We start from the raw sequence: 227,246 nt of genomic DNA on the forward strand, positions 1-227,246 counted from the left end.
GCGAGGAACACCGGCAGCGCGAGCGCCGCCCGGCCGGAGGTGGCCGGGACGGCGAAGGCGGTGACGACGAGCGCCGCGGTGGTCAGATGCACCAACTGCCGTACGGAGCGCGCCCCGGTGACCAGGAACGCCGCCGCCCGGCCCGCCAGGCCCGTACCCGCCACCGCGGCGGCGAGCACGAACGCGCAGATCAGCAGCCACACGGTCTCGTCGCCCAGGGTGCCGAACAGCGTCTCGCTGTCCAGCACCCCGGTGACGACGAGCGCGAGCCCGGCGCCCAGCGCGATGAACGTGTCGTCGATCGGCGTGCCGATCCAGGCGCAGGTCGCCAGGGCGAACACCGCGAGGGTCAGGCGCCCGTCGGCCGTCAGCCCCGGGGCGTTGCCCGGGACGGCCAGCAGGGCGCAGATGCTGAGGGCCACGCACAACGTCGCGGTCTGGCGAAGGGAGAGGCTCACGGGAAAGAGCCTCTGCGGCGGCCGTGAGCCCCTGATGAGCCGAAGATTAAGGAGATTTCACCTTTTACCCGGGTGTCACCCGAAAGGGTGTCAGCGTGACGGCTCGGGTTCATCCGGCCGGCGGGCGGGCAGCCGGTAGCCCATGCCGCGTACGGTCTCCACCCGCTCGGCGCCCATCTTCTTGCGCAGCGCGCGTACGTACACGTCCACGATGTTGGAGCCCGGGTCGAAGTCGTAGCCCCACACGTGGGAGAGGATCTGCTCGCGCGAGAGCACCTGCCCGGCGTGGCGCAGGAAGAGTTCCAGGAGCACGAACTCACGGGCCGTCAGGTCCACCATGCGCCCGCCGGCCTGCGCCCGGCGCGTGCGCAGGTCGAGCGAGAGGTCGCCGCTGCGCAGCACCGTCACCTCCGGCGCCCGCGCCGCCGTCCGCAGCCGCAGCCGCACCCGGGCGAGCAGCTCCTCGAAGCGGAACGGCTTGGTCATGTAGTCGTCGGCGCCGCCTTCGAGCCCGGCGACGGTGTCGGTGACCGACGCCCGCGCGGTGAGCACGATCACCGGCACCGTCGAGCGCGCCTCGCGCAACTGGCGCAGCACGGTGAAGCCGTCCAGCACCGGCAGCCCGATGTCGAGGACGACCAGGTCGAAGCCGCCGGTCAGGGCGAACTCGTACGCGGTGTCGCCGTCCGCGGCGACGGTGGTGGTGAAGCCGTTGGCGCGCAGCCCCTTCTCCACGAAGGAGGCGATGCGTTCCTCGTCCTCGGCGATGAGAATCCGGTTCATCACAGACCCTCCTGAAGGATCAGGGTAAAGGTGGCCCCACCGCCGTCGGTGGGGCTCAGTTCGACGTGGCCGCGGTGGCCCTCGGCGATGGCCTTGACGATGGCCAGGCCCAGGCCCGCGCCGCCGCCGCGGGAGCCGCGGCGCGCGGTGCCGCGGCGGAAGCGTTCGAAGATGAGGTCGGCGTCCTGCGGCGGGATGCCGGGGCCGCTGTCGGCGACGTAGAGCTCGACGTGCCCGTCGGCGGCCCGCGAGCCGATCCGGATGTGCCCGCCGGGCGCGGTGTGCTGCACCGCGTTCTGGGCGAGCTGCACCATGGCCTGCGTGACGCGCTGCGGGTCGAGGCGCCTCTCGCCCTCGGCGACCTCGCTCAGCTCCCAGTCCCGCTCGCCCAGCGTTCTGGCCTTGACGAAGACGTCCGCGGTCAGCTCCGCCAACTGCACCGGCTCCGGGTCGACGAAGTCCGGCCGCTCGGCCTTGGCGAGCAGCAGCAGGTCCTCCACGATCCGGGTCATCCGGTCCAGCTCGTCGGTGACCAGCCGCAGCGTCTCCTCGCGCTCCGCCGGGTCCTCGCCCATCAGCTCCAGATGCCCGCGCACGATGGTGATGGGCGTCCGCAGCTCGTGCCCGGCGTCGTCGACGAACTCCCGCTGCGCGGCGAACGCCCGCTCCAGCCGGTCCAGCATGGCGTTGAACGTCGCCGCCAGCGCCGCCGTCTCGTCCCGGTCGGCCCGCCCGCGCACCGGGATCCGCCGGGTCAGATCCTGCTCCGTCAACTGCGCGGCGGTCTGGCCCACCAGCCGCACGGGCGCGAGGATGCGGCCCGCCACCGCCCAGCCGATGGCGCTGACGACCACCAGCGCCATGGCCGAGATCATCAGCATGATGACGAACACATCGCCCACCTGCTCGCGTTCGCGCTCGGTGTGGATGGCGACGACGAACGCCGCCGCGTCCGGCTCCTCCTTGGCGCCGATGCCGACCTTGGCCCAGCGCACCTCGCCCGAGGGCCGGTCGAGGGAGCCCGTACGGTCGTCGGACTCGAAGATCGTCCGGCGGCCCGCGTCGTCCTCCTCCAGCGGCCGGGACATCGTCAGATCCCGCGGCTGGACGAGCTGCTTCGGCCCCGGGCCGGGCTGGCGCACCAGGCCCAGCAGCTCCTCGTCCGGGTCGGCGTACTGCCGCTCCAGGAAGACCGTCAGCAGCCGCGTCGGATCGGTGAAGGGACGGCTCGTCTCGGGGTCGACGCCCCGCTCGTAGAGGCTCGCGAACTCCCGCGTCTCCTGCGCCAGCAGCCGGTCGACGCGGTGGTCCAGGTCGCGCAGCAGGATGGAGCGTGTGGTGCCGGCGACGGCGGCGAGGGCTGCCGTCATCACCACCAGCAGGAGAAGAAGAATGCGGGCACGCGCGGAGATCATCGATCAGTCGTCGGACTCGTCGTCGTTGCCGCCGCCGGTGTCGTCCCCGGTGTCGTCCCCGGTGTCGTCCCCGTCGTCGTCGCTCGCGGTGCCCGACGGATCGGTGGTGGGCCCGTCGCGTACCGGCGGGGGCGAGACCGTCTCCTTGCCCGTCTCCTCGCCCGGCGACGTCCCGGACGACGGCGAGGTGGACTCCGCCGGGGAGGACGAGCCGCCCTCCATCTCCACCCGGGCGGGCGGCGTGGGGTCCTCCGGGTCGTCGGTCAGGGCGTAGCTGGTCGCGGCGACGCCCAGCGGGATCGCCACCACGGCGGTCAGTGCGGCCATGCGCTTCGAGAAAGCCATGCGTCCGAGGCTGCGGCCGGCGGATGCTGCGCAGCGTGAAGGGCGGATGAGAGATTCTTCATCTACGGCCCCGCGCGCGCACCGCGCTACTCCTCCAGGCCGATCGCGAAGGCGGCTTCGAGGTCGTGCTGCGAGTACGTACGGAAGGAGATGTGCGTCTCCGTGGCCGCCACGCCCGGGACCTTGCTGATCCGGCCCGGGATCACGTCGGCCAGATCGTCGTGGCGCGCCACCCGGACGATGGCGATCAGATCGTGCGCTCCCGTGACCGAGTACACCTCGCTGACCCCGTCGATCGCGGCGATCGACTCCGCGATCTCGGGAATGCGGTCCACGTCGGTGTTGATCAGAACGATCGCAGTGATCATGTGTGCGCTCTCCCTCTCGGACCCGCGTGCGGCGCTCACTCTATCTGTCTGCCTAAGACCTCGCTCCAGGTCGTAGGGTGGGGGCACGGCCTGCGACGACGGTCGGTGCGCCGGGCCGGCGCCGGCGCCGGACGGCCCGGCCGAAGCCGCGGGGATCGCTGAGGCGGAAGGGTGACCGGTGGTGGAGCCGAGAGAAGGCTCGGGCGTCTCCTCCGAGGAGGACGCGGCCGAGGTGCTCGACGGCCCGCTGCCCGAAGGAGTACGCCGCCGGATCGTCACCCTGGCCGACGAGTGCTTCGGCGGCCTGACCGTCGCCGAGCTGCCCCCGCAGCTGCGGCAGTACGCCCGGTTCACCCCGTCCCGCCGCGTCAAGCTCGCCGGCAACGCGATCGCCGCCGCCCTGGAGGCCGACGACGCCTTCCGCGACCGGATCGCCGGGCGGGCCGCCGACCTCCAGCCCGAGCTGGCCGCCGCGCTGCGCGGCGGCAGTCCGCCGGCCGCCGCGGAGCCCGTCGACGTCGCGGCCCTGGCGTATCTGCTGCGGCCCCCGGGCTGGGTCAAGCTCATCGCCGCCGTCGGCGAGGAGGAGCAGCGCGCCGGCGCCGAGCGGGCCGGCGAGGAGGCCGCCCGCGAACTGGCCCGGCTGCGTACGGAGCTGTCCGAGGCCCGCGCCGCCGCCCGCGGCGAGTCGGAGCGCACCCGGCACGAACTGGAGGCGCTGCGGCGCGAGAACGAGGGCCTGCACCGCCGGCTGCGCAGCGCGCTCAGCGACGTCAGGCGCGGCGAGGCCGCCGTCCGCAAGCTCCAGCAGGAGACCGCCGCGGGCCGTGAGGAGGCCGCCGCCCACCTGGCCGCCGCCGAGAGCGAGGCCCGCCGGCTCCGCGCCCGGCTCGGCGAGGCCGAGTCGGGCCTGGAGGCCAGCCGCCGGGCCGCCCGCGAGGGGCGCAGCGTGGAGGACATGCGCGTACGGCTCCTCCTCGACACCGTCCTCGACGCCGCCCAGGGGCTCCGCCGCGAACTCGCCCTGCCGCCCGCCCGGATGACCCCCGCGGACACCGTACGCGCGGTCGAGCCCGGCACGATGTCGCCGAAGGACGTGGCCGCCCGCGCCCTGTCCGCCACCGACCCGGCGCTGCTCGACCAACTGCTCGCCCTGCCGCATGCGCACATGGTCGTCGACGGCTACAACGTCACCAAGACCGGCTATCCCACGCTCCCGTTGGAGAAGCAGCGCCTGCGCCTCCTCGGCGGCCTCGCCGGCCTCGCCGCGCAGACGGGCGCGGAGGTGACGTGCGTCTTCGACGGCGCGGAGCTGGCCGCGCCGGTGCTGCTGGCCCCACCGCGCGGGGTGCGGGTGCTGTTCAGCAAGCCGGGCGAGACCGCGGACGAGCTGATCCGCCGGCTCGTCCGGGCCGAACCCACCGGCAGACCCGTCGTGGTGGTCTCCGCCGACCGCGAGGTCGCCGACGGCGTCGCCGCCGCGGGCGCCCGGCCCGTCTCGTCCGCGCTGCTCCTCAAGCGGCTCGCGCGGAGCTGACAACGGGGGAAACGCGGGCGAGTTCGGACAACCCCGCCGTCCCTCGCGGGTGCGGACAGTTCGCCGCTCCGAGTCCAACTCGTTGTCGAACAGTGACTACTGGCCGTGTGATGTGAGTAAAGAAACGCGCTTCGGGGGGACTTTTTTGCCGGAGGGATTTGAACGGATCGCCGATGCCTCGTTAGTGTCTGGCCCGAACCTTCGTGCTGTCGATCGCTCATCCGGGGCGAACGCGAGGGTCCCGCCGGTACCGGGGCATCCCCAAAGCCACGGTCGGGCGGCTGGAGGAAGAGGAGATCGCCTTCGTGGCGTCCCACCGTCGACCGAAGCAGCCGAACCGGGCCAGGGTCACCGTCTTCACCGCGACCGCCGCCGCGGCCGTCGCCCTCTCCACCCAGAGCGCGCAAGCCGCCCCCGACAAGGACGACGTCAAGCGGCAGGTCGACAACCTCTACGAGGACGCCGAGCGCGCCACGGAGAAGTACAACGGCGCCAAGGAGCGGCAGGACAAGCTCGAAGAGGACGTCAAGGAGCTCCAGGACAAGGCCGCCCGCGGCCAGCAGGAGCTCAACGACCTCCGCGACGGCCTCGGTTCGCTGGCCACCGCCCAGTACCGCAGCGGCAGCATCGACCCCTCCGTGCAGCTCTTCCTCTCCTCCGACCCGGACACCTATCTGGACAAGGCGTCCACGATGGACCGGGTCAGCGGCAAGCAGGCCGAGTCGCTGGAACGCATCGCCGACAAGCAGCGCAGCCTCGCGCAGCAGCGCCAGGAGGCGGGCGAGAAGCTCAAGGACCTGGAGGAGACCCGCAAGGAGCTGGGCTCCCAGAAGAAGAAGGTCCAGGACAAGCTGGGCGACGCCCGGGCGCTGCTCAACCAGCTCACCGAGGAGGAGCAGGCCGCGCTCGCCGAAGAGGAGCAGCGCGCCAGCCGCGAGGCGGAGGACCGCGTCGACCTCGGCGACGTCGCCCCGGGCTCCTCGCACGGTGCCGCCGCTCTGTCCGCGGCGCAGAGCAAGCTGGGCGCGCCGTACGTCTACGGCGCCACCGGCCCCAGCTCCTTCGACTGCTCCGGACTCACCGGCTGGGCCTTCTCGCAGGCAGGCGTCTCGCTGCCGCGTATCTCGCAGGACCAGGCCAACGTCGGCACCCGGATATCCTCGGTCAGCCAGCTCCAGCCCGGGGACCTCGTGTTCTTCTACAGCGACCTGCACCACGTGGGCATCTACGCGGGCAACGGCCAGATCATCCACGCCCCGAAGCCCGGCGCGGTCGTGCGCTACGAGGCCGTCGGGAACATGCCGTTCATGTGGGGCGCGCGGGTCTGATGCCCGCCGGGGCGCCCGCCGCGGCCACCGTGCCGCCCGTTCGGGCGAATTGCCGACACCGCGCGTTTCGAACGCTCCGCGGGTGACCTGCGTCGGCATCCGGGCGCCGACATCGCACCGGGGGAAGGTTCTTGGTCTGCGCGTAGTCGCGTGGTTACTGTCTGCCGCGTGTCAGCACATCGACGATCCACCCGGCCCGGCGGTGCCGGCCGGCTGCGTACCGGCGTCCTCACCGCCGCCGCGGCGGCGGCGCTGTCCGGCTCGCCCGCCGTCTTCTCCGGCCTCTCCGACGCGGCCCTGGCCGCCCCCGACGACCACGCGGAGGCCAAGGAGCGCGTACACGACCTCTACGCCCGGGCGGAGCGGGCCACCGAGAAGTACAACGCGGCCAAGGAGCGCACCGAGGAACTGCGCCGCAAGGCGGAGCTCCTCCAGGACCGCGCCGCCCGCGACCTCGCCCGGATCAACCGGATGCGCAGCGAACTCGGCTCGCTCGCCGGTGCGCAGTACCGTTCCGGCGGGATCGACCCGAACCTGACCCTGATCCTCTCGGAGAGCCCCGAGGGCTATCTGGAGAAGGCCGCCACCCTGGAGCGCATCGGCAACCGGCAGAGCGGCCGGCTGCGCCAACTCGTGGGCCTGCAGCGCGGGCTGGAGCAGCAGCGGGTACGGGCCCGGGACACGCTCGCGGAACTGGAGCGCGAGCGCGACGCGCTGGCCGGGCACAAGCGCGAGGTCACCGACCGGCTCGCGCAGGCACGGCGGCTCCTCAACTCGCTGCCGGAACAGGAGCGTCCCGACCCCGGCGGCGCGCGTGCCTCCCGCTCCGCACCGACTCCCGACTTCGGCTCGGCGCCGGCCTCCGGCCGCGGCGCGCTCGCGGCGGCCGCGGCACGGGGTGCGCTCGGCACCCCGTACATGTGGGGCGGCGCCGCCCCCGGCGGGTTCGACTGCTCGGGCCTCACGCAGTGGGCGTACGGCCGGGCCGGGGTGTCGATCCCGCGTACGTCGCAGGCGCAGCGCTACGCGGGCCGTCAGGTGCCGCTGGGCGAGGCGAAGCCGGGAGACCTGGTGACGTACCGGGCGGACGCGAGCCACGTGGCGATGTACGTGGGCGGCGGCCAGGTCGTCCACGCGCCGTACCCGGGCGCGGCGGTGCGCTACGACCCGGTGGGGATGATGCCGGTCGCGTCGGTGACCCGGCCGTAGGAGGAGGGGCGGGGGATGCGGGGGCCCACCTCACCCGCACTCCCGCCCCAGGGTAGGCCGCCCCTCTGACAACACGGCCCCCGTCACCCGCGCCGCACCGCGGGGGCCCGGCGACGTACGCTCGGGGCGTGGCAGGCGTACGGACCGTGGTGCTGGTGCTCTGTGCCGGGCTGGTCGCCGTGCTGCTCGGCGGCTGCGGCGAGGACGACGGGCCAGGCGACGCCACCCGCGCCGTCGCCGACCTGCTCCGGCAGCGCTCCGCCGCCGTCCGCGACGGCGACGAGGCCGCGTACCTGCGCACCGTCGACCCGCGGTCCGGCCCGTACCGGCAGCAGCAGCGCACCGCCTTCCGCAACCTCGACGCCCTCCCGCTCGCCGCCTGGACCCTCCGCCTCGACGACACCCTCCCGGTCGCCGCCGAACGCACCACCGCCGACGTCCGCCTGACCTACCGCCTCAGCGGCTACGACACCGGCGACGCGACCGCCGGCCAGCGGCTGGAGTTCGTACGCCGCGACAGCCGCTGGTACGTCGCGGGACCCGCGCCCGGCAGCCGCCCGCAGCCGTGGGACCAGGGCCCGTTGGCCGTCGTACGCGGCACGCACAGCCTCGTGCTCGGCGCCGGCCACCCCGGGGCCCCCGGCCGCCCCGGGGCCCGGCCGCGCGCCGTCGCCGCCGCCGCCGACCGTGCGGTGACCGACGTCTCCGCCGCGTGGGGCGGCGCGTGGGCGCGCCGCGTCGTGGTGCTGGTGCCCGCGTCGCAGGCGGCGATGGGGGAACTGCTCGGCGCGGGGCCCACGGCCTACGCGGGCGTCGCCGCCGTCACCACCGGCCGGCACCGGGACCGCGCCCCCGCCGACCGCGTCGTGGTCAACCCCGAGGCGTACGACACCCTCGGCACCCTCGGCCGCCGCATCGTCCTCACCCACGAGACCGTCCATGTCGCCACCCGGGCCGGCACCTCCCCCGCCACCCCCCTCTGGCTCTCCGAGGGCTTCGCGGACTGGGTCGCCTTCCGCAGCACCGCCGGCGACCCGCGCCACGGCGCGCCCGAACTCGCCCGCGCCGTGGCCGCCGGCCGCCTGCCGCGGGCCCTGCCCGCCGACGCCGACTTCACCCGTCAGGAGGGCGGCGACGGCGACCCGGTGGCGGAGGCGTACGGCGGAGCGTGGCTGGCGGCCCGGATGGTCGCGGACGAGTGGAGCCCGGACCGCCTCGTGGCGCTCTACCGCGCCATGGGCGCCGCGGAGTCGCGCGCGGAGGCGGTCGGCCCGGTGCTGCGGGCGGAGCTGGGCGTGGGGCCCGGGGAGTTCACGCAGCGGTGGCGGACGTATCTGGAGCGGGAGCTGGGATAAGCCTGTTTTTGCCTGAGAGGCAAGGAGTTTGACTCCGGGGCACTCCCGGTGGCTCAATGGCCGGTATGAGCACCGACCACCCCCAGGCGCCCCACCTGCGCGAGCTGCGCAGGCGGGCCGGGCTGACGCTGGAGGCCGCCGCCGGGAGGGCCGAGCTTTCGCCGGCGCATCTCTCCCGGCTGGAGACCGGGCAGCGGCAGCCCTCGCTGCCGGTGCTGCTCACGTTGGCCCGGGTCTACGGTACGACGGTTTCCGAACTGCTCGGCGAGGTGCCCTCGGCGCAGACGTCGGTCGTCCGGGGAGCCGACGTGCCCGTGCGCGAGGCCGGGGGATGGTCGTACCGGCAGGCCGGCGGGACGGATCGGGGGATGCAGGCGCTGCGGGTGTTCGTGCCGTACGACGCCGCCCACCGCGATCTCGTACGGGTCCATCCCGGCGAGGAGTGGCTGTACGTGCTCGACGGGCGGATGCGCCTCGCGCTCGGTGACCGGGAGCACCTGCTCGATCCGGGGGACAGCGCCCAGTTCGACTCGCTCACCCCGCACCGCATCGCCGCCGCCGAGCCCGGCGGGCTCGGGCTGCTCTTCGTCCACACGCTGCTGCAGAGTGCCGTCACCGGGCTGTGCCTGGGTGACGGCACCCGGCACTGACCCCAAGGAGACCGCCGTGTCCAAGCGTGTCGAGGAGAGATTCCCCCGCGGCCTGGTGATCCGCCTCATCGTCTACATCTTCGTCGGCCACCTCTTCGCCGCCTTCCTGCTGCTCCTCTTCAAGGCGGGCGGCGGCGCGTAGCCCGCGGACGAGCTACGCGGCCCTCACCACGTCAGCATGTCGTTCTCCCGCGCGGTGCGCTGCCGCGGCACGGCCGCCCGGCCGTCCCCCGGGCGGACCGGCGCCGTCACCGTGGACCGCCACAGCCGCCGGCACGCGATCACCGTCGCCGCGACCAGCAGCCCGTTCCGCACTGCCAGCAGCGCGATCCCGAACCCGGTGCTCCCCACGACCTCGCCGAACCACACCGGGAACTCCGCCAGCGTCACCCCCGTCGCCGCCAGCACAAGACCCGCCGGCAGCGCCATCCGTGCCGCCCGCAGCGTCAGGCACACCGCCGCCAGCCCGACGAGCCAGAGCAGGTACTGCGGGCTGATCACCCGGCTCGTCGTGGTGAACAGCAGCGCCCCCGCGAACGCCGCCTCGCACCCCGTCCTCGCCGTGAACTCCCGCGCGCGCAGCCGCCACAGCACCAGCCACCCCATCGCCAGCACCGAGAGCCCCAGCGCCAGGTCGCTGACCAGGCCGACGCCGGGACCGAGGAACTCCATGGAGCCGTAGTGCAGTTGTACGGTGCCCCCCCAGCCGTGGTGCCGGCCGACGTGGAAGACCAGCGCGCCCAGCGACTCCACCTCCGTGCCGCGGTCGCGCTGCGCCGTGACGAAGTCGAACGCCCCGGGCATCGCCACGGCCGCCAGCAGCCCCGTCCCCGCCGCCGTCCCCGCCGCCGCGCCCCACGACAGCCGCGTCGCCCGTCCGCGCGCCGCGCCCAGCAGCACCAGCGCCGGCCACACCTTCAGCATCGCGCCGAACCCCGCCAGCGCCCCCGCCACCGCCGGCCGCCGGGCCGCGGCCAGCAGCGCCGCCACGGCGACGGCGGTGACCATCACGTCGTAGCGCGCGTACGCGGTCGGCCCCAGCAGCGGCACTCCCGCCACCCAGAACCACGCCCCCGCCCGCGACCGCCCGGCGCCGCCCCCGGCCCGCAGCAGCAGCGCCAGCACCGCCGCGTCCGCCGCACAGGCCAGCGCGAAGAAGGCGTGCGCGTAGCCGAGGAACGGCAGCAGCCCGGGGGAGAGCACCGGAAGCGCCGCGCCCGGCGGGTACTGCCAGCTCACGTCGTCGACGGGGAACGTGCCGGTGCGCAGCACCTCGTACCAGCCGCGGTAGATCACCTCGACGTCACTGGTGACGTCGGGCCCCGGCAGCGTGACCGCACCCAGCACGAGCAGGAGCAGGCCCGCGCGGGTCAGCGCCCACGCCGCGACCGGCGCCGCGACCCGTGCCATGGCTCGACCTCCGCCCCGCCCCCGTGTGCGTCCGACGACACTACGACACGGCTCCGCCCGGCCGCAGGTACCCGGCACCGCCGGCCCCGGTACTGTCGGCCGCGATGCACACGGAACCGACCCGCAAGCCGCCGGCCCGCACGCCGGCGCGCAAGACGCTCATCGTCACCAACGACTTCCCGCCCCGCCCCGGCGGCATCCAGAACTTCCTGCACAGCATGTGCCTGCGGCTGGATCCCGAGCAGGTCGTCGTCTACGCCTCCACCTGGAAGCGCGACGCCGAAGGCCGCGCCGCCACCCGGGACTTCGACGCCCGCCAGCCCTACCAGGTGATCCGCGACCGCACCACGATGCTGCTGCCCACCCTGCGCGTCACCCGCCGCGCGGCCGGGCTGCTGCGGGAACACGGCTGCGGCTCGGTCTGGTTCGGCGCCGCCGCGCCGCTGGGGCTGATGGCGCCGGCGCTGCGCCGCGCGGGCGCCGAGCGGATCGTGGCCACCACGCACGGGCACGAGGCGGGCTGGGCGCAGTTGCCGGTGGCGCGGCAACTGCTGCGGCGCATCGGTGAGTCGACGGACACGCTCACCTACCTCGGCGCGTACACCCGCTCCCGGATCGCCCGTGCGCTCACCTCCGAGGCAGCCGGACGCATGGTGCGGTTGCCGCCGGGTGTCGACGAGACCGCGTTCCACCCGGACTCCGGCGGCGACGCCGTACGCGCCCGCCTCGGGCTCACGGACCGGCCGGTCGTCGTCTGCGTCTCCCGGCTCGTCCCGCGCAAGGGCCAGGACACCCTGATCCGCGCGATGCCCCGGATTAGGGAGTCCTGGCCGGAGGCGGTGCTGCTGATCGTCGGCGGCGGCCCGTACCGCGGTGATCTGGAGAAGCTGGCCGCGGCCACCGGCGTCGCCGGCTCGGTGCGCTTCACGGGCGCGGTGCCGTGGGAGGAACTGCCCGCGCACTTCGGGGCGGGCGACGTGTTCGCCATGCCGTGCCGCACGCGGCGCGGCGGGCTCGACGTGGAGGGTCTGGGGATCGTGTACCTGGAGGCGTCCGCGACCGGCCTGCCCGTCGTCGCGGGTGACTCCGGCGGGGCCCCGGACGCAGTCCTCGACGGCGAGACCGGGTGGGTGGTCCGCGGCGGCGCGGAGCGGCAGGCGGCGCAGGTGGCGGAGCACGTCGTGACGCTGCTGGGCGACCCGGAGCTGCGCGCGCGGATGGGCGCGCGCGGCCGGGCATGGGTGGCGGAGCGGTGGCGCTGGGACCTGCTGGCGGAGCGGCTGACGTCGCTGCTGTGAGGGCGCGGAGCGGCGCGTACGGTACGGGCCGGGGCCGCGGTCGTACGCACCGGTCCCACTCGGGCACGTACACGGCCGGCATTCGGCACCGGCCCGTGAGCGCACTCCGTACGAAACCCCTGGAGAACCCCCTGCGGCCGCCGCGCCCTACCGCTCGTACAGCGCCTCGATCTCCTCCGCGAAGTCCTTCGCCACCGCGCCCCGCTTCAGCTTCAGCGACGGCGTCAGATGCCCCGACTCCTCCGTGAACTGCCCCGGCAGGATCCGGAACTTGCGCACCGACTCCGCCCGGGACACCTGCGCGTTGCCGTCGTCCACCGCGAGCTGCACCGCCGCCCGCAGCTCCGCGTCGTCCGCCAGCTCCGCCGCCGTCCCGCCCTGCTTGCCGTTCTCCGCGGCCCAGCGGACGAGGAACTCCTCGTCCAGTGTGATCAGCGCCCCGACGAACGGCCGGGCGTCGCCGACGACCATGCACTCCGCCACCAGCGCGTGCGCCCGGATGCGGTCCTCCATCACCGCGGGCGCGACGTTCTTGCCCGCCGCCGTGACCAGGATCTCCTTCTTCCGCCCGGTGATGGACAGATACCCGTCCTCGTCCAGGCTCCCGAGGTCGCCGGTGCGCAGCCACTCGCCGTCCAGCGCCGCGGCCGTCGCGTCCTCGTTGGCCCAGTACTCCTCGAAGACATTGCCGCCGCGCACCAGCACCTCGCCGTCGTCGGCGATGCGGATGGTGCATCCCGGCAGTGGCTGGCCGACGGTGCCGATCTTCGGGCGCTGCACCGGGTTGACGGTGATCGCGGCGGCGGTCTCGGTCAGGCCGTAGCCCTCCAGGACGGTGAAGCCGATGCCGCGGTAGAAGTGCCCGAGCCGCTCGCCGAGCGGGGCGCCGCCGGAGATCGCGTGGGTGGCGCGGCCGCCGAGGACGGCGCGCAGCTTGGCGTAGACGAGCTTGTCGAAGAGCGCGTGCCGCAGCCGCAGCCCGAAGGCGGGGCCGCCGGTGTCCAGGGCGCGGCTGTACGCGATGGCGGTGTGGGCCGCCTTGTCGAAGATCTTCCCCTTGCCGTCGGACCGGGCCTTGGCGCGGGCGGAGTTGTAGACCTTCTCGAAGACGCGGGGGACGCCGAGCAGCAGCGTCGGCTTGAAGCCGGCGAGGTCGTCGGTGAGGTTCTTCACGTCCGACACGTGCCCGAGCTTCATCGGGGCGACCATCGCGGCGATCTCCACCAGCCGGCCGAAGACGTGGGCGAGCGGCAGGAAGAGGAGGATCGAGCTGTCGCCGGGCCGGAAGAGCGGGCGCAGTTGCTCCACGGCGTTGCCGCACTCGGCGAGGAAGGCGCCGTGGGTGATGACGCAGCCCTTGGGGCGGCCGGTGGTGCCGGAGGTGTAGACGAGGGTCGCGGGGGAGTCGGCGCCGGCCGCGGAGCGGTGCTTCTCCAGCGTGGCGTCGGAGACCTCGGCCCCGGCGGCGGTCAGTACGGCGACGGCGCCGGGTTCGTCCCCCTCGGCGCCGGGACCGCCGTCGATCCGCCACACCTCGCGCAGCAGCGGCACCCGGCCGCGTACCGACTCGACCGCCGCGGCGTGCTCCGCGGTCTCCACCACGCACGCCACCGCGCCCGAGTCGCTGAGGATCCACTGGATCTGCTCGGGCGAACTGGTCTCGTACACCGGGACCGTCACGCCGCCAGCGGTCCAGATCGCGAAGTCCAGCAGCGTCCACTCGTACCGCGTGCGGGACATCAGCCCGACCCGGTCCCCGGGCCGCAGCCCGGCCGCGACCAGGCCCCTGGCCGCCGCCTCGACCTCCGCGAGGAAGTCCGCGGCGGACACGTCCTGCCAGTCGCCGGCGGCGCTCTTGCGGGCGACGACGGCCAGGTCGGGGGTGCGGGCGGCGTTGGTACGGATGAGGTCCGTCAGGTTGGCGTCCGCCGGGACCTCGTACAGGGCGGGAAGGGCGAACTCTCGCAAGACGCTGCTCCTCGACGTTCCGGTGGGCCACCTGCGACCCTATCCCCACGGGGGCGTCTTGCGGCAGTGGCGCCGCTCACCGCCGTGCGGGGGCCGCACGGGTGCCGTGCGCGCCGGAAGTAGGGTGATCGCATGAGGGTCCACGTGGTCAGCGACGTGCACGGCAACAGCGCGGATCTGGCCCGGGCGGGCGACGGCGCGGACGCGCTGGTCTGCCTCGGCGACCTCATCCTCTTCATCGACTACGCCGACCACTCGCGCGGCATCTTCCCCGACCTCTTCGGCGTCGCGAACACCACGCGCAGCGTGGAACTGCGCACCGCCCGCAGGTTCGACGAGCACCGGGAGTTCGTGCGCTCGCTGTGGGCCGGGGTGGACAGGCGCGGGGAGATCGAGACGGCGGTGCGCAAGCAGTACGCGGAACTGTTCGCGGCCTTCCCCACGCCGACGTACGCCACCTACGGCAACGTCGACATCCCGCGTCTGTGGCCCGAGTTCGCCCGCGAGGGCACCACCGTCCTCGACGGCCAGCGGGTCGAGATCGGCGGGCTGGTCTTCGGGTTCGTCGGCGGCGGACTGCAGACGCCGATGCGCACGCCGTACGAGATCGACGACGAGACGTACGCCGCGAAGGTCGCCGCCCTCGGCGACGTCGACGTGCTCTGCTCGCACATCCCGCCGCTCGTCCCCGACCTCTGCTACGACACGGTGGCGCGCCGCTTCGAGCGCGGCAGCGAGGCGCTGCTGGAGGCGGTGCACCGGGTGCGGCCGCGTTACGCGCTCTTCGGCCACGTCCACCAGCCGCTGGCGCGGCGGATGCGGATCGGGGCGACGGAGTGCGTGAACGTCGGGCACTTCGCGTCCCGCGGGAAGCCGTGGGTTCTGGAGTGGTGAACCGGGCGCGGTAACCTTCAGCGCGGACGGTTGACGGAGGAGCCCAGGTATGGCAGAGCACACCAGGTCGAGCATCACCATCGACGCCGCGCCGGACGCGGTGATGACGGTGATCGCGGACTTCGACCGCTACCCGGAGTGGACCGGCGAGGTGCGGCGGACCGAGGTGCTCGAAGCGGACGACCAGGGGCGCGCGGTGCGGGTCCTGCTGGTGCTGGACGCGAAGACGATCCGGGACGAGCAGGCACTGGCGTACACCTGGGCGGGGCCGCACGAGGTCCGCTGGACGCTGGAGAAGTCGCAGATGCTGCGCGCGCTGGACGGGGCGTATCTCCTCCGGCCGCTGGCGGGCGGGGAGCGCACCGAGGTCACCTACGAGCTGACCGTCGACGTCAAGATCCCGATGCTCGGGATGATGAAGCGCAAGATGGAGAAGATCATCATCGAGCGGGCGCTGGACGGGCTGAAGCAGCGCGTCGAGAGCCTGCCGGGCGCGTCCGCCGGCTCCGGTTCCGGCACGGACTGACGCGTCGCGTGCGAACTCTCCTCGTCACCGGCGCGGCCGGCGCGGGCCGTACGACGGTCGCGGCGGCCACGGCGCTGCGGGCGGCGCGCGACGGGGCCCGGGTGCTGCTGCTGACGGCGGACCGGCAGGCGGGCGGGCTGCTGACGGGAGCGCCGGAGGCGCGGATCCCGGGGCAGCGGTCGGGCGCGGAGCCGGCGGCCGAGTGGTCCGGGGAGGCGCCGCCGTGGGCGGAGCCGGTCCGGGTCCAGACGGGACTGTGGGCGGCGCGGCTGCGCGGGGCGGAGTCGGCGACGGAGTCGCTGGCGGTCTGGCAGGAGCGGTACGAGGACACCCTGGAGCTGCTCGGCGCGACGCCGCTGGCGGCGGAGGAGCTGACGCCGCTGCCGGGCTCGCGCGAGTTCGCGGTGCTGCGGGCGCTCGTGACGTTGTACGAGACGGAGACGGCGGGCGGGGACGGCGGCGTACCCGGGGCGGCCGGGGACCCCGCTGGGTCCGGGGCGTGGGATCTGGCCATTGTGGACATGCCGGCCGCGTGGGAGACGCTGCGGGCGCTGGCGCTGCCGGAGCAGTTGGTGCGGTACCTGCGGCGGCTGCTGCCCCCGGAGCGGCAGGCGGCACGAGGGCTGCGGCCGCTGCTGGGACGGCTGCTCGGGGCGCCGGTGCCGGCGGGGCGGGTGTACGAGGCGGCGGCCCGCTGGGAGCACCGGCTGGAGGCCGTACGCGAGGCGGCCGAGGCGGCGGGGACGCGGGTACGGTTCGTGGTGGAACCGACTCCGCGCGGGGCGCGCGAGCTGCGCCGTACGCGCGCGGCGTTCGCGCTGCAGGGCTGCGCGGTCGAGGCCGTGGTGGCGAACCGGGTCCTGCCCGCGGGCTCGGAGGACGCCTGGTACGCGACGCTGGCCGACGAGCAGCACCGCGTGGTCAAGGAGCTGGGCGCGGAGCTGCGCGGAGCGGGCGGTGCGTTCTGCGCGCTGCCGCATCTGGGCCCGGAGCCGAAGGGCCCGGTGGCCCTGGCGGCGCTGGCGGAGGCGGTGGCACCGCCCGGCAGACGGCGTGCGGCGGCCGACCCCGCGGACCCGGCAGAGGTGGACGACCTGCTGGCCGACGAGGGCGTGCTGCTGTACCGGCTGCCGCTGCCCGGCGTCGAACGGGGGGATGTCACCCTCGTACGCCGCGGCGACGAACTGCTGATCACCGCGGCCGGCCACCGCCGCGCCCTGCCGCTGCCGGCGGCGCTCCGCCGCTGCACCATCACCCGCGCCGGCCTCCACGAGACCGAACTCCACATCCGCTTCACCCCGGACCCCACCCTCTGGCCCCACCCCGGCTGACCCCTGCCGCCCCGCCCCGCCGGTCCGCTCCCGCCCGTCCCGTCACCCACCTCCACCCGCCGCGCACCCTCCGTCGCCGCCGCCTCCCTCTCCCCGGCGTACACAACCCGGTGCGCGGCAGTGAACGTGAAGTCGGCGGTCGGGTACCGTCGATGTATGAGTGATGCCATCGAGCGCCCTGAACCCGGTGCGGCCTCCACCGTCCCGGACCCGGACGCGTGGGCCCAGGCGTGTGCCGAGGACTTCGCTGCCGAGCAGGCCCGGCGGCGCGCGGTCTACGGGCCCGAGCCCGTCAGCGCCGCCGAGGAGCTGCGCCGCTTCTTCGACTCCCTCTCCGACAAGGTCTCCGAGCTTCGCGCCCCCGGCGCGACCGGCGGTACCGCCGCCGTCGCGCAGACCGCCGCGCAGCAGTTCGCGAAGCAGTTCCTCGCCTCCGTGAAGACCGTCGTCGAGCCCGTCGTGGAGCGCAATCCGCAGATCTTCGACCACCTCGCCACCGCCGGCACGGAGATCGCCGCCGCCTACCGCGCCGCAGTTCAGCGGCAGGAAGCCGACTGGTCACGGGACGACGAACCACCCAGCAGCCCCAAGCAGATCGACCTCGACTGACGGCCGGGCCCCGCGCTGCCTCCGGTAATGTGAGGAGGCGCAGCGGGGCTCGAACCGAATAACCGAGGGAGACATGGGACTCACCATCGGCGTCGACATCGGCGGCACCAAGATTGCGGCCGGTGTGGTCGACGAAGAGGGCTCGATCATCCGAACGAGCACGGTACCGACCCCCGAAACACCCGAAGGCGTCGTGGACGCCATCTGCGCGGCGGTCCGCGAGGTCACGTCCACCACCCCGGCCGAGGCCGTCGGCATCGGCGCCGCCGGGTACGTGGACGACAAGCGTGCCACCGTACTTTTCGCCCCGAACGTCAACTGGCGCCACGAGGCGCTCAAGGACAAGGTCGAACAGCGCATCGGCCTGCCCGTCGTCGTCGAGAACGACGCCAACGCCGCCGCCTGGGGCGAGTATCGCTTCGGCGCCGGACAGGGCCACGACGACGTCGTCTGCATCACCCTGGGCACCGGCCTCGGCGGCGGCGTGATCATCGGCGGCCGGCTGCACCGCGGCCGCTTCGGCGTGGCCGCGGAGTTCGGTCACATCCGCGTCGTGCCCGACGGGTTGCTGTGCGGCTGCGGCAGCCAGGGCTGCTGGGAGCAGTACGCCTCCGGCCGCGCCCTCGTGCGGTACGCGCGCCAGCGTGCCGCCGCCACCCCCGAGTCCGCTGAGATCCTGCTCGCCCTCGGCGACGGTACGGCCGAGGGCGTCCAGGGGCGGCACGTCAGCGAGGCCGCCCGGCGGGGCGACCCGGTGGCGGTCGACTCGTTCCGGGAGCTGGCCCGTTGGGCGGGCGCGGGGCTCGCCGACCTGGCGTCGCTCTTCGATCCGTCGGCGTTCATCGTCGGCGGCGGCGTATCGGACGAGGGCGACCTCGTCCTCGACCCGATCCGCAAGTCGTTCCGGCGCTGGCTGGTCGGCAGCCAGTGGCGCCCGCACGCGCAGGTGCTCGCCGCCCGACTCGGCGGCCGTGCCGGTCTCGTCGGCGCCGCCGACCTGGCCCGCCAGGGCTGACGGACGGCCGGCGCGTATGACGTGACGGCCCGCGTGCCGGACGGTGCGAACACCCGAAGGCACGAGGGCCCACGGCTTCCCGTACGGGCGGGCCCCGGCTTCCGCGACCGTACGGCCCGCGGCACCCGCCCCCGGCCGCCTCGCCCCGGTAGTCTCACCCCGTGCTGCTGCCCGATCTCCCCGCCTCGCGCACCGAGCCGGACGGCTCGGCCGTCGTCCGGCTGCTCAGCTACAACATCCGCTCCCTGCGCGACGACACCGCCGCCCTTGCCCGCGTGATCCGCGCCTGCGCCCCCGACGTCGTCTGCATCCAGGAAGCGCCCCGTTTCTTCCGCTGGCGCAAGAAGGCCGCCCGGCTCGCCCGCGCCACCGGCCTGCTGTACGTCACCGGCGGCGCCACCAGCGCCGGGCCCATGCTCCTCGCGGGCCTGCGCGCACACGTGGAGCGCACGGACGAGACGCTGCTGCCCCGCACCCGCGGCCTGCACCAGCGGGGCCTGGCGACGGCGGTGCTGCGGTTCGGCGGGGCCCGGCTGGCCGTCGTCAGCACCCATCTGAGCCTGGCCAGGTCCGAGCGCTACGAGCAGGCCGGGCTGCTGCTCGCGCACGTGGACGCGCTCGGCGAGCCGCACGCCGTGGTCGCCGGGGACCTCAACGAGCGACCCAGGGGCCCCGCGTTCCGCCGGCTGGCCGCCGAACTGCAGGACGGCTGGGTCGTCAGCCCCTGGGGCGGCCGGCACACCTCCACCGCGCTCGATCCGCGCAAGCGCATCGACGCCGTGCTCGCGACCGAAGGGGTCGAGGTGCTGGCCTGCGGCGTCCCGGAGGGCCTGCCGGGTCTCTCCCCGGCCGACCTCCGCGACGCCACCGACCACCTCCCGGTGCTGGCCGCGCTCCGCGTCCCGGCGTCCGGTCCGGCTACGGCCGCTTCTTGACCTCGTCCACGACACCGTAGGTGTCGAGGTGCGACGTCCGCGTGAACTCCCTGATCTTCAGGTCGCGGCCGTGCGGGCGCTGCATCCCCAGGTACTCGTGCGTGTCCGTGGCAAACAGGAGATGTCTGGACCAACCGGTATGGTCGGGGAACACGATCCCCAGCGCCTCCCTGCCCTTGGCGTCCGTCGCACCGGGCAGCGACTCCGGACGGGGGCACGAGGCCAGCGCCTCCAGCAGCGCCGGGAGCAGCCCGTCGGGCAGCACGGGGATTCGTTCGAGGAGGCGGCCGAAGTACGTGTACACCTGCCGCCAGTCCGCCCGGTCGAACTCGTCGGGCTGCTTCCCCGCGCCGAAGGAGCTGATGTGCGTCAGCAGCGCCGTCGGCTCCGTCGGGATCCGGGTGAGGCCGCGCCAGTCCGCCGGCGGCCACAGCCCCGGCTCCGACCGGAGCCAACCTTCCCCCCCGTGGCGCCTGTTCGACCAGCTCCGGTGCGAGGAGTCCGCCGCCAGCCAGGTCTCCGGCGCATACGTCGCGGCCTTGCCGCCGTCGTCCGGGGCGTCCCGGATGAACTCCCGGGCGTACACGTACTGGCCGCGGCGCGGCTCGATGGGCGGACGCAAGCGCTCCTGTTCCCGCTCCAGCCGCGCCGCCCGGCGCAGCATTCCGGCGGGTGTGGCGTCTCCCGGAGCGGCCGGGCCCGCGGTGCCGCCGCGCTCCAGCAGCGCGACGGGTGCCGCGACGGCCGCCGCGGTGGCACCTGCGGCGACGAGCGTCCGCACGACGGTACGGCGGGAGGGCCCGCCCGCGCCGGGGCTGCGCACCACCACCAGCGGCGGCTGTGCACCGGGCCGGAGGGGCGTGTGGGCGGGCGCGCGCACCGGCGCCGCTCCCGGCTCCGCGGCGCGGGCCGCCTCCAGCAGCCGGTCCCGGGCCGCGAGCCGGGCCGTCTCCCGCAGCGGCTGCGTCCCCGCGTCCCAGTCCCGCAGCACCTTCAGCTCATCCACACCCGTGCTCCTTCCGTCCGGTGCCCGCAGGGGCGGTGTCCATGCCGACGGCGACCATGCCGCAGACGGCGCCCAGTTCCTTGCGTAACCGGCCGCGGGCCCGGTGCAGCCGGGAGCGCACGGTGCCCACCGGCACGTCGAGCGCCTGCGCCACCTCCTCGTAGGCCAGGTCCGCCCAGGCCACCAGCAGCAGGACGTCCCGCAGCGCGGGCGACAGCCGGGCCAGCGCGGTGGCCAGCTCGCGGCGCATGCCGTCGGCCGTCGCGCGGGCCGCGACGCGGTCCGCCAGCGGCTCGTCGGTCTCGGCCGGGGCCGGCAGCCGGGAGAGGGCGCGGAAGCGGCGGGCCTCCGCGCGGCGGTGCCGGCTCACCAGGTGGGTCGCGATGCCGAAGAGCCACGGGCGCACGTCGCCGCGCTCCGGGTCGAACCGCTCGCGCAACCGGAAGGCGGTCGTGAACGTCTCGGCCATGACGTCGTCGGCCGCTTCGTCGCCGAGCCGCCGTGCCGCGTAGCGGTGGACGTCGGTGGCGTACCGGTCGAAGACGATGGCGAACGCCTCCGGCTCCGTACGGGACCTGGCGACGATGGCCGCGTCCGAGGCCCCGCTCTCCGCCCTCGTGTGCACGCCCGTCATGCCCCCCATCGAGCCTCCAGAACGTGGTGGACTTCGCCCGTCGAACGGGCCTTGCACCACTACTTCGCCCGGACGCCCGAACGGGTTCCGTTACGGGGACGAGGGGCCCTCGGGGCCGGAGAGCCAGACCCGAGCTAGACCACCGCGCCGCCGCCCGGCGGCTCGTCGTCATCGTCGCCGCCCGGGCGCATCCGCGCGACGAGCGTGGCGAAGCCGCCGAGGAAGCCGCCGATGCCGAGCACCGAGGCCCACCAGGTCATGGGCTGCTGGAAGATGAGCATCCCCAGCAGGAGCAGCGGGCCGCCGAGAACCGCGAGCCAGGCGAACTTGGTGGTCGTGTCGGCCTTCGGCAGCGGGGGCGGCTCGGGCGGGACGAAGTGGCCCTCGTCGGTCTCGTCGAGGTCGTCGTCCGAGGCTTCCGCGGCCTCCCAGTCGCGCGGTCCCGTGCCCGCGGAGAAGACGATGAAGCTCGCCTTGTCACCGCGCGCCGCGCCGCCGCTCCCGGGCTCGCCCTCCTCGTCCGGGTCCGCCGGGCCCTCCGTGGTGGCGACGCCACCGCCGCCCGGGTCCGCCGGGCCGCCCTCCGCGCCGTCCGCCGGGCCTTCGCCCTCGGCCGCCGTGCGCGCCGCCCGCTCGTGCGGCGGCTCCACGGAGTCCTCGTCGAACGCCGCGACGATCTCCGCCCACGCGGCCTCCTCGTCCAGCGGCGCGCCGCCCGACCCCGTCGGCTCCGCGCCCGCCGGCTCCGTCTCCGCGGGCCCGTCGCCCTGCTGCGGGTCCTCCCGGTCCGGGTTACGCTCCGCCACGGGCCCGGGCTCCCTTCCGCTGCTCGCTCTTCCGCTGCTCGCTGCCGTCGGCCGGCGGGGTGAGCCGGTCGATGAAGTCGTCGGTGGCCGTGAAGATCCGTTCCGCGTCGTGGTCGAGCGTGGCGACGTGGTAGCTGTTCTCCAGCACGGTTTCCGTGACGTCCCGGGACGAGACCCGGCCGAGGATGCGGACCGAGTCCACCGGCGAGACGACATGGTCGACCCGGCTGTGCAGCACCAGCAGCGGCTGCGTCACCTGGGGCAGCTCGCCGTCGACGCGGGCGAGGAGCTGCCGTAGCGAGTGCGCGGCGTGCAGGGGCACGCGGTCGTAGCCGATCTCCGTCGCGCCCTCCTTGGCGATGTCGTCGACCACGCCGGGCGAGGTGCGTACCAGGAAGCGGGCCGCGGGCAGGGCCTTCGGCAGCAGCCCGTGCAGCTTGTTCAGCGGGTTGACCGCGACCACCCCGGCGACCGCGTCGCCGTGCAGGGCGGCCAGCCGCAGCACCAGCGTGCCGCCCATGGACAGCCCGCACAGGAAGACCCGCTCGCACTGCCCGGACAGCTCGCGCAGCTCCCGGTCCACCGTCGCGTACCAGTCCTGCCAGCGCGTCACCTGGAGGTCCTGCCAGCGCGAGCCGTGCCCGGGCAGCAGCGGCATGGAGACCGTCAGCCCGCGGGCGGCGAGATGCTCGGCCCAGGGCCGTACGGACTGGGGGGAGCCGGTGAAACCGTGGCAGACGAGCACCCCGGTCCCGCCACCCGGCTGGCGGAACGGCTCGGCTCCGGGAAGGACCGGCATGGCGGGACTCCGATCGTGTCAGGCGGGCGGCGGATACGTGCCTGGCGCTGCCCTTGAGCGTACTGCCCCGTACGGACGGACGGGGCCCCGCGGACGTCCCGCGGGGGGCCCGCGCCCCCCGGGGCCGCCCGCGCGCCCCCGGATACCGCTCTCCGACCAGGAGCGCTATGGTCACACGAGCAGATCGCAGGAGGCCCGGGTGTTCTACAGCGCGATGAAGATGTCTCTCGGCAACAGCCTGAGGCTCGTCTTCCGTCCCTGGGTGGAGGGCATGGAGAACGTGCCGGACACCGGTGCCGCGATCCTCGCGAGCAACCATCTGTCGTTCTCCGACTCGTTCTTCCTGCCCTCGATGCTGCACCGCAAGGTCACCTTCATCGCCAAGGCGGAGTACTTCACCACCCCGGGCGTGAAGGGCCGGCTGACGGCGGCGTTCTTCAAGGGCGTCGGGCAGTTGCCCGTCGACCGCTCCGGCAGCCGGGGCGCCGGCGAGGCGGCGATCAAGAGCGGTCTGGAGGTGCTGGAGCGCGGCGAGCTGTTCGGCATCTACCCCGAGGGCACGCGCTCCCCCGACGGCCGCCTCTACCGCGGCAAGCCCGGCGGGCTCGGCCGGCTCGCACTGCTCAGCGGGGCACCGGTGCTGCCGGTGGCCATGATCGACACGGAGAAGATCCAGCCGCCGGGGCAGGTGGTGCCGAAGGTCATGCGGCCGGGCATCCGGATCGGCAGGCCGCTGGACTTCACGCGCTACCAGGGCATGGAGCACGACAGGTTCATCCTGCGTTCGGTGACCGACGAGGTCATGTACGAGATCATGAAGCTCTCCGGCCAGGAGTACGTGGACGAGTACGCGACGGCGGCCAAGCGGCGGATGGCGGACGAGGCCAAGCGGCGCAAGGCGGAGGAGAAAGCCGAGAAGGCGGACGGCGGCTCCGGTGCCGGCGGGCGGCAGGACGCCGCCTAGCCCGGCGGTCCGCGTGCGGGAGGAGAGTCGGGGCGATGGCCGGGCAGAACAAGCGGCGGATGTCGGTGGAGCAGCCGCTGTGGCAGGCGCTGACGTACTTCCGGGTGCTGACGCTGGCGTACGCGGTGGCGCAGTTCGTACCCCGCCACGACGACGTCGCGCGGCCGGCCCTGGGCTGGGCCTACTTCGCGGTCCTCACGCTGTGGACGCTGGTCACCTTCCGCCGGGTGGCGTCGGCGGAGCGCTGCACCTACCGCTTCCTCGCGGCGGACATCACGCTCACGCTGACCGGCATCCTGCTGACGATCCCGGTGGAGACGCCGGCGCGCATCGACGACGGCGCGAGCACGCTGCCGTCGATCTGGGCGGCGGGCTCGGTGCTGGGCTTCGCGGTCAAGGGCGGCTGGCGCTGGGGCGCGGCGTCGTCGGCGGCGGTGGGGCTGTCGAACATCGTGCAGCGCGGCGAGGTGGTGCAGGACAACTTCCACAACATCGTGCTGCTGATGGTCGCGTCGACGGCGATCGGCTACATCGTGGAGGTGGCGCGGATCAGCGAACGGACGCTGGCCCGGGCGCTGCAGATCGAGGCGGCGACGCGGGAGCGGGAGCGGCTGGCGCGCGACATCCACGACAGCGTGCTGCAGGTGCTGGCGCTGGTCCAGCGCCGCGGGGCGGCGATCGGCGGCGAGGCGAAGGAACTGGGCCGGCTGGCGGGCGAGCAGGAGGCGGCGCTGCGGACGCTGGTGATGGGCGCGAGACTGCCGGCGCAGCGGACGGCGCCGGCGGCGGAACGTTCCGGCGAGCCGGCGGGCGCGGATCCACAGGGCGCGGCGGAGACGTCCCTGCGGCTGCTCCTGCTGTCGCTGAGCGGCCCGCACGTCTCGGTGGCCGAGCCGGGGTCGCCGGTGGCGCTGCCGGCGCACGCGGCACGGGAGTTCGCGGCGGCGGTGGCCGCGGCCCTGGACAACGTACGCGCGCACGTGGGCCCGGAGGCGCGGGCGTGGGTGCTGCTGGAGGAGGAGCCGGACGGCACGGTGGTCGTGACCGTACGGGACGAGGGACCCGGCATTCCGCAGGGCCGCCTGGCGGCGGCGGAGGCGGAAGGCCGCCTGGGCGTGGCCCAGTCCATCCGCGGCCGCCTGCGGGACCTGGGCGGCACGGCCGAGTGGGTCTCCACGCCGGGCCAGGGAACGGAAGTGGAGCTTCGCCTCCCTCCGCACACCCCGGCCCTTCGCGGATGACTCCGCCGGGTCCCGCCGGCCGCCGCCGGCGGGACCCGGCCGCCGGTGTGTGCACGCCCGCGGGACGGGCGTGCGGCAATCCGGGCCGGGCGGCCTCTGCCGTCCACGCGCCCCCCGCACCTCCGGCCCCCCGCGCGCCCGCGGCGCACACCACCCGCACCGCCCGCACCACCCGCGCGTCTGCACCCGCCGGGCTCGCTCCGAAGGCACCGCCCGCGCCGGTGGGCCCCCGGGTGCTCCTCAGCGCCGTCGTCCGCGCGCTCTCGTGGGGTCGGTCCGTGCCGAGGCGAGGTGGGTGCGGCACTGTGGTTCTCCGGGGCTGTCCGTCCGGTTGCGGTGCGACGCCTGCGTGTCTTTTTCTGCCCCCGGCTCCTGCCAGGGGCACCGTCCGCGCCGTTCCGGCCCCGGGTGCTCCTCAGCGCCGTTGTCCGCGCGTCCCCGCGGGAGGCGGTACGTGCCGGAACGAGATACATGCGCCACCATGGTTCCCGGACGGCGTCCGTCCGGTCGCGGTAGGGAGGGAGCCGAGGTGGGCGGAGAAGGCAGCGGTGCGGTCAGGGTGATGGTCGTCGACGACCACCCCATGTGGCGTGATGCCGTGGCCAGGGACCTGGCGGCCGCCGGGTTCGACGTGGTGGCCACCGCCGGGGACGGGCCGCAGGCCGTGCGGCGGGCGCGGGCCGTCGCGCCGGACGTGCTCGTGCTGGACCTCAACCTGCCCGGGCTGCCCGGCGTGCAGGTGTGCAAGGAGGTCGTCGGCGCCCAGCCCGGCGTGCGGGTGCTCGTGCTCTCCGCCAGCGGCGAGCACGCCGACGTCCTCGAAGCCGTCAAGTCCGGCGCCACCGGCTACCTCGTGAAGTCCGCCAGCACCGAGGAGTTGACCGACGCCGTCCACCGGACCGCCCAGGGCGACCCGGTGTTCACCCCCGGCCTCGCCGGTCTCGTGCTCGGCGAGTACCGCCGGCTCGCCGGCGAGCCCGTCGCCGAGAACGCCGACGAGCCCGAGGTGCCCAAGCTCACCGACCGCGAGACCGAGGTGCTGCGCCTGGTCGCCAAGGGGCTCTCGTACAAGCAGATCGCCGAACGCCTCGTCATCTCCCACCGCACGGTCCAGAACCACGTGCAGAACACCCTCGGCAAGCTCCAGCTCCACAACCGCGTCGAGCTCGTCCGCTACGCCATCGAGCGCGGCCTCGACGACGACTGAGCCGCCTCCCTCTTACCCTCCCGGTCCCCCCTCCGGGTGAAGTCCGCCGCGTAATTGACAGGTTGGTGCGTGAATCCCGCTCGCTCCGTGTCGTGTGAGGTGGATCACCGTTAGCGTTGCTGCAGCGGGGTCACGACCGTCAGAAGGGAAACCTGTGATGCGGGTAGGAGTACTGACCGGTGGCGGTGACTGCCCCGGGCTCAACGCGGTCATCAGGGCCGTCGTCCGCAAGGGCGTCCAGGAGTACGGGTACGAGTTCACCGGCTTCCGGGACGGCTGGCGCGGGCCGCTGGAGGCCGACACCGTCACCCTGGACATCCCCGCCGTCCGCGGCATCCTGCCGCGCGGCGGAACGATCCTCGGGTCGTCGCGTACCAACCCCCTGAAGACCGAGGGGGGCATCAAGCGCATCAAGGAGAACATGGCGAAGCTGGAGGTGGACTCGCTCATCGCCATCGGCGGCGAGGACACCCTCGGCGTCGCCCAGCGGCTCGCAGACGAGTACGGCATCAAGGTCGTCGGCGTCCCGAAGACCATCGACAACGACCTCTCCGCCACCGACTACACCTTCGGCTTCGACACCGCGGTCAACATCGCGACCGAGGCCATCGACCGGCTGCACACCACGGCCGAGTCGCACATGCGCGTCCTCGTCGTCGAGGTGATGGGACGGCACGCCGGCTGGATCGCCCTGCACTCCGGGCTCGCCGGCGGCGCGAACGTGATCCTCATCCCCGAGCAGCGCTTCGACGTCGAGAAGGTCTGCGGCTGGGTGACCTCCCGCTTCAAGGCCAGCTACGCGCCGATCGTGTGCGTGGCGGAGGGCGCGATGCCCAAGGACGGCGACATGGTGCTCAAGGACGAGTCCCTGGACGCCTTCGGCCACGTCCGGCTGTCGGGCGTCGGCGAGTGGCTGGCGAAGGAGATCGAGCGGCGCACGGGCAAGGAGGCCCGTACGACGGTCCTGGGGCACGTGCAGCGCGGCGGTACGCCCAGCGCGTACGACCGCTGGCTCGCCAGCCGCTTCGGGCTGCACGCGATCGAGGCGGTGCACGAGGAGGACTGGGGCAAGATGGTCGCCCTGCAGGGCACGGACGTGGTGCGGGTGCCGCTCGCCGCCGCCACGGCCCGGATCAAGACCGTGGACCCGAAGCTGTACGAGGAGGTCGGCGTCTTCTTCGGCTGAAGCGACGGCTGACCGACGGCTGAGCGGTGCCACGGGCCGGCGGCCCGCTCCGCGCACGCCGCCGGCCCCCGTCCTCAGCCGCGTACCAGCACCGCCGCCAGCAACTGCCGCACCAGCCGGTCGCCGTCCAGCGTCAGCACCGACTCCGGATGGAACTGCACCCCGGCGAAGCCGGGCCCGCGCAGCGCGTGCACGTCGCCGCTGCGCGGGTCGCGGCTCAGCTCGACACCCCGCGCCGCCGCCAGCGCCGCCGTGGCCGCCGGATCGCAGCGGGCGGTGTACGTGCTGTAGAAGCCGACCGTCTCGGGCCGGCCGAAGAAGTCGATCTCCACCTGCGCCCCCTGGTCGGGCACGTCCTTGCGGACCAGGGGCAACCCCAGTTCGGCGGCGAGGAGTTCGTGGCCCAGGCAGACGCCGAGCAGACCGTGCCGGTGGCCGGTCAGCAGCTCGCCGGCCAGCCCGCGCAGGAAGCGCATCTTCGGATCGGCCGGGTCCGCCGGGTCGCCGGGGCCGGGACCGAGCACGACCGGGCCCTCGTGCGCCAGCGCCGCGTCCCGCAGGCCGGGCGCGTCGAAGCGGCGCACGTCCACCTCCGCGCCGGAGGCGCGCAGCACGTGGGCGAGCATCGCGGTGAACGTGTCCTCTCCGTCGACCACGAGCACCCGCCCGGGCGGCGGTCCCGCCGCCGCGGCCGTGTCCTGCACCCGCTGCATGCGCAGCCAGAACGGCGACAGGTGCGTCCTGCGGGCCGCCAGCGCCGCCTGCACCTCCGGGTCCGCCGCGTAGCGCGGCCGGGCTCCGCCCGCAGGCCGCGGGGGCGCGGGCCGTACGCCGAGCGCGGCGAGCACTCCGGCGGCCTTGGCGTGGGTCTCGGCGACCTCGTCGGCCGGCCGGGAGCCGCGGACCAGCGTGGCGCCCACGGGGACCCGCAGCAGGCCGTCCGCGCCGATGTCGGCGGTGCGGATGAGGATGGGGGAGTCCAGGGTCTGCGCGCCGCCGGCGTCGCGGCCGAGGAGGGCGAGCGCGCCCGCGTAGTAGCCGCGGCCCCTCCCGTCCCGGCCGGGGGGCTCGTAGCGCTCGATGACGCGGCAGGCGTTCTGCACGGGCGAGCCGGTCACGGTCGCGGCGAACATCGTCTCGCGCAGCACGTCGCGCGCGTCGAGCGCGGTGCGCCCGCGCAGCTCGTACTCGGTGTGCGCCAGGTGCGCCATCTCCTTCAGCCGCGGCCCGACGACCACCCCGCCCTCCCGCGCGACCGTGCACATCATCTTCAGCTCCTCGTCGACGACCATGGAGAGCTCCTCGATCTCCTTGGTGTCGTGCAGGAACGCCAGCAGCCCGCTTCTGTCGGGGCCGCCGGGCGGGTAGCGGTAGGTGCCGCTGATGGGGTTCATCACGACGGTGCCGCCGGTCATCCGCACGTGCACCTCGGGGCTGGCGCCGACGAGGGTGCGTACGCCCGGGCGGTGCACGACGAAGGTCCAGTACGCGCCCTGCTCGCCGGCCAGCAGCCGGCGGAAGAGGGCGAGCGCGTCGGCGGCGCCGAAGCCGTCGATGCGGCCCTCGTAGGTGCGCCGGATGACGAAGTTGGCGCCCTCGCCGGTGCCGATCTCGTCGGCGAGGACGCGGCCGACGATGCCGGCGTACTCCTCGTCCGGCACGTCGAAACCGCCGTCGTCGACGCGCACGCCGTGCGCCGGCAGGGCGTCGAGGAGGGCCGCGGCGGGCAGCTCGTGGACCTCGTCGGGGACCAGCACGGCCAGCGGCGTGCCGTCGTCGCGGACGTCGAAGCCGCGCTCGCGGATCTGCCGGTACGGCACGAGCGCCAGCGCGCCGACGGCGCCGGGCGCCGGGCTGTCGGGGATGTCCGCGAGCCGGTCCACCTCGTGGACGGCGCCGAGGAGGACCTCGACGGGCCCGTCGGGGCGGCCCGGGGTGCGGCGCTGGAGGACGGCGAACGGCGGGGCGCCGTCGGCCAGCAGCCGGCGGACCAGGGCGGCGGCGTCCGGGGCGGGGTCGGGAGCGGGGTCGAAAGCGGCGGTGCCGGGCTGTCCGTCCCCGTCCTCCGGCCGGTCCTGCGGTCGTGACCTGGGGGGATGCTGCACGGGTCGTTCCTTCCTGCGACGGAGGGACCGACCCGCGGAAACACCGAAGGCCGCCCCTCGGGCGGCCTTCGCGGAGTCTTCGTGGGTACGCGCGATTCAGGTGGCCGCCGGTCGGACGGGCCACCACCAGGTGCGGGCATCGAGCGCGTACATGGCGCACACCCTAGCCGACCGGTGCGCGTCCGACCGCTCACTGTCTGCTCCGTCTCATCTGTCGGTCACCGGCCGGGACAGTGCGGGCGAACCCGTAATCTTGGATCCGTGACTGTCAACGCCGAACCCGCCACGAGCGCCGCCGGTATCTCCCAGACCTGGCGCGACCTGCCCGCGGCGCAGCAGCCCGACTGGCCGGACCCCGCGGCTCTGCGCGACGTGACCGCCGAGCTGCAGTCGTATCCGCCGCTGGTCTTCGCCGGCGAGTGCGACCAACTGCGTGACCAACTGGGCGCCGTCGCCCGGGGCGAGGCTTTTCTGCTCCAGGGCGGTGACTGCGCGGAGGCGTTCGACGCGGTCTCGGCCGAGCACATCAGGAACAAGCTGAAGACCCTGCTGCAGATGAGCGCCGTGCTCACGTACGCCGCGTCCGTCCCCGTCGTCAAGGTGGGCCGGATCGCCGGGCAGTACTCCAAGCCCCGCTCCAAGCCGACCGAGACGCGCGACGGCCTCACCCTGCCCGTCTACCGGGGCGACTCCGTCAACGGTTTCGAGTTCACCCCCGAGTCCCGCACGCCGGACCCGCAGCGGCTGAAGCGGATGTACCACGCCTCGGCGGCCACGCTGAACCTGGTGCGCGCCTTCACCACCGGCGGCTACGCCGACCTGCGCCAGGTGCACGCCTGGAACCAGGACTTCGTCCGCTCCTCGCCCTCCGGCCAGCGGTACGAGGCGCTGGCCCGCGAGATCGACCGGGCGATGAGCTTCATGCACGCCTGCGGCGTGGACCCGGAGGAGTTCAAGACCGTCGAGTTCTTCTCCTCGCACGAGGCGCTGATCCTCGACTACGAGTCGGCGCTGACCCGTACCGACTCGCGCACCGGCGAGCTGTACGACGTCTCGGGGCACATGGTCTGGATCGGCGAGCGCACCCGGCAGCTCGACCACGCGCACATCGAGTTCGCCTCCCGGATCAGCAACCCCCTCGGGGTCAAGCTGGGCCCGACGACCACCCCGGAGGAGGCGCTCGCGCTGATCGACCGCCTCGACCCGGAGCGGATCCCGGGCCGGCTGACGTTCGTCAGCCGGATGGGCGCCGACAAGGTACGCGACCGGCTGCCCGCGCTGGTGGAGAAGGTCACGGCCTCCGGCGCCCGGGTGGCGTGGGTCTCCGACCCGATGCACGGCAACACCTTCGAGGCCGCCTCCGGCCACAAGACGCGCCGCTTCGACGACGTGCTGGACGAGGTCAAGGGCTTCTTCGAGGTCCACAAGGCGCTCGGCACCCACCCCGGCGGCATCCACGTGGAGCTGACCGGCGACGACGTGACCGAATGCGTGGGCGGCGGCGACGAGATCTTCGTGGACGATCTGCACCAGCGCTACGAGACGGCGTGCGACCCGCGGCTCAACCGCAGCCAGTCGCTCGACCTGGCATTCCTGGTCGCCGAGATGTACCGGGACCAGTGAGCGCGCCGGCCGTGGCGTAACGCAGGTCACGGCAGGACGGCTCTTTCACGGCACCCCCGGGCCGGGTAAGGTTAGGGTTACCTAATCGTCCCGACCCGGGGGTTCCGCGTGTTCGTGTGCTCGTGCTTCGGCATCACCGAGGAGCAGGTGCGCGCGCACGCCTCGGCCGGGCGCTGCACGCCCCGCCAGATCGCCTCCGAGTCCAAGGCGGGCACGGACTGCGGCTCATGCGTGCGCCGGATCCAGGCGCTGCTCGGCCGCGGCGCGGGCTGTGCCCGCAGGGAGCTGCTGGAGGACCGGCAGCCGGCCGGTGGGAGCGCGACGCCGGTGGCGGCCGGGAGCCGGGCGACCGCCGAGAACGCGGTCACGGTCGACGCCCCGCTCACGGTCGACGCCGCGGTCGCCCTCGACGCCGCCCTGGAGGCCGCGGCCGACGCGGGGGCCGCGCTGCTGCGCGAGGCCGCCTGACCCCGGTCCGTACCCGGAGGGCTCAGTCCGGCTGCTCGATCTGCTGCGCGATGTACAGCGCCTCGCCGAGCTTCTCGATCAGGTCGAGCTGGGTGTCGAGGTAGTCGATGTGGTGCTCCTCGTCCTCCAGGATCGCCTCGAAGATGTTCGCGGACGTGATGTCGCTCTTGGCGCGCATCAGCTCGATCCCGCGGCGCAGGCGGTCGATCGCCTCCACCTCGATCTGCCGGTCGGCCTGGAACATCTCGGTGACCGTCTGCCCGACCCGGACGTGGAAGAGCCGCTGGTAGTTCGGCAACCCCTCCAACAGCAGAATGCGGTCGGTCAGGATCTCCGCGTGCTTCATCTCGTCGAACGACTCGGACCGGGTGTACTTCGCCAGCTTCGTCCAGCCGAAGTTCTCCTGCATCTTCGCGTGCAGGAAGTACTGGTTGATCGCCGTCAGCTCGGCAGTGAGCTGCTCGTTCAGGAATTCCAGCACCTCGGGGTCGCCCTGCATAGCCGGGACTCCTCTCCGCGTGGGTCGGGCAGGTCAGGGCGCATCCTCGCACCCGGAGCCAGGACGATCCAGTAAGTGCAGGCTTATCCGGGTTGCCCTCGTCCAGGCCCGGCCGCCCCCGGTCATGACCATGCGCAAGCGTCTGCCACCATGGGGTCATGGGTCAGTCGGAGCGCCACGAGGGGGACCTGCCTCCCGGCCAGCGGCTGCAGCGCGGCTGGCCCGTGACGCACTACGGCCCGGTGCCGCGGTTCAAGCCCGACCGCTGGGAACTGCAGATCTTCGGGGCCACGGCGGACGGCACCAAGCGGTCCCTCACGCACGACGAGTTCACGGCCCTGCCGTACGCGACCGTGGTCGGCGATCTGCACTGCGTGACGAAGTTCAGCATGATCGGCGCCGAGTGGGGCGGGGTACGGGCCCGTACGCTCCTCGCGCTCGCGCCGCCCGCGCCCGAGGTCACGCACGTGATGGTGTGGGCGGAGTACGGCTTCAGCTCCAACCTGCGGCTGGCCGACTTCGCCGACGAACGGACGATCTTCGCGACGCACAAGGACGGCGAGCCGCTGACCGCCGAGCACGGCTTCCCGGTCCGGCTCGTCGTGCCGCACCTGTACGCCTGGAAGGGCCCGAAGTGGGTGCGGGGCGTGGAGTACATGACGGCCGACCGCCGCGGCTTCTGGGAGGAGCGCGGCTACCACAACGTCGGCGATCCCTGGCGCGAGCAGCGCTACTCCTACCAGGAGGAGCCGGGCGACGGGCCGGACCTCTAGGCCCTCCCGCCGGGCCCCGCTACGGTCCCGCGGGCGCCCGCAGCTCCTTCAGCAGCGCGATGTCCGCCGCCGCCTTCGGCCCCTCCGGGCCGCCGCCTGGGGTCTCGATGATCAGCGGTACGCCGTCCATCGCCGGATGCCGGATCAGCTCGCGGAACGCCTCGGCGCCGATCTGCCCGGCCCCGATGTTCTCGTGCCGGTCCAGGCACGATCCCGCCGCGGCCTTGGAGTCGTTCGCGTGCAGCAGCCGCAGCCGTCCCGGGCCCGCCACCTCCACCAGCTCGTCCAGCACCTGCTTCGCGCCGCCGCTCGCCGCGAGGTCGTGGCCCGCGGCGAAGACGTGGCAGGTGTCGAGGCAGACGCCGAGCCGCGGGTGCCGGTCCAGCAGGTCCAGATAGGCGCCCAGCTCCGGCAGCCGGGAGCAGAGCGAGAAGCCCTGCCCCGCGGTCGGCTCCAGCAGCAGCTCGGGTGCGTCGGGGTCGTCGCCCAGCTCGTCGAGGAGCGGCAGGGTCAGCTCCCGTACCTGCGCGAGGGCGGTCGCGCGGGGCCGCCCGCCGGTCGCCGAGCCGGTGTGCACCACGACGCCGCGGGCGCCGATCGCCCGGCCGCGGCGCAGCGAGTGCCGCAGCGAGGCGACGGAGTTCACCGCGGTCGCCGGGGTGTGCGAGCCGAGGTTGATCAGGTACGGGGCGTGCACGTACACCGGGACGCCGTCCTCGGCGCAACGCCGGCGGAACTCCTCGTCCTGCGCCGGGTCGCCGGCCGGCGTCGCCCAGCCGCGGGCGTTGGCGACGAAGACCTGGACCGCCTCCGCGCCGATCTTGCGCGCGTGCGCCAGCCCCTTCGCGGCCAGTCCGCCGGCGACCGGCACATGGCTGCCGACGGGGTTGCGGGCGCGGGGATCGGGATCGAGCCGGTCGGAGCGTCGTTCGGGGGGCGTACGGGAGGACACGTCACCTCACCCAGAGGGTGATCTCGCTGCCGCGCGGCGCCTCGTCCCCGTCGTCCGGGGACTGCCGCCAGACGGTGTCGCCGAAGAAGATCTGGTTCACGTCCACGCTGAAGCCGGCGTCCTCGAGCGTCTCCTCGGCGTCGTCCACGTTCATGTCGACCACGTCCGGGACCTCCAGCAGCTCGGGCCCCTTGGAGATCGTCAGCGTGACCTTGTCGCCCTCGGCCAGCTCCGTGCCCGGCTCCGGCGAGGTCTCCGCGACCGTGCCGGCGTCCTCCTCCGAGTACACCGTCTCCGTGGCGACCTCGACCGTCAGGCCCTCCTCGCGCAGCTCCTCCGCGGCGTCGTTCTGGTCGTCGCCGACCACGTCCGGCACCTCGACGGGCGCGCCGCGGCTGACGACCATCTCCACCGCCCGGCCGGCCCTGATCTTCTCCCCGTCCCCGGGGTCGGTGCTGATCACGCGCCCGGCGGGCAGCTCCTCGCTGAACGCCTCCCGTGTCACGCCCGGCTTCAGCCCGGCGTCGCTCAGCTCGTCCCCGGCCTCGTCGAGCGGGACCGCGTACAGCTCGGGTACCTCGACCATCTCCGGGCCCTTGGAGAGCACGAGCGTGACGGAGTCGCCCTGGCGGATGCGGCTGCCGCCCTCGGGGTCGGTGCGCAGGACGAGGCCGGCCTTCACGGTGTCGCTGAAGTCCTCCTTGACGTCCGCGTCCAGGTCCTCGCCGGAGAGCATGCTCCGCGCCTCGGTCTCGGTCTTGCCGAGCACGAAGGGGACCTTGGTGAACTGCCCGGAGTTGATGTACCAGACGCCCGTGCCGACGCCGAGCACCAGCACCGCCGCCAGCAGCGCCAGCAGTCCGATCCGCGGCTTGGGGCGGCCCGGCCGCGCCGGGGCGCCGGGCGCCGGCGGGCCGGGCGGCCGGGCGGCGGTGCCGCCCGCGGGCCCCGCGGCGGGCGTCTCCAGCACGCTGGTGACGTTCAGCCGCTCCTGCGCGGCCGTCGGGCCCGGCACCACGGCCGTACGGTCCTCGGAGCCGATCCGCTCCGCGGCGACGGCCTGCGGCGGCATCGCGTCCAGCTCCTCGTCGGTGAGCCGGGCGCGGGCGCTGCGTACGGCCGACAGCAGCTCCACGGCGTCCGCCGGGCGTGTCTCGCTGCTGCGCGCGGCGGCGGCGGCGACCAGGTCGTCCAACTGCGCGGGCAGCCCCGGGACGACGGCGGACGGCGGCTCGACGTCCTCGTGGAGGTGCTGGTAGAGCACGTGCGCGGCGTGCTCGCCCGCGTGCGGCTTGGCGCCGGTGAGCATCTCGTAGAGCATCACGCCGCAGGCGTACACGTCGACCCGGGGGTCGGCGGCGCCGCGCTCGATCTGCTCGGGCGCCAGATACGACACGCTGCCGAGCACGGTGCCGGTGGAGGCGGTGGTGTGGGTGTTCACGGCGCGGACGAGCCCGAAGTCGGCGACCTTGACGCGGCCGTCGTCGCCGATGAGGACGTTCTCCGGCTTCATGTCGCGGTGGACGAATCCGGCCCGGTGCGCGGCGCCGAGCGCGGCGAGCACGGGCTCCAGGATGTCCAGCGCGGCCCGCGGCTGGAGCGCGCCGCGGTCGTTCAGCACGTCGCGCAGGGTGCAGCCCGGGACGTACTCCATGGCCAGGAAGACGTGCGGGCCGTCGGTGCCCTGGTCGTAGACGCCCACGACGTTCGGGTGGGCGAGGCCGGCGACCGACTTGGCCTCCAGGATGAACCGCTGGACGAAGGAGGCGTCGGCGGCGAGCGACGGGTGCATGACCTTGACGGCGAGCACCCGGTCGAGCCGGGTGTCCAGCGCGCGGTAGACCGTGGCCATGCCGCCGGCGGCGATGCGTGCGTCGACGCGGTAGCGCCCGTCGAGCGTCTGCCCGACCATGGGGTCGCCCCACCCTCCCGGCGGATGGGGGGACGGGTCCAGAGTCGTGTCCACGAAGCGCAGTCTACGAGGTGAGGGACGCGTTCCCGTCACCGTTGTGCTGCAGTACGTTCCCGATGGCGTGCCGGTACGGCGGGCCGCGCGGGGGCCGGTACGGGGCCGGGGAGTTCACGCGAACGCGGGCCGCTCCGGGTCCGGCCCCGGCCCTCCGTCCGGGCCGGAGCCCGGGCCCAGCTCCGCCACGCCGGCCGCCGGGGACGACGCCCGCGCGAAGTGCCGGCGCGGGATGCGCCCCGCGCGCGCGGCGAGCCGGCCCGCGGCGATCGCGTACCGCATCGCCTCCGCCATCAGCACCGGTTCCTGCGCCCGGGTCACCGCGGACGCCAGCATCACCGCGTCGCAGCCCAGCTCCATCGCCTGTGCGGCGTCGGAGGCGGTGCCGGCGCCGGCGTCGAGGATGACGGGCACCCCGGCGGCCTCGGTGATGAGCTGGAAGTTGTGCGGGTTGCGGATGCCGAGCCCGGAGCCGATGGGGGAGCCCAGCGGCATCACGGCGGCGCAGCCGGCGTCCTCCAGCTTGCGGGCGAGCACGGGGTCGTCGTTGGTGTACGGGAGCACGGTGAAGCCGTCGTCGACGAGCGTCTCGGCGGCGGCCAGCAGCTCGACGGGGTCGGGCAGCAGGGTGCGTTCGTCGGCGATGACCTCCAGCTTCACCCAGTCCGTGCCGAGCGCCTCGCGGGCCAGCCGGGCGGTGAGGACGGCCTCGCCCGCGGTGAAGCAGCCGGCGGTGTTCGGCAGCACGCGGATGCCGTGGCGGCGCAGCACGTCGAGTACGGAGCCGTGCACGCCGGGGTCGATGCGGCGCATCGCGACGGTGGTCAGCTCGGTGCCGGAGGCGAGGAGGGCGCGCTCCATGCTCTCCAGGCTGCTCGCGCCGCCGGTGCCCATGATGAGGCGGGAGGAGAAGCGGACGCCGGCGATGGTGAGGGGGTCGGCGGCAGTGGGATCTGTGGTGTCTGTCACCCCTGCGGGGGCGGTGGCGGTGCTGTTCACGGTGGGTCAGCCTCCCTGGACCGGGGTCAGGATCTCGACGCGGTCGCCGTCGCCGAGGGTGGTGGTGGGCCAGCTCCCGCGCGGTACGACGTCCTCGTTGACGGCGGCGGCGACGCCGCGGGGCGCGCTGGTGAGGGTGGCGACGAGGGCGTCGAGGGTGAGGCCCGCGGCGATCCGGCGCGGTGCGCCGTTGACGGTGATGGTCGGGGAGTCGGTACGGGCGTCCGTACGGGTCTGCGTGGCGTCCTCGGTCATGCGTGCCGCCCTTCGTGCCGCTGGTGCGTGGTGCCGAACCGGGTGGCCGCGAACGGGCGGGCCACCTCGGGGAGTTCGCCGCCGGTGAGGACGGCGGCGAGCGCGTCGCCGGTGACCGGGGTGAGGAGCACCCCGTTGCGGTAGTGGCCGGTGGCCAGGTGCAGCCCCGCCAGGGCGGTGGGGCCCAGCAGCGGCGCGTTGTCGGGGGAGCCGGGGCGCAGCCCGGCGCCGGTCTCCACGAGCGGCAGCTCCGTCAGCCCGGGCAGCAGCTCGTGGGCGTCGCGCAGCAGCTCGTACACGCCGCCCGCGGTGACCGTGGTGTCCCAGCCCAGCTCCTCGCTGGTGGCGCCGACGACCAGCTCACCGCTCTCCCGCGGCACCAGGTACACGCTGCTGCCGCGCACCACGGCCCGTACCGTACGGGACAGGAAGGGCGTCCCGGCGCCGGGCATCCGCAGCCGCAGCACCTGCCCCTTCACCGGCCGCACCGGCGGCCGTACCGCCTCCGGCACCCCCACCAGGCCGCCGCTGCGGCTGCCCGCGGCGAGCACCGTCTGCCCGGCGGCGATCCGGGTGCCGTCCGCCAGCTCCGCGCCCGCCGCCCGCTCGTCCGCGCCCGCGCCCGCGCCGGCGATCCGCAGCCGGACCGCGAGGCTGCGGTGGAAGGCGACCCCGGCCCGCTCGCAGGCGGTGACCAGCGCCGCGGTCAGCAGCCGCGGGTCCGTCTGGTGGTCGCCGTCGACGCGCAGCCCGCCGCGTACTCCGGGCGCGAGCATGGGCTCCAGCCGGCGGCACTCGCTGCCGCTGAGCCACTGCGCGGAGAGCCCCAGCCGCTGCTGGAAGCCGTGCAGTTCGCGCAGTTGGGCGCGGTCGTCCGCGTCGAGGGCGACGGACAGCGCGCCGCAGCGGCGGTAGCCGATGTCCTGGCCGGACGCCTCCGCCAGCTCGGCCGCGAACGCCGGATAGCGCTCCGCGGCGGCCAGGTTGAGCGCCAGCAGCGCTTCCTCGCCGTAGTGCAGTTCGGTGACGGCGGCCAGCATCCCGGCCGCGACCTGCGCGGCGCCGCCGCCGGGGGCCGGGTCGGCGACGGCGGTGGCCAGCCCGCGGCGGGCCGCCTGCCAGGCGGTGACCAGGCCGATGACGCCGCCGCCGACGACGAGGACGTCGTAGGCGGCATCGGCCGTGCGCGGCGCGCCGGTTGGGCCCGCCGCCGGTGTCGTGGTGGGTTCTGTCGGGGGTGTGTCGCGTGGCTGCATGGGCGCGTTCGCCCCTCCCTTCGCCGGCATGACCCGGATCAGGTTCGTACGGTCGGGGGCCGCCAGCCCCCCTCTCAGCCCGGTGCGCCGGGCTCCCGCGAGTCTTCCCGGTCACCCTAACTCCGTACGCCCGGCCGCTGTAAGGGAGCCTCGCGAGCGGGCCCGGCACGAGCGGCGGGCGACGGGCGCGGCATAAAGTGATCGGTGTGACCGACGCCGAACCGGAGCGCGGCCCCGCCGGCCGGGCCGCCAGCCGCCCCAGCAGTGCCGCGGACCCCACCGCGGGCACCGTCGTCGTCGGCGCCGGCATGGCCGGCGTGCAGACCGCCGTGGCGCTGCGCGAGCAGGGCTACGCGGGCACCGTCACCCTCGTCGGCGCGGAGCCGCACGACCCGTACGACCGGCCGCCGCTGTCGAAGGCGGTGCTGCTGGGCAAGGCGGAGGGCTCGGCGTTCGAGGTGGACTTCGCGGAGTACGGCATCGGGCTCCGGCTGGGGCTGCACGCCGACCGGCTGGACACCGCGCGGCGGGTGCTGGAGACGGACGCCGGGCCCGTTCCGTACGGGAACCTGGTCCTCGCCACCGGCGCGGCGCCCGTCCCGCTGCCCGGTGCCCGGGCCGGCGCCACGCCCGGCGTGCACCTGCTGCGCACCCTCGACGACGCGGCGCGGCTGCGCGCGGTGCTCGTGCGGCGCAGCCGGATCCTGGTGGTCGGCGCGGGCTGGATCGGCGCGGAGCTGACCACCGCGGCGCGCGAGCAGGGCTGCGAGGTGACGGTCGTGGAGGCCGCGGGGCATCCGCTGGCGGCCGCGCTGCCCGCGGCGGTCGCGGCGCCGATGGCCACGTGGTACGAGGAGAGCGGTGCCCGGCTGCTGACGGGGCGCCGGGTGGAGCGCGTCGAGAGCCCGGGCGAGGAGGGGCCGGTCGCGGTGGTCCTCGACGACGGCACGGAGCTGACCGCCGACGCCGTCGTCGTCGGCATCGGCGCCCACCCGGCCACGGCCTGGCTCGCCGGCTCCGGCGTCGAGCTGGGTGACGACGGGGCGGTGCGGGCCGACGAGCGGCTGCGTACGAACGTGCCCGGGGTCTGGGCCGTCGGCGACTGCGCGTCCTTCCCGTCCGCGCGCTACGGTGAGCGGCTGCTGATCCACCACTGGGACAACGCCCTCCAGGGCCCGACGACGGTCGCGGCGGACATCGCGGGGGCGCCGGGCGGGGTGTACGACCCGGTGCCGTATTTCTGGTCCGAGCAGTTCGGCCGCTTCGTGCAGTACGTCGGCCACCACACGGACGGCGACGAGCTGCTGTGGCGCGGCGACCCGCAGGGTTCCTCGTGGTCGGTGTGCTGGCTGCGCGCCGGCCGGCTCATCGCGCTGTTGGCCGTCGGCCGGCCGCGGGACCTCACCCAGGGGCGCAAGCTGATCCATGCCGGCGCCGCGCTGGACCGCGAGCGGGCCGCCGACGCGGCCGTACCGCTGAAATCAGCCGTGCTGTGATGTCCGCGGCGCGCCGAGCACCGCGCCGCTTTCCCCGAATCCGGGGATACTTCGCGGTGATATGCCTCCCTTTGGCGCTGCCCTGTACCGACAGGCCGCCCGAGATGGCAGGCTGGGGGGGTGACCGAGATTGATGCGAAGATCGATGCTCTCGTCCCCTCCTGGCTCACCCTTCCCGACATCGCGGAGAAGCTCGACGTCGAGGTGACCCGCGTGCGGCAGTTGGTCAGGGAAGGCCAGCTGATCGCGGTGCGGCGGGGTGAGAACAAGACGCTGCAGGTGCCCGCCGAGTTCATCGGCGAGGGGAAGGTCGTCAAGGGCCTCACCGGCACCCTGACGCTGCTCAAGGACGACGGCTTCAGCGACGCGGAGGCGCTGGAGTGGCTGTTCACCCCCGACCCCTCGCTCCCGGGGACTCCCGCGCAGGCGCTGCGCGAGAACCGCGGGACGGAGGTCAAGCGCAGGGCGCAGGCACTGGCTGTGTAACCTCGCGGGGCCGGGCGCGCACCCGCGGGTCCGGCCCCGCGACCGTACGAGACCGTACGAGGGGGGAGCGCCGTATGACGGCCGGAACCGCCGCCGGTGCCACCGTGGACGCCCGCGCACGGCTCGGCGCCGCGCAGCTCTATCTGTGCACGGACGCCCGTACCCGCCAGGGCGACCTGCCCGAGTTCCTGGACGCCGTGCTGGCCGCCGGCGTGGACATCGTCCAACTGCGCGACAAGGGCATGGAGGCGCGCGAGGAGCTGGCGCACCTGGAGGTGTTCGCCGACGCCTGCCGCCGGCACGGCCGGCTGCTCGCGGTCAACGACCGCGCCGACGTGGCGCACGCCGCCGGCGCCGACGTGCTGCACCTGGGCCAGGGCGACCTGCCCGTGCCCGCCGCCCGCGCCCTCCTGGGTGCCGGGCCGAACGACGTGCTGATCGGCCGCTCCACCCACGCCGAGGCGGAGACCCGGGCCGCGGCCGAGGAGCCAGGCGTCGACTACTTCTGCACCGGCCCGTGCTGGCCCACCCCCACCAAGGCCGGACGCCCCGCGGCCGGCCTCGGTCTCGTCCGGTATGCGGCGGGGCTCGGCACCGACCGCCCGTGGTTCGCCATCGGCGGAATCGACCTCGGAAACCTCGACGAGGTCCTGGCGGCCGGCGCCCGGCGCGTCGTCGTCGTCCGCGCCCTCACCGCCGCGGAGGACCCCGGAGCTGCGGCGGGTGCGTTCGTACGACGGCTGCGCGCGGCCCGGAACGGTGACGTCCGGTAGGCGCGGGGGCGCCCGCGGCACCGGGTCCTGCCCAGGCAATTGAGCTGGCCGTCTTGGGTCCGGAGGTGACCGGCGGTTAACCTGCCGCGTATGGCCACCGGCATCGCTTCGACCAGGAATGATCGCGCAGTCACTGTTCGTGAACTGCTCGCGTCCGGCAAGCAGTCGTTTTCGTTCGAGTTCGCCGCCCCGAAAACCGACAAGGGCGAGCGGACCCTCTGGAACGCCGTACGGCGCATCGAGGCCGTACAGCCGACCTTCGTCTCCGTGACGTACGGCGCCGGCGGCTCGTCCCGCGAGGGCACCGTCCGCGCCACCGAGCGCATCGCCACCGACACCACGCTCACGCCCGTGGCGCACCTCACCGCGGTCGACCACTCCGTCGCCGAACTCCGCAACGTCATCGGCCAGTACGCGGACGCCGGCATCCGCAACATGCTCGCGGTCCGCGGCGACCCCCCGGGCGACCCGATGGGGGAGTGGGTCGCGCACCCGCGGGGGGTGGCGTACGCCGCGGATCTGGTCCGGCTGATCAAGGAGTCGGGCGACTTCTGCGTCGGCGTGGCCGCCTTCCCCGAGCGGCACCCCCGGTCCACGGACTGGGACACCGACATCCGGCACTTCGTCGACAAGTGCCGCGCGGGCGCGGACTACGCGATCACCCAGATGTTCTTCCACGTCGACGACTACCTGCGGCTGCGTGACCGGGTGGCCGCCGCGGGCTGCACGACGCCGATCATCCCGGAGATCATGCCGGTCACCAACGCCCGGCAGATCCAGCGGTTCGCCGAGCTGAGCGGGGCCACGTTCCCGCCGGAGCTGGCGGATCGGGTTCTCGCGGTCGAGGAGGACCGGGCCGCGGTACGCTCCATTGGCATCGAGTACGCCACGGACATGTGCGAGCGGTTGCTGTCCGAGGGAATCCCCGGACTGCACTTCATTACGCTGAACCACTCCACGGCAACGCTGGAGATCTACCAGAACCTCGGACTGCACCGGCGATCCTGAGGGCAGGCACCACCAAGCGGGGGCGGAAGAGAGGCACGTGATGGGCGACTTGGCTTGGTTGGCCCTCTATGCCGCGTTCGGCGTGATCTCGCTGTGGCTGCTGTGGGAAGTGCTGATGCAGTACAAGGCCCCGCTGCGCTGGCGCGCGCTGGCCTTCGTCGGCTTCCTCTGCGTGGTGCTCGGCGTGCTCATGCCCTCGGCCGTCGTGATCGGGCTGGGCGTGGTGGCGTTCGGGGTCGGACAGACCAAGGTCACGTTCTCCTACCGCAGCGGCTACTCCGACGGCTGGGCGGTGAACAAGCGAGGGGAGCACGAGGACTACGACGGCGGGTACGACGCGCAGGGGTACGACGCGGCCGCGTACGACGGCCGCCAGGCGCCGCCGCCCCCGGAGCGCGGAGCCGCCTACCCCGCGTACGAGCCGGAGCACGCGCCGCCCCCGCCCGCGGCGCAGGAACAGACCTCGCAGTTCTCGCCCTTCGGCGACGAGCAGGCCCCCGCGGGCGCCGCCCCCGGGCAGCAGACGTACGCGGGCGGCTACGACGCGTACGGCAACGGGAACGGCGCCGGCTACGACTCCGGCAGCTACGCGACCACCTCCGCCTACGACTCCGGCAGCTACGCCACCACGTCCGCGTACGACACCGGCAGCCACGCCACGACCTCGGCCTACGACACCGGCAGCCACGCGACCACCTCCGGCTACGAGGCCGGGGGCTACGCCACGAACGGCGCCGGGACGAACGGTTACGGGCAGGACCAGCAGATATACCCGGACGCCGGCGGCTACGGCACCGAGCACCAGTACGCCGGGTACGACGCGTCCGCCCCCGCCCCCGGCGGCTACGCGGACCCCTACAGCGGCACGGAGTACGCCGCCCCGGCCCCGCCGCCGTACTACGACTCCACGCAGGGCGGCGGGCAGCAGTACGACACGGGCGGCGCCGGCTACCCCGGCTACGACCAGCAGCAGTACCCCCAGCAGTACCCCGAGGGCTACGACACCGGCCAGCAGCCGGCCTACGGCCAGGAGAACTACGGGACGGCGGCCGAGAGCGTCTGGATGCCCCAGCAGCGCGACGCGGACCCGCTCGGCGCCGAGGACCCGTACGCGCAGCAGCAGGGCTACCCCGGCTACGAGCAGCAGCAGTACCGCTACTGACCCCCGTCGGCCCACCCCCTGCGGGCCACCGGCCCCGGCCACCCGCCCCGGCGACCCGTCAGCGGGAGCCGCGGAAGTCCGCGCCCTCCATGATCAGCCCGGCGACCAGGGCCCCCGACATCCCCGCGTGTGCCAGGCCGCCGCCCGGGTGCGACCACCCGCCGACCGCGTAGAGACCCGGCACGGCCGTGGCGTTCGGCAGCGGCAGATACGCGCCCCCGGCCCCCGCCAGCGCGGGCCCCGGCACCGCGCCCCCCGGGGCGCCCGTCTCGGCGGCGGTGTCCGCGGGCGTCCGCACCGCGCGCCACAGCACCCGCTCCGCCAGCCCCGGCACCGCGCGCCCGGCCGCGGCCACCATCCGGTCCGCGAACGCCTCCGCGGCCTTCTCCCCGCCCTCGGCCGCCCACGCCCCGGCCGGGACGACGGCGGTCAGCGTCACGGCCTCGTGCTCCGCGTCCGGGCGCAGCGCGGGGTCGTCGGGGCGCAGCACGGTGACGGTGGGCACCACGTCGGTCCCGGGCTGCTCGCCGTCGAAGATCCAGGCCAGTTCGCGCGCGGGATCCGGGGAGTGCACGACGGTACGGTGCACGGCGTCGCCGTCCCGCGCGCCGCGCAGCGCCAGGCACACGGTCATCCGCGCCGGTACGGCCCGCGTCGTCGCCGGGGCCCCGCCGTCCTCGTACGCGCCGGGCGCCAGCTCCGCCAGCCGGGCCCGCGGCACCCCGGCGATCACCGCGCCGGCGTCCGTCCGCCCGCCGCCGGCCAGTTCGACGCCCGCGGCCCGGCCGTCCCCGCCCACCCGGACCGCGACCACCTCCGCGCCGAAGGCGAACTCGATCCTGCGCTCCAGGCACCGCTCGTACAGCGCGTCCGCCAGCGCCCGCATGCCCCCCAGCACGTACCAGCCGCCGAAGGTCTCCTGCACGTACGGCAGCATCGCCGCACCCGCCGGTGCGTGCCGCGGGTCGAACCCGTAGGCCAGCGCGTGCTGCGCGAGCATCGTCCCCAGCGCGGGGTACGGGCCCAGCTCGCCCGCGCCGACGTCGGCCACGGTGGCGGGCCGGGCGGGCGGGCGGGGGCCGCGCAGGCGGCGCAGCAGCCCGCGCCCGGCGGGCGGCGGGGGCACGGGGTAGAGGTCGGCGGCCAGCGCGCGCGGGTCGGCGGGCAGGGGCTCCTCGACGAGCGGCCGGCGGGCGGCCTCCCAGACCCGGCGGCCCCGGTCGAGCAGGGCGGTCCACGCCTCGCCCGCGCCCGGTCCCGCGGCGGCGTCGAGGGCCGCTACCACGCCCGCGCGGGAGGCGTTGGGCAAGGTGGCGGCGGTGCCGTCGGGGAAGACGTGCCGCTCGGCCGGGTCCACCGGCACCAGGTCCACGCACTTCTCCAGCTTCCGCCGGCCGGTCTTGAGGAACAGGTCGCGGTAGACGGCGGGGAGGTGGAGCAGCCCGGGGCCGGTGTCGAAGCCGAAGCCGTCGCGCTCCAGCCGCCGTACGCCGCCGCCGTGGGTGCCGGAGCGCTCGTGGACCGTCACCCGGTGGCCCGCGAGGGCCAGCCGCGCGGAGGCGGCCATGGCGCCCATGCCCGCCCCGACTACCGCGATCTCTGCCATGGCCCGGACTTTATCCCGCGCCCCGCACGGGCCCGCAGGCGGGAGCGGTGGGGCTGGGGGTGCGTACTCAGCCGTGAGTACACGTACTCAGACACCTGCTTGAGTATCCGAGCGGATGGGCCCCGACCTGCACAAACGGCAAAGTGAGGGACGTGGGACGGACGCAGTACGGGGCCACGGACCGCCGACACGGGGTGGCGGAACGGGACCCCGCTGCCGGCCCACGAGGGGGGACGGGGGAAATGGGGGGAAGCTGTCCCGGTGGTGGAGCGACGGGGGATCGCTTCGCGCCGGGGCAGCGCCCGTTTCGCCGGGCGCCCGCGCCGGCCGGGGCGGCGTTCCACCCCGGGGCGGCACCGGTCGGCGCAATTGCCGCGGAGCGTGCGGTCGCGGGCATCGTCGCTGGTAGCGGGGCAGTTCAGGTCGATTGTCAGTGGGGTGCGCCACGATGGGCACATACGAACGAACGACTGAAGGACTGACGCTGACAGGAGGCAAGCCATGGCAGCCGAGCCGGCTTACGCCCCACCGAGTGATGTCCACCCCGTCCTGCGCCCGGGCAGTGCGCCCAAGGCGGCGCTGGAGCTCCTCGCGCAAGCCCACGCCGGTCTGGCGGAGGCGGCGGAGATGGAGACGGCGAACGAGCGCTACTCCCTGGCCCACCTCGCCGCGCTGCGCACTGCCGCGGCGGTCCTCGCGGTGCGCGGGCGGCCCGAGCCGACGCCGCGGCGCCGGCAGCGCATCCGCAGCGCGTGGGAGGTGCTGCCGGAAGTCGCGCCCGAACTCGCCGAGTGGAGCGCGATGTTCGCGGCCGGCGCCCGGCTGCGGGCCCGTGCGGAGGCGGGCATCAGGGATGCCGTCGACGCGCAGGAGGCGGCCGATCTCCTGCGCGCGGCAGGCATGTTCACACGCATAGTCGAGCGGATGCTCGTCGTCCAGCCGCTCATCCGTCCCCAACCGGGCCCGGAGGCACGCTGAGCCGGCCCGTGGCGGTCCCGGTGCCCCGGCCGCCCCCGGCGGTGCCGGGCCGCCGGGGGCCGACGCGGGCTCGCCCGGCGGGGCGCGGGGCGCGGATGCGCAGCCTCTAAGCTGGGCCACGCCCGATCTTCGAGGAGCGCTCCATGCCCCGTACGACACCGCACGACCACCTGCCGCGCGCGTCGCTGCGCGCCGCCGTCGTCTGGGAGGCGCTGGAGGAAGCCCTGGCCGGGCACGGGGCCGCCGGCCGGGACGGCGGGGACGCCGCGGCCGGCGATCGCGCGCTCGACGTGCTGGACACCGGGGGCGGCACCGGCGGCTTCGCCGTGCCCGCCGCCCTGCTCGGGCACCGGGTGACCGTCGTCGACCCCAGCCCGAACGCGCTCTTCGGGCTGCAGCGCCGTGCCGCGGAGGCCGGCGTCGCCGACCGGGTGCGCGGCGTGCAGGGCGACATCCACGCCCTGTTCGACGTCGCCGAGCCGGGCGCGTACGACGCCGTGCTCTGCCACGGCGTCCTGGAGTACGTGGACGACCCCGCCGCGGGCCTCGCCAACGCCGTCGCCGCGCTGCGGCCCGGCGGGCTCCTCAGCGTGCTGGCGGCGGGCCTCGGCGGCGCCGTGCTGGCCCGCGCGCTCGCCGGGCACTTCGCCTCCGCCCGCCGCGCGCTCACGGGCCCAGACGGCCGCTGGGGCGAGGCGGACCCGGTGCCGCGCCGGTTCACCCCGGAGGAACTGACCCGGCTGGTCGCCGCCGCCGGGGTGGAGGTAAGGGCCGTACAGGGCGTACGGACCTTCTCCGACCTGGTGCCGGACGGTCTCGCCGAGTCGGAGCCGGGCGCGCTCGACGCGCTGCTGGAGCTGGAGCGGGCCGCGGCGGAGTCGCCGGCGTTCCAGCCGGTGGCGGCGCAGCTTCATGTTCTGGGCGGCCGGAAGTGATAACCGGTCCGCCCGCGGGCAAAGGTGCAGTAGGCCACAGGCCACCCGTTCGGCCGCGGCGCCCCGTATGATCTGAGTCAAGGCCTGCTTCGGCGGGCAGGCCCAGATCCGCGCCGCGGATCGGCGGATTTGGCGCAGAGGGGCGGGTTTCACGGGGGCGCATACCTGCCTATCCTGGAGGTGCCGCGTCCCGGTCGCCCCCAAGCGACCGACGAGTAGGAGGACTCCGTGCCGCTCTCGGAGCACGAGCAGCGCATGCTCGAGCAGATGGAGCGAGCGCTGTACGCAGAGGATCCCAAGTTTGCGACAGCGCTTGAGGGAAGCAGGCTGCGCACGTACACCCGCCGTCGGGTGTACCAGGCCGTAGCCGGTTTCCTGGTGGGTATCGCGCTCCTGATGGCCGGTATGGTCGCGCAGCAGATCTGGGTCAGCGTGGTGGGCTTCCTCGTCATGCTGGGATGTGCGGTGCTCGCCGTCACCGGTTGGCGCAGGACTGCTCACCCGGGCGAACAGCAACAACAGCAGCAGCCGGGCGATGCCGCGGCCCCTCAGGGCGGTCAGCAGCGTCGCAGGACCCGGCAGCGCCGTTCCATGATGAACAGGATCGAAGAGCGGTGGCAGCGCCGCCGCGACGAGGGACGCTAGGCCACCAGGTCCCTCACCGTGCAGAGCTCCCCGGGCCCGGCCCGCGGGAGCTCTCAGCACGCGGTACCCCCTTCGGCCGTGCCGGTTGCCCGTGGTCCGGGCACAAGCGGCGTGCCGGCGACCCCACACCGCGGAGCGTGTCGTTCCCGTTACGCCGGATCCGTGACGGAGTCCCCGCACGACCGTCCGTACGACGTCCGCCGGAGACGATGTCCGTACCCAGCCCCGCATCACCCGAACGGCCCCGCCGCGCAACCGCGCGACGGGGCCGTTCCGGTTCGCCTCTCTACGCCCGCTGCCGCGACGGCCGCAGCGCCGCGCCCGCGCGCCGCAGCGCCCCGCGCCAGCGCCCCGACACCGCCGCCCAGCGCGCCGACACCGCCCACAGCAGCCGCGCCGACGAGCGCGGCGCCACCGCCGCCCGCAGCCGCGCACCCGCGCCCGCGCTACGGCCCGTGGCCGCCCGCACTCTCCGGACGTCTTCCGCCAGCCCGTCGATCTGCCGTGGCCGCGGCGCGTAGAGCGTCTGCTCCACCGCCCCCGCCACCCGCAGCGCCGACTGTGCCGCCGCGCCGTCCAGGCCGCCGAACCGGATGAGCGCCGCCGCCGTCGTCCGCGGCGTCTGCGACTCGTCGGGTGGCAGCCCGAAGTCCCAGGCGGAGTCGATCAGTTCGCGCCAGGCTGCCAGCGGCCCCGCGCCCGGGCGCAGCCGTCTGCCCCGTTCCCGTACGCGCCAGATGCCCGGCAGCGACGGCAGGAGCAGGAGCACCAGGATCCCGGCCGCCCCCGCCGCGATGCCCGCCGCGGGCGGCCCGCCGTCCGTCGGGCCCGCGGCCCCGCCGCCCGCCGCCTCGTCGTCCGGGCAGCCGTCCACGCGCCGCAGCGACGCCGGGCATTCGTCCTCCGACGCCGAGGGGGTCGGGGTCGGCTCCGCCGAGTTGCCGGGGTCGGGCAGTTCGTCCGCCGGGTCGCCGCCGCCGTTCGGGGCGTCCTCCATCGTGTAGTCGGGCAGCGTGCCGCGGGTCGGGGTCGGCTCGAAGCGCGTCCAGCCGGCACCCTCGAAGTACAGCTCGGGCCAGGCGTGTGCGTCCTGCAGCCCCACCGACATCGACCCGTCGCTCTGCGCGGTGCCCGGCACGAAGCCGACCGCGACCCGCGCGGGGATGCCCAGGGTGCGCGCCATCGCGGCCATCGTGAAGGAGAAGTGGACGCAGAAGCCCTGCTTGTCCTCCAGGAACCGCAGGATCGCCTCGGGGTCGGAGGCGTCGAGGTCGGTCTCCGTGTCGTAGACGAAGTTGGTGGTGAAGTAGTCCTGGAGCGCGAGCGCCCGCTCGTAGTTGTTCGATGCGCCGCTGGTGATCTGCTGCGCCTGCCGGCGGACTTCGTCCGGCAGCGAGTCGGGCACCTGCGTGTACTCCTCGCTGAGCGCGGGGTCCGGCGGGGGCGCGGTGGCCAACTGGCGCGCGGTGGGCGCCATGATCAGGCTGGTGACCTGGTACTCGGCGCCGCCGGTGGTGGTGCCGCCGTCGCCGACGACGGACCGGCCCTCGGGCTCGTAGCGCCAGTCGCCCCCTATGCGCACCTGGTAAGCGGGGTACGGCATCGGCAGCCACTGCTGCCGGAAGTCGTCGTCGGCCCGTACGTTCAGCGTGAGGGGCGAGGACCCGATCTGGCTGTTGGAGTAGCCCTGCGGGGTGGGCAGCGGATCCGGGATGTCCTCGATGCTGCGGCGCGAGGGCTGCCAGGAGGTGCCGTCGAACCGGTCGAGGGCGACGAAGCGCATGTACAGCGCCTGGTTCTGCGCGCCGTCCTCGGCGCGGTAGCGGAACACCTCGCGGTTCTCCGGCTGGTTCAGGCTCTGCTGCAGCCGCACCACGGGGTTGATCGCGGTGACCGTACCGCCGCCGGGTCCCTGTCCGGGACCGGTGGTCTTGCCGTCCAGCAGCCCGCCGTCCAGCGACGGCAGCGCCGCGGGTACGACGAGCGCGAAACCCAGCGCCACCGCGCCGATCCGCCGGCCCGTACGCACCGGCGCCACCGGCCGGCCGCCGCCCGGCTCCGCGCCGCCGGGCGCGCCCATGGACTGCCCGCCGCCGAACATCCGGCCCCACTGCGCCAGCCGGTCCCGCCCCTCGGCGAGCAGCAGCAGCAGATACCCGGCGCCGGCGAGCAGGAACGTCAGCCAGCTCCCGCCCTGGTTGAGCCCGGCGGCGACGGAGTACAGCGCGAGCAGCGGCAGCCCCGCGGGCGCGGCGCTGCGGAACGTCACCGCCACCGCGTCCACCAGCAGCGCCACTCCGGCGATACCGGAGAGCAGCATCAGCTCGATGCCGTCGGTGACCGGGGCCGGGATGGAGTAGCGCGAGACGTCGTCGCTGCCCTCCTGGAAGAGCTGGCGGAACTCCTCGATCGCCGCGGGGTTGGGGATCACCCCGCCCGTCGCCTGGTCCGGGGCGAAGAGCATCGTCAGCAGCAGCACCGTGACCGCGGTCTGCGCGAGCACGGTCAGCGGACGCGGCAGCGGAATGCGCCGGGCGATCATGCCGACGCCGCCGATCACGACGACGACGAAGATCGCCTTGAAGAACCAGGTCATCCTGTCGGTCAGCGGCAGCAGCGCGGTGGCGGCCAGCAGGGATGCCGCCGCCGCGCAGATCGTGAGCCGGGCCCGTCCGCTCATCTCAGCTCTCGCCTCCGCGTGCCGCCGCGGCGAGCTGGCCGGCCTGGTTGCCGGCCTCCCGCCACAGGTCGCCCATCGTCGTTCCGGGCCGTACGGACAGCACGGTCCAGCCCGCCTCGCGGAGCTGCCGCACCCGCCCGGCGCCTTCCGGTCCGGCGCCGTACGGGCGGCCGGGTGCGTCCGCGCGTGACTCCCAGGCCGCGCCGTCCGTCACGAACGCCACGCCCGCGGCCGTACGCTGCCGCATCCGTGCGGCGAGCGCGGCCTGTTCCTCGTCCAGCTCGCCGAAGAACGCCACGAGCAGCCCCTCGTGCCCGCCGCGCAGCACGTCGTACGCGGCCGAGACCGTGTCCCGCTCGGAGTGGTCGATGACGGCGAGGGTGTCCAGGAGTATCCCCGCCGCGTCGGCCGACTCGCCGCCGCGGGAGTTCAGCGCCCCGTCGACTCCGGCCCCCAGCTCGCCGCCGTCGGTCAGCAGCCGCACCGTGTAGCCGCGCTCCAGCATGTGCAGCGCGACCGAGGCGGCGCCGGAGACGGCCCACTCGAAGGGCGAGTCGGGCCCCGAGCCGGTGTAGGCGTCGCGCCGGGTGTCCAGCAGCACCGTGCAGCCGGCGCGCTGCGGCTGCTCCTCGCGGCGGACCATCAGCTCGCCGTACTTCGCGGTGGAGCGCCAGTGCACCCGCCGCAGGTCATCGCCGTGCCGGTAGCCGCGGGGGATGACGTCGTCCTCGCCGGCCAGCGCGAGGGTGCGGTGCCGGCCGTCGCCGTAGCCGGCGGCCTCGCCGGCCAGCCGGACGGGGGCCAGCGCCTCGGTGCGCGGCACGACGGTCAGGGTGTCGTACGCACTGAAGGAGCGGGTCATCTCGCACATGCCGAACGGGTCGGAGAGCCGCAGTTGCAGCGGGCCCAGCGGATAGCGCCCGCGCAGGTCGGAGCGGACCCGGTAGGTCACCTCGCGCTTGCCGCCGGGCTCCACCCGGTCCAGCACGAAGCGGGGCCGGGGGCCCAGCACGTACGGCAGCCGGTCCTGGAGCATCAGCAGCCCGGTGGGCAGCCGGGAGACGTTCTCCAGCCGCAGGTGCACCCGGGCCTCGGAGCCCGCGGGCACCCGGGCGGGCGACAGCTTGCGGCTGCCGCCGACGCGGTAGCGGGTGCGGTGCAGCACGGCCGCGCACACCAGCGGCAGAGCGGCCAGCAGCAGCCCCACCCGCAGCAGGTCGGGCTGGCCCAGTATGTAGCTGCACGCGCCGGCCGCGAGGCCGGCGGCGAGGAACGAGCGGCCGCGGGTGGTGGTGCCGGCCAGGGCCGTACGCAGCCCGCCCGCCTGGGCGTCCGGGCCCGCGGGCGGCGCGGAAGGGGCGGGCGGGGGCTGGCCGGCCATCAGAACCGCCGGCCGTCCGGGCTGTGCGCGCCGCCGCCGTACGGGGGTGGCATCGGCGGCGGCCGCTGCATGTCGGCGGCCGGCACCGGCACCTGCTGCAGGATCTCGGCGACGATCTGCTCGGCCGTCCGCCGGTTGAGCTGGGCCTGCGCCGTGGGCAGCAGCCGGTGCGCCAGCACGTGCACGGCCAGCGCCTGCACGTCGTCGGGCAGCGTGAACTCCCGGCCCGCCAGCGCCGCGGCGGCCTTCGCCGCCCGCAGCAGGTGCAGCGTGGCCCGCGGCGAGGCGCCGAGCCGCAGCTCCGGGTGCTGGCGGGTGGAGGTCACCAGGTCCACCGCGTAGCGCCGGACGGAGTCCGCGACGTGCACCGTACGCACCGCGTCGATCAGCTTGACGATGTCGTGCGCGTGCGCGACCGGCTGCAGATCGCCCAGCGGCGAGACCCCGCCGTGCACGTCCAGCATCTCCAGCTCCGCCTCCGGACTGGGGTAGCCGATGGACAGCCGGGCCATGAAGCGGTCGCGCTGGGCCTCGGGCAGCGGGTACGTGCCCTCCATCTCGATGGGGTTCTGGGTGGCGACCACCATGAACGGGCTGGGCAGCTCGTACGTCTGCGTGTCGATGGTGACCTGCCGCTCCTCCATCGACTCCAGCAGCGCCGACTGGGTCTTGGGGGAGGCCCGGTTGATCTCGTCGCCGATGACGATCTGGGCGAAGATCGCGCCGGGCTTGAACTCGAAGTCCCGGCTCTGCTGGTCGTAGACGCTCACGCCGGTGATGTCGGAGGGCAGCAGGTCGGGTGTGAACTGGATGCGGCGCACGGAGCAGTCGATGGACTTCGCCAGCGCCTTGGCGAGCATGGTCTTCCCGACGCCCGGCACATCCTCGATCAACAGGTGGCCTTCGGCGAGCAGCACGGTCAGTGACAGTCTGACCGCCTCGGGCTTGCCCTCGATCACGCTCTCCACCGACCGCCGGACATCGTCCGCGGTACTGGTCAGATCGCTGAGGCTCGCTCGCTCGTCATACGTCGTCACCGGCCCTCCTCGGCCCGTCGCACGGGCCGTGCGCCGCGGTCGCGGTCCGGCCCTCCCCGATACCGTGGTGCCCCGTGCGCCACCGGCCCGGCCGGGGGCGTAACGGAGCCACCACACCCGCATTCTTGCTGCCGAATGCCGGTTTCGTCAGTCGCCCGCCGTGATTTGCTCCGCGGACACCTCGCGGAGCAGTCCCGTGCGCACGTCGAATACGAAGCCTCGCACGTCGTCGGTGTGCAGCAGGAACGGGGAGGTCTCCACCCGGCGGATGGACTGGCGCACGTCCTGGTCCAGGTCGCGGAAGGACTCCACCGACCAGGCCGGCCGCTGGCCGACCTCGGCCTCCAGCTCGAAGCGGAACTCCTCGGTGATGCTGAGCAGGCCGCAGTCGGTGTGGTGGATCAGCACCACGCTGCGGGTGCCCAGGGCGCGCTGGCTGATGGTCAGCGAGCGGATGGTGTCGTCGGTGACCACGCCGCCCGCATTGCGGATCGTGTGGCAGTCGCCCAGCTCCAGGCCGAGCGCGGCGTGCAGGTCCAGCCGGGCGTCCATGCAGGCCACGACCGCCACCCGCAGCACGGGCCGGGCGTCCATGCCGGGGTCGTCGAAGCCGCTCGCGTACCCGCGGTTGGCGGTCACGAGGCGATCGGTGACGGTGGGGGAGACGACGGTGTTCTGGCCGGACGACGGGCTCTCAGCAGGCGTCATGCCTACGACGGTATCCGGGCCGGGGCGCCGTTGCCCGGCCCGGGTGAGGTAGCCCACAGGGAGCAATGTGCGCGGCCCGCGCGCGCCGCCGGTACGGGGCGCGCCTTCGGTGCTTGACTGACCGGAGGGTGCAGTGGGCTAAAGTGACGCGAAGTGGGAGCCGTGGCGCCCCCTTTCCTGCGGTTCGCCCGTCGCCCGCGCGGCCGGCGGCCCGCTCCGGGCCAGGCCGGCGCCGCCGCGCAGGGCGGTAGTGGCCGCTCCCCTTCGGCGATCGGGCGGGACAGGAGGCGGCACCGTGAACGACGCACGCGCCGCTGTCCACGTCCCCGTCATGCTCCGCCGCACCACCGAACTGCTGGCCCCGGCGCTGTCCGCGCCGGGCGCGGTGGCCGTCGACTGCACGCTGGGCCTCGGCGGCCACAGCGAGGCCCTGCTCGCCGCCCACCCCGGGCTGCGGCTCGTCGCGCTGGACCGCGACCCCGCCGCCCTGGAGCTTGCGGGCCGGCGGCTGGCCCCGTACACCGGGCGGGTGACGCTGGTGCACGCGGTCTACGACGAACTGCCCGCCGTGCTCGAAAAGCTGGCCGTGGGCCCCGTGCAGGGGATCCTCTTCGACCTGGGCGTGTCGTCCATGCAACTGGACGAGGCCGGGCGCGGCTTCGCGTACGCGCGGGACGCGCCGCTCGACATGCGGATGGACCAGACCCGGGGCATGAGCGCCGCCGAGGTGCTGAACACGTACCCGCCGGGGGAGCTGGTGCGCATCCTGCGCGCGTACGGCGAGGAGAAGCAGGCGCGGCGCATCGTCGAGGCCGTCGTGCGGGAGCGGGCGAAGGAGCCTTTCGCACGCAGCGCGCGGCTGGTCGAGGTGATCCGCGACGCGCTGCCGCAGGCCGCGAAGCGCACCGGCGGCAACCCCGCGAAGCGTACGTTCCAGGCGTTGCGCATCGAGGTCAACGGCGAGCTGGCGGTGCTCGAACGGGCCGTGCCCGCGGCCGTCGCGGCGCTGGCCGTCGACGGCCGGATCGCCGTGCTCGCGTACCAGTCGCTGGAGGACCGGCTCGTCAAACGGGTGCTGGCGGCCGGCGCCGCGAGCACCGCGCCGCCCGGGCTGCCGGTCGTCCCGGAGCACCACCAGCCGCGGCTGCGGCTCCTCACCCGCGGCGCGGAGCTGCCGGCGGAGGAGGAGATCGCGGAGAACCGCAGGGCCGCCCCCGCGCGGCTGCGGGCGGCGGAGCGGATCCGGGAGGACGTGTGAGCCGGAGCGGAGCGGGTGCGCCGTGAGACGGCCGAGGATCGCGTTCCCGCGCGAGGGCGGCGCCCGGCTGCTGGGCGGCAGCTCGGCGGCGCGCACGCCGTTCGTGCTGCTCGTGGTGCTGCTGCTGGGCGCCGGTCTGCTCGCGCTGCTGCTGCTCAACGCGGCGGTCAACCAGGGCTCGTTCCGCGTCGGCAATCTGAAGAAGGAGACGACGCGGCTGACGGACGAGGAGCAGCGGCTGCGCCAGGACGTCGAGGAGCAGTCGGCGCCGGACGCGCTGGAGGAGCGGGCCGGGGAGCTGGGCATGGTGCCGGGCGGGCCGCCGGTCTTCCTCTCGCCGGAGGGCGGCGTCAGGGGTGAGCCGTGGACGGCGACGGGCCCGCCGCCGCCGGCGCCGAGCCCGGCGGACGCGGCGAAGCCCTCGCCGGACGACGGGGACGCGAAGGCACGGGCGGCCGAGCAGGCGGAGGCGGCCGAGAAGGCCGATCGGGCGGGCGCCGACGAAGCCGGGCAGGCGAAGGGGGCCGCGGCCGGGCCGCCGACGTCCCCCGCACCCGGGACCTCCGCCTCCCCCTCGGCCGCCGCCCCGCCCGCCGCTCAGGAGGCACCGTGACGACCCGCGGCACCGGCAGTGACTCCCGCGACGGCCGCGACGGCGCCCCGGGCCGCCGCGTGCCGCGCCCCGCGAGCGGTGGCGGTGGCGGTGCCGCCCGGCCCCGTACCCGAGCGTCCAGCCCCGACCCCCGGCCCTCCCGCTCCGCCGGAGGCGGCCCGCGCATCCGCCTCGCCTCGCCGCGCCCCCGGCTGCGCCTCGTCAGCGTCGGCCTGACCCTCCTGCTGCTGGTCTTCACCGCCCGGCTGCTGCAGGTGCAGGCCGTGGACGCCGGCGAGTACGCGGAGAAGGCCCAGGTCAACCGGTACGTGCCGATGACGCTCAGCGCCGAGCGCGGCGTCATCACCGACCGCAACGGCGTCGAGCTGGCCAGCACGGTCGACGCGTACGACATCACCGCCGACCCGTACCTCTTCACGCCCCGGCAGGCCGACGTCAAGGACGCGCCCCGGCGGGCCGCCGAGGCGCTGGCGCCCGTGCTGAGGGCGGACGCGAAGGATCTGGAGGCCAAGCTCGCCACGCCCGGCTCGCGCTACGTCAAGCTCGCCTCGATGCAGACGCCGCAGGTCTGGGACGAGATCAAGAAGCTGAAGTCCGAGTCCGCCGAGCGCGAGGCGGCGGGCGGCCGGCAGGACGTGCTCGGCGGGGTGTTCGCGGAGGAGCAGAAGAAGCGGGTCTATCCGAACGGCGATCTGGCCGCCGGGATACTGGGCTTCGTCAACGCCGAGGGCGAGGGCGGCGGAGGCGTCGAGCGGCAGCACGACAAGCTGCTCGCCGGCAAGGACGGCAGGCTCGTCTACGCCCAGTCCGCCGGCCGCCGCATCCCCACCGCGGACGCCGAGGAGAACCCCGCGGAGCCGGGCTCCGACGTCGAGCTGACCATCGACCGCGACATCCAGTGGGCCGCCCAGACCGCCATCGAGAAGCAGGTCGACGCCTCCGAGGCCGACCGCGGCTACGTCATCGTGCAGGACACCCGCACCGGCGAGATCCTGGCCATGGCCAACGCCCCGGGCTTCGACCCCAACGACCTGTCCGGCGCCACCCCCGGCGCCCTCGGCAACCCGGCCCTGGAGGACGCGTACGAGCCCGGCAGCGTCAACAAGGTCATCTCCATGGCCGCCGTGCTGGAGGAGGAGGCCGCCACCCCCGACACCCGCGTCACGGTGCCGAACGTGCTGCCCCGCGGCGGCCACGCCTTCCACGACGACGTCGAGCACCCGACCTGGTACCTCACCCTCAACGGCGTGCTCGCCAAGTCCAGCAACATCGGCACGATCCTCGCCGTCGAGCAGTTGGGCGAGACCCAGGCGCAGGCCAACAAGGTCCTCCACTCCTACCTCAGCGACTTCGGCCTCGGCCGGCGCAGCGGCCTCGGGGTCGCGGGCGAGACCCCGGGACTGCTGAAGCCCGCCGCCGAGTGGGACGCGGCGCAGCAGTACACGATCCCGTTCGGCCAGGGCCTGTCCGTGAACGCCGTGCAGGCCGCCTCCGTGTACTCGACCGTCGCCAACGGCGGCGTACGGATCGAGCCCACCCTCGTCCGCGGCAGCCGCGGCCCCGACGGCCGCTTCGACCCGGCGCCCGAGCCGGAGAAGGACCGCGTCGTCAGCGAGAAGACGGCCAGGACCCTCTCCCGGATGCTGGAGTCCGTCGTCGACGACGAGCAGGGCACCGGCGTGAAGGCCCGTATCCCGGGCTACCGCGCGGCCGGCAAGACCGGCACCTCCAACAGGGTGGATCCGCAGACCGGGCGCTACAGCGGCTACACCGCCTCGTTCGCGGGCTTCGCGCCGGCGGACGCGCCGCGCGTGACCGTGTACTGCGCCATCCAGAACCCCACCGAGGGCAGTTACTTCGGCGGCCAGATCTGCGGCCCCGTATACAAGGAGGTCATGGAGTTCGCGCTCAAGACGCTCCAGGTGCCGCCCACGGGAATCAAGGCGCCGCCGATGCCGGTCACCTTCGGCGCCGGCACCGACGGCACGGGCGGGGACGGCGGCGAGGGTACGGACGCCGGCGGCGTGGCCGACGGCGGATAAGAACGGAAAGATCGGACCTGCGCAGTGAGCACAATCACGGACGATCCGGGGAACCGCGAACCGCGCCCCCCCTGGCTTGGCAGTGCGGCAGGCGGGCCCGGTACGCTGCCCGCCGTGCCCCACCCCGATCAGTCCCATAAGGAAGCGTCGGGCGCCCCGGCGAAGCATCCGGGGGCGCCCCGCCCCGCCGAGGTCGACCCCGTACCGCTCGTGGATCTGGCCGACCGGCTGGGCACCGGTGTCACCGGTGAGGCCGGGGGCGCCACCGTCACCGGCATCACCCACGACTCCCGCGCCGTACGCCCCGGCGACATCTACGCCGCGCTCCCCGGCGCCCGGCTGCACGGCGCCGACTTCGCCGCGCAGGCCGCCGACCTCGGCGCCGCCGCGGTGCTCACCGACCCGGCCGGCATGGAGCGGGCCGCCGGCACCGGGCTGCCGGTGCTGGTCGTCGGCGACCCGCGGGGCCGGATGGGCGAGCTGGCCGCGGCGGTCTACGGCGAGCCGGGGCGGGACCTGCTGCAGCTCGGGGTCACCGGCACGTCGGGCAAGACCACGACCGCGTACCTGGTCGAGGGCGGGCTTCGGGCCGCCGCCGAGAAGGACGGCGCGGGGCTCACCGGCCTCATCGGCACCGTCGAGATGCGTATCGGCGACGAGCGGCTGAAGTCGGAGCGGACCACGCCGGAGGCGACGGACCTGCAGGCGCTGTTCGCCGTCATGCGGCAGCGCGGTGTCGCGTCGGTGGCGATGGAGGTCTCCAGCCACGCGCTGGTGCTGGGCCGGGTCGACGGCGTCCTCTTCGACGTCGCCGTCTTCACCAACCTCAGCCCCGAGCACCTGGACTTCCACACCGACATGGAGGACTACTACCGGGCGAAGGCACAGCTCTTCACCCCGGCCAGGTCGCGGGCGGGCGTCGTCAACCTCGACGACGAGTACGGGGTGCGGCTCGCCGAGGAGGCCGCGGCCCCCGACGGCGGCGGCGGATACCCCGTGACCACGTACTCCGCCGAGGGCCACCCGGACGCCGACTGGCGCGCCGAGGACGTGGAGATCGGCGTGCTCGGCTCCACGTTCACCGCGGTGGGCCCGGGCGGCATCGCGGTCCCCGCCGAGGCCCCGCTGCCCGGCACGTTCAACGTCTCCAACACCCTCGCCGCCATCGCCGCGCTCGTCACCGCCGGCGTCGACCCGGCCACCGCCGCGGGCGGCGTGGCCGCCGTGCCGGGCGTGCCGGGCCGGCTGGAGCGGGTCGACGCGGGCCAGGGCTACCTCGCCGTCGTCGACTACGCGCACAAGCCCGACGCGCTGGAGTCCGTACTGCGCGCGCTGCGCAAGGTCACCGAGAACCGGCTGCACGTCGTCGTCGGCTGCGGCGGCGACCGCGACCCGCACAAGCGCGGCCCGATGGGCGCCGCCGCCGCCCGGCTCGCCGACACCGCGGTGCTCACCTCCGACAACCCCCGCTCCGAGGACCCCCTCGCGATCCTCGCCGCGATGCTCGCCGGCGCCGCCGAGGTGCCGGTCTACGAGCGCGGCGACGTGCTGGTCGAGGCCGACCGGGCGGGCGCCATCGCCGTCGCGGTGGCCCGCGCGGGCGCCGGCGACACGGTGCTGATCGCCGGCAAGGGCCACGAGCAGGGCCAGGACACGGCCGGTGTCGTCCGGCCCTTCGACGACCGTGACGAACTGCGCAAGGCGATCCGCGCGCGGCCGGGCGCCGGTCCCGCGGACGCCGAGCAGCCAGATCCCGCCGAACCCGCCGGAGGCGTACGGTGATTCCGCTCAGCCTCGCCGAGGTCGCCGAGCTGACCGGAGGCGAGCTGCACGGCGTGTCCGACCCGCAGGCGCTGGTCACCCGCCCCGTGGTCATCGACTCGCGGCAGGCGGAACCGGGCAGCCTCTTCGCCGCGTTCACCGGCGAGCACGTCGACGGGCACGACTACGCCGCCGGCGCCGTCGCCGCCGGCGCCACCGGCGTCCTGGGCACCCGCCCCGTGGAGGGCGTGCCGACCGTCGTGGTCCGCTCCGTGCCCCCGGCGCTCAGCGCGCTGGCCAAGCACGTCGTCGCCCGCCTCGACGGCACGCTCACCGCGCTCATCGCGCTCACCGGCTCCTCGGGCAAGACGTCCACCAAGGACCTGCTCGCCCAACTGCTGCAGCGCCTCGGCCCGACGGTCTACACCCACGGGTCGTTCAACAACGAGATCGGCCATCCCGTCACGGCCCTCCAGACCGCCCCCGACACCCGGTACCTGCTGCTGGAGATGGGCGCGCGCGGCCTCGGCCACATCCGCGAGCTGGCGGAGGTGACGCCGCCGCGCATCGGGCTCGTCCTCAACGTGGGCACCGCGCACATCGGCGAGTTCGGCGGCCGCGAGCAGATCGCCGCGGCCAAGGGCGAGCTGGTCGAGGCGCTGCCGCCGGGGGCGGACGGCGGGGTCGCGGTGCTCAACGCCGACGACCCCCTCGTCCGCGCGATGGCGTCCCGTACCCGGGCGCGCCTCATCTACTACGGCGAGGCGCCCGAGGCGGACGTACGGGCCTCGGACGTCCGTCTCACCGAGGACGGGCGGCCGGAATTCACCCTGCACACGCCTGGCGGCAGCGCCGGTGTGATCATGCGGCTGTACGGTGAGCATCACGTGTCGAACGCGCTTGCCGCCGCCGCCGTCGCGTACGAGCTGGGCATGCCCCCGGCGCGGATCGCCGAGGCGCTCTCCGCCGCCGAGGCCCTGTCCGGCCGGCGCATGGAGGTCAGGCGGCGGCCGGACGGCGTGACGGTCGTCAACGACGCGTACAACGCCAACCCCGAGTCCACGCGGGCCGCGCTGCGCGCGCTCGCCGCCATGGGCCGGGGCAGCACGGTGCCGGGGGGCCGGACGTTCGCCGTGCTGGGCGCGATGGCGGAGCTCGGCGACCACGCCATGGTCGAGCACGACGGCGTGGGCCGGCTGGCCGTCCGCCTGGGCATCAGCAAGCTCGTGGCAGTGGGCCGGCAGGAGGCCGCCTGGCTGGACATGGGCGCGAAGAACGAGGGTTCGTGGGGTGAGGAGTCGGTGCACGTGTCCGACGTCGACGCGGCTGTCGACCTGATGCGCGGCGAGCTGCGGCCGGGAGATGTCGTGCTCGTCAAGGCGTCCAGATCCGAGGCGCTGTGGCGCGTGGCGGAAGCGCTGCTCGAGGAGGGCGCCGCCCGATGAGGCAGATCCTCTTCTCCGGGGCCCTCGGGCTCTTCCTCTCCCTCCTCGGCACTCCGCTGCTGATCAAACTGCTGGCCCGGCGGGGCTACGGGCAGTACATCCGGGACGACGGGCCGCAGGCGCACCACAGCAAGCGCGGCACGCCCAGCATGGGCGGCATCGCGTTCATCCTGGCCACGATCATCGCGTACGCGATCACCAAGGTCGTCACCAGCAGTTCGCCCACGTACTCCGGGCTGCTGGTGCTCTTCCTGATGGCCGGCCTGGGCCTGGTCGGCTTCCTCGACGACTACATCAAGATCATCAAGCAGCGCAGCCTGGGCCTGCGGGCCAAGGCGAAGATGCTCGGCCAGTTCATCGTCGGCATCGCCTTCGCGGTGCTGTCGCTGAACTTCGAGGACGCCCGGGAGCTGACCCCGGCGTCCACGAAGCTCTCCTTCACCCAGGACTTCGGCTGGTCGATCGGCCCGGTGCTGTTCGTCATCTGGGCGCTGTTCATGATCCTGGCGATGTCCAACGGCGTGAACCTCACCGACGGCCTGGACGGCCTGGCCACCGGAGCCTCGGTGATGGTCTTCGGGGCGTACGTCTTCATCGGCGTGTGGCAGTACCAGGAGTCCTGCATCAACGCCGACACCCTGACCAACCCGGCCGCCTGTTACGACGTACGCGACCCGCTCGACCTCGCCGTCGTCGCCTCCGCGCTGATGGGCGCCTGCTTCGGCTTCCTGTGGTGGAACACCTCGCCCGCGAAGATCTTCATGGGCGACACCGGCTCGCTGGCCCTCGGCGGCGCGCTCGCGGGTCTGGCCATCGCCTCCCGCACCGAACTGCTCCTCGCCATCCTCGGCGGCCTGTTCGTCCTCATCACCCTCTCCGTGGTGATCCAGGTCGGGTCGTTCCGGATGACCGGGAAACGCGTGTTCCGAATGGCACCACTACAGCACCACTTCGAGCTGAAGGGCTGGAGCGAAGTGCTCGTGGTGGTCAGATTCTGGATCATCCAGGGCATGTGCGTGATCGTCGGCCTGGGCATCTTCTACGCCGGCTGGGCGGCCAGAAGGTGAGCGGCCGGGGCCCGGACGGGGAGCCGGTATGAGCGAGTTCGGCGGCAGGCACGTGACCGTCGCGGGGCTCGGGGTCAGCGGCGGCCCCGCCGCCCGCGCGCTGCACCGGCTCGGCGCGGAGGTCACCGTCGTCGACGGCGCGGACCACGACCGGGCCCGGGCGCAGGCCGCGGAGCTGGCGCCGCTGGGCGTGACCGTACGCCTCGGCGACGGCGACACCCTGCCCGAGGGCACGGACCTGGTCGTCACCACGCCCGGATGGAAGCCCTCCGCCCCGCTGTTCGCCGCCGCAGCAGCGGCCGGGGTGCCGGTCTGGGGCGACGTGGAGCTGGCCTGGCGGCTGCGCGGTACGTCGCCGACGGGCCGGCCGCCCGCCGAGTGGCTGGCGATCACCGGCACCAACGGCAAGACCACCGCCGTGAAGATGCTCGCCGCCATGCTCGACGCCGCCGGGCTGCGCACCGCTGCCGTCGGCAACATCGGCGTCCCGCTCGTCGACGTCGTCACCGGCCACGGCCCGTACGCGGACCTCGACGTGCTCGCCGTCGAGCTGTCCAGCTACCAGCTCCACTGGGCGCCGTCCGTACGCGCCCACTCCGCCGCCGTCCTCAACCTCGCGCCCGACCACCTCGACTGGCACGGCTCCATGGAGGCGTACGCCGCCGACAAGGGCCGTATCTACGAGGGCAACAGGGTGGCGTGCGTCTACAACGCCGCCGACCCGGCCACCGAGGACCTGGTGCGCAAGGCCGACGTCGAGGAGGGCTGCCGGGCGGTCGGGTTCACCCTCGGCGCGCCCGCCCCCGGGCAGCTCGGCGTGGTGGACGGGCTGCTGGTGGACCGGGCGTTCGTGCCGGACCCGCAGCGCACCGCGCAGGAGCTGGCCGCCGTCGCCGACGTCCAGCCGCCCGCCCCGCACAACGTCGCCAACGCCCTTGCCGCCGCGGCCCTCGCGCGCGCGTACGGCGTGGCGCCCGCGGCCGTCCGCGAGGGGCTGCGCGCCTTCCGGCCCGAGCCGCACCGCATCGAACGCGTCGCCGAGGTCGGCGGCGTGACGTACGTGGACGACTCCAAGGCCACCAACACCCACGCCACCGAAGCCTCGCTGGCCGCGTACGACGGCATCGTCTGGATCGCCGGCGGGCTGGCCAAGGGCGCCGCCTTCGACGACCTCGTCGCGGGCGCGGCGAAGCGGCTGCGCGGCGCCGTGCTGCTGGGCCGGGACCGGGCGCTGATCGCCGGGGCGCTGGCGCGGCACGCGCCGGACGTGCCGGTGGTGGACGTCGACCGGACGGACTCCGGCGCGATGGCGGCGGCCGTCGCCGAGGCGGCGCGGCTGGCCCGCGAGGGCGACACCGTGCTGCTGGCGCCGGCCTGCGCGTCCATGGACATGTTCACGAACTACAACGTGCGCGGCGAGGTCTTCGCCGCCGCGGTGCACGAACTCGCCGGCGGCGGGGCCTAGGGAACCCCGAGGCCGCAGCGGGCGTGCACACCGGGCCCCACCACCGCGCGCTGCGCACGCGGGCCGTATCCCGGCCGCGGGCGGGAGATCGGCGACGGGCCCGGGACCCCCGGCGGCCCGAAGTGAACCGCGCACCGTCGCGTCGTGCCCACGGGCGGGGCGCCGGCGTGGCAACCTCGTTGCCCATGGGCGGATTGCGGTGCCAGCGAGGAGACGGCGGATGAGCAGAGCGGACGAGGAGCGGCGCGCACGGCGGCCGGCCGCCGCGCGCGGCGCGGCGCCGAAGTCCCCGCCGCGGCCCGCGCGCGCCGCGGCGCGTTCCGTCCCCGCGGCCCGTCCCGCCCGCCGTGGGGGCGCGGGGCCCGCTGGGCTGCGCCGGTTCACGCGCCGCGTGCGCCGGGCCTGGGACCGGCCGCTCACCGCGTACTACCTGCTGCTCGGGGGCAGTCTGCTGATCACCGTGCTGGGCCTGGTGATGGTCTTCTCCGCCTCCCAGATCGAAGCGCTCAACAGCGGCCTGGCGTCCACGTACTACTTCCGCAAGCAACTCGTCGCCGCCGCTCTCGGGACCCTCCTGCTGCTCCTCGCGGCCCGGATGCCGATCCGGCTGCACCGCGCGCTGGCGTACCCGATACTGGCGATCTCGCTGTTCCTCATGGCCCTGGTGCAGGTGCCGGGGATAGGGCAGTCGGTCAACGGCAACACCAACTGGCTGAACTTCGGCGGCCCTTTCCAGCTCCAGCCCAGCGAGTTCGGGAAGCTGGCGCTGGTGATGTGGGGCGCCGACCTGCTGGCGCGTAAACAGGACAAGAAGCTGCTCACCCAGTGGAAGCACATGCTGGTGCCGCTGGTGCCCGTCGCGCTGCTGCTGCTCGGCCTCATCATGCTCGGGGGCGACATGGGCACCGCGATGATCCTGGGCGCGATCCTGCTCGGCCTGCTGTGGGTGGCGGGCGCCCCGACCCGGCTGTTCGCCACCGTCATCGCGGTCGGCGCGACGCTGACGGTCGTGCTGTTCACCTCCAGCCCGCACCGCATGGACCGGCTGCGCTGCATCGGCGCCACCGAGCCGGGCCCCGCAGACGTCTGCTGGCAGGGCCTGCACGGCATCTACGCGCTGGCCTCCGGCGGCTGGTTCGGCTCGGGGCTCGGCGCGAGTATGGAAAAATGGGGCGAACTCCCGGAACCGCACACCGACTTCATCTTCGCCGTGACCGGGGAGGAACTCGGCCTGGCGGGGACGCTGTCGGTGCTGGCACTCTTCGCGGCTCTAGGCTATGCGGGTATCCGCGTGGCCGGACGTACGGAGGACGCCTTCGTAAGGTATGCCGCGGGGGGCGTGACCGCCTGGATCATGGCGCAGGTCGTGATCAACATCGGTGCGGTCCTGGGACTGCTGCCCATCGCCGGCGTCCCGCTCCCGCTGTTCTCCTACGGAGGCTCCGCCCTGCTGCCGGCGATGTTCGCCGTGGGGTTGCTGATCGCGTTCGCGCGCGAGGAACCCGCGGCGCGGGCGGCGCTGGCCATGCGGCCCGCGGGGGTGCTGCAGTCTGCTAGAAGAGTGCTCGCCGGAAAAAGGCCGGAGAGCACGGCTGGAACGGCCAGAAGAGCCAGGAAACCAAGGTGACGGACCGCCGGCGGGCGGCCGTCGCGGAGAGCGGTGAAATTCGGTGCATGTCGTACTCGCCGGTGGGGGGACCGCCGGCCACATCGAGCCCGCGCTCGCCCTCGCCGACGCCCTGCGCAGGCGGGACCCGACGGTGGGCATCACGGCGCTCGGTACCGAGCGCGGGCTCGAGACCAGGCTGGTCCCGGAGCGCGGCTACGAACTGGCGCTGATCCCCGCGGTCCCCCTGCCGCGCAAGCCCACGCCGGAGCTGATCACCGTCCCCGGACGGCTGCGCGGAACCATCAGGGCCGCCGAGGAGGTGCTGGAGCGCACGAAGGCCGACTGCGTCGTCGGCTTCGGCGGCTACGTCGCCCTGCCCGGCTATCTGGCGGCCAAGCGCCGCGGAGTGCCGATCGTGGTCCACGAGGCCAACGCCCGCCCCGGGCTTGCCAACAAGATCGGCTCGCGCTACACGAAGTTCGTCGCCGTCTCCACGCCCGACAGCAAGCTGCGGCACGCGAACTACATCGGCATCCCGCTGCGCCGCTCCATCGCCACCCTGGACCGCGGCGCGGTGCGCGCCGAGGCGTGCGCCGCGTTCGGGCTCAACCCCAACCTGCCGACGCTGCTGGTCTCCGGCGGCTCGCAGGGCGCCCGGCGGCTGAACGAGGTCGTCGAGTCGGTGGCGCCGTACCTGCAGCGCTCCGGTGTGCAGATCCTGCACGTCGTCGGACCCAAGAACGAACTGCCGCAGGTCGACAATATGCCCGGCATGCCGCCGTACGTCCCCGTGCCCTACGTGGACCGGATGGATCTCGCCTACGCCGCCGCCGACATGATGCTCTGCCGCGCCGGCGCGATGACGGTCGCCGAACTGTCCGCGGTCGGGCTCCCGGCCGCGTACGTCCCGCTGCCCATCGGCAACGGCGAGCAGCGGCTCAACGCGCAGCCGGTGGTCAAGGCCGGCGGCGGACTCCTCGTCGACGACGCGGAGCTGACGGCGGATTGGGTGCGCCAGGAGGTCCTGCCGGTGCTCACCAACCGCCAGCGGCTGCACGAGATGTCCTGGGCCGCCGCGGAGTTCGGCCGGAGGGATGCCGACGAACTCCTCGTCGGCATGGTGTACCAGGCTGTGGACGGCCGGCGGGGATCATAGGGCGCGGCGATCTCACCACACCAGTCAAGGGGGTACGGGGATGGCCGGAGCGGTCCGTGAGAAGGCGGCGGCCGGCCGCGGGGAGCGCGGCGGCGGTGCCGGGCCCGGCAGCCCGCCCGCCGCCCGGCGGCCGGCCGGCCGCCGGGGCCGGTGGCTGCGGCTGCCGAGCCGCCGCGTGCTGATCGCCGTGCTCCTCGCGGTGGTCGTGCTCGGCGGGTTCTCCGCCTGGGCCCTGTACGGCTCGAACTGGCTGCGGGTGGAGCGGGTGACGGTCTCCGGCACGGACGTGCTGAGCGCCGACGAGGTGCTGGACGCCGCCCGGATCTCCGAGGACGTGCCGATGGTCACCGTCGACACGGGCGCGGTCGAGGCGCGGCTGGCGGCGGAGTTGCCGCGTATCGGCGCCGTGGACGTCGACCGCGTCTGGCCGCACCGGATCACGGTGAAGGTCACCGAGCGGCAGCCCGCGGTGCTGCTGCGCAAGGGGGAGTCCTTCGTGGAAGTCGACGACGAGGGTGTGCGGTTCGCCACGGTGCGTACGCCGCCCGAGAAGGTGCCGATAGTGGAGATGCAGGTGGCGGACTCACCGAGCCTGGACCGCTTCGGCCGGCAGCGGCTGCGCGAGAGCGCGGTAGGGGTCGCGGGCGCGCTCTCCCAGAGCGTGCGCCGTGACACCCGTACTATCCTTGTGCGTTCATATGACTCCGTCACGCTCGAGCTGTCCGGAGGACGGACCGTGCTCTGGGGCAGCGCGGAGCGCGGCGAGGCGAAGTCGAAGGCGCTTGCGGCGGTCATGAAAGCGGAGCGCGATGCGCGGTACTTCGACGTCAGCGTTCCCAGCGCCCCGGCGGCATCGTCGAGTTGACGCACGAATGCGCAGTTCAGACCCCCGTGAGGGGCCGCAACGCCTGATCACATAGGGTGAAAAGAAAAACGGGAGGTTCGGCGTGTTCATTGAACGCGGAAGCCTTGTCGACTTAGTGTCTCGTTCCAAGAGTCCAGGTACGGGATGCTGCGGTAACCCTAAACTTCACGCTTAGGGTTCGACCGGCGTTCGGGGACCCCCACAAACGGCAGACGTAACTCGAGGCGAGAGGCCTTCGACGTGGCAGCACCACAGAACTACCTCGCGGTCATCAAGGTCGTCGGTATCGGCGGCGGTGGCGTCAACGCCATCAACAGGATGATCGAGGTCGGTCTCAAGGGCGTCGAGTTCATCGCGATCAACACCGACGCGCAGGCACTGCTGATGAGCGACGCGGACGTCAAGCTCGACGTCGGTCGCGAGCTGACCCGCGGGCTCGGCGCTGGCGCCAACCCGGACGTCGGCCGCAAGGCCGCCGAGGACCACCGGGAGGAGATCGAGGAGGTGCTCAAGGGCGCCGACATGGTCTTCGTCACCGCCGGCGAGGGCGGCGGAACCGGCACCGGGGGTGCGCCCGTCGTGGCGAACATCGCCCGCTCGCTGGGCGCGCTCACCATCGGCGTCGTGACCCGCCCGTTCACCTTCGAGGGCCGGCGCCGCGCGAACCAGGCCGAGGACGGCATCGCCGCGCTGCGCGACGAGGTCGACACCCTCATCGTGATCCCCAACGACCGGCTGCTGTCGATCTCCGACCGCCAGGTCAGCGTCCTCGACGCCTTCCGCTCCGCGGACCAGGTGCTGCTCTCCGGTGTCCAGGGCATCACCGACCTCATCACCACCCCGGGCCTGATCAACCTGGACTTCGCGGACGTCAAGTCCGTGATGTCGGAGGCCGGTTCCGCGCTCATGGGCATCGGCTCGGCACGCGGCGACGACCGCGCGGTGGCGGCGGCCGAGATGGCGATCTCCTCGCCGCTGCTGGAGGCGTCCATCGACGGCGCCCGCGGCGTGCTGCTGTCCATCTCCGGCGGTTCGGACCTCGGCCTCTTCGAGATCAACGAGGCGGCCCAGCTCGTCAGCGAGGCGGCCCACCCGGAGGCGAACATCATCTTCGGCGCCGTGATCGACGACGCCCTCGGCGACGAGGTGCGCGTCACGGTCATCGCCGCCGGCTTCGACGGCGGCCAACTGCCGTCGAAGAACCGGGACAAGGTCCTCGGCTCCTACGGCGGACGCGACGAGTCCCCGGCCGAGTCGGCCGCGGACACCGGGCCCGGGCGGTCCACGGAGCCGGAGCGCCCCGCGTTCAGCGGCCTGGGCTCCCTGTCCGGCGACGGCACCGAGGACAGCGCCCCGGCGCCGCTGCCGCCCCCCGCCACGCCGCAGGTGCCGGCGGCCCGGCCGTACCAGGACAGCGAGGCCGAGGAACTGGACGTGCCGGACTTCCTGAAGTGACCGGCGGGTTGATCACGTAACGTACGACCCGTGATAGGGCAGACATACACGACAGGCGGCGCTCACTTCGCCTTCACCGACCGGTGGGGCGGCGTGAGCGCCGCTCCGTACGCGGAGCTGAACCTCGGCGGCGCCGTCGGCGCCGATGACCCCGCGGCGGTCGCGGCCAACCGCGAGCGCGCCGCCCGCGCGCTCGGGGTGGAGCCCGCGCGGGTCGTGTGGATGCACCAGGTGCACGGGCGCGACGTCGCCGTCGTCGACGGGCCCTGGGGCGACGCGCCCCCGCCCGCCGTGGACGCCGTCGTCACCCGCGCCCGGGGCGTGCCGCTCGCCGCCCGCGGCGCCGACTGCGTACCCCTGCTCCTCGCCGACCCCGGCGCGGGGGTGGCGGGTGCCGCGCACGCCGGGCGGCCCGGCATGGTCGCCGGGGTGGCGCAGGCCGCGGTCGAGGCGATGGCAGGGCTGGGCGCCGAGCCCTCGCGGATCGTCGCGCACCTCGGGCCGGCCGTCTGCGGCCGCTGCTACGAGGTCCCCGAGGCGCTGCGCGAGGAGGCCGCGGGGCAGGTGCCGGCGGCGCGGGCGACGACGAGTTGGGGGACGCCGGCACTGGACATCCGTGCGGGTGTGGTCGCGCAATTGGAGGCGCTGGGTGTGGGAATGATCACAGTGTCGGACGTGTGCACGCTGGAGTCCGGGGACCACTTCTCGTACCGGCGCGAGGGTGCCACGGGCAGGCACGCGGGATACGTCTGGCTGGACGGGGAATGATGGCCGACTTCACGGGGGACGGCGCGGTGCAGGAGACGGAGGACCGGGAGCGCCGGGACGAGTTGGCGGCGAACCTGGCGGCCGTGGAGGAACGTATCGCCGGCGCGTGCGCCGCGGCGGGCCGCAAGCGCGAGGAGGTCACGCTCGTCGTCGTGACCAAGACCTATCCGGCGAGCGACGTGCTGCTGCTGGCGGACCTGGGCGTGCGGCACGTGGCCGAGAACCGCGACCAGGAGGCCGCGGGCAAGGCCGCGTGGTGTGCGAAGCGGGGCGCGGACGCGCCGCTCACATGGCACTTCGTCGGCCAGCTGCAGACCAACAAGGCCCGCTCCGTGGCCCGCTACGCGGACTACGTGCACTCCCTCGACCGCCCCCGGCTGGTCACGGCGCTCGCCGCCGCGGCGCAGCGCGAGGGCCGCGAGCTGGGCTGTCTGCTCCAGGTGGCGCTCGACAAGGACGAGGCGTCCGGCGAGGATTCCGGCAGCGGTGCGACGGGGGACCGCGGCGGCGTCGCCCCCGGTGACGTACCGGCGCTCGCGGAGGCGGTGGCGGGGGCCCAAGGGCTGCGGCTGTGCGGCCTGATGACGGTCGCGCCCCTGGCCGGGGCATACGCGGGGCGGCAAGGGGCGGCGTTCGGGAGGCTGATGGAAATCTCATCCCGCCTGCGCGTCTCGCATCCGGCTGCAACGATGGTCTCGGCAGGGATGAGCGGTGACCTCGAGGAGGCAATTGCCGCAGGAGCGACACACGTACGCGTCGGCACCGCGGTACTCGGAGTCCGGCCTCAGCTCCGGTAACGTCGCCAAGCGAGTCGGACGACAGTAGAAAATAAGCTTCATTCCCGGTCAATTCAGGCAGGGCAGCGTGGATCACGTCACTGGCGAAGGTCGATCCACCGCAGAGCGGAGGGCGTAGAGCATGGCCGGCGCAATGCGCAAGATGGCGGTCTACCTCGGCCTCGTGGAGGACGATGGGTACGACGGTCCGGGGTACGACCCCGACGACGAGTTCGAGCCGGAGCCCGAGCCCGAGCGGCGCCACCGCCACCAGGCCCCGCAGCAGCCGCAGCAGGAGGAGCCGCCCCGGGCGATCGCTTCGCCGCCGGCGCAGCGGGAGCGGCCGCCCATGGACCGGGAGCCCGCGGGGCGTTCACCCGGACTGCTGCCCGAATCGGGGCGTTCGGGGCGAATCGCTCCCGTGTCTTCCATCACACCTGACCGTCCCAGCCTGGAGAAGAGTGCGCCGGTGATCATGCCCAAGGTCGTGTCCGAACGGGAGCCTTACCGGATCACGACGCTCCACCCGCGTACGTACAACGAGGCACGTACCATCGGGGAACACTTCCGCGAGGGCACGCCTGTGATCATGAACTTGACCGAGATGGACGATACGGACGCGAAGCGACTTGTCGACTTTGCGGCTGGACTCGTCTTCGGCCTGCACGGCAGCATCGAGCGCGTGACCCAGAAGGTGTTCCTGTTGTCGCCTGCTAACGTCGACGTAACAGCGGAGGACAAGGCCCGCATCGCAGAGGGCGGGTTCTTCAACCAAAGCTGAGCCAAGCAACACTGTGCGAGCGGCCATGGGGCCGGAACGCGAAGGGGAGAGGACCACAGCGAGATGGACGTCGCGCTTCAAGTGATCTACATCGCGCTGTTCGTTTTCCTGATCGTGCTGATCTTCCGGTTGATCATGGACTACGTGTTCATGTTCGCCCGCTCCTGGGAGCCGGGCAAAGCCATGGTGGTGTTGCTTGAGGGCGCCTACACGGTCACGGATCCACCACTCAAGCTCCTGCGGCGGTTCATTCCGCCACTGCGTCTAGGGGGCGTGGCGCTGGACCTGTCCTTCTTCGTCCTGATGATCATCGTCTACATCCTGCTCACCGTGGTGGGCGGAGCGAGGTGATGGTGAAGCGGGACGAAGAGTGTCGATATGCCGATGTCGCCGATGACTACGTTGAGGTGAAGAAATGCCGCTGACCCCCGAGGACGTGCGGAACAAGCAGTTCACGACCGTCCGACTCCGAGAGGGCTACGACGAGGACGAAGTCGACGCGTTCCTCGACGAGGTCGAGGCCGAACTGACCCGGCTGCTCCGCGAGAACGAGGACCTGCGGGCCAAGCTGGCCGCAGCGACCCGGGCCGCGGCGCAGAACCAGGGGATGCGCAAGGGGCCCGAGCCCCAGGACCGTCCCGGTCCCCCCGGACACGGCGGGCCGGTGCCCGCCGCCATATCGGGCCCGCAGCCGGTGCCGCCGCAGCAGATGGGCCCGCCGCAGGGCGGCCCGCCTCAGCTTCCTTCCGGCGCACCCCAGCTGCCCGCAGGTCCCGGTGGCATGGGCCCGGGTGGGCCCGGTGGTCCCGGCGGTCCTCCCGGTCACGGTCCGCACGGCCCCGGCCCGATGGGTCCCGGCGGCCCGGGCGGGCCCGGTGGCCACGGTGGTCCCGGTGGCCATGGCGGTCCCGGTGGTCCCGTGCACGCCCCGCACGGCGGCCCGCCCCAGCAGCATGTGCAGCAGCACGCCGGCCCGCCCCAGCAGCACGTGCAGCAGCACGCCGGCCCGCAGCAGGGCGGCCCCGTCGGCGGTGACAGCGCCGCCCGGGTGCTCTCGCTGGCCCAGCAGACCGCCGACCAGGCGATCGCCGAGGCCCGTGCCGAGGCCAACAAGATCGTCGGCGAGGCCCGCAGCCGCGCCGAGGGTCTGGAGCGTGACGCGCGTGCCAAGGCCGACGCCCTGGAGCGGGACGCGCAGGAGAAGCACCGCGTGGCGATGGGCTCCCTGGAGTCCGCGCGCGCCACGCTGGAGCGCAAGGTCGAGGACCTGCGCGGCTTCGAGCGCGAGTACCGCACCCGGCTGAAGTCGTACCTGGAGTCCCAGCTGCGCCAGTTGGAGAACCAGGCGGACGACTCCCTCGCCCCGCCCCGTACGCCCGCGGCGGCCTCGCTGCCCGCGGCGGCGGCGCCCGCGCCGACGCCCTCCATGGCTCCGGCCGGTGCCGGTGCCATGAGCGGCCCCCCGAGCATGGGTGGCGGCACGATGGGCGGTTCGATGGGCGGCCAGCAGGGCATGCCGACCCGGCAGGCGCCGGCCGGCGGCCCGTCGTACGGCAGCCAGCAGCAGATGTCCCCGGCCATGACGCAGCCCATGGCGCCGGTGCGCCCCCAGGGCGGTCCGATGCAGCAGCCGCCGTCGCCGATGCGCGGCTTCCTCATCGACGAGGACGACAACTGAGCACGGCCTGACGGCCGTCGGCATATCGCAAGGGCCGGGTCCCGCGGAACGCTCGCCGCGGGGCCCGGCCCTTTGCACGCCCGCTTACGGGACCGGGTGCCCGGCGGCGGCGGACCGGGGTGACGGGAGCCGGCCGGGACCGCCGACGAGACGGCGCCCCCCCCCCCGGGCCCCCCGGGGCGGGGGGCCGGCGGGGCGGGCCCCGGGCGGGGCGACCCGCCGTACGCGCGGCGTTTTGACGAACCATACGGCCCCCCGCCCCCGGGCCCCCGGGGGGGGGGGCCCCGGCGGTGCGGTCCCGGGTCAGGCCCGTACGAGCCGGAAGGTCAGGGACAGCGGCTCGTCCGTGAACGGCTCGCCGTAGCCCGCGGCGTCGGCCGCCTCGCCCGCGGCGAAGTCCGTCGCGAGGACCTCCTCCGCGATCAGCCCGGCGTGGTCGGTGAGCGCCTGGCGCACCTCGGGGTCGGTCGTCGACCAGCGCAGCCGGATCCGGTCCGCGACGTCCAGGCCGGAGTTCTTCCGCGCCTCCTGGACCAGCCGGATCACGTCGCGGGCCAGGCCCGCGCGGCGCAGCTCGGGAGTGATCTCCAGATCCAGCGCCACCGTCGCGCCCGCGTCGGAGGCCACCGACCAGCCCTCCCTCGGGGTCTCCGTGATGATGACCTCCTCCGGGGAGAGCGTCACCGTCTCGCCGTCGACCACCACCGTCGCGCTGCCGCCGTCGCGCAGCGCGGCCGACAGCACCGCCGCGTCCGCCGCCGCGACGGCCTTGGCCACGTCCTGCACCCGCTTGCCGAACCGCTTGCCCAGCGCACGGAAGTTGGCCTTCGCCGTGGTGTCCACCAGCGAGCCGCCGGCCGCGCCGCCGGTGGCCTCGGACAGGGTGGCGAGGGCGGTGACGTTCAGCTCCTCGGTGATCTGCGCGTGCAGTTCCTCCGGCAGCGTCGCGAAGCCCGCGGCGGCCACCAGCGCCCGCGACAGCGGCTGGCGGGTCTTCACCCCGGACTCCGCCCGCGAGGCCCGCCCCAGCTCCACCAGGCGCCGGACGAGCTGCATCTGCCGCGACAGCTCCGGGTCGAACGCCGTGGGCCCCGAGCCGGCCGGCTCCGGCCACGTCGCCAGGTGCACCGAGGCGGGGGCGTCCGGCACGACGGGCACCACCAGGTCCTGCCAGACCCGCTCGGTGATGAACGGCACCACCGGGGCCAGCAGTCGCGTCACCGTCTCCAGTACGTCGTGGAGCGTGCGCAGCGCCGCCGGGTCGCCCTGCCAGAAGCGCCGCCGGGAGCGGCGCACGTACCAGTTGGACAGGTCGTCGACGAAGGCGGACAGCAGCTTGCCGGCGCGCTGGGTGTCGTAGCCGTCGAGGGCCTCGGTCACCCGGGTCGTCAGCGCGTCCAGCTCGCCGAGCAGCCAGCGGTCCAGCAGCGGCCGGTCCGCGGGCGCCGGGTCGGCGGCCGAGGGCGCCCAGCCGGCGGTGCGGGCGTACAGCGCCTGGAAGGACACCGTGTTCCAGTACGTCAGCAGGGTCTTGCGCACGACCTCCTGGATCGTGCCGTGGCCCACCCGGCGGGCCGCCCAGGGCGAGCCGCCGGCGGCCATGAACCACCGCACGGCGTCGGCGCCGTGCCGGTCCATCAGCGGGATGGGCTCCAGGATGTTGCCCAGGTGCTTGGACATCTTGCGGCCGTCCTCGGCGAGGATGTGGCCGAGGCAGACCACGTTCTCGTACGAGGACTTGTCGAAGACGAGCGTGCCGATGGCCATCAGCGTGTAGAACCAGCCGCGGGTCTGGTCGATGGCCTCGCAGATGAACTGCGCGGGGTAGCGGGTCTCGAAGACGTCCTTGTTCTTGTACGGGTAGCCCCACTGCGCGAAGGGCATCGAGCCGGAGTCGTACCAGGCGTCGATGACCTCGGGCACCCGCTCCGCGCGCAGCGTGCAGCCGTCGGCGGGGCAGGCGAAGGTGATCTCGTCGATGTACGGGCGGTGGGGGTCCAGGGACGACTGGTCGGTGCCGGTCAGTTCGGTCAGTTCGGCCAGCGAGCCGACGCAGGTGAGGTGGTCCTCGGCGCAGCGCCAGACGGGCAGCGGGGTGCCCCAGTAACGGTTGCGGGACAGGGCCCAGTCGACGTTGTTGTCGAGCCAGTCGCCGTAGCGGCCGTGCTTGACGGAGTCCGGGTGCCAGTTCGTCCGCTCGTTCTCGCGCAGCAGGGCGTCCTTGACGCGGGTGGTGCGGATGTACCAGGAGGGCTGCGGGTAGTAGAGCAGCGGTGTGTGGCAGCGCCAGCAGTGCGGGTAGCTGTGCTCGTACGGCTCGTGGCGGAAGAGCAGGCCGCGTGCGTCCAGGTCGGCGACGAGCGTTTCGTCGGCCTTCTTGAAGAACTGGCCGCCGACGAGCGGCAGATCCGCGCCGAAGGTGCCGTCGGCGCGTACGGGCACGACGACCTCGATGCCGTACTGCCGGGAGACCTTGAAGTCGTCCTCGCCGAACGGGGCCTGGTGGACCAGGCCGGTGCCGTCCTCGGTGGTGACGTAGTCGGCGTTGACGACATAGTGGGCGTCCTGGAGATCCACCAGGTCGAAGGGCGGCCGGTACGTCCAGCGCTCCATCTCGGCGCCGGTGAACGACTGCCCGGTGGTTTCCCAGCCCTCGCCCAGCGCCTTGCCGACGAGCTGTTCGGCGACGACGACCTTCTCGTTGCCGTCGGTGGCGACGACGTACCTGACCTCGGGGTGGGCGGCGACCGCGAAGTTGGCGGTGAGCGAGAACGGGGTGGTGGTCCAGATGACCAGCGCCGCCTCGCCGGCCAGCGGTCCCGAGGTGAGGGGGAAGCGGACGTAGACCGAGGGGTCGACGACGGTCTCGTACCCCTGCGCCAGCTCGTGGTCGGACAGGCCGGTGCCGCAGCGCGGGCACCAGGGGGAGACCCGGTAGTCCTGGACGAGCAGGCCCTTGTCGAAGATCTGCTTCAGGGACCACCAGACGGACTCCACGTACTCGGAGTTCATCGTCCAGTACGCATCGTCCAAGTCGACCCAATAGCCCATCCGCTCGGTCAGCCCGGCGAAGGCGTCCGTGTGCCGCTGGACCGAGGCGCGGCACTTGTCGTTGAACGCGGCGATGCCGTACGCCTCGATGTCCTGCTTGCCGTTGAAGCCGAGCTCCTTCTCCACGGCCAGCTCCACCGGCAGCCCGTGGCAGTCCCAGCCGGCCTTGCGCGCCACGTGGTAGCCGCGCATGGTGCGAAAGCGGGGGAAGACGTCCTTGAAGACGCGGGCTTCGATGTGGTGCGCGCCGGGCATGCCGTTGGCGGTGGGCGGGCCCTCGTAGAAGACCCACTCGGGCCGGCCCTCGGACTTCTCCAGGGAGCGGGCGAAGACCTTCTGCTCGCGCCAGAAGTCGAGCACGGCGTGTTCGAGGGCGGGCAGGTCTACCTGGGCGGGTACCGGGCGGTACAGGGGCATGGTCATCGGGGAACTCTTCCTCCGGCTGGCGTGCTGACGGCCGAACCGGAGGGACGAGAGCCGGGGCTCCCGCGGTACCACCCTCCTTGGCGGCGGAGCGCGCGTCGCGCGCCCACCGCCCCCTCATTGGGGCAGCGCTGCCGGTTCTACTCGCCCGGGGGCTTTCCTCCGGCGGCTCCGGGGTGATCTTCGCTCCGCGCACGCCGCCCGGGCTCGCACCGTCCCCGGGTCGCTCCTCGGCTGCGTACGGAGCTACTCGTCCCCATCCACGCCTTCGCTGCCGACAGTGTACGGCCCCGGGGTACGCGCCGCCGACCGGGTTTCCGCGGCGGGGGCGCTGGGCCGTTCGGCCCAGTGCGGCAAAACCGCACGTGCGAGCGGAAGCCCGGGATTACCCCGCGCGGGGCTGGGCACAACGTTTTGAGACCGGTCAGCCATGGCGTGCCCTGTTGCCGCGGACCCAGTGTCGATTTATCGTTCCGGCACCGTTCGCGAACAAGATCACAATATGTGAAGGGGTCCCGGCCATGGTTGCGAAGAAGACCGCGCCGGCGGCGAAGAAGTCCACAGCGAAGAAGACCACGGCGAAGAAGGCGGCAAAGAAGGCGCCGGCGCAGAAGGCCGCCGCGGGCCGGGCCACGGCCGCGGGAGAGCGGGCGGCGAAGAAGCAGGCCGCGAAGACGGTCACGAAGAAGGTCACGAAGAAGGCCACGACGAAGACGGCGGGGAAGAAGACGGCGGCGACCGCGGGGGCGGCCGGCGCGGCCGCCCCCGCGAAGAAGCCGCCGCCCGCGAAGAAGGCCGCGGCCGGAAAGGCGCCGGCCACAAGGACCGAGCCAGCGAGGAAAACCGCGGCACGGGCCGCCGCCCCGGCACGGAAGCCGGCGAAGAAGGCGGCGGCCAAGAAGACGTCCGCCAGGACGTCTCCTGGGAAGAAGACGGGAGCCAAGACGGTGGTCGCAAAGAAGACGCAGGTGGTGGAGGCCCCGGTCGCCGAGGCGGCGGGCGGGACGGCAGTCCCGGCCGAGCCGGGGGAACTGGCCGTGCGTCCGGGGGAGGACCCCTGGACTCCCGAGGAGATCGAGGAGGCCCGCCAGGGGCTGCTGGACGAGGTCGCGAGCCTGCGCTCGGAGATCCGCGCCTCCGAGGAGGCCGTCAGCGGGCTGATGCGCGACTCCGGGGGCGGCGCCGGGGACGACCAGGCCGACACGGGCACGAAGAACATCTCGCGCGAGCACGAGATGGCGCTCGCCGCGGGCGCCCGGGAGCGGCTGGTGCAGACCGAGCGGGCCCTCGTCCGGCTGGAGGACGGCACGTACGGACGCTGCGAGTCCTGCGGCAAGCCGATCGGCAAGGCGCGGATGCAGGCGTTCCCGCGGGCCACCCTGTGCGTGGAGTGCAAGCAGCGGCAGGAGCGCCGCTGAGGGACCTCCGGAGGCGCTGACGGGGCCGGTCGGCGGCGTTACGGGCTGTGGTGCGACGGGTCGTACGGGTGTGCCGTACGCTCGACCCCAGTCAGCGCACCGGAGGGCACACGTGACAGAGGCGGAGCGGATCAGCGGGGACGCCACGGAGCCCCGCGGGGAGGACGAGGGAGCCTCCGCGGCGGACGAGAAGGCCTTGGCCGACGCCGACACCGCCGACCCGGCCGGGAAGTCAGCCGCCGCGGACAAGGCCGGGGAGGCCGAGGACGGCGCATCGGAGGCGGCGGCCCGCGGGCCCCGCCGCATCGGCGTGCTCCTCGGCGTCGCCGCCCTCGTCTACGCCCTCGACCTGGTCACGAAGCTGATCGTCGTGGCCGAACTGGAGCCGGACAACCGCTCCGTCGAGGTCGTCGGCGATCTGCTGCGCTTCCAGGTCGTCCGCAACGCCGGCGCGGCGTTCGGCATCGGCGAGTCGATGACCGTCATCTTCACGCTGATCGCGGTCATCGTCATCGGCGTCATCGCCCGGCTGGCGCGTAAGCTCTACAGCCTGCCCTGGGCCATCGCGCTCGGCCTGCTGCTCGGCGGCCCGCTCGGCAACCTCACCGACCGCCTCTTCCGCTCCCCGGGCTTCTTCGAGGGCCACGTCGTGGACTTCATCGCCCCCGAGCACTTCGCGGTCTTCAACCTCGCCGACTCCGCGATCGTCTGCGGCGGCATCCTCATCGTGATCCTGTCCTTCCGCGGCCTCGACCCCGACGGCACGATCCACCGCGGCTGACCGGGACGGCCGTACGCGCCTGCGATACTTCCCGGGTGAGTACCGTTCCCGAGATCCGCACCCTGCCCGTACCCGACGGCCTCGAAGGCGAGCGGCTCGACGCCGCGCTCGCCCGGATGTTCGGGTTCTCCAGGACCAAGGCCGCCGAGCTGGCCGGCGCCGGCAAGGTCCTCGTCGACGGGCGGGAGGCCGGGAAGTCGGACCGGGTGACGGCGGGCGCCTGGCTGGAGGTCGAGATGCCGGCGCCGGCGGCGCCGGTGCGGATCGTCGCCGAGCCGGTGCCCGGGATGGCCGTCGTCTACGACGACGAGCACGTGGTGGTCGTGGACAAGCCCGTCGGCGTCGCCGCCCACCCCAGCCCCGGCTGGAGCGGCCCCACGGTCGTCGGCGGCCTGGCCGCCGCGGGGTACGCCATCTCCACCTCCGGCGCCGCCGAGCGGCAGGGCGTGGTGCACCGGCTGGACGTCGGCACCTCGGGGCTGATGGCGGTGGCCAAGTCGGAGCGCGCGTACACGCTGCTCAAGCAGCAGTTCCGGGAACGTACGGTCGACAAGCGTTACCACGCGCTGGTCCAGGGCCACCCCGATCCGCTCAGCGGCACCATCGACGCCCCCGTGGGCCGCCACCCCGTGCACGACTACAAGTGGGCCGTCGTCGCCGACGGCAAGCCCAGCGTCACGCACTACGACCTGGAGGAGGCGTTCCGCGCCGCCAGCCTCCTCGACATCAAGCTGGAGACCGGCCGCACCCATCAGATCCGCGTGCACATGTCCGCCCACCGCCACCCGTGCGTCGGCGACCTCACCTACGGCGCCGACCCCGTGTTCGCCAAGCGGCTCGGCCTGGAGCGGCAGTGGCTGCACGCCGTACGGCTGGGCTTCGAGCATCCCGAGGACGGCCGGTGGGTGGAGTTCGAGTCGGACTATCCGGAGGATCTGCGGCGGGCCCTGGACACCGTGCGCGCGGACAGCGCCTGACGGCCGCACCGGTGCGCCGCCCATGGACCGGCTCACGCTGCTGCTGACCCTGGTGCTCGGCGCCCTGGTCACCATCCCCGTCGCGCGTCGGCTCGGGCTGCCGGCGCCGGTGCTGATGACGCTGCTCGGCGGGGTGTACAGCGCACCTCCTGGCGGCAGTTCGCGGCGAACCTACGGCCCATCCTGCTGCTCGCCGTCGCGCTGGTCTTCGTCACCGCCGTCGTCGCGGCCACCGTGCACGCCGTCGTCCCCGGTCTGCCGCTGGCCGCCGCCGTGTCCTGGCCACCCTGGTCTGCCAGGGCCTGACGCTTCCCTGGCCGGTCAAGCGGCTCGCCGTGGGCGCCGACACCGAGGCCGAGCGCCGGCTGGCGCTGCGCACCGGCCGGAAGATCACCGCGGAGCTGCTGTCCGCGGCCCGGCACGAGCTGCTCGCCGCCCGCAGCGAGGGCTACGACCCCGAGATCGTCGACCGCGTCCTACGGCACCTCGACGTCCGGACGCTGCGCGGTGCCGTCTGGCGGCGCCTGCGCCGTCATCACCTTCGGCAGCGCGTACGGGTGCTTCTCCCGCAGCCAGGCGATCAGCTCCTCGCGCACCAGGCAGCGCAGGTCCCACAGCGCGTCCGCGTCCCGCGCGGTGGCCAGCGCCCGTACCTCCATCGTGGTCGGCGTGGTGTCCGTGACCACCAGGCTCCAGCCGCGGCCGTCCCAGTGCGCGCAGCCGAGCAGCACCTCGTGCAGCCGCTCGCGCAGCGCGCGCACGGGCGTGGAGTGGTCCAGGTGGAAGTAGACCGTGCCGGTCAGCTCGGGGCCGCCACGCGACCAGTTCTCGAACGGCTGGCTGGTGAAGTACGACACGGGGATGGTGATGCGGCGCTCGTCCCAGGTCTTCACCGTCAGGAACGTCAGCGTGATCTCCTCGACCGTCCCCCACTCGCCCTCCACGACGACCGTGTCGCCGATACGCACCAGGTCGCCGAAGGCGATCTGCAGCCCCGCGAACAGGTTGCCCAGCGTCGACTGGGCGGCGATGCCCGCGATGATGCCGATGACGCCGGCGGACGCGAGCATCGAGGTGCCCACCGCCCGCATCTGCGGGAACGTCAGCAGCATCGAGGCCACCGCGACCGTGCAGATGACGAACACCACCACGCGCTGGATCAGCGTGAGCTGCGTGCGGACCCTTCTGCGGCGGGCGGAGTCGCGGGCCTTGGCCTTGTAGCGGTGGTACGTCAGCTCCACGGCGGCCGCGAGCACCTTCGACAGCAGCCACGCCACGGACGCGATCAGCAGCAGCGTCAGCACGCGCGTGACGATCGCCCGGCTGTCGTCGCTGTGCGCCAGGTCCGCGCGCTTGTACGTGCCCAGCAGGATCGACGTCAGCAGGGCGACCTGCAGCGGCACCCGGCAGCTTCGCAGCAGGCCCCATATCGGGGTCTCGGGGTGCCGGGCGTCGGCACGGCGCAGCAGCAGGTCGACCACGACCCCGGCGATCGCGGTGAGCGCGACGGCGCCGCCGATGACCAGGACGGGCCGGAGCACATCCTCGGTGGACACGTAAGCCTCCTTCGAGCGCGGACCTTCCCGACCGTATCTGCCACGATGGGCGCATGACGATTCTGCTTTTCCACTCCATGTACGGAGTGCGTCCGGCCGTGCACGCGACGGCGGAGCGCTGGCGCGCCGCCGGGCACGAGGTGGTCGTTCCCGACCTCTACGACGGGCGCACGCCGGCGACGGAGGAGGAGGGCAGGCAGGTCAGGGACGAGATCGGCACGGACGAGCTGCTGGCGCGGGCCGTGAAGGCCGCGGCGCCACACTCGGCGGGCGGGGTGCTGTACGCGGGATTCTCGCTCGGCGGCGCGCTGGCGCAGAACCTGGCGCTCGCGGACCGGCACGCGCGCGGACTGCTGCTGATGCACGGCACGTCCGACGTCGCCGACGGGGCCACGGCGGCCTCCGGCGAGCTGCCGGTGCAACTGCACGTGGCGGACCCCGACCCGTACGAGACGCACGACTGGCTGACCGCCTGGTATCTGCGGATGGGCCGGGCCGGCGCCGACGTGGAGGTCTTCCGCTACCCGGGCGCGGGGCACCTGTTCACCGACCCCGGCCTGGCGGACTACGACGCGCAGGCGGCGCAGTCCGCCTGGCCGGTGGCGGATGCGTTCGCGGCGGAGCTTGACGGACGCTCCGCCGCGTGACGCGGGGTCCTACGCGCCGAGCTTGTCCAGCTCGGCCGGGAGCGTGTTGCTCTCGACCTTCTTGCCGTCGATCTTGATCGTCGGCGTGCCCTCGATGCCGGCTTCCTCGAAGCTGTCGATCATCTCCAGGGCCCACTTGTCGAACGTGCCCTTGTTGACGTTCTTCTGGAACTCCTTGTTGCCCTTCAGCTCGTCGACGTTCTTGGCGACATCCAGCAGGTAGTCGTTGTCGGCGAACTTGTCCTCGCTCTCGGCGGGGTGGTGGTCGGCCGAGTAGAGCAGCCCGTGGTACTCCTTGAACGCCTCGGTGCTGACGTCCAGCGCCGCGCCCAGGGCGCTGGCGGCGTTCTTGGAGCCGTTGCCGCCGAAGTTGCCGTCGATGATCGCGCCGAGGTGGACGCGGAGTTGGTACTTGTCGTCCTCGGCGCCCTTCTTGATCCGCTCGCCGAGCTGCTGCTCGAACTGCGCGCAGGCGGGGCAGCGCAGGTCCTCGTAGACGTCGACGGTCTTCTCGGCGTCCTTGCCGCCGAGCACGACGGTGGTGCCCTTCTCGCCCTCGGCGTTCGCCGGCTGGACGAGCTTGGCGTTCTTCGCCGCGCCCCAGTCCTTGTCGCTGCCGTCGTCGCCGCCGAGCGTGGTGACCGCGAAGGCGACGCCGCCGACGACGGCCAGCAGGCCGACGACGGCACCGCCGACGAAGAGCTGCCGGCGCACCTTCTCCTTCTTGGCCTGCTTCTCACGCTCGACGCGCAGCCGCTCGCGCGCGGCCCGCTTGGCTTCCTGGCTGTTTCGCTTGCTCATGGTGGGAGGTCCTCTGTGGTCGGTGTGGCTGTGTCCGTGCTTGTTCGGCCGGGCTGCCGGATCAGGCAGCGGCCGGGCACGGCGGGCCACGCCGCAGGACCGAGTGGAGCAGGTGCGGCCGCGGGCGGACGGCGCGGCTGCGGTCCGACCGGCGGCCGGGGCGGCCGGTGCTCCGTACCGGGGCGACGGTGACGATCGCGACGGCCAGCAGCAGCGGCCGGAAGGCGACGGCCGCGGCGGCCCGCAGCAGCCCGGCCAGGGCCGCCTCGCCGCGGCGCAGCCAGGCGGCGGCGGCCAGGCCGACGCCGACGTGGGCGGCGAGCAGCAGCCACGGGCTGGCGGCGGTGCCGGCCAGGGCCTCGCCGCGGGTGGTCATCCGGGCCAGCGGGGTGCCGAACTCGCCGGAGCAGAGGAGATCGAGCCCCAGGGTGCGCATGGAGCCGGCGACGGGGCCGCCGGACTGGCCGTAGCAGGTGTGCTGGCCGGTGGTGAAGACGGTGTCGGCCGCCAGCTCCAGCGGCACGAGCAGGGCCGCGATGCTCCAGTAGCCGCGCTCGCGGCGGCCGGCGAGCAGATAGGCGATGACGAAGATGCCGGCGGAGAGCGCGGCCAGCATGCCGAGGGGCAGGGGGTTGGCGGACAGCAGCACGTGGGCGCCCGCGGACAGGCTGATGCACAGCGCGGTGAAGACCGCCGCGCGCATCACCCTGATCGTTACGGCCGCATGTTCCATCGGGCGTGATTCTGCCACGGCGGACCGTAAACCGGTGCTAAAGGGGAGGCCCCGGTTCAGTCTGGCCGGGGCCCGCGGTGTCAGTGGCGCGTCCTAGACTTCCCAGCGTCCTGCCCGAGCCCTCGCGCCCGCCGTCTGCTGGAGGTCCTCCGTCGTGGCCAAGCCGCCTTTTACGCATCTGCATGTGCACACGCAGTATTCGCTGCTGGACGGGGCGGCGCGGTTGAAGGACATGTTCGCGGCGTGCCGTGAGATGGGGATGTCGCATATTGCGATGACGGATCACGGGAATCTGCACGGTGCGTATGACTTTTTTGCGCAGGCGTCGGCGGCGGGGGTGACGCCGATCATCGGTATCGAGGCGTATGTGGCGCCGGAGTCGCGGCGGAACAAGCGGAAGGTGCAGTGGGGGCAGCCGCATCAGAAGCGTGATGACGTGTCGGGTTCCGGTGGGTATACGCACAAGACGATCTGGGCGTCTTCGCGTACGGGTCTGCACAATCTGTTCCGGTTGTCGTCGGATGCGTACAAGGAGGGGTGGCTGCAGAAGTGGCCGCGGATGGACAAGGAGGTGATCGCCGAGCATGCCGAGGGGTTGATCGCTTCTACGGGGTGTCCGTCGGGTGAGGTGCAGACGCGGTTGCGGCTGGGGCAGTTCGACGAGGCGCTGGCGGCGGCGGCGTGGTATCAGGAGGTGTTCGGGAAGCAGCGGTATTTCCTGGAGCTGATGGATCACGGGATCGAGATCGAGCGGCGGGTGCGGGACGGGCTGCTGGAGATCGGGCGGAAGCTGGGGATTCCGCCGCTGGTGACGAACGATTCGCATTACACGTATGCGCAGGAGGCGGGGGCGCATGATGCGTTGCTGTGCATTCAGACGGGGAAGAATCTTTCGGATCCGGACCGGTTCAGGTTCGACGGGACGGGTTATTACCTGAAGTCGACCGAGGAGATGTATGCGGTCGATTCCTCGGACGCGTGGCAGGAGGGGTGTGCGAACACGCTTCTGGTCGCGGAGCAGATCGACACCGAGGGGTGGTTCGAGAAGCGCGACCTGATGCCCCGGTTCGAGGTCCCCGACGGCTACAGCGAGATCACCTGGTTCCAGGAGGAGGTCCGCCGCGGCATGGCCCGCCGCTACCCCGGCGGTGTTCCGGAGGACCGCCAGAGGCAGGCGGAGTACGAGATGGACGTCATCATCCAGATGGGGTTCCCGGGGTACTTCCTGGTGGTGGCGGACTTCATCATGTGGGCGAAGAACAACGGGATCGCGGTGGGCCCGGGGCGGGGGTCCGCGGCGGGTTCGATCGTGTCGTACGCGATGGGGATCACGGACCTGGACCCGATCGAGCACGGGCTGATCTTCGAGCGGTTCCTGAACCCCGAGCGGGTCTCGATGCCGGATGTGGACATCGACTTCGACGAGCGCAGGCGGGCGGAGGTGATCCGCTACGTCACGGAGAAGTACGGGGCCGACAAGGTCGCGATGATCGGCACGTACGGGACGATCAAGGCGAAGAACGCGATCAAGGACTCCGCGCGGGTGCTCGGGTATCCGTACGCGATGGGCGACCGCATCACCAAGGCCATGCCCGCCGACGTGCTCGGCAAGGGCATCCCGCTCTCGGGCATCACCGACCCCGACCACCCCCGGTACTCCGAGGCGGGCGAGGTCCGCGGGCTGTACGAGAACGAGCCTGACGTCAAGAAGGTGATCGACACCGCGCGGGGCGTCGAGGGCCTGGTGCGGCAGATGGGCGTGCACGCCGCGGGTGTGATCATGTCCAGCGAGCCGATCGTGGACCACGTCCCGGTCTGGGTGCGCCACAGCGACCAGGTGACGATCACGCAGTGGGACTACCCGACGTGTGAATCGCTCGGCCTGCTGAAGATGGACTTCCTCGGCCTGCGCAACCTCACCATCATGGACGACGCCGTCAAGATGGTGAAACAGAACAAGGGCCGGGACATCGAGCTGCTCTCGCTGCCGCTCGACGACCCCACGACCTTCGAACTGCTGGGCCGCGGTGACACCCTCGGCGTCTTCCAGTTCGACGGCGGCCCCATGCGCTCCCTGCTGCGCATGATGAAGCCCGACAACTTCGAGGACATCTCCGCGGTCTCGGCGCTGTACCGGCCGGGCCCCATGGGCATGAACTCGCATATCAACTACGCGCTGCGCAAGAACGGCCAGCAGGAGATCACCCCGATCCATCCGGAGCTGGAAGAGCCGCTGAAGGAAGTCCTCGACATCACCTACGGCCTGATCGTGTATCAGGAGCAGGTGCAGAAGGCCGCGCAGGTGCTCGCCGGCTATTCGCTGGGGCAGGCGGACCTGCTGCGCCGGGCGATGGGCAAGAAGAAGAAGGAAGTACTCGACGCCGAGTTCGTCAACTTCCAGAAGGGCGCCCGCGACAAGGGCTACAGCGACCAGGCCATCCAGGCCGTCTGGGACGTCCTCGTCCCCTTCGCGGGCTACGCGTTCAACAAGGCGCACTCCTCCGCGTACGGCCTCGTCTCCTACTGGACGGCGTATCTCAAGGCGAACTATCCCGCCGAGTACATGGCCGCGCTGCTCACCTCCGTGCGCGACGACAAGGACAAGTCCGCGGTCTATCTCAACGAGTGCCGGAAGATGGGCATCAAGGTGCTGCCCCCGGACGTCAACGAGTCGGATGCGAACTTCACCCCCCGCGGTGATGACACGATCGTGTTCGGCCTGACGGCCGTGCGCAACGTCGGGCAGAACGTGGTGGAGTCGATCGTTCGCAACCGCAAGGCCAAGGGGCGCTACGCGTCGTTCCCCGACTTCCTCGACAAGGTCGACGCCGTCGTGTGCAACAAGCGCACCGTCGAGTCGCTGATCAAGGCGGGTGCGTTCGACGCCCTCGGGCACACCCGCAAGGGCCTCACCGCGCAGTACGAGCCGATGATCGACAACGTGGTGTCGGTCAAACGGAAGGAGGCGGAGGGGCAGTTCGACCTCTTCGGCGGCATGGGCGACGAGGCCGCGACGGACGAGCCGGGCTTCGGGCTCGACGTGCAGTTCGCGGACGAGGAGTGGGAGAAGTCCTATCTGCTCGCCCAGGAACGGGAGATGCTCGGCCTCTACGTCTCCGACCACCCCCTCTTCGGCATCGAGCACGTGCTGGGCGACAGGGCCGACGCCTCCATCGCCGCGCTCAACGGCGGCGACCACGCCGACGGGGCCATCGTCACCATCGGTGGCATCATCTCCGGACTGCAGCGGAAGATGACCAAGCAGGGCAACGCCTGGGCCATCGCCACCGTCGAGGACCTCGGCGGCTCCCTCGACTGCATGTTCTTTCCGGCCACGTACCAGCTGGTCTCCACCCAACTCGTCGAGGACGCCATCGTCTTCGTCAAGGGCCGGCTCGACAAGCGGGAGGACGTGCCGCGGCTGGTCGCCATGGAACTCGCCGTCCCCGACCTGTCCGAGGTGTCCGCGAACGCGCCGGTGACGATCACGATCCCCACGGTCAAGGTCACCCCGCCGCTGGTGGAGAAGCTGGGCGAGGTGCTGTCGCAGCACCGCGGCGGCACGGAGGTGCGGGTGAAGCTCCAGGGCTCCCGCACCACGACCGTGCTCCGCCTCGACCGCCACCGGGTGACGTCCGACCCGGCACTCTTCGGCGACCTGAAGGCTCTCCTCGGGCCGTCCTGTCTGGCAGGCTGACGGGCGCTGGCCGCCGGGCCGGGGACGGCCCGGTCCGGCGGCCACGCACGGGCGGGTGCGGGCGCGCCCGCGAGGGGCGCGCCCATCGGGCCGCGCTCAGTTGTGACCGAAGCGCCTTTCCTTGTGCTTCTGGGTCTTGTGGCTCCCGGAGCCCGGGTTCACGGCCTCGCTGACCTGGTCGGGCGGCGGTCCGCCCGCCGAGGGGGAGCCGGTCTCCACGCCGCGCTCTTCCGGCGGGGAGGCGGCGCGGTCGTTCTGGCGGTTCCTGTTCTTACGGCTCACGGGGCTCACCGCTCCCCGGCCCGGGGACGCCCGCCGGCGTCGCCCGCGGGCGCCTGGGCCCGGGTGTCGTCCGGCGGCGGCTCGTCGAAGGACTGCCTCCGGCCGCGGTCGGGTATGCCCGCCGGCGACCCGGCGTATTTGTCCCGGTGGGAATGCTGTTGCTGCCTCTTCTCGCGGTTCTTGCGCTTACCCATCACTGATCCTTTACAGGCGCGGACCCCCGCCAAGATCACCTTCGCACGGCCTGAGATGCCTCGCATGTCGGATAATTACCGTGCGTAGTACGTGCTGTTCATGGCCGGGCATCGGTGTCCGCCACGCCGATGATCGATGCCCTGCTGTTAACCACCCCTCAGTGGGGCAGACTCGAAGGCAACCCGACGTGAACTCCGCGGCACGGGCCCGGAACCGGCTGAGAAGAGGGTGCATCGTGGACCGCTGCGTCGTCCTGGTGGACGCCGGCTACCTGCTGGGCGCCGCCGCGAGCCTGCTCGCCGGAGAGCCCGCCCGCTCCCGGATCACCGTCGACCACCCCGCGCTGATCCAGGGTCTGCGGGACCAGGCCGAGGCCGACACCGGACAGCGGCTGCTGCGCATCTACTGGTTCGACGGCGCCCCCGACCGCGTACCGCAGCCCGAACACCGGCGGCTGCGCGTGATGTCCCGCGTCACCGTCCGTCTCGGCGCACTCACCCGCAGCGACGGCCGCTGGGCGCAGAAGGGCGTCGACGCCGCGATGCACGCGGAGCTGACCGAGCTGGCCCGTAACCGCGCCTGCGCCGACGTGGTGCTCGTCACCGGCGACGGCGACCTGCTGCCGGGGATGATGTCCGCGAAGGAGCACGGCGTCGCCGTGCACCTGTGGGCGGTCCAGGCCGCCGACGGCGACTACAACCAGTCCGAGGACCTCGTCGCCGAGGCGGACGAGCGACGCGTGCTCGACCGGGCCTGGATCACCCGTGCCATGCAGGCCAAGGACCTCACCGGCATCTGCGCCCCGAGCCCCGTGCCGCGGCCCGAGATCGCCGCGATCCTCTCCGCCCCGCCCTCGGAGACCTCCGTCGCCGGCAAGCAGACGGCCGTCGCCAACGGCACCGCGCAGGCCACCGCCCCGGTCACCGAGCGCCGCCACGACGACGCGGGTACGGCCCCCGACGCCGTACCGGACGACGAGGACGACCCGGGAGGCAAGGGCGGCGTGCCCACCCCGAAGGACCTCGCGGGCCTGGGCCGCCCCACCGTGCCCGAGGGCCGCCACGGGCACCCCGCGGGCAACGCCACGCTGCGCTGGTCGTCCGATCGCGGCTGGGTGGAGCGGCCGGGTGCGGAGCCGCCGGACATCGCCGGGCTGCCCACGCTCGCCCAGCTCACCACCGCGGAGCAGCGCTGGGCGGACCGCGAGGAGGACATCACCGTCATCGGCGGCGACCCGTTCGAGGTGGGGCAGGTCTTCGCCAGGCGCTGGATGGAGCGGCTGGCGGACCAGGCGAAGCTGCGGCTGCTGGCCGGCCAGTATCCGCGTATCCCGCACCGCATCGACGGCGAGCTGCTGCGCTACGCGGCCCGCTTCGGGCTGCTGGCGCACAAGGACGACCAGATCGACGAGCGGGACCGGTACGCGATCCGGGCCGGGTTCTGGCGCGAGGTGGACGTCAGCTCCGCCGCCGAGCACGCCCAGGCGGCGGAGCCGGAGGCGTAGCGGCCGCGGACCCGGCCGAGCGGCGTCGTACGCCCGCCGTGAGTCCGTCGTACGAACCGGACGCCCACCCCGCCTCAGGAGGTCGGGGAGCCCCAGCCCTGCCAGCCGCCCGTCGGCGGCGGGGGCGCCTCGGGCTCGGGGTCGCGCGGTCCGAACAGCCCGGTCAGCACCAGGTGCACGGCCATCGCCGCCCCCGGCCACGCCAGCAGCGCGCCCTTGGCCTTCAGCTCCAGCGGTGCGTCGAAGCCGCCGCCGTCGCCGATCTCCCTCGCCCGCTCCTCCACGTTCCCGGGCGGGCCCAGCCAGATGCCGAACCGCCAGGCCACCACGGCCCCGATCAGCGAGCCCAGTGCCAGCCCCAGCACGAGCGGCATCCCCCCGCGGCGCCGCCACAGGAACACCGCCACCGCCGTCACCGCGCCGAAGGCGAGCCCCAGCAGCGCGAACGTGCCGTCGATGGAGACGGCGTCCTCGCTCTCGCTCTGCCTCAGCCAGGCCTCGCCCCCGCGCACCACCAGCGGCACCCGCGGCGCGAACTGCTCCCACAGGAAGCCCAGCAGCAGGCCCAGCGCCGCCACGCCCACCATGACCAGGAACGCCTGCCACAGCTCCCCGGCGAGGTCGGTGTCGTCGCCCCCGGACTTCCGGCCGCGCTTGCCGCCCGGTGTACTGCCGGGGGCGCCGGAGGCGGGCGGGTACTGCCACGGGTTGTGGCCCGGCTGCTCGTGCGGGGGTTGCTCGTGCGGTGTCAGGGGAGCGGTCACCCCGTCATCGTGCCAGGGCCGGGGCCGGCGGCCGTAGCCAGGACGGTCGTTCGGAATGTCGCCGTGACCGCCCGGGCTCACGAGCGCAGCGCCGCCCGGCGGTACGCCCACGTCGCCGCCGCCAGCGCGGGCACCCCGACACCGGCGCAAACCCCCAGGTCGGCGAGGACCGCGGCCCAGTCGGGGCCTGGCGCGAACGTCTCCATCAGCGCCTCCACGCCGTACGTGGACGGCAGCAGGTCGCGCGCGAAGGAGACCGGCCCGGGCATCCGCTCCGCGGGCAGCACCCCGAGCAGCAGCGCCGCCGACATGCCGAGCTGGCCGCAGAGCGTCGCCAGCTCCGGCCGCGGCGCCAGCAGCCCGAGCACCGCCCCGAGCCCGGCCAGCGCCGCGCCGGACAGCGGTACGACGGCCACCAGGATCCACAGGTGCGTCAGCGGCAGCTCGAAGAGGAGGCTGCCGGTCACGGCCGTGACGACCGTGCCGGGCACGGTGAACGAGGCGTACGCGCCGGCCGCGCCGAGCACCACCGCGGCGGGCGGCACCGGGAGCGTCGCGTAGTGGTCGAGGCCGCCGGTCGCGCGCAACTGGCCGAAGTACTGGGCGAGCAGGTTCAGCGCCACGAAGGCCACGATCAGCACCGTCGACCCGGCGACCACGGCGTGCGCCTCGGAGCTGCGCGCCTCGGCGTCGACCACGCCACGCATCAGGACCATGATCCCGATGGACTGGAAGGTGGCGACGAACAACAGCGGCAGCCGGGCCACCTTGGCGCGGGAGAGCTGGGCCCGGTAGACGGCGGCGAGGGCGGGGAAGAGCGGCACGCGGGGCGCCAGCGGGACGGAGGCGGCGGGGCGGGCGGAGTCCTTGCCGGTGCCCTCGGCGGCTCCGTTCGGCATCACAGTCCCCCCTGCGGTCCCGTTCGCCGGGGCGGAGACGGGCGCCGCCGATCCCGTGTCCGCGGGCCCCGAGCCGCCGGGCGGGGCCTGCGCGAGGCCGAGATGTCCGTCCGTCATGCCTTCACCAGTCCCTCGTCCCGCCCGCCGAGGGCCAGGTACACGTCCTCCAGGCTCGGCGTCGTCAGCGTGAAGTCGTCCAGCGCGGCGAACGCGGGACCGCCCGTGACCGCCGCGACCGCGGCGCGTGCCGCCTCCTCGGGCAGCCGAAGCGTCCAGCGCCGGCCCGTGCGGCGGGCGGTGCGGGCCAGCTCCGCGAGCTGCGGCAGGTCCAGCGGCGGCTCGTCGCGCCAGACCAGGTCCACCCGCACCTCCCCGCCCACCAGGGCCTTCAGTCCGGCGGGGGAGTCGCAGGCGATGACCCGGCCGCGGTCGAGCACCGCGACCCGGTCGAGCACGGTCTCGGCCTCGATGACGTTGTGCGTGACGAGCAGCACGGTCGCGCCGTGCTCGGCCCGGCGCCGGTCGATCGCCGCCCACACGGCGCGGCGGGCCACCGGGTCCATGGCCGTGGTCGGCTCGTCCAGCACCAGCAGCGGGCGCTTTCCGACCAGCGCCGCGGCCACGCACGCCAGCCGCCGCTCGCCGCCGGAGAGCCGGCGCAGCGGGCGGTCGGCGAGGGGGTCGAGGCCGAGTTCGCCGAGGACCGCGTCGCGCTCGGCGCGGGCCGCGGCCGCGGGCAGGCCGCGCAGCCGGGCGGTGGTCTCGGCGGCCAGCGCCACCGTCAGGTCGTCGAGCGCCGTGGACTCCTGGCCGAGGTACGCCAGCAGCCGGGCGGCCAGTTCGGGGCGGCGTACGAGGTCGTGGCCGAACAGCTCGATGCTGCCGGAGTCGGGCCGCAGCAGACCGGTGAGCTGGCGTACGAGGGTGGACTTGCCGGCGCCGTTGGGGCCGAGGAGGCCGAAGATCTCGCCGGCGTGGATGTCGAGACCGACGCCGTCACAGGCCCGTACGGGCCCCGCGGCCCGCTCGCCGTCCCGGCGGGCCGCCCTGCGCCGCCGCCGGCTCTCGCGGGATGCCGGATAGGTCTTGACGAGATCGCGCACGGCACACACCACCGCGCCCGGCGGGGCGGTGGTCCCGGCCGCGGCAGGACCCGCCGCTTCGCTGCGCGTACTCACGAACTACGAGGGTACGCGGTGCCGAACGGCCCGCCCGCCGGGGGGAGGGCTGCGGGGAACCTGGACGGATTCCGTGCCCTCCGGTATGACCTGGACATGTCGAAGAAGACGCGCAAGCGCAAGTGGCGTACCCGCAAGGGCAAGGCCAACCACGGCCGCCGGCCTGCCTAGCGGGGATCCCCTCAGCCCGGCGCCGCGTCAGCGGCCGTCGCGCGCGATGGGCGCCACGACGGCGCCCGTCAGCTCCGCCAGCACCGTCGGCGACAGCTCCACCTCAAGACCGCGCCGGCCCGCGGAGACGCAGACCGTCGGCCGCTCCGCGGCCGAGGAGTCCAGCACCGTCGGCAGCCGCTTGCGCTGGCCCAGCGGGGAGATGCCGCCGCGGACGTAGCCCGTGGTGCGCTCGGCCTGCGCCGGGTCCGCCATGACGGCCTTCTTGCCGCCGGCCGCCGCGGCCAGCGCCTTGAGGTCCAGGGCGCCCGAGACCGGCACGATCGCGACGGTCAGCGCGCCGTCGACCTCGGCGACCAGGGTCTTGAAGACCTGGCCCGGATCGACGCCGAGCGCTTCGGCCGCCTCCTCGCCGTACGAGGCGGCGGCGGGGTCGTGGGCGTACGCGTGGACGGTGAACTCGGCGCCGGCCTTGGTCAGCGCCACCGTGGCCGGCGTGGATCCGGCCTGCTTCTTCTTGGCCATGGGGAAAGGAACCGGGGTCAGTTGGGGCTCGTCGGGGTCCGCGTCAGGTCGACCGCGGGCAGCGACGGGAGCTTACCCAGCACCGCGCTCTCGCGCCGCAGGATTTTCAGCTCCGCCGACAGCCGCGCGGCGGTGTCCCGGGCCTGGAGGAGCTGCTGCTTCGACGGGGTGTCCAGCACGGCGGCCGCGGCGACGAGATACGACAGCACCGACGGCTCGTCCGGCAGCTCCGTGGCCGCGCCGAGCGAGCGTTCGCGGGCGCCGGCCAGCCTCTTCTGGTACGTCCTGAAGGCCCGTACGACCGCCGCGGACAGCACGCCCGCGCCTTCGCCCGACTGCTCCGGCAGCGCCTCGACCTCACCGGTCAGATACTCGCCGGAGGTGTCCACCGACAGCAGCCGGAACCGGCGGGTGCCGGTGACCAGCACCTCGTACCCGCCGTTGTCCTTCTCCCGGATCGTCGCCGCGTCCGCGACGCAGCCGACGCCGTAGAACGCCTGCATCGGGTCGGCCCCGAAGCCGGCCGCGGGGCCGCGCGCGGGCAGCGCGGTCTGGTCGGGCAGGCCGGGACCCGTGGGCGCGACCTCGCGGCCGTCCCGGATCGCCACCACGCCGAACCGCCGCTCCGCCTCGGGCAGCTTGCGCAGGTCGCGCATCATCGCCCGGTACCGCTCCTCGAACACGTTCAAGGGCATGACGAGGCCCGGGAACAGCACCGCGTTCAGCGGGAAGAGGGGCAGGCGTGCGGTGGTCACAGGCGGATCCTAACGGTCCCGGCCGGTACCTCACTGGCGGCGCAGCGCACGGGAGACGCCGGCCGCCACCGTGGTGGCGAGCACCCAGCCGGCGAGCACGAGCACCGTGGCCGTCCACTGGTAATGCCCCGACTGATGCCAGGCGTTGTCCTGGCCCAGGTCGATGACGGGCAGCAGCAGATCGAGCACGTAGAGCGGCGGGTTCCACTCGGGCCCCTCGCCGGGGCGCAGCGCGCGTGGATCCTGCCGCGAGAAGTACAGCGAGCCGACCGCCCAGAGCACCGCCATCCACACCACGGCGCGGGTGGGGCGGTAGCCGTACGCGACGGTCCAGTCCTGCAGCAGGCCCCACGCCTTGCCGGTCAGCGACAGCGTCTCGCGCTGGCGGCGGTGCTTGGCGAGCATGACCTCGCGGGCGTCGTGGTCCTCGCCGGTGTTGCGCAGGACGGCGGCCAGCAGCTCGTACGGCTCGGGGGAGAACTCCGGGGTGGCGGCCTCCACCCACTCCAGCCGGTGCACCAGCGGGAAGGCGCCGACGGGTATGAGGTGCTCGTAGAAGAAGCCGGCCATCGCCAGCCGGCCGGGTCCCGGCCAGCTCGTGTACTTGTCGCGGAGGTTGACGACCCGGGCGCCGGACAGCACCACCTTGCCGCCCTCCGGCTCGCGGCACATGAAGCGCAGCTCCGGCGTCTGGATCCGGCGCATGGACATCTCCTGCTCCGGATCCATCACGAAGCGCGCGCCGTCGAAGTCCACGGAGTCGCCGAAGCGGCCGTCGTCCAGCCGCAGCCCGCCGTGGCATTCGAAGCGCTGCATCCGCGTGCCGCGCGGCGGGGTGTGGCCGCTGATTCCGTACGGGGGCGTGGCCCCGCCCGTCGCGGCCTCGGGGACCGCCGCCGGGCCCATGTGCAGCGAGCGCTCGACGGTGAGCTGCGGCGCGTTGAGCGCGCGCTTGCCGTACGGGTTGCGCAGGACGCTGCCGCTCAGGTTCAGCGAGACGCCGACGGTCGCGCCGCGCATCCGCAGCTCGCCGTGCGCCTGGAGCAGGTCGGCCTGGAGGTCCTGGCCGACGGTGATGCCGTCGGCGGCGACGGCCACGCCGCGCCGGTCACGGCCGACGGTGAGCTGACTGAGCAGCAGGTCCGTGCCTATGTGGGCGTCGGTGAGCCGGATGCCGCCGTCCACGGTGCACCGGGGCATGTGCATGTCGCCGCTGGTGGTCAGCCGGGCGGCCTCCAGCCGCGGGACCGAGCACTCCACCAGGCGCAGCGTGGCGAAGGAGCACTCGGGCAGCAGCATCTCGTTCTCGAAGCGGCAGTTGCGCAGCTCCACGTACGGCTCGACGCGGCCCCCGGAGAGGTCGAGCGTGCCGGTGACGAGCGCTCCGGCCAGCTTCAGGGACGACACCCGGCCGGGGCGGGCCGGCGGGCCGTGCAGCAGGAGCCGGGCGAGTAAGGAGGCGCGCACGCTGCGCTCCGCTCCCCAGACGTGCAGCCCCGCCGGGTCGTTCTGCCCGGGATCGCGCGAACGCAGATCGTATGTCGCTCCCTCCTGGAAGGCTTCCCACAGCCCCCGCTCCGTCGCCGAAAGGTCCTCGGGCGGCTCCGCCCGGTCGTGCTGTGCAGCGGTCAACGACACGCTCCCCTGGTCTGCCCGCGTCCGTCCCGTACGGCTCTGATTCCCCTTGGGACGGCACACTGAACGCTAGTACCAGGTACTGACAGTGACGATTTTGCGGTCCATCCTGTGGACAACCGGGCCGGGGCCCGGGGCCGTCTGAGAGACTTGGACACGTGATCTCCCGAATCGATCTGCGCGGCTCCGCCACCGCTTCCGATGCAGGCGGCGGCATCGACCGCGACCTGCTGCCCCGTGCCGAGCTCGACGTCGAGGCCGCCCTGGAGAAGGTGCGCCCGCTGTGCGAGGACGTCCGCCATCGTGGCACCGCGGCGGTGATCGAGATCACAGAGCGTTTCGACGGAGTGGCGCTGGAGCGGCTGCGGGTGCCCGCGGAGGCGCTGCGGCGCGCGCTGGCCGAGCTGGACCCGAAGGTGCGCGCCGCGCTGGAGGAGTCGGTCCGCCGCGCCCGCATCGTCCACCGGGAGCAGCGCCGCGGCGACACCGCCGTGCGGGTCGTCCCCGGCGGGACGGTCACGGAGCGCTGGCTGCCGGTCGCCCGTGTCGGGCTGTACGTGCCGGGTGGCCAGGCCGTGTATCCGTCGTCCGTCGTGATGAACGTGGTGCCGGCTCAGGAAGCGGGCGTGCCGTCGCTGGCCGTCTCCTCGCCCCCGCAGAAGGACGTGCCGAACTCGTGGGGTGCAGGACTGCCGCACCCGACGATCCTCGCCGCCTGCGCACTGCTCGGCGTGGACGAGGTGTACGCGGCCGGCGGCGCCCAGGCCGTCGCCATGTTCGCGTACGGCACGGACGAGTGCGCCCCCGTCGACCTCGTCACCGGCCCGGGGAACGTGTATGTGGCCGCCGCCAAGCGCCTGTTGAAGGGCCGTATCGGCATCGACGCCGAGGCCGGCCCCACCGAGATCGCGGTCCTGGCGGACGACACCGCGGACGCCGCGCACGTCGCCGCGGACCTCATCAGCCAGGCCGAGCACGACGAGCTGGCCGCCGCCGTGCTCGTCACGCCCTCGGAGCGGCTGGCCGAGGCCGTCGAGGCCGAGCTGAAGACGCAGGTGGCCGCGACCCGGCACGTCGAGCGGATCACCGCCGCGCTGGGCGGCCGGCAGTCCGGCATCGTGCTCGTGGACGACCTGGAGGCCGGCCTGCGCGTCGTCGACGCCTACGCCGCCGAGCACGTGGAGATCCAGACCGCCGACGCCGCCGCGCTCGCCGCCCGGGTGCGCAACGCCGGCGCGATCTTCGTCGGCCCGTACGCCCCCGTCTCGCTGGGGGACTACTGCGCCGGCTCCAACCACGTGCTGCCGACCGGCGGCTGCGCCTGCCACTCCTCGGGCCTGTCCGTGCAGTCCTTCCTCAAGGGCATCCACGTCGTGGACTACACGCGCGACGCCCTCGCCGAGGTCACCGCGCACGTGGTCAACCTCGCGGAGGCCGAGGACCTGCCCGCCCACGGGGCCGCGCTGAAGGCCAGGTTCGAGTGGAAGGTGCCGCAGCCGTGACCGCGATCGACGACCTGCCCGTCCGCGCCGAGCTGCGCGGCAAGTCCCCGTACGGCGCGCCCCAGCTCGACGTGCCCGTCCGGCTGAACACCAACGAGAACCCCTACCCGCTGCCCGAGCCCCTGGTCCGGCGCATCGCCGAGCGCGTCACCGAGGCCGCCCGCCACCTCAACCGCTACCCCGACCGGGACGCGGTCGAGCTGCGCACCGAGCTGGCGCGCTACCTGTCGCGTACCGCCGGGCACGAGGTGGGCACCGCGAACGTATGGGCGGCCAACGGCTCCAACGAGGTCATCCAGCAACTGCTGCAGACGTTCGGCGGCCCCGGCCGCACGGCCCTCGGCTTCGAGCCGTCGTACTCGATGCACGCCCTCATCTCCCGCGGCACCGGCACCCGCTGGCTCTCCGGCCCCCGGCGGGAGGACTTCACCATCGACGTCGAGGCCGCCGAGCGCGCCCTCGCCGAGCACCGCCCCGACGTGGTGTTCGTCTGCTCGCCGAACAACCCCACCGGCACCGCGGTCGAACGCGAGACCGTCCTGCGGCTGTACGACGCCGCGCAGGCCGCGGGCCCCTCGATGCTCGTGGTGGACGAGGCCTACGGCGAGTTCAGCCACCGCCCGTCGCTGCTGCCGCTGATCGAGGGCCGCCCGCGGCTCGTCCTCACCCGCACGATGTCCAAGGCGTTCGGCGCCGCCGGCCTGCGGCTGGGCTATCTCGCCGCCGACCCCGCCGTGGTCGACGCGGTCCAGCTCGTCCGGCTGCCGTACCACCTGTCCGCCGTCACCCAGGCCACCGCGCTCGCCGCCCTGGAGCACACCGATACCCTGCTCCAGTACGTCGAACAGCTCAAGCAGGAGCGGGACCGGCTGGTGTCGGAGCTGACCGCGCTCGGCTGCGAGGTCACCGAGTCCGACGCCAACTTCGTCCAGTTCGGCCGTTTCCCGGACGCGCACGCCGCGTGGGCGCGGCTGCTGGACGCGGGCGTGCTGGTCCGTGACAACGGCGTGCCCGGCTTCCTGCGCGTCAGCGCAGGCACCCCGGCGGAGAACGACGCGTTCCTCGATGCGGTGCGCGCGCTGAAGAAGGAGAGCAACTCATGACCCGCGTGGGCCGCGTCGAGCGCACCACGAAGGAGACCTCGGTCGTCGTCGAGCTGAACCTCGACGGCCGCGGCGAGGTCTCAGTGTCGACGGGCGTCGGCTTCTTCGACCACATGCTCGACCAGTTGGGCCGCCACGGCCTCTTCGACCTCACCGTCAAGACCGACGGCGACCTGCACATCGACAGCCACCACACCATGGAGGACACCGCGCTGGCCCTGGGCGCCGCCTTCCGGCAGGCCCTCGGGGACAAGCGCGGCATCGTGCGGTTCGCCGACGCCTCCGTGCCGCTGGACGAGTCGCTGGCCCAGGTCACCGTCGACCTGTCCGGCCGCCCGTACCTGGTGCACACCGAGCCCGAGGGCATGGCCCCGATGATCGGCGCGGACTACGACACGACGATGACCCGCCACATCCTGGAGTCGTTCGTCGCCCAGGCGCAGATCGCGCTGCACGTCCACGTGCCCTACGGGCGCAACGCACACCACATCGTGGAGTGCCAGTTCAAGGCCCTGGCCCGCGCCCTGCGCTACGCCGCGGAGATCGATCCGCGGCAGACCGGCATCCCGTCGACCAAGGGCGCGCTGTCATGAACGGCCTGTCGATCCTGCTGATCTTCGTGGGGCTCTTCCTGCTCGGCGGCGTCATCTCCTTCGTCAAGCAGGGCCAGTCGAAGAACGTGATCGCCGTGCTCGCCTTCGGCGCCGCGATGGCGCTGGCCGCGGGCATCCTGCGGCTGGGGGTGTGGGGTTGAGCGACCGCGGCGCCTCCACCGCTCCCACCGGGCCCGGGGCCGCGGCGGCGCCGGCCGCCGTGCCCGCCGCCCGCCGCGGCGAGGGCCGGGGCGGCGGGCGCAAGAGCGTCGTCGTCTTCGACTACGGCTTCGGCAACGTCCGCTCCGCCGAGCGCGCCGTCGCCCGCGCGGGCGCCGAGGTGGAGATCACCGGCGACTACGACCGGGCGATGGCCGCGGACGGCCTGCTGGTGCCCGGCGTCGGCGCCTTCGCCGCCTGCATGGGCGGGCTGAAGGAGGCCCGCGGCGACTGGGTCGTCGAGCGCCGCCTCGCCGGCGGCCGGCCCGTGCTGGGCATCTGCGTCGGCATGCAGATCCTCTTCGAGCAGGGCGTGGAGCACGGCGTACGGACCGACGGCATGGGCGAGTGGCCCGGCACGGTCGAGGCGCTGCGGGCCGAGGTCGTGCCGCACATGGGCTGGAACACCGTCGAGATCGCGCCCGGCTCACGGATGTTCGCGGGCATCGAGGCGGGGGAGCGCTTCTACTTCGTCCACTCCTACGCCGCCCGCCGCTGGGAGCTGGAGGTGCACAACCCGCGCATCTCCCCGCCCGCCGTCACCTGGAGCACCCACGGCGAGCCGTTCGTCGCAGCCGTCGAGAACGGACCCCTGTGGGCCGCCCAGTTCCACCCCGAGAAGTCCGGCGACGCCGGTGCCCTCCTCCTCAAGAACTGGATCGAGACCCTCTGATGACGCCCCGCGAGATGACCACCGCCCTGGAGCTGCTGCCCGCCGTCGACGTCCGCGACGGCCAGGCCGTACGCCTCGTGCACGGCGAGTCCGGCACCGAGACCGGCTACGGCGACCCGCTGGAGGCCGCCCTGACCTGGCAGCGCGCCGGCGCCGAGTGGCTGCACCTCGTCGACCTCGACGCCGCCTTCGGCACCGGCGACAACCGCGCCCGCATCGGTGAGGTCGTCGCGGCGATGGACCTCAAGGTCGAGCTGTCCGGCGGCATCCGCGACGACGCGTCGCTGGCCGCCGCCCTCGCCACCGGCTGCACCCGCGTCAACCTCGGCACCGCCGCCCTGGAGTCCCCCGAGTGGGTCGCCGGGGTCATCGCCGAGCACGGCGACCGCATCGCCGTCGGCCTCGACGTCCGCGGCACCACGCTGCGCGGCCGCGGCTGGACCCGCGACGGCGGCGACCTGTACGAGACGCTGGCCCGGCTCGACGCCGAGGGCTGCGCGCGCTACGTGGTCACCGACATCAACAAGGACGGCACGCTCCAGGGTCCCAACCTGCAACTGCTGCGCGACGTCTGCGCCGCCACCGACCGGCCGGTCGTCGCGTCCGGCGGTGTCTCCTCCCTGGACGACCTGCGGGCTCTCGCCACGCTGGTCCCGGAGGGAGTCGAAGGGGCGATCGTCGGGAAGGCGCTCTACGCGAAGGCGTTCACGATGGAAGAGGCGTTGGAGGCGGTGTCCTGATGGCCGGTGGCGGCGTACGTCGTATCTCGTCCGGAGCCCCCTGGGAGGAGGAGTTCGGCTACTCGCGCGCGGTGGAGCTGCCCAACGGCCTCGTGCTGGTGGCCGGCTGCACGTCCGTCGTGGACGGCGTGATCGTCGGCGAGGGCGATCCGCACACCCAGACGATGACCGCCTTCGGCGTCGCGTTCGAGGCGCTGAAGAGGATCGGCCTGGAGCGCGAGGACATCGTGCGGACCCGGATGTTCCTCACCCACGCGCGCGACGTGGAGGCGGTCGGCGGGGCGCACAAGGAGCTGTTCGACGCCATCCGCCCCGCCGCGTCGCTGATCATCGTCTCCGGCTTCGTCGACTCGCGGCTGGTCGTCGAGGTCGAGGTCGAGGCGTACCGCCCCGGCGGCTCCCGGGAAGCGGCCGGCGCATGAGCCTGGCGGTCCGGGTCATCCCCTGCCTCGACGTGGACGGCGGCCGGGTCGTCAAGGGCGTCCACTTCCGCAACCTGCGCGACGCCGGCGATCCCGTCGAGATGGCCAAGGTGTACGACGCGGAGGGCGCGGACGAGCTGACGTTCCTCGACATCACCGCCTCCTCCGGCGACCGCGAGACGACGTACGAGATCGTGCGCCGCACGGCGGAGCAGGTCTTCATCCCGCTCACGGTCGGCGGCGGCGTGCGTACGGTCGCGGACGTGGACCGGCTGCTGCGCGCGGGCGCCGACAAGGTCGGCGTCAACACCGCGGCCATCGCCCGGCCGGAGCTGATCCGCGAGATCGCCGACCGCTTCGGCAGCCAGGTGCTGGTCCTCTCGGCCGATGCGCGGCGCTGCGGCGACGGCGCGGCGACGCCCTCGGGCTTCGAGGTGACCACGCACGGCGGGCGGCGCGGTACGGGCCTCGACGCCGTCGAATGGGCCGAGCGGGCCGCGGAGTTGGGGGCGGGCGAGATCCTGCTCAACTCGATGGACGCCGACGGCACCAAGGACGGCTACGACACGGAGATGATCGCCGCCGTCCGCAAGCGCGTGACCGTCCCGGTCATCGCCAGCGGCGGCGCCGGCCGCCTCGACCACTTCCCGCCGGCCGTCGACGCGGGCGCCGACGCGGTGCTGGCGGCATCGGTGTTCCACTTCGGCGATCTGCGGATCGGCGAGGTCAAGGAGACGCTGAGCGCGGCCGGCCGTGCCGTACGGACCGCGCAGCCCAGGGGCTGAGCGAGGGCCGCGGCGGCCGGCTCAGCCGGTGTGCAGGACCCGGAAGCGGCCGGGATCCGCCGGATCCCGGTCGACGACCTGGACCGGCGGCCAGGCCCACTGCCACACGTCGATCTCCGGCACGCGCGAGAACCGTATCGGCCCGCGGGTCCCGTCGACCGCGACGTCTTCCCAGGCGGTACGCGCCCCGTCCGCACCCCGGCGAGCCAGCAGGTCGGCGAGGACGGCGACCGTGTCGTAGCCCTCGAAGGCGACGAACGAGGGCGCCTCGGCCAGCTGTTCGCGCAGAGCCGCCTCGACACGGACGCCGAGGGGCGGGAGGCGTTCGGGCAGATAGCGCAGGAACGGGACCCCCGCGCCCTCGGCGCCCAGCAGCGCCGCCCACTCGGCGAACTCCGGCTGTCCGGCCGGGGCGCCGATCAGCAGCCCGGCCAGCCGCGGATCGCGGCGTACGGACCGCACGAGCGGCACCGCGGGCTCCGGGTGGCCGACGAGCAGCAGCAGGGCCGTCGCGCCGCTGCCGGCGAGCGCGTCGCACAGGGCCTCGGGGGTGAGCGCGCCCACGTCCAGCTCTGTCACCGTGCCGCCGCGCGGGGCGAGCCGCTCGTGCAGGATCCGCGTCCCGGACGCCCAGTACACGCTCGGCTGGGCGGCCACGGCGAGGCGGCGGTGGCCCGCGCCGAGGAGGTGGTCCGCGTAGAGCCGCCAGCCGTGGGACTGCGCCGGGGCGATCCGCGCGATGCCGTCCGCCGGTTGCTCGGTCAGCGCGTCCAGGACCGCAGACGAGCACAGGAACGGCACGCCGAGGGCGTCGGCCCGGGCGGCGGCGGTACGGGCGACGACGCTGTGGTATTCGCCGGCCAGCGCGGCGACGCCCATCCCGGCCAGCTCGTCCACGGCCGCCGCGGCCCGCCGCGGATCGGCGGCCGTGTCCCGTACCACCAGCTCCAGGGGGCGGCCGGCGATGCCGCCGGCGTCGTTGACCTCGCGGGCGGCCAGTTCGAGTCCGGCGACCAGATGCCGGCCCGCCTCGGCCCAGCCGGGCGGGGTGAGCGGGGCGAGGGCGCCGATGCGTACGGGCTCGTCGTCTCGTCGCGGCGGGGGCGCCTGGGTGACCATGGCGGCCATTGCACAGGCCAACGCCCCCGGCGGCAACCGATTATCGGTCCGCGGACCGGGTCACCCGGCGCGGGCGGCGGGGGCGCCGGGCAGCGCCGTCACCAGCCGGTCGACCTGCCGCAGCGACGCCGCGAGCACCGCGACCGGGTCCTGCGCGTGCGCCACCGCCATCGCGCACTCGCACAGCGCCCCGAAGACCACCGACGCCATCGCGTCCAACTCCACCGCCGGGACGGCGTCTTCACCGCCGTCCCGGCCCGCCCCGACCGCCTGCGCCAGCCCGCGCCGCGTCATCGCCCGGCAGTCCGCCTGCACCTCGCGCATCACGGCCCAGCCCAGCGCCCCCGGGGCGTCGAGCAGGGTGATCCGCTGCGTGCCGGGCTCGATGGAGCCGGTGAGGAACGCGCGCTGGCCCGCGCGCAGGCCGTCCCACGGGTCCCGGCAGGCGCGGAAGGCGTCGGCGATGGCGTCGCGCAGCCGGTGCTGCTCGGCCGTGTAGACGGCGTGGAAGAGGGTCTGCTTGTTACGGAAGTGGTGGTAGAGGGCGCCCTTCGTGATGCCCGCCTGCGCGCAGATCGCGTCGAGGGAAGCGGCGGCGTAGCCGTCCCGGGCGAAGTGCACGCGGGCGGCGCCGACCAGGTCCTTCGTCGTCGTCGCCGTGCGCTCCTGCTGCGTTCTGCGGGTCTTCATGCGCGCATTCTAGGCGGCGTACCCTGTACATACGTACTCCCGGTATGTAACTCTGCAGTAGCCGGGCCGGGCCGAGAACCCTGACGAGCAGAGTGAGAGAGGGGCTGACGCCCATGACCACCACCGCAGTCGTCGTCGACGCCGTCCGCACCGCCTCCGGCAAGGGCAAGCCCGGCGGCGCCCTGTCCGGCGTCCACTCCGTCGACCTGCTGGCCGGGGTGCTGCGCGCGCTCGTCGACCGCAACGGCCTCGACCCCGCGCGGCTCGACGACGTGATCGCCGGCTGCGTCACCCAGGCCGCCGACCAGTCGTTCAACATCGCCCGCAACGCCGTGCTCGCCGCCGGCTTCCCCGAGTCCGTGCCGGGCACCACCGTCGACCGGCAGTGCGGCTCCTCGCAGCAGGCTGCGCACTTCGCGGCCCAGGGGGTGATGGCCGGGGCGTACGACATCGCCGTGGCCGCCGGCGTCGAGTCGATGAGCAGGGTGCCGATGGGCACGGCCGCCGTGGGCCGCGACCCGTTCGGCGACCGGCTCGCCGCCCGCTACCCCGGCGGGCTGATCGCCCAGGGCCACTCCGCGGAGCTGATCGCGGCGCGGTGGGGGCTGGGGCGTACGGAGCTCGACGCGTTTTCGGAGCGCTCGCACCGCCTGGCGGTACGCGCCTGGGAGCAGGGGGTCTTCGACCGGGACGTCGTGCCCGTGGGGGAGCACCGCAGGGACGAGACCGTACGGCCGTCGACGTCCCTGGACGGGCTCGCCGCGCTCAAGCCGTCCTTCTACGACCCGGCCGTCGCCGAGCGCTTCCCCGAGATCGGCTGGCACCTCACGCCCGGCAACTCCTCGCCGCTCACCGACGGCGCCTCCGCCGTGCTGATCACGAGCGAGGAGCGGGCGGCGGAGCTGGGACTCACACCGCGGGCGCGGTTCCACTCCTTCGCGGTGACGGGCGACGACCCGGTGCTGATGCTGATGGGCGTCGTGCCGGCGACCCGGAAGGTGCTGGCGAAGGCGGGGCTCACGATCGACGACATCGACGCCTTCGAGGTGAACGAGGCCTTCGCGCCGGTGCCGCTGGCGTGGCAGCGCGACGTGGGCGCCGCACCGGAGCGGGTCAACGTCCACGGCGGCGCGATCGCCCTGGGCCATGCGCTGGGCGCGTCGGGCACGCGGCTGCTGGGCACGCTGCTCGGCGCGCTGGACGCGGTGGACGGCCGCTACGGGCTGCAGGTCATGTGCGAGGCGGGCGGCCTGGCGAACGCGACGATCATGGAACGCCTCCGGTAGGCGGGGCGGGCCCGGGGGGACCGGCCCCGTGACGCGGAGGTGGTGGGGGCCCGGTGGGCGGCCCGCGCGACGGCGTCCCGCCCACCGGCGCCCACCGCGCGCAAGCGCCTTCGGCGCCGCGGCGGGGGCGCGGTGACCGCCGGCCGGCCCTTGCGGCCCCAAGCGCCGGTGTTTCCGCGACCGCCGGTGCGCCACCGGGCCGGCGCCCGGGCGCACGGCCCGGCCCCGGGCGGGAGTGCACAGTGCGACCGTTCCCGCAGGCCGGCACCGGCCGGCACCGGACCCACCGCCACGCCGCCGTCCGGTGCCCGCCGCTAGGCGCCCAGCGCCTCCGCCGTGCGCAGCGCGCCCGCCGCCTCCTCCTCGCGGCCCTGGCGCTGGAGCGTGCGGCCCAGCATCAGGTGGGCGTAGTGCTCGACCGGGTCGCGGTCGAGGACGGCGCGCAGCTCCGTCTCGGCGCGGGTCAACTGCGCGGAGTGGTAGTACGCCCGGGCCAGCAGCAGCCGGGGCGCGACCTGCTCGGGGAACTCCTCGACCACCGCGGCCAGCAGCTTCGCCGCCCCCACGTAGTCCTTCGCGTCGAAGAGTGCCCCGGCCTGCTCCCAGCGGGACGACGCGTCCGCCGCCTCGGGCGCCGCGAAGATGCTCAGCGCGTCGCTCCAGCGGCTCGCGGCGGGCTCGCCGTCCGGACCGAAGGCGTTGAAGCCCCGGAACTCCTCGCTCATGTCACTCCTTCCGGATCTCCGGCCGCAGCGCGGCCAGTTGCTGCTCGAACGGGACGACCTGCTCGGGACCGCCGGCCGCCGGGCGCGGCTGCCGGCCGTGCATCAGCTCGGCGAGCTCGCCCGCCGCCCGGGCGATGCGGGTGGGCAGGGTGTCGGTCAGCGGGTCGCCGCTGCCGCCCCAGTCGTCGGCCGCCGCGTACACCGCGGTCGGCACGACGACGGACCGCAGGTAGGCGAAGAGCGGCCGCATGGCGTGCTCCAGCACCAGCGAGTGCCGCGCCGTCCCGCCGGTCGCCGCGACCAGCACCGGCTTCCCGGCCAGCGCGGCGTCGTCCGCCGCCCCGATCACGTCGAAGAACGACTTGAAGAGTCCGCTGTACGAACCGGAGAAGACCGGCGTCACGGCGATCAGGCCGTCGGCGCCCGTCACCGCGTCGATCGCCTTGGCGAGGGCCGCGGACGGGAAGCCGGTGACCGTGTTGTGGGCGATGTCGGCCGCCAGGTCACGCAGCTCGACCACCTGCACCTCGACCTGCCGGTCGTCGTCGGCCGGCTGCCGCCGTACCGCCTCCGCCAGCCGGTCGGCCAGCAGCCGGGTGGACGAGGGCACGCTCAGCCCGGCCGAGACCACGGTCAGCTTCAGCGCGCTCACTTGGCCACCTCCTCCTTGTCGTTCTGCTCGGCGGCGGCCGCCGCAGCCACGCGGGCCGCGTGGGTCGGCGCCTCCGGCACGTCCGCCGGGCGGTTCTTCGCGAACTCCTCGCGCAGCACCGGCACGACCTCCTCGCCGAGCAGGTCCAACTGCTCCAGCACGGTCTTCAGCGGCAGGCCCGCGTGGTCGAGCAGGAAGAGCTGCCGCTGGTAGTCCCCGAAGGACTCGCGGAACGTCAGCGTCTTGTCGATGACCTCCTGCGGGCTGCCCACGGTCAGCGGTGTCTGCTCGGTGAAGTCCTCCAGCGAGGGCCCGTGCCCGTACACCGGCGCGTTGTCGAAGTACGGCCGGAACTCCCGTACCGCGTCCTGCGAGTTCTTCCGCATGAACACCTGCCCGCCGAGGCCGACGACGGCCTGCTCGGGCGTGCCGTGCCCGTAGTGGGCGTAGCGCGTGCGGTACAGCTCGATGAGCCGCTGGAAGTGCTCCTTCGGCCAGAAGATGTTGTTGGCGAAGAAGCCGTCGCCGTAGTACGCGGCCTGCTCGGCGATCTCCGGCGAGCGGATGGAGCCGTGCCAGACGAACGGCGGCACGCCGTCCAGCGGGCGCGGGGTGGAGGTGAAGCCCTGCAGCGGGGTGCGGAAGCGGCCCTCCCAGTCGACGACGTCCTCGCGCCACAGCCGGTACAGCAGCGCGTAGTTCTCCACGGCCAGCGGGATGCCCTGCCGGATGTCCTGGCCGAACCAGGGGTAGACGGGACCGGTGTTGCCCCGGCCCATCATCACGTCCACGCGGCCGTCCGCCAGGTGCTGGAGCATCGCGAAGTCCTCGGCGATCTTCACCGGGTCGTTCGTGGTGATCAGCGTGGTGGACGTGGACAGGATCAGCCGCTCCGTGCGCGCCGCGATCCAGCCCAGCATGGTGGTGGGGGAGGAGGGGACGAACGGCGGGTTGTGGTGTTCGCCGGTGGCGAAGACGTCGAGACCGACCTCCTCGGCCTTGAGCGCGAGGGCGGTCATCGCCTTGATCCGCTCGTGCTCGCTCGGCACCCGACCCGTGGTGGGGTCCTGAGTGACGTCGCCCACACTGAAGATACCGAACTGCACCGGACTCACCTCTCCGTGGTTGAAAGCTCAATCACACCGGAGAACGTGTGTCGGCGCAACCCTATTCCCCGCCATGTCCGGGCAGGTCGGAGCCCCGGTACGAGCCCGTGCGGGGGGTTGGGCCCGGGGCCGTACCGGGGTGCCGGGGGGAGGTCCGGCCAGGCTCCGCCCTACGGGACCGGCCGGGCACACGGCGAAGCCGGCCGGCCACCCCGCGTGGCGGGGCGCCGGCCGGCTCGCCGTGTCAGGCGGACGGGAAGAGCTCGGCGTACACCGCGAAGGCGATCGCCAGCCCCGCCTGCGCCCAGAAGCGGTGGTACGTGAACTCCGGCGGCGGCCCGCCGTCCAGGTGTGCCTGGATCTTCGGCCAGTCCGGGTCGTCGCGGTACCACGAGCGCAGCTCGATGAACGTCACGCCGGGCTCGATCGTGTCACCGTTCGGCATCGTGCCCGACCAGCCGTCCGGGATGTACACCTCGTCCGCGAAGCGCCCGTAGTCGGCCCGCGTCTCCGGCAGCGCGATGCCGAGCGCGTCGGTGTTCGCGGCCAGCGCGTCCAGCAGCCGCTTGGCGACGTCGGCCGTCGCGGCGTCGCCGGCCTTCGCCGCGTAGTACGTCAGCGTCTTGGCCAGCGCCGACGCGACGCCGACGTCCGTGCCGTACTCGGCGACCGAGACGTGCAGCCCGGCGTTGGCGCCGGGGCTCGCCGGGTCCCAGGTGTCCGGGGCGCCCTCCCAGGTGAGCGTTGCCGGGATGCTGAACGTGCCGTCGGCCTCCGCGGTGATCTCCGGGACGACCCAGGCCACCCACTTCTCCAGCAGTTCCTGCGCCGTCGCGTTGCCCGAGGCGTAGTACAGCTCCGCGACCCGCTCCATGCCCCAGCACTGCATGCCGAACCAGTTGTTGCTGGGCGGGTCGTGGTAGACGGGCTGCCAGTCGTAGGGCATGCCGTAGAAGGTCGGGGTGCCGGCGGGCGGGGTGCCGTACCGGCCTTCCCAGCTGTTGGTGCAGCCGCCGGCGAGGGCGCCCTCGGTGGACTGCAGCCAGCGCAGGAACTCCAGTTGCCGGGTCAGACTCGTCGACCAGTCGCTCTTCGCGCTCGGCGAGCGCGGGGTCAGCTCCGGGACGGTGGACAGCGCCCAGGCCGCGAACGGGTTCTGGTAGCCCTGGTGGGAGGCGCCGTCGCCGATACGCCAGGCCCAGCCGCCGCCACCGCCCGCGGCCCCGCCCCAGGCGTAGTACCAGGACAGCAGGTAGTGCTGGGAGCTGCGGCCGGAACCGGCCGGGCAGCCGGTGGGGCTGGTGCAGTCGCCGATCCGCTTGAAGTACTTGTCGAACATGGCGTAGCGCAGGTAGTCGCCCATCTTCGCGGCGCGCTCCACCGAGGCGGAGATCTGGCCCTGGTTGCCCTGTGCCGTGGCCCAGGTCAGGGCCCAGTACGCGGCCTGTACGGCGCGGGCGTCGGCGTCGGGCGCGTTGGTGTACTTCCACTGGCGCGCGTAGGAGGCGTCGCCGACGAAGAGGTCGAGGTAGCCGTTGGGGCCGCCGAACTCGAAGAGGTCCGTCGTCGGCTGGGGGACCGTCTCCCAGACGGACTCCTCCGAGCCGCGCTGGTAGCTGTTGATGTACGACGGGCCGGGCCCGGGGCCGTTCTGGCCGCCGGTGCCGGGGGTGTTGCCGTAGCCGTAGGTGTTGTCGACATCGAGCAGCCAGTGCATCCCGTAGATGTCCATGGTCCCGTACGCGGACGCCAGCTCGGCCGCCAGCGGGTCCTGTCCGACGGGCACGGACTGGTCGAGCTGGGCGGGGTAACTGGAGACGTCGGGGTGCTCGGGCGCGTACGTCGCGGGCGCGCCCGGGTTGTACGAGCTGTTGGTGGGCTGGTCGGCCTGGGTCGGGATGATGTACTGCTCGGTCTTCTCCCAGGCGTCGTTGAACGGGCCCCAGTCGCCGGTGACCCTGCCGTACGCGGCCTCCAGCCACATCCAGTAGCTGAACGCCTCGGACGTCGTCTCGTGCCCGTGGTCGGGCGCCTCGACGAGCAGTGTCTCCACGCTGTGGTAGGGGATGCCGTCGGGGCTGAAGTACCCGTTGGCCGGGTCCTTGATCTTCTCGTACTGGGCGAGGAAGAGGTCGTCGTACGGACCCTGCGGGGCCGCCGCCGTCGTCTCCTCGGGGGCCGTGCCGGCCCGAGCGGCGGTGGGTGCGGCGACCGCCGTCGCGAAGGCGGCGCCGCCGGCCGCGGCGGTGAACCGCCGGCGGGACAGTGACTTGGACATGGGGGGTCTCCTCGGGGAGCCCGCGGGCGCGCGGCCCGGCGGGAGGTGTGGGAGGTGGAGATGCGGGGCTGCGGGGCAGGAGCCAGGCCGATCCCGGGAGCCGGGCGGACCGCGCGAGGTCCGGCGGGGCGCCCCCGCTGCCCGGTGAGGGGGGTGAACGCCTGGCACCGTCTGCCCCGTGAGGCGCCGTGGGTGCCCGGTGGCGGCCGTCCCGGGGGCCGCCACCGGGCCGCTCCGCCGCCGGGATCCGGCGGCCGGCGGCGGAGGGCACGGGGAACTCGCGTGCGCTAGTTCACCGGCGGGTTGGCGTTGGCGATCAGTTCCTCGAACTGCGCCTGGAACCAGTGGCCGGAGGTCGGCGCGTCGGGAAGGGCGCCCGACATGTTGTACTGGTTGCGCGCGTTGCCCTCGTACGTCGGGTCGCACATCCGGTCGAAGCCCTTGTCGTCGTCCGGGATCTCCTCGCTGGCGCCGTCCGACTCACCCGGGGGCTTGATCCAGGCATAGGCGTGGATGTTGGCCGCGGGCGAGACGGTCGGCCGCTCGCCGAGGCCGGCTCCGGACTGGTTGCACCAGTTGCCGAGGTGGATCCGGCGGTCGGTGCGGCTGGCGTCCACGTACTCGTCGGCGGTCCCGCTCGTCGGCCCTGGGCCCGTCGGCCGCTCGGAGCCGCCCCAGCCGTTGCGCGAGGTGTCGATGATCGCGCCCATGCCGGACGGGAAACCGGCGGCCGGGGCCGCCTGCGACACGAACGCCTGCGCGAAGGACTGCTCGTCGACGTACCGGTTCCAGTCGACCCACTTGCTGCCCTCGCGGATGGGCCGGCCGCCCACCGTGTCGTTGATCGAGAAGTACGGCTCCACGGTGGCGCCGTAGTTCGCGGTGTTGGCGGCGAAGCCGGTGACGTCCTCGGGCGAGGCGCCCTCGGCGTTGGCGGCCTCGTACAGCAGGTCGGCCGTCGGCCGGAAGTTGTCGTCCCAGCCGATCCAGCCGTGGTGGCCGATGTCGATGTAGTTGTAGACGTTGCCGTTGTCGCCGAGCGTGCCCAGGTTGTAGCCCACGCCCTTGACGTAGTTGCCGTTCGCCTTCATCACGTCGCACTCGGGCGTCCCCGTGGGCCGGCCGCTGACGTTGGTGATGAGGTTGGGCAGTGAGTCGATCTCGACGACGTTGATGATCTTGAGGCTCTCGTACGCCGGGTCGTCGAGGATCTCGTCGATCGGGTCGATGAACTCGGTCTTGTACCGGTCGATCTCCGTCGGGCCCAGCTCGCCCCGGGAGGCGAGCGCCGCGCAGTCGCGGCCGGGCAGGTTGTACGTGACGATCTGGATGGCGTCGGCACCCTGCGCCAGCGCCTCGTCCATGTGCTCGCGCAGGCCCATGTTGTTGGAGCCGTCCGAGCCACTCGTGATCGCCGCGATGCTGTCGAGCCAGACGGCGGTCGGGGTGTCGGCGATGGCCGCGCCGCCGCCCTGGGTGGCCGCGGCGGACCAGTCGGGGTTCACGTACAACTGGCTGCCCGCGTAGGGGTTGTCGCCGGGCGCCGCGGTCTCGGCCGCCGCGGGGGGTGCGGACAGCGAGTACGTCAGCAGGGTGCCGGTGGCGGCCAGCGCCGCCGCGCTGACGCCGGTGACACGTAGGCGTGACTTTCTCATGCGGCTCTCCTTCCACGCCCGTGCGGGGCGTTGGAGGTGGGGGGTTGCGGGGGGTGTGCGTGGGGGGCGCCGGACCGCGCAATTACTGACGAGTACATGTCAATAATCGATCTTCCTTCCGCGCGTCCCGAGCGTGGTGTGTGAAGTGTGGGAGCGCTCCCATATCGCGCTGCGAGGCTAACAGCTCAAAGAAGTGTTGTGAAGAGCCCGCCCCGGAAGACGGGCGTCTTCACTGTTCGTAGGGTGCGCCGCGACTACGCGCCCGCCCGCGCCCCGATCTCCGCGACCAGCCGCTCCGCCACCGGCACCGCGATCCCGTGCGACCGCGCGGCGCGCAGCAGCGCGCCGCCGATGGCGTCGAGTTCGAGGGGACGGCCCGCCTCCGCGTCGCGGAGCATCGAGGACTTCGTACGGGCCGGGAAGGCGTCGTACATCGAGGCGACCGCCTCCGCGTCCACCTGCGCCCCGCCCGCGCTCGCGACCGCCGCGGTCTCCGCCAGCAGCGCCAGCATCTCGTCCCGGTGCTCGGTCCGTACGCCGCCGACGGGCAGGCCGTGGCGGGTGGTGAGCAGCGCCATCGGCGCGAGGAAGGCCATCTTCGTCCACAGGACGCTCGGCTCGTCGTCCCGGACCTGGACCTCGGCACCGGCGTCGGTCAGCACCCGCGCGGCGGCCTCCAGCCGCTCGCGCGGTGCGGTGGCGGAGGCGAGCGAGAGCCTGGTGAACGGGCTGCCGTGCTCGATCAGCCCGGGGGCGACCCGGGTGGACTCCACGGTGATCGTGCCCGCGGCGACCTGCTCGGGCCGGTAGCGCCCGCGCAGGGCGGCCATGTGGTCGACGCCGTTGAGCAGCGGCACCACGAGCGCGTCGCCGAGCGCCGCGGGGGGCACCCGTTCCAGTGCCGCGTCGAAGGCGGTGGCCTTGACGGCGACGATGCACAGGTCCACCGGCGCGCGCAGTTCGGTGTCTCCGGCCACGTGGGTGGCGAAGTCGCCGAACTGTCTGCTGTTGACGGTGATTCCGTCCGCCTGGAGCGTGCCGGCGGTGGCGGCGCCGGCCACACAGGTCACCCGGTGCCCGGCCCGGGCCAGCAGCCCGGCGAGCAGCCCGCCGACCCCGCCGGGGCCGAGAACGGCAGCGTTCATCGTGTTCATGCGGAGCAGTAAAGGCCAGTCCGCCGGGGACGTCCACACCCCCCGCGGCCGGGCCCGCGGCGCCGCCGCGACGAGGCGGGCGGCGGCGCCGCGCAGGGGGTGTCCCTCCGTGCTCGGGCGGGTCGACGGGATCCCGTCCGCCGGGTCCGGGGCGGTGTCCCGCGGTGGTCCGCCGTTCAGTTCCCGGAGCCGGCGATGGCGGTGACGCGGATCTCCACCCGCATCTCGGCCAGGCCCAGGACCGTGACGCCGGTCTCGGTCCAGATCGGCGCACGGCCGCCGAGGCGGCGGCGGAACTGCTCGGCCATGACCCTGTTGTGGTCGTCGCCGATGACGTCATCGCCCGGTGCGACCTTGTGGTAGGAGTTGACGTGGATGACGTCCCTCCAGGTCGCTCCGACCGTGGCGAGCGCGCGCTCCACGTTGTCGAAGGCCCGGACGATCTCGTCCTCCAGCGAGTCGGGGATGACCAGGTCGTCATCGACCCCGGCCTGGCCGGAGATCTCGACCCGGTCGCCGACGCGGACCGCCCCGCTGTAGCCGAGAGCCTCGTGCAGCTTCTCGCCGTAGCCCGGAACGATGCCGAAAGTGACGGTGCTCATGGTGCTTCCTCTTCCTGTCCATGGGGTGCGTTTCCTCGTTCGTGAGTTCACGCGTAAAGTGATACTAGCAAGGGATGACTTCAAGCGCAAAGTGATGGCGAGCATCGCCGGAAGGGCGGGACGGTCCATGAGCAGCACGGAAGGGCCCACGAGCGGCACGGGCGTACACGAGGACGACGAAGAGCTGCGCTGGCTCGACGAGCAGGAGAAGGCGGCGTGGACGGGGCTGATCTCCCTCGTCCTGCTGCTGCCGGGCAAGCTGGAGTCGCCGCTGCGGCAGGAGCACGGCCTCACCCTGTTCGAGTACCTCGTGCTCAGTCATCTCTCCGAGGCCCCGCGGCGCAAGCTGCGGATGGGAGAGCTCGCCTTCCTCGCCAGCGGGTCGCTCTCCCGCCTGTCCAACGTCGTCAAACGCTGTGAACAGCGGGGCTGGATCGTGCGGACACCCGACCCGGCCGACGGCCGTTACACCCTCGCCGAACTCACCGACGACGGCTTCGGCATCGTGCACCGGGCAGCGCCCACGCACCTGCGCTCCGTACGCCGCGTCGTCCTGGACTCACTCAACGCGGCCGACCAGAAGGCGCTCGACCGCATCGCACGGAAACTCCGCATCATCCCCGACGATTTCGGCTGACCCTCGCGGCTCCGGCGAGGGCCGTCCGGGTGCCCGCAGTCCCGGACGGCCACGCGGGGTGAGGAGGAGCAGCCATCCGGGGGGATCGGCGGGCGGCTACGCCGACTTCCGGGCGGCGCGCAGGAATTCGCGGTTCAGTGACGAGATCGCCTGCAGCGGGATGCCCTTCGGGCAGGCCACCGCGCACTCGCCGGTGTTCGTGCAGCCGCCGAAGCCCTCGTCGTCCATCCGGCCGACCATGTCCAGCACCCGCGACTCCCGCTCCGGCGCCCCCTGCGGCAGCGCGCCCAGGTGCACCACCTTCGCGGCGGTGAACAGCATCGCCGAGCCGTTGGGGCAGGCCGCCACGCATGCGCCGCAGCCGATGCACTCCGCGTGCTCGAAGGCGGTCTCCGCCGCCGGCTTGGGCACCGGGGTCGCGTGGGCGTCGGGGGCGCTGCCGGTGGGGGCGGTGATGTAGCCGCCGGCGCCGATGATGCGGTCGAAGGCCGAGCGGTCCACGACCAGGTCCTTCACCACCGGGAACGCCGCCGCCCGCCACGGCTCCACGTCGATGACGTCCCCGTCCGCGAACGACCGCATGTGCAACTGGCACGCCGTCGTCCGCTCCGGCCCGTGCGCCTGCCCGTTGATGACGACGCCGCAGGCCCCGCAGATGCCCTCGCGGCAGTCGTGGTCGAAGGCGACGGGTTCGTCGCCGGCGAGGATCAGCCGCTCGTTGAGGGTGTCCAGCACCTCCAGGAACGACATCTCCGGCGTGACGTCCCCGACCTCGTACGAGACCATCCCGCCCGCCGCTTCGGGGCCCGGCTGCCGCCAGACCCGCAAGGTCACCTTCACTGATAGCTCCGTTGCGTGGGGATGACGTAGTCGAATGCGAGGTCCTCGCGGTGGAGGACCGGGGCGGTGCCGGTGGCGGTGAACTCCCAGGCGGCCGCGTACGAGAAGTGCTCGTCGTCGCGGGCCGCCTCGCCGTCCGGGGTCTGGCTCTCCTCGCGGAAGTGGCCGCCGCACGACTCGGCGCGATGCAGCGCGTCGAGGCACATCAGCTCGGCCAGCTCCAGGTAGTCCGCGATGCGGTTGGCCTTCTCCAGCGACTGGTTCAGCTCCGCGCCCGTGCCCGGCACCTTGATCCGGCGCCAGAACTCCTCGCGCAGCGCCGGGATCCGCTCCAGCGCCTTGCGCAGCCCCGGCTCCGTACGGGCCATGCCGCACTCGTCCCACAGCAGTTCGCCCAGCTCGCGGTGGAAGGAGTCGGGGGTGCGGTCGCCGTCGACGGCGAGGAGGAGGTGCAGGCGGTCCTCGGTGTCCGCGACGGCCTCGGCGACCGCCGGGTGGTCGGGGGAGACCTGCTCGGGGGGCCGGCGGGCGAGGAAGTCGCCGATGGTGGCGGGGAGGATGAAGTAGCCGTCGGCCAGGCCCTGCATGAGCGCGGAGGCGCCGAGACGGTTGGCGCCGTGGTCGGAGAAGTTCGCCTCGCCGATGGCGAAGAGGCCGGGGACGGTGGTCTGCAGGTCGTAGTCGACCCACAGGCCGCCCATCGTGTAGTGGATCGCCGGGTAGATGCGCATGGGCACCTGGTACGGATCCTCCGCGGTGATCCGCTCGTACATCTCGAAGAGGTTGCCGTACCGCTCCTCGACCGCCGCGCGCCCCAGCCGCCGGACGGCGTCGGCGAAGTCGAGGTACACGCCCTGGCCGCCGGGGCCGACGCCGCGGCCCTCGTCGCAGACGTTCTTCGCGGCGCGCGAGGCGATGTCGCGGGGGACGAGGTTGCCGAAGGAGGGGTAGAGGCGCTCCAGGTAGTAGTCGCGCTCGTCCTCCGGGACGGCGTTCGGCGGGCGGGTGTCGCCGTGCGCCTTGGGCACCCAGATGCGGCCGTCGTTGCGCAGCGACTCGCTCATCAGCGTCAGCTTCGACTGGTGGTCCCCGGAGCGCGGGATGCAGGTGGGGTGGATCTGGGTGAAGCAGGGGTTGGCGAAGTAGGCGCCGCGGCGGTGGGCCCGCCAGATGGCGGTGGCGTTGGAGTTCTTGGCGTTGGTGGAGAGGTAGAAGACGTTGCCGTAGCCGCCGGTGGCGAGCACGACGGCGTCGGCGAGGTGGGTCTCGATCCGCCCGGTGACCAGGTCGCGGGCGACGATGCCGCGGGCGCGGCCGTCGACGACGATCAGGTCGAGCATCTCGGTGCGCGGGTGCATCTCGATGGTGCCGGCCTCGATCTGCCGGGAGAGCGCCTGGTACGCGCCGAGGAGGAGCTGCTGTCCGGTCTGCCCGCGGGCGTAGAAGGTGCGCGAGACCTGGACGCCGCCGAAGGAGCGGGTGTCGAGCAGGCCGCCGTACTCGCGGGCGAAGGGCACGCCCTGCGCGACGCACTGGTCGATGATCTCGACCGAGACCTGCGCGAGGCGGCGCACGTTGGACTCGCGGGCGCGGAAGTCGCCGCCCTTGACGGTGTCGTAGAAGAGCCGGTGTACGGAGTCGCCGTCGTTGCGGTAGTTCTTGGCGGCGTTGATGCCGCCCTGGGCGGCGATGGAGTGGGCACGGCGCGGGGAGTCCTGGTAGCAGAACTGGACGACCTGGTAGCCCTGTTCCGCGAGGGTGGCGCCGGCGGCGCCGCCGGCGAGGCCGGTACCGACGACGATGACGCGGTAGCGGCGGCGGTTGGCGGGGTTGACCAGCCGGGCGGTGAAGCGGCGGCGGTCCCAGCGCTCGGCGATGTCGCCGGGCGGGGCGGCGGTGTCGGCGACGGGTTCGCCCTCGGTGTACTGCGCGAATGCCGGTGACATCTTCAGTTCACGACTCCCGTCATGACGGCCACGGGGATGGAGATGAAGCCGCAGGTCAGCACCAGTGCAAGGGCGTTGGTGACGGCCTTGAGGCCGCGCTCGCGGGCCGGGCTCGCGGCGCCGAGGGTCTGTACGGCGCTCCAGAAGCCGTGCCGCAGGTGCAGCCCGAGGGCGAGCATGGCGGTGATGTAGACGACGTTGCCGTACCAGGTGGAGAAGGTGGCGACGGTGTTCTCGTACGGGCGGCCGGTCTGGGCGTTCTCGTTCACGGTCAGCGTCGTCAGGTCGAGGATGTGCCAGACGATGAAGAGGCCAAGGATCACCCCGCCCCAGCGCATGGTGCGGGTGGCGTAACTCGCGCGGCGGCGCTTGTGGACGTAGGCGACCGGGCGCGCGGCGATGTCGCGGCGGCTGAGCTGGTACGCGGCCACGCCGTGCAGCACGACGGCGGCGACCAGCACGACGCGGATCATCCACAGGGCCCACTCGTAGTGCAGGACCGGGCCGCCGAGGGTGCGCAGCCAGTGGCCGTAGTCGTTGAACTCCTCGGCACCGTAGAAGATCTTGATATTGCCGATCAGATGGGCCACGAGGTAGGCGAGCATGATCAGGCCGGTGACGGCCAGCACCGTCTTCTTGCCGACGGTCGAGCGCCACAGCAGCGCGAGGAGCGACGGCGGGTATGCCGCGCCCCGCGGGCGGGCCGGCGACTCCGGGGCGGGCTTGCCCGCGGCCGGTTTCGACGCCGGCTTGGTGGTCAGGGCCATGACTGTGACGGTAGGGAGGAGACCCGGGATCCGTCCAAGACATGAATTCGCTGCTTTCGATAGGCAATGACTATCGTCGCCTACGCTGGACCCATGCACCTGCAGCAGCTTCGCTACTTCGCCGCCGTCGCCGAGGCCCGCCACTTCACCCGGGCCGCCGAGCGCGAGCACGTGGCGCAGCCGTCGCTGTCGCAGTCCGTACGGGCGCTGGAGCGGGAGCTGGGCGCCGAGCTGTTCCACCGGGCCCGCGGGCACATCACCCTCACCGACGCGGGCGAGGCGCTGCTGCCGCTGGCGCGGCGGATCCTCGCCGACACCGAGACGGCGCGGCGGGAGGTCCAGGAGGTCGCGCACCTGCGGCGGGGGCGGGTGCGGCTGGGGGCCACGCCGAGCCTCTGCGCGAGCCTGGTGCCGGACGCGCTGCGCACGTTCCACGCCCGCTACCCGGGCATCGAGTTGCACGTCCACGAGGACGGCTCGCAGGATCTCGTACGGACGCTCGCGGCCGGCGAGCTGGACCTCGCGCTGGTCATCACGCCGCTGGCGGGGCAGGCGCCCGCGCTGACGACGACGGAGCTGCTGCGCGAGGAACTGGTCGTGGTCTCGTCGCCGGAATCGCCGCCGGTCACGGGGGCGGGCGGCGCGGGCCGGGGGATCCGGATCGGGGATCTGCGCGGGCGGCCGCTGGCCATGTTCCGGCACGGGTACGACCTGCGGGAGCTGACGGTCGCGGCGTGCCGCGAGGCGGGCTTCGAGCCGGAGTTCGGGGTGGAGGGCGGGGAGATGGACGCGGTGCTGGGGTTCGTGCGGGCCGGGCTCGGGGTGGCGGTGGTGCCGAGCATGGTCGCAAAGCGCTCGGGGCTGCGGACGACGGCGTTCGCGGCCCCCGGGCTGCACCGGACGATCTCCGTGGCGCACCGGGGCGACGTGTCGCCGCCCCGGGCGGCGCGGGAGCTGCGCCGGCTGCTGATCAGCGCGGTGGGCGGGGGAGCGGGGAGCTGAGCGGGCGCCGCGGCCGTACGCAGATGTCCGCGGCGCCGCGCCGCCTCAGTACTCCAGCCCGTGCCCCAGCGGGTACAGGGCGGAGCCCGTCGTCCCCAGCTCCGGGATCGCCACCGGCAGCCGTCCCGTCGGCCGCAGGTCGCCGTAGAGCGCGTCGACCGCCCGCGTCAGCACCCCCGCCCCCGTGCCGTACGTGCACAGGTACGCCGGCGCCTCCGGGAACCGGCGTACGTCGTACGGGTTGCGCACCGCCATCACCACGACCGGCGTGCCCGACGCCAGCAGCGCCCGCACCAGCGCCGCCTGCGCCGCGCCCCGCTGCGCCACCGGCTCCGCGCCGGCCGCCGCGTTGGCGCTGACCAGCACCAGGTCGTGGTCCCGCGCCGCGGCCACCGCGGCGTCGATCACGGCCTGGGCCGGTGTCCCGCCCGTCGCCAGCACGGTGGTGGTCTGCCCGCTCCGGGCCCCGACCGCCTGCGCCAGCCGGTCCAGCGCCGGCGCCGACGTCGTCTGCCATCCGGCGACCAGCACCCGTCGCGTACCGGCGGCAAGCGGCAGCAGCCCGGCGTCGTTCTTCACCAGCGTCACCGCCCGCCCGGTGAGCGCCCGCGCGTCCGCGACGTGCGCGGCGCTCCCGACGATCCGCTCCGCCCGGCGCTCGTCGACGAACGGGCCGACGTACAGCCCCTCGTCGATCTTGCGCGCCAGGATGCGCACCACCGACTCCTCCAGCCGCCGCTCGCCGATCTCGCCGCCGCGTACGGCTGCGAGCACGGATGCGTACGCGACGTCCATCTGCGGCGGCAGCACCAGCATGTCCGCGCCCGCCGCGAACGCCGCCACCGACGCCCGCTCCGGCGGGTACTGGGACGTGGCCCCGCCCATGTCCAGCGCGTCCGTGACGATCAGGCCGTCGAAGCCCAGCTCCTCGCGGAGCAGCCCGGTCAGGATGCGGTGCGACATGGTGGCGGGCACGCCGTCGTCGAGCGCGGGAACGAGGATGTGCGCGGTCATCACCGTGTCCAGGCCCGCGGCGATCGCGGCCCGGAACGGCGGCAGGTCCAGCTCGTGGATCTGCTCCAGGGTGTGCTCGATGCGCGGCAGCAGGAGGTGGCTGTCCTGGCCGGTGTCGCCGTGGCCGGGGAAGTGCTTGGCCGCGGACGCGACGCCGCCGCGGCGCTGGCCGCGTACGGCCGCCGCGACCATGCGCGCGACCTGCTGCGGGTCGGCGCCGTAGGAGCGCAGGCCGATGACGGGGTTGTCGGGGTTGACGTTGACGTCGGCGACGGGCGCGTAGTTCTGGTTGATGCCCAGCGCCGCCAGCTCCCGCCCGGTGATCTCCGCGGCGCGCTGGGCGTCGGCGGTCGAGTAGGTGGCGCCCAGCGCCATGCTGCCGGGCAGTTCGGTGGCCGGCGGGGTGGGCAGCCGCTGGACGAGGCCGCTCTCCTGGTCGGTGGAGATGATCAGCGGGACGCCGCGGCGCTGCGCGAGCGAGGCGCGCTGCAGGCCGTTGGAGAGCCGGGCGATCTGGCGGGCGTCGCGGAGGTTGTCGTCGTTGCGGGCGCTGAAGTAGATGACGGCGCCGGGGCGGTACTTGCGTACGACGTCGGCGGGGGTGCGGACGCCGTAGCGCCGCTCGTTGACGGCGGCGGCCGCGTCGGTCACGTCGTCCGCGTCCTGCCCGGCGACCTCGACCACGAAGAGCTGGCCGACCTTCTCCTCCAGGGTCATCCGGCGGACCAGCGCCCCGGCCAGCAGCCGGGCGTACGAACCGGACCCCGCCGCGCCGCCGGAGCGGGCCGCCGCGGGGCCGGCGGCGGCCGTGCCGGCGCCGAGCGCCGCCGCGGTGCCGAGGAGGCCGGTGACCGCCTGTCTGCGTGTGGTGGTTGACCGCATACGAGAACACTCCTCAGCGCATCGGGTGTGCTGCATGGGCATCGGAGGCCGGCCGACGGGGCTGCTCCCCCATGGAGGCCGCCGAGGAGAACTCGGCCGCGGAGTCTGGCAACGACGCAGGGGCACGTCAATGCCTCGGCGCGCGCGGTGTCATTTTCCTGTCAGATCCCGTGAAACCGGGTTATCCGGCACATGGTGCCCCGCAGCCGTCGTTCACCAGGCGATGCCCGCCGCCACCGGCAGGTGGTCGCTGTCCGTGGCGGGCAGCAGCCAGGCGCTCCGCGGCTCCACGCCGCGTACCAGGATCTGGTCGATCCGCGCCACCGGGAAACCGGCCGGCCAGCTGAAGCCGAAGCCGTTCCCCGCCTCCTCCTGGACCGAGCGCAGCCGGTCGGTGAGACCGTCGAACGCCCGGTCGTCCACGGTGCCGTTGAGGTCGCCGAGCACCACCACGCGCTCGGTCGGCTCGGCGGCGACGGCCGCGGCGAGCGCCTCGGCGCCCGCGTCTCGCTGGGCCGTCGACATGCCCGCGCGGGGGTTCACGCGCACGGACCCCAGGTGGGCCACGTACACCGCCAGCGGGCCCCGCTCGGTGGCCACGGTGGTGCGCAGCGCGCGCGCCGGGTGCATCGCGATGTCGACGGACCGGGTGTCCGACAGCGGCAGCTTGCTCCACAGCCCGACGGTGCCCCTCGTGGTGTGGTACGGGTACGTCTTCGCCAACTCCGCCTCGTACAGCGGCCGCGCCGTGTCGGTGAGCTCCTGGAGCGCCAGCAGGTCCGCGCCGGAGGCGGCCAGGTCGCGGGCGGTGCCGGCCGGGTCGGGGTTGGCGGCGCCGACGTTGTGGCCGGCGACCGTGAGGTCGCTGCCCGGCCGGGACTTGTCGGTGAGCAGTCCGCCGAAGAGGCTCAGCCACACCGTGACCGGCAGGACCAGCGCGACCGCGGCCGACGCCGAACGGCGCCACAGCGCCCCCGCGAGCAGCGGGAGGACGAAGAGGCCGAGCCACGGCAGGAAGGTCTCCACGAAGCTGCCGAGGTTCATTTCGCCGCTCGGGATCCGCGCGTGCAGCGCCATGAGCAGGCCGAGCAGCAGCGCAAGCGCCGCGAGCACGAGGCCCCGCCGCCAGGGCGCGGGGCGGCGGAGGGCGCGGGCCGCGCGGCGGAGAGCCGCGGGCGGGGTGCCGCGCCGCCGGGTGTCTGCGGTGTCGGTGTTCTCCGCGGCATCCGCGGCATCCGCGGCATCCGCGGTGTCCGCCGTGCGTGCCGCTTCCGCGCTGTCCGCCGGGTCCGGCTTCGTCATCGTGGGAACTCGCTCGTTCAACTCTGCATCCTCGGGTCCTGGGTGGGGTCGGCGTACATGGGCGGGCAGCGGCTGCCGATCGCCTCGGTGCGCAGCTCGTAGTGCCAGGGCTCGTTCCGGTAGACCGGGCACAGCCCATAGGCCGCGCCGTGCTCGAAGAGCCACATCTGCGCGTCGGATTCCCCGATGTCCACGGCGTCGCCCGACACGTGCGGAGAGGTCTCCGGAGTGGCCACCCACCGGGCGGCCTCCTCTTCCGATCCGTATTTCCCGACCGCTTCGCGGAGAAGCTGCTCCTGGTACGCCGGAGAACGCCAGCCGCTATTGACCCGGATTTCCACTCCGTACGGTGCGGCGTCCGTCGCCGCCTCACGAAGGGCCGTGAGGAAACCGGTGTCGAGTTCGGTCACCGCCGGAATCGCGTCGTCGAAAACCGTCGTGCCCTCAGGGACGACACCGTCGGCCTCGCCGGCCGGGCCGTCCCGCTTGCGCTGCGGGGATTCCGGCGGCCCGGCCGGCTCCGGTGCCCCCGAGGAAGCCGGGGTGACGGGGGCGGGCGAGGAGGAAGAGCCGGACGGTGTCTGCATCGACCGGAAGCCGAGCGGCGCGACGACCGCCACGATGACGGCGATCCCGCCGACGCCCAGAAGTGTGCGAATGCGGTGGGTCCTTCTGCGCGCCGATCGTCGCGTTCGAGTCATTCCGCCAGTGCAGGCGGCGGGGCGTTGCCGGTGCGTATGCGGTTTTCTATACACGGACGATATGCGTCCGCTCGTAGCATCGACGCATGCGCGTGCTGATAGTCGAGGACGAGCCCTTTATGGCGGAGGCCATCCGCGACGGCCTCCGCCTGGAGGCGATCGCGGGCGACATCGCGGGGGACGGGGACACCGCCCTGGAACTGCTGGGCGTGAACTCGTACGACATCGCCGTCCTGGACCGCGACATCCCCGGGCCCTCCGGCGACGAGATCGCCCGGCGCATCGTCGACTCCGGCAGCGGCATGCCCATCCTCATGCTCACCGCGGCCGACCGGCTCGACGACAAGGCCACCGGCTTCGGCCTCGGCGCCGACGACTACCTCACCAAGCCCTTCGACATCCGCGAGCTCGCGCTCCGGCTCCGCGCGCTCGACCGCCGGCGCGCCCACATCCGGCCGCCCGTGCGGGAGATCGCGGGGCTGCGGCTCGACCCGTTCCGCCGCGAGGTCTACCGGGACGGCAGGTACGTCGCCCTGACCCGGAAGCAGTTCGCCGTGCTCGACGTCCTCGTCGCCGCGGAGGGCGGTGTGATCAGCGCGGAGGAACTGCTGGAGCGGGCCTGGGACGCCAACGCCGACCCGTTCACCAACGCCGTACGCATCACCGTCTCCGCCCTGCGTAAACGGCTCGGCGAGCCCTGGCTGATCGCCACGGTGCCCGGCGTCGGCTACCGCATCGACACCGCGTCGGGCGACGGCGACGGTGAGCCCGGTGCGTAGGCTGCCCGGACTCAGCGTCCGCATGAAGCTCACCCTCAGCTACGCCGGCTTCGTCATGCTCGCCGGACTCGTGCTGCTCGCCGCGGTCTGGGTGTGCCTGCTGCGCTACGTGCCCGTCCACACCTACTACACCCCCCAGGGCCTCAGCCCCAACCGCAACCTCATCCTGCGCTCCTTCGTGCCCACCGCGGGCGGGGTGGTGGTCTTCCTGCTGGTGTTCGGCCTGGTGGGCGGGTGGTTCCTGGCCGGCCGGATGCTCGCCCCCCTCACCCGCATCACGGACGCCACCCGGAAGGCCACCAGCGGATCGCTCTCCCACCGGATCCGGCTGCCGGGCCGCAGCGACGAGTTCCGCGAACTGGCCGACGACTTCGACGCGATGCTCGCCCGCCTGGAGGCGCACGTCGCGGAGCAACGGAGGTTCGCGGCCAACGCCTCGCACGAACTGCGCACCCCGCTCGCCATCACCAAGACGCTCCTGGACGTGGCCCGTACCGATCCGCACCGGGACACCCGTGAACTCCTCACGCGCCTGCGCGCCGTCAACACCCGGGCCATCGACCTGACCGAGGCGCTGCTCCTGCTCAGCCGCGCCGACCAGCGCGCCTTCACGCCGGAGCCCGTCGACCTGTCGCTGCTGGCGGAAGAGGCCGCGGAGACGCTGCTCCCGCTCGCGGAACGGCACGGCGTCAAGCTGGAGACCGCCGGCGACCTCACCCCCGCGAGCGGATCTCCGGCGCTGCTGCTGCAGCTCACCTCGAACCTCGTCCACAACGCGATCGTCCACAACCTGCCCGAGGCCGGCGCGGTTTGGGTCACCACGGGCGTGCGCCCCACGACCGTCGCGCTCACCGTCGAGAACACCGGCGCGCGGATCGACCCCCGGCTGGCCGCGACGCTCACCGAGCCGTTCCGGCGCGGGACCGAGCGCATCCGCACCGACCACGCGGGCGTCGGCCTGGGCCTGGCCATCGTCAAGACGCTCACCCAGGCCCACGACGGCACGCTCACCGTCACCCCGCGCGCCGCGGGCGGGCTCCGGGTCACGGTGGAGCTGCCCACGATTGCGAAAGAACTCTTGCGCAATACTTCTTTCGTATCTACGGTCCCCACATGGGGCGAGAACCTGAGCGGATCACCGAGCTGGAGCAGCTGAAGGCGTTCACCCACCCGCTGCGCATCGAGCTGTACCGGCTGCTGACGGCGGCCCGTACCGCCACCGCGTCGCACCTCGCCGAGCAGGCCGACGCGGCGGTGTCGCTGGTCAGTTACCACCTGCGCAAGCTCGCCGAGCACGGCTTCATCGAGGAGGCGGCGGAGCAGGGCAGGGACGGGCGCGAGCGCTGGTGGCGGGTCTCGGCGGAGCGGTCGTTCACCTTCCGGGCCGCGGACTTCGACGACACCCCGGAGGGCACGGCGGCGCTGACGGGCGTCACCCGCGAGCTGCTGGCCACCCGGAGCCGCACGTATCTCAACTACCTGGACCAGCAGGCCGGGTGGGAGCGGGAGTGGACGCGGGCGGCGTTCAGCTCGGAGTACACCGTGCGGCTGACGGCCGGCGAACTGCAGGAGCTGGCGGAGGAGATGGGCGCCTTCGTCACCCGGTGGCGGGAGCGGGCCGAGGCGGCACAGGCGGCGGAGACCGGCCCCGCCGGGCGCGAGACCGTCGCCCTCCATCTCTACGGCTTCCCCTTCCGCCCCTGAGCCGGGGGCCCGCGCCCGTGCCCGCGTACCGCGACGCCGGCGTCCTGCGGTGGCTCGTCGCGTACGCCCTGTCCGTACTCGGCGACGGCGTGTTCTTCCTCGCCCTCGGCTGGGCCGCGCAGCGGGTCGCGGGTCCGGCGGAGACCGGGGTGGTGATGGCGGTCGGCTCGGTGCCGCGCGCGGTGCTGATGCTCGGCGGGGGAGTGGTCGCCGACCGCTTCGGGCCGCGCAAGGTCGTCATCGGCGCCGACGCGGCGCGCTGTGTCCTCATCCTGGGCGTCGCCGCGGCGCTGGGGACCGCCGCGCCGGGGCTGTGGCCGCTGGTCGCGGTGGCGCTCGCGTTCGGGGTGGTCGACGCGCTGTTCCTGCCCGCGGTCGGCGCCCTCCCGGCGCGGATCGCGCCGCCGGAGGAACTGGCCCGTATCGCCGGGCTGCGGGCGCTGGCCCTGCGCCTCGGCGGCGCCGCGGCGGCGCCCGTCGCCGGGTACGCGCTGGTGCTGGGCGGTCCCGCGGCGGCGTTCGCGGCGGCGGGGCTGCTGTTCGCCGCGTCGGTGCCGCTGCTGCTGACGCTGCGCGTACGGCCCCTGCCCGCCGCGCCCGCCGGGGAAGCGGCAGGCGGGCATCCGACAGGCGCCGGGCGGGAGTTGCGCGAGGGGCTGAGGTACGTGCGCGGGCACCGGCTGATCGGGCCGCTCGTCCTCTCCGGCGCCCTCAGCGAGTTCGGCCTCAACGGCCCGCTCAACGTCGGCCTCGTCCTCCTCGCCGCGGAACGGGGCTGGGGCGCCGCCGGCCTCGGCTGGCTCGTCGGCGCGTTCGGCCTCGGCGCCGGCGCCGGTGCGCTCCTCCTGGCCGTCACCGGCCGGCTGCCGCGCCCCGGCCTCGTCCACGTCGCCACGCTCGTCGCCGCCGGCGCCGCGCTCGGGTGCGTCGCGCTCGCGCCCTCCCCCGGGCTCGCGGTCGCCGCCTGCGGACTCGGCGGGCTCGCGGGCGGCGTCTGCGGCGGACTGGCGTACGCGTTGATCCAGACCTCCGCCGCGCCCGCCTACCTCGGCCGCGTCACCGCCGCCACCAGCCTGACCGGACTGGGGCTCGCACCGCTGTGCTACCCGCTCGTCGGCGCGGCCATCGGCGCCTGGGGCAGCGCGCCCGTCTTCCTCGCCTGCGGCGCGTTCAGTTGCCTGGGCGCCGTCGTCTGCCTCGCCGCGCCCGCGGTACGCCGGGCGGAACTGCCCCGCGCCCGCGGCCCGCGCCCGGGCGTCGGTACGGGCCCGCTGCCGGACCCGCCGCCCGCCCCGGCCCCGTAGCGGATCCGGCACATCGTGCGGGCGTCCGGCACAACTCGCCGCCGGGCGGCGTCAGATGCCGAGCGGCGCCGAGCGCGCCTGCGCCACGGCGTCCTCGTCGCCCTCCAGCTCCACCTTCGCCGCCTCCTGCCGCCCGGTGGCGAACAGCAGCAGCTCCGCGGGCTCCCCGGTCACCGTGACCACAGGCGCGCCCCGGTGGGCCACCGCCGTCTGGCCGTCGGGCCGGCGCAGCACCAGCCCCACGGGCGACTTGCGGCCCATCATCCGCGCGCCGCGCTCCAGCCGCTGCCACAGCGTGTCGGAGAAGACCGGGTCCAGCTCCCGCGGCGCGTAGTCGGGCTGCGCACGGCGGACGTCCTCGGCGTGGACGTAGAACTCCACGACGTTCGCGGCCTCGTCGACCTGCTTGAGGGCGAACGGCGAGAACCGCGGCGGCCCGCTGCGGATGAGCTGCACCAGTTCCTCGTACGGCTTCTGCCGGAACTCCGCCTGCACGCGCTCCAGCCGGTTCTGCAGCGGCTTGAACAGGATGCCGCCCGCCGCGTCCTGCCGGCGCTCGCGCACCACCACGTGCGCGGCCAGGTCGTACGTCGTCCAGCCCGCGCACAGCGTCGGTGCCTCGGGTCCGGCGCCCTCCAGCAGATCGGCGAGGAGAAGCCGTTCCCGCTTCGCATGGGTCGTCATGCGGCCACCCTACGACCGCCGGTGACACCGGGGCACGCAAGGCCGCGCCGGGAGCCCCCGCCCGCGCGAGGCGGGCGGGGGGTCACGGGAGCGGCCGGGTCAGCTTCGGGCCGTCGGGCTCGGTGCTGAGCGTCAGCGCGCAGGAGATCTCGTCCTGGCTCTGGTACTCGTACGTCGTCAGCGTCGGGTACAGCGCGTAGTAGAAGTAGTGCCGCCCGTCCGCCGGCATCGTCTCCAGCTTCTCCTCCGCGGCCCGCCGGCACAGCCCCAGCGCCTGGTCGTCCAGCGCGTCGCCGTCCGGGAAGTCGCCGCTGAGCGTGCGGTTGCCGATGACCTGGCCGTCGTGCGGGCCGCTGCACGGACGGGTCTCCACCGACTCGACGCTCGTGTCCAGCGACGGGTGGTCGAAGCACTCGCCGGTCCGCAGCACCACGTAGGGGATGTGCGACTCGCTCGGCTCCAGATCCCCCCGCGCGTCCGCCGTGCCCGCCGCGGACCCCGCGCTCGCGCTCTTCGTCTCCGCCCCGCCGATGCCGTCCTGACCCGCCGGCCGCTCCGCGTTGCCCTGCGGCCGCGGGCCGCCCGCCTGCGTCCCGCCGTCGTCCCCGCCGCGCAGCGCGAGGAAGGCGGCGACCGCCACGGCGACGAGCAGGATCGCGGCCACCGCGGCGGTGGCGGCGGTCTTCGGCCCGCGGGGTCTTGCGGGCGGATCCGGAGGAGGGTTGGTCATGGGCGAAGCATGCCCTATCGACACGTTCCGATGTACGGGAAGGGGCCATCCCCGGCCGCGCGCGTCGCGCCCTCCGGCACCGTGGTGTGTCCGTCCCTGTTGGCACAATGGCCCCATGACCGGCAACCGGCCCGCGCGGCCCTCCGACCTCGATCCCGCCGTCGCGGCGCGCCTGAAGCGGAACGCCGACGGCATGCTGCCCGCCGTCGTGCAGCAGTACGACAGCGGCGAAGTGCTCATGCTGGCGTGGATGGACGACGAGGCGCTGCACCGCACGCTGACCACCGGCCGCGGCACGTACTACAGCCGCAGCCGAAAGGAGTACTGGGTCAAGGGCGAGACGTCCGGGCACGTGCAGCACGTGAAGTCGGTCGCGCTCGACTGCGACGCCGACACCGTGCTCGTCCGCGTCGACCAGGTCGGCCCCGCCTGCCACACCGGCAGCCGCACCTGCTTCGACGGCCGCGAGCTCACCCTGGGCGGCGCCGAGTGACCACTCCGGACCGGGAGACGTTCCGCACGCTGGCCAAGGACCGCCGCGTCATCCCCGTCGTCCGACGGCTGCTCGCCGACGGCGACACCCCCGTGGGGCTGTACCGCAAGCTCGCCGGCGAGCGCCCCGGCACGTTCCTGCTGGAGTCCGCGGAGAACGGCCGCACGTGGTCGCGGTACTCGTTCGTCGGCGTGCGCAGCGCCGCCACTCTGACCGAGCGCGACGGCCGGGCCCACTGGCTCGGCACCCCGCCCGTCGGCCTGCCCACCGGGGGTGACCCGCTGGCCGCGCTGCGCGCCACCGTCGAGGCCCTGCACACCCCGCGCGACCTGCACGAGGGCGCCGACGGCCGGGACGCGCTGCCGCCCTTCACCGGCGGCATGGTCGGCTACCTCGGGTACGACACCGTGCGGCGGCTGGAGCGCATCGGCGACAGCACCGCCGACGACCTGCGGCTGCCGGAGATGACGATGCTGCTCACCTCCGACCTCGCCGTCCTCGACCACTGGGACGGCAGCGTGCTGCTGATCGCCAACGCGATCAACCACAACGACCTCGACACGGGCGTCGACGAGGCGTACGAGGACGCGGTCGCCCGGCTCGACGCGATGACCGCCGACCTCGCCCGCCCCACCGCCGCTTGCGCGGCGCCGCTGCCGCCGTCCGCGCTGCCGGAGTACGGGGAGCTGTGGGGCGGCGCGGAATTCCGCGCGGCCGTCGCGGACATCAAGGAGCGGATCAGGGCGGGGGAGGCGTTCCAGGTCGTGCCCTCGCAGCGGTTCGAGACGCCGTGCGCCGCGAGCGCCCTCGACGTCTACCGCGTGCTGCGGGCCACCAACCCCAGCCCGTACATGTATCTGATCCGGCTGCCCGACACCGGCGCCGGCGGGGGCGCGTTCGACATCGTGGGCTCCAGCCCCGAGGCGCTGGTCAAGGTCGAGGACGGGCGCGCCCTGCTGCACCCCATCGCGGGTACGCGCCCGCGTGGGGCGACGCCGCAGCAGGACGTGGCGCTGGCCGAGGAGTTGCTCGCCGACGAGAAGGAGCGCGCCGAGCACCTGATGCTCGTCGACCTCGGGCGCAACGACCTCGGCCGGGTCTGCGAGCCCGGCAGCGTCGAGGTCGTCGACTTCATGTCGATCGAGCGCTACAGCCACGTCATGCACATCGTCTCCACGGTCACCGGCCGGCTCGCCCCGGGACGTACCGCGTTCGACGTGCTCACCGCCTGCTTCCCCGCCGGGACGCTGTCGGGGGCACCGAAGCCGCGGGCGCTGCAGATCATCGAGGAGCTGGAGCCCACGCGGCGCGGGCTGTACGGCGGCTGCGTCGGGTATCTGGACTTCGCCGGCGACGCGGACACCGCCATCGCGATCCGCACCGCGCTGCTGCACGACGGCACGGCGTACGTGCAGGCGGGCGCCGGCATCGTGGCGGACTCCGACCCGGCGGCCGAGGACGCGGAGTGCCGCAACAAGGCCGCGGCGGTGCTGCGGGCGGTCGCCGCGGCGGGGCACTTGTCACAGGCCGGCCGGGAGGCGGCGGGGTAGGCCGCGCCCCCCTGCCGGAAACGGTCCCGACGGGTGCGAGACACTGGCGGGGTGACACATCCGTCCGGCTCCCGCACCCCCCTCGCCGCCGCCCTGCTCTCCGGCGCGCTCGGGGCCGCCGCGGTCCTCGTCGCCGCCGGCCGCACCTGGGCCGAGGGCGAGGCCGCCACCCCCGTCGCGGACGCCGTGCTGCCCGTCACCGCCGGCGGCCGGGACGTCACCGGCGTGCCGTCCGCACTGGCGATCGTCGGGCTCGCCGCGCTCGTCGCCGTCTTCGCCGTCCGCCGCGCCGGCCGCACCGTCGTCGCCGCCCTGCTCACGCTCTGCGGCGTCGGCGTGATCGCCGCCTCCGCCCTCGGCGCCTCCGACACCGACGCGCTCGACGACCGGGGCGCCGAGGCGGCCGGCCTCACCGACGCCGCGGTCGCCGCCGTCAGCCACACCGCCTGGGCCTGGGTGAGCCTGGCCGGCGGCGTGCTGCTGCTCTGCGCCGGGCTGCTCGCACTGCGCTACGGCTCCGGCTGGCCCGCGATGTCCGGGCGCTACGAGCGCCCCGGCGCCGGCGCCGCCGCCCGCCCGCGGCGGGCCGCACCCGTGGATCCGGAGCGGCCCGAGGAACTGTGGAAGGCCCTCGACCGCGGCGAGGACCCCACCCGCGAGCGCTGACCCGCCCCCGTCGTCGGAGGCATGGACCGATCGGGGACAATGGCGCCGTCTGGTGATATGAGCGGTTGTACGTTTCAAGGAGTGCAGTAATGGCGGAGAACCACGACCACGGACACACGCCGGCCGCATGGACCGCGGTGGTCATCATCTTCATCGGGTTCTGCGTCTCGGGCGCTTTGATGGTGATGGACCAGCCCCTGCTGTTCTGGCTGAGCCTGGTGATCATCCCCATCGGCGGCGTGGTCGGCGCCGTGATGCGCGGCATGGGCATGGGCAAGAAGCCGCTGCCGCCGGTGCGTACCGCCGGCGAGTAGCCCCTACGTCCGCGCCCCGGCCGGGAGACCCGGCCGGGGCGCCCGGCGCCGGCAGGCGAGCGCGCCGCCGCCCGCACCGCCCCGCGCCCCGGCTCCGCCTCGCCGTTGCGGGCCGCGCGCCCCCTCACCGGATGCGCCCGCGCGCTGCCACCGGGACAATCCGGGTGTGTCCGCCCGTACCGCCGCGACCGCCCCGCTCCGGCGCCTCGCGCCCCCGCTCGCCGCGCTGGCCTGCGCCGCCGGCGGCCTCGCCGCGGTCGGCGCCGTCGACCCGAACGAGCCCGGCCGCTACCCGCCCTGCCCCGTCCTGGCGTACACGGGCCTGGCCTGCCCCGGATGCGGCGGCCTGCGCTGCGCGTACGCGCTCGCCCACGGCGACGTGGCCGCGGCGCTCGGCGCCAACGCCCTCGTGGCCGCCGGCGCGGCCGTCCTGGCCGTCGCCCTGCTGGGATGGCTGCTCGCCGCCGGACGCCCCCGCCCGCGGGTGCTCCTGCGCCTTCGGATCCCGGCGCGGCTGCCCGCGGGGTCGGTGCTGTTCGCGCTGGTCGCAGCGTTTACGCTGCTGCGGAACCTGCCCTTCGGGGCGGTGCCGGGACCGTAGCGGCAGCGTGTCCGACCGGTGGGACGGAGAAGGTCCGGATTCGGGGCTTCCGCCCGGTGCCGGATACCATCGCAGATACCCGAACAGCCGCCCGTCGGCGCCCGGCGCCCGGCGCCGGCCGGCACCGGCGCCAGCAGAAAGGGGTCCGCTCGCGTGAGTGTGCTCGACGAGATCATTGACGGCGTGCGCGAGGACCTCGCCGAGCGGCAGGCCCGGGTCGGCCTCGACGAGCTCAAGGAGCGCGCCGCCAGGGCCCCCCAGGCGCGCGACGGCGTCGCCGCGCTGCGCGGCGACAGTGTCACCGTCGTCTGCGAGGTCAAGCGCTCCAGCCCGTCCAAGGGCGCCCTCGCGGCCATCGCCGACCCGGCCGCGCTCGCCGCGGACTACGAGGCGGGCGGTGCCGCCGTCATCAGCGTCCTGACCGAGCAGCGCCGCTTCGGAGGCTCGCTGGCGGACCTGGAGGCCGTGCGCGCCAAGGTGGACCTGCCGGTGCTGCGCAAGGACTTCGTCGTCACCGCGTACCAGCTCTGGGAGGCGCGGGCGTACGGCGCCGACCTGGTCCTGCTCATCGTCGCCGCGCTGGACCAGGAGGCGCTGGTCTCGCTGGTGGAGCGGGCCGAGTCCATCGGGCTCACGCCGCTGGTCGAGGTGCACGACGAGGAGGAGACCGAGCGGGCCGTGGCCGCCGGGGCAAGGATCATCGGCGTGAACGCGCGGAACCTCAAGACCCTTGAGGTGGACCGCGGCAACTTCGGCCGGGTGGCCCCCGAGATCCCCGACCACATCGTCAAGATCGCCGAGTCCGGCGTGCGCGGCCCGCACGACCTCATCGCGTACGCGAACGACGGCGCCGACGCCGTGCTCGTCGGCGAGTCCCTGGTCACGGGGAAGGACCCGCGCGCCGCCGTCGCCGACCTCGTCGCCGCCGGCGCCCACCCCGCGCTGCGCCACGGGCGGGGCTGACGCCCCGGTGACCGTGCACGTGGACCGGCCGCCCCCGCCCCGCGCCCCGCGCGGCGGCGGTGTGCCGCGGTCCGCGGCGGCCGGTCGCCGGGCGGGGCCCGCCGCCGGCCCGCCGGCGGGCGGCGGCTTCGCGCCGCTGGCTCCGGGATGCCGGCCGCGCGGCTGCCGGGCTCCCGCGCGGCGCGTGCGCGGCCGCCGGGTCAGGTACCACATCGGGGCCGAGCCCGGCCAGATCAACGGCATGCGATGGCACGCGGCGTGTCCCCACGCCGTCCGTCATCCGTTCCGACCGAGGATCAGCCATGCCCGCAGAATTCTTCATCCCTGACCCAGAGCGTCAGGTGCCGACCGCCGAGGGGTACTTCGGCGCGTACGGCGGCAAGTTCATCCCCGAGGCGCTGCGCGCCGCCGTCGACGAGGTCGCCGTCGCGTACGAGAAGGCCAAGGCCGACGAGTCGTTCGTCGCCGAGCTGAACGACCTGCTCGTCAACTACACCGGCCGGCCCAGTCCGCTCACCGAGGTGCCGCGCTTCGCCGCGGAGGCCGGCGGCGCCCGGGTCTTCCTCAAGCGCGAGGACCTCAACCACACCGGCTCGCACAAGATCAACAACGTGCTGGGCCAGGCCCTGCTCACCCGCCGCATGGGCAAGACCCGCGTGATCGCCGAGACCGGCGCGGGCCAGCACGGCGTGGCCACCGCCACCGCCTGCGCCCTCCTCGGCCTGGAGTGCACCGTCTACATGGGCGAGATCGACACCGAGCGGCAGGCGCTCAACGTCGCCCGCATGCGGATCCTGGGCGCCGAGGTCGTCCCGGTGACGTCCGGCAGCCGCACCCTGAAGGACGCCATCAACGAGGCGTTCCGCGACTGGGTCGCCAACGTCGAGCACACCCACTACCTCTTCGGCACGGTCGCGGGCCCGCACCCCTTCCCCGCGCTCGTCCGGGACTTCCACCGGGTCATCGGCATCGAGGCCCGGCAGCAGCTGCTCGACCGCACCGGCCGGATGCCCGACGCGGCCGTGGCCTGCGTCGGCGGCGGCTCCAACGCCATCGGCCTCTTCCACGCCTTCCTGCCCCACCCCGCCGTCCGCCTCGTCGGCTGCGAGCCCGCCGGGCACGGCCTGACCAGCGGCGAGCACGCCGCGACCCTCAGCCTCGGCGACCCCGGGATCCTGCACGGCTCCCGTTCGTACGTGCTGCAGGACGAGGACGGCCAGATCACCGAGCCGTACTCGATCTCCGCCGGCCTCGACTACCCCGGCGTGGGCCCCGAGCACGCCTACCTCAAGGACGCCGGCCGCGCCGAGTACCGGGCCGTGACCGACGACGAGGCGATGCAGGCGCTGCGGCTGCTGTCGCGCAGCGAGGGCATCATCCCGGCCATCGAGAGCGCCCACGCGCTCGCCGGTGCGCTGGAGGTCGGCCGCGAGCTGGGGCCCGACGGCCTGATCGTCGTCAACCTCTCCGGCCGCGGCGACAAGGACATGGACACCGCCGCCCGCTACTTCGGGCTCTACGACGCCGAGGAGGCGGACCGGTGACGGGCAACATCGCGCGGCTCGACGCCGTACTCGCCGCCGCGAAGGCGGAGGACCGGGCGGCCCTCATCGGCTACCTGCCCGCAGGCTTCCCCGACGTGGACACGGGCGTACGGGCCATGACCGCCATGCTCGAAGGCGGCTGCGACGCCGTCGAGGTCGGCCTGCCGCACAGCGACCCGGTGCTGGACGGCCCGGTGATCCAGACCGCCGACGACATCGCGCTGCGCGGCGGGCTGCGTATCAGGGATGTGATCCGCACGGTCGCCGAGGTGCAGTCCGCGACGGACGCCCCGGTGCTCTGCATGACGTACTGGAACCCGGTCGACCGCTACGGCCCGGAGCGCTTCGCCGAGGACCTGGCCGCGGCGGGCGGCGCGGGCTGCATCCTGCCCGACCTGCCCGTCGAGGAGTCGGGACCGTGGCGGCAGGCGGCCGACAAGCACGGCCTCGCCACGGTCTTCGTGGTCGCCCCCAGCAGCCGCGAGCAGCGTCTGGCCGCCATCACCGCGGCCGGCAGCGGCTTCGTCTACGCGGCGTCGCTGATGGGCGTCACCGGCACCCGCGAGTCCGTGGGCCGCGAGGCCCAGGACCTGGTCCGCCGCACCCGCGCCACCGAGGCGGTACGGGACGGCGGGCTGTCCGTCTGCGTCGGCCTCGGCGTCTCGACGGCGGACCAGGCGGCCGAGGTCGCGGCGTTCGCCGACGGCGTGATCGTCGGCTCGGCGTTCGTCAAGCGGCTGCTGGCCGCCGGGGACGACCACGAGGCCGGTCTCGCGGCCGTGCGGGCGCTGGCGGGCGAGCTGGCCGAGGGGGTACGCCGGCGGGCCTGACGGCCTCGTACGGTTGTCCACAGGGCCCTCCGCGGTGCGTACGGACGTGCGATCCTGGAAGGGAGCAATCCGTGCCGCACAGGGGAGGGCCCGATGGCCGGCAAACAGTCCGGCGCCGACGATGAACCGCGTCTGCCCGACGACATATGGGAGCGGTTCCAGAGGGATTCCCTGAGCCAGATAGAGGACACCGCGCCGAAGGAGCACTCCGCGCGCTGGTATGAGGTCACGGAGCGGCTCGCCGCCGACGAAGCCCGGCGCGAGGCGGCCCCTCGGCCGCGCCGGATACGCCGCCCCCGCGCGCGGATGCCGCACGCGCCGGTGCCGCGCGCCCTCACCGTCGGCCTCGTCCTCGTCTCGGTGGTGCTGGTGCTCTCCGCCCTCACCGCATACCTGCAGTACGGGCACGTGTTCTGATCCGTCACCGGGGGGCGGGTCCCTCGTTATAGCCGGGCGTGAGCGAGAACAACCCTCAGGGAAAGCGCACCGCCCGGGAGCGGATGCAGGCCGAGCGCGAGCGGCAGAATGCCAAGGACAAGCACCGGCGCATGCTCGTCGTGCTCGCGGCGGTGGTCGGGGTGCTCGCCGTGGTCACGGTGGTCGGCGTCCTCATCGGCCAGAACACCGGCGGGGACGAGACCGACAAGCCCGTCGTGTTCCCGAAGGGCGCCGTCGGCAAGGACCGGCTGGCGCTGCCCGCGGGGAAGGCGGCCGCCCCGGCCGACCTCACCGTGTACGAGGACTTCCGCTGCCCGGCCTGCGGCCAGTTCGAGCACACCTTCAGTAAGACGATCAACGACCTGGAGGACGCCGGCAAGCTGCGCACCGAGTACCGGCTGGTCAAGCTCATCGACGGCAACTTCGGCGGCACCGGCTCGCTGAACGCCGCCAACGCCGCGGCCTGCGCCCAGGACGCCGGGGAGTTCGTCCCGTACCACGACGTGCTCTTCCGCAACCAGCCCCCGGAGAACGACGACGCCTTCGCCGACAAGGGGCACCTGAAGGACCTGGCGGGCAAGGTCGACGGGCTGAGCAGCAAGCGCTTCGACTCCTGTGTCGACGACGGCAGGTTCGACGGCTGGGTCGACGCCTCCGACGACGCGTTCGGCAAGTCCGGCCACAACTCCACCCCCACCGTCCTGCTGGACGGAGAGAACATCTTCGGCCAGGGCGCGAACCTCACCCCCGAGAGCTTCAAGCAACTCGTCGAGGACGCCGGGAAGGACTGATCCGCCGGGGCGCAGCGCCGTTATCGCGGAGAGTTACGGAGCCGTTGTCCCCGCGGGCTCCCCGTGCCGCGCCGCGGCACGGTACCGTCGATGCTGCTATGGATCTCGCATACATCCCCAGCCCATCCGACGGCGTCTGGCACCTCGGACCGCTCCCGCTGCGCGGTTACGCCCTCGCCATCCTGCTCGGCATCTTCGTGGCCATCTGGCTCGGCGGACGCCGCTGGATCGCGCGCGGCGGCCGGGCGGGGACCGTCGCGGACATCGCCATCTGGGCCGTGCCCTTCGGGCTTGTCGGCGGCCGCCTCTACCACGTGGTCACCACGTACGAGCCGTATTTCGGCGAGGGCGGCGACTGGGTCAAGGCCTTCGAGATCTGGGAGGGCGGCCTCGGCATCTGGGGCGCCATCGCGATGGGCGCCCTCGGCGCCTGGATCGGCTGCCGCCGCCGCGGCATCCCGATCCCGGCCTACGCCGACGCCGTCGCGCCCGGCATCGCGCTCGCGCAGGCCCTCGGCCGCTGGGGCAACTGGTTCAACCAGGAGCTGTACGGCAAGCAGACCGACGTGTCCTGGGCCGTCGAGATCGACGCGGAGCACTCGGTCACCGGCACCGCCGAGACGTTCCACCCGACCTTCCTGTACGAGTCGCTGTGGTGCATCGGCGTCGCGCTGCTGGTGATCTGGGCCGACCGGCGCTTCCGCCTCGGCCACGGCCGTGCCTTCGCCCTGTACGTGGCGGGGTACACGGCCGGCCGCGGCTGGATCGAGTACCTGCGCGTGGACGAGGCGCACGACGTCCTCGGGCTGCGGCTCAACGTCTGGACGTCGATCCTGGTCTTCGCCGCCGCGGTGCTCTACATCGTGGTGTCGGCGAAGAAGCGGCCGGGCCGCGAGGAGGTCGTGGAACCCGGGGCGCAGGACGAGCCCGGTGCGGCGGCCGGCGAGCCCGGGGACGGCGGCAAGGCCGTGGACGGCGAGTCCGCCAAGGTGGGTGAGCCCGGCAAGACGGTCGAGCCGGACGACGCCTCCGGTACGGTCGGCGGGCCGGAGCCCCGGCCCGCCGTGGCGGCCGAGGCCAAGACCGCCGGCGAGCCCCCGGCCGGAGAGCGCGGCCGCCACACGTAGCCGCCGCCGGCAACCGCACGCACGGCAGGGCCGTCACCGCACCCGCGGCGACGGCCCCGCCCGTGTCCGGCCCGGGTACCCGGCCGGATCGTCCCCTAGAGTCTGTCCGGCGCGTCCGGCGACCGAACCCCGCTGATACGGCCGGTAAGGGCACCTCCGCCTGCCGAGCCCTCCGCCGCGCACCGGAAGCATCCGCACGACCCGCAGCACCTCTGACGCCTCAGCCGCTCGCGCCCCCGCCGCCCGGCGCCCCCGGACACACCGGCCCCGGGCACCGGGCGGACACATGCGGACACATGCCGGTCGGGGTGCGTCACCCCAGGTGAGTACGGCCTGCCTTGCTGGCGGGCCGCCGGGACCGCGCGTATCGTCGAACTGAAGATCGACGAGGGGAGCGCGATCCATGTCCGCGGGGCTGCAGGCGGGCCGGCCGGCCGAGCGGCACGGCCATACCCACCGTGACGTCACCGGCGGCTGGCTGCGGCCCGCCGTCTTCGGCGCGATGGACGGACTGGTGTCGAACCTCGCGCTGATCACCGGTGTGGCCGGCGGCTCGGTCTCGTCCACGACCATCGTGCTGACCGGCCTCGCGGGGCTGGCGGCAGGCGCGTTCTCGATGGCCGCGGGGGAGTACACCTCCGTCGCCTCCCAGCGCGAGCTGGTCCTCGCCGAGCTGGACGTGGAGCGGCGCGAGCTGAGCCGGCACCCGGAGGACGAGCGGCGCGAGCTGAGCGATCTGTACGAGTCCCGCGGGGTGGACCCGGAGCTGGCCGCCGAGGTGGCCGAGCAGCTCATGCGCGACCCCGAGCAGGCGCTGGAGATCCACGCCCGCGAGGAGCTGGGCGTGGACCCGGGTGACCTGCCGTCGCCGACGGTGGCGGCGCTGTCGTCGTTCGGCTCGTTCGCCGTCGGCGCCCTGCTGCCGGTGCTGCCGTATCTGCTGGGCGCCACGGCGCTGTGGCCCGCGGTGCTGCTCGCCCTGGCCGGGCTCTTCGCCTGCGGTGCGGCGGTGGCGCGCATCACGGCCCGTAGCTGGTGGTACAGCGGGCTGCGGCAGCTCTTCCTCGGCGGGGCCGCGGCGGCCGTCACCTACGGTCTGGGCGCGCTCTTCGGGGCCACGGTCGGGGGCTGAGCGCCGGGCCGCGGGCCCGGCCGGATCCCGTATCCTCGGAAGCGACCCGCCCGCACTCCTGATCTATTACCTCCGCGTTTCGGACCGGACGACCGCGGGCATGTGACGGGAACCGCGGGCAGTGCCGCCCGCGCTTCCTCCTGCACGAACCGTGCAGATCCCCCGCTTGGCGGGGCACGCTCCCCGACCCGGGGTGTCCGGATGCTGATACGCGGTATCCGCTTCCTGAGCTGCAGGTCATCATGTAACCTGCACGAAATTTCGGCCAGGGCCAACGTCGTCCCTCGGCACATCACTGCCACGACGACGACGGGAGAGCCGATGCGGCACGCATCCCAGGCGGCCCGCCCTGCAGCGCAGGGGCTGTACGACCCCCGGTACGAGCACGACGCCTGCGGGGTCGGCTTCGTCGCCACGCTGAGCGGGGAGGCCAGCCACGCACTCGTCCAGCAGGCGCTGACGGTGCTGCGCAACCTGGAGCACCGCGGTGCCACCGGCTCCGACCCGGACACCGGCGACGGCGCCGGCATCCTGCTGCAGGTCCCCGACGCCTTCCTGCGTGCCGCGGTGAGTTTCCCGCTGCCCGCTGCCGGTTCGTACGCCGTCGGCATGGCCTTCCTGCCCGTGGCCGAGGACGAGGCCGCCGCCGTACGGGAGCGGGTCGAGGCCATCGCCGCCGAGGAGGGCCTGCGGGTGCTCGGCTGGCGCGAGGTGCCCGTCGCGCCCGAGCTGCTCGGCAGCGGCGCCCGCGCGACCATGCCGGCGTTCGCCCAGCTCTTCGTCGAGAGCGCGGCCACGGAACCGGCGGCCCGCAAGAGCGGCATCGATCTCGACCGGTCCGCGTTCGTGCTGCGCAAGCGCGCCGAGCGCGAGACCGACGTGTACTTCCCGTCGCTGTCCTCGCGCACCCTGGTCTACAAGGGCATGCTGACCACCGGGCAGCTCGAACCGTTCTTCCCGGACCTGTCGGACCGCCGGCTGACCACCGCCATCGGCGTCGTGCACTCCCGGTTCTCGACCAATACCTTCCCGAGCTGGCCGCTGGCCCACCCGTACCGCTACATCGCGCACAACGGCGAGATCAACACGGTCAAGGGCAACCGCAACTGGATGCGCGCCCGTGAGTCCCAGCTCTACTCGGAGCTGTTCGGCGCGCACGACCTGGAGCGGGTCTTCCCCATCTGCACCCCCGACGCCTCCGACACCGCCTCCTTCGACGAGGTGCTGGAGCTGCTGCACCTGGGCGGCCGGTCGCTGCCGCACGCGATGCTGATGATGATCCCGGAGGCGTGGGAGAACCACGAGTCCATGGACCCGGCCCGGCGCGCGTTCTACCAGTACCACTCCACCGTCATGGAGCCCTGGGACGGCCCGGCCGGCGTCAGCTTCACCGACGGCACCCTCGTCGGCGCCGTCCTGGACCGCAACGGCCTGCGTCCCGGCCGCTACTGGGTCACCGACGACGGCCTGGTCGTGCTGGCCTCCGAGGTCGGCGTGCTCGACTTCGACCCGGACCGCGTCGTGCGCAAGGGCCGGCTCCAGCCCGGCCGGATGTTCCTGGTCGACACCGCGCAGCACCGTATCGTCGAGGACGACGAGATCAAGGCGGAGCTGGCCGCGGAGCACCCGTACGGGGACTGGCTGGACGCCGGCACCGTCGCGCTGCCGGAGCTGCCCGAGCGCGAGCACATCGTGCACACCCACGCCTCGGTCACCCGCCGCCAGCAGACCTTCGGCTACACCGAGGAGGAGCTGCGCGTCCTGCTCGCGCCGATGGCGCGCACCGGCGCGGAGCCGATCGGCTCCATGGGCTCCGACACCCCGCTCGCGGGGCTCTCGGACCGGCCGCGGCTGATCTTCGACTACTTCACGCAGCTCTTCGCGCAGGTCACCAACCCGCCGCTGGACGCGATCCGCGAGGAGCTGGTCACCTCGCTGCACTCGGCGCTGGGCCCGCAGGCCAACCTGCTCGAACCCACGCCCGCGTCCTGTCGTACGGTCACGCTGCCCTTCCCCGTCCTGGACAACGACGAGCTGGCCAAGCTCATCCACGTCAACGCCGACGGCGACATGCCGGGCTTCAAGTCCGTGACGCTCTCCGGGCTGTACCGCGTGCAGGGCGGCGGCCAGGCGCTCGCCGACCGGCTGGCGGAGGTCTGCGCCGAGGTCGACGCGGCGATCGACTCGGGCGCCCGGCTGCTGGTCCTCTCCGACCGGCACTCCGACGCCGAGCACGCCCCGATCCCGTCGCTGCTGCTCACCTCCGCCGTCCACCACCACCTGATCCGCACCAAGCAGCGCTCCCAGGTCGGCCTGCTGGTCGAGGCCGGCGACGTGCGCGAGGTGCACCACGTCGCGCTGCTCATCGGGTACGGGGCCGCCGCGGTCAACCCGTACCTGGCGATGGAGTCCGTCGAAGACCTCGTCCGCGCCGGCACGTTCATCGAGGGCGGCCCGGACGGCGATGCGCAGACGGCCATCCGCAACCTGATCAAGGCGCTGGGCAAGGGCGTGCTGAAGGTGATGTCCAAGATGGGCATCTCCACCGTCGCCTCGTACCGCGGTGCGCAGGTCTTCGAGGCCATCGGCCTGGACCAGGAGTTCGTGGACACGTACTTCCACGGCACCACCTCGAAGATCGGCGGCGCCGGCCTCGACGTCATCGCCCGGGAGGTCGCCGCCCGGCACGCCAAGGCGTACCCCGCCTCCGGCATCGCCCCGGCGCACCGCAACCTGGAGATCGGCGGCGAGTACCAGTGGCGCCGCGAGGGCGAGCCGCACCTGTTCGACCCGGACACGGTCTTCCGGCTGCAGCACTCGACCCGCACCCGCCGCTACGACATCTTCAAGCAGTACACGCAGCGCGTGGACGAGCAGTCCGAGCGGCTGATGACGCTGCGCGGCCTGTTCCGGCTGGCGTCGGACCGGCCGGCCGTGCCGCTGGACGAGGTCGAGCCCGTCGCCGAGATCGTCAAGCGGTTCTCCACCGGCGCCATGTCGTACGGCTCCATCTCGCAGGAGGCGCACGAGACGCTGGCGATCGCGATGAACCAGCTCGGCGGCAAGTCCAACACCGGCGAGGGCGGCGAGGACGCCGACCGGCTGTACGACCCGCGGCGGCGCTCGGCGATCAAGCAGGTGGCCTCCGGCCGCTTCGGCGTCACCAGCGAGTACCTGGTCAACGCCGACGACATCCAGATCAAGATGGCGCAGGGCGCCAAGCCCGGCGAGGGCGGCCAGTTGCCCGGCCACAAGGTGTACCCGTGGGTGGCCAGGACCCGGCACTCCACGCCCGGCGTCGGCCTCATCTCGCCGCCGCCGCACCACGACATCTACTCGATCGAGGACCTGGCGCAGCTCATCCACGACCTGAAGAACGCCAACCCGCAGGCCCGCATCCACGTGAAGCTGGTCAGCGAGGTCGGCGTCGGCACGGTCGCGGCCGGGGTGTCCAAGGCGCACGCCGACGTGGTGCTGATCTCAGGACACGACGGCGGCACCGGCGCCTCCCCGCTGACGTCGCTGAAGCACGCCGGCGGCCCCTGGGAGCTGGGCCTCGCCGAGACCCAGCAGACGCTGCTGCTCAACGGGCTGCGCGACCGGATCGTCGTGCAGACCGACGGCCAGCTCAAGACCGGCCGCGACGTGGTCGTCGCCGCGCTGCTCGGCGCCGAGGAGTTCGGCTTCGCGACCGCGCCGCTGGTGGTCTCCGGCTGCGTGATGATGCGCGTGTGCCACCTGGACACCTGCCCGGTCGGCATCGCCACCCAGAACCCGGTGCTGCGCGAGCGCTACAACGGCCAGGCCGAGCACGTCGTCAACTTCTTCGAGTTCATCGCCGAGGAGGTCCGCGAGCTCCTGGCCGAGCTGGGCTTCCGCAGCCTGGAGGAGGCCGTCGGCCACGCCGAGATGCTCGACATCTCCCGCGCCGTCGACCACTGGAAGGCCCAGGGCCTGGACCTCGCGCCGCTGCTGTACGTCCCGGAGCTGCCGGACGGCGCCGCGCGCTACCGGGTCACCGGCCAGGACCACGGCCTGGAGAAGGCGCTCGACAACGAGCTGATCAAGCTCGCCGCCGACGCGCTGGCCGCGCCGTCCGCCGCCGAGGCCCAGCCCGTACGGGCCCGGGTGGCGATCCGCAACATCAACCGCACGGTCGGCACCATGCTCGGCCACGAGGTGACGAAGAAGTTCGGCGGCGACGGCCTGCCCGACGGCGCGATCGACCTCACCTTCACCGGCTCCGCCGGCCAGTCGTTCGGCGCCTTCGTGCCGCGCGGCGTCACGCTGCGGCTGGAGGGCGACGCCAACGACTACGTCGGCAAGGGCCTGTCCGGCGGCCGGCTCGTGGTCCGTCCGGACCGCGGCGCCGAGCACCTCGCCGAGTACAGCGTCATCGCGGGCAACACCCTCGCGTACGGCGCCACCGGCGGCGAGATGTTCCTGCGCGGCAAGGTCGGCGAGCGGTTCTGCGTCCGCAACTCCGGTGCGCTCGTCGTCGCCGAGGGCGTCGGCGACCACGGCTGCGAGTACATGACCGGCGGCCAGGCGGTCGTGCTGGGCGAGACCGGGCGCAACTTCGCGGCCGGCATGTCCGGTGGCGTCGCGTACGTCATCGACCTCGACCCGGACAACGTCAACGAGGGGAATCTCACCGCCGTCGAGAAGCTGGACGACGCCGACCGGGAGTGGCTGCACGACGTGGTGCGCCGCCATCACGAGGAGACCGGCTCGACCGTCGCCGGCAAGCTGCTCGCCGAGTGGGACGCCCCCGACGCGGGCGTCGCGCGGTTCAGCAAGGTCTACCCGTCCACGTACAAGGCAGTGCTCACCGCCAAGGACGCCGCTGAGCGGGCCGGCCTCACCGAGGCCCAGACGCACGAGAAGATGATGGAGGCTGCGCTCCATGGCTGACCCCAAGGGCTTCCTGACCACCGGCCGCGAGGTCGCCGAGACCCGGCCCGTCGCCGAGCGGGTCAAGGACTGGAACGAGGTCTACGTCCCGGGCTCGCTGCTGCCCGTCATCAGCAAGCAGGCGGGCCGCTGCATGGACTGCGGCATCCCCTTCTGCCACAACGGCTGTCCGCTGGGCAACCTCATCCCCGAGTGGAACGACTACGCCTACCGCGAGGACTGGACCGCCGCCATCGAGCGGCTGCACGCGACCAACAACTTCCCGGAGTTCACCGGGCGGCTGTGCCCGGCGCCGTGCGAGACGGCCTGCGTGCTGGGCATCAACCAGCCGGCGGTGACCATCAAGAACGTCGAGGTCACCATCATCGACAAAGCGTGGGAGGCCGGCGCCGTCACGCCGCAGCCGCCGGAGCGCCTGTCGGGCAAGACGGTCGCTGTCATCGGCTCGGGCCCCGCGGGGCTGGCCGCCGCGCAGCAGCTGACGCGGGCCGGGCACACGGTCGCGGTCTACGAGCGGGCCGACCGGATCGGCGGGCTGCTGCGGTACGGCATCCCCGAGTTCAAGATGGAGAAGCGGCACATCAACCGGCGCGTCGAGCAGATGCGGGCGGAGGGCACCAAGTTCCGTACGGGCGTGGAGATCGGCCGCGACATCGACGCCGCCAAGCTGCGCAAGCGCTACGACGCCGTGGTCATCGCCGCCGGCGCCACCACCGCCCGCGACCTGCCGGTGCCGGGCCGCGAACTGGGCGGCGTCTACCAGGCGATGGAGTATCTGCCGCTGGCCAACAAGGTCCAGGAGGGCGACTACGTCGCGCCGCCGGTCTCCGCCGAGGGCAAGCACGTCGTGGTCATCGGCGGCGGCGACACCGGCGCCGACTGCGTCGGCACCGCACACCGGCAGGGCGCGGCGTCCGTGACCCAGCTGGAGATCATGCCGCGGCCGTCGGAGGAGCGGCCCGAGGGCCAGCCATGGCCGACGTACCCGATGACGTACAAGGTCAGCTCCGCCCACGAGGAGGGCGGGGAGCGCGTCTACGCGGTCTCGACGACCCACTTCGAGGGCGACGAGGACGGCAACGTGGCCTTCCTGCACCTGGTCGAGGTGCGGTTCGAGGACGGCGGGTTCAAGCCGGTGCCGGGCAGCGAGCAGAAGATCCCGGCCGAACTGGTCACCCTCGCGATGGGCTTCACCGGCGTGGACCGGGAGAACGGTCTGGTCGAGCAGCTGGGCCTGGAGCTGGACGCGCGCGGCAACGTCGCCCGTGACGCGGACTACGCCACCAGCGTCCCCGGCGTCTTCGTCGCCGGCGACGCGGGGCGCGGTCAGTCGCTGATCGTCTGGGCGATCGCCGAGGGCCGTTCCGCGGCGCGCGGCGTGGACCGTATGCTGACGGGCGCCAGCGACCTGCCGGCGCCGATCCGGCCGACGGACCGGGCGCTGGTGGTCTGACGCCGGGCCGCACCACCCGAAGATGTCCTTGGGATGTCCCGTACAACGAGGTACGGAACAGCAAGACCCGCGGCGCCTGCCTCTCCCCGACCGTTGAGGCGGGCGCCTCGGCGCGTCCGGCGGGCGCGGTGGGCGCGGTGGGGCGAAGGGGGCGGGCGGGTCCTGTGGGATGGCTGCGGTCTGGTGCGGCCGGGGCGTAGCGGATACCTTCCGGGAAGGTGCGCCGTCATGCAACTCCCGCTCGTATCCCTGGAGTCCACATGCTCAGACGTCGCTCGACGGCACCGCTGTTCCTCGCCTTAGTGCTCGCCCTGTTCGCCCCCCTCACGGCCGCCGCGGCCCCCGAACCGACCGTCACCGGATCGGGCCCCGCCGCCGACGTCCCGCTGGAGGAGCTGGCGGTCACCACCACCCAGGTGGCCTCCGGACTGCGCCGCCCCATCGACATCGCCGCGCCCGACGACGGCAGCGGCAGGCTGTTCATCGCCGAGAAGCGCGGCACCGTCCGCGCCTACCACCCCGACACCGGCCTCGCCCCGGATCCCGTCGCCGACCTCACCGACGTCGTCGACGAGTCCGGCAACGAGCGCGGGCTGCTCGCCATCGTCCCGGACCCGGAGTTCCCCGAGGTGCAGGACCTGTACGTGGTCTACAGCGCGCTGCCCGACGGCGCGATCACCCTGGCCCGCTACGGGCTCGACGACGGCGGCCTGGAGGTGCTGCTCGCCCAGGAGCACGCCGAGTACAGCAACCACAACGGCGGCACGATCGCCTTCGGCCCCGACGGCTATCTGTACTGGACCATCGGCGACGGCGGCGGCGCCGGCGACCCGTTCGACAGCGGCCAGCGCCTCGACACCCTCCTCGGCAAGCTGCTGCGCATCGACGTCGGCAGGACCTGCGGCGACCTGCCGTACTGCGTGCCGCAGGACAATCCGTTCGTCGGCACCGCGGACGCCCGCCCGGAGATCTGGGCGTACGGGCTGCGCAACCCCTGGCGCTTCTCCTTCGACCCCGCGGACGGCTCGCTGTGGCTCGGCGACGTCGGCCAGGGCCGCTGGGAGGAGATCGACCACGTCGCCCGTTCGGAGCAGGCGGGCGCGAACTTCGGCTGGTCCTGCCGCGAGGGCTTCCAGGTCTTCGACGAGGCCCAGTGCGCCGGGGACGCCGACTACACCGACCCCGTCTTCACCTACTCCCCGCAGACCGGCGGCTGCGCCGTGGTCGGCGGCCGGGTCTACCGCGGCGAGCGGTACGCGGACCTGCTGGGCGGCACGTACATCGGCACCGACTACTGCTCGTCGGCGGTCTGGGCGCTGCGCGCGGACGGCAGGGGCGGCTACCGGCAGGCGGAGATCGGTCAGTTCCCGACCCAGATCACCGATGTCGGCGAGACGGTCGACGGCGAGTTCTACGTCGTCAACGACCTGCCGGGCGGGCTGCACAAGGTCGCCTTCGAGCGGCAGCGGCCTACCTGCGGGCTGGCCGTCGCCTCGACGACCTGGGGTGGCGGTCTGAAGGCGGACCTCACGCTCACCAACACCGGCAGCACGCCGATCGACGGCTGGACGCTGAAGTTCCCCCTCGCGATGGGCCAGACCGTGATCTCGGACTGGAACACCGACCTCTTCCAGGGCAGCGACATGATCACGGCGGCCAACGCCCCGCACAACGCGGTGATCGAGCCGGGGGAGAGCGTCTCGCTGGGCTATCTGGCGAGCCATACGGGTGATGTTTCGCCGCCGAAGCGCGCCACGCTCAACGGCGACGCGTGCACGCTGACCGCTTCCGGCACGGCCGCCGGCTGACGCTTCGCCATAGCAAGCGCTTCCGTGCCCGCCCTCGGTCACGCGCCGAGGGCGGGTGCGACAAAAAGGGCGATGATAGTTTCGGGTGCACAGCGCGCAACGCCAAAGGTCGGACAATTGTCGGAAGGGCGCTTCGGCGGCACCTCAGACAACGGTTCGGCATCACCTCGAAACCACCCTTGACCCTGGTTAAACCACTCCATACCGTCCTGCTGGTCTAGACAAGTTCAGGTTCGGCTCACTGGAGAGCGGGAGCGGTTCATGCGGAAGTTCGTCATCGGCGCCGTGAGCGCCGCAATGGTGCTGGGGCTCGCTGCCTGTGGCAGCGACTCCGACGAGGGGGACGGCGGCGGCGACGCACTGGACGGCAAGGGCAAGACCCTCGACGTCTGGATCATGAAGGGGACCAACCCCGATGCCGAGCCCTTCTTCGACAAATTGAACAAGGAGTTCGAGAAGAAGACCGGGGCGAAGGTCAACGTCGAGTACCAGCAGTGGGAGAGCGCCCAGCGCAAGTTCACCACTGCGATCGAGGGTGGCCCGGACCAGGTGCCGGACGTCGCCGAGGTCGGCACCACCTGGGTGCCGCAGTTCGCCGAGACCGGCGGCCTGGTGGACGTCACCGACCAGGTGAAGGACGCCGGGCTCGACCAGGACCTGGTCGAGGGGCTGAAGGACGCGGGCACGCTGGAGGGCAAGCAGTACGGCATGCCCTGGTACGCGGGCGTGCGCGGCCTCGTCTACCGCAAGGACATCTTCGACAAGCACGGTCTGAAGGCTCCGACGACCTGGGAAGAGCTGCGTGACGTCGCGCTCACGCTGAAGAAGGAGGAGCCGGACATGATCTCGTTCCCCGTCGCCGGCGGGGCCGAGATGTTCGCGATGCCCTTCGTCTGGGGCGCGGGCGGCGAGCCCGCGGTGCAGGAGGGCGACACCTGGAAGTCCGCCATCAACTCGCCGGAGGCCGTCGAGGGCCTGCAGTTCTACACCGACCTCGCCACGAAGGACAAGCTGTCCCCGGCGAAGGTCACCACCTGGCGCGAGGACGAGGTGGCCCAGGAGTTCACCAAGGGGAACGTCGCCATGACGATCTCCGGCAACTGGACCCCCAAGACCTTCCTCGACGAGGCCCCCGAGCTGGAGGGCAAGCTCGCCGCCGCGCCGATCCCCGGCAAGGACGGCGGCATGAGCCCGTCGTTCCTCGGCGGTTCCTACCTGTCGACGTTCGACAGCGACAAGAAGGAACTGGCCTGGGAGTACGTCAAGATGGCCACCACCGGCAAGTTCGCCGCCGAGTGGGCCGAGCAGACGAACTACTTCCCCGGCACCAACACCGAGCTGAAGAAGATCGCCGACCAGGGTGACCCGCTGGTCGAGCCGTTCGCCAAGCAGATGCTGGAGGCCGGCGCGACCGTTCCGAAGACCACCTCCTACGGCGAGATCCAGGCCAGCCAGGTGGTCCTGAAGCTGGTCCAGTCCGTACTCAAGGGCGACCAGAGCGTCCAGGAGGCGGCGGACAAGGCCGCAGGCGAGATGGACGACATCTTCGCCAAGTCCGAGTAGACCCGGGCTTCGGACAAGGACACGGAAAGACACAGTGAAGGAATCGATCGCCGCCGAGGTCGCGCTGGCTCCTCCCACGGAGCCGTCGCGGCCCGGCCGCGCCTCCGCTGACGCCGCCCGCCGCCGCAAGCGGCTGGTGACGGTGACCCGGCCGTGGCTGCTGCTGGCACCCTCCCTCGTGGTGCTCGCCGGGCTGCTGCTGTGGCCGCTGATCGAGGTCGGCAAGCTGTCGCTGCAGGACTACGAGGTGAAGTTCGGCGGCGGCGTCGGCACCTGGACCGGCTTCGACAACTACTCCGCCCTGCTCTCCAACGAGCTGCTGTGGCGCACGGTGCTGCCGAACACGGCGTTCTTCGCGTTCGGCTGCGTGATCCTCACCGTCGCGTTCGGCACCTTCGTCGCGCTGCTGCTCAACCGGCTGGGCACCGTGTGGCGGGTGATCTGCTCCACCGCGATCATGGCCGCGTGGGCGATGCCGGCGGTCACCGGCACGTACGTCTGGGTGTGGCTGTTCGCCGCGGAGGACGGGCTGATGAGCCGGGTGGCCGGCGGGCTCGGGCTCATCGACCCCGAGACCACCAACTGGTTCACCGAGCGGCTCGGCTTCTACGCGATCGCCACCCTGAACGTCGTCCACCACGGCTTCCCCTTCGTCGCCATCACCGTGCTCGCGGGCCTGATGACCGTGCCGAAGGAGCTGTACGAGGCCGGGATGATCGACGGCGCGAGCGCCTGGCAGCGGTTCTGGCGCATCACCGTGCCGGCGCTGCGGCCGATCTTCCTGGTCGTGACCATCCTCTCGACCATCTGGGACTTCAAGGTCTTCACCCAGATCTTCCTCATGCCCGGCGGCAGCGGAAGCAACGAGGACGTGATGAACCTCGGCGTGTACTCGTACATCGAGGCCTTCGCCAAGAACGACTACGGGGCCGGCGCCGCCGCGGCAGTGATGCTCACGCTATTGCTCATCGCCATCACCCTCGTCTACATCCGCACGCTCTTCCGGCAGGGGGAGGAGGACCTGTGAAACGCACCTCGCTGACCTCGCGCATCGGCCTGCCGGCCGCCGTCGCGGGACTGCTGATCTTCACCCTCTTCCCCGTCTACTGGATGATGAGCACGGCGCTGGACCCGCGGGCCTCCTCGCGGGGCTCCGACCTGCTGCCCAGCGGCGTCTCGTTCGAGCACTTCAGCCGGGTGTGGAACGAGGGCGACTTCGACCGCTACCTGCTGAACTCGGCGATCGTCGGCCTCGGCACCATCCTGGCCGCCGCCGCGCTGTCGCTCTTCGCGGCCGTGGCCGTGGCGCGCTTCCGGTTCACCTTCCGCACCTCCGTGCTGATCATGATCCTGATCGTGCAGATGGTGCCGCTGGAGGCGCTGGTCATCCCGCTCTTCCTGCAGATGCGCGACTACGAGATGCTCAACAGCCTGCTCGGGCTGACGATCGTCTACATCGCGCTGTCGCTGCCGTTCGCGATCTGGACGCTGCGCGGGTTCGTCGCCACCGTGCCGAAGGAGGTCGAGGAGGCGGCGTACATCGACGGCTGCACCTGGCCGCGGATGTTCTGGTCCGTGCTGCTGCCGCTGGTGGCGCCCGGTCTGGTGGCCACCAGCGTGTTCGCCTTCATCACCGCCTGGAACGAGTTCGTCTTCGCGTACACCTTCATGAAGGACAGCGAGAAGTACACGGCGGCCGTCGGGATCTACCAGTTCTTCGGGGAGAACGACACCGCGTGGGGGCCGGTGATGGCCAGCTCCACGCTGATCACGCTGCCCGTGCTGGTCTTCTTCGTGATCGTGCAGCGGCGGCTGGCCTCCGGGCTTGCGGCCGGGGCGGTCAAGGGCTGAGGACGCGGCACGTACCGGCTCGCGGGCCGGTCACGTGTCGCACTCCAGCACCGTCTTGCACAGCCCGCAGCGTGCCCGTACGTGGCCGCGCACCGGCACCCGGATCCGCTGGTGGCAGACGGGGCACGGGAACGACACCCTGAGCGGGGAGCCGTCCTCGAAGACGTAGCCGTCGACGGGGGCGGCCGTCGTCGTCAGCCCCCCGCCGCCCGCCCGCGCGAACAGCTCCTGTGCCCGTCTGCGGTCCCTGACGTACCGGTGCCGGCCCATGCGCCCGTTCGCCGTCAGCGGCGGGCGCCGGGCGTCCCGGCGGGCCAGGCGCATGCCGGCGGTGTACGCCTCGTACGCCTGCGGGCTGGTGAACCAGATCTCCGGGTTCTCGCCGAAGGCGAGGGCGCGCTTGGCGACGACGTAGCCGAACTCCTCGGGCGTCAGATAGCCGAAGCGCTGCGAGGCGCCGCCGCCCTCCCGGAAGGCGTCCAGCAGCAGCCAGCCCGCGCCGAGGTAGGCGGTCGCGGTGTCGGTGAGGATCTCGTTGTCCGCGGTGTCCGGGAAGGACAGGCCGAGGCGGTCCAGACAGACGTGCATCACCTCGTGCGCCAGTGCCCCGCCGATGTCGCGGCGGTGCTCGCGGAAGCGCGGGTTCAGCTCGACGAAGTACTCGGGGCCCGCGGCCAGCTCCACGACCGCGGCCTCCGGCATCTCCCGGAAGGCGACGATCACGCGCGCGTCCGGCAGCCGCAGATGCTGCACCAGCGTGTGCGCCACGCGCTGGACGCCGAGGTGCAGATCCTCGTCGGCGTCCAGGGCGACGTCGGCCGGGGGGACGCTGACGGCGAAGTCGGTGTGCAGGACGTCCGCGGTGATCCGCCGGTAGAGCGCCGTCAGGGCCGACTGCACGGTCCGCAGGTGCGGAAAGCCGTGCACGACCTCGCTCGCGCTGTCCACCGGGGACCCCCAGGGTGTCCGACTCCAGCCCACTGTACGGCCCCCGCGCCGCGCGGCCCCGTGCGACGTATCGTGACGCGCATGAGTCCGAACATCGCCACCACCACCCGGGTCGACCTCGCCGGGCTGCTCGATTTCGTACGGCCCAGGCACCGGGCCCTGCTGCTCACCCGGCGGGCCGACGGCTCGCCACAGGCGTCGCCGCTGACCTGCGGGGTGGACGACGCGGGGCGGATCGTGGTGTCCACGTACCCGGAGCGGGCCAAGACGCGCAACGCGCGGCGGGACCCGCAGGTCGGGATCGTGGTGCTGTCCGACGAGTGGGACGGGCCGTGGGTGCAGGTCGACGGCGCGGCGGAGGTGATCGACGCGACGGCGGACGTGGAGCCGTTCGTGGAGTACTTCCGCAACATCGCGGGGGAGCACCCGGACTGGGACGAGTACCGCGAGGCCATGGTGCGGCAGGGGAAGTCGCTGATCCGGATCACGCCGGAGCGGTGGGGCCCGGTGGCCACCGGGGGCTTTCCCGCGCGGCTGTCCGAGGGGTCGTAGCGGCACCGGTCAGGACGGCGGCGGGGCGAGCAGCGGCTCGCCGCCGGGCTCGGCCGTCTCCAGCAGCAGCACCTCGTTGGCTCCCGTGCGGAGCACGGGGCCTGGGACGTACAGCGACTTCTGCGGTCCTGCGGACCAGTAGCGGCCCAGGCAGAAGCCGTTGACCCAGGCCCAGCCCCGGCCCCAGCCGGGCAGCGCCAGCGCCGCGTCGCCCGGTGTCGCGATCCCGGCCGCCGCCCGGTACAGGCCCGCGCCGCCCGCGTCCGGCGGGCCGTACGGGAGCGCCGCCACCGCCTCTGTGTCGTCGAAGGCGTCGAGGCGCAGCCCGCGGGCCCGTACGCCGTGTACGTACTGGCGTTCGTGCAGCAGCCCGCCGGTGATCCCCTTCGGCTCCCCGAGCCGCGGGCCGTAGTTGACCCGGCCCAGGGACTCCACCCACACCTCGACCTCGGCGGGTCCCGCGACGTCCCCGAGCGGCGCCTCCTCCCCGGCGAGCGCGATCCGCCGCTCGCCGGCCGCGTCCCGCACGTACGCAAGCGCCACGTCCCGCAGTCCGGTGACCAGCAGCGGGTACGGGCGCCTCGGGCCCGGGATGCGGAAGAGGTAGCGGACCAGGCCGCGGTCGACGTCCAGCTCCTCGAACGTCGGCGGCACCCCGGACTCCTGCTCCCGGCCGCCGAGCGCCGCCAGTACCCGCGCCGCCGGGACGTACCCGTCGACCGGCGCCGGCACGGCCGCGGGGAGGGCCGGGGGAGCGGGCGGCGGCTCGGGGAGCGGGCCGGCCGCGTACCGGGCCAGCACCGCGCGGAACGCCGCGAACTTCGGCGTGGCCCGCCCGTACTCGTCGACCGGTGCGCCGTAGTCGTACGACGTGACGTCCGGCTGGAGTGCGCCGCGGTGCAGGTCGCCGGCCCGGTTGGCGCCCGCCCAGCCGCCGAAGCTGGTGCCGCCGTGCGCCATGTAGAAGTTCACCGACGCGCCGCAGTCGAGGATCTCCTCCAGCGCCGCCACCGCGTCCGCCGGTTTCCGTACGACGTGCTCCCCACCCCAGTGGTCGAACCAGCCGCACCAGAACTCCGCGCACATCAGCGGCCCGTCGGGCCGGTGCCGGCGCAGCGTCGCGAACGCCTCCCGGGCGCCGGAGCCGAAGGTCAGCGTGGCCGGCACGCCGGGCAGGGAGCCCGCGCTGAGCATGTGGTCCTCCGGCCCGTCCGCCGTGAACAGCGGCACGGTCACGCCGCGGGCCCGCAGCCCGTCGGCGAGGTGGCGCAGATAGGCCCGGTCGCTGCCGTACGAGCCGTACTCGTTCTCCACCTGCACCATCAGCACCGGACCGCCCCGCGTCACCTGGCGGGCGGCGATCTGCGGCAGCGCGGCGTCGAACCAGTCGTCCACGGCGGCCAGGAACTCGGGGTCGCGGGTGCGGACCCGCGTGCCCAGCGGGCCCGTCAGCCAGTGCGGCAGCCCGCCGTTCTCCCACTCGGCGCAGATGTACGGGCCGGGGCGGACGATCACCCACAACCCCGCGGCCTGTGCGGCGTCGATGAAGCGGCCGGCCGCCGCCACGTCCTCGTAGCGGCCGGGGTGCGGCTCGTGCAGGTTCCACGGGACGTACGCCTCGACGCAGTTCAGGCCCATCGCGCGGAGCATCGCGAGGCGGTGGCCCCACTGCGCCTCGTGCACCCGGAAGTAGTGCATGGCTCCGGAGAGCAGCCGCACCGGCCGCCCGTCCAGAAGAAAACTGTCGCCTTCCACCGTGAACTCAGGCACCGATTCCCACCGTTTCGTCGCCGATTGCCGGGCAAATACTCTCGCCCCCTGGCCACCCGCCCGTCTATGGACAAAGATCGACGGTGCTTGGACTCGGCGCTCGGACCCGGTGGCCGGACCCGGCGGCGGCGATGCGAGGAGGGCGGGCGATGAGCCACCACACGTGGATGCGCTACTTCACCCCCGGCCCGGTGCACCGCAAGCTCGGCCTGGTCTGCCTGGGCGTCGGCCTGCAGTACGGCGATCTGCCGGTCGTCGGGCCGCGCACGCTCGACCACCACGTCGCGGTCGTCATCAGCAGCGGGCGCGGCTGGTTCCGGGACGGCGACGGGCCGGTGCTGGACGTCGCGGCGCCCGCGCTGCTGTGGCTCACCCCGGGCGCCGTCCACCACTACGGGCCGGATCCCGCGACCGGCTGGGACGAGGCGTTCGTCGACTTCACCGGGTCCGCCGTGGCCGCGTACACCGAGCTGGGCTACGTCCAGCCGGAGCGGCCCGTGGTGCCGCTCAGCGACGCCACCGGGCCGCGCACCGTCGTCACCCGCATCGCGCGCGCCGCCCGCCGCGGCAACCCGATGCTGGAGGTCGAGACGTCCGCCGCCGTGCACGACCTGCTCGTGGCGCTGCGCCGGTCGCGCGCGGACATGGCCCCGGACGGCGACCCGGTGCTGCCGGCGCTGGCCCGCGACGCCTTCCTGCCGCTGTCCGTCGCCGAGCACGCGGCGCGGCACGGGATGACGACGGCGGAGCTGCGCTCCGCGGTGCGGCGGGCGGCGGGGTGCAGTCCGAAGGACTACCTGCTGGGGATACGGCTCGGGCGGGCGAAGGAACTGCTGGCCGCCACGGAGCTGCCGATCGCGGCGGTCGCCCGGCGGGTGGGGTACGACGACCCGGCGTACTTCTCGCGGCTGTTCACACGCCGGGTGGGGGTGGCGCCGGTGCACTTCCGCGACCAGCAGGGGCGCACGGTGCCGGGCGGCTGGAGCGACCGGGCACCGGAGACGGGGGACCCGCCGGTGGCGGGGAGGGCCCCGCGGGGGCGCGGGCCTGTGTAAGCGGTGCCCGGGCGGCGCGGTCGGCGGGTGCTGCCGGCCGGCCGGGACGTACGGGACGGGTGCCCGGGTGCCCGGGTGCGAAGTCGCGGGCCGTGCCGGTCAGTCGGGACGTACCAGGCGGGTGTCGTACGCGAAGATCACCGCCTGCACGCGGTCGCGGGCGCCGGTCTTGCCGAGGATCCTGCCGATGTGCGTCTTGACCGTCGATTCGGCCAGGTGCATCCGCTCGGCGATCTCGCCGTTCGTCCAGCCCAGCGCGACGGCCCGCAGCACCTCGCGCTCCCGGTCGGTGAGCACGGCCAGCCGCGGGTCGGGGCCCGCGGGCTCGCTGCGGGCGGGCAGCAGGTGGGCGTAGCGCTCGATGAGCCGGCGGGTCAGCGCCGGGGCGACCACGGCCTCGCCGGAGGCGACCGCCCGGATCCCGGCGAGCAGTTCGTCGGGCAGCGCGTCCTTGACGAGGAATCCGCTGGCGCCGGCGCGCAGCCCGGCGAAGGCGTACTCGTCGAGGTCGAACGTCGTCAGGATCAGGACCCGGGTGCGGCCGCCGGAGGCGGCGATGCGGCGGGTCGCCTCGATGCCGTCGAGGCCGGGCATGCGGACGTCCATCAGGACGACATCGGGCCGCAGTTCGGCGGTCAGCCGCACCGCCTCGGCCCCACCGCCGGCCTCGCCGGCGACGGCCATGTCGCCCTGGCTCTCCAGCAGCATCCGGAAACCCAACCGCTGGAGGGCGTGATCGTCGACGATCAGCACGCTGGTCACGGGACCGCCTCCGGCGGGGGACCGGGCACGGGCGGCCTCCCGGCAGGGGCCGGGCCTTCGGCGGTGGGTGAGCGGGTGGGCCCGGGCGGGGGCGCGGCACCGGGCGGGGAGTCTTGCGGGGGCCGGCCGGGCGCGGGAGCGGCGCGGCGCGAAGGCCCGGGGGCGGACGAGGAGTCGACCGCCTGGGCGGGACCGGCTCCCGGCACCGGATCGGCCCCGTCTCCGGGGCCGGGGCCGGCCGCGTTCGGGACCCCGGCCGCCGGCTGCCCGCGGTCGTGCGCGTCGGCGGGCGCCGGGCCCGCCGGAGGCGGCAGCGTCGCGTGGACGCGCCAGCCGCCGCCCGGGGCGGGGCCCGCCGCGAGAGTGCCGTCGTAGACGGCGGCGCGCTCGCGCATGCCGGCGATTCCCCGGCCGCCTGTCTCCTCACCGCCGTGTGCAGGTGTCCACGCGCCCGTGGACCCGCTGCCGCCCGGCGGCCTCCCTGCGGCGGTGGCAGTGGCTCCGGCCTGCGGCCCGCGCCCGGCCGGCGCGTGGTCGGGCCGGCCGCTGCCCGGGGCCGGGCGCGCGGTGCCCCGGGCAGGTGCCGCGTCGGCGCCGTACGGCGAAGTCCCGCCGCCCGCGGCGCCGCCACCGGTCACGGCCCCGGGCTCTCGTCCGCTCCCACGTCCCGGTTCCCGCCGCACCTGTCCGCTCCGGCTCCTGCCCCCGCCGCTCCGCCCGGAGGGCGCCCCCGTGTCCGTCACCTCGATCTCCACCCCGCCCGTTCCGCAGGTCAGACGCACCGCCGCCGTCGCGCCCGCGCCCCCGTGCTTCAGCGTGTTCGTCAGCGCCTCCTGCACGATCCGGTAGACCGTCAACTGCCGTCCCTCCGAGAGCGTTCCCGAGTCCCCGCGCACCGTACAGCGCACCGGCAGCCCCGCCTCCCGTACCCGCTGCAGCAGCGGGTCCAGCTCGGCCAGCCCCGGCTGCGGCGCCAGGTGCGCGGGCCCGGCGCCGGAGTCCTGCTCGTGCAGGACGCCCAGGAGCCGGCGCAACTCGCCCAGTGCCTGCCGGCCGGTGGTGGAGATCGCCTCCAGCGCCTGCGCGGGCCGCTTCGCGGCGCGGCCGGCGGGACCGCCCGTGCCACCCGCGGCCGGGCCGTCGCCACCGCGGGCCGCGTACAGGCCGCCGTCCGCGAGGCCGACGATCACCGAGAGGTTGTGCGCCACGATGTCGTGCATCTCGCGGGCGATCCGGGCGCGTTCGGCCGCGGCGGCGAGTTGCGCCCGCTGGTCGCGCTCGACCTCCAGCCGGTCGGCCCGGTCCAGCAGGGAGGCGATGTAGTCGCGCCGGGTGCGGACGGTGATGCCGCTCATCACGATGGTCGCGGCGATGGCGATCACCGGCAGATACGTGCGGACGAAGTCCTCCGGCGGCTCGCGCAGCGTCTCCGCGCCGATGTCCGCCGCCAGGATCGCGGCGACCCACAGCAGCCGCGACAGCGGTAGCCGAAGTGCGACGTTGTGCAGGGCGACGCCGAGGGCGATCACGGAGGCGAGAGCCAGGTGGTACGCGTCGTGGACGAAGGTCAGCGCGGCGACGGCGCAGAACATCGCGAACGGGTACTGCCGGCGCCACGGCATCGCCGCCACCATGCCCGCCCACAGCAGCCACGGCACGGCCGACGGCATCGACGCCAGCTCGGCGGGGTCCGCGCCGGGCTGGTCCCGGGAGTCGTCGCGCCAGTCGCCGAGAGTGAGTTGTACGAGGCCCGGGAAGGCGACGAGGCCGGTCAGCACCGCGTCCCACACGGCCGGACGGCGGGCGTCGAAGGCCCGCGCCCGCTGCGCGGCGGCGTGGATGCGCTGCGTCGGCGGGGGCACCGGCGCCGGATCCGCGCCCGTGCCCGGCACCGCCGCCGGGCCTCTGTCCGCGCCGGGCCCCTGCGCTTTCCGCGCCGTCGCTTCCCGTGTCATCCCGCCGCCGTCCGTCCGGCCGTTGCCGCGATTCGCACGGTCCTCATCGCCACCCGCGCCTCCTTCACCATTCGCGCCATCCGTGCCATCCGCGCCGCCCTCACCGCCCTGGCGGGACGCTCGGCCCGCCCGCCCCCGCCGGACGGACGCAGCATCGCCGCACACCCGCCGCTCGCCCCCGGCCCATGGTCGCCCAGCGGCTCTCAGACGTCACTTCGCCGGAGCCGCAGCGCCGCCGCGGCCAGCCCGGCCGCCGCCCAGACGGCCATGCTGAGGAGCGCGGTGCCGATCGACGGCAGGTCCGGCGCCGGGTGGGCGGACATCAGCGGGTCCATGGCGGCCAGCGGGGTGTACGCCACGGCGTCCTCCACCCAGGCGTACGGCAGCAGCGGCGCCACGCTCGGCACCACCATCAGCACCGCCACGTACACCCCGATCGACGCCGGGATGCCGCGCAGCAGCGCCCCGACCGCCACCCCGAGCACGGCGAGCAACGCCGCCCCCGCGGCCGTGGTGACCAGCGCCCGCCCCACCCCGGGGTCGCCGAGGCCGGCGGCGATGGGGGTGTCGGCGAGGAACGCCTGCGCCAGCGGGAACGTCACCAGCGCCGTCGCCAGCGTCAGGACGAAGCCCACCGCGCCGAAGACGACCGCCTTCGCCCACAGCACCGGCAGGCGGCGCGGCACCGCCGACATCGTGGCGCGCACCATCCCCGTCGACCACTCGCCCGCCGCGGTGAGGATGCCCAGCACGGGCAGGATCAGCAGGCCGAAGTTCAGGCCCAGCAGGCTGACCTCGACGGGGTCCTGGGGACCGTCGCCGCCTCCGTCGGTGTAGCTGGCGCCGACCGCGAGGCCGATGCCGGCGGCCAGCACGACGACGGCGGCCAGCGAATACCAGGTCGAGCGCAGCGACCACAGCTTGGACCACTCCGCGCGCAGCACCCGCGGGTACGTCACGCGGTAGCGGGCGGCGCCACCGGCATTCGTGCCGCCCGGGCCCGGCGCGGTCAGGGACGGGGTGCTCATGCGGCGATCTCCTCCTTCCGCCCCGCGGCGGGGGCGTGGTACTCGACGGCGTCCCGGGTCAGCTCCATGAACGCCTCCTCCAGCGACACCCGGTGCGGCGTCAGCTCGAACAGCGGCACGCCGTGCGCGGCGGCCGTCAGGCCGATGTCCTCGGCGCCGACGCCGCGGACCCGCAGCCCGTCCGGCGCGTGGGAGGTGACCTCCACGCCGGGGCCCGCCAGCAACTCCCGCAACCGGCCCGCCTGCGGCGACGTCAGCGACACCTCGTCGCGCCCCGCGGCCCGGACGAACTCCGCCACCGTCGTGTCCGCGAGCAGCCGCCCGCGGCCGACGATGACCAGGTGCTCCGCGGTCAGCGCCATCTCGCTCATCAGGTGCGAGGAGACGAACACCGTGCGGCCCTCCGCCGCCAGCTCCTTGAGCAGGTTGCGGATCCACAGCACGCCCTCGGGGTCGAGGCCGTTGACCGGTTCGTCGAGCAGGACGACCGCCGGGTCGGCCAGCAGTGCGGCGGCGATGCCGAGCCGCTGCCCCATGCCCAGCGAGAACCCGCCGGCGCGCTTGCGCGCCACGCGGGCCAGCCCCACCGCCTCGATGACCTCCTCCACCCGGGAGCGCGGGATGCCGTGGGTCAGGGCGAGCGCGAGCAGATGCTTGTACGCGCTGCGCCCGGTGTGCACGGACCGCGCCTCCAGCAGGGCCCCGACCTCGGCGAGGGGCGCCGGGTGCCGGGCGTACGGGCGCCCGTTGACGGTGACGGAGCCGCCGGTCGGCGCGTCCAGGCCCACGATGAGGCGCATCGTGGTGGACTTGCCGGCGCCGTTGGGCCCGAGGAAGCCGGTCACGGTGCCGGGGCGCACGGTGAAGGTCAGGTCGTCGACGGCGGTCTTCTCGCCGTACCGCTTGGTGAGCCCGCGTACTTCGATCGTCATACCGACGACGCTAGGCCGCGCGACCACGCCGATCGTCCGACCACGGCCCGCATCCGCGCGGGCCCGTAGTACCACGGGAGGACCCCCGCTACGGCCCGGGCACACCCCCCCCGCCGCTCAGCGGGGCGTCGCCGCCCGGCGGCTCAACGCGGCCTTTCCTCCCGGGCCGGCTCTCCGGCCGCCTCTGCCACGGACTCCCCGGTCACCGCCCCGGCGTCCGGCACCGCACCGCCTTCCGCCACACCGGCGGCAGCCGCGCCGTCCGCCGCCGTCCCGCCCGAGGCGACGACGCGTGCCTCGCGGCGCATGCCCCGCCGTCGCGACACCGCCACGCCCGCCAGGCACAGCGCGCCGCCGAGCAGCGTCGGCACCTCCGGCACCTCGCCCAGCGCCGCCCACGACATCAGCACCACCAGTGCCGGCACCGCGTACGTCGTCGCGCCCATCTTCCCCGCGGTGGTCCGCGCCAGCGCGTACGCCCATGTCGTGAAGGCCAGCGCCGTCGGGAAGATGCCGAGATACACCACGTTGGCCGTCGCCGACAGCGGCGCGTCGGCCATCTGCCCCGCCAACTGCCCCGCGAACGGCAGGCACAGCACCGCGCCCGTCATACAGCCGTAGGCCGTGACCTGGAGCGGCGAGGCGTGCGCCAGGGCCGGCTTCTGGCTGACGACCCCGCTCGCGTACGTCGCCGCGGCCAGCAGGCACAGCAGCACCCCGCCGAGCGAGGAACCGCCCCCGTCGGACATCGATATCCCCACCACCACGGCGCCCGCGAAGGACACGGCGAGGCCCGCCACCAGCATCCGCGGGAAGCCCTCCTTCAGCAGCCACCCGCTGAGCAGCGCCACGAGCATCGGCCCGACGTTCACGACCATCGCGGCCGTGCCTGCGTCGACCAGCTGCTCGCCCCAGTTGAGCGCCACCATGTACACCCCGAACCAGAGCGTGCCCGAGACCGCGATGCCCGGCCACGCCCCCCGCGGCGGCGGCCCCTCGCGGCGCACGAGCAGGATCAGCGCCAGCGCCGCCGAGCCCGCCAGGAGCCGGCCGAGCGCCAGCGCGCCCGGGCTGAAGTGCTCGCCCGTGTCCCGGATGGAGACGAACGCCGACGCCCACAGCACCACCGTCACCGCAGCCGCCACCATCGCCCGCCGGTCTGCCCCCGCCTGCACGTTTGCCATGCCCAGGAAGGTAACAGCCGGCACTGACAACCTGCCCGCCCCTGTTACGGTGGCCGCATGACCGACCACTCCACGTCCCCGTCGGCCATGGACGGCCTCTCCGACTCCGCCGTACGGGCCGAGCTCGCCCGGCTCCGCGACAGCATCGACAACATCGACGCGGCCGTCGTGCACATGCTCGCCGAACGCTTCAAATGCACCCAGCAGGTCGGCCGTCTCAAGGCCTCCCACCACCTGCCCCCCGCGGACCCCGACCGCGAGGCGCGCCAGATCATCCGCCTCCGCGAGCTGGCGGAGAGCGCCAAGCTGGATCCGGCATTCGCGGAGAAACTTCTCAACTTCATCATCGCCGAGGTCATCCGGCACCACGAGACCCTCGCCAACTCCGCCGCCCCGGACCCGCCCGCGGGCGGGTGATCGCGGTGCGTACGGGCTGAAGGGCGGCTGACGGCCGGCGGGACCGCGGATTTCCCACGGGTCCGGTGGTGCGGATCCGTTCCGGCGCCCCGGGTGCGTGACCCTGCCCCTGCTACGTCCCCTCCTGCGCCGCGTACGTCCCGAAGACCGTCTCCGGCAGCAGCCAGCCCTCCTCGCGGAAGATGCGTGTCCCCGCCTCCCGCACCTCCGCGTCGGCCCCCACGCGGGCGACCCAGTCGCGGGGCGTCGGGCCCAGGAGGTCCCGCAGCCGGGAGGAGGCGGCGAGCAGGCGGGCCAGGAGGGCGGGCTGGTCCGGGGTGTGGGGGAGCGGACGGCGGTGTGCGTCGGAGAGCACGCCGCGGGCGTTGTAGTAGACGTACGTGTCCGGCAGCCGCTCGCCGCCGGGCAGCCGCACCGGGAACTCCGCGGCCGGCAGCAGCGCGCGCCCGTAGTTCGGCATCTCCGTGCCGTCCACGGCGTGCAGTTGCCCGTCGTCCAGCCACGTCACCCACAGCCGCGACGCGGCGGCCGCGTCGGCGTACGGGGCCGCCGCGACGTACCCCGGCGGGCTGATGTGCCCCGAGACGCCGACGCCGAGGCCGCCGACGGTGACCGGTGTGACCGGCACGACGGCGGGCAGTCCCAGGTGCGTCAGCTTGTGCCGCACCTGCCCCGGCGCCGCGTTGGACCCCAGCGCCAGCACCGGGACGCGCGCCGCCACCGGCGCCCGGCCCAGCGCCGCCAGCGCCTCGTCCAGCCCCGTGTCCGTACCGCCGTCGGCCACCCGCCACCGGCCCACCCCGCCCGCCGCGGGCCGCAGCGGCAGCAGCCGGTCGCCGGCGAGCAGCGAGGGACCGGGCACCGGCGGCCCCGGATACGTCAGCGGCTCCAGCAGGGGTACGGTCGCGAGGCCCAGCGCCTCCAGGGTTCTGTCCGGCACGCCGAGCAGCGTAGCCCCGCCGCCCGCGCCCCGGACGCGAGTTCGGGCCCCGACCCGCCCGGGTGTCGTCGTACCCGCAGGTCGTGAGGCAGCATATGGCCCATGCCCGCACTCACCCGCGCCGAGGCGCAGCTCCGCGCCGACCTGCTGGACGTCCGCCACTACGCCGTCGACCTCGACCTGACGCGCGGCGAGGAGGTCTTCGGCTCCAGCACCGTCATCGGCTTCGCCGCCCGCGTGGCCGCAGAAACGTTCATCGAGATCAGGCCCGCCGAGCTGGTGCGTGTCACGCTCGACGGCCGGGACCTGGACACCGGCGCGCTCGACGACAACCGGCTCGCGCTGCAACTCGCCGAGGGCGAGCACGAACTGCGCGTCGAGGCCGTCATGCGCTACTCGCGCACCGGCGAGGGCATGCACCGCTTCACGGACCCCGCCGACGGCGAGACGTACGTCTACAGCCAGCTCTTCCTGGACGACGTGCAGCGCGCCTTCGCCGCCTTCGACCAGCCCGACCTCAAGGCCGTCTTCGACGTCTCCGTCACCGCGCCCGCAGGCTGGACCGTCCTCGGCAACGGCATCGCCCATCAGGAAGCGGACGCCGGTCCCGACGCCGCCCCCGAAGCCGGCGTCCGCTGGCGGCTGACCACCACCCCGCCGCTGGCCACCTACCTCGTGGCCGTCGCCGCCGGACCCTGGCACTCCGTCCACACCGAGCACGCCGGGCTGCCCTTCGGACTGCACTGCCGCCGCTCCCTCGCCGCCCATCTCGACGCCGACGCCGAGGAGCTGTTCGACATCACCCGGCGCTGCTTCGACCGCTACCACGAGCGGTTCGCCGAGCCGTACCCCTTCGACTCCTACGACCAGGCGTTCGTCCCCGAGTTCAACGCCAACGCCATGGAGAACCCGGGCCTGGTCACCTTCCGCGACGAGTTCGTCTACCGCTCCGCCGTCACCGACACCGAGCGGCAGACCCGCGCCATGGTCGTCGCGCACGAGATGGCGCACATGTGGTTCGGCGACCTGGTCACCCTGCGCTGGTGGGACGACATCTGGCTGAACGAGTCCTTCGCCGAGTACATGGGCTACCAGATCCTCACCGAGGCCACCCGCTTCACCGGCACCTGGACCGACTTCGCCATCGCCCGCAAGAGCTGGGGCTACGACGCCGACCAGCGGCCCTCCACGCACCCCGTCGCCCCGCCGCGCGTCCCCGACAGCGCCTCAGCGCTGCAGAACTTCGACGGCATCTCGTACTCGAAGGGCGCGGGCGCGCTGCGCCAACTCGTCGCCTGGATGGGCGAGAAGGACTTCTTCGCCGGGATCGACGACTACTTCTCCCAGCACCGCTTCGGCAACGCCACCCTCGCCGACTTCATCGAGTCCATGGACCGCGCCTCCGGCCGCGACGTGCCCGAGTGGGCCGACGCCTGGCTGCGTACCACCGGCGTCGACACCTTCCGTCCGGAGGTCTGGCAGGGCGAGGACGACGTGTGGGTGCTGGAGGTCGAGCACGCCGGGAGCCGCCCGCACCGGCTGGACGTCGGCCTCTACGACGAAGTCCCGGACGAGCCCGGCCGGCTGGTGCTGCGCGAGCAGGTGGCGCAGGAGTTCGCCGCGGACCTCGGGCTGAAGTCCGCGTCCGCGGAGGGCCGGGCGCCCGCCCTCGTCCTCGTCAACGACGGCGACCTCACCTACGCCAAGATCCGGCTCGACGACCGCTCCTGGGAGACCGCCCTGCGCTGTCTGTCGGGGATCCCCGACCCGCTCAGCCGCGCCGTGCTGTGGAACGCCGCCCGCGACATGGTCCGCGACGCCGAACTGCCGCCCGCCGACTACCTCCGGGCCGCCGCCGCGCACCTGCCGGCGGAGGACGACCTCGCCGTCGTCCAGGGCGTGCTGGCCTTCGCCCGCGGTCCGGTCGCGGGCTCCTACGTCGCCGACGCGGACCGCCCGGCGGCCCGCGCGACGGTCGCGGAGACCTGCCGCGAACTGCTGCGCCGCACCGACGACATCGCCGACCCCGGGCTGCGGCTCGCGGCCGTACGCGCCCTCATCGACTGCGCCGACGAGCCGGACGAGGTACGCGACTGGCTCGCCGCGGGCACGGTCCCCGGCGGCCCCGTGCTCGACCCCGACCTGCGCTGGCGCTGCCTCGCCCGGCTCGCCGTCCTCGGCGCCACGACCCCGGAGCGGATCGAGGCGGAGGTCGCCCGCGACCCCGGCGCGTCCGCGCAGGAGGGCGCGGCGAGGTGCCTGGCCGCGCTGCCGGGTGCGGAGGCGAAGGCGACGGCCTGGGAGGCGATGTACGGGGACGGGGCCGCGGCCGGCGCCGGGGAGCCGTCCGCCTACCTGTTCACCGCGACCGCCATGGGCTTCTGGCAGCCGGAGCACCGCGAGGTGCTGGCGCCGTACGTGCCGCGCTGGTTCGCCGAGACGCCGGCGCTCGCCGAGCGCCGCGGCCCCGCCATCGCCCAGGCGGCGGGGCGCTTCGGGTTCCCGCGGGGGTTCGTGGACGCGGAGACGCTGCGGCTCGGCGAGGAGTGCCTGGAGCGGGACGACCTGGTGCCGGCGCTGCGGCGGCGGCTGGCCGACCAGCTCGACGACCTGGGCCGGGCGCTGCGCGTACGCGAAGCGGGGGAGACCGGGCGCGAGTAGCGCAACGGGACCGGGCGCGCCTGCCGGAACGGCGTCGCGCCCGGTCCCGTAGCAGATCGTGGAACGCTCCCCTCCGCGTCGTCACGCGTTCCCACGTACGGGCGAACTCCCGGGCAGAACGGTGCGTTTCGGAGAAATGGCGGAAGTAGGTTAGGGCCGCCTCACCTCCCCAGACCGGCCCCCCGGGACCGGCGCCCTCAGGAGCCTGCATGCCCGCTGCCGCCGAAGCCGCCCTCGCGGGCGGCACCGCCGGCCCCCGCGCCCTCCGCCCGTACCTCGACACCGTCCTCGCCGCCCTCGGCGACGGCGCCGACCGCCGCCGGGGGCCGCTGCCCGCCGGCGGCCCGGCGGCCGTCGCCGCGCGGGTGCGCGAGGCCGTCCGCCCCGTGCTGCCCGACACCGGCGTCGGCGCGGAGGCGGCCCTCGCCGGCCTCGTCCGCCTCCTCGCCGAGGGTGCCGCCGACCCGGCGGACCCGCACTGCGCCGCCCACCTGCACGCCCCGCCGCTCGCCGTCGCCGCCGCCGCGGACCTCGCGGCCGGCGCGCTCAACCCGTCGCTGGACTCCTGGGACCAGGCTCCGGCCGCCGCCGAACTGGAGGCCGAGGTGGCCGCTGCCGTCGCCGCCGAGGTCCACCCCGGCGCCGCCCGGCCGGACGCGCTGGTCACCACCGGCGGCACGGAGGCCAACCAGCTCGCGCTGCTGCTCGCCCGCGAACTCCTCGGCCCCGGCGTGCAGGTGGTCGCCGGCGCCAACGCCCACCACAGCGTGCGCCGCGCCGCGTGGCTGCTGGGCATGCGCGCCCCGCACCTCGTGCCCACCCCTCGGGGCGTCCTCGACCCCGCCGCCGTACGGGACGTCCTCGCCCTGATGCACGACCGCGGCCCCGGCGGCGCCCCGGGCCGGGCGCTGGTCGTCGCCACCGCCGGCACCACCGACACCGGCGCCGTCGACCCGCTGCCCGGGCTCGCCGACGCCGCCGCGGCGCACGGCGCCCGGCTGCACGTGGACGCCGCGTACGGCGGACTGCTGCTGCTCGCCCCGAGCCGCGCGCACCTCGTCGACGGGCTCGACCGGGCCCACACCGTCGCGCTCGACCTGCACAAGCTGGGCTGGCAGCCGATCGCCGCCGGCTTCCTGGCCGTACGCGACGACGCCGATCTGGCCCCGCTCGCGTACACCGCCGACTACCTCAGCGCCGACGACGACACCGACGCCGGCCTGCCCGCCCTGCTGCACCGCTCGCTGCGCACCACGCGCCGCGCCGACGTGCTCAAGATCGCCGTCACACTGCGCGCGCTGGGCCGCGCCGGGGTCGCGGAGCTGGTGGAGGGGACGTTCACCGCGGCGGCGCGGCTCGCGGAGCTGGTCGAGGAGGATCCCGAGCTGGAGCTGTACGCGCCGCCGACGCTGACCACGGTCCTCTTCCGGCCCGTGGGCGCCGACGACGCCGCGGTCGCCGTGCTGCGGCGGCGGCTGCTCACCGACGGGCACGCGGTGCTCGGCCGCGCGGAGGCCGGCGGGCGGCGCTGGCTGAAGGCGACCCTGCTCAACCCCCATGTGCAGCCCGGCGACCTGCGCAACCTGCTCAAGCTCGTCACCGAGGCCCACCGGGCACCGGCCCCCTCGCCCCACCCGCCCCCATCGGCCCGCGAGAACGGAACCGCCCCCGATGCCCGCTGAGCACACCGACCGCCGGCGCCCCCTCGACCTCGCCGGGATCGGTATCGGCCCGTTCAACCTCTCGCTCGCCGCTCTCGCCGCCCGCGTCCGTGGCCTGACCACCGCGTTCTACGAGCGCCGCGCCGAGTTCCGCTGGCATCCCGGGCTGCTCATCGAGGGCACCACCCTCCAAGTGCCCTTCCTCGCCGACCTCGTCACGCTCGCCGACCCCACCAGCCCCTTCAGCTTCCTCAACTACCTGCGCGTGCGCGAGCGGCTCTACCCCTTCTACTTCGCCGAGCGCTTCCACGCCCACCGCGCCGAATACGACGCGTACTGCCGCTGGGTCAGCGGGCAGCTTCCCGGCCTGCACTTCGGCCACCAGGTCGAGGACGTCCGCTGGAACGCGGAAAGCGGCCTGTTCGAGGCCGACTTCGCCCAGCTCGACGCCGTCGGCGAGGCCGCCGCGCTGGGCCGCGCCCACGCCCGGCACCTCGTCGTCGGGGTGGGCACCGAGCCGTACGTGCCGGAGGCGCTGCGGCCGCTCGTCGGCTCGCCCGCGGCCGACGTCGTGCACTCCGCCGACTACGTGCCGCACCGCGCCCGCCTCGTCGACGCCGGGCACGTCACCGTCGTCGGCGCCGGGCAGTCCGGCGCGGAGGTCTTCCTCGACCTGCTGCGGGCCCGTCCGGCGGGCGCGGAGGGCCTGCACTGGCTGGCACGTTCCCCGGCGTTCGCGCCGATGGAGTACAGCAAGCTGGGCCTGGAGCAGTTCACGCCCGACTACGCGCGCTACTTCCACGGGCTGCCCGAGGAGGTACGCGACGAACTGCTGCCACGGCAGTGGCAGCTGTACAAGGGCATCGACGGCGAGACCATCGCCGCCGTCCACGACGAGCTGTACCGCCGCACCCTCGGCGGCGGCTGGCCCGACGTGGTCCTCACCCCGGGCGTCACCGTACGCACCGCGGGGCGGCTCGGCTCGGACCGCATCGAACTGCACCTGGAGCACGCCGCGCAGGGCGCCCGCGAGACCCTGCGCACCGACGCCGTGGTGCTCGCCACCGGCTACCGCGAGCGCCCGCTCGACGGCCTCCTCGCCCGGCTGGAGCCGCTGCTGCGCCGCGACGCCGCGGGCCGCCCGCAGGTCGACGAGCGGCACCGCCTCGTGCTCGCCCCGGAGGTCACCGGCCGGATCTACGTCCAGAACGCCGAGCGGCACACGCACGGCGTCGGCGCCCCCGACCTGGGCCTGGCCGCCCACCGCAGCGCCGTCATCCTCGACGACGTCACCGGCGCGGAGCCGTACCCGCTGCCGACCCGTACCGCCTTCACCACCTTCGGGCTCCGGCAGAACCGGCGCGAACGGCCCGCTGAACCGGCGCAGCGCATCCCGCGCGCGCCGGACCCTGGCACAGTGAAGGCATGACGAACCCGCCCCCCGCCCCCGCCCCGTACGGCACCCCCGACGAGCCTCGCCTGGCCGTCCGCGGCGAAGCCCGGCTCGAAGTCGACCCGGAGATCGCCCGGATCGCCGTGACCGTCGCCGTCCGCGGCACCGACCGGCGCACCGCGCTGGAGGACCTGACCCGCCGCAATGCCGAGGCGCGCGAGCTGATCAGGTCGTACGGCGACGCGGTCGAGAAGCTGGAGACCGGCTCGATGCTCGTGACCCCGGAGCTCGGCCGGCACGGCCGCGGCGAGCGCGTGCGCCGCTACCACGGCCGGGTCCGGCTGACCGCGACGTTCAGCGATTTCACCGCGCTCGGCGAGCTGAGCACCCGGGCCGCCGACCTTGAGCTGACGAGCGTCGAAGGACCGTGGTGGGCGCTGCGCCCGGACTCGCCGGTGCACCGCGAGGCGCGGCAGCAGGCGGTACGGGAGGCGGTGACGCGGGCCCGCGAGTACGCCGAGGCGCTGGGCGCGGAGCCGACGGCGGTGCTGGAGATCGCCGACGAGGGCGCGGAGCGGCAGGAGGCGTGGCTGGCGACGGAGGCGCCCCGCGGCTACGGCGGCGTCGCGGCACCCGGCGGGGAAGCTGCCCCCGCGCTCGACCTCGAACCTCAGCGGCAGACTGTCTACGCACGGGTGAACGCGAGGTTCATCATGACCCGTCCGCAACTCTGAAAGCGCTCATCAGAGCAGCGGCCCGCACGTTTTATTAGTTGTCGGCTCGATCTCAATAGACCTTCGCTCAAATGTCGTTGGGGAATGGCCAATACCCGGTTCCCTACCTGCCGGTAAGTCATAGAGTCGAAAGCATGCGCCGAGCGAAGATTGTCTGCACCCTGGGTCCCGCTACTGACACATACGACCAGATCAAGAGCCTGGTCGAGGCGGGAATGGACGTTGCCAGGTTCAATCTCAGCCATGGCACCTACGCTGAGCACGAGGAGCGTTACGCACGGGTGCGCAAGGCCGCGGACGAAACGGGGCGCAGCGTCGGCGTGCTCGCCGACCTTCAGGGCCCGAAGATCCGGCTGGGTACCTTCCGCGAAGGTCCTGTATTTCTCGAACGGGGCGATGAATTCACCATCAGCGTCGATCCGGTCGAAGGCGACCGCCAGTGCTGCGGTACGACGTACGCCGGGCTGGCCGCCGACGTCGGGCGGGGCGAGCGGATCCTCGTCGACGACGGCCGCGTCACGCTGGAGGTGACCGCCGTGGACGGGCCCCGGGTCCGCACCATCGTCATCGAGGGCGGCATGGTCTCCGACAACAAGGGCCTCAATCTGCCCGGCGTCGCGGTCTCCGTCCCCGCGCTCTCCACCAAGGACCGCGACGACCTGCGCTGGGCGCTGCGCGCCGGCGCGGACATCATCGCGCTGTCCTTCGTCCGCTCGGGGCAGGACGTCCGCGACGTCCACCGGATCATGGACGAGGAGGGCCGGCGGGTGCCGGTGATCGCCAAGGTGGAGAAGCCCCAGGCGGTCGAGAACCTGGAGGGCATCGTCGACGCCTTCGACGGGCTCATGGTGGCCCGCGGCGACCTGGGCGTGGAAATGCCGCTGGAGCAGGTGCCGATGGTGCAGAAGCGGGCGGTCAAGCTGGCCAAGCGGAACGCCAAGCCGGTCATCGTCGCCACCCAGATGCTGGACTCGATGATCGAGGCGTCCCGGCCGACGCGCGCGGAGGCGTCCGACGTGGCCAACGCGGTGATGGACGGCACGGACGCGGTGATGCTGTCCGGCGAGACGAGCGTCGGCAAGTACCCGATCCAGACGGTGCGGACGATGGGCCGGATCGTCCAGGCTGCGGAGGAGGAGATGCTCGCCAAGGGCCTCCCGACGCTGACCGAGCGCAACAAGCCCCGCACACAGGGCGGCGCGGTGGCGCGCGCGGCGGCGGAGGTCGGCGACTTCCTCGGGGCGCGCTATCTGGTGGCGTTCACGCAGTCCGGCGACACGGTACGGCGGCTCTCGCGCTACCGCTCGCCGATCCCGGTGCTGGCCTTCACCCCGGACCCGGCGACGTGCAGCCAGCTCAACCTGACGTGGGGCGTGGAGACGTTCCTCGGCCCGATGGTGCAGACGACCGACGAGATGGTGGCGCAGGTCGACGAGCAGTTGCTGAAGATCGGCCGCTGCCGCAAGGGCGACGTGGTCGTCATCACCGCCGGCAGCCCGCCCGGCATCCCCGGCTCGACCAACCTCGTCCGCGTCCACCACATCGGCGAGGACGACCCCGCGAGCTGACACACCGCGGGGGTGGAGACCGCCGCGCGATCCGGCGGCCCACCGTGCCGCGCTCAGTGTGCGGCCGACTCCCAGTCCGCGCCGACGCCCACCGCGACGTCCAGCGGCGCCCGCAGGGCCACCGCGCCGGCCATCTCCTGGCGCACCAGCCCCTCCACCCGCTCGCGCTCGCCCGGCGCCACCTCCAGCACGACTTCGTCGTGCACCTGGAGCAGAAGCCGCGTCTCCAGCGACGCCGCCGTCAGCGCCCGGTCCACCCGCAGCATCGCGAGTTTCACGATGTCCGCCGCCGTGCCCTGGATCGGCGCGTTGAGCGCCATCCGCTCGGCCATCTCGCGCCGCTGGCGGTTGTCGCTGTTGAGGTCGGGCAGATACCGGCGGCGGCCGAACATCGTCTCCGTGTAACCCGTCGCCCGGGCCTCGTCGACGACGCGGCGCAGATAGTCCCGAACGCCGCCGAAGCGCTCGAAGTAGTTCTCCATCAGCTTGTGGGCCTCGGCCGTCTCGATGCCGAGCTGCTGCGAGAGGCCGAACGCGGAAAGACCGTAGGCCAGCCCGTACGACATCGCCTTGATCTTCCGCCGCATCTCGGCGTCGACCTCGGTGCGGGGCACCGCGAACACCTGCGAGGCGACCGTGTCGTGCAGGTCCTCGCCGGAGGCGAACGCCTCGATCAGGCCCTCGTCCTCCGACAGATGGGCCATCACGCGCAGCTCGATCTGGCTGTAGTCGGCGGTCAGCAGCGACTCGTACCCCTCGCCGACGACGAAGCCGCGCCGGATCGCCCGGCCCTCGTCGGTACGGATGGGCACGTTCTGCAGGTTCGGATCGGTGGAGGACAGCCGGCCGGTGGCGGCGACGGTCTGGCTGAACGTGGTGTGGATCCGGCCGTCCGCCGCGATGGTCTTGATGAGCCCCTCGACCGTGGAGCGCAGCCGGGCCTGCTCGCGGTGGCGCAGCATGATGACCGGCAGCTCGTGGTCGGTCCGGGTGGCGAGCCAGGCGAGCGCGTCGGCGTCCGTGGTGTAGCCCGTCTTGGTCTTCTTGGTCTTCGGCAGGCCCAGCTCGCCGAAGAAGACCTCCTGCAACTGCTTGGGCGAGCCGAGGTTGAACTCGTGCCCCACCGCGTCGTGCGCCTCCCGGACGGCCTGCTGCACCGCGCCGGCGAACTGCTCCTCCATGGCCTCCAGATGGGCCCGGTCGACGGCGACGCCGGCCCGCTCCATCCCCGCCAGCACCGCGGAGACCGGCAGCTCCATGTCGCCCAGCAGCTCCGCCGCGCCGACCTGCGCCAGCTTCTCCGACAGCGCCTCGCCGAGGTCCAGGACCGTACGGGCCGTACGCATCAGTGCGTCCCGCTCGGCGGCCTCCTGGTCGCCCTCCTCGCCGTCGAGGCCCAGCTCCAGTTGCCCGTCGGCCGCCGGGGGCTCCAACTCGCGGCCCAGATAGGCGATCGACAGCGCGTCGAGCGCGAACGTCCGCCGGCCGGGGGTGACCAGATAGGCGGCCAGGGCCGTGTCCATCGCCACGCCCTCGACCGTCCAGCCGTGCTCGGCGAAGACGCGCATGGCGCTCTTCGCGTCGTGCACCGTCTTGGCGCTGCCGGCGTCGGCCAGCCAGGTAGCGAACGCCTTCTCGTCCGCGGCGTCCAGCCGGGCCGGGTCGAACCAGGCGGCGGGCCCCTCCGCGGTGGCCAGCGCGACTTCGGAGACGCTGCCGACGCCGAGCTGCCAGGTGTCGACCGTGGCGATGCCCAGCGGTGCCGAGCCGTGCTCGGCGAGCCACGGCGCCAGCTCGCCCGTCTCCAGCACCCGGCCGTCGACCTGCACGCCCGGCTCCGGTTCGACCTCCACCTCGGCGGCGCCCGGGTCGGCGTTGAACAGCCGCTCGCGGAAGTTGGGGTTGCGGAACTCCAGGGCGTCCATGATGACCTGCAGCGACGTCCGGTCGTACGGCTTGCGCTCCAGGCCCTCGGGCCCGGCCGGCAGCTCGACGGCGCGGTCCAGCTCGGTCAGCCGGCGGTTGAGCTTCACCGCGTCGAGGTGGTCGCGCAGGTTCTGCCCGGCCTTGCCCTTGACCTCCTCGGCCCGCTCGGCCAGCTCCGCGAACGACCCGAACTGCTTGATCCACTTGGCCGCGGTCTTCTCGCCGACGCCCGGGATGCCCGGCAGGTTGTCGGAGGGGTCGCCGCGCAGGGCGGCGAAGTCCGGGTACTGCGCGGGCGTCAGCCCGTAGCGCTCCTCGACCTTCTCCGGGGTGAAGCGGGTCAGCTCGGAGACGCCCTTGGTGGGATAGAGCACCGTCACGTGGTCGGAGACGAGCTGGAAGGAGTCCCGGTCGCCGGTGACGATCAGCACCTCGAACCCGGCCGCCTCGGCCTGCGTGGCCAGCGTGGCGATCACGTCGTCCGCCTCGAAGCCCTCGACGGCGAAGCGCGGCACGTTCATCGCGTCCAGCAGCTCGCCGATCAGCTCGACCTGGCCCTTGAAGTCGTCGGGCGTCGTGGACCGGTTCGCCTTGTAGTCCGCGAACTCCGCGGAGCGCCAGGTCTTGCGCGAGACGTCGAAGGCGACGGCCAGGTGCGTCGGCGCCTCGTCACGCAACGTGTTCGACAGCATCGACGTGAAGCCGTAGATCGCATTGGTGACCTGCCCGCTGGTGGTGGAGAAGTTCTCCGCGGGTAGCGCGAAGAACGCCCTGTATGCCAGGGAATGTCCGTCCAGCAGCATCAGGCGGGGGCTGCTGGGGTTACGGGGTTTCGATGCGTTCTCAGCCACGGCTCCGATCCTGCCATGCCGCACCGACAACGGAGCCGTGACGGTGCGGCATGGCAGGATCGGTCCCGTACGCCCCACCGGAGAAAGGGTGCCCGCCATGGCCGGTAAACCGCCCGTCGGCGACCCCGTACAGGACGCCCCCGAGGTCACCGCGCCCCAGCAGTCCGCCGTCGGCGCCGCCGCCATCGCGCACGCGCTGCGCACCGGGCAGGAGCAGATGGGCGTACGGCGTACGGCCCGCACCCTGCTGCGCGTCAACCAGCGCGACGGCTTCGACTGCCCCGGCTGCGCCTGGCCCGACCCGGACCGGCCGCACACCTTCGAGTTCTGCGAGAACGGCGCCAAGGCCGTCGCCGAGGAGGCGACGCTGCGCCGCGTCACCCCCGAGTTCTTCGCCGCGCACCCCGTCGCCGAACTCGCCGGCCGCAGCGGCTACTGGCTGGGCCAGCAGGGCCGGCTCACCCATCCCGTGTACCTCGCCGAGGGCGCCGAGACGTACGAGCAGGTCTCCTGGGAGCGGGCGTTCGCCATCGTCGCCGAGGAACTGACCGCCCTCGACTCACCCGACGAGGCGGTCTTCTACACCTCCGGGCGCACCGGCAACGAGGCCGCGTTCCTCTACCAGCTCTTCGCCCGCGAGTTCGGCACCAACAACCTGCCGGACTGCTCGAACCTGTGCCACGAGTCGTCCGGCTCCGCGCTCACCGAGACCCTGGGCGTCGGCAAGGGCAGCGTCCTGCTCGACGACCTCCACCAGGCCGACCTGATCATCGTCGCCGGCCAGAACCCGGGCACCAACCACCCGCGCATGCTCACCGCGCTGGAGCGCGCCAAGGGGAACGGCGCCCGCGTCATCACCGTCAACCCGCTGCCCGAGCCCGCGATGGTCCGGTTCAAGAACCCGCAGACCGTACGCGGCCTGGCGCGCGGCGGCACCCCGCTGACCGACCTGTTCCTCCAGGTCCGCGTCGGCGGCGACCAGGCGCTCTTCCGTGCCCTGGCCCGCCGCGTCCTCGCCGCGCACGACTCCGGCGCCGGGGCCGTCGACGAGGAGTTCGTCGCGGAGCACACCCACGGCTACGAGGAGTACGCGGCCGCCGCCCGCGGCTACGCCGACGCCGACGCCGAGCGCGCCACCGGCCTGACCGCCGCCGACCTCGACCGCGCCGCCGAACTGGTGCTGGCCGCCGACAAGATCGTCGTCTGCTGGGCGATGGGCCTCACCCAGCACAAGCACGCCGTGGCCACCATCAAGGAGATCGTCAACTTCCTGCTCCTCGGCGGCCACGTCGGCCGCCCCGGCGCCGGTGTCTGCCCCGTGCGCGGCCACAGCAACGTCCAGGGCGACCGCACCATGGGCATCTTCGAGCGCCCCGCGCCCGCCTTCCTGGACGCGCTGCAGAAGGAGTTCGGCTTCGCCCCGCCCCGCCACCACGGCTACGACGTCGTACGCGCCATCCGCGCGCTGCGCGACGGGGACGCCAAGGTCTTCTTCGCCGTCGGCGGCAACTTCGTCTCCGCCTCGCCCGACACCGCGGTCACCGAGGCCGCGATGCGCCGTGCCCGGCTGACCGTGCACGTCTCGACCAAGCTCAACCGCAGCCACGTCGTCACCGGTGCCCGCGCGCTCATCCTGCCCACCCTGGGCCGCACCGAGCGCGACCGGCAGCCGGGGCCCGACGGCCGCGGCCACGAGCAGTTCGTGACCGTCGAGGACTCCATGGGCGTCGTGCACGCCTCCCGCGGCCGGCTCGCGCCCGCGAGCGACGCACTGCTGTCGGAGGTCGCGATCGTCTGCCGGCTGGCCCGCGCCGTGCTGGGGAAGGACAGCGTCACGCCGTGGGAGGAGTTCAGCGGTGACTACGGGCGCATCCGCGACCGTATCGCGCGCGTGGTGCCCGGCTTCGAGGACTTCGACGCCCGCGTGCGCCGCCCCGGCGGCTTCACCCTCCCGCACGCCCCGCGCGACGAGCGCCGCTTCCCCACGAGCACCGGCAAGGCCAACTTCACCGCCGGCCCCGTGACGTATCCCGAGGTGCCCGAGGGCCGGCTGCTGCTGCAGACGCTGCGCAGCCACGACCAGTACAACACCACGATCTACGGCCTGGACGACCGCTACCGCGGCGTGCGCGGCGGCCGGCGCGTCGTCCTCGTCCACCCCGACGACGCCGCGGACCTCGGCCTCGCCGACGGCGCGTACGCGGACATCGTCGGGGAGTGGCGCGACGGCGTCGAGCGGCGCGCGGACGGCTTCCGCGTCGTGCACTACCCGACGGCCCGGGGCTGCGCGGCCGCGTACTACCCCGAGACCAACGTGCTGGTGCCGCTGGACTCCACCGCGGACACGAGCAACACCCCCACGAGCAAGTCCCTGGTGGTCAGGCTGGAACCGGCCGCGTCTACGGTGGAGCCCGACACGACGGTGTAAAGGACGGAGCCGGGCGCCCATGGGCGAGCACACCACGAAGTTCCCCCAGGAGATCCTCGACGAGTTCGCCGGCGTCGGCGTCGACCTGGAGAAGCTGTTCTCCGCCGGCGCCCTCGGACAGCGCATGGGCCTCAAGGTGCTGGAGGCGGCGCCCGAGCGGGTCGTCGGCACCCTGCCGGTGGAGGGCAACACCCAGCCGTACGGGCTGCTGCACGGCGGCGCCTCCGCGGTGCTCGCCGAGACCCTGGGCTCCGTCGGCGCGATGCTGCACGGCGGCCCGGCGAAGGTCGCCGTCGGCGTCGACCTCAACTGCACCCACCACCGGGGCCTGCGCTCCGGCGTGGTCACCGGCGTCGCCACGCCGCTGCACCGCGGCCGGTCCACCGCGACGTACGAGGTCGTCGTCAGCGACGAGGAGGCCCGCCGGGTGTGCACCGCACGGCTCACCTGCCTGCTGCGCGACGCCTGACCCGCGGCGGAGCGGCACACGGCGGCGATCGCAGCGGTCGCGGGACGGGGTGCGCGGCCCGACCGCTCGACCGCCCGGCGGCCCGAGCGGTCGGCGGTCCACACGATCAGCGTCCGGACGGCCGGCGATCGCCGGCGGGCGGCGTCAGCGGCGCGGCCCCCTCCGCCCGTCCGTGAGCACGACCTTCTTCACCGGCCCCCGGTCCCCGCGGACGTGCGTCCGCTTGGCCTTCTTGCAGTGCCCCCGGGGCGCCTCCTTCACATGCACCCGCTTGCCGCCCTCGCCCGCCCAGCCGCCGGGGCCGTGCGTGACGTGCTTGCTCTGCGACGCGCACGGCCGGTGCGGCCCGGCGTGCCCCTCGGCGGCGCTCGCCGCCCCCGCGGTGCCCAGCAGGACCGCCAGGGCCGCGACCGCGGTGACCGCGGCGCGCTTCATCGTGACGTTCATGGTGAGATATCCCTTCCGTGCCGGTCCGTCCGGCACGGGCACCACCTTCGACCGCACCCCCCGCCAACCCGAACTCCCACCGCCCTCCCGCGTGTCCCGCCGCGGGACACCGCCGCGGACCCGGGGATGAGAAGTCCATGAGAATCGCTCACCCGATACGCTCAGACCGGCCGCCCCCGGGGCCGTCCGCTCTCATCCCGCTCTCATGGTTCTCAGCACCCCCTCACCCTCGGCGGCGCCGACGTCCCGTGCGGAATTCACCCGTCCGGGCGGTGAGAGGCACTGCCCGGGACGGGATCCCGCAGGTCTGCCCCGGCGCCCTAAGGCCGCTGTGACCAGCGCCACTCGGCGTGAATCAAACTAGCTATGACCTGCACGTTTAGCGAACATGCCGCGCGGGTACGTTGCCCGTCTCACAAACGCCTTCTAGCCTCGGGGCGCATGAACCTCCTCCGGAAGCTGAATCACAAGCTCGGCGCAACCACGGGTTTCGAGATCCGCAAGGCCGGGCTGCCGCATGCGCCTGCCCCGAAACCCGCCCCGGCCAAGGAGCCCGCGGAGCCGAAGCCGGTCGCGCAGGTCGCGTACCGCCCCCCGGAGGATCCCGAAGTCGACCGGCTGCTCAGGCGCCCCGTGTTCATCATGTCGCCGGTACGCTCCGGCTCCACCCTGCTGCGCCTGCTCCTCAACGCGCACTCGCGCCTGCACTCCGCGCACGAACTGCACTTCCGCCGGCTGGAGGTCAACACCGGCACCAAGCTCGCCGAGCGCGCCATGGCCGAGCTGGGTCTGGAGCGCGGCGACCTGGAGCACCTGATCTGGGACCGGGTGCTCCACCGTGAGCTGGTGCGCTCCGGCAAGGACTTCCTGGTGGAGAAGACGCCCAGCAATACCTTCGCGTACAAGCGCATCGCCGCCTGCTGGCCCGACGCCCGGTTCATCTTCCTGCTCCGCCACCCCGCCTCCATCGCCCGCTCCTGGTACGAGGCCGACCCGGAGAAGCGCACCGAGGAGGAGGCCGCCCTCGACGCGCTGCGCTATATGCGCGCCACCGAACGCGCCCGCCAGGCCCTGCCGGGGCACGTGGTGCGCTACGAGGAGCTGACCGACGACCCCGAGTCCGCCATGAAGGCCATCTGCTCCTACCTGGAGATCGACTTCGAGCCCGGCATGCTCGACTACGGCTCCCAGACCCAGACCAGCTACAAGAAGGGTCTCGGCGACTGGAAGGACAAGATCCGCAGCGGCCAGGTGCAGGCCGGCCGTGCGCTGCCGGCCGAGGAGGAGATCCCCGAGCCGCTGCGCGAGATCAGCGCCGCCTGGGGCTACCTCGAAGGCGGAGCGGATCAGGACGCGGCGGCCGCCGCCCGCGAGCCGCACGCCGAGATCGCCGAGGTCTGGCCGCGCGACGGCGCCGTACGCCTCACCGGCAGCCTGCACGGCGTCACCGACGGCGACGCCGGCCCCTGGGAGCTGCTCCTCGTCCGGCGCGACCAGGAGGACCAGCAACTGCGCTACCCGGCGGAGCTGGCGGACGGCGGGTTCGACGTCACGGTGCCCGTCGCCGACCTGGCGCCGGCGGGGCTGACCCCCCCGGCCCAGTGGGACATCCACCTGACCGCGGGCAAGGGCGACGCGGAGGTCCGGCTGCGCGCCGGCCGCCATCTGGACGGGATCACCGGCAAGAAGAACATCATGGTCTTCCCCGGCCAGCCCGCCCGGATCGACGGCGCCGACGTCGAGGTCAAGCCGTACTACACCATCAAGGACAACCTCTCCGTCGAGGTACTGCCGGCCTCATGAAGATCCGCTATCTGCTCATGCACGCCTACGGCACGGGCGGGACCATCCGCACCGTGTTCAACCAGGCAGGTTCCATGGCCGCCGCGGGCCACGACGTCGAGATCGTCAGCATGCAGCGCACCCGCGACGAGCCCCACTTCCCCCTCCACCCCGAGGTCACCCTCACCACCCTGGTAGACCAGCGGCCCGGCGTCCGCGAGGCGGAGCTGGCCGCGGCCGGCCCCCGGGCGGCGGAGAAGCGCGTCGAGCGGGAGGGGCAGCCGCCCCGGCACATCCCGTCGGGGGAGTTCGCGTACGAGCGCTACAACCGCCACATCGAGGACACCGTCATCGAGTGGCTGGAGCGGCAGCACGACGCCGTGATCGTCCCGACCCGCCCCGGGCTGAACTTCCTCACCGCCCGGTTCACCCCGCGCTCCTGCCGCAAGATCGCCCAGGAGCACATGAACCTGGGCACGCACCCGGCGGACATCCGCACCGCCATCCAGCGCGAGTACCCCCGGTTCGACGCCGTCGCCGTCCTCACCCACGGTGACCGCGAGGACTACCAGGAGCTGCTGCCCGGCACCCGTGTCGTCCGCATCCCCAACGCCGTCCACACCGGCGACAAGAAACTCACCACCTACGCCGACCACGTCGCCGTGGCCGCCGGCCGGCTCTTCCCGCAGAAGGGCTTCGACATGCTGATCCCGGCATGGGCGCAGCTCGTGGAGAAGTTCCCCGACTGGCAGTTGCGTATCTTCGGCACCGGCGAGAAGAAGGCCGAGCTGCGCCGGCTGATCAACGAGCACCACCTCTACAACCACGTCTTTCTGATGGGGCACACGCACAAACTGGACGACGAACTTGCGAGAGCATCCTTTTATGTGCTCAGCTCGCGGTTCGAGGGCCTGCCCATGGTGATGATCGAATCGATGACCCACGGACTCCCCGTGGTCAGCTTCGACTGCCCGACGGGCCCCGCCGACGTGCTCACCCACGGGAAGGACGGGCTGCTGGTGCCCCGGAAGGACGTGGACGGGCTCGCCGAGGCCATGGGGCAGCTCATGGACGACGAGGGCCTACGGGCCGACATGGGAGCGGCGGCACTGCAGACGTCGCGCTCCTACACTCCCGAGGCGGTCCATCCGCAGTGGGAGGCACTGTTCGAGGAGATTCACGGGAGTGGGAGTGCCTGACAACGCACCCGGCGCCGACGGCGTACACGCGCGCGGCGCCACGATCTGGCTCACCGGCCTGCCCAGCGCCGGCAAAACGACGCTCGCACGTGCCTTCGGCGAGCGGCTCCGGGACGCCGGCCACCGGGTGGAGGTGCTGGACGGCGACGAGATCCGGGAATTCCTCACCGCCGGCCTCGGTTTCTCCCGCGAGGACCGCGACACCAACGTGCAGCGCATCGGCTTCGTCGCCGAGCTTCTCGCGTCGCACGGCGTGAAGGTCCTCGTGCCGGTGATCGCCCCGTACGCGGACAGCCGCGAGGGGGTGCGCAAGCGCCACCAGACGGAGGGTACGACGTATGTGGAGGTGCACGTGGCCACGCCCGTCGACGTCTGCGCCGAGCGCGACGTGAAGGGCCTCTACGCCCGGCAGGCGGCCGGTGAGATCTCCGGTCTCACCGGCGTGGACGACCCGTACGAGCCGCCCGCGGCCCCCGATCTGCGCATCCCCACGCACGAGCAGAGTGTCGAACAATCCGCGGCGATGCTTCACGCCGCACTGGTGGAACGAGGTCTCGCATGAGCCGGTTCGAGCAGGCCGCCGCCCAGGACTTCCAGTTGCCGCACCTGGACGTGCTGGAGTCGGAGGCGGTGCACATCTTCCGCGAGGTCGCGGGGGAGTTCGAGCGTCCGGTGATTCTCTTCTCCGGCGGCAAGGACTCCATCGTGATGCTCCACCTGGCGCTGAAGGCGTTCGCGCCGGCCCCGCCGCCGTTCGCGCTGCTGCACGTCGACACGGGGCACAACTTCCCCGAGGTGCTGGAGTACCGCGACCGCGTCGCCGCCCAGCACAACCTGCGGCTGCACGTCGCCTCCGTCCAGGACTTCATCGACCGCGGCGAGCTCAAGGAGCGCGCCGACGGCACCCGCAACCCGCTGCAGACCGTGCCGCTGCTGCGCGCCATCGAGGGGGCCCGCTACGACGCGGTCTTCGGCGGCGGCCGCCGCGACGAGGAGAAGGCCCGCGCCAAGGAGCGCATCTTCTCCCTGCGCGACGAGTTCGGCGGCTGGGACCCGCGCCGTCAGCGCCCCGAGCTGTGGCAGCTCTACAACGGCAAGCACGCCGTCGGCGAGCACGTCCGGGTCTTCCCGCTGTCCAACTTCACCGAGCTGGACGTCTGGCAGTACATCGCCCGCGAGAAGATCGTGCTCCCGGAGATCTACTACGCGCACCGCCGCGAGGTCTTCCTCCGCAGCGGCATGTGGCTCGCCCCCGGTGACTGGGGCGGCGCCAAGCAGGGCGAGCGCGTCGAGACCCGCACGGTGCGCTACCGCACCGTCGGCGACATGTCCTGCACCGGCGCCGTCGACTCCGAAGCCGACACCATCGAGAAGGTCATCGCCGAGATCGCCGCCACCCGGCTCACCGAGCGCGGCGCCACCCGGGCCGACGACAAGATGTCCGAGGCCGCCATGGAAGACCGCAAGCGCGAAGGCTACTTCTGATCATGACTGTGAACCCACCCGCCCCCGCCACGGAGCCGGCCGCGCTCACCGAGGTCTCCCTGCTGCGCTTCGCCACCGCGGGCAGCGTCGACGACGGCAAGTCGACCCTCGTCGGCCGGCTGCTGCACGACTCCAAGTCGGTCCTCGCCGACCAGCTGGAGGCCGTCGAGCGGGCGTCCGCCAGCCGCGGGCAGGAGGCCCCCGACCTGGCGCTGCTCACCGACGGACTGCGCGCCGAGCGCGAGCAGGGCATCACCATCGACGTGGCGTACCGCTACTTCGCCACCCCGCGGCGCCGCTTCATCCTCGCCGACACCCCCGGCCACGTGCAGTACACCCGCAACATGGTCACCGGCGCCTCCACCGCCGAGCTGGCGGTCATCCTCGTGGACGCCCGGCACGGCGTCGTCGAGCAGACCCGCCGGCACGCCGCGGTCGCCGCGCTGCTGCGCGTGCCGCACGTGGTCCTGGCCGTCAACAAGATGGACCTCGTCGGCTACGCGGAGGACGTCTTCGCCACGATCGCCGCCGAGTTCACCAAGTACGCCAAGGCCCTCGGCGTGCCCGCTGTGACCACCATCCCCATCTCGGCGCTGGAGGGCGACAACGTCGTCACCCCGTCGGCCGTCATGGACTGGTACGCGGGCCCCACGGTGCTGGAGCACCTGGAGACCGTCCAGATCGACCACGACCCGCGCGGCCGCGTGACCCGCTTCCCCGTGCAGTACGTGATCCGCCCGCAGACCCCGGAGCACCGCGACTACCGCGGCTACGCCGGGAAGATCGCCTCCGGCATCTTCCACGTCGGCCAGCCCGTCACCGTGCTGCCCTCGGGCCACACCTCCAGCGTCGCCGCCATCGACGTGCTGGGCGAGAGCGTCGACTCCGCGTGGGCGCCGCAGTCGGTCACCATCCGGCTCGCCGACGACATCGACATCTCCCGCGGCGACATGATCGCCCCCAGCGAGCAGGCCCCCGGCGCCACGCAGGACATCCAGGCCACCGTCTGCCACCTGCACGACACCGCGCTCACCCCCGGCGCCCGGGTGCTGCTCAAGCACACCACCCGCACCGTCAAGGCGATCGTCAAGCAGATCCCCGACCGGCTCACGCTCGACGACCTCTCCCACCACCCCTCCCCGGGGTCCCTGGAGGTCAACGACATCGGCCGCGTCGTGCTCCGCACCTCGGAGCCGCTGCCGATGGACGCCTACGGCGACTGCCGGCGCACCGGCTCGTTCCTGCTGATCGACCCCGCCGACGGCTCCACCCTCGCCGCGGGCATGGCAGGCGCCGCGTTCGCGGGCGCGGACAGCGAGAAGCGGGCCGAACTCGACGACGCCGAGTGGGACTTCTGACCGCACCCCGCCCGGCCGCCGGTCCGCCGGGACGCTGACGGCGCCCTGCGGGCCGGTTGCGGGCCGCGTACGGCGGACGGCGGCGGGAGCGGGGCCCAGCGCCCCGACTCCCGCCGCCGCCGCGCACGTTCGGTAGTCGGACGCGGGCGTGCACGGCCCGCTGCGCCGCGGCGCGTACGCCCTTACTCTGTCCGCCATGAGCGCGCCCACCCGGCCCGAGCCCGGCCCCGAGCCGGACCCCGGCCCGCCCGCGGAGGTCCTCGGCGGCGGCTCCGCGGGGCCGCGCCTCGGCGAGCGCTGGACGGCGCTGCCGCCCCGCTCCCGCCGGCTCGCCGCCCTCGGCGCCGGCCTCGCCCTACTGGCCGCCGCCGGCGTATACGCCCTGGCCACACGGCCGGAGCCGGAGCCGCCCGCGCCCGTGCCGTACCCGATCCACTCGACTCACTTCTCCTTTCTCGGGATAGAAACCCCCAAAGCAGGCGATAACGCTTTTGAGGCCCAGCTCATGGCCACCTCGGAGAGCGGCGCCTCACTGGAGAAGATCACCCAGGGCTACAGCGGCCTGAAGCTGTCCGTCCGGCCCGCGCTGCCGCTCGCCCTCTCCGAGGGAGAACCCACCCGGGTCACCGTCAGGTTCGAGGTCGTCCGGTGCGCGGGGCTCCCCCTCGACGCGAGCCTGCCCTCGCTGCGTGTAACGCTGCGTAACACGCGCGCAATACAGGACTACAGCTCCATCCTCGGCGGGACCTACGCCGCCGAACTGTCCCGGGCACTGCGTACGATATGCGAACCCGCCCCGCGGGCGGCTCCCGGCGCATAGGACACCAGCAGCGGCTTCGCGCCCGTTCGGGCGTCCGGACTCCGTGGATCCGGCACAGACCACGCCCGCCGACGCGGAAGGTGGCTGTAAGGGTCATAACAAGAGAGTCACAGCATTGCCTGCACCTCTGCCCCCCCGCCCCGGGGCGGCTTAGAGTCACGCCCAGTCACCGCGCAGCAGGTCACCTTCCGACGCCTGCCGCGTGCACCGGCCCACTCTGCGCAGTCGAGGCCGCGCCAGGGGAAAGGACTGATCGTGCGTCACCGTTCCTTGCTCATACTCACCACTGCGGTCACCGCAGGGGCTCTCACGCTGTCTGCTTGCGGTTCCCGCGACGACGACAGCGAAGGCGGGGGCGGTGGCGACGGAACGACCGTCGTTATCGGCCTCGACGCCCCGCTGACGGGTGACCTCTCCGCCCTGGGCATCGGCATCCAGAACTCCGCCGAGCTCGCCGTGAAGACGGCCAACCAGAACGAGGAGGTCAAGGGCGTCACGTTCGAGCTCGAGCCCCTCGACGACGTGGCCCAGGCCCAGCAGGGCCAGCAGAACGCCACCAAGCTCGTCGGCAACGAGGACGTCATGGGCGTCGTCGGCCCGCTCAACTCCGACGTCGGCCAGTCCATGCAGAAGGTCTTCGCCGACGCCGACATGGTCCAGGTCTCGCCCGCCAACACCAACCCCGCCCTGACCCAGGGCGAGGAGTGGCAGTCCGGCGAGAAGACGCGGCCGTTCGACACGTACTTCCGCGTGTCCACCACCGACGCGATCCAGGGCCCGTACGCCGCGCAGTACCTCTACAACGAGGAGAAGCTGAAGAAGGTCTTCGTCATCGACGACAAGAAGACCTACGGCGCCGGCCTCGCCGGCACCTTCGCCGACGAGTTCGAGAAGCTCGGCGGCAAGGTCGTCGGGACCGACCACGTCAACCCCGACGACAAGGACTTCGCGGCCATCGCCACGAAGGTCAAGAACTCCGGCGCCGACTTCGTCTACTACGGCGGCGAGTACCCGGCCGGCGCCCCGCTGGCCGCCCAGGTCAAGAAGGCCGGGGCCAAGATCCCGACCGTCGGCGGCGACGCGCTGTTCAGTGCCGAGTACGTCGCCCTCGCCAAGGAGAACGCCGAGGGCGACATGGCCAGCTCCGTCGGCGCCCCGCTGACCGAGCTGGACACCGCCAAGGAGTTCATCAAGAACTACGAGGCGGCCGGCTACGAGGACGCGTTCGAGGCGTACGGCGGCTACTCCTACGACTCCACCTGGGCCATCATCCAGGCCGTGAAGACCGTCGTCGAGGACAACGACGGCGAACTGCCCGGTGACGCGGACGAGGCCCGCAAGGCCATCACCGAGGCCATGAACGACGTTTCCTTCGAGGGAGTGACCGGCAGCGTCGGCTTCGACGAGTTCGGCGACACCACGAACAAGCAGCTGTCGCTGTACCAGGTCAAGGACGGCGAGCACGTGCCGCTGACCAGCGGCGAGTTCGAAGGCTGACCGGGGCGACCACCACCGCCCATTGATCACACAGACCGCAAGCGGGGGGGGGGCCCCCCCCCCCCCCCCCCGCGCGGCCATATCTGACACCCACTCGGAGGCCCAGCGGTGAACGATCTGCCGCAGCAACTTGCCAACGGCCTGCTACTCGGCGCCTTGTACGGGCTCATAGCCATCGGCTACACGATGGTGTACGGCATCGTCCAGCTCATCAACTTCGCCCACGGCGAGATATTCATGATCGGCGGCTTCGGCGCCCTGACGATGTGGCTGTGGATGCCGAACGGCACCAGCCTGCTCGTCGCCCTGCCGCTGATGATCCTCATGGCCGTCATCTGTTCCGTGCTCGTCGGCGTCGGCGCGGAACGCTTTGCCTACCGCCCCTTGCGCGGCGCACCCCGCCTCGCCCCCCTTATCACCGCGATCGGCCTGTCCATCGCCCTTCAGCAGGCCATCTGGGCCTGGTACCCCGAGGCCACGAAGTCGCGGCCCTTCCCCGAGTTCTCCGGCCCGCGCATCGACTTCGGCGCGTTCACCATCGAACGCGGCGAGCTCTACCTGCTCATCGCCGCCCCCGTGTGCATGATCGCCCTCGGCTTCTTCGTCTCCAAGACCCGCACCGGCCGCGCCATGCAGGCCACGTCGCAGGACCCGGACACGGCCAAGCTCATGGGCATCAACACCGACCGCATCATCGTCATGGCCTTCGCCATCGGCGCCGCCTTCGCGGCCATCGCGGCCATCGCCCACGGCCTGCGCTACGGCGAGGTCAACTTCAAGATGGGCTTCATCGCCGGCCTCAAGGCCTTCACCGCCGCCGTCCTCGGCGGCATCGGCAACATCTACGGCGCCATGATCGGCGGCGTAGTCCTCGGTCTCTCCGAGGCCATGGCCACCGCCTACATCGCCGACATCCCCGGCATGGAGCAGCTCGGCGGCGGTGCATGGAAGGACGTCTGGGCGTTCGTCCTGCTCATTCTCGTACTGCTCTTGCGGCCCCAGGGCCTCTTGGGCGAACGCGTCGCGGATCGGGCGTGATAGCGATGACCACCCTGGAGAAAGACACCGCATCCGCCACCGCCCCCGCGGCCGGCGCGCTGCCCCTGCCGCCGGGCCCCGCCCGGCTGCTCGCCTACGCCGGCGCCCTCGGCACCCTCGTCTCCACGTTCCTCTCGTGGACCTACACGGAGGAGTTCCCGGGCAACCTCACCGTCTACGGCTACCCCGGCGGGCTGCAGCTCCTGACCCTCACCGGCGCCCTGCTCACCCTGCTGTTCCTGCTCTCCGGCAGCGGCGTGCGCGGACTGCGCTGGCTCACCCCCGGCGGCGCCAACAGCGCAGTACGGCTGCTCGCGCTCGGCACCCTCGGCGTCACCGGCTACACCGTCGGCGCCATCGTCAAGAACCTCGGCGGCCTGATCAACGTCGACCCCGGCGGCTACATCGCCGTGGCCATGGCCCTGATCGCCGTCGTCGGCGCCCTCGGGCTGCCGTCGGACGTCCCCCCGGACGCCGAGAACCCGCCGGCCAACCCCTGGGAACGACTGACGCACTCGCTGAAGGCGCCCGTCCCGGGACGGCTGCGGGACCTGCCGGGCTGGGTGGAGATCGTCATCATCTCCGCCGCCTTCGCCCTCGGCCTGTACGTCTTCACGTTCGGCATCGACACCGACTACGCCGAACTCTTCATCGGCTACATGGTGCTCGTCTCCTTCGCGTTCCCCGCCGTGGGCCGCGCGGGACTCACCCGGCAACTGGGCCAGCTCACCTCCAAGCACCGGAACGTGACCGTGACGGCGGCCTTCGTCGCCGCGTTCGCCTTCCCGTTCACCCAGAGCAACGACGCCTACGCCAGCATCGGCACCAACATCCTCATCTTCGCCACCGTGGCGCTCGGCCTCAACGTCGTCGTCGGCCTGGCAGGCCTGCTGGACCTCGGCTACGTCGCCTTCCTCGGCGTCGGCGCGTACACCGCGGCCCTGGTCTCCGGCGCACCCACCTCCAGCATCGGGGTCACCTTCCCGTTCTGGGCGGCCGTGCTCACCGGCGCCGCGGCATCACTCGTCTTCGGCGTGCTCATCGGCGCCCCGACCCTGCGGCTGCGCGGCGACTACCTCGCCATCGTGACCCTCGGATTCGGCGAGATCTTCCGCATCGGCGTCCAGAACCTCGACGGCGACTCCGGGCCCGACGTCACCAACGGCCCCAACGGCATCCCGAACATCCCGGAGCTGGAGATCTTCGGGTTCAACCTCGGCGAAGAGCACACCATCCTGGGCCAGGAACTGGGCAGGTTCTCCAACTACTTCCTGCTCATGCTGCTCTTCACGGTCGTGATCGTCACGATCTTCCGGCGCGCGGACCAGTCGCGCATCGGCCGCGCCTGGGTCGCCATCCGCGAGGACGAGACCGCCGCCCGCGCCATGGGCATCAACGCCTTCCGGCTCAAGCTCCTCGCCTTCGCGCTCGGCGCCACCCTGGCCGGCATGGCGGGCACCGTACAGGCGCACGTGACGTACACCGTCACACCCACCCAGTACAAGTTCGTCGAAGCCGTGCCACCGAACTCCGCGTTCCTGCTGGCAGCCGTCATCCTCGGCGGCATGGGCACCGTCAGCGGCCCCCTCATCGGCGCGTCGCTGCTCTACCTGATCCCCGCCAAGCTGCAGTTCGTCCAGGAATACCAGCTGCTGCTCTTCGGCGTGGCGCTGGTCCTGCTCATGCGCTTCCGCCCGGAGGGCCTCATCGCCGACCGCCGGAAGCAGCTCGAGTTCCACGACACCGGCCAGCTCGACGTGCCCAAGGAAGATACCGGCCTCAGCAAGAAGGTGGGGGTGTGACACCGATGGTCAGCGACACCGTCCCCGCCAAGGGATCCGGCGGCGGGACCGTCCTGGACGCCCGCGGCGTCACCATGCGCTTCGGCGGCCTCACCGCCGTACGCAACGTCGACCTCACCGTCGACCACGGCGAGATCGTCGGGCTCATCGGCCCCAACGGCGCCGGCAAGACCACCTTCTTCAACTGCATGACCGGGCTCTACATCCCCACCGAGGGCACGGTCAGGTACAAGGGCACGGTCCTGCCGCACCGCTCCCACCGCGTCACCGAGGCGGGCATCGCCCGTACCTTCCAGAACATCCGTCTCTTCGCCAACATGACGGTCCTGGAAAACGTCCTCGTCGGCCGGCACACCCGCACCACCGAAGGGCTGTGGTCCGCGCTGCTGCGCAACCCCGGCTTCAAGAGGGCGGAGCGGGCATCGGAAGCACGCGCCATGGAACTGCTGGAGTTCACCGGGCTGGCCGCCAAGCGCGACCACCTCGCCCGCAACCTCCCCTACGGCGAACAGCGCAAGCTGGAGATCGCCCGGGCGCTGGCGAGCGAACCCGGACTGCTGCTCCTCGACGAGCCCACCGCGGGCATGAACCCGCAAGAGACCCGGGCCACCCGCGAGCTGGTCTTCGCGATCCGCGAGCAGGGCATCTCGGTGCTCGTCATCGAACACGACATGCGGTTCATCTTCGGGCTCTGCGACCGCGTCGCCGTCCTCGTCCAGGGCGAAAAACTGGTCGAGGGCACCCCCGAGATCGTCCAGAGCGACGAGCGCGTCGTGGCCGCGTACCTCGGAACGCCCTTCGAGGGCGTCCCGGAGGACGAAGCCGCCGACGAGGTCGCCGCCGCCGAGGACGCGCTCGCCAGGAACACCGGGAGCGGCAGCACCCCCAAGACGAGCAAGGAGGGCGACGCGTGACCGCGCTACTGCAGGTCGACGACCTGAAGGTCGCCTACGGCAAGATCGAAGCCGTCAAGGGCATCTCGTTCAGCGTCCAGCGCGGCGAGGTCGTCACCCTCATCGGCACCAACGGCGCCGGCAAGACGACGACCCTGCGCACCCTCTCCGGACTGCTGAAGCCCTCCGGCGGCAAGATCTTCTTCGACGGCACGCCGCTCAACGGCGTCGGCGCCCACAAGATCGTCGCCATGGGCCTCGCCCACTCCCCGGAAGGCCGCCGGCTCTTCCCCCGCCTCACCATCACCGAGAACCTCCAACTCGGCGCCTTCCTCCGGAAGGACGCGGCGGGCATCGAGCAGGACATCAAGATGTGCTACGAGCTGTTCCCCATCCTCGGCGAACGGCGCAAGCAGGCCGCCGGCACCCTGTCCGGCGGCGAGCAGCAGATGCTCGCCATGGGCAGGGCACTGATGTCCCGGCCCAAGCTGCTCATGCTCGACGAACCCTCCATGGGCCTCTCGCCGATCATGATGCAGAAGATCATGGAGACGATCCGGGAGCTGAAGGCCCAGGGCACCACCATCCTGCTCGTCGAGCAGAACGCCCAGGCCGCGCTCTCCATCGCCGACCACGGACACGTGATGGAAGTCGGCAAGGTCGTCCTGTCGGGCACCGGAGAGGAACTGCTGCACGACGAATCCGTGCGCAAGGCCTACCTCGGCGAAGACTGACAGCCGACCGCACAGCCAGAGCGGCCCGCGCCCCGGGGAGGGGGGCACGGGCCGCTCGCGCACGTTCGCGGCGCGGTCGCACGGAAGCCCCGCAGAGGCTCCGCGGACTAACCCTGCTTCTTCTTGGCCTTCTTCTCCGCGTCGTCCTCGATGACGGCCTCCGCCACCTGCTGCATCGACAGCCGGCGGTCCATCGACGTCTTCTGGATCCACCGGAACGCCGCCGGCTCCGACAGCCCGTACTCGGTCTGCAGGATGCTCTTCGCCCGGTCCACCAGCTTGCGCGTCTCCAGGCGCTGCGTGAGGTCGACGACCTCCTTCTCCAGCGCCTTCAGCTCGGTGTAACGCGAGACGGCCATCTCGATGGCCGGCACCACGTCACCCTTGCTGAACGGCTTCACCAGATACGCCATGGCCCCCGCGTCCCGCGCCCGCTCGACCAGCTCGCGCTGGGAGAACGCGGTGAGCATGAGCACCGGCGCGATGGAGTCGGCGGCGATCCGCTCGGCGGCGGAGATCCCGTCGAGCACGGGCATCTTCACGTCCAGGATCACCAGATCCGGCTCATGCTCCCGCGCCAGCTGCACCGCGGTCTCCCCGTCCCCCGCCTCCCCGACGACGGTGTACCCCTCCTCCTCCAGCATCTCCTTCAGATCGAGCCGGATGAGGGCCTCGTCCTCGGCGATGACGACCCGGGTGGTCTGCGGCGGCACGTGCTCGTCACCGCCGGGGCTGGCGGCGGCGATGTCCTCCGGGGTTTCGGGGGTCTCGGGGGCGCTCACGGTGCTCCTCGGGGTATTGCCTGGCTGCGATAGGGGGGCACCCACGAGAGTACCGACCGCGCCGCCGGCGGAGAGCACGCGGTAGGCTTGGCCCGCGTCGAGCGGGCCCGGTTGGTGGAACTGGTCAGACACGCGGCTCTCAAACAGCCGTGCCTTCGGGCATGTGGGTTCGAATCCCACACCGGGCACTTCTCGCTCAACCGGAGCGCACCGTTCTCGTGAATTCGGGCCGCGAAGCGGTGCGATCACGTGCGATCGCGCACAGTTGTTCCATGTGTACACATGGTAGAGATGTACGCGACCAGGCACTTGCCATGCTGCGCAACGGGGCGCGGAACGCTGATGTCGCCCGAGAACTCAGCGTTCCCGTGGGAACGATCGGCTACTGGCTCCACCGGGACCGTGCGCGGCGTGGGACGTTGCCGGGTGTTCCGGAGCGGCCGTGCCCGCGGTGCGACGGCCGGCCGCTGGACGACGCGGCTTATGCCTACCTCCTGGGCCTCTACCTGGGCGACGGCCACATCGTCCGGTACTCCGGGCACCGGGTCCCCAACCTCATGATCACCTGTGCCGACGACTGGCCCGGACTGATGCTCGACTGCCGCCGTGCGATGAGCGCGGTCTTCCCGCACAACAGGGTCTGCCTGGTCGCGAGGACTGGCTGCCACAACGTGAAGGTCTACTCCCGGCATCTGCCCTGCCTGTTTCCCCAGCACGGTGCCGGCAAGAAGCACGAGCGGCGGATCGCGGTCGAGCCGTGGCAGCAGGAGATCCTCGACCGGCACCCCTGGCCCTTCATCCGCGGGCTCATCCACTCCGACGGATGCCGGATCATGAACTGGACCACTCGTGTCGTCGCCGGGCGGCGAAAGCGCTACGAGTATCCGCGCTACTTCTTCAGCAACAAGTCCGACGACATCCGCAAGCTATTCACCGACGCGCTCGACCGGGTCGGCGTGGAGTGGTCGACCCTCGCCCGCGGCTGCGACCCGTTCAACATCTCCGTCGCCAGGCGCGCGTCCGTCGCGCTCATGGACGCCCACGTCGGGCCGAAGTACTGACTCCACGCCTCCGGCGTCCGGTGGATGTCCGGGTGCCGTCACCGTTCATCCACAGGCGGTAGAACGCGGCATCAACTTGACGTATGGTCGCGAGCATTGCTGTGCGGGGGAGCCTGCAGACCTACGGAGGGGACGGGTAGGCGATGTCTGCGCCGACGCGACGACGACTGCGCAAGGGTGCGATGACCGCGGCGGTGGCAGCCGCCGCGATGGCGGCGCTCACGGCCTCACAGGCGCCGGGGCTCTCCGCGGGGCCGGACGCCCCCGGGAAGAGCGCCCCCGACCAGGCGCCGGGGGGCGGGGAGGACTCGATCACGGGTGGGTCCCCTTATTACACCGACCTGCCGCCGCTGGAGAGCGCCAACCCCTCGCCGAGTGACGAGTTGGAGGACGAGGCCGACGAGTCCGGTATTCCGGCGACGGTTCTCGACGCGTACAAGCAGGCCGAGAGCAGCCTCGCGAGCAGCAACCCCGGGTGCAACCTGGAGTGGGAGCTGCTGGCGGCCATAGGCCGGGTGGAGTCGGGGCACGCCCGCGGCGGTGACGTGAACGCGGAAGGTACGACCCATAACCCCATCCTCGGCCCCGTGCTGAACGGCAACGGCTTCGCCGACATCAGGGACACCGACGGCGGCGAGTACGACGGGGACACCACTCACGACCGTGCGGTCGGCCCCATGCAGTTCATCCCCTCGACCTGGGCCACCTGGGGCAGCGACGGCAACGACGACGGCGACCGGAATCCGAACAACGTCTATGACGCCGCCCTGTCCGCCGGGCGTTATCTGTGCGCGGGCGGGCGCGATCTGTCCTCGCAGTCCGATCTGGAAGCCGCCATCCTCGGGTACAACCAGTCGGAGTCGTATCTCCGTACGGTCCTGACCTGGTACGACTTCTACAAGGAGGGCGGCGCCGACCCGGTGCCCGACGGTACCGGTGCCGACCCGGGCGACCGCAGCGACGGCATCAACACGCCGACCCCGTCGCCGAGCCCGTCGGAGAGCGACCGGCCGGGCAAGGGCGGCGGCGACGGCAAGGACGACGGCAAGGGCGGCGACAGCCCCAGTCCCGACCCCAGCGACCCCCCGCCGTCCGGCGGTGGGGGCGGGGGTGACGACGACCCCGAGGAGCCGTCGCCGGCGCCGACCATCGAGGACCTGCGCGTGGCGAGTCCGCAGTCCTCCACCGCGTACACCGGCGCCGACTTCGCCGAGCGCCCGAAGGTGCGGGGCGTGACCTCGCGCGGCACCGGCGTGTCCGGCAAGACGGTCACGTTCACGATCAGCGGCCAGACCGGCGCGGTCTTCGCCGGCGGCGGGAAGACGGCGTCCGTCACCACCAACAGCTCCGGTTACGCGACGGCGCCCGTGGTCGAGGCGGGCAAGCTGACCGGGGAGTTCAGGATCCGCGCCACGACGGGCGGCGGCGTGAGCCCGGTGGACTTCGCCGCCGAGGTGGAGGCGTCGTACGGGCTGGCCCGGGTCGGTGACGCGGCGCTGAAGGCGGCGGCCGGCGGCGAGTTCGGCCCCGTAGAGGCCAAGGTGACGTACCGGGACGGTCCTGCCGTGAAGGCGCCGGTGACGGCGGCGATGGTCACGGAGGCGGGCGAGCCGAACGACACGGGCCCGTACTTCAAGGACGCCGAGGGCAACCCGGTCCGCAAGCTGAACCTGACGACGGAGGACGACGGCACGGTGAAGCTGCCGACGATCCAGGCGGGCGACGCGGCGGGCACGTATCTGCTGCTGCTCACCACGAGCGAGGGCGTGACGCTGACGCTGGAGCTGACCGTCGAGTAGGGCTCCGGGGCCGCCGGTCAGCGGCCGGCGTTCGTGCGGCGCGTGGTGTGCCGGGTGGGCGCGGCCGTGGCCGGGTCTTCGGGCCAGGGGTGCTTCGGGTAGCGGCCGCGCAGTTCGGCGCGGACCGCGGGGTAGCCCTGCCGCCAGAAGGACTCCAGGTCCGCGGTGACGGCGGCGGGGCGGCCGGCGGGTGACAGCAGGTGCACCAGCAGCGGTACGCGTCCGTCGGCGATCCGCGGTGTCCGGTCGAGGCCGAAGAGTTCCTGGAGCTTGACGGCGAGCACGGGCTGCTGCGGGTTGTCGTAGTCGACGCGGATTCGGGATCCGCTGGGCACCTCGATGCGTTCGGGCGCGAGTTCGTCGAGGCGGGCGGCTTCGCCGCGGGCCCAGGGGAGGAGCCCCCGGAGTACGCGGCCGGCGTCGATGCGGCGCGGGTCGTCGTCGAGCCAGTCGCCGGCGCGGGCGAGGAGTGCGTCGTCGGAGACGTCGGGCCAGGGGTCGCCGAGTGCGCCGTGGAGGAACGCCAGCCGGGGGCGCAGCGCGCGGGCGTGTTCGGACCAGCGCAGCAGTGCGGTGCCTTCGCGGCGCAGCCCGTCGAGGCGGGCGGCCTGGAGGCGGGCGGGGTCGGGGTGGGGGAGGGGCCGGGCGCGGAGTTCGACGGCGCCGAGGCGGGTGACGCGGCGGGCGACGGTTTCGTGTCGTTCGGCGGACCAGGTGACGTCGTCTTCGGTGCGGAGCAGGGTTTCCGCGGCCCGTAGCGCGGTGGCCTCGTCGAGGGGGGCGCCGAGCCGCAGCCGGGCGCGGGCGGTGCCCACGGGCCGGTCGGCGACGGCGACGGCCAGCCACGGCTGTCCGCGCAGGGCGGATTCGGCGCCGGCTTCCACGCGCGTTCCGGACGCCATGAGGTACGACCCGTCGCCGCGTCCGCGGGCGACGCGCTCGGGAAAGGCCAGCGCGGCGACGAGCCCGGCGACGGCGTCGTCGCCGGGCCCGCCGCCCTTCCGGGCGGGGGAGCGGGACGCGGCGGTGTGTCCGGCGGCGTCGTCGGCGGCGGCACTCGCAGACGGGCGCGCCGGGGCCGGGGCACCCGCCGGCGGGTCACCCGCCGGGGTGCGCAGCGCGCGCCGCAGGCGCTGGGCTTCGCGGCGCCAGCGGGGGGCGTAGGCGTCGCCGCCGCGGCGGGCGCGGCGCCAGGCGGCGGCGAGGTCGTCGCCGTAGGAGCGCGGCGGCTCCTCGCTGAGCAGCGCCACCGCTTCCGCCGCCGCCCCGGGGCCGGCTTCGGCGGCGGCGTCGAGGAGGGCGCGGCCGAGCCGGGGGTGCAGGCCGAGGCCGGCGAGGCGGGTGCCGCGGGGTGTGGGGCGGCCGGCGGTGTCCACGGCGCCGACCGCCCGCAGTACCTCGCGGGCGGCGGCCAGCGCGCCCGGCGGCGGGGCGTCGAGCAGGGCGAGGCCGGTGGCGTCGGGGTCGCCCCAGCAGGCGGCCTGGAGGGCGAATCCGGCCAGGTCGGCGACGGCGATCTCCGGCGAGGGGTAGCGCGGCAGCCGTCCGTCCTCGGCCTCCGACCAGCAGCGCAGCGCCAGCCCGGGGCCTTCGCGCCCGGCCCGGCCCAGCCGCTGCGTGGCGGTGGCGGCCGATACCCGTACGGTCGTGAGCGCCCCGAGCCCGCGGGTGTGGTCCATGCGCGGCTCGCGTGCGAGACCGCCGTCGACGACGGTCCGCACCCCCGGCACGGTCAGGCTGGATTCGGCCACTGCGGTGGACAGGATCACGCGCCGTTCGCCGGGGGCGCTGCCGCGCAGCACGGCGTTTTGCACCTCGGCCGGCGCCTGCCCGTGCAACTGCAGTACGTTCGCGGCCGTATCCGTCAGCAGTCCGGCGACGCGGGCGATCTCGCCGACGCCGGGCAGGAAGCACAGCACGTCGCCGTCCGGCCGGCGCAGCCCTTCGCGTACGACGTCGGCGATGTGGGCCAGCAGCGCGGGGTCGACGCGGGTGCCGTGGGCGGGGCGTACGCCGGCGGGCGGGGGGCGGTAGCCGATCGCCACGGGGTGCATCGTGCCTTCGCCGTGGACGACGGGGGCGGGCGCGGTGGCGCCGGGCGCGGTGGCGCCGGGCGCGGTGAGGAGGCGGGCCCAGGCGGCGGTGTCGGAGGTGGCGGAGGCGGCGACGAGGCGCAGTTCGGGGCGGAGGGCGGCGCGTACGTCGACGAGGAAGGCGAGCGCGGTGTCGGCGTCGAGGTGCCGTTCGTGGCACTCGTCGAGGAGTACGGCGTCCACTCCGGCCAGCTCGGGGTCGCGCTGGAGGCGTTGCAGGAGGACTCCGGTGGTGACGACCTCGACCCGGGTGCGCGGCCCGGCGCGGCGCTCGCCGCGGACGGTGTACCCGACCTGCTCGCCGGTCTCTTCGCCGAGCAGCCACGCCATCCGGCGTGCGGCGGCCCGGGCTGCCATGCGGCGGGGCTCGGCGACGAGCACCCGGCCCGGCGCGGCCCCCTCGCCGGGCACGAGCCCGGCGAGGGCCAGCGGTACGAGTGTGGTCTTGCCGGTGCCGGGCGGCGCCCCGAGCACGGCGGCGCCGGGTCCTTCGAGGGCCGCGCGCAGGGCGGGCAGCGCGTGCCGTACGGGCAGGGCGTCGAGTGCGTCGGAGCGGAGGGCCACGGACGCCAGTGTGCTACGGACCGCGCCCCGGCCGCCGCGGGTCCCTCAGGCCGCTTCGCAGACGAAGATCGCCGTGCCGGGGATCAGGTGTCCCCGCAGCGGCGACCAGCCGCCCCACTCCTGGTCGTGCCACTGCGGCCACTCCGGTTCCACCAGGTCCAGCAGCCGGAACCCGCCCGCCACCACGTCGCGTACCCGGTCGCCCAGCGTCCGGTGGTGTTCGACGTACAGTGCGCGCCCTTCGTCGTCCTGCTCGACGTACGGCGTGCGGTCGAAGTACGACGCGGCGACCGACAGCCCTTCGGGACCGGGTTCGTCGGGGAAGGCCCAGCGCACGGGGTGGGTGACGGAGAAGACCCACCGCCCGCAGGGCCGCAGCACCCGCCGGACTTCCCGCATCACCGCGACCGGTTCGGCGACGAACGGCACGGCGCCGTACGCGGAGCACGCCAGGTCGAACGCCCCGTCGCGGAACGGCAGCGCCGTCGCGTCCCCTTGCAGCAGGGGGAACGGCGCGGCCCCGCCGGACGCTTCGAGGGCCAGGCGGCGCGCGTGCTGCAACTGACGGTGCGAGAGGTCCAGCGCTACGGGCCGCGCCCCCTGTTCGGCGAGCCAGCGTGAGCACTGCGCCGCCCCGGCGCCCACCTCCAGCACCGCGCGTCCGGTCAGCGAATCCGCGGGACCGAGCAGCCGCGCCTCGGCCTCGTCCAGCCCCTCCGGGCCCCAGATGAAGCGCGCGCCGTCCGCGCCGCCGAGGAAACCTCCGTGCTCGCGCTGGTAGTCGTCGGCGTTGCGGTCCCACCAACCACGGCTCGCTTGCCGGGTTTCCCGCGCGGGAACGGGCCGTCGGGTAGCCTCTGCCGGAACATCCGCATCAGCGGCACCGCCGACACCGTCCGTACCTTTTTCGTACTCGTGGACCATCGGCCGGACCCGTCGTAGTACCTTCCTGCCACGCGCGAGAGTGACGGAGCGCCACTACTGCCGGGTATGGGGCGGCATGCCCCAGGTGCACTCTTCGCGCATTGACCATGCCCGGCTGCCCCCGTATGCTACAAGTTGCGCTGCGGGCCTGCGCGCCTCGGACGGAGCAGGTCGCGCTCGCATCTGTTGTATGTCCCCTCGGTTCACGAGGCGCTGCCGGACTCCCGGGTGGAGTCGGGAAAGCGCCTCTTAGGCTGTCCGGCTTCGGCGGTGCGATCACAGGGCTCACGGCGTGGAGTGACGACGACTCAACGTGCCCGTACCGGAGCCCAATCCCACATGACGAGCAGCACCGAGAACACCGCGGCCGCCCCGACGCAGGTCGCGGTCAACGACATCGGTTCCGAGGAAGCCTTCCTCGCCGCGATCGACGAGACGATCAAGTACTTCAACGACGGCGACATCGTCGACGGCGTCATCGTGAAGGTCGACCGGGACGAGGTCCTGCTCGACATCGGCTACAAGACCGAGGGTGTCATCCCTTCCCGGGAACTCTCGATCAAGCACGACGTCGACCCGAACGAGGTCGTCGCCGTCGGTGACGAGATCGAGGCCCTTGTGCTCCAGAAGGAGGACAAGGAAGGCCGGCTGATCCTCTCGAAGAAGCGTGCGCAGTACGAGCGTGCGTGGGGCACCATCGAGAAGATCAAGGAAGAGGACGGCATCGTCACCGGTACCGTCATCGAGGTCGTCAAGGGCGGTCTCATCCTTGACATCGGCCTGCGGGGCTTCCTGCCCGCATCGCTGGTCGAGATGCGCCGCGTGCGTGACTTGCAGCCCTATGTCGGCAAGGAGCTCGAAGCCAAGATCATCGAGCTGGACAAGAACCGGAACAACGTGGTTCTGTCCCGCCGTGCCTGGCTTGAGCAGACCCAGTCCGAGGTCCGCCAGACCTTCCTCACCACCCTCCAGAAGGGCCAGGTGCGATCGGGTGTGGTCTCCTCGATCGTCAACTTCGGCGCCTTCGTGGACCTGGGCGGCGTGGACGGCCTGGTGCACGTGTCCGAGCTGTCCTGGAAGCACATCGACCACCCCTCCGAGGTCGTCGAGGTCGGCCAGGAGGTCACGGTCGAGGTCCTGGACGTCGACATGGACCGCGAGCGCGTCTCGCTGTCCCTGAAGGCGACCCAGGAAGACCCGTGGCAGCAGTTCGCGCGCACGCACCAGATCGGTCAGGTCGTGCCCGGCAAGGTCACGAAGCTGGTGCCGTTCGGCGCGTTCGTCCGCGTCGACGAGGGCATCGAGGGCCTGGTCCACATCTCCGAGCTGGCCGAGCGCCACGTGGAGATCCCGGAGCAGGTCGTCCAGGTCGGCGACGAGATCTTCGTCAAGGTCATCGACATCGACCTGGAGCGTCGCCGCATCAGCCTCTCGCTGAAGCAGGCGAACGAGACCTTCGGTCCCGACCCGATGGCCGTCGACTTCGACCCGACGCTCTACGGCATGGCCGCCTCGTACGACGACCAGGGCAACTACATCTACCCCGAGGGCTTCGACCCCGAGACCAACGAGTGGCTCGACGGGTACGAGAAGCAGCGCGAGGAGTGGGAGGGCCAGTACGCCGAGGCCCACACCCGCTTCGAGCAGCACCAGGCGCAGGTCGTCAAGTCCCGCGAGGCCGACGCCCAGGCGGCGGCCGAGGCGGGCGACTCGGCGCCGGCCCCGTCCGGCGGCGGTTCGTACTCCTCCGAGGGTGCCGACGACTCCGGCGCGCTGGCCTCGGACGAGGCGCTGGCGGCGCTCCGCGAGAAGCTGGCCGGAGGCCAGAGCTGACCGCGGGCCGGGTGGCCCAGTAGTACGCAGCACGACGGACGGAAGCCCGCCGTCCCCTCCGGGGGACGGCGGGCTTCCGCCGTGTGTGCCGTTCCTCCGGGGCGTACGGCCGGAGCGTGCGGGGCTCCGTGGCTGCGCTCCGGGGCCTCCACCCGGGCACGTACGCTGGGGTCATGTCCCCGCCCGTACGCCAGCTCCGCCTGCCCCAGGGCCGCGCGGCGGACACCGCCCTCGCGGCCGGGACGGGTGCGCTGGTGGCGCTGGGCACGCTGCAGGCGTTCGTCGGCCAGCGCAGGGAGTCGTGGGGGACGACGGCGGTGGGCTGGGCGCTGATCGCGCTGGCCTGCGGGGCGCTGTACTTCGCCCGCCGCCATCCGGTCGCCGTGGGAACGCTCGTCATCCCGGTCGTCGGCGTCTACTACGTGAGCAGCGCATACGACGGTCCGCTCTTCCTCGTGCTCGTCATCGCGCTGTACTGCGTGGCCGCCGCCGGGCGGCTGCGCGCGGCGGCGGCGCTGGGCGCGCTCGTCGTCGCCGGCACCGCCGCCGGGACACTGTCGGGCAACGACGACGTCAACGGCATCGCGCTGTTCATGCTCACCGGCTGGGTGGTCGCGGTGGTGGCGCTGGGCGCGATGTGGCACGGACGGCGCGCGCACGTCGAGGGCGAGGCGCGCCGGCGTGCGACCGAGGAACGGCTGCGCATCGCACGCGAGTTGCACGATGTCATCGGGCACCACATCTCGCTGATCAACGTCCAGTCGGGTGCCGCTCTGCACCGGCTGAAGAAGAGCGACGCCCCCGACCCGGCCGCCACCGACGCGCTGGCGACCATCAAGGAGACCAGCCGCGAGACGCTGCGCGAACTGCGCACCACGCTGGGGGTGCTGCGGCAGGTCGACGACGAGGCGCCTACGGCGCCCGCGCCCGGGCTGGCGCGCCTGGGCGAGCTGACGGAGCGGGCGGCGGACACGGCGGGGCTGCGGGTGAAGACGGTGGTGGCGGGCGCGGAGCGGACGCTGCCGGCGGAGCTGGACCTGACCGCGTACCGGGTCGTGCAGGAGTCGCTGACGAACGTCGCGCGGCATGCGCGGGGGGCCACGTCGGTGACCGTACGGCTGGACTACGGTGAGCGGGAACTGCGCCTCGCGGTGGAGGACGACGGCCGGAGCGCCGCCGCCGGCGCCCGCGCCGCAGGTGGATCAGGTGCCGGGCCCGGCACCGCCGCGACCGGCGGCGGCAGCGGTATCGGCGGGATGCGGGAGCGGGCGCGGGCGGTCGGCGGGGAGCTGGCCGCGGGGCCGCGGCCCGGCGGCGCCGGCTTCGCCGTCACCGCCCGGCTGCCCTACGGAACGGAGCACGCCCAGGCATGATCAGGATTCTGCTCGCGGACGACCAGAAGCTGGTGCGCGCCGGCTTCCGCTCGATCCTGGCGGACGAGGACGACCTCGACGTGGTCGGGGAGGCGAGCGACGGCGCCGAGGCGGTGGCCGCGTGCCGCGAACTGCGCCCCGACGTCGTCCTGATGGACATCCGGATGCCGGGCACCGACGGCCTGGAGGCCGCGCGGCGGATCGCCGCGGACGAGCGGCTGGCGGACGTCCGGGTCGTCATCCTGACCACGTTCGACCTCGACGACTACGTGTACGGGGCGCTGCGGGCCGGGGCCGCCGGGTTCCTGGTCAAGGACACCGAGCCGGAGGAGCTGATCCACGCGGTGCGGGTGGCGGCGCGCGGCGACGCGCTGATCAGCCCGTCGGTGACGCGGCGGCTGATCGCCGAGTTCGCCGGCCGGGTGAAGGCGCCGGAGCCGAGCCCGCGGCTGAACGCGCTGACGGAGCGGGAGGCCGAGGTGATGCAACTGGTCGCGGCGGGGCTGACGAACGACGAGATCGCGGCACGGCTGGTGCTGAGCCCGGCGACGGCGAAGACGCATGTGAGCCGGATCATGACGAAGCTGGGGGTGCGCGACCGGGCGCAGTTGGTGGTGCTGGCGTACGAGTCGGGGATGGTCCGTCCGGGCTGGCTGGCGCCCTGACGGCGGCGCTCCGCAGCGCCCGTCACCCGCACGTCCCCCACGCACCCGCCCAAGGGTAGGCGGCCCCGCCGACATCGACCCTCCCCCGGACCCTCGCGACTCCGGCGACCCGCCCCCGCGCCGGGCCGCCGGTGCGCGGGGCCGCAGGGGGATCATCCGCGTCCCCTAGGGGTTCCCGCCGGATTCCGGGGGCGGGCGCAACCCGGGTAGTACGGGGCCGGCGGCGGACGCAACCAGCGGGGTAGGGGCGGTGTCCGCGTCCGGCCGACGTGCCCGCCCCAGCCGGCCCACCACGCTGGCGTCATGTCCGCACACCGCGCAGCTCCGCCGCCCACCGCCCCCGAACCACGCCCCGGGCTCTTCGCCCGGCTCGCCGACTGGTCGCGCCGCCGCCGCCGGCTGGCGATCCTCCTCTGGGTCGCCGTCCTCCTCGGCGTCACCGCCGCCTCCCAGGCCGCCGGGAGCAACTGGCGCAACGACTTCTCCCTCCCCGGCACCGACTCCCAGGCCGCCACCGACCTGCTGGAGCGGCACGGCTCCGCGCAGGCCGGCGACAGCGTGGAGATCGTCTTCAAGGACGAGCGGGGGCTGCGCGCCGCGGGCACGGAGCAGGACGTCGAGCGCATGCTGGAGCAGGTGCGGGGGCTGCCGAGCGTCGTGGACGTGCGCAGCCCGTACGCCGACGGGGGTGCGGCCGTCTCCGAGGGCGGCGACATCGCGTACGCCACCGTCACCCTCGACGGCAAGGCGGAGACCGTGCCGAAGGCGGACGTCGAGAAGATCATCGACACCGCGCGGGACGCACGGACCGACGCGCTCCAGATCGAGCTGGGCGGCGAGGCCGTGCGCGGCGCCGAGGAGGAGGGCGGCGGCGGAGCCGAGGGCGCGGGCATGCTCGCGGCGCTGGTGATCCTCGTGCTGCTCTTCGGTTCGCTGGTGGCCGCCGCGGTGCCGCTGGTCACCGCCCTGTTCGCGGTCGGCACCGCCGTCGGCCTGATCACGATGGCCGGGCACCTCTTCACCGTCGCCGACTTCACCCCGCCGATCATGATGCTCGTCGGCCTCGGCGTCGGCGTCGACTACGCGCTGCTGATCTTCTACCGGTACCGCCACGAGCTGATCCGCGGCGCGGACCGGGACGGCGCCGCCCGTATGGCGCTCGACGCAGCCGGGCGCACGGTCTTCTTCGCCGGCTGCACCGTCATCATCGCCCTCCTCGGCCTCGTCGCCCTCGGCCTCGGCTCGCTGCAGGGCGTGGCCCTCTCCGTGGCGCTGACCGTGCTGGTCACCATGGCCGCCTCGCTGGTGCTGCTGCCCGCACTGCTCGCCGTGCTCGGCCGGCGCATCCAGCGCCACGTCCTCAAGCGCGCCGAGAAGGCGGCGGCCAAGGGGAAGACCGAGGGCAGCCGCTGGCGCGCCCTGGCCGGTGCGGTGCAGCGCCGCCCGCTGCCCGCGCTCGTCGCCGCCCTGGTCGCGCTGCTGGCGCTGTCCGCGCCGGCGCTCGGCATGCGGCTCGGCTTCGCCGACGCCGGGAACGACGCCCCCTCCAGCACCGGCAGGAAGGCGTACGACCTGCTCGCCGAGGGCTTCGGGTCCGGCTTCAACGGCCCGCTCGTCGTCGTCGCCCAGGGCGACGGAGCCGCCGGTGCGGCAGAGGCGGGGGAGCAGGCGCAGGCCCGGATCGCGCAGACCGACGGCGTCGCCGCGACGACCCCGCCGCTGCCGTCCGAGGACGGCGAAGTCGCCACCGTCATCGTCTTCCCCGAGTCGGCGCCGCAGGACGCGGCGACCGCGGACCTCGTGCACGACCTGCGCGACGCCGTGCTGCCGCCGCTGGCGGCGGAGACCGGTGCCGAGTACCTGGTCGGCGGCGCCACCGCCGGCACACAGGACTTCTCCGACACCGTCGCCGACCGGATGCCGCTGTTCGTCGCCCTCGTCGTCGGGCTGTCGACGCTGCTGCTGATGGTGGTCTTCCGCTCGCTGTGGATCCCGCTCAAGGCGGCGGTGCTGAACCTGCTGTCCATCGGGGCCGCGCTCGGCGTGATCACGCTGGTGTTCCAGGAGGGCTGGTTCGGCGTGGAGCAGGGACCGATCGAGGCGTTCATCCCCGTGATGATCTTCGCGATCGTCTTCGGGCTCTCCATGGACTACGAGGTCTTCCTCGTCTCCCGGATGCACGAGGAGTGGGAGCGTACGAAGAACGCCGGGCACGCGGTACGCGAGGGCCTGGCCGTCACCGGGCAGGTGATCACGGCGGCGGCGCTGATCATGATCGTGGTGTTCGCGGCCTTCATCCTGAGCCCGAACCGGATGCTCCAGCAGTTCGGTCTGGGGCTCGCGGTGGCGATCCTGCTGGACGCGCTGGTGATCCGCTGCCTGATCGTGCCCGCGGTGATGCAGTTGCTCGGCCGGCATGCCTGGTGGCTGCCCGGCCCGCTGGCCAGGAGGCTGCCGAAGGTGGCGCTGGAGCGTCCCGAGGCGCCCGCGGGGCACGAGGAGCGGGAGCGCTCCGGGCAGCGGGGGGTCGAGGTCTCGTAGGACAGCGGCAACCGCCGAGCGTGCGGCGGCCCGCCCGTACGGCCATGGCTGCGGCCACGGCCCCGGGCGGGCCCGCGCGCGTACGGCAGGCGCGCGGGAAGGCGCGTGGTCACGCCCGTACGCCCTCCGCGGAGGACGCCCGTTAGCCCTCCCCGCTCAGCGGCGCTTCTCCGCCTCCTGCCGCCACTCGCCGCCCTCCCGGCGGTCGAGCCACACCACCGGATGCGCCTCGGCTTCCGACAATTCCTTCCACCAGCCGCCCAGCGTCCCCCGCACCGGCACCGTCGGCAGCGCCTCGGCCAGCGCGGCGCGCGCCAGGTCCGGTTCGTTGCTGTTGCGCTCCTCGGCCGAAACGGTGTCCCAGGCGGAGAGCATGGCGCGGGCGGCGTCGTAGGTCTCCACGGCGTACGGGCGGGTGGCCAGATCCTCGCCGAGGGCCTGGCGGACGGCGGTGCGGCGGTCGGCGTCGGGGTCCAGGCGGACGTCGTAGTGGCCGCGGACGGTCAGCCAGCCGTCCGGTACGGAGAGGTCCGCGCCGGCGGCCGGATTGCGGCCGGTACACGTCGGCGCCGTCGGGTCCCACAGCGCCTTCACCCCGTCGAAACCGCTGTTCTCGACCTCCTCCACCCACTCCGCCAGGTTCCGCACCCCGCCCTCCAGGAACACCGCGTCCGGCGCGAACCGGCGGAGGGCGTCGGCGAGCTGCCCCGCGTCGTCGGTCCGCACCTCGACCCCGTCCGCGCGCAGCCGGTCGACCAGGGCCCGGGTGGGGCCGGTGGCGGTGCCGCCGCGGACGTAGACCTTGCGGACCCCGGGCTCGGCGGCGAGGTGGCGGGCCATGACGACGCCCATGTCGGCGGTGGAGGCGGAGGAGCGCAGCTCGTTGGTGTCGGCATAGCGCGGCTCCGGGCTGGGGCCGGCGCCGTCGTGGCGGCAGGCGCGTACGACGGGGAGCCGGAAGGACGTCAGGCCGCTCTCCGGCAGCTTGAGCGCCGGATCGCCGCCGACGACGCCCGTCAGGCCCGGCTCCATCTCCAGCCAGCGGGCTATGAGCCGGCGGTTCGCAGGCTCGGTGGACTCCTTGTGGGCGGTCAGGTCCGAGACGGCCAGCGGGGGCGTCGCGACGCCGCCGTTGCCGCCGCCGCTGCCGTTGCCGTGGTCGGTGAGCGCCCGGGTCACGCTGCGGGTCAGGACGGTGTCCCGCCCGCCGCCCGGGTCGGCGTCGCCGAGGGCGCCTATGCGGTACACGCCCGTGAAGGCGGCGGCCGTGGTGGCGTCGGGCGACGGCCCCCCCGGCGGTCTCAGCCCGGTGCCGCCGGGCCATGCGGACACGACGATGCTTGCGATCACGAGGACACAGGCACCGATGGCGGCGAGCGTGAGGGAGCGCGACACGCGGCGCCGCCCCCCTCGGCGGGGCCGTAGCGGCTCCCGCAACCCGCCGCGCCCGCCCGGGACTTCTCCTCCCGGCCCCTCCTGAGGCACGACGACCCCCTCCTTCCGCCGAGAAGGACGCTATCCGCAGCGGCGAGGTTCCGCCGCCGTACGTCATGATCCAGCCAGTCGGCCGCCCGGTTTCCGGCGCGGGGGAGCCCGGCTGACCTGGTGTCCGCCGCGCCGCGGCCGCCGCGCGCGCAATCCGTCCGCGTCACCGGGAATCACCGCGGGCACGCAGGGTGTTACACCTCCATGGGCATGTACGAATGGGACCCCAGCGGGCTCGCGGCCGTCGACGCGGTGCTGGAGCACGACTCGGCGGGGCTGACCCTGCTCTACCACCTCGAAGGCTTCATGGACGCGGGCGAGACCGGCGCCCAGATCAACGAGCGGCTTCTCGACGACCTTCCGCACGAGGTCGTCGCCCGCTTCGACCACGACCGGCTCGTCGACTACCGCGCGCGCCGGCCCCTCATGACGTTCCGCCGCGACCACTGGGCCGCCTACGACGTTCCCCAGCTCGAACTGCATCTCGTACGCGACGCCACCGCCAGCCCGTTCCTGCTGCTGACGGGCCCCGAGCCGGACGTGGAGTGGGAGCGCTTCGCCGAGGCCGTCCGCGAGATCGTGGAGCGTCTGAACGTGCGTCTGGCCGTCAGCTTCCACGGCGTCCCCATGGGCGTCCCGCACACCCGCCCGGTGGGTCTCACGCCGCACGGCAACCGCACCGACCTGGTGCCGGGTCACCGCGGCGTCTTCGACGAGGCGCAGGTCCCCGGCAGCGCCGGCGCGCTGCTGGAGTACCGCCTCGGCGAAGCCGGGCACGACGTCCTCGGCGTCGCCGCGCACGTGCCGCACTACCTGGCCCGCACCCCGTACCCCGACGCGGCGCTGACCGTCCTGGAGTCGATCACCTCCGCGACGGGCCTCGTCCTGCCCGGCGTCGCGCACGCGCTGCGCTCCGAAGCGCTGAAGGTGCAGAACGAGATCGAGCGGCAGGTCGACGAGGGTGACGAGGAACTGGTGGGCATGGTCCGCGGGCTTGAGCACCAGTACGACGCGCTGGCCGGCGGCGACGACCGGGAGAACCTGATGGCCGAGCCTGCCGAGCTGCCCTCGGCGGACGAGCTGGGCAACGCCTTCGAGCGGTTCCTCGCGGAGCGCGAGGAGGGCGACTGAGGCGCGTGGGCGGGCCTACGCTGGACCCATGCTGACGGTGGGACTGACCGGCGGGATCGGCGCCGGTAAGAGCGCGGTGTCAGGGCTGCTTGCCTCGTACGGGGCGGTGCTCGTCGACTCCGACAGGATCGCCCGCGAGGTGGTGGAGCCCGGTACTGCGGGGCTGGCCGCGATCGTCGCGGAGTTCGGCGAGGGCGTGCTCGCCGTGGACGGCAGCCTGGACCGGGCGAAGCTCGGGGCCATCGTCTTCGCCGACGCCGACCGGCGCCGGGCCCTGAACGCCATCGTCCACCCCCTGGTCCGCGAGCGCTCCGCCGCGCTGCAGGAGGCGGCGGGCCCGGACGCGATCGTCGTGAACGACGTGCCGCTGCTGGCCGAGAACGACCTCGCCGGGCTGTACGACGTCGTCGTGGTCGTCGACGCCGCGCCCGCCACCCGGCTCGACCGGCTGGTGCGGCTGCGCGGCATGGCGGAGGACGAGGCGCGCGCCCGGATGGCGGCGCAGGCCACCCGCGAGCAGCGGCTGGCGGTCGCCGACATGGTCGTGGACAACGACGGGACGCCGGAGGAGCTGGCGGAGCGGGTACGGAAGGTCTGGGAGGAACTGGTGGCACGCAAGGGGGTCAGGGGGCGGAATAGCGGGGCATGATCCCGTGTTGGGAGGCGAATCGTCTCCCTGTTGTCTCCCGGCGGCAAAGGGGAGGCGGGAGACGGAAGACGCAGCAGACGAGGAAGGAGTCCGCCGTGGCCGAGCGCAGCCCGGAGACCGACGTCGTCGACTACCGGGCGGCCGAGCAGTTGCTCGCCGCCCGTGATCCGCGCGGCGCCGTCCAACTGCTCGACCCGCTGGTCGAGGCCCATCCCGAGAAGGTCTCGCCGCGGCTGCTGCGCGCCCGCGCGTACTTCATGAGCGCCCGCCTCGGCCCGGCCGAGGCCGACTTCCGCACGGTCATCGACCGCGAGCCGGACAACGCCTACGCGCACTTCGCCCTGGCTCGCACGCTGGAACGGGCCGGGGGCGATCCGGACGAGGTGCGCCGGCACTTCCGCCTGGCGGCGGCGCTCGACCCCCGGCCGGACTTCGTGGACGCGGCGGGTTTCGAGGAGTAGCCAAGACGCGGGCCGGCCCTCGGGGCGGGGCGGGGGTGTTCGGCTCGTATCAGGTCTGGGCCGGGGCCGCGGGCCGTGCTCTGCTGGGCTGATGACGACCTCGCAGGCGTTTCCGGCCCCGTATCCCACCGTCCCGTACGAGCCACTCGGCGTGCCGGCGCCGGACGCGGAGGTGCGCAGTCGCGCCTTTCACGACGCGATGAGCCGCCGCCGTACCGTACGGGACTTCTCCCCGCGCCCGATCCCGGACGGCGTTTTGGAGTGGGCGATCCGTACCGCCGCCACCGCGCCCAGCGGCGCCAATGTGCAGCCCTGGCGCTTCGTCGTCGTCACCGACCGGGACCGCAAGCGGCGGCTGCGGGAGGCGGCGGAGAAGGCGGAGCGGGAGTTCTACGCGCGCCGGGCGTCGCCGGAGTGGCTGGAAGCGCTGGCGCCGCTGGGTACGGACTGGCACAAGCCGTTCCTGGAGGTGGCGCCCGCGGTGATCGTCGTCTTCGAGGTGCACAAGGGGCCGCAGAGCCCGCGCCCGTACTACACGAAGGAGTCGGTCGGCATCGCCGTCGGCTTCCTGCTCGCCTCGCTGCACCAGGCGGGGCTCGCGACGCTCACGCACACGCCGAGTCCGATGCGGTTCCTGGGTGAGGTGTGCGAGCGGCCGCCGGAGGAGCGGGCGGTGTACGTGATCCCGGTCGGCTACCCGGCGGACGGGGCGCGGGTGCCGGACATCCGGCGCAAGGCACCGGACGACGTGATGATCCGGCTCTGAGGGCGCCCGGCGCACCGTGTGGGGGTGCGCGCCGGCGCGCGCTGACGTGCGCCTGTTCGGGCTGCGGGTGCCGCAGAAGTCGCTGTGGTGCACCGAACCGTTGACCGCGTGACGCGGGCCGCTTACTCTGATGCGCGCATGCCAGAAAGCGCTTTCTAGGCGGACTCGTCAGACGCGGGAGAGGCGGTTGTGCGCATGATCGGCAGGCACGAAACGGACCAGGGAGCCGACGGGACGGGCAGGTCCCGGAGGGCGGCGAACAAAGGGCTGGGAAGGCGCGCGCTGCTTTCCGCGGCGCTCGGCGCCGGTACCGTCGCAGCCCTCGGCGGCGGGGCCGGACCCGCGGCGGCGGCCGAGGCGGAGGCCGGCGGCGCCTGCGGCGGCCGGCCCGGCGAACGGCGTATCCCGCCGGGCGGCATCGGCATGCACCTCTACACCATGCGCGGGCCCCTGGCCACGGACTTCGCCGGGACGCTGCAGCAGTTGGCGGACATCGGCTACGCCACCGTCGGCGTCAGCGGCCGGCACGGCCACAACGCCCAGCAGATCCGCACCATGATCGACGACGCCGGGCTCTCCGCCGTGCTGGAGCACGTGGGATGGGACATCGTCTCCGGCAGCGGGCTGCCCAAGGCGATCGAGGACGTCCACACCCTCGGCGGCAAGTGGGTCGTCGTGCCCAGCCTGCCCGGCGCCATGCACACGCCGGCCGGCTTCCGCGAGGCCGCGCGCAAGCTGAACGAGGCGGGCCGCGCCTGCCGCGACGCCGGCCTGCAGCAGGTGCTCTTCCACAACCACGGCAACGACCACGCCACCGTCGACGGCGAGGTGCTGTTCGACATCCTCCTCAACGAGACCGATCCCCACCTGGTCGCCCTGGAGTTCGACGTGTACTGGGGGGTGCGCGGCGGCGCCGACCCGCTCACGTACTTCCGCCAGCACCCCGGCCGCTTCCCCGCCCTGCACGTCAAGGACATGGCGCCGGACGGCGGCTTCGCCGACGTCGGCTCCGGCGTGCTGGACTTCCCCGGGATGTTCCAGGGGGCGAAGAGCGGCGGCGTCAAGCAGTGGCTCGTCGAGCACGACAGCCCGTCCGACCCGTTCGCGACGGCGCGCAACAGCTACGAGTACCTGGCGGCGTTGCGTTACTGAAGCGCTGCCGGTCCCGCGCTGCCGAACGGCGCTGCCGGCGCCGACGGCGTATCCGGCTTCCGGTGCGTTCCCGGGCGGGGAACGCACCGGGGCGGACCCGCACCCGGGCGGGTGTTCGCGGGTCCCGGCGCGGCGGCAGCGGCCCCCTCGGCCGGGCTCTCCTGGCCCCCGTCGACGGCCGCTGCCGCTCGGGCCGCGCCCCGGCGGGCGGCGCCGGGCCACGGGCCCGAAGCAACCCTGCAAGAACCGCCCCGTTACTGCCGGTTCAGCGCCCGTGCGGCGCCGGTGGCCACGGCCGTGGCGAGGATCCACCCGGCGGCGGCGAGCAGATACGCCACCCACTGCGCGCCGCCGTCGGGCGCGAACGCGTTGCCCTGGCCGAAGTCGACGACCGGCAGCAGCGTGTCCAGCGTGAAGATGAACGGGTTGAACTCGATCCCCTTACCGGGCTCCAGCGGCCGCGGCCGGTCGGCCCGGAAGAGCAGCGTTCCCAGCGCCAGCAGCCCGGCCAGCCAGGCGACGGCGCGCTCGGGACGGTAGCCGTAGCCGACGACGGCGTCCTGGACGCCGCCCCAGGCGCGGGCGTACCAGGGCAGCTGGCCGCGGCGGGCGCGCTGCTTGGCCAGCAGGACGCGGCGGGCGTCGTCCTCGTGCCCGAGGCGCCGGTACACGGCGGCAAGCTGCTCGTACGGCTGCGGAATGTACGCGCCGTCGCCCCGGCTCAGCCAGGGCAGCCGCTCGGCGGCGGAGAGCGGGTCGTGGAGCTGGTCGTACACGGCGCCGTCGAGGCGGACGCGGGACGGCCAGGTGGCGGCCGCGTCGTGGAGCACGCCGAGTGCGGAATAGCGCATGTCGAGGGCGCCGTCGAGGCGCGTGGTGCGCATGGCGGCCTCGCGGGCGGTGGTGCGGCGCAGGCTGAGCGCGGTGGTGCCGGGAGCGTGGCCGCTGATGTGGCTGCCGTCCGCCTCGATGCGGCCGGTGATCTGCGCGCCCGACATCCGGACCAAACCGGTGGCCGTCATGTGGTCGAGCACGGCGTCGGCGCCTATCTGGATCCCGTACGCGTCGAGCGCGGCGTCGTCCGCCTCGGCCCGCAGGTGCGCCCCGCTCATCACCAGCCGGCCGCCGACGGTCGCGTCGGCCAGCCGTATCTGGCCGTGGGACCGGAAGCGTTTGTCGAGCACGACATCGGAGCCGACGTGCACGCCCGGGGCGTCCAGGGTGCGGCCGGCGGGGTTGTCGAGAGCGGCGGAGCGCAGGAAGGTCGCGCCGGCGACGGTGGCGTTCCGCAGGCCGAGCCTGCCCGTGGCCGACAGCCGGTACGCGGAGAAGTCGCCTTCGACCTGTATGCGGGCGGCGTCGAGTGCGGCCTCGCCCGAGCCGGCGTCGAGCCGGGCCGTGCGCAGGTCGACGCTGCCGCCGATGCGGGCGCTGCGCAGCACGACCGTGCCCTGCGCGAAGAAGTCGTCGCGCATGAGGATGTCGTTGTCGACCTGCAGGCGGGTGGCGTTGAGCGCTTCGCCGTCGGGGTCGTGGAGCCGGGCGCCGTTGAGGATGAGGGTCCCGGCGATGCGGGTGGCGACGAGCCGGATCTTGCCGCTGGTCGTACAACCGGTGAGGCGCAGGCTGCCCTCGGCCCAGAGGTGGGAGGCCAGCAGGCCCGGCAGGTGCGAGCCGTTGAAGCTGAGCTGGCGCGTACGGGCGCCGTAGAGGTCGACGGACTCCTCGAACGAGCAGTCCTGGAGCCGCAGATGATGCTGGATGTCGGCGTGGTCGAGCGCAAGGCGGCCGGTGATCCGTGCGCCGGTGAGCTGTACCGCGGCGGTGTGCCCGGACTCGCCGTCGCGCGCGCCGAGCAGCAGCGCGGCGACGACCTCGGCGCGCACGACGCGCTCCGGGCCCCAGGCGGCGCCCCCGACGGGGTCGTCCGCGGCGGCGTCGCCGGTACGGAGGTCGACGCGCTCAGCGGTGGGGAAGGCGTCCCACAGCCGCCGCTCGGGCGGGCTCAGCTCGTCCGGTCCCACGTGTCCCCCTCGCCTCCGGCGTCGGCCGCGGTACGCCTGCGCACATCCGCTGCCCGTACTCAACCACTCCCGCTGACCGACCGGTTGGGCAGCCCGCCGATCACCGCCCGACCCGCGGGGGGACGGGCGGCACCCGGCGCCATGCGGAAAGCCACCGCGGGCTCGGGAGACCCCCCGCGGTCCCCGCACGGCCCTTCCTGCCGCGGGGCGTCCTCCTCTCGCCGCGCGGCATCATGGAACCGTGCAACTGGAAGCGATCTCCTGGGACCGGCTCACCGAGGCACTGGCCGAGCGCGTCGTCGGGACGAAGGCGGCGGACGGCGGCCCGTGGCTGCGGGTCGCCGTGGACGGCGCTCCCGCGGCGGAGCCCGGGGTGCTCGCCGCCCGGCTGGGCGACGCGCTGCGGGTGCACGGCCGCGACGCGCTCGTCCTCGACGCGGGCGGTTTCCTGCGGCCCGCCTCGCTCCGCTACGAGTTCGGGCGCGAGGACCCCGACGCGTACTACGACACCTGGCTCGACACGGGCGCACTCTGGCGCGAGGTCTTCGGCCCGCTGGAAGCCGGCGGCGACGGCCGCGTCCTGCCCGACCTCTGGGACCCCGTCACCGACCGCGCCACCCGCAGCCCGTACACGACACTCCCACCCGGCGGCGTCGTGCTGCTCCACGGGCCGCTGCTGCTCGGCCGCTGGTTCCCCTTCGACCTGGTCGTCCACCTCCGTCTCTCCGCCGCCGCCCTGGCCCGGCGCACGCGGGAAGAGGACCGCTGGACTCTGCCCGCCTTCGCCCGCTACGAGGAAGAAGCCGATCCCGCTGCCGCCGCCGACGTGCTCGTACGCCTCGACGACCCGCGCCGCCCGGCCTGGCGCCCCGAGCGGGGCGTAGGAGACGACCGCTGAAAGCCGCGGCGACGTGCCCGGGGGCATCACGAGGCCCGGCAGGCGCGACGCCCGCCCCGTCAGCGCCGCCGTCTCGGCTCGTGCAGTTCCCCGGCGTGATGTGTCGGCTCGTGCGGTTCCTCGCCCTTGCGTACCGGCTCGTACGGCGGCACCTCCCGGCCCGGCTGGAAACGCGAGCCCTGTCTGATGTGCCGGACCACCACCGCGATGTCGATGGCCGTGATCAGGGCGAGGGCCGCGGTCACCCCGGCCCAGACCGGATGGTCGACCGCGACGAAGAACACCGTGCCCGCGATCATCCAGAGCGTTCCCCACAGCGCCAGCCAGAAGCGCATGCGCAGCGGAGAGCGGGCGTGCACGGGCTCGTCGCCGGAGCGGATCAGCCTCATGCCTAGCACCTCCTACCTCCAGCATCCGACTGTCCGGGGCCGAGGTCCAACCAGGCACGTTGCGCGTACGACCCCCTACTGCGCGCAGCGCGCCAGGGATATCCGCCGGCCCTGCCGCCAGTCCGCCTCCGGCAGTCCCTCCGCGCGCTCGGCGTCAGCGAGGCCGTCGGCCCTGCGGGCGGACCACACCGCGGCGTCGGCCCAGTCCCGCGCCTCCGCCGACGCGTCGGCGCCGGGCCGCCCCGCCCCCGTCGGCTCGGTACGTTCCGCCAGCTCGGCGGCCATCCCCGCCAGGTCCAGCCCGGCGCCCTCGGTCTCGTCCACGTCGCACGCGGCCAGGCCGAGCTCCACCTCCGCCGATTCGAGCTCGTCGACAACGTCGTGGTAGTCCATGCCTGGAAGCTACAACCCCCCGCTGACAACGCCCGCCCCGCCCGCCCTCAGCGCCCCATTTCCCCCGGCATATGACGCCCTGCCGCAGACGCCCCGCTGCGCCCGCCTGGTGCCCGCGGGCGCAGCCCGGCGCCTGGCACCACCGGGCCTTCGCCCGCCCGCGGTTGCTACGGTGCCTAGCGTGACCACGCCGACCGACGAGAACGGCCACGCGAGCCAGCCCGGCCAGCACGGCCCCACCGCCACCACCGAGATAGACCCGCGCGCCGCCGGCGTCGTACGCACCTCGTACGCGCCCGACCCCGACGGCGACCCGGACCCCGGCGAGATCGTCTGGACCTGGGTCCCGTACGAGGAGAACGACGGCCGCGGCAAGGACCGCCCCGTCCTCGTCGTCGCCCGCGAGAAGGCCGGCACGGTCCTCGCCGTCCAACTGTCCAGCAGGCGGCGCGACGACGACCACGACTGGGTGCGCATCGGCGCCGGGCCCTGGGACCGTGAGGGCCGCGAGTCGTGGGTCGACCTGGACCGCGTGCTGCGCCTCCACGACGACGGCATGCGCCGCGAGGCGTGTTCGCTGGACCGGCAGCGCTTCCACCTCGTCGAGCACCGCCTGCGCCTGCGCTACGGCTGGCGCTGACCCCGCCTTACGTACGGGACGGACCCTCACAGCGCCGTCAGCACCCGCGGCCCGTCCCCGGTCACCGCGATCGTGTGCTCGATGTGCGCGGCCCTGCTCCCGTCCGTCGTCCGCAGCGTCCAGCCGTCGCCGTCGACCCCGTAGTCGTCCGAGCCGCCCGACAGCAGCATCGGCTCGATCGCCAGCGTCAGCCCGTGCCGCAGCTTGTAACCCCGCCCCGCGCGCCCGCGGTTGGGCACGTGCGGGTCTTCGTGCATCCGCCGCCCGATGCCGTGCCCGCCGAAGTCCGCCGGCATCCCGCAGCCCGCCTCCGCGGCCACGCGCCCCACGGCCGCCGAGATGTCGCCCAGCCGCCCGCCCGCGACGGCGGCCGCGATCCCCGCGTCGATCGCGCGCTGCGTGGCGGCGATCAGCGCGGTGTCCTCGGGGCGCGGCGTGCCCACGGTGAAGCTGATCGCCGCATCGCCCGTCCAACCGTCCAGTTCCGCACCGAAGTCGAGGGACACCAGGTCGCCGTCGCGCAGCCGGTACGCGGTGGGGATGCCGTGCACGATCGCGTCGTTGACGGAGGTGCAGAGGACCGCGGGGAAGGGCGTGGAGGCGAACGTCGGCCGGTAGCCGAGGAACGGCGAGCCCGCCCCTGCCTTGTCCAGTACGTCCCGCGCGGCCTCGTCGAGCTCCAGCAGGCTGACGCCGACGCCGGCCGCGTCCCGCGCGGCGGTGAGGCCCTGGGCGACGACGCGACCTGCCTCCCGCATGGCGTCCAGCGCGGCGTCGTTCTTGATCTCGACCATGATGTGGCTCTCCCTCGGCCTCCCAATTACTATACCGGTATTAGTATCACGCTCATGGTTCGTACTCCACTCACCCCCGAGGAGCGCCGCCGCGGCGAGCGCTTCGGCGCCCTGCTGCGCGCGGCCCGAGGCGAGCGCAGCATGACGGATGTCGCCGCGGCGGCCGGCATCTCCGCCGAGACGCTCCGCAAGATCGAGACCGGCCGCGCCCCCACCCCGGCGTTCTTCACGATCGCCGCCCTGGCCACCACCCTCGGCGTCTCCCTCGACGCCCTGGCAGACACCTGCGCCGCACCCGAGCCGGAAGCCCCCGCGGACCGCGCCGTGCACGCCGCGTAGCGCCTGGGGGTCAACTCCGGGCCCCGGACCCCGCCCGACCCGGTGAGTCCGCCGCCGGAACGCCGTAGCGGGGCACGGCGGCGGGCATGGGCGCACCCATGACGTACGCGAAGTGCACCCGTGAGGACTCCGGCGGCTGGCAGGCGCGCTACCGCGCCGCCCTGGCGCGGGGCGCAGGACGTGGTGAGGCGCTGCTGACGGGGGTGGCGGCGCTGGCGCTGTACGGGTTCCGCGCCGTGCCCGCCGCCGCGGACGTGCGCGTGGTCGACGTGCTCGTACCGCCCCGCCGCCGCCTCACCGCGCCGCCCGGGGTCCGCATCCACCACGCCCGGCGCCGCCTGCCCCCGCCCGTCCGCCTGCCACCCGGACTCCCCGCCGCCCCGCCGGTCCGTGCCGCCGCCGACGCCCTGCGCGACGTCCTCGACCACGACAGGACCGCCGCCCTGCTCGGCGAACTGCTCGACGCCCGCGCCACCCCGCCCGCCGCCGCGGCCACCGCACTCCGCGCCGCCGGCCTGCACACCCGCCCGGACGTCGCCGCCGCGCTCGCCGCCCTCGGCCCCGCCGCCCGCCCACCCGCCGAGACCTGCGCCCGCACCCTGCTCCGCACCGCAGGACTGCCGCCTCCGCTCTGGCACATCCCGCTGCACCTCGACGGCTACTGGCTCACCACCCCGCACGCCCACTGGCCCCGCACCGGCGTCCTCCTCCACCTCACCGAGCCGCCGTACCGCCACGACGACGGCACCGTGGCGCACCACAACGCCCTCGAAGCCCTGGGCCTGCACCTCGTCCACACCACACCGCGTCAGTTGTTCCGCGAACCGGACGCCTTCACCGCCGCCGTCCGCGACGCCCTCGCCGCGGCCCCGCACGGCCCGGCGCAGGCCCGGCTGCGCGCGCGCCCGAGGCGCAAGCGCGTGGTCTGACGCGCAGAGCCTCCGGGCCCACCACCGCGCGCCTCTACGCCCCTTGCCCCGGCCGTCCGCCCGGCGTACGGACCGCCGTCGCCGCCGTGGCGCAGCCCGCCGCCGCGGCCGCGCGCGGGGTGCTGCCGGACTGCACGGCCGCCAGATAGGCGCCCGTGAAGGCGTCGCCCGCGCCCGTGGTGTCGAGGGGCGTGACCGGTACCGCCGGCACGTGCACCGCGGGAGCGCCGGGGGCGGCGAGGTGCGCGCCGTCGGCGGCGGCCGTGACCACGGCGGTGGCGTCGAGCGCGGTGGCCAGGGCCGCGGCCGCGGCGGCGGGGGAGGAGAGGCCGCTGAGCAGCGCGGCCTCCGCGGAGTTGGGGAAGAGGGCGTCGGTGTCGGTGATCCCGGCGAGGAAGGCCCGTACACCCGATGCCGCGAGGAAACCGGCCGACGCGGGATCCACGCTGACCGTCGCCCCGCGCGCGTGCGCCTCGGCGGTGGCGAGCGCGGCGAGGGTGCGGCCGGGGGCGGTGAAGAACAGGTAGCCGGAGAGGTGGACGTGGGTGACGTCCGCCAGCAGCCCCGGCTCCCAGTCGTCCGGGCCCAGCCGGATCGACGCCCCGCCGTCCGTCAGGAACGACCGCTCGCCGCCGCCGTCGACCAGGGCGACGACCTTGCCGGTGGGCGCCTCGGGGTCGACGCGGACGTGGGCGTCGACCCCGGCGCGTACGAGTGCGTCGCGATGCCAGTCGGCGGAGTCACGGCCCGCGCGCGCCAGCAAACGCGCCCGCGCGCCACAATGCGCCGCCCACGCGGCGACGTTCGCGCCGGCGCCGCCGGGCAGGATCGCGATGGCGGCGGGCGTGTCCGTGCCGGGGGCGGGCGGGGCGGTGTGGCGGGCGACGACGTCGGTGACGACGTCACCGATCACGAGCAGTACGGCACGACGGGCACCGTCCCCGCGCGGTGCCGTACGCCCGTGTGTCCGCGGTCCCGTACGACCGTCCGCCCCCGCGCCCCCGCTCACACCCGGCCCCTCACGCCCCGCCCGCGACCGCGATCTCCGCGGCCAGCCGCACGTTCCCCCGTACCGCCGCGAGGTTCGCCTCCAGCGACGCGCCCCGCGTGTGCTCCGTGAGATACCCCAGCAGGAACGGCGTGATCGCCTGCCCGCTCACCCCCCGCCGCCCTGCCTCGCGCAAGGCGTCCGCCAGCACCGCGTCGTGCACCGCCGGGTCCAACTGCTCGGCGTCCGGCACCGGGTTGGCCACGATCACCGCCGACGGAGGCACGTCCAGCTCCCGCCCGGCGCGCAGCACCGCCGCGACCTCCACGGGCGTACGGACCGTCCACTCCACCGGTTCCCCGGACGTACGCAGGTAGAACCCGGGGAACTCCGCCGTGCCGTAGCCGAGGACCGTCACGCCCAGCGTCTCCAGGCGCTGCAGTGTCGCCGGCACGTCCAGGATCGACTTCACCCCCGCGCACACCACCGCGATCCGCGTCTCCGCCAGCAGCCGCAGGTCCGCCGACTCGTCCTGCGACTCCGTCCACTCCCGGTGCACACCGCCGAGACCGCCGGTGGCGAAGACGCCGATGCCCGCCCGTGCCGCGAAGAACGCCGTGGCCGCGACGGTCGTCGCGCCGCTCGCGCCGAGGGCGGCGGCCGGTGCGAGGTCGCGTACGGTCAGCTTGCGCACGGTGTCGTCCGAGGCGATCCGCTCCAACTGGGCCCTGCCGAGCCCGACATGCGGCGTGCCGTCGAGGACGGCGACGGTGGCGGGCACGGCGCCGGCGGAGCGGACGATGTCCTCCAACTCCGCCGCCACCTGCAGGTTGCGGGGGCGGGGCAGGCCGTGGGCGATGATCGTCGACTCCAGGGCGACGACCGGCCGCCGGTCCGCGAGCGCGGCGCGTACCTCGTCAGTCAGGTGCATGCGCCCACGGTACGTGCTGTCCGTACCCCGGTGATCAGCTCCTACGTGTCGTACAGGCCGTCCCACGGCTCGTGGAACCCGAGCCGGTCCGGGTACAACTCCGCCCAGTCCGGCTCGTCCCCGCCGGCGCCCGCCACCGGCTCCGCATGCCGCTCCGCGACCAGCCCGAAGCGGATCCCGTCGACCGAGACCTCGAAGGGCCTGATCGCGATGTCGCCGAACACCAGCCCCGGCAACGCGTCGAGCCAGCCCTCCATCTTGGCGTCCATCCGCCCGTCCGCGGGCACGCCGGGGCCCGGGGTCCAGACGTCGGAGCCGGTGTGGTGTCCCTCGGCGTCGAACCGGTGCAGCACGGCGTACCAGCGGCGGTGTTCCAGCCAGTCGGGGCCCATGCGGTAGTCCGGCGGGTACGCGGCGGTGAGGGAAGCGAGGAACTGCCCGTCGTCGTAACGGCCGATGTTCTCGGTGCGGTAGCCGGGCTCGTGACGTATCGGGATGACCTCAGGGATCGCCATGGCCCAGACCTTAAAGGGTGGCCGCCGCGGCCGGCACCCGGGTCCCGGTCGGCGCGGCGGGCGGACGGACCGGGGAGCGGGCCGGCGCGCAGGGGGGATACGCGGGCGGCGTCAGCGCTTACCGTCGGAGGATGGACGACGTTGACCGCGCTGCCGACCCTGACGCCGCCCCCCACGCTCCCGACGCCCCCGCCCGTCCGCTCCTCCTGCTCGACGTCGACGGGCCCCTCAATCCCTACGCCGCGCGCGTACAGCCGCCGGGCTACGGCGAGTACGTGGCCACCGGCATGCCCGCCGGGCCCATCCGGCTGTGGCTTCGGCCCGCGCACGGGGAGCGGCTGCTGTCGCTGCCGTACGAACTGGTGTGGGCCACCACGTGGATGCACGAGGCCAACACCGTCATCGGCGACCGGGTGCTGGGGCTGCCGCCGCTGCCGGTCATCGAGTGGCCGTCGATGTTCACCACCGACGACCCGGACGGGCTGTACTGGAAGACGCGGCACGTCGCCGCGTGGACCGCCGGGCGGACGTTCGCCTGGGTGGACGACGAGATCACCGCCGCCGACGTGGCGTGGATCGCCGAGCACCACGCGGGGGAGGCGTTACTGCGGCGGATCGACCCCACGCGCGGGCTGGTGGAGGAGGACTTCGCGGCGCTGGAGGCGTGGGCCCGGGACCGGAGCCAACCGTGACGAGCCGCGGATCCGCGCGCCGTCCCTCCGGCGCCTCGTCCCCTGCGGGCCCGGGGCGGGCCGCGCCCGGCGTCAACCGTCGGCCATCTCCAGCAGCTTGAGGACCGTGTTCCAGTTGCGGGCCGTCGCCGTCACCGCCAGCCTGCGGCCGGAGAAGCCGGCCGCCAGCTTCGACCGCCCTTGCCCGCCGGGGCACCAGACGTAGACGACGCGGTCCCCGATCTCGAACCGGTCGGGCGCGTAGGACGCGGGGTCGGCGGTACGGAACCACGCGTCGGCCGGCGCCGGCCCGGAGAGGAATACCGCCAGGAAGCGGGCCGGTTCCGCGGCGCCCGCCGGCAGCGGGTTGCCGGCGATGACCGCCGCGATCTCGTCCCGCGTGCGCGCCACGACCGGTATCCGCAGGCCGAACTCCTCCGCCACGACCGCCTCGACGGCCGCGGCGGTCTCCTCCGGCGGCGTGCCGGGGTCGTCGAGGACGACGTTCCCACTCGCCACGTACGTGGCCACACCGCCGAAGCCGTGGTCGGTCAGCGCCTTGCGCAGCCCGGCCATGGGGACCTTGTTCTTGCCGCCGACGTTGATGCCGCGCAGCAGGGCGATCTGCTTGCTCACGTCCGGCGCCTCCCTCGTACGTCCGCCCTGCCCGCCCGCGCCCCGCAGCCGGGCGTGGGCCGTCTTCCCCGCATCGTCAGAACAGCGGCTCCGGCAGCACACCCTCCAGCGCCAGCAGGCTCCGCTTCGTGCCGAGTCCGCCGCCGAAGCCGCCCAGGCCGCCGTCGCTCTCGATCACGCGGTGACAGGGGACCACGACCGGCAGCGGGTTCGACGCCATGGCCCGGCCGACCGCCTGCGCGGCGCCGGGCTCCCCGACGCGGTCGGCGAGGAACTGATAGCTGACCACCGAGCCGAACGGCACCCGGGCCGCCAGCTCCTCCAGCACCCGGCGGTTGAAGCCGCCGGACAGCGACCAGTCCAGCTCCAGCCGGAACTCCTTCAGCTCGCCCGCGAAATACGCCAGCAACTGCCGCTCGGCCGCCGCTATGTGCGCCGCGGGACCCGCCGGCTCCTCCCGACCGTGAGCCACCGCGGCGCCCGGCTTGGCGTGGAACCCGACCTTGACCAGCCCCCGGTCCGTGGCGGCGAGCAGCAGCGGGCCGATCGGCGAGTCGACCACCCGGCGGCTCTGCCGGGGTGCGAGGGCATCGGTGGCGTCCATGCCGCGAGCGTAGGACACGGCACCGACAACCGCCTCCGCCCGCGCCCCGCTCCGGTTCCGGCCCAACGTGACAAATCGGCCGCGTACCGATTGCGTATCGGCTGCGCCGCGGGCGGTGGAAACATGCCGGTCGCGACTCGCACAGACCTACGATTCCCATTGGTTGCCCTGTACATCTGTCGACAGATCTGTAGACACATCAGTAGACCTGGGAGTCACTCCGTGCTCGCTGCCCCCGTGCCCGTCGACGGGCTCACCTATGGCCTGCTCACCCCCGTCACCGCGTTCATCATGGCCGCGGTCGGCAGCGCCCTGGGGCTGCGCTGCACCATGCGCGCGCTGACCGTCGATCCCGCGCGGCGGGCCGGCTGGCTGCTGCTCGGCGCGGTCGCCATCGGCACGGGCATCTTCACCATGCACTTCATCGCGATGATGGGCTTCACGGCCGACTCCGTCCACATCAACTACAGCGTGCCGATCACGCTGGCGAGTCTCGGGGTGGCCATCGTCGTCGTCGGCATCGGCGTCTTCATCGTCGGCTACCTCGGCCGCACCGCGTTCGCCCTCACCACCGGCGGCATCGTCACCGGGCTCGGTGTCGCGGCCATGCACTACCTCGGCATGGCGGGCATGAAGATGGACCGGGGGCGGCTCGTCTACGACCCCACGGTCGTGGCGCTGTCCGTGCTCATCGCCGTGGTCGCCGCCACCGCCGCGCTGTGGCTGTCGATGACCGTGAAGCGGTTCGGCGTCGCGGTGGGCGCCGCACTGATCATGGGCGTGGCGGTCTCCGGCATGCACTACACGGGGATGGCGGCGCTGGCGGTGCACGCCCACGCGGCCGGCGCGGCGGCGGACGGCAAGAGCCCGGCGGAGATCCTGGCGCCGATCCTGATCGGCCCCGTACTGCTGCTGGTGTTCGTGGGTCTGTTCGTCGGCATGGACCCGCTGGAGAACGAGTGGCGGGTGTCCGCGTCCGACGCGGGCGTCGTGGGCGGCGACGCCGCCGCTCCCGAGCCTGCGGGCTCGGGAGCGACGTCGTACTTCGAGCGGGGCGGCGGCCCGGGCGGTATCTGACCCCACGGCCGGGGCCCGAAGACGGACCGGGTGCCCCTGCGGGCCGGGCGTCCCGGCCGGACCGGGCGCCCGCCGCCCCTGGTCCGTACCGGACCGCCTGTGGCCGCTACTCCGCGGCGACCCCGAACCCGGCGTCCGCCAGCGCCGCGGCGATCAGGTCGGGCTTGTTGGTGATGATGCCGTCAGCGCCCCACTCGGCGAGCTGGACGGCCCGCGCCGGGTCGTCCACCGTCCAGGTGTAGGCCTCCAACTGCTTGCCGTGCGGCCCCTTGAGGGCGTGCACGGCCGCGTAGTACTCCGCGGACATGGTGCCGTGGTTGGAGTTGATCTGGTCCGAGAAGGTCGCGTACTCGGGCAGGTCCGCCACCGCGGGGGCACCGAGGAAGCCGGTCTTCACGTCCGGCCGCAGCTCGTGCACGGTCTTGATGGAGTCCGCGCCGAAGCTCTGCACGACCAGCTTGTTCTTCACGGCCTCGCGGCTCAGCCAGCCGCTGTTGCGCAGCTCGGTGAGGATCTCCTTCTCGATCCCCGGGTACAGCTCCGGCTTCTTGATCTCCAGCACCAGCTTCTGGTGGTTCTGCGTCACCCGCTTCATGTACTGGTCCAGGTTCGGCACCCGGGTGCCGGCCCACTCCTCGCCCTTCCAGCTGCCGGCGTCGAGCGTGCGGATCTCCTTCCAGGTGAAGTCGGAGACCTTCCAGGGGGCGCGGTCGGGGAACAGGTCCTCCACGTTGGTGGTCCGGGCGAGCGTGTCGTCGTGCATGATGACCAGCTCGCCGTCCTTGCTGCGCTGCACGTCGTTCTCGACCCAGTCGGTCCCCATGTCACGGGCCGTGTCGATGGCGGCGAGGGTGTTCTCGGGGGCGTTCGCGGAGGCGCCGCGGTGCGCGACGGTCACGATCGGGGCGGCGGCGGAGTCGGCTGCGGGCTCGGCAGCGGTCGCGGTGGCGGACGTGGCGGCCGCGGTGAGCACGAGACCGGCCAGGGCCGTCAGAGCGCCGGACGCGCGCGTAAGCGTGCGGGAGGGCATGCAGTCTCCTCGACTAGAGGTGATCACTTGTCGCCGCAGGGTCCCAGGGGCAGGCGACAGAGTACGAGGCCGGGGATGGCCAGAGATTGAACGCCGATATCGGCGCGGTGAACGCGGACCGATTCCGGTCGGCGCAGGTGGAAGGCTCGGGGAAGCGCTTGCTATGCCGTTTCGGGCCCTCTTGATCTGGCCGGAAATGATCTGGCCGGCTGCCCGGGTATTCGGTATTGCGCCAGGTCAGCGAGGACACCGGGGCGCTCCGGGTCGCGTTGTCGGTGGCGGGTCGTACGGTGGGGACATGCGGCCCGTCACAGACATCGAACGCACCATGGCGCCCTTCGAGGTAGTCAGCCCTTATCAGCCGAACGGCGACCAGCCCGCCGCCATCGACGAGCTCGAACGGCGGATCAGGGCGGGCGAGCGGGACGTCGTGCTGCTCGGCGCGACCGGTACGGGCAAGTCGGCCACGACGGCCTGGATGGTCGAGCGCCTGCAGCGCCCCACGCTGGTCCTCGCGCCCAACAAGACGCTGGCCGCCCAGTTGGCGAACGAGTTCCGCGAGCTCCTGCCGAACAACGCGGTGGAGTATTTCGTCTCGTACTACGACTACTACCAGCCCGAGGCGTACGTCCCCCAGACGGACACGTACATCGAGAAGGACTCCTCGATCAACGAGGAGGTGGAGCGCCTGCGCCACTCCGCGACGAACTCGCTGCTCACCCGGCGCGATGTCATCGTGGTCGCCTCCGTCTCCTGCATCTACGGCCTGGGCACGCCGCAGGAGTACGTCGACCGGATGGTGCCGCTGAAGGTCGGCGAGGAGATCGACCGGGACCAGTTGCTGCGCCGCTTCGTCGACATCCAGTACTCCCGCAACGACCAGGCGTTCACGCGCGGCACGTTCCGGGTCCGCGGCGACACCGTCGAGATCTTCCCGGTGTACGAGGAACTGGCCGTCCGCATCGAGATGTTCGGGGACGAGATCGAGGCCCTGTCCACGCTCCACCCGCTGACCGGCGAGGTCATGAGCGAGGACGACGGGCTGTACGTCTTCCCCGCCTCGCACTACATCGCCGGCCCCGAGCGCATGGCCAAGGCCGTCGCCGGCATCGAGACCGAGCTGGACACCCAGCTCGGTGCACTGGAGAAGCAGGGCAAGCTGCTGGAGGCGCAGCGGCTGCGCATGCGGACGACGTACGACCTGGAGATGCTCCAGCAGATCGGTACGTGCTCCGGCGTCGAGAACTACTCGCTGCACATGGACGGCCGCGAGACCGGCTCCCCGCCGCACACCCTGCTGGACTACTTCCCCGAGGACTTCCTCCTCGTCATCGACGAGTCGCACGTCACCGTCCCGCAGGTCGGCGCCATGTACGAGGGCGACGCCTCCCGCAAGCGCACCCTCGTCGACCACGGCTTCCGGCTGCCGTCCGCGCTGGACAACCGCCCGCTGAAGTGGGAGGAGTTCCTGGAGCGCATCGGCCAGACGGTCTACCTCTCCGCCACCCCCGGGCCGTACGAGCTGTCCCGCGGCGACGGCGTCGTGGAGCAGATCATCCGGCCCACCGGGCTCGTCGACCCCCAGGTCGTCGTCAAGCCGACCGACGGCCAGATCGACGACCTGGTGCACGAGATCCGCACGCGCGCGGAGAAGGACGAGCGCGTCCTCGTCACCACCCTGACCAAGAAGATGGCCGAGGACCTCACGGACTACTTCCTGGAGCTGGGTATCCAGGTGCGCTACCTGCACAGCGACGTCGACACGCTGCGCCGCGTCGAGCTGCTGCGCGAGCTGCGCGCCGGGGAGTACGACGTGCTGGTGGGCATCAACCTGCTCCGCGAGGGTCTGGACCTGCCCGAGGTCTCCCTCGTCGCCATCCTCGACGCCGACAAGGAGGGCTTCCTCCGCTCCGGCACGTCGCTCATCCAGACCATCGGCCGCGCCGCGCGCAACGTCTCCGGCGAGGTGCACATGTACGCGGACAAGATCACGCCGGGCATGGAGAAGGCGATCGACGAGACCAACCGGCGCCGCGCCAAGCAGATCGCGTACAACGAGGAACGCGGGATCGACCCGCAGCCGCTGCGCAAGAAGATCAACGACATCGTCGCGCAGATCGCCCGCGAGGAGGTCGACACCGAGGCGCTGCTCGGCTCGGGCTACCGGTCCACGAAGCCCGACGCCGCGGCGAAGGCGCCGGTGCCGGAGCTGCGGCAGAAGACGAAGCCCGCCGGCCGCGGCGCCGAGGCCGGTGCGGCGCCCACGGAGACGCCCGCCGCCGATCTCGCCGTGCAGATCGAGGAGATGACCACCCGGATGCGGTCCGCCGCCGCGGACCTCCAGTTCGAGGTGGCCGCCCGGCTGCGGGACGAGGTGGCGGAGATGAAGAAGGAGCTGCGGCAGATGAAGGAGGCGGGGCTGTCGTAGGACCGGGTTGTGCGGGGCGTGGGAGCGCCCCCGGGCGTACGCGGAGCGTGGCCGTCCGGGAGCGCACAACCGGTGCTGTGTAGCAGGAGCGCCACAAATCCTCCTCCGGGGGGAGCACAGGGCCGCTGTCCTGCGTAATGTGCGTGGCAGCGCGCCGGTCATGGCGCGTTCGGAGCAGGAGGGGAACGTAAGCGTGTCGATCAACTTGTCCAAGGGTCAGGCCATCAGCCTGCAGAAGTCCGATGGCGGCACCCTCAGCTCGGTCCGCATGGGGCTGGGCTGGCAGGCCGCCGAACGGCGCGGTCTCTTCGGTAAGCGCACGCGTGAGATCGACCTCGACGCCTCCGCCGTGCTCTTCGCCGACAAGGAGCCCGTCGACGTGGTGTTCTTCCGCCACCTCGTGAGCGACGACGGCTCGGTGCGGCACACCGGCGACAACCTCGTCGGCGGCGCCGGCCAGGGCGGTGACGACGAGTCGATCCTGGTGGACCTGCAGCGCGTGCCGGTGCACATCGACCAGATCATCTTCACCGTGAACTCGTTCACCGGCCAGACTTTCGAAGAGGTGCAGAACGCCTTCTGCCGGCTCGTGGACGAGAGCAACGGCCAGGAGCTGGCGCGCTACACGCTCACCGGCGGCGGCACGTACACCGCCCAGATCATGGCGAAGGTGCACCGGACGGGGTCGGGCTGGGGCATGACCGCCCTCGGCTCGCCGGCCAACGGCCGTACGTTCCAGGACCTGATGCCGTCGATCCAGCCCCTCCTCTAAGGAGCGCAGGGACGACCGGTTTCCGAGGCATGACGCGACGTCGACGGCCGCAGCGAGTGCAGGGGAGGGCCGCATGACGGCCGAGTTGGTCCGCGGGCAGAATCATCTGCTGCCGCAGACCCGGGTGGAGATCAGGATTTCGGCGGGGAGCCCGGTGACGCCGGGCGCCACGCTGGGGGGAGAGGACGGCAGGGTCAGCGACCCGGGCCGGATCGCGCACCCCGGTGCGCCGCAACTGCCGGGCCTTGAGGTGCCGGGACAGGCGGCGGCGGAACACCGGCTGGCGGTGGACCTGGACGCGCTACCGCCGGACGTGGAGCGCGTACACGTGCTGCTGGCGCTGCCCGCGGGAGTGCCGGGGCCGCGGAGCTTCGGCGCCATCGCGCCGCCGTCGGTGGCCGTCACGGGCCTCGACGGCACGGCGATCGCGCGGTTCGTCATCACCGGCCTGGACAGCGAGTCGGCGGTCACCGCCGTGGAGCTGTACCGGCGGGGCGAGACGTGGAAGATCCGGGCCGTGGGCCAGGGGTACGCCGGCGGGCTCGCCGCCATGCTCGCGGACCAGGGTCTGCCCGAGGCGCAGCAGCTCGCCGCCGACATCGAACGGGCCGTGGCCGAGGGGCTGGCGCGCGCCGTCGCCCCGGCGCCGCCGCCCGCCACCGGCCAGCCGACCGGGCCGGGCGCCCGGCGGCCGCAGCAGGCCGCCGAGGAGCGGCAGGCGCAGGCCGGCCCCGTCGACTACCGCCACCCGCGCCGCGCCGCGGCGGCGGGTGCCGCGGGCGCGTCGGGGGCCTCAAGCGGTGGACCGGGTACGCCGGGTGCGTCCGGCGCGCCGCGCGCCCCCGCGTCCGCCGCGGCGCCCCCGCCTCCCGGGGTAGGGGCCGGTACCGGAGCGGGACCGCGCCCCGGCGCCCCGGCGGGCGCGGCCGGCGCCGCCGCGGGCGGCGTACCGCCGCAGCCCGGCCGCTCCGCGTCGGGCCCCGCGGAACCGGTCGCGGGCGACGCCCCCGGCTGGAGCATGGAGGAGCGGCTGTACAACCAGGTCTGGGGCATGTTCGAGGACCTGGCCCGTACGGTCGCCGCGTACCGCAGCGCCGTCGACTTCGCCGACTCCCGGATGGACCGCGAGCTCGACCAGCTCCTCGCCGACCCGCGCGCCCGCATGGGCTCCATCGCCGATTCCGCGCGCGCCGAGGTGCTCGCCCGCCACTCCACCCTGGTCGACCGGGCCCGCGAGGTCCTCGACCGCGATCTCGGGCAGCTCGTCGCCGAGGCCGGCGTCGTCGAGCCCGCGCTGCCGCCCGCGTTCGCCTCCTGGGCGAGCCCCGTGTGGCACGAGTACGAGGTGCCCGAGGACGCCCCGATGGCCCTGCGCCTCGGCGACCTCCATCTGCCCGAGCACACGGAGCTGCGCGTCCCGCTGCTGGTACGGCTGCCGCTGGAGCGCGGCCTGTGGGTGGACAGCGGTACGTCCTCGCTCGGCCCCGGCGCGCTCGAAGGCGACCCGGAGCGCGGCTTCCCGGACTCCGCGGAGCGGCGCGCGCTGGCGCTCGACACCGCCGTGGCGCACGCCTCGCGGCTGCTGTCGGTGCACCCGGCGGGCGAGTTCAACGTCCACTTCATCGACCCGGGCGGCACGGCCACCACGGCGCTCACCCCGCTGCTCCACTCCGGCGTCCTCGCCGAGCCGCCGCCGAAGGGCGCCGCGGGCGTCACGGACACCCTCACCCGGTTGACCCAGCGCATCGACCTGGTGCAGATGGCGCTGCGCAGCGGTGCGGCCGACGCGCTGCCGCCGGACCTGGACCCCGCGCAGCAGCTCCTGGTGGTCAACGACTTCCCGCACGGCTTCGACGACCGCGCCATCAACCAACTGCGGTACCTCGCGGACGAGGGCCCGTCGGTCGGCGTGCACCTGCTGGTCGTCGCCGACCGCGAGGACGCCAAGGGCTACGGCCCGCTGCTGGACCCGTTCTGGCGCGGCATGCTGCGACTCACCCCGACCCCGGACGACCACCTGGCCGACCCCTGGATCGGCCACGCCTGGACGTACGAACCGGCGCGCGCGCCGATGGGCAGCCGGGTGCTGGAACAGGTGCTGGCCCAGGTCGCGGCGGCCCGCCGGGCGCTGCGCCGCTGACCGGAAGGACCCGCATCACGAACGGCCCGCAGGCTCCGCGCCTGCGGGCCGTTCGCATGCTCCACGCGGGCGGCTTGGATACCCTCTGACCTGCGCACTTGATCGGAACTTTGCCATGACTTGGCTCGTTCTATACAGTCGAGCGTTGGGGGTGAGCTTCCAGTTCCTCAAGTGGAAGGCACGCCCGGCAACCATGACGCTGAACATGCCGGACTTGCCGCGGAGGACGAGTGGACGTATCGCTGACCATGTGGGTGCTCACGATCGTGGGCCTGTGCGCCCTGATCGGCACCGACTTCTTCGTCGGCCGGAAGCCCCATGAGGTGACGCTCAAGGAGGCGGGCACCTGGACGATCATCTGGATCGTCCTCGCCGGCCTCTTCGGCGTCGGGCTGCTGATCTGGGGCGACGGCCAGGCGTCCGGTGAGTTCTTCGCCGGCTACGTCACGGAGAAGTCGCTGAGCGTCGACAACCTCTTCATCTTCGTGATCATCATGAGCAAGTTCGCGGTCCCACCGCAGTACCAGGCCCGGGTGCTCATGGTCGGCGTCCTCATCGCACTGGTGATGCGCGCGGCCTTCATCGCCGCGGGTGCCGCGCTGATCGCGTCCTTCTCCTGGGTGTTCTACATCTTCGGCGCGTTCCTCATCTACACCGCCTGGAAGCTGATCCAGGAGGCCAAGGGCGACGACGACGAAGAGGAGTGGGAGGAGAACCGGCTGCTCAAGATGGTCGAGCGCCGCTTCGCCGCCACCGACAAGTACCACGGCACCAAGCTGTTCATCACCGAGAACGGCAAGCGGCTGATGACGCCGATGCTGATCGTCATGCTGGCGATCGGCACGACCGACCTGCTCTTCGCGCTGGACTCCATCCCCGCGATCTTCGGCCTCACCCAGGACCCGTACATCGTCTTCACGGCCAACGCCTTCGCGCTGATGGGCCTGCGGCAGCTCTACTTCCTGATCGGCGGCCTGCTCAAGAAGCTGGTCCACCTCTCGTACGGGCTGTCGGCCATCCTCGGCTTCATCGGCGTGAAGCTGGTGCTCCACGCCCTGCACGAGTCCGGGGTCCACGTCCCCGAGATCAGCACGGCGATCTCGCTGAGCGTGATCGGCGGCGTGCTGGTCATCACGACGATCACGAGCCTGCGCGCCTCCCGCCGCCTGGAGGCGGAGCAGAAGGACAAGGAAGAGGAGCCCGCGGAGGCCGGCCACCACCCGGGCAAGGGCGACGACTGACACAGACCCTCTACGTGCCCGGTCCCGGAGGGCGTCCGGGACCGGGCACGTAGAGCTACACCGTCAGCGGGGCTCCTGGGTCGCCGTGAAGGCGACGAACGAGGCCCATGCCTCGGGCGAGACCGTGAGCACGGGGCCCGAAGGGTCCTTGGAGTCGCGCACGTGCACTCGCTCGGGCGCGACGGCCACCTCAACGCAGTCGCCGCCGTCTGATCCGCTGTAGCTGCTCTTCACCCATGCCAACTCATGCGAACTGCCGGCGTCCGCTGCCTGCTCCACGCTCATAGGTCTCCTGCCAGGCGGTCGATGAACCGTGCTGATTCATCGGGGCTCAGTGCCAGTGAGCGCATCTTTCCATACCGGTGAGTGAACGCACTGACACGGTCCGCGTCGGAGACGACGAACCCGGCCCCCTGCGACTCCACGTACCCCACCACCTCGTGCTCCGCCGTCTCCATCACGACCATGGGCCCGTTGAGGCCAGGGTGGAAACCGCAGGCCGAGGGCATCACCTGGATCTCCACGTGCGGCAGATCCGCATGCTTCCGCAGCGCCTCCAACTGCTCGCGCTGCACCCGCTTCCCGCCCACCGGGTTACGCAGCGCCGCCTCGCCGATGACGAAGCACAGCTCCACCGGCTTCTTCCGCGTGAGCAGTCTCTGCCGCGCGAGGCGGGCTTCCACACTCTGCTCGATCTCGTCCTCCGCCAGTGGCGGGCAGTGCGCCGAGAACAGCGCCCGCGCGTAGTCCTCCGTCTGCAACAGCCCCGGCACGAGCAGCGGATCCCAGCCGTACCGGCTCAGTGCCTCCTCTTCCAGCAGTGCGACATCCCGGAAGAACTCCGGCAGCTTCGCCCGGTCCACCTCCTCCTGGAGCACCATCAGCGTCCCCTGGGCGTCGAGTTCCCGCTCCGCGCCCTGGGTGAAGGCCAGCTTCGCCGGGCGTTTCGCCTGCTCGATGGCGGCGACCGTGTCAACGGAATAGCCCACCGCCTCGGCGAGTTCGGGCTGTGTCATGCCCGCGCGCCGGCGGTGGAGTTTGACCAGCTTCCCGTACCCGATCCAGATCGGCGGTGCTGAGTTCTTTTCCTTCCCGGCCCTCTTTTCCGGCTTGCGCGGATGCCTCGCCTGCTCACTGCTGCTGTCCGTGCCCATACGCGTCACCCCTCGTCAGTCGTCGACGCGATCAGGCTATTCGCGTAGTCGTGCGACTACTCTGCGAAATCGCAATTCGCCACCCCCAAGCCACCCCACCGGGGTGCCGGGCCGGACGTCAGTCCTTCGGCTTGATGTTCGCGTTGAGGTGGAAGAGGTTCGCCGGGTCGTATTCCGCCTTGACCGCCGAGAGCCGTTCGTAGTTCCTGCCGTAGCCCTCACGCAGGAGCTGCTCGCCTTCTTCCAGGAAGCCGGGGAAGTTGAGGTAGACGCCCCCTGCGGAGAACTGGCGCAGGTCGGCGAAGGTGTCGCGTACCCACGTCACGTTCTCGGCAGAGTCGGCCTCCGCCTCCCAGTTCGCCTCGATCCCGAGCAGGTAGGGAGCGGCGCGGTTGGCGAAGGCGGTCTCCTCCTCGCCGACGCGGGCCATGGCGCCGCCCTGGTACCAGACGTCGATGGTGGACTGGGGCGAAGGCGCAGCGGCGGCGTGCCCGGCGAGCCGCTCGATCAGCTCGTCGCTGAGCGCGGGCACGTTCAGGGACTTCCAGTAGTAGCGCCAGCCGTCGGGGTACTCCTCGTCCACGATCGCCTGGGCCTTCGTGAAGGGCATGGTTCCGCTGAGGTCGAGGATCGGGTCGGTGATCTCTCGCAGTGGCCGCAGGAGCCGCTCACCCTCTGCCGGGTCACCCGGGTACGGCGCGAGCAGTGCTGCGAAGTCCTTCCCGTGCGACTCCGGCGGGAAGTCCTCTGCCTCCGGGACCTTCCCGAGGAGCCCGATAGGGGCGAAGTCGTCCGGTCTCCGGGACAGGTAGCGCTCGCAGGCCCGCAGCACCTCCCCGGTGCGGGCCGCGGGGTAGAACACGAAGCAGACGAAGACCTCCGGCCCGACGGGATGCAGACGGTACTCGAACGAGGTGACGACGCCGAAGTTGCCGCCACCGCCACGGACCGCCCAGAACAGGTCCTGATGCTGGTTCTCATCGGCGACCAGGATTCGCCCGTCAGCGGTGACGATCCGTACGGACAGGAGATTGTCGCAGCTCAACCCGTGTTTGCGCCGGAGCCAGCCCATCCCCCCGGACAAGGTCAGGCCGGCTATCCCGGTCTTCGTCACCACGCCCAGCGGAGTGGCGAGCCCGTGGCGCTGGGTCTCCCGGTCGACGTCCCCCAGCGTGCAGCCGCCCTGCGCGACCGCCCGCCGCCCCCCGGGGTCGACGTCGACCCCTCTCATTGCCGACAGATCGATGACGAGTCCGCCGTCACAGACCGCGTGACCGGCGACGCCGTGTCCGCCCCCGCGCACGGCGACCGGCATCCCGTTGTCGCGGGCGAAATCGACAGCGGCGACCACGTCCTCGTCGCCCGCGCACCGGGCCACCAGCGCCGGGCGCCTGTCGATCGCGCCGTTCCAGACTTCTCGTGCCGGCTCGTAGCCCGGATCCCCGGGCCGGATGAGCTGTCCGCCCAACCTGGAGGCGAACGCTTCCACGAGGGAGCTCGGAACGTCCGACTCCGCACCGCGCCGCTCGCTCCCCGTCGGTGTGCCACCGCTGTGGCCGTGCCTCCCGCTCATGCTGACCACCTCGCAGTTTCAGCATCACGCCAAGCGGGAGGAGGCGCCATCCGAGGGAGTACGGGCGCTCCCCTCACCA

207 protein-coding genes, 1 tRNA gene, 1 pseudogene and 1 riboswitch (2 of these 210 cut by a window edge) are annotated in these 227,246 nt (G+C 73.4%); of the genes and pseudogenes, 128 read left to right on the forward strand and 81 right to left on the reverse strand.

Translation table 11 applies throughout. The features are described 5' to 3' along the window. From ABGA99_RS09275 to ABGA99_RS09295, 5 genes are all read right to left on the reverse strand, one after another. A protein-coding gene (locus ABGA99_RS09275; protein ID WP_347582462.1) for an SLC13 family permease crosses the window boundary here: on the reverse strand, window positions 1–458 show its 5' portion. 967 nt of this gene lie to the left of the window's left edge; the window shows 458 of its 1,425 coding nt (coding positions 1–458); it begins with the start codon at window positions 456–458; its stop codon lies beyond the left edge, outside the window. A 90-nt stretch (window positions 459–548) separates the two neighbouring features. After that, window positions 549–1,241, reverse strand: coding sequence for a response regulator transcription factor (locus tag ABGA99_RS09280; protein WP_347575416.1), 693 nt, complete (start codon window positions 1,239–1,241; stop codon window positions 549–551). After that, the gene (locus ABGA99_RS09285; RefSeq protein ID WP_347582463.1) at window positions 1,241–2,656 is read right to left on the reverse strand and encodes a HAMP domain-containing sensor histidine kinase; all 1,416 of its coding nucleotides are present in this window, start codon (window positions 2,654–2,656) and stop codon (window positions 1,241–1,243) included. Before ABGA99_RS09285 ends, ABGA99_RS09280 begins: the two co-directional genes overlap by 1 nt. A 3-nt stretch (window positions 2,657–2,659) precedes the next feature. Continuing rightward, on the reverse strand, window positions 2,660–3,001 hold the full coding sequence (locus ABGA99_RS09290; protein WP_347575418.1) for a hypothetical protein: 342 nt from the start codon (window positions 2,999–3,001) through the stop codon (window positions 2,660–2,662). Window positions 3,002–3,087: 86 nt separating this feature from the next. Further along, complete coding sequence (locus tag ABGA99_RS09295; protein ID WP_018837650.1) at window positions 3,088–3,369, reverse strand: Lrp/AsnC ligand binding domain-containing protein; 282 nt, start codon at window positions 3,367–3,369, stop codon at window positions 3,088–3,090. Between the two features lie 178 nt (window positions 3,370–3,547). Here ABGA99_RS09295 and ABGA99_RS09300 point away from each other — a divergent pair, with 178 nt between their 5' ends. The 6 genes from ABGA99_RS09300 (at window position 3,548) to ABGA99_RS09325 (ending at window position 9,590) form a co-directional block, all read left to right on the forward strand. Continuing rightward, complete coding sequence (locus tag ABGA99_RS09300; RefSeq protein WP_347575419.1) at window positions 3,548–4,906, forward strand: NYN domain-containing protein; 1,359 nt, start codon at window positions 3,548–3,550, stop codon at window positions 4,904–4,906. A 305-nt stretch (window positions 4,907–5,211) separates the two neighbouring features. Continuing rightward, complete coding sequence (locus ABGA99_RS09305; RefSeq protein ID WP_347575420.1) at window positions 5,212–6,234, forward strand: NlpC/P60 family protein; 1,023 nt, start codon at window positions 5,212–5,214, stop codon at window positions 6,232–6,234. A gap of 168 nt (window positions 6,235–6,402) precedes the next feature. After that, complete coding sequence (locus tag ABGA99_RS09310; protein ID WP_347582464.1) at window positions 6,403–7,443, forward strand: NlpC/P60 family protein; 1,041 nt, start codon at window positions 6,403–6,405, stop codon at window positions 7,441–7,443. Window positions 7,444–7,571: 128 nt separating this feature from the next. Next, a complete protein-coding gene (locus ABGA99_RS09315) occupies window positions 7,572–8,798 on the forward strand; it encodes a hypothetical protein (protein WP_347582465.1) in 1,227 nt (408 codons plus the stop codon). Between the two features lie 56 nt (window positions 8,799–8,854). After that, window positions 8,855–9,448 carry an XRE family transcriptional regulator gene (locus tag ABGA99_RS09320; protein WP_347575423.1) on the forward strand — a complete coding sequence of 198 codons (594 nt, stop codon included), beginning with the start codon at window positions 8,855–8,857 and terminating at the stop codon, window positions 9,446–9,448. Window positions 9,449–9,464: 16 nt separating this feature from the next. Further along, complete coding sequence (locus ABGA99_RS09325; RefSeq protein WP_347575424.1) at window positions 9,465–9,590, forward strand: DUF6126 family protein; 126 nt, start codon at window positions 9,465–9,467, stop codon at window positions 9,588–9,590. Window positions 9,591–9,613: 23 nt separating this feature from the next. Here ABGA99_RS09325 and ABGA99_RS09330 read toward each other — a convergent pair whose 3' ends face one another. Further along, entirely contained in the window at window positions 9,614–10,858 is a 1,245-nt protein-coding gene (locus ABGA99_RS09330; RefSeq protein ID WP_347582466.1) for a glycosyltransferase 87 family protein, read from the reverse strand. A 104-nt stretch (window positions 10,859–10,962) separates the two neighbouring features. Between ABGA99_RS09330 and ABGA99_RS09335 the strand changes: the two genes are divergently transcribed. Continuing rightward, window positions 10,963–12,156: a glycosyltransferase family 4 protein gene (locus ABGA99_RS09335; protein WP_347582467.1), complete on the forward strand. Its 1,194-nt coding sequence runs from the start codon at window positions 10,963–10,965 to the stop codon at window positions 12,154–12,156. Window positions 12,157–12,303: 147 nt separating this feature from the next. Here the strand turns inward: ABGA99_RS09335 and ABGA99_RS09340 are convergent, their stop codons facing one another. Further along, window positions 12,304–14,124: an AMP-dependent synthetase/ligase gene (locus ABGA99_RS09340; protein ID WP_347575427.1), complete on the reverse strand. Its 1,821-nt coding sequence runs from the start codon at window positions 14,122–14,124 to the stop codon at window positions 12,304–12,306. A gap of 132 nt (window positions 14,125–14,256) precedes the next feature. Between ABGA99_RS09340 and ABGA99_RS09345 the strand changes: the two genes are divergently transcribed. The 6 genes from ABGA99_RS09345 to ABGA99_RS09370 all read left to right on the forward strand — a co-directional run bounded on the left by ABGA99_RS09345 (window position 14,257) and on the right by ABGA99_RS09370 (window position 19,434). Beyond that, the gene (locus tag ABGA99_RS09345) at window positions 14,257–15,018 is read left to right on the forward strand and encodes a metallophosphoesterase (protein WP_347575428.1); all 762 of its coding nucleotides are present in this window, start codon (window positions 14,257–14,259) and stop codon (window positions 15,016–15,018) included. Between the two features lie 49 nt (window positions 15,019–15,067). Further along, window positions 15,068–15,544: an SRPBCC family protein gene (locus ABGA99_RS09350; RefSeq protein ID WP_347575429.1), complete on the forward strand. Its 477-nt coding sequence runs from the start codon at window positions 15,068–15,070 to the stop codon at window positions 15,542–15,544. An 8-nt stretch (window positions 15,545–15,552) separates the two neighbouring features. Beyond that, a complete protein-coding gene (locus ABGA99_RS09355) occupies window positions 15,553–16,875 on the forward strand; it encodes an ArsA-related P-loop ATPase (RefSeq protein WP_347575430.1) in 1,323 nt (440 codons plus the stop codon). A 156-nt stretch (window positions 16,876–17,031) separates the two neighbouring features. Further along, window positions 17,032–17,484 carry a DUF5304 family protein gene (locus tag ABGA99_RS09360; protein WP_101424987.1) on the forward strand — a complete coding sequence of 151 codons (453 nt, stop codon included), beginning with the start codon at window positions 17,032–17,034 and terminating at the stop codon, window positions 17,482–17,484. Between the two features lie 73 nt (window positions 17,485–17,557). Continuing rightward, a complete protein-coding gene (locus ABGA99_RS09365; RefSeq protein ID WP_347575431.1) occupies window positions 17,558–18,499 on the forward strand; it encodes an ROK family glucokinase in 942 nt (313 codons plus the stop codon). A 161-nt stretch (window positions 18,500–18,660) separates the two neighbouring features. Continuing rightward, entirely contained in the window at window positions 18,661–19,434 is a 774-nt protein-coding gene (locus ABGA99_RS09370) for an endonuclease/exonuclease/phosphatase family protein (RefSeq protein ID WP_347575432.1), read from the forward strand. Here the strand turns inward: ABGA99_RS09370 and ABGA99_RS09375 are convergent. From ABGA99_RS09375 to ABGA99_RS09390, 4 genes are all read right to left on the reverse strand, one after another. Continuing rightward, entirely contained in the window at window positions 19,418–20,440 is a 1,023-nt protein-coding gene (locus ABGA99_RS09375; protein ID WP_347575433.1) for a CU044_5270 family protein, read from the reverse strand. The genes ABGA99_RS09370 and ABGA99_RS09375 overlap by 17 nt on opposite strands. Further along, a complete protein-coding gene (locus ABGA99_RS09380) occupies window positions 20,433–21,083 on the reverse strand; it encodes a sigma-70 family RNA polymerase sigma factor (RefSeq protein ID WP_347575434.1) in 651 nt (216 codons plus the stop codon). The genes ABGA99_RS09375 and ABGA99_RS09380 overlap by 8 nt, the downstream gene beginning before the upstream one ends. 125 nt (window positions 21,084–21,208) lie before the next feature. Then, window positions 21,209–21,880, reverse strand: coding sequence for a hypothetical protein (locus ABGA99_RS09385; protein ID WP_347575435.1), 672 nt, complete (start codon window positions 21,878–21,880; stop codon window positions 21,209–21,211). Then, a complete protein-coding gene (locus ABGA99_RS09390) occupies window positions 21,867–22,679 on the reverse strand; it encodes an alpha/beta fold hydrolase (RefSeq protein WP_347582468.1) in 813 nt (270 codons plus the stop codon). Before ABGA99_RS09390 ends, ABGA99_RS09385 begins: the two co-directional genes overlap by 14 nt. A gap of 199 nt (window positions 22,680–22,878) precedes the next feature. Between ABGA99_RS09390 and ABGA99_RS09395 the strand changes: the two genes are divergently transcribed. The 4 genes from ABGA99_RS09395 (at window position 22,879) to ABGA99_RS09410 (ending at window position 27,277) form a co-directional block, all read left to right on the forward strand. Then, complete coding sequence (locus ABGA99_RS09395) at window positions 22,879–23,643, forward strand: lysophospholipid acyltransferase family protein (protein WP_347575437.1); 765 nt, start codon at window positions 22,879–22,881, stop codon at window positions 23,641–23,643. 35 nt (window positions 23,644–23,678) lie between these two features. Continuing rightward, window positions 23,679–24,884, forward strand: coding sequence for a DUF5931 domain-containing protein (locus ABGA99_RS09400; RefSeq protein ID WP_347575438.1), 1,206 nt, complete (start codon window positions 23,679–23,681; stop codon window positions 24,882–24,884). 562 nt (window positions 24,885–25,446) lie between these two features. Continuing rightward, window positions 25,447–26,091 carry a response regulator transcription factor gene (locus tag ABGA99_RS09405; RefSeq protein WP_347575722.1) on the forward strand — a complete coding sequence of 215 codons (645 nt, stop codon included), beginning with the start codon at window positions 25,447–25,449 and terminating at the stop codon, window positions 26,089–26,091. A 157-nt stretch (window positions 26,092–26,248) separates the two neighbouring features. Continuing rightward, window positions 26,249–27,277 carry a 6-phosphofructokinase gene (locus ABGA99_RS09410; protein WP_347575439.1) on the forward strand — a complete coding sequence of 343 codons (1,029 nt, stop codon included), beginning with the start codon at window positions 26,249–26,251 and terminating at the stop codon, window positions 27,275–27,277. Between the two features lie 74 nt (window positions 27,278–27,351). On the opposite strand, the gene ABGA99_RS09415 is transcribed toward ABGA99_RS09410, so the two are convergent. After that, window positions 27,352–29,271, reverse strand: coding sequence for an anthranilate synthase family protein (locus ABGA99_RS09415; RefSeq protein ID WP_347575723.1), 1,920 nt, complete (start codon window positions 29,269–29,271; stop codon window positions 27,352–27,354). A 372-nt stretch (window positions 29,272–29,643) separates the two neighbouring features. On the opposite strand from ABGA99_RS09415, the gene ABGA99_RS09420 reads away from it, so the two are divergent. Together ABGA99_RS09420 and ABGA99_RS09425 are read left to right on the forward strand one after the other, a co-directional pair. Further along, window positions 29,644–31,005 carry a 3-deoxy-7-phosphoheptulonate synthase class II gene (locus tag ABGA99_RS09420; protein ID WP_347575440.1) on the forward strand — a complete coding sequence of 454 codons (1,362 nt, stop codon included), beginning with the start codon at window positions 29,644–29,646 and terminating at the stop codon, window positions 31,003–31,005. A gap of 108 nt (window positions 31,006–31,113) precedes the next feature. Then, entirely contained in the window at window positions 31,114–31,473 is a 360-nt protein-coding gene (locus tag ABGA99_RS09425; RefSeq protein ID WP_347575441.1) for a (2Fe-2S)-binding protein, read from the forward strand. A gap of 22 nt (window positions 31,474–31,495) precedes the next feature. On the opposite strand, the gene bfr is transcribed toward ABGA99_RS09425, so the two are convergent. Beyond that, the gene (gene bfr / locus ABGA99_RS09430) at window positions 31,496–31,972 is read right to left on the reverse strand and encodes a bacterioferritin (RefSeq protein WP_101424999.1); all 477 of its coding nucleotides are present in this window, start codon (window positions 31,970–31,972) and stop codon (window positions 31,496–31,498) included. Between the two features lie 158 nt (window positions 31,973–32,130). Here bfr and ABGA99_RS09435 point away from each other — a divergent pair, with 158 nt between their 5' ends. Continuing rightward, entirely contained in the window at window positions 32,131–32,745 is a 615-nt protein-coding gene (locus ABGA99_RS09435) for a sulfite oxidase-like oxidoreductase (protein ID WP_347575442.1), read from the forward strand. 19 nt (window positions 32,746–32,764) lie between these two features. On the opposite strand, the gene ABGA99_RS09440 is transcribed toward ABGA99_RS09435, so the two are convergent. The 5 genes from ABGA99_RS09440 to thiO form a co-directional block, all read right to left on the reverse strand. Next, window positions 32,765–33,697 (reverse strand): deoxyribonuclease IV, encoded by a 933-nt coding sequence (locus ABGA99_RS09440; protein WP_347575443.1) that lies wholly within the window; start codon window positions 33,695–33,697, stop codon window positions 32,765–32,767. 1 nt (window position 33,698) lies between these two features. Beyond that, window positions 33,699–35,609: a Stk1 family PASTA domain-containing Ser/Thr kinase gene (gene pknB, locus ABGA99_RS09445; protein ID WP_347575724.1), complete on the reverse strand. Its 1,911-nt coding sequence runs from the start codon at window positions 35,607–35,609 to the stop codon at window positions 33,699–33,701. Window positions 35,610–35,777: 168 nt separating this feature from the next. Continuing rightward, window positions 35,778–36,662: a thiazole synthase gene (locus tag ABGA99_RS09450; RefSeq protein WP_347575444.1), complete on the reverse strand. Its 885-nt coding sequence runs from the start codon at window positions 36,660–36,662 to the stop codon at window positions 35,778–35,780. Window positions 36,663–36,668: 6 nt separating this feature from the next. Continuing rightward, entirely contained in the window at window positions 36,669–36,917 is a 249-nt protein-coding gene (gene thiS, locus ABGA99_RS09455) for a sulfur carrier protein ThiS (RefSeq protein ID WP_347582469.1), read from the reverse strand. Continuing rightward, window positions 36,914–38,173 (reverse strand): glycine oxidase ThiO, encoded by a 1,260-nt coding sequence (thiO, locus tag ABGA99_RS09460; RefSeq protein ID WP_347582470.1) that lies wholly within the window; start codon window positions 38,171–38,173, stop codon window positions 36,914–36,916. The genes thiS and thiO overlap by 4 nt, the downstream gene beginning before the upstream one ends. Beyond that, window positions 38,172–38,282: riboswitch (TPP riboswitch) on the reverse strand. Its footprint overlaps the gene before it by 2 nt. An 88-nt stretch (window positions 38,283–38,370) precedes the next feature. Between thiO and ABGA99_RS09465 the strand changes: the two genes are divergently transcribed. The 5 genes from ABGA99_RS09465 to ABGA99_RS09485 all read left to right on the forward strand — a co-directional run bounded on the left by ABGA99_RS09465 (window position 38,371) and on the right by ABGA99_RS09485 (window position 43,098). Then, on the forward strand, window positions 38,371–39,669 hold the full coding sequence (locus ABGA99_RS09465; protein ID WP_347575447.1) for an FAD-dependent oxidoreductase: 1,299 nt from the start codon (window positions 38,371–38,373) through the stop codon (window positions 39,667–39,669). A 120-nt stretch (window positions 39,670–39,789) separates the two neighbouring features. After that, window positions 39,790–40,155 carry an Rv2175c family DNA-binding protein gene (locus tag ABGA99_RS09470; protein WP_347575448.1) on the forward strand — a complete coding sequence of 122 codons (366 nt, stop codon included), beginning with the start codon at window positions 39,790–39,792 and terminating at the stop codon, window positions 40,153–40,155. Window positions 40,156–40,229: 74 nt separating this feature from the next. Continuing rightward, window positions 40,230–40,928, forward strand: a complete 699-nt coding sequence (thiE, locus tag ABGA99_RS09475) for a thiamine phosphate synthase (protein WP_347575449.1) — start codon at window positions 40,230–40,232, stop codon at window positions 40,926–40,928. Between the two features lie 90 nt (window positions 40,929–41,018). Further along, a complete protein-coding gene (gene metF, locus ABGA99_RS09480; protein WP_347575450.1) occupies window positions 41,019–41,936 on the forward strand; it encodes a methylenetetrahydrofolate reductase [NAD(P)H] in 918 nt (305 codons plus the stop codon). Window positions 41,937–41,976: 40 nt separating this feature from the next. Continuing rightward, window positions 41,977–43,098: a hypothetical protein gene (locus ABGA99_RS09485; protein WP_347582471.1), complete on the forward strand. Its 1,122-nt coding sequence runs from the start codon at window positions 41,977–41,979 to the stop codon at window positions 43,096–43,098. A gap of 58 nt (window positions 43,099–43,156) precedes the next feature. Here the strand turns inward: ABGA99_RS09485 and ABGA99_RS09490 are convergent, their stop codons facing one another. Next, window positions 43,157–44,704 carry an NAD(P)/FAD-dependent oxidoreductase gene (locus tag ABGA99_RS09490; RefSeq protein ID WP_347575452.1) on the reverse strand — a complete coding sequence of 516 codons (1,548 nt, stop codon included), beginning with the start codon at window positions 44,702–44,704 and terminating at the stop codon, window positions 43,157–43,159. Between the two features lie 501 nt (window positions 44,705–45,205). Here ABGA99_RS09490 and ABGA99_RS09495 point away from each other — a divergent pair. From ABGA99_RS09495 to ABGA99_RS09505, 3 genes are all read left to right on the forward strand, one after another. After that, window positions 45,206–45,682, forward strand: a complete 477-nt coding sequence (locus ABGA99_RS09495) for an SAV_6107 family HEPN domain-containing protein (RefSeq protein ID WP_347575453.1) — start codon at window positions 45,206–45,208, stop codon at window positions 45,680–45,682. A gap of 143 nt (window positions 45,683–45,825) precedes the next feature. After that, complete coding sequence (locus ABGA99_RS09500) at window positions 45,826–46,617, forward strand: methyltransferase (RefSeq protein WP_347575454.1); 792 nt, start codon at window positions 45,826–45,828, stop codon at window positions 46,615–46,617. A 228-nt stretch (window positions 46,618–46,845) separates the two neighbouring features. Continuing rightward, a complete protein-coding gene (locus ABGA99_RS09505) occupies window positions 46,846–47,262 on the forward strand; it encodes a DUF3040 domain-containing protein (RefSeq protein WP_347575455.1) in 417 nt (138 codons plus the stop codon). Between the two features lie 286 nt (window positions 47,263–47,548). Here ABGA99_RS09505 and ABGA99_RS09510 read toward each other — a convergent pair whose 3' ends face one another. The 4 genes from ABGA99_RS09510 to ABGA99_RS09525 all read right to left on the reverse strand — a co-directional run bounded on the left by ABGA99_RS09510 (window position 47,549) and on the right by ABGA99_RS09525 (window position 53,068). After that, complete coding sequence (locus tag ABGA99_RS09510) at window positions 47,549–49,942, reverse strand: DUF3488 and transglutaminase-like domain-containing protein (RefSeq protein WP_347582472.1); 2,394 nt, start codon at window positions 49,940–49,942, stop codon at window positions 47,549–47,551. Window position 49,943: 1 nt separating this feature from the next. Next, a complete protein-coding gene (locus ABGA99_RS09515) occupies window positions 49,944–51,323 on the reverse strand; it encodes a DUF58 domain-containing protein (RefSeq protein WP_347575457.1) in 1,380 nt (459 codons plus the stop codon). Beyond that, on the reverse strand, window positions 51,323–52,360 hold the full coding sequence (locus ABGA99_RS09520) for a MoxR family ATPase (RefSeq protein ID WP_347575458.1): 1,038 nt from the start codon (window positions 52,358–52,360) through the stop codon (window positions 51,323–51,325). Before ABGA99_RS09520 ends, ABGA99_RS09515 begins: the two co-directional genes overlap by 1 nt. A gap of 147 nt (window positions 52,361–52,507) precedes the next feature. Then, window positions 52,508–53,068: a carbonic anhydrase gene (locus tag ABGA99_RS09525; RefSeq protein ID WP_347575459.1), complete on the reverse strand. Its 561-nt coding sequence runs from the start codon at window positions 53,066–53,068 to the stop codon at window positions 52,508–52,510. A gap of 295 nt (window positions 53,069–53,363) precedes the next feature. Here ABGA99_RS09525 and rsmH point away from each other — a divergent pair, with 295 nt between their 5' ends. The 16 genes from rsmH (at window position 53,364) to ABGA99_RS09605 (ending at window position 71,807) form a co-directional block, all read left to right on the forward strand. Continuing rightward, window positions 53,364–54,326 carry a 16S rRNA (cytosine(1402)-N(4))-methyltransferase RsmH gene (gene rsmH, locus ABGA99_RS09530; protein ID WP_347575460.1) on the forward strand — a complete coding sequence of 321 codons (963 nt, stop codon included), beginning with the start codon at window positions 53,364–53,366 and terminating at the stop codon, window positions 54,324–54,326. A 22-nt stretch (window positions 54,327–54,348) separates the two neighbouring features. Continuing rightward, window positions 54,349–54,939 (forward strand): septum formation initiator, encoded by a 591-nt coding sequence (locus ABGA99_RS09535; RefSeq protein WP_347575461.1) that lies wholly within the window; start codon window positions 54,349–54,351, stop codon window positions 54,937–54,939. Then, window positions 54,936–56,981, forward strand: coding sequence for a penicillin-binding protein 2 (locus ABGA99_RS09540; RefSeq protein WP_347575462.1), 2,046 nt, complete (start codon window positions 54,936–54,938; stop codon window positions 56,979–56,981). The genes ABGA99_RS09535 and ABGA99_RS09540 overlap by 4 nt, the downstream gene beginning before the upstream one ends. 24 nt (window positions 56,982–57,005) lie before the next feature. Then, window positions 57,006–58,763 (forward strand): UDP-N-acetylmuramoyl-L-alanyl-D-glutamate--2,6-diaminopimelate ligase, encoded by a 1,758-nt coding sequence (locus tag ABGA99_RS09545; RefSeq protein ID WP_347575463.1) that lies wholly within the window; start codon window positions 57,006–57,008, stop codon window positions 58,761–58,763. After that, the gene (gene murF, locus ABGA99_RS09550) at window positions 58,760–60,187 is read left to right on the forward strand and encodes a UDP-N-acetylmuramoyl-tripeptide--D-alanyl-D-alanine ligase (protein WP_347575464.1); all 1,428 of its coding nucleotides are present in this window, start codon (window positions 58,760–58,762) and stop codon (window positions 60,185–60,187) included. Before ABGA99_RS09545 ends, murF begins: the two co-directional genes overlap by 4 nt. Beyond that, window positions 60,184–61,254: a phospho-N-acetylmuramoyl-pentapeptide-transferase gene (gene mraY, locus ABGA99_RS09555; RefSeq protein WP_047015277.1), complete on the forward strand. Its 1,071-nt coding sequence runs from the start codon at window positions 60,184–60,186 to the stop codon at window positions 61,252–61,254. The genes murF and mraY overlap by 4 nt, the downstream gene beginning before the upstream one ends. Window positions 61,255–61,282: 28 nt before the next feature. After that, the gene (murD, locus tag ABGA99_RS09560; RefSeq protein ID WP_347575465.1) at window positions 61,283–62,719 is read left to right on the forward strand and encodes a UDP-N-acetylmuramoyl-L-alanine--D-glutamate ligase; all 1,437 of its coding nucleotides are present in this window, start codon (window positions 61,283–61,285) and stop codon (window positions 62,717–62,719) included. A 220-nt stretch (window positions 62,720–62,939) separates the two neighbouring features. Beyond that, a complete protein-coding gene (gene ftsW, locus ABGA99_RS09565; protein ID WP_347575466.1) occupies window positions 62,940–64,346 on the forward strand; it encodes a putative lipid II flippase FtsW in 1,407 nt (468 codons plus the stop codon). Between the two features lie 43 nt (window positions 64,347–64,389). Beyond that, window positions 64,390–65,484, forward strand: a complete 1,095-nt coding sequence (gene murG, locus ABGA99_RS09570; protein WP_347575467.1) for an undecaprenyldiphospho-muramoylpentapeptide beta-N-acetylglucosaminyltransferase — start codon at window positions 64,390–64,392, stop codon at window positions 65,482–65,484. Between the two features lie 40 nt (window positions 65,485–65,524). Then, on the forward strand, window positions 65,525–66,349 hold the full coding sequence (locus ABGA99_RS09575; protein ID WP_347575468.1) for an FtsQ-type POTRA domain-containing protein: 825 nt from the start codon (window positions 65,525–65,527) through the stop codon (window positions 66,347–66,349). Window positions 66,350–66,589: 240 nt separating this feature from the next. Beyond that, a complete protein-coding gene (gene ftsZ / locus ABGA99_RS09580; protein ID WP_347575469.1) occupies window positions 66,590–67,804 on the forward strand; it encodes a cell division protein FtsZ in 1,215 nt (404 codons plus the stop codon). A gap of 30 nt (window positions 67,805–67,834) precedes the next feature. Next, the gene (gene pgeF, locus ABGA99_RS09585; protein ID WP_347575470.1) at window positions 67,835–68,572 is read left to right on the forward strand and encodes a peptidoglycan editing factor PgeF; all 738 of its coding nucleotides are present in this window, start codon (window positions 67,835–67,837) and stop codon (window positions 68,570–68,572) included. Continuing rightward, entirely contained in the window at window positions 68,572–69,369 is a 798-nt protein-coding gene (locus ABGA99_RS09590; RefSeq protein WP_347575471.1) for a YggS family pyridoxal phosphate-dependent enzyme, read from the forward strand. The genes pgeF and ABGA99_RS09590 overlap by 1 nt, the downstream gene beginning before the upstream one ends. A 121-nt stretch (window positions 69,370–69,490) precedes the next feature. Beyond that, window positions 69,491–70,129, forward strand: a complete 639-nt coding sequence (sepF, locus tag ABGA99_RS09595; RefSeq protein ID WP_347575472.1) for a cell division protein SepF — start codon at window positions 69,491–69,493, stop codon at window positions 70,127–70,129. 63 nt (window positions 70,130–70,192) lie between these two features. Beyond that, complete coding sequence (locus tag ABGA99_RS09600; protein WP_018837714.1) at window positions 70,193–70,480, forward strand: YggT family protein; 288 nt, start codon at window positions 70,193–70,195, stop codon at window positions 70,478–70,480. A gap of 64 nt (window positions 70,481–70,544) precedes the next feature. Then, entirely contained in the window at window positions 70,545–71,807 is a 1,263-nt protein-coding gene (locus ABGA99_RS09605) for a DivIVA domain-containing protein (RefSeq protein WP_347575473.1), read from the forward strand. Window positions 71,808–72,110: 303 nt separating this feature from the next. Here ABGA99_RS09605 and ileS read toward each other — a convergent pair whose 3' ends face one another. Both ileS and ABGA99_RS09615 read right to left on the reverse strand, forming a co-directional pair. Further along, window positions 72,111–75,281, reverse strand: coding sequence for an isoleucine--tRNA ligase (gene ileS / locus ABGA99_RS09610; protein WP_347575474.1), 3,171 nt, complete (start codon window positions 75,279–75,281; stop codon window positions 72,111–72,113). A gap of 424 nt (window positions 75,282–75,705) precedes the next feature. Beyond that, window positions 75,706–76,179: a hypothetical protein gene (locus tag ABGA99_RS09615; RefSeq protein ID WP_347575475.1), complete on the reverse strand. Its 474-nt coding sequence runs from the start codon at window positions 76,177–76,179 to the stop codon at window positions 75,706–75,708. A 49-nt stretch (window positions 76,180–76,228) separates the two neighbouring features. Here ABGA99_RS09615 and ABGA99_RS09620 point away from each other — a divergent pair, with 49 nt between their 5' ends. The 4 genes and pseudogenes from ABGA99_RS09620 to ABGA99_RS09635 all read left to right on the forward strand — a co-directional run. Continuing rightward, a complete protein-coding gene (locus tag ABGA99_RS09620; RefSeq protein WP_347575476.1) occupies window positions 76,229–76,699 on the forward strand; it encodes a TraR/DksA family transcriptional regulator in 471 nt (156 codons plus the stop codon). 112 nt (window positions 76,700–76,811) lie between these two features. Next, complete coding sequence (gene lspA / locus ABGA99_RS09625) at window positions 76,812–77,480, forward strand: signal peptidase II (protein ID WP_347575477.1); 669 nt, start codon at window positions 76,812–76,814, stop codon at window positions 77,478–77,480. 35 nt (window positions 77,481–77,515) lie between these two features. Beyond that, a complete protein-coding gene (locus ABGA99_RS09630) occupies window positions 77,516–78,457 on the forward strand; it encodes an RluA family pseudouridine synthase (RefSeq protein ID WP_347575478.1) in 942 nt (313 codons plus the stop codon). 22 nt (window positions 78,458–78,479) lie between these two features. Next, window positions 78,480–78,750 (forward strand): annotated as a pseudogene (locus ABGA99_RS09635) (Na+/H+ antiporter); the annotation flags it as partial. Window positions 78,751–78,933: 183 nt separating this feature from the next. Here the strand turns inward: ABGA99_RS09635 and ABGA99_RS09640 are convergent. After that, window positions 78,934–80,013, reverse strand: coding sequence for a mechanosensitive ion channel domain-containing protein (locus ABGA99_RS09640; protein WP_347575479.1), 1,080 nt, complete (start codon window positions 80,011–80,013; stop codon window positions 78,934–78,936). Window positions 80,014–80,066: 53 nt separating this feature from the next. Between ABGA99_RS09640 and ABGA99_RS09645 the strand changes: the two genes are divergently transcribed. After that, window positions 80,067–80,660 (forward strand): dienelactone hydrolase family protein, encoded by a 594-nt coding sequence (locus ABGA99_RS09645; protein WP_347575480.1) that lies wholly within the window; start codon window positions 80,067–80,069, stop codon window positions 80,658–80,660. A gap of 9 nt (window positions 80,661–80,669) precedes the next feature. On the opposite strand, the gene ABGA99_RS09650 is transcribed toward ABGA99_RS09645, so the two are convergent. Together ABGA99_RS09650 and ABGA99_RS09655 are read right to left on the reverse strand one after the other, a co-directional pair. Beyond that, on the reverse strand, window positions 80,670–81,461 hold the full coding sequence (locus tag ABGA99_RS09650; protein ID WP_347575481.1) for a thioredoxin domain-containing protein: 792 nt from the start codon (window positions 81,459–81,461) through the stop codon (window positions 80,670–80,672). A 61-nt stretch (window positions 81,462–81,522) separates the two neighbouring features. Next, window positions 81,523–82,164, reverse strand: coding sequence for a hypothetical protein (locus ABGA99_RS09655; protein WP_347575725.1), 642 nt, complete (start codon window positions 82,162–82,164; stop codon window positions 81,523–81,525). 184 nt (window positions 82,165–82,348) lie between these two features. Between ABGA99_RS09655 and dnaE the strand changes: the two genes are divergently transcribed. Beyond that, window positions 82,349–85,891: a DNA polymerase III subunit alpha gene (gene dnaE, locus ABGA99_RS09660; protein WP_347575482.1), complete on the forward strand. Its 3,543-nt coding sequence runs from the start codon at window positions 82,349–82,351 to the stop codon at window positions 85,889–85,891. 96 nt (window positions 85,892–85,987) lie between these two features. Here the strand turns inward: dnaE and ABGA99_RS09665 are convergent, their stop codons facing one another. Beyond that, complete coding sequence (locus ABGA99_RS09665) at window positions 85,988–86,173, reverse strand: hypothetical protein (RefSeq protein ID WP_347582473.1); 186 nt, start codon at window positions 86,171–86,173, stop codon at window positions 85,988–85,990. A gap of 5 nt (window positions 86,174–86,178) precedes the next feature. Continuing rightward, entirely contained in the window at window positions 86,179–86,367 is a 189-nt protein-coding gene (locus ABGA99_RS09670) for a hypothetical protein (protein ID WP_347575484.1), read from the reverse strand. Window positions 86,368–86,603: 236 nt separating this feature from the next. Between ABGA99_RS09670 and ABGA99_RS09675 the strand changes: the two genes are divergently transcribed. Next, window positions 86,604–87,872: an NYN domain-containing protein gene (locus ABGA99_RS09675; RefSeq protein WP_347582474.1), complete on the forward strand. Its 1,269-nt coding sequence runs from the start codon at window positions 86,604–86,606 to the stop codon at window positions 87,870–87,872. Between the two features lie 74 nt (window positions 87,873–87,946). Here ABGA99_RS09675 and ABGA99_RS09680 read toward each other — a convergent pair whose 3' ends face one another. From ABGA99_RS09680 to ABGA99_RS09705, 6 genes are all read right to left on the reverse strand, one after another. Next, window positions 87,947–88,636 carry a hypothetical protein gene (locus ABGA99_RS09680; RefSeq protein WP_347575486.1) on the reverse strand — a complete coding sequence of 230 codons (690 nt, stop codon included), beginning with the start codon at window positions 88,634–88,636 and terminating at the stop codon, window positions 87,947–87,949. Between the two features lie 77 nt (window positions 88,637–88,713). Next, entirely contained in the window at window positions 88,714–89,535 is an 822-nt protein-coding gene (locus tag ABGA99_RS09685) for an ABC transporter permease (protein WP_347575487.1), read from the reverse strand. A gap of 113 nt (window positions 89,536–89,648) precedes the next feature. Further along, window positions 89,649–90,638, reverse strand: a complete 990-nt coding sequence (locus ABGA99_RS09690; RefSeq protein WP_347575726.1) for an ABC transporter ATP-binding protein — start codon at window positions 90,636–90,638, stop codon at window positions 89,649–89,651. A 273-nt stretch (window positions 90,639–90,911) separates the two neighbouring features. After that, window positions 90,912–91,409: a Cys-tRNA(Pro) deacylase gene (gene ybaK / locus ABGA99_RS09695; RefSeq protein ID WP_347575488.1), complete on the reverse strand. Its 498-nt coding sequence runs from the start codon at window positions 91,407–91,409 to the stop codon at window positions 90,912–90,914. A 17-nt stretch (window positions 91,410–91,426) separates the two neighbouring features. Continuing rightward, window positions 91,427–92,164: an LON peptidase substrate-binding domain-containing protein gene (locus ABGA99_RS09700; protein WP_347575489.1), complete on the reverse strand. Its 738-nt coding sequence runs from the start codon at window positions 92,162–92,164 to the stop codon at window positions 91,427–91,429. Window positions 92,165–92,194: 30 nt separating this feature from the next. Continuing rightward, window positions 92,195–93,796: an oxidoreductase gene (locus tag ABGA99_RS09705; protein WP_347575490.1), complete on the reverse strand. Its 1,602-nt coding sequence runs from the start codon at window positions 93,794–93,796 to the stop codon at window positions 92,195–92,197. A 161-nt stretch (window positions 93,797–93,957) separates the two neighbouring features. Between ABGA99_RS09705 and hisD the strand changes: the two genes are divergently transcribed. Genes hisD through hisF form a run of 8 tightly spaced genes read left to right on the forward strand, consistent with a single transcriptional unit; the run spans window position 93,958 to window position 99,836 of the window. Further along, window positions 93,958–95,301, forward strand: a complete 1,344-nt coding sequence (hisD, locus tag ABGA99_RS09710) for a histidinol dehydrogenase (protein ID WP_347575491.1) — start codon at window positions 93,958–93,960, stop codon at window positions 95,299–95,301. Next, window positions 95,298–96,404, forward strand: a complete 1,107-nt coding sequence (locus ABGA99_RS09715; protein ID WP_347575492.1) for a histidinol-phosphate transaminase — start codon at window positions 95,298–95,300, stop codon at window positions 96,402–96,404. The genes hisD and ABGA99_RS09715 overlap by 4 nt, the downstream gene beginning before the upstream one ends. After that, a complete protein-coding gene (gene hisB / locus ABGA99_RS09720; protein WP_347575493.1) occupies window positions 96,401–96,997 on the forward strand; it encodes an imidazoleglycerol-phosphate dehydratase HisB in 597 nt (198 codons plus the stop codon). Before ABGA99_RS09715 ends, hisB begins: the two co-directional genes overlap by 4 nt. Beyond that, window positions 96,994–97,158 carry a hypothetical protein gene (locus tag ABGA99_RS09725; RefSeq protein ID WP_347575494.1) on the forward strand — a complete coding sequence of 55 codons (165 nt, stop codon included), beginning with the start codon at window positions 96,994–96,996 and terminating at the stop codon, window positions 97,156–97,158. The genes hisB and ABGA99_RS09725 overlap by 4 nt, the downstream gene beginning before the upstream one ends. Continuing rightward, window positions 97,155–97,889 carry an imidazole glycerol phosphate synthase subunit HisH gene (hisH, locus tag ABGA99_RS09730; RefSeq protein ID WP_347575495.1) on the forward strand — a complete coding sequence of 245 codons (735 nt, stop codon included), beginning with the start codon at window positions 97,155–97,157 and terminating at the stop codon, window positions 97,887–97,889. The genes ABGA99_RS09725 and hisH overlap by 4 nt, the downstream gene beginning before the upstream one ends. Then, window positions 97,889–98,629, forward strand: a complete 741-nt coding sequence (priA, locus tag ABGA99_RS09735) for a bifunctional 1-(5-phosphoribosyl)-5-((5-phosphoribosylamino)methylideneamino)imidazole-4-carboxamide isomerase/phosphoribosylanthranilate isomerase PriA (protein ID WP_326795367.1) — start codon at window positions 97,889–97,891, stop codon at window positions 98,627–98,629. The genes hisH and priA overlap by 1 nt, the downstream gene beginning before the upstream one ends. After that, window positions 98,629–99,051, forward strand: coding sequence for a Rid family hydrolase (locus ABGA99_RS09740; RefSeq protein WP_347575496.1), 423 nt, complete (start codon window positions 98,629–98,631; stop codon window positions 99,049–99,051). The genes priA and ABGA99_RS09740 overlap by 1 nt, the downstream gene beginning before the upstream one ends. Then, entirely contained in the window at window positions 99,048–99,836 is a 789-nt protein-coding gene (gene hisF / locus ABGA99_RS09745) for an imidazole glycerol phosphate synthase subunit HisF (RefSeq protein ID WP_347575497.1), read from the forward strand. Before ABGA99_RS09740 ends, hisF begins: the two co-directional genes overlap by 4 nt. Before the next feature lie 21 nt (window positions 99,837–99,857). On the opposite strand, the gene ABGA99_RS09750 is transcribed toward hisF, so the two are convergent. Further along, the gene (locus tag ABGA99_RS09750; protein WP_347575498.1) at window positions 99,858–100,964 is read right to left on the reverse strand and encodes an ABC transporter substrate-binding protein; all 1,107 of its coding nucleotides are present in this window, start codon (window positions 100,962–100,964) and stop codon (window positions 99,858–99,860) included. 51 nt (window positions 100,965–101,015) lie between these two features. Then, complete coding sequence (locus ABGA99_RS09755) at window positions 101,016–101,645, reverse strand: TetR family transcriptional regulator (protein WP_347575499.1); 630 nt, start codon at window positions 101,643–101,645, stop codon at window positions 101,016–101,018. A gap of 113 nt (window positions 101,646–101,758) precedes the next feature. Here ABGA99_RS09755 and ABGA99_RS09760 point away from each other — a divergent pair, with 113 nt between their 5' ends. Next, a complete protein-coding gene (locus ABGA99_RS09760) occupies window positions 101,759–102,931 on the forward strand; it encodes a thiolase family protein (RefSeq protein ID WP_347575500.1) in 1,173 nt (390 codons plus the stop codon). A gap of 314 nt (window positions 102,932–103,245) precedes the next feature. On the opposite strand, the gene ABGA99_RS09765 is transcribed toward ABGA99_RS09760, so the two are convergent. The 7 genes from ABGA99_RS09765 to ABGA99_RS09795 form a co-directional block, all read right to left on the reverse strand. Continuing rightward, on the reverse strand, window positions 103,246–103,656 hold the full coding sequence (locus ABGA99_RS09765; RefSeq protein WP_347575501.1) for a tetratricopeptide repeat protein: 411 nt from the start codon (window positions 103,654–103,656) through the stop codon (window positions 103,246–103,248). 1 nt (window position 103,657) lies between these two features. Beyond that, window positions 103,658–104,308 (reverse strand): FMN reductase, encoded by a 651-nt coding sequence (locus tag ABGA99_RS09770; protein WP_347575502.1) that lies wholly within the window; start codon window positions 104,306–104,308, stop codon window positions 103,658–103,660. Beyond that, window positions 104,305–105,414 (reverse strand): LLM class flavin-dependent oxidoreductase, encoded by a 1,110-nt coding sequence (locus ABGA99_RS09775; protein ID WP_347575503.1) that lies wholly within the window; start codon window positions 105,412–105,414, stop codon window positions 104,305–104,307. Before ABGA99_RS09775 ends, ABGA99_RS09770 begins: the two co-directional genes overlap by 4 nt. A 244-nt stretch (window positions 105,415–105,658) precedes the next feature. Beyond that, window positions 105,659–107,692, reverse strand: a complete 2,034-nt coding sequence (locus ABGA99_RS09780; RefSeq protein ID WP_347575504.1) for a glycoside hydrolase family 48 protein — start codon at window positions 107,690–107,692, stop codon at window positions 105,659–105,661. A gap of 287 nt (window positions 107,693–107,979) precedes the next feature. Continuing rightward, window positions 107,980–109,347, reverse strand: a complete 1,368-nt coding sequence (locus tag ABGA99_RS09785; RefSeq protein WP_347575505.1) for a glycoside hydrolase family 6 protein — start codon at window positions 109,345–109,347, stop codon at window positions 107,980–107,982. Between the two features lie 254 nt (window positions 109,348–109,601). Then, complete coding sequence (locus tag ABGA99_RS09790) at window positions 109,602–110,492, reverse strand: 2-dehydropantoate 2-reductase (protein WP_347582489.1); 891 nt, start codon at window positions 110,490–110,492, stop codon at window positions 109,602–109,604. 185 nt (window positions 110,493–110,677) lie between these two features. Next, window positions 110,678–111,103, reverse strand: a complete 426-nt coding sequence (locus ABGA99_RS09795; RefSeq protein ID WP_347575506.1) for a Rid family hydrolase — start codon at window positions 111,101–111,103, stop codon at window positions 110,678–110,680. A gap of 127 nt (window positions 111,104–111,230) precedes the next feature. Here ABGA99_RS09795 and ABGA99_RS09800 point away from each other — a divergent pair, with 127 nt between their 5' ends. Then, a complete protein-coding gene (locus tag ABGA99_RS09800) occupies window positions 111,231–111,740 on the forward strand; it encodes a MarR family transcriptional regulator (RefSeq protein ID WP_347575507.1) in 510 nt (169 codons plus the stop codon). Window positions 111,741–111,836: 96 nt separating this feature from the next. On the opposite strand, the gene ABGA99_RS09805 is transcribed toward ABGA99_RS09800, so the two are convergent. From ABGA99_RS09805 to ABGA99_RS09815, 3 genes are read right to left on the reverse strand one after another with little or no spacing between them, the layout of a single operon-like run. Next, complete coding sequence (locus tag ABGA99_RS09805; protein ID WP_347582475.1) at window positions 111,837–112,580, reverse strand: succinate dehydrogenase/fumarate reductase iron-sulfur subunit; 744 nt, start codon at window positions 112,578–112,580, stop codon at window positions 111,837–111,839. Continuing rightward, window positions 112,577–114,526 (reverse strand): fumarate reductase/succinate dehydrogenase flavoprotein subunit, encoded by a 1,950-nt coding sequence (locus ABGA99_RS09810; RefSeq protein ID WP_347575509.1) that lies wholly within the window; start codon window positions 114,524–114,526, stop codon window positions 112,577–112,579. Before ABGA99_RS09810 ends, ABGA99_RS09805 begins: the two co-directional genes overlap by 4 nt. Before the next feature lie 2 nt (window positions 114,527–114,528). After that, complete coding sequence (locus ABGA99_RS09815) at window positions 114,529–115,293, reverse strand: succinate dehydrogenase (RefSeq protein ID WP_347575510.1); 765 nt, start codon at window positions 115,291–115,293, stop codon at window positions 114,529–114,531. Window positions 115,294–115,386: 93 nt separating this feature from the next. On the opposite strand from ABGA99_RS09815, the gene ABGA99_RS09820 reads away from it, so the two are divergent. Beyond that, window positions 115,387–116,295, forward strand: a complete 909-nt coding sequence (locus tag ABGA99_RS09820) for a LysR substrate-binding domain-containing protein (RefSeq protein ID WP_347575511.1) — start codon at window positions 115,387–115,389, stop codon at window positions 116,293–116,295. 45 nt (window positions 116,296–116,340) lie between these two features. Here the strand turns inward: ABGA99_RS09820 and ABGA99_RS09825 are convergent, their stop codons facing one another. From ABGA99_RS09825 to ABGA99_RS09835, 3 genes are all read right to left on the reverse strand, one after another. Then, window positions 116,341–118,191 (reverse strand): glycoside hydrolase family 3 protein, encoded by a 1,851-nt coding sequence (locus ABGA99_RS09825; protein WP_347575512.1) that lies wholly within the window; start codon window positions 118,189–118,191, stop codon window positions 116,341–116,343. Between the two features lie 213 nt (window positions 118,192–118,404). Further along, window positions 118,405–119,493: an endonuclease/exonuclease/phosphatase family protein gene (locus ABGA99_RS09830; protein ID WP_347582490.1), complete on the reverse strand. Its 1,089-nt coding sequence runs from the start codon at window positions 119,491–119,493 to the stop codon at window positions 118,405–118,407. Window positions 119,494–119,510: 17 nt separating this feature from the next. Further along, complete coding sequence (locus tag ABGA99_RS09835) at window positions 119,511–120,194, reverse strand: M15 family metallopeptidase (RefSeq protein ID WP_347582476.1); 684 nt, start codon at window positions 120,192–120,194, stop codon at window positions 119,511–119,513. 86 nt (window positions 120,195–120,280) lie between these two features. Here ABGA99_RS09835 and ABGA99_RS09840 point away from each other — a divergent pair, with 86 nt between their 5' ends. The 4 genes from ABGA99_RS09840 to ABGA99_RS09855 are packed head-to-tail and all read left to right on the forward strand — an operon-like array spanning window position 120,281 to window position 123,981. Continuing rightward, the gene (locus ABGA99_RS09840) at window positions 120,281–120,973 is read left to right on the forward strand and encodes a response regulator transcription factor (RefSeq protein ID WP_347575514.1); all 693 of its coding nucleotides are present in this window, start codon (window positions 120,281–120,283) and stop codon (window positions 120,971–120,973) included. Continuing rightward, window positions 120,966–122,129, forward strand: a complete 1,164-nt coding sequence (locus ABGA99_RS09845) for a HAMP domain-containing sensor histidine kinase (protein ID WP_347575515.1) — start codon at window positions 120,966–120,968, stop codon at window positions 122,127–122,129. Before ABGA99_RS09840 ends, ABGA99_RS09845 begins: the two co-directional genes overlap by 8 nt. Further along, on the forward strand, window positions 122,087–122,677 hold the full coding sequence (locus ABGA99_RS09850) for a helix-turn-helix domain-containing protein (RefSeq protein WP_347575516.1): 591 nt from the start codon (window positions 122,087–122,089) through the stop codon (window positions 122,675–122,677). Before ABGA99_RS09845 ends, ABGA99_RS09850 begins: the two co-directional genes overlap by 43 nt. 17 nt (window positions 122,678–122,694) lie before the next feature. After that, window positions 122,695–123,981 carry an MFS transporter gene (locus ABGA99_RS09855; protein ID WP_347582477.1) on the forward strand — a complete coding sequence of 429 codons (1,287 nt, stop codon included), beginning with the start codon at window positions 122,695–122,697 and terminating at the stop codon, window positions 123,979–123,981. Window positions 123,982–124,032: 51 nt separating this feature from the next. Here ABGA99_RS09855 and ABGA99_RS09860 read toward each other — a convergent pair whose 3' ends face one another. Next, window positions 124,033–124,665, reverse strand: coding sequence for a TIGR03085 family metal-binding protein (locus ABGA99_RS09860; protein WP_347575518.1), 633 nt, complete (start codon window positions 124,663–124,665; stop codon window positions 124,033–124,035). Window positions 124,666–124,747: 82 nt separating this feature from the next. Beyond that, on the reverse strand, window positions 124,748–125,395 hold the full coding sequence (locus ABGA99_RS09865) for a hypothetical protein (RefSeq protein WP_347575519.1): 648 nt from the start codon (window positions 125,393–125,395) through the stop codon (window positions 124,748–124,750). 115 nt (window positions 125,396–125,510) lie between these two features. On the opposite strand from ABGA99_RS09865, the gene hisI reads away from it, so the two are divergent. The 19 genes from hisI (at window position 125,511) to ABGA99_RS09960 (ending at window position 147,433) form a co-directional block, all read left to right on the forward strand. After that, entirely contained in the window at window positions 125,511–125,888 is a 378-nt protein-coding gene (gene hisI, locus ABGA99_RS09870; protein WP_347575520.1) for a phosphoribosyl-AMP cyclohydrolase, read from the forward strand. Then, window positions 125,885–127,438 (forward strand): anthranilate synthase component I, encoded by a 1,554-nt coding sequence (locus tag ABGA99_RS09875; RefSeq protein ID WP_347575521.1) that lies wholly within the window; start codon window positions 125,885–125,887, stop codon window positions 127,436–127,438. Before hisI ends, ABGA99_RS09875 begins: the two co-directional genes overlap by 4 nt. A gap of 51 nt (window positions 127,439–127,489) precedes the next feature. Then, window positions 127,490–128,104, forward strand: coding sequence for a TIGR02234 family membrane protein (locus tag ABGA99_RS09880; RefSeq protein WP_347575522.1), 615 nt, complete (start codon window positions 127,490–127,492; stop codon window positions 128,102–128,104). Between the two features lie 89 nt (window positions 128,105–128,193). After that, window positions 128,194–128,418, forward strand: a complete 225-nt coding sequence (locus ABGA99_RS09885; RefSeq protein WP_125934314.1) for an HGxxPAAW family protein — start codon at window positions 128,194–128,196, stop codon at window positions 128,416–128,418. 166 nt (window positions 128,419–128,584) lie between these two features. After that, complete coding sequence (locus ABGA99_RS09890) at window positions 128,585–129,019, forward strand: DUF2752 domain-containing protein (protein WP_347575523.1); 435 nt, start codon at window positions 128,585–128,587, stop codon at window positions 129,017–129,019. Window positions 129,020–129,172: 153 nt separating this feature from the next. Further along, window positions 129,173–129,982, forward strand: coding sequence for an indole-3-glycerol phosphate synthase TrpC (gene trpC / locus ABGA99_RS09895; protein ID WP_347575524.1), 810 nt, complete (start codon window positions 129,173–129,175; stop codon window positions 129,980–129,982). Window positions 129,983–130,043: 61 nt separating this feature from the next. Further along, entirely contained in the window at window positions 130,044–130,310 is a 267-nt protein-coding gene (locus ABGA99_RS09900; RefSeq protein WP_347575729.1) for a hypothetical protein, read from the forward strand. Further along, entirely contained in the window at window positions 130,285–131,526 is a 1,242-nt protein-coding gene (trpB, locus tag ABGA99_RS09905) for a tryptophan synthase subunit beta (protein WP_347575525.1), read from the forward strand. The genes ABGA99_RS09900 and trpB overlap by 26 nt, the downstream gene beginning before the upstream one ends. Next, complete coding sequence (gene trpA, locus ABGA99_RS09910) at window positions 131,523–132,356, forward strand: tryptophan synthase subunit alpha (RefSeq protein WP_347575526.1); 834 nt, start codon at window positions 131,523–131,525, stop codon at window positions 132,354–132,356. The genes trpB and trpA overlap by 4 nt, the downstream gene beginning before the upstream one ends. Before the next feature lie 93 nt (window positions 132,357–132,449). Further along, a complete protein-coding gene (locus tag ABGA99_RS09915) occupies window positions 132,450–132,773 on the forward strand; it encodes a hypothetical protein (protein ID WP_347575527.1) in 324 nt (107 codons plus the stop codon). Between the two features lie 38 nt (window positions 132,774–132,811). Beyond that, a complete protein-coding gene (locus tag ABGA99_RS09920) occupies window positions 132,812–133,585 on the forward strand; it encodes a thioredoxin domain-containing protein (RefSeq protein WP_347575528.1) in 774 nt (257 codons plus the stop codon). A 98-nt stretch (window positions 133,586–133,683) separates the two neighbouring features. After that, complete coding sequence (lgt, locus tag ABGA99_RS09925) at window positions 133,684–134,712, forward strand: prolipoprotein diacylglyceryl transferase (protein WP_347575529.1); 1,029 nt, start codon at window positions 133,684–133,686, stop codon at window positions 134,710–134,712. A gap of 403 nt (window positions 134,713–135,115) precedes the next feature. After that, window positions 135,116–135,844 (forward strand): VIT1/CCC1 transporter family protein, encoded by a 729-nt coding sequence (locus ABGA99_RS09930; RefSeq protein WP_347575530.1) that lies wholly within the window; start codon window positions 135,116–135,118, stop codon window positions 135,842–135,844. Window positions 135,845–136,165: 321 nt separating this feature from the next. Next, window positions 136,166–140,758 (forward strand): glutamate synthase large subunit, encoded by a 4,593-nt coding sequence (gltB, locus tag ABGA99_RS09935; protein WP_347575531.1) that lies wholly within the window; start codon window positions 136,166–136,168, stop codon window positions 140,756–140,758. Further along, entirely contained in the window at window positions 140,751–142,211 is a 1,461-nt protein-coding gene (locus ABGA99_RS09940; protein ID WP_347582478.1) for a glutamate synthase subunit beta, read from the forward strand. Before gltB ends, ABGA99_RS09940 begins: the two co-directional genes overlap by 8 nt. Window positions 142,212–142,471: 260 nt before the next feature. Beyond that, the gene (locus ABGA99_RS09945; RefSeq protein ID WP_347575533.1) at window positions 142,472–144,019 is read left to right on the forward strand and encodes a PQQ-dependent sugar dehydrogenase; all 1,548 of its coding nucleotides are present in this window, start codon (window positions 142,472–142,474) and stop codon (window positions 144,017–144,019) included. Between the two features lie 261 nt (window positions 144,020–144,280). Next, on the forward strand, window positions 144,281–145,582 hold the full coding sequence (locus ABGA99_RS09950) for a sugar ABC transporter substrate-binding protein (RefSeq protein WP_347575534.1): 1,302 nt from the start codon (window positions 144,281–144,283) through the stop codon (window positions 145,580–145,582). A gap of 34 nt (window positions 145,583–145,616) precedes the next feature. Beyond that, the gene (locus tag ABGA99_RS09955; protein ID WP_347575535.1) at window positions 145,617–146,609 is read left to right on the forward strand and encodes a sugar ABC transporter permease; all 993 of its coding nucleotides are present in this window, start codon (window positions 145,617–145,619) and stop codon (window positions 146,607–146,609) included. After that, window positions 146,606–147,433, forward strand: a complete 828-nt coding sequence (locus tag ABGA99_RS09960; protein WP_347575536.1) for a carbohydrate ABC transporter permease — start codon at window positions 146,606–146,608, stop codon at window positions 147,431–147,433. Before ABGA99_RS09955 ends, ABGA99_RS09960 begins: the two co-directional genes overlap by 4 nt. A 30-nt stretch (window positions 147,434–147,463) precedes the next feature. Here the strand turns inward: ABGA99_RS09960 and ABGA99_RS09965 are convergent, their stop codons facing one another. Next, window positions 147,464–148,381, reverse strand: coding sequence for a hypothetical protein (locus ABGA99_RS09965; protein ID WP_347575537.1), 918 nt, complete (start codon window positions 148,379–148,381; stop codon window positions 147,464–147,466). An 81-nt stretch (window positions 148,382–148,462) separates the two neighbouring features. Here ABGA99_RS09965 and ABGA99_RS09970 point away from each other — a divergent pair, with 81 nt between their 5' ends. Continuing rightward, window positions 148,463–148,933, forward strand: coding sequence for a PPOX class F420-dependent oxidoreductase (locus tag ABGA99_RS09970; protein ID WP_347575538.1), 471 nt, complete (start codon window positions 148,463–148,465; stop codon window positions 148,931–148,933). Window positions 148,934–148,942: 9 nt separating this feature from the next. On the opposite strand, the gene ABGA99_RS09975 is transcribed toward ABGA99_RS09970, so the two are convergent. After that, window positions 148,943–150,703: a beta-galactosidase family protein gene (locus tag ABGA99_RS09975; protein WP_347575539.1), complete on the reverse strand. Its 1,761-nt coding sequence runs from the start codon at window positions 150,701–150,703 to the stop codon at window positions 148,943–148,945. 149 nt (window positions 150,704–150,852) lie between these two features. Between ABGA99_RS09975 and ABGA99_RS09980 the strand changes: the two genes are divergently transcribed. Further along, window positions 150,853–151,758 carry an AraC family transcriptional regulator gene (locus ABGA99_RS09980; protein ID WP_347575540.1) on the forward strand — a complete coding sequence of 302 codons (906 nt, stop codon included), beginning with the start codon at window positions 150,853–150,855 and terminating at the stop codon, window positions 151,756–151,758. Window positions 151,759–151,857: 99 nt separating this feature from the next. Here the strand turns inward: ABGA99_RS09980 and ABGA99_RS09985 are convergent, their stop codons facing one another. The 5 genes from ABGA99_RS09985 to ABGA99_RS10005 form a co-directional block, all read right to left on the reverse strand. Beyond that, window positions 151,858–152,520: a response regulator transcription factor gene (locus tag ABGA99_RS09985; RefSeq protein WP_347575541.1), complete on the reverse strand. Its 663-nt coding sequence runs from the start codon at window positions 152,518–152,520 to the stop codon at window positions 151,858–151,860. After that, a complete protein-coding gene (locus ABGA99_RS09990) occupies window positions 152,517–154,475 on the reverse strand; it encodes a histidine kinase (protein ID WP_347575542.1) in 1,959 nt (652 codons plus the stop codon). Before ABGA99_RS09990 ends, ABGA99_RS09985 begins: the two co-directional genes overlap by 4 nt. A gap of 203 nt (window positions 154,476–154,678) precedes the next feature. After that, window positions 154,679–155,503, reverse strand: a complete 825-nt coding sequence (locus tag ABGA99_RS09995) for an ABC transporter permease (RefSeq protein ID WP_347575543.1) — start codon at window positions 155,501–155,503, stop codon at window positions 154,679–154,681. Beyond that, window positions 155,500–156,435, reverse strand: coding sequence for an ATP-binding cassette domain-containing protein (locus tag ABGA99_RS10000; protein ID WP_347575544.1), 936 nt, complete (start codon window positions 156,433–156,435; stop codon window positions 155,500–155,502). The genes ABGA99_RS09995 and ABGA99_RS10000 overlap by 4 nt, the downstream gene beginning before the upstream one ends. 143 nt (window positions 156,436–156,578) lie before the next feature. Then, complete coding sequence (locus ABGA99_RS10005) at window positions 156,579–157,583, reverse strand: DMT family transporter (RefSeq protein WP_347575730.1); 1,005 nt, start codon at window positions 157,581–157,583, stop codon at window positions 156,579–156,581. Between the two features lie 93 nt (window positions 157,584–157,676). Between ABGA99_RS10005 and ABGA99_RS10010 the strand changes: the two genes are divergently transcribed. Further along, window positions 157,677–158,036 (forward strand): chorismate mutase, encoded by a 360-nt coding sequence (locus ABGA99_RS10010; RefSeq protein ID WP_347575545.1) that lies wholly within the window; start codon window positions 157,677–157,679, stop codon window positions 158,034–158,036. 112 nt (window positions 158,037–158,148) lie between these two features. Here the strand turns inward: ABGA99_RS10010 and ABGA99_RS10015 are convergent, their stop codons facing one another. Next, window positions 158,149–158,976 (reverse strand): hypothetical protein, encoded by an 828-nt coding sequence (locus ABGA99_RS10015; protein WP_347575546.1) that lies wholly within the window; start codon window positions 158,974–158,976, stop codon window positions 158,149–158,151. A 102-nt stretch (window positions 158,977–159,078) separates the two neighbouring features. Here ABGA99_RS10015 and pepN point away from each other — a divergent pair, with 102 nt between their 5' ends. The 5 genes from pepN to pyk all read left to right on the forward strand — a co-directional run bounded on the left by pepN (window position 159,079) and on the right by pyk (window position 166,993). Beyond that, entirely contained in the window at window positions 159,079–161,637 is a 2,559-nt protein-coding gene (pepN, locus tag ABGA99_RS10020; protein ID WP_347575547.1) for an aminopeptidase N, read from the forward strand. 209 nt (window positions 161,638–161,846) lie between these two features. Continuing rightward, entirely contained in the window at window positions 161,847–163,319 is a 1,473-nt protein-coding gene (locus ABGA99_RS10025) for an aminotransferase class V-fold PLP-dependent enzyme (protein ID WP_347575548.1), read from the forward strand. Continuing rightward, a complete protein-coding gene (locus ABGA99_RS10030; protein WP_347575549.1) occupies window positions 163,309–164,727 on the forward strand; it encodes a SidA/IucD/PvdA family monooxygenase in 1,419 nt (472 codons plus the stop codon). The genes ABGA99_RS10025 and ABGA99_RS10030 overlap by 11 nt, the downstream gene beginning before the upstream one ends. Continuing rightward, window positions 164,724–165,425, forward strand: a complete 702-nt coding sequence (locus ABGA99_RS10035) for an SIMPL domain-containing protein (protein ID WP_347575550.1) — start codon at window positions 164,724–164,726, stop codon at window positions 165,423–165,425. The genes ABGA99_RS10030 and ABGA99_RS10035 overlap by 4 nt, the downstream gene beginning before the upstream one ends. A gap of 134 nt (window positions 165,426–165,559) precedes the next feature. Further along, window positions 165,560–166,993, forward strand: a complete 1,434-nt coding sequence (gene pyk, locus ABGA99_RS10040; RefSeq protein ID WP_347582479.1) for a pyruvate kinase — start codon at window positions 165,560–165,562, stop codon at window positions 166,991–166,993. Between the two features lie 53 nt (window positions 166,994–167,046). Here the strand turns inward: pyk and polA are convergent, their stop codons facing one another. Beyond that, complete coding sequence (gene polA, locus ABGA99_RS10045) at window positions 167,047–169,722, reverse strand: DNA polymerase I (RefSeq protein WP_347575731.1); 2,676 nt, start codon at window positions 169,720–169,722, stop codon at window positions 167,047–167,049. Between the two features lie 145 nt (window positions 169,723–169,867). On the opposite strand from polA, the gene ABGA99_RS10050 reads away from it, so the two are divergent. Both ABGA99_RS10050 and ABGA99_RS10055 read left to right on the forward strand, forming a co-directional pair. Further along, on the forward strand, window positions 169,868–172,198 hold the full coding sequence (locus ABGA99_RS10050) for an FdhF/YdeP family oxidoreductase (RefSeq protein WP_347575552.1): 2,331 nt from the start codon (window positions 169,868–169,870) through the stop codon (window positions 172,196–172,198). A gap of 19 nt (window positions 172,199–172,217) precedes the next feature. After that, window positions 172,218–172,667, forward strand: a complete 450-nt coding sequence (locus tag ABGA99_RS10055) for a hotdog fold thioesterase (protein ID WP_347575553.1) — start codon at window positions 172,218–172,220, stop codon at window positions 172,665–172,667. A gap of 144 nt (window positions 172,668–172,811) precedes the next feature. Here ABGA99_RS10055 and ABGA99_RS10060 read toward each other — a convergent pair whose 3' ends face one another. Then, complete coding sequence (locus ABGA99_RS10060) at window positions 172,812–173,114, reverse strand: hypothetical protein (protein ID WP_347575554.1); 303 nt, start codon at window positions 173,112–173,114, stop codon at window positions 172,812–172,814. A gap of 441 nt (window positions 173,115–173,555) precedes the next feature. Between ABGA99_RS10060 and ABGA99_RS10065 the strand changes: the two genes are divergently transcribed. From ABGA99_RS10065 to ABGA99_RS10115, 11 genes are all read left to right on the forward strand, one after another. Continuing rightward, window positions 173,556–174,917: a sulfotransferase gene (locus tag ABGA99_RS10065; protein WP_347575555.1), complete on the forward strand. Its 1,362-nt coding sequence runs from the start codon at window positions 173,556–173,558 to the stop codon at window positions 174,915–174,917. Beyond that, on the forward strand, window positions 174,914–176,095 hold the full coding sequence (locus tag ABGA99_RS10070; protein WP_347575556.1) for a glycosyltransferase family 4 protein: 1,182 nt from the start codon (window positions 174,914–174,916) through the stop codon (window positions 176,093–176,095). The genes ABGA99_RS10065 and ABGA99_RS10070 overlap by 4 nt, the downstream gene beginning before the upstream one ends. Next, window positions 176,088–176,657, forward strand: coding sequence for an adenylyl-sulfate kinase (gene cysC / locus ABGA99_RS10075; RefSeq protein WP_347575557.1), 570 nt, complete (start codon window positions 176,088–176,090; stop codon window positions 176,655–176,657). Before ABGA99_RS10070 ends, cysC begins: the two co-directional genes overlap by 8 nt. Next, entirely contained in the window at window positions 176,654–177,580 is a 927-nt protein-coding gene (gene cysD / locus ABGA99_RS10080) for a sulfate adenylyltransferase subunit CysD (RefSeq protein WP_347575558.1), read from the forward strand. Before cysC ends, cysD begins: the two co-directional genes overlap by 4 nt. A 2-nt stretch (window positions 177,581–177,582) precedes the next feature. Next, complete coding sequence (locus ABGA99_RS10085) at window positions 177,583–178,938, forward strand: GTP-binding protein (RefSeq protein ID WP_347575559.1); 1,356 nt, start codon at window positions 177,583–177,585, stop codon at window positions 178,936–178,938. Between the two features lie 196 nt (window positions 178,939–179,134). Beyond that, window positions 179,135–179,758: a hypothetical protein gene (locus ABGA99_RS10090; protein ID WP_347575560.1), complete on the forward strand. Its 624-nt coding sequence runs from the start codon at window positions 179,135–179,137 to the stop codon at window positions 179,756–179,758. A 255-nt stretch (window positions 179,759–180,013) separates the two neighbouring features. Then, entirely contained in the window at window positions 180,014–181,255 is a 1,242-nt protein-coding gene (locus tag ABGA99_RS10095; protein ID WP_347575561.1) for a branched-chain amino acid ABC transporter substrate-binding protein, read from the forward strand. Window positions 181,256–181,363: 108 nt separating this feature from the next. Further along, on the forward strand, window positions 181,364–182,293 hold the full coding sequence (locus ABGA99_RS10100; protein WP_101425117.1) for a branched-chain amino acid ABC transporter permease: 930 nt from the start codon (window positions 181,364–181,366) through the stop codon (window positions 182,291–182,293). 5 nt (window positions 182,294–182,298) lie between these two features. Then, window positions 182,299–184,095, forward strand: coding sequence for a branched-chain amino acid ABC transporter permease (locus tag ABGA99_RS10105; protein WP_347575732.1), 1,797 nt, complete (start codon window positions 182,299–182,301; stop codon window positions 184,093–184,095). Window positions 184,096–184,100: 5 nt separating this feature from the next. Next, a complete protein-coding gene (locus ABGA99_RS10110; protein ID WP_347575733.1) occupies window positions 184,101–185,009 on the forward strand; it encodes an ABC transporter ATP-binding protein in 909 nt (302 codons plus the stop codon). Continuing rightward, the gene (locus tag ABGA99_RS10115) at window positions 185,006–185,722 is read left to right on the forward strand and encodes an ABC transporter ATP-binding protein (protein WP_347575562.1); all 717 of its coding nucleotides are present in this window, start codon (window positions 185,006–185,008) and stop codon (window positions 185,720–185,722) included. Before ABGA99_RS10110 ends, ABGA99_RS10115 begins: the two co-directional genes overlap by 4 nt. A 107-nt stretch (window positions 185,723–185,829) precedes the next feature. Here ABGA99_RS10115 and ABGA99_RS10120 read toward each other — a convergent pair whose 3' ends face one another. Then, entirely contained in the window at window positions 185,830–186,504 is a 675-nt protein-coding gene (locus ABGA99_RS10120; protein WP_347575563.1) for a response regulator, read from the reverse strand. 105 nt (window positions 186,505–186,609) lie between these two features. Between ABGA99_RS10120 and ABGA99_RS10125 the strand changes: the two genes are divergently transcribed. The 3 genes from ABGA99_RS10125 (at window position 186,610) to ABGA99_RS10135 (ending at window position 189,364) form a co-directional block, all read left to right on the forward strand. After that, window positions 186,610–186,692 (forward strand) — tRNA-Leu (locus ABGA99_RS10125). Window positions 186,693–186,776: 84 nt separating this feature from the next. Then, the gene (locus tag ABGA99_RS10130; protein ID WP_347575564.1) at window positions 186,777–187,565 is read left to right on the forward strand and encodes a helix-turn-helix domain-containing protein; all 789 of its coding nucleotides are present in this window, start codon (window positions 186,777–186,779) and stop codon (window positions 187,563–187,565) included. A 143-nt stretch (window positions 187,566–187,708) separates the two neighbouring features. Then, window positions 187,709–189,364: a lytic transglycosylase domain-containing protein gene (locus tag ABGA99_RS10135; protein ID WP_347575565.1), complete on the forward strand. Its 1,656-nt coding sequence runs from the start codon at window positions 187,709–187,711 to the stop codon at window positions 189,362–189,364. 17 nt (window positions 189,365–189,381) lie between these two features. Here the strand turns inward: ABGA99_RS10135 and hrpB are convergent, their stop codons facing one another. Further along, entirely contained in the window at window positions 189,382–192,021 is a 2,640-nt protein-coding gene (hrpB, locus tag ABGA99_RS10140; protein ID WP_347582480.1) for an ATP-dependent helicase HrpB, read from the reverse strand. A 45-nt stretch (window positions 192,022–192,066) separates the two neighbouring features. Further along, the gene (locus ABGA99_RS10145) at window positions 192,067–192,945 is read right to left on the reverse strand and encodes a class I SAM-dependent methyltransferase (protein ID WP_347575567.1); all 879 of its coding nucleotides are present in this window, start codon (window positions 192,943–192,945) and stop codon (window positions 192,067–192,069) included. Window positions 192,946–193,284: 339 nt separating this feature from the next. Between ABGA99_RS10145 and rpsA the strand changes: the two genes are divergently transcribed. The 4 genes from rpsA (at window position 193,285) to ABGA99_RS10165 (ending at window position 199,357) form a co-directional block, all read left to right on the forward strand. Beyond that, window positions 193,285–194,778 carry a 30S ribosomal protein S1 gene (rpsA, locus tag ABGA99_RS10150; protein ID WP_101425124.1) on the forward strand — a complete coding sequence of 498 codons (1,494 nt, stop codon included), beginning with the start codon at window positions 193,285–193,287 and terminating at the stop codon, window positions 194,776–194,778. Window positions 194,779–194,951: 173 nt separating this feature from the next. Further along, entirely contained in the window at window positions 194,952–196,151 is a 1,200-nt protein-coding gene (locus tag ABGA99_RS10155; protein WP_347575568.1) for a histidine kinase, read from the forward strand. Beyond that, complete coding sequence (locus ABGA99_RS10160; RefSeq protein WP_326795301.1) at window positions 196,148–196,816, forward strand: response regulator transcription factor; 669 nt, start codon at window positions 196,148–196,150, stop codon at window positions 196,814–196,816. The genes ABGA99_RS10155 and ABGA99_RS10160 overlap by 4 nt, the downstream gene beginning before the upstream one ends. A gap of 303 nt (window positions 196,817–197,119) precedes the next feature. Continuing rightward, window positions 197,120–199,357, forward strand: coding sequence for an MMPL family transporter (locus ABGA99_RS10165; RefSeq protein ID WP_347575569.1), 2,238 nt, complete (start codon window positions 197,120–197,122; stop codon window positions 199,355–199,357). Between the two features lie 156 nt (window positions 199,358–199,513). Here ABGA99_RS10165 and ABGA99_RS10170 read toward each other — a convergent pair whose 3' ends face one another. After that, window positions 199,514–200,752: an ABC transporter substrate-binding protein gene (locus tag ABGA99_RS10170; RefSeq protein WP_347575570.1), complete on the reverse strand. Its 1,239-nt coding sequence runs from the start codon at window positions 200,750–200,752 to the stop codon at window positions 199,514–199,516. Between the two features lie 294 nt (window positions 200,753–201,046). Between ABGA99_RS10170 and ABGA99_RS10175 the strand changes: the two genes are divergently transcribed. The 5 genes from ABGA99_RS10175 to ABGA99_RS10195 all read left to right on the forward strand — a co-directional run bounded on the left by ABGA99_RS10175 (window position 201,047) and on the right by ABGA99_RS10195 (window position 205,001). Further along, window positions 201,047–201,973 carry a PAC2 family protein gene (locus ABGA99_RS10175; protein ID WP_347575571.1) on the forward strand — a complete coding sequence of 309 codons (927 nt, stop codon included), beginning with the start codon at window positions 201,047–201,049 and terminating at the stop codon, window positions 201,971–201,973. Window positions 201,974–202,001: 28 nt separating this feature from the next. After that, window positions 202,002–202,622 carry a dephospho-CoA kinase gene (gene coaE / locus ABGA99_RS10180; protein ID WP_347582481.1) on the forward strand — a complete coding sequence of 207 codons (621 nt, stop codon included), beginning with the start codon at window positions 202,002–202,004 and terminating at the stop codon, window positions 202,620–202,622. A gap of 95 nt (window positions 202,623–202,717) precedes the next feature. Further along, complete coding sequence (locus ABGA99_RS10185) at window positions 202,718–203,083, forward strand: tetratricopeptide repeat protein (protein ID WP_047015160.1); 366 nt, start codon at window positions 202,718–202,720, stop codon at window positions 203,081–203,083. Window positions 203,084–203,174: 91 nt separating this feature from the next. After that, window positions 203,175–203,849, forward strand: coding sequence for a nitroreductase family protein (locus ABGA99_RS10190; protein ID WP_347582482.1), 675 nt, complete (start codon window positions 203,175–203,177; stop codon window positions 203,847–203,849). Window positions 203,850–204,116: 267 nt separating this feature from the next. After that, window positions 204,117–205,001, forward strand: coding sequence for a sugar phosphate isomerase/epimerase (locus ABGA99_RS10195; protein ID WP_347575734.1), 885 nt, complete (start codon window positions 204,117–204,119; stop codon window positions 204,999–205,001). A 254-nt stretch (window positions 205,002–205,255) separates the two neighbouring features. Here ABGA99_RS10195 and ABGA99_RS10200 read toward each other — a convergent pair whose 3' ends face one another. Continuing rightward, entirely contained in the window at window positions 205,256–207,025 is a 1,770-nt protein-coding gene (locus ABGA99_RS10200) for a hypothetical protein (RefSeq protein WP_347575574.1), read from the reverse strand. Between the two features lie 241 nt (window positions 207,026–207,266). Between ABGA99_RS10200 and ABGA99_RS10205 the strand changes: the two genes are divergently transcribed. After that, window positions 207,267–207,923, forward strand: a complete 657-nt coding sequence (locus ABGA99_RS10205) for a uridine kinase (protein WP_347575575.1) — start codon at window positions 207,267–207,269, stop codon at window positions 207,921–207,923. A gap of 59 nt (window positions 207,924–207,982) precedes the next feature. Here the strand turns inward: ABGA99_RS10205 and ABGA99_RS10210 are convergent, their stop codons facing one another. Both ABGA99_RS10210 and ABGA99_RS10215 read right to left on the reverse strand, forming a co-directional pair. Beyond that, the gene (locus ABGA99_RS10210; protein ID WP_347575576.1) at window positions 207,983–208,312 is read right to left on the reverse strand and encodes a DUF6343 family protein; all 330 of its coding nucleotides are present in this window, start codon (window positions 208,310–208,312) and stop codon (window positions 207,983–207,985) included. A gap of 75 nt (window positions 208,313–208,387) precedes the next feature. Further along, entirely contained in the window at window positions 208,388–208,705 is a 318-nt protein-coding gene (locus tag ABGA99_RS10215; RefSeq protein ID WP_347575577.1) for a hypothetical protein, read from the reverse strand. A gap of 181 nt (window positions 208,706–208,886) precedes the next feature. Here ABGA99_RS10215 and ABGA99_RS10220 point away from each other — a divergent pair, with 181 nt between their 5' ends. Then, complete coding sequence (locus ABGA99_RS10220) at window positions 208,887–209,345, forward strand: type II toxin-antitoxin system PemK/MazF family toxin (RefSeq protein WP_347575578.1); 459 nt, start codon at window positions 208,887–208,889, stop codon at window positions 209,343–209,345. 26 nt (window positions 209,346–209,371) lie between these two features. Here ABGA99_RS10220 and map read toward each other — a convergent pair whose 3' ends face one another. Further along, window positions 209,372–210,139 carry a type I methionyl aminopeptidase gene (gene map / locus ABGA99_RS10225; protein WP_347575579.1) on the reverse strand — a complete coding sequence of 256 codons (768 nt, stop codon included), beginning with the start codon at window positions 210,137–210,139 and terminating at the stop codon, window positions 209,372–209,374. Window positions 210,140–210,193: 54 nt separating this feature from the next. Here map and ABGA99_RS10230 point away from each other — a divergent pair, with 54 nt between their 5' ends. Then, window positions 210,194–210,478: a helix-turn-helix transcriptional regulator gene (locus ABGA99_RS10230; protein ID WP_347575580.1), complete on the forward strand. Its 285-nt coding sequence runs from the start codon at window positions 210,194–210,196 to the stop codon at window positions 210,476–210,478. A gap of 86 nt (window positions 210,479–210,564) precedes the next feature. Next, entirely contained in the window at window positions 210,565–211,407 is an 843-nt protein-coding gene (locus ABGA99_RS10235; RefSeq protein ID WP_347582483.1) for a hypothetical protein, read from the forward strand. Between the two features lie 34 nt (window positions 211,408–211,441). Here ABGA99_RS10235 and ABGA99_RS10240 read toward each other — a convergent pair whose 3' ends face one another. The 3 genes from ABGA99_RS10240 to ABGA99_RS10250 all read right to left on the reverse strand — a co-directional run bounded on the left by ABGA99_RS10240 (window position 211,442) and on the right by ABGA99_RS10250 (window position 213,841). After that, entirely contained in the window at window positions 211,442–212,326 is an 885-nt protein-coding gene (locus ABGA99_RS10240; protein WP_347582491.1) for a PfkB family carbohydrate kinase, read from the reverse strand. A gap of 100 nt (window positions 212,327–212,426) precedes the next feature. After that, window positions 212,427–213,326: a pseudouridine-5'-phosphate glycosidase gene (locus tag ABGA99_RS10245; RefSeq protein ID WP_347575582.1), complete on the reverse strand. Its 900-nt coding sequence runs from the start codon at window positions 213,324–213,326 to the stop codon at window positions 212,427–212,429. 41 nt (window positions 213,327–213,367) lie between these two features. Next, window positions 213,368–213,841 (reverse strand): hypothetical protein, encoded by a 474-nt coding sequence (locus tag ABGA99_RS10250; protein WP_347575583.1) that lies wholly within the window; start codon window positions 213,839–213,841, stop codon window positions 213,368–213,370. 131 nt (window positions 213,842–213,972) lie between these two features. Here ABGA99_RS10250 and ABGA99_RS10255 point away from each other — a divergent pair, with 131 nt between their 5' ends. Then, the gene (locus ABGA99_RS10255) at window positions 213,973–214,533 is read left to right on the forward strand and encodes an HAD domain-containing protein (RefSeq protein WP_347582484.1); all 561 of its coding nucleotides are present in this window, start codon (window positions 213,973–213,975) and stop codon (window positions 214,531–214,533) included. A 72-nt stretch (window positions 214,534–214,605) separates the two neighbouring features. Here ABGA99_RS10255 and ABGA99_RS10260 read toward each other — a convergent pair whose 3' ends face one another. Then, window positions 214,606–215,148: a DUF1697 domain-containing protein gene (locus ABGA99_RS10260; protein WP_347582485.1), complete on the reverse strand. Its 543-nt coding sequence runs from the start codon at window positions 215,146–215,148 to the stop codon at window positions 214,606–214,608. Window positions 215,149–215,224: 76 nt separating this feature from the next. Then, a complete protein-coding gene (locus ABGA99_RS10265) occupies window positions 215,225–215,752 on the reverse strand; it encodes a methylated-DNA--[protein]-cysteine S-methyltransferase (RefSeq protein ID WP_347575586.1) in 528 nt (175 codons plus the stop codon). 237 nt (window positions 215,753–215,989) lie between these two features. Between ABGA99_RS10265 and ABGA99_RS10270 the strand changes: the two genes are divergently transcribed. After that, window positions 215,990–216,829 carry an MHYT domain-containing protein gene (locus ABGA99_RS10270; RefSeq protein ID WP_347582492.1) on the forward strand — a complete coding sequence of 280 codons (840 nt, stop codon included), beginning with the start codon at window positions 215,990–215,992 and terminating at the stop codon, window positions 216,827–216,829. A gap of 106 nt (window positions 216,830–216,935) precedes the next feature. On the opposite strand, the gene ABGA99_RS10275 is transcribed toward ABGA99_RS10270, so the two are convergent. Further along, window positions 216,936–217,859 carry a glycerophosphodiester phosphodiesterase family protein gene (locus tag ABGA99_RS10275; RefSeq protein WP_347582486.1) on the reverse strand — a complete coding sequence of 308 codons (924 nt, stop codon included), beginning with the start codon at window positions 217,857–217,859 and terminating at the stop codon, window positions 216,936–216,938. Window positions 217,860–218,157: 298 nt separating this feature from the next. Between ABGA99_RS10275 and uvrB the strand changes: the two genes are divergently transcribed. From uvrB to ABGA99_RS10295, 4 genes are all read left to right on the forward strand, one after another. Further along, window positions 218,158–220,287 carry an excinuclease ABC subunit UvrB gene (uvrB, locus tag ABGA99_RS10280; RefSeq protein ID WP_347575588.1) on the forward strand — a complete coding sequence of 710 codons (2,130 nt, stop codon included), beginning with the start codon at window positions 218,158–218,160 and terminating at the stop codon, window positions 220,285–220,287. A 193-nt stretch (window positions 220,288–220,480) separates the two neighbouring features. Continuing rightward, window positions 220,481–221,059, forward strand: a complete 579-nt coding sequence (locus ABGA99_RS10285) for a TerD family protein (protein ID WP_347575589.1) — start codon at window positions 220,481–220,483, stop codon at window positions 221,057–221,059. A gap of 73 nt (window positions 221,060–221,132) precedes the next feature. Next, a complete protein-coding gene (locus tag ABGA99_RS10290; RefSeq protein ID WP_347582487.1) occupies window positions 221,133–223,199 on the forward strand; it encodes a TerD family protein in 2,067 nt (688 codons plus the stop codon). A 230-nt stretch (window positions 223,200–223,429) separates the two neighbouring features. After that, on the forward strand, window positions 223,430–224,440 hold the full coding sequence (locus tag ABGA99_RS10295) for a TerC family protein (protein WP_347582488.1): 1,011 nt from the start codon (window positions 223,430–223,432) through the stop codon (window positions 224,438–224,440). Between the two features lie 63 nt (window positions 224,441–224,503). Here the strand turns inward: ABGA99_RS10295 and ABGA99_RS10300 are convergent, their stop codons facing one another. The 4 genes from ABGA99_RS10300 to ABGA99_RS10315 form a co-directional block, all read right to left on the reverse strand. Continuing rightward, a complete protein-coding gene (locus ABGA99_RS10300; RefSeq protein ID WP_347575592.1) occupies window positions 224,504–224,725 on the reverse strand; it encodes a DUF397 domain-containing protein in 222 nt (73 codons plus the stop codon). Then, window positions 224,722–225,594 (reverse strand): Scr1 family TA system antitoxin-like transcriptional regulator, encoded by an 873-nt coding sequence (locus tag ABGA99_RS10305; protein WP_347575593.1) that lies wholly within the window; start codon window positions 225,592–225,594, stop codon window positions 224,722–224,724. The genes ABGA99_RS10300 and ABGA99_RS10305 overlap by 4 nt, the downstream gene beginning before the upstream one ends. Window positions 225,595–225,712: 118 nt before the next feature. Beyond that, on the reverse strand, window positions 225,713–227,167 hold the full coding sequence (locus ABGA99_RS10310; RefSeq protein ID WP_347575594.1) for an FAD-binding oxidoreductase: 1,455 nt from the start codon (window positions 227,165–227,167) through the stop codon (window positions 225,713–225,715). 73 nt (window positions 227,168–227,240) lie between these two features. Further along, a protein-coding gene (locus ABGA99_RS10315) for an MBL fold metallo-hydrolase (protein ID WP_347575595.1) crosses the window boundary here: on the reverse strand, window positions 227,241–227,246 show its 3' end. Its footprint extends 651 nt past the window's final position; the window shows 6 of its 657 coding nt (coding positions 652–657); its start codon lies beyond the right edge, outside the window; it ends in the stop codon at window positions 227,241–227,243.

It is taken from the genome of Streptomyces sp. B5E4, assembly GCF_039871555.1.
In the GTDB taxonomy this organism is placed as follows: Bacteria; Actinomycetota; Actinomycetes; order Streptomycetales; family Streptomycetaceae; genus Streptomyces.

Bases quoted from the DNA above. Each gene is read 5' to 3' on its own strand.
- ABGA99_RS09280 (WP_347575416.1), bottom strand. From the start codon at position 1,241: ATGAACCGGATTCTCATCGCCGAGGACGAGGAACGCATCGCCTCCTTC.
- ABGA99_RS09285 (WP_347582463.1), bottom strand. From the start codon at position 2,656: ATGATCTCCGCGCGTGCCCGCATTCTTCTTCTCCTGCTGGTGGTGATG.
- ABGA99_RS09290 (WP_347575418.1), bottom strand. From the start codon at position 3,001: ATGGCTTTCTCGAAGCGCATGGCCGCACTGACCGCCGTGGTGGCGATC.
- ABGA99_RS09295 (WP_018837650.1), bottom strand. From the start codon at position 3,369: ATGATCACTGCGATCGTTCTGATCAACACCGACGTGGACCGCATTCCC.
- ABGA99_RS09320 (WP_347575423.1), top strand. From the start codon at position 8,855: ATGGCCGGTATGAGCACCGACCACCCCCAGGCGCCCCACCTGCGCGAG.
- ABGA99_RS09330 (WP_347582466.1), bottom strand. From the start codon at position 10,858: ATGGCACGGGTCGCGGCGCCGGTCGCGGCGTGGGCGCTGACCCGCGCG.
- ABGA99_RS09335 (WP_347582467.1), top strand. From the start codon at position 10,963: ATGCACACGGAACCGACCCGCAAGCCGCCGGCCCGCACGCCGGCGCGC.
- ABGA99_RS09345 (WP_347575428.1), top strand. From the start codon at position 14,257: ATGAGGGTCCACGTGGTCAGCGACGTGCACGGCAACAGCGCGGATCTG.
- ABGA99_RS09350 (WP_347575429.1), top strand. From the start codon at position 15,068: ATGGCAGAGCACACCAGGTCGAGCATCACCATCGACGCCGCGCCGGAC.
- ABGA99_RS09360 (WP_101424987.1), top strand. From the start codon at position 17,032: ATGAGTGATGCCATCGAGCGCCCTGAACCCGGTGCGGCCTCCACCGTC.
- ABGA99_RS09365 (WP_347575431.1), top strand. From the start codon at position 17,558: ATGGGACTCACCATCGGCGTCGACATCGGCGGCACCAAGATTGCGGCC.
- ABGA99_RS09380 (WP_347575434.1), bottom strand. From the start codon at position 21,083: ATGGGGGGCATGACGGGCGTGCACACGAGGGCGGAGAGCGGGGCCTCG.
- ABGA99_RS09390 (WP_347582468.1), bottom strand. From the start codon at position 22,679: ATGCCGGTCCTTCCCGGAGCCGAGCCGTTCCGCCAGCCGGGTGGCGGG.
- ABGA99_RS09400 (WP_347575438.1), top strand. From the start codon at position 23,679: ATGGCCGGGCAGAACAAGCGGCGGATGTCGGTGGAGCAGCCGCTGTGG.
- ABGA99_RS09405 (WP_347575722.1), top strand. From the start codon at position 25,447: ATGGTCGTCGACGACCACCCCATGTGGCGTGATGCCGTGGCCAGGGAC.
- ABGA99_RS09410 (WP_347575439.1), top strand. From the start codon at position 26,249: ATGCGGGTAGGAGTACTGACCGGTGGCGGTGACTGCCCCGGGCTCAAC.
- bfr (WP_101424999.1), bottom strand. From the start codon at position 31,972: ATGCAGGGCGACCCCGAGGTGCTGGAATTCCTGAACGAGCAGCTCACT.
- ABGA99_RS09435 (WP_347575442.1), top strand. From the start codon at position 32,131: ATGGGTCAGTCGGAGCGCCACGAGGGGGACCTGCCTCCCGGCCAGCGG.
- pknB (WP_347575724.1), bottom strand. From the start codon at position 35,609: ATGGTCGGGCAGACGCTCGACGGGCGCTACCGCGTCGACGCACGCATC.
- thiS (WP_347582469.1), bottom strand. From the start codon at position 36,917: ATGACCGAGGACGCCACGCAGACCCGTACGGACGCCCGTACCGACTCC.
- thiO (WP_347582470.1), bottom strand. From the start codon at position 38,173: ATGCAGCCACGCGACACACCCCCGACAGAACCCACCACGACACCGGCG.
- thiE (WP_347575449.1), top strand. From the start codon at position 40,230: ATGACGGCCGGAACCGCCGCCGGTGCCACCGTGGACGCCCGCGCACGG.
- metF (WP_347575450.1), top strand. From the start codon at position 41,019: ATGGCCACCGGCATCGCTTCGACCAGGAATGATCGCGCAGTCACTGTT.
- ABGA99_RS09485 (WP_347582471.1), top strand. From the start codon at position 41,977: ATGGGCGACTTGGCTTGGTTGGCCCTCTATGCCGCGTTCGGCGTGATC.
- ABGA99_RS09490 (WP_347575452.1), bottom strand. From the start codon at position 44,704: ATGGCAGAGATCGCGGTAGTCGGGGCGGGCATGGGCGCCATGGCCGCC.
- ABGA99_RS09495 (WP_347575453.1), top strand. From the start codon at position 45,206: ATGGCAGCCGAGCCGGCTTACGCCCCACCGAGTGATGTCCACCCCGTC.
- ABGA99_RS09500 (WP_347575454.1), top strand. From the start codon at position 45,826: ATGCCCCGTACGACACCGCACGACCACCTGCCGCGCGCGTCGCTGCGC.
- ABGA99_RS09510 (WP_347582472.1), bottom strand. From the start codon at position 49,942: ATGAGCGGACGGGCCCGGCTCACGATCTGCGCGGCGGCGGCATCCCTG.
- ABGA99_RS09515 (WP_347575457.1), bottom strand. From the start codon at position 51,323: ATGGCCGGCCAGCCCCCGCCCGCCCCTTCCGCGCCGCCCGCGGGCCCG.
- ABGA99_RS09525 (WP_347575459.1), bottom strand. From the start codon at position 53,068: ATGACGCCTGCTGAGAGCCCGTCGTCCGGCCAGAACACCGTCGTCTCC.
- mraY (WP_047015277.1), top strand. From the start codon at position 60,184: ATGAGGCAGATCCTCTTCTCCGGGGCCCTCGGGCTCTTCCTCTCCCTC.
- murD (WP_347575465.1), top strand. From the start codon at position 61,283: ATGAGCGAGTTCGGCGGCAGGCACGTGACCGTCGCGGGGCTCGGGGTC.
- ftsW (WP_347575466.1), top strand. From the start codon at position 62,940: ATGAGCAGAGCGGACGAGGAGCGGCGCGCACGGCGGCCGGCCGCCGCG.
- ABGA99_RS09575 (WP_347575468.1), top strand. From the start codon at position 65,525: ATGGCCGGAGCGGTCCGTGAGAAGGCGGCGGCCGGCCGCGGGGAGCGC.
- ABGA99_RS09590 (WP_347575471.1), top strand. From the start codon at position 68,572: ATGGCCGACTTCACGGGGGACGGCGCGGTGCAGGAGACGGAGGACCGG.
- sepF (WP_347575472.1), top strand. From the start codon at position 69,491: ATGGCCGGCGCAATGCGCAAGATGGCGGTCTACCTCGGCCTCGTGGAG.
- ABGA99_RS09600 (WP_018837714.1), top strand. From the start codon at position 70,193: ATGGACGTCGCGCTTCAAGTGATCTACATCGCGCTGTTCGTTTTCCTG.
- ABGA99_RS09605 (WP_347575473.1), top strand. From the start codon at position 70,545: ATGCCGCTGACCCCCGAGGACGTGCGGAACAAGCAGTTCACGACCGTC.
- ileS (WP_347575474.1), bottom strand. From the start codon at position 75,281: ATGACCATGCCCCTGTACCGCCCGGTACCCGCCCAGGTAGACCTGCCC.
- ABGA99_RS09645 (WP_347575480.1), top strand. From the start codon at position 80,067: ATGACGATTCTGCTTTTCCACTCCATGTACGGAGTGCGTCCGGCCGTG.
- ABGA99_RS09650 (WP_347575481.1), bottom strand. From the start codon at position 81,461: ATGAGCAAGCGAAACAGCCAGGAAGCCAAGCGGGCCGCGCGCGAGCGG.
- ABGA99_RS09655 (WP_347575725.1), bottom strand. From the start codon at position 82,164: ATGCGCGCGGCGGTCTTCACCGCGCTGTGCATCAGCCTGTCCGCGGGC.
- ABGA99_RS09670 (WP_347575484.1), bottom strand. From the start codon at position 86,367: ATGGGTAAGCGCAAGAACCGCGAGAAGAGGCAGCAACAGCATTCCCAC.
- ABGA99_RS09685 (WP_347575487.1), bottom strand. From the start codon at position 89,535: ATGCCGAACGGAGCCGCCGAGGGCACCGGCAAGGACTCCGCCCGCCCC.
- ybaK (WP_347575488.1), bottom strand. From the start codon at position 91,409: ATGGCCAAGAAGAAGCAGGCCGGATCCACGCCGGCCACGGTGGCGCTG.
- hisB (WP_347575493.1), top strand. From the start codon at position 96,401: ATGACCCGCGTGGGCCGCGTCGAGCGCACCACGAAGGAGACCTCGGTC.
- ABGA99_RS09725 (WP_347575494.1), top strand. From the start codon at position 96,994: ATGAACGGCCTGTCGATCCTGCTGATCTTCGTGGGGCTCTTCCTGCTC.
- priA (WP_326795367.1), top strand. From the start codon at position 97,889: ATGACGCCCCGCGAGATGACCACCGCCCTGGAGCTGCTGCCCGCCGTC.
- ABGA99_RS09740 (WP_347575496.1), top strand. From the start codon at position 98,629: ATGGCCGGTGGCGGCGTACGTCGTATCTCGTCCGGAGCCCCCTGGGAG.
- hisF (WP_347575497.1), top strand. From the start codon at position 99,048: ATGAGCCTGGCGGTCCGGGTCATCCCCTGCCTCGACGTGGACGGCGGC.
- ABGA99_RS09750 (WP_347575498.1), bottom strand. From the start codon at position 100,964: ATGGCCGCCATGGTCACCCAGGCGCCCCCGCCGCGACGAGACGACGAG.
- ABGA99_RS09755 (WP_347575499.1), bottom strand. From the start codon at position 101,645: ATGAAGACCCGCAGAACGCAGCAGGAGCGCACGGCGACGACGACGAAG.
- ABGA99_RS09760 (WP_347575500.1), top strand. From the start codon at position 101,759: ATGACCACCACCGCAGTCGTCGTCGACGCCGTCCGCACCGCCTCCGGC.
- ABGA99_RS09765 (WP_347575501.1), bottom strand. From the start codon at position 103,656: ATGAGCGAGGAGTTCCGGGGCTTCAACGCCTTCGGTCCGGACGGCGAG.
- ABGA99_RS09780 (WP_347575504.1), bottom strand. From the start codon at position 107,692: ATGTCCAAGTCACTGTCCCGCCGGCGGTTCACCGCCGCGGCCGGCGGC.
- ABGA99_RS09785 (WP_347575505.1), bottom strand. From the start codon at position 109,347: ATGAGAAAGTCACGCCTACGTGTCACCGGCGTCAGCGCGGCGGCGCTG.
- ABGA99_RS09790 (WP_347582489.1), bottom strand. From the start codon at position 110,492: ATGAACGCTGCCGTTCTCGGCCCCGGCGGGGTCGGCGGGCTGCTCGCC.
- ABGA99_RS09795 (WP_347575506.1), bottom strand. From the start codon at position 111,103: ATGAGCACCGTCACTTTCGGCATCGTTCCGGGCTACGGCGAGAAGCTG.
- ABGA99_RS09800 (WP_347575507.1), top strand. From the start codon at position 111,231: ATGAGCAGCACGGAAGGGCCCACGAGCGGCACGGGCGTACACGAGGAC.
- ABGA99_RS09810 (WP_347575509.1), bottom strand. From the start codon at position 114,526: ATGTCACCGGCATTCGCGCAGTACACCGAGGGCGAACCCGTCGCCGAC.
- ABGA99_RS09815 (WP_347575510.1), bottom strand. From the start codon at position 115,293: ATGGCCCTGACCACCAAGCCGGCGTCGAAACCGGCCGCGGGCAAGCCC.
- ABGA99_RS09820 (WP_347575511.1), top strand. From the start codon at position 115,387: ATGCACCTGCAGCAGCTTCGCTACTTCGCCGCCGTCGCCGAGGCCCGC.
- ABGA99_RS09825 (WP_347575512.1), bottom strand. From the start codon at position 118,191: ATGCGGTCAACCACCACACGCAGACAGGCGGTCACCGGCCTCCTCGGC.
- ABGA99_RS09830 (WP_347582490.1), bottom strand. From the start codon at position 119,493: ATGACGAAGCCGGACCCGGCGGACAGCGCGGAAGCGGCACGCACGGCG.
- ABGA99_RS09835 (WP_347582476.1), bottom strand. From the start codon at position 120,194: ATGACTCGAACGCGACGATCGGCGCGCAGAAGGACCCACCGCATTCGC.
- ABGA99_RS09840 (WP_347575514.1), top strand. From the start codon at position 120,281: ATGCGCGTGCTGATAGTCGAGGACGAGCCCTTTATGGCGGAGGCCATC.
- ABGA99_RS09850 (WP_347575516.1), top strand. From the start codon at position 122,087: ATGGGGCGAGAACCTGAGCGGATCACCGAGCTGGAGCAGCTGAAGGCG.
- ABGA99_RS09860 (WP_347575518.1), bottom strand. From the start codon at position 124,665: ATGACGACCCATGCGAAGCGGGAACGGCTTCTCCTCGCCGATCTGCTG.
- ABGA99_RS09865 (WP_347575519.1), bottom strand. From the start codon at position 125,395: ATGACCAACCCTCCTCCGGATCCGCCCGCAAGACCCCGCGGGCCGAAG.
- hisI (WP_347575520.1), top strand. From the start codon at position 125,511: ATGACCGGCAACCGGCCCGCGCGGCCCTCCGACCTCGATCCCGCCGTC.
- ABGA99_RS09885 (WP_125934314.1), top strand. From the start codon at position 128,194: ATGGCGGAGAACCACGACCACGGACACACGCCGGCCGCATGGACCGCG.
- trpB (WP_347575525.1), top strand. From the start codon at position 130,285: ATGCCCGCAGAATTCTTCATCCCTGACCCAGAGCGTCAGGTGCCGACC.
- ABGA99_RS09915 (WP_347575527.1), top strand. From the start codon at position 132,450: ATGGCCGGCAAACAGTCCGGCGCCGACGATGAACCGCGTCTGCCCGAC.
- lgt (WP_347575529.1), top strand. From the start codon at position 133,684: ATGGATCTCGCATACATCCCCAGCCCATCCGACGGCGTCTGGCACCTC.
- ABGA99_RS09930 (WP_347575530.1), top strand. From the start codon at position 135,116: ATGTCCGCGGGGCTGCAGGCGGGCCGGCCGGCCGAGCGGCACGGCCAT.
- gltB (WP_347575531.1), top strand. From the start codon at position 136,166: ATGCGGCACGCATCCCAGGCGGCCCGCCCTGCAGCGCAGGGGCTGTAC.
- ABGA99_RS09940 (WP_347582478.1), top strand. From the start codon at position 140,751: ATGGCTGACCCCAAGGGCTTCCTGACCACCGGCCGCGAGGTCGCCGAG.
- ABGA99_RS09945 (WP_347575533.1), top strand. From the start codon at position 142,472: ATGCTCAGACGTCGCTCGACGGCACCGCTGTTCCTCGCCTTAGTGCTC.
- ABGA99_RS09950 (WP_347575534.1), top strand. From the start codon at position 144,281: ATGCGGAAGTTCGTCATCGGCGCCGTGAGCGCCGCAATGGTGCTGGGG.
- ABGA99_RS09970 (WP_347575538.1), top strand. From the start codon at position 148,463: ATGAGTCCGAACATCGCCACCACCACCCGGGTCGACCTCGCCGGGCTG.
- ABGA99_RS09980 (WP_347575540.1), top strand. From the start codon at position 150,853: ATGAGCCACCACACGTGGATGCGCTACTTCACCCCCGGCCCGGTGCAC.
- ABGA99_RS09990 (WP_347575542.1), bottom strand. From the start codon at position 154,475: ATGACACGGGAAGCGACGGCGCGGAAAGCGCAGGGGCCCGGCGCGGAC.
- ABGA99_RS09995 (WP_347575543.1), bottom strand. From the start codon at position 155,503: ATGAGCACCCCGTCCCTGACCGCGCCGGGCCCGGGCGGCACGAATGCC.
- ABGA99_RS10000 (WP_347575544.1), bottom strand. From the start codon at position 156,435: ATGACGATCGAAGTACGCGGGCTCACCAAGCGGTACGGCGAGAAGACC.
- ABGA99_RS10005 (WP_347575730.1), bottom strand. From the start codon at position 157,583: ATGGTGGCGGCTGCGGTGACGGTGGTGCTGTGGGCGTCGGCGTTCGTC.
- ABGA99_RS10010 (WP_347575545.1), top strand. From the start codon at position 157,677: ATGACCGACCACTCCACGTCCCCGTCGGCCATGGACGGCCTCTCCGAC.
- pepN (WP_347575547.1), top strand. From the start codon at position 159,079: ATGCCCGCACTCACCCGCGCCGAGGCGCAGCTCCGCGCCGACCTGCTG.
- ABGA99_RS10025 (WP_347575548.1), top strand. From the start codon at position 161,847: ATGCCCGCTGCCGCCGAAGCCGCCCTCGCGGGCGGCACCGCCGGCCCC.
- ABGA99_RS10030 (WP_347575549.1), top strand. From the start codon at position 163,309: ATGCCCGCTGAGCACACCGACCGCCGGCGCCCCCTCGACCTCGCCGGG.
- ABGA99_RS10035 (WP_347575550.1), top strand. From the start codon at position 164,724: ATGACGAACCCGCCCCCCGCCCCCGCCCCGTACGGCACCCCCGACGAG.
- pyk (WP_347582479.1), top strand. From the start codon at position 165,560: ATGCGCCGAGCGAAGATTGTCTGCACCCTGGGTCCCGCTACTGACACA.
- polA (WP_347575731.1), bottom strand. From the start codon at position 169,722: ATGCTGCTGGACGGACATTCCCTGGCATACAGGGCGTTCTTCGCGCTA.
- ABGA99_RS10050 (WP_347575552.1), top strand. From the start codon at position 169,868: ATGGCCGGTAAACCGCCCGTCGGCGACCCCGTACAGGACGCCCCCGAG.
- ABGA99_RS10055 (WP_347575553.1), top strand. From the start codon at position 172,218: ATGGGCGAGCACACCACGAAGTTCCCCCAGGAGATCCTCGACGAGTTC.
- ABGA99_RS10060 (WP_347575554.1), bottom strand. From the start codon at position 173,114: ATGAACGTCACGATGAAGCGCGCCGCGGTCACCGCGGTCGCGGCCCTG.
- ABGA99_RS10065 (WP_347575555.1), top strand. From the start codon at position 173,556: ATGAACCTCCTCCGGAAGCTGAATCACAAGCTCGGCGCAACCACGGGT.
- ABGA99_RS10070 (WP_347575556.1), top strand. From the start codon at position 174,914: ATGAAGATCCGCTATCTGCTCATGCACGCCTACGGCACGGGCGGGACC.
- cysD (WP_347575558.1), top strand. From the start codon at position 176,654: ATGAGCCGGTTCGAGCAGGCCGCCGCCCAGGACTTCCAGTTGCCGCAC.
- ABGA99_RS10085 (WP_347575559.1), top strand. From the start codon at position 177,583: ATGACTGTGAACCCACCCGCCCCCGCCACGGAGCCGGCCGCGCTCACC.
- ABGA99_RS10090 (WP_347575560.1), top strand. From the start codon at position 179,135: ATGAGCGCGCCCACCCGGCCCGAGCCCGGCCCCGAGCCGGACCCCGGC.
- ABGA99_RS10105 (WP_347575732.1), top strand. From the start codon at position 182,299: ATGACCACCCTGGAGAAAGACACCGCATCCGCCACCGCCCCCGCGGCC.
- ABGA99_RS10110 (WP_347575733.1), top strand. From the start codon at position 184,101: ATGGTCAGCGACACCGTCCCCGCCAAGGGATCCGGCGGCGGGACCGTC.
- ABGA99_RS10130 (WP_347575564.1), top strand. From the start codon at position 186,777: ATGTGTACACATGGTAGAGATGTACGCGACCAGGCACTTGCCATGCTG.
- ABGA99_RS10135 (WP_347575565.1), top strand. From the start codon at position 187,709: ATGTCTGCGCCGACGCGACGACGACTGCGCAAGGGTGCGATGACCGCG.
- ABGA99_RS10145 (WP_347575567.1), bottom strand. From the start codon at position 192,945: ATGGTCCACGAGTACGAAAAAGGTACGGACGGTGTCGGCGGTGCCGCT.
- rpsA (WP_101425124.1), top strand. From the start codon at position 193,285: ATGACGAGCAGCACCGAGAACACCGCGGCCGCCCCGACGCAGGTCGCG.
- ABGA99_RS10155 (WP_347575568.1), top strand. From the start codon at position 194,952: ATGTCCCCGCCCGTACGCCAGCTCCGCCTGCCCCAGGGCCGCGCGGCG.
- ABGA99_RS10160 (WP_326795301.1), top strand. From the start codon at position 196,148: ATGATCAGGATTCTGCTCGCGGACGACCAGAAGCTGGTGCGCGCCGGC.
- ABGA99_RS10165 (WP_347575569.1), top strand. From the start codon at position 197,120: ATGTCCGCACACCGCGCAGCTCCGCCGCCCACCGCCCCCGAACCACGC.
- ABGA99_RS10175 (WP_347575571.1), top strand. From the start codon at position 201,047: ATGGGCATGTACGAATGGGACCCCAGCGGGCTCGCGGCCGTCGACGCG.
- coaE (WP_347582481.1), top strand. From the start codon at position 202,002: ATGCTGACGGTGGGACTGACCGGCGGGATCGGCGCCGGTAAGAGCGCG.
- ABGA99_RS10190 (WP_347582482.1), top strand. From the start codon at position 203,175: ATGACGACCTCGCAGGCGTTTCCGGCCCCGTATCCCACCGTCCCGTAC.
- ABGA99_RS10210 (WP_347575576.1), bottom strand. From the start codon at position 208,312: ATGAGGCTGATCCGCTCCGGCGACGAGCCCGTGCACGCCCGCTCTCCG.
- ABGA99_RS10215 (WP_347575577.1), bottom strand. From the start codon at position 208,705: ATGGACTACCACGACGTTGTCGACGAGCTCGAATCGGCGGAGGTGGAG.
- map (WP_347575579.1), bottom strand. From the start codon at position 210,139: ATGGTCGAGATCAAGAACGACGCCGCGCTGGACGCCATGCGGGAGGCA.
- ABGA99_RS10230 (WP_347575580.1), top strand. From the start codon at position 210,194: ATGGTTCGTACTCCACTCACCCCCGAGGAGCGCCGCCGCGGCGAGCGC.
- ABGA99_RS10235 (WP_347582483.1), top strand. From the start codon at position 210,565: ATGGGCGCACCCATGACGTACGCGAAGTGCACCCGTGAGGACTCCGGC.
- ABGA99_RS10245 (WP_347575582.1), bottom strand. From the start codon at position 213,326: ATGCACCTGACTGACGAGGTACGCGCCGCGCTCGCGGACCGGCGGCCG.
- ABGA99_RS10250 (WP_347575583.1), bottom strand. From the start codon at position 213,841: ATGGCGATCCCTGAGGTCATCCCGATACGTCACGAGCCCGGCTACCGC.
- ABGA99_RS10255 (WP_347582484.1), top strand. From the start codon at position 213,973: ATGGACGACGTTGACCGCGCTGCCGACCCTGACGCCGCCCCCCACGCT.
- ABGA99_RS10265 (WP_347575586.1), bottom strand. From the start codon at position 215,752: ATGGACGCCACCGATGCCCTCGCACCCCGGCAGAGCCGCCGGGTGGTC.
- ABGA99_RS10275 (WP_347582486.1), bottom strand. From the start codon at position 217,859: ATGCCCTCCCGCACGCTTACGCGCGCGTCCGGCGCTCTGACGGCCCTG.
- uvrB (WP_347575588.1), top strand. From the start codon at position 218,158: ATGCGGCCCGTCACAGACATCGAACGCACCATGGCGCCCTTCGAGGTA.
- ABGA99_RS10290 (WP_347582487.1), top strand. From the start codon at position 221,133: ATGACGGCCGAGTTGGTCCGCGGGCAGAATCATCTGCTGCCGCAGACC.
- ABGA99_RS10300 (WP_347575592.1), bottom strand. From the start codon at position 224,725: ATGAGCGTGGAGCAGGCAGCGGACGCCGGCAGTTCGCATGAGTTGGCA.
- ABGA99_RS10305 (WP_347575593.1), bottom strand. From the start codon at position 225,594: ATGGGCACGGACAGCAGCAGTGAGCAGGCGAGGCATCCGCGCAAGCCG.
- ABGA99_RS10310 (WP_347575594.1), bottom strand. From the start codon at position 227,167: ATGAGCGGGAGGCACGGCCACAGCGGTGGCACACCGACGGGGAGCGAG.